216 protein-coding genes, 18 tRNA genes, 2 pseudogenes and 3 other annotated features (2 of these 239 only partly in view) are annotated in these 230,686 nt (G+C 37.8%); of the genes and pseudogenes, 179 read left to right on the forward strand and 57 right to left on the reverse strand.

Going from position 1 to position 230,686, the window contains the following annotated elements; all coding sequences use genetic code 11:
* The 23 genes from IGJ37_RS01150 to IGJ37_RS01260 all read left to right on the forward strand — a co-directional run.
* A tRNA-Ala gene (locus tag IGJ37_RS01150) sits at position 1 on the forward strand (it extends 72 nt beyond the left edge of the window).
* 23 nt (positions 2–24) lie between these two features.
* A tRNA-Met gene (locus IGJ37_RS01155) sits at positions 25–98 on the forward strand.
* Between the two features lie 20 nt (positions 99–118).
* Positions 119–192, forward strand: a tRNA-Ile gene (locus IGJ37_RS01160).
* Between the two features lie 33 nt (positions 193–225).
* Positions 226–315: transfer RNA gene (locus tag IGJ37_RS01165), tRNA-Ser, on the forward strand.
* A 33-nt stretch (positions 316–348) separates the two neighbouring features.
* Positions 349–422 (forward strand) — tRNA-Met (locus IGJ37_RS01170).
* Positions 423–460: 38 nt separating this feature from the next.
* Positions 461–537, forward strand: a tRNA-Asp gene (locus IGJ37_RS01175).
* A gap of 1 nt (position 538) precedes the next feature.
* Positions 539–609, forward strand: a tRNA-Gly gene (locus IGJ37_RS01180).
* Positions 610–618: 9 nt separating this feature from the next.
* Positions 619–692, forward strand: a tRNA-Ile gene (locus IGJ37_RS01185).
* Positions 693–706: 14 nt separating this feature from the next.
* Positions 707–778: transfer RNA gene (locus IGJ37_RS01190), tRNA-Glu, on the forward strand.
* A 12-nt stretch (positions 779–790) separates the two neighbouring features.
* A tRNA-Ser gene (locus IGJ37_RS01195) sits at positions 791–880 on the forward strand.
* A gap of 33 nt (positions 881–913) precedes the next feature.
* Positions 914–987: transfer RNA gene (locus tag IGJ37_RS01200), tRNA-Met, on the forward strand.
* Between the two features lie 48 nt (positions 988–1,035).
* Positions 1,036–1,109, forward strand: a tRNA-Asp gene (locus tag IGJ37_RS01205).
* 5 nt (positions 1,110–1,114) lie between these two features.
* Positions 1,115–1,187 (forward strand) — tRNA-Phe (locus IGJ37_RS01210).
* 14 nt (positions 1,188–1,201) lie between these two features.
* Positions 1,202–1,272 (forward strand) — tRNA-Gly (locus tag IGJ37_RS01215).
* A 13-nt stretch (positions 1,273–1,285) separates the two neighbouring features.
* Positions 1,286–1,359, forward strand: a tRNA-Ile gene (locus IGJ37_RS01220).
* Positions 1,360–1,369: 10 nt separating this feature from the next.
* A tRNA-Ser gene (locus IGJ37_RS01225) sits at positions 1,370–1,457 on the forward strand.
* Between the two features lie 15 nt (positions 1,458–1,472).
* Positions 1,473–1,544: transfer RNA gene (locus IGJ37_RS01230), tRNA-Glu, on the forward strand.
* Between the two features lie 242 nt (positions 1,545–1,786).
* On the forward strand, positions 1,787–2,629 hold the full coding sequence (gene licT, locus IGJ37_RS01235; RefSeq protein WP_002355181.1) for a BglG family transcription antiterminator LicT: 843 nt from the start codon (positions 1,787–1,789) through the stop codon (positions 2,627–2,629).
* A 73-nt stretch (positions 2,630–2,702) separates the two neighbouring features.
* Positions 2,703–4,601 (forward strand): beta-glucoside-specific PTS transporter subunit IIABC, encoded by a 1,899-nt coding sequence (locus IGJ37_RS01240; protein ID WP_002358327.1) that lies wholly within the window; start codon positions 2,703–2,705, stop codon positions 4,599–4,601.
* Positions 4,602–4,624: 23 nt separating this feature from the next.
* Complete coding sequence (locus IGJ37_RS01245) at positions 4,625–6,055, forward strand: 6-phospho-beta-glucosidase (RefSeq protein WP_002355183.1); 1,431 nt, start codon at positions 4,625–4,627, stop codon at positions 6,053–6,055.
* A 122-nt stretch (positions 6,056–6,177) separates the two neighbouring features.
* Complete coding sequence (locus IGJ37_RS01250; RefSeq protein ID WP_002377891.1) at positions 6,178–7,644, forward strand: glycoside hydrolase family 1 protein; 1,467 nt, start codon at positions 6,178–6,180, stop codon at positions 7,642–7,644.
* Between the two features lie 20 nt (positions 7,645–7,664).
* On the forward strand, positions 7,665–8,483 hold the full coding sequence (locus IGJ37_RS01255) for a histidine phosphatase family protein (RefSeq protein ID WP_002355185.1): 819 nt from the start codon (positions 7,665–7,667) through the stop codon (positions 8,481–8,483).
* Positions 8,484–8,620: 137 nt separating this feature from the next.
* Positions 8,621–9,364 carry an alpha/beta hydrolase gene (locus IGJ37_RS01260; RefSeq protein ID WP_002383919.1) on the forward strand — a complete coding sequence of 248 codons (744 nt, stop codon included), beginning with the start codon at positions 8,621–8,623 and terminating at the stop codon, positions 9,362–9,364.
* Between the two features lie 17 nt (positions 9,365–9,381).
* Here IGJ37_RS01260 and IGJ37_RS01265 read toward each other — a convergent pair whose 3' ends face one another.
* Positions 9,382–9,975 carry a bifunctional transcriptional activator/DNA repair enzyme AdaA gene (locus tag IGJ37_RS01265; protein ID WP_002375748.1) on the reverse strand — a complete coding sequence of 198 codons (594 nt, stop codon included), beginning with the start codon at positions 9,973–9,975 and terminating at the stop codon, positions 9,382–9,384.
* Positions 9,976–10,085: 110 nt separating this feature from the next.
* Between IGJ37_RS01265 and IGJ37_RS01270 the strand changes: the two genes are divergently transcribed.
* The 5 genes from IGJ37_RS01270 to IGJ37_RS01290 all read left to right on the forward strand — a co-directional run bounded on the left by IGJ37_RS01270 (position 10,086) and on the right by IGJ37_RS01290 (position 13,310).
* Positions 10,086–10,577: a methylated-DNA--[protein]-cysteine S-methyltransferase gene (locus tag IGJ37_RS01270; protein WP_002407451.1), complete on the forward strand. Its 492-nt coding sequence runs from the start codon at positions 10,086–10,088 to the stop codon at positions 10,575–10,577.
* A 12-nt stretch (positions 10,578–10,589) separates the two neighbouring features.
* Positions 10,590–11,102, forward strand: a complete 513-nt coding sequence (locus IGJ37_RS01275; protein WP_002355189.1) for a DNA-3-methyladenine glycosylase I — start codon at positions 10,590–10,592, stop codon at positions 11,100–11,102.
* A gap of 12 nt (positions 11,103–11,114) precedes the next feature.
* Entirely contained in the window at positions 11,115–11,789 is a 675-nt protein-coding gene (locus IGJ37_RS01280; RefSeq protein ID WP_002355190.1) for an HD domain-containing protein, read from the forward strand.
* A gap of 142 nt (positions 11,790–11,931) precedes the next feature.
* Positions 11,932–12,867 (forward strand): cation diffusion facilitator family transporter, encoded by a 936-nt coding sequence (locus IGJ37_RS01285; protein WP_002355191.1) that lies wholly within the window; start codon positions 11,932–11,934, stop codon positions 12,865–12,867.
* 29 nt (positions 12,868–12,896) lie between these two features.
* On the forward strand, positions 12,897–13,310 hold the full coding sequence (locus tag IGJ37_RS01290) for a DUF4809 family protein (protein ID WP_002396253.1): 414 nt from the start codon (positions 12,897–12,899) through the stop codon (positions 13,308–13,310).
* A 98-nt stretch (positions 13,311–13,408) separates the two neighbouring features.
* Here the strand turns inward: IGJ37_RS01290 and fabI are convergent, their stop codons facing one another.
* The gene (gene fabI / locus IGJ37_RS01295) at positions 13,409–14,161 is read right to left on the reverse strand and encodes an enoyl-ACP reductase FabI (RefSeq protein WP_002358338.1); all 753 of its coding nucleotides are present in this window, start codon (positions 14,159–14,161) and stop codon (positions 13,409–13,411) included.
* 297 nt (positions 14,162–14,458) lie between these two features.
* On the opposite strand from fabI, the gene fabF reads away from it, so the two are divergent.
* The 3 genes from fabF to IGJ37_RS01310 all read left to right on the forward strand — a co-directional run bounded on the left by fabF (position 14,459) and on the right by IGJ37_RS01310 (position 17,246).
* Positions 14,459–15,697, forward strand: a complete 1,239-nt coding sequence (gene fabF / locus IGJ37_RS01300; protein WP_002358339.1) for a beta-ketoacyl-ACP synthase II — start codon at positions 14,459–14,461, stop codon at positions 15,695–15,697.
* Position 15,698: 1 nt separating this feature from the next.
* Positions 15,699–16,133: a 3-hydroxyacyl-ACP dehydratase FabZ gene (gene fabZ / locus IGJ37_RS01305; protein ID WP_002355197.1), complete on the forward strand. Its 435-nt coding sequence runs from the start codon at positions 15,699–15,701 to the stop codon at positions 16,131–16,133.
* Positions 16,134–16,277: 144 nt separating this feature from the next.
* Positions 16,278–17,246: a dihydroorotate oxidase gene (locus IGJ37_RS01310; protein WP_002386045.1), complete on the forward strand. Its 969-nt coding sequence runs from the start codon at positions 16,278–16,280 to the stop codon at positions 17,244–17,246.
* A 38-nt stretch (positions 17,247–17,284) separates the two neighbouring features.
* On the opposite strand, the gene IGJ37_RS01315 is transcribed toward IGJ37_RS01310, so the two are convergent.
* A complete protein-coding gene (locus IGJ37_RS01315) occupies positions 17,285–17,932 on the reverse strand; it encodes a FusB/FusC family EF-G-binding protein (RefSeq protein WP_002361142.1) in 648 nt (215 codons plus the stop codon).
* Between the two features lie 354 nt (positions 17,933–18,286).
* On the opposite strand from IGJ37_RS01315, the gene efp reads away from it, so the two are divergent.
* From efp to IGJ37_RS01335, 4 genes are all read left to right on the forward strand, one after another.
* On the forward strand, positions 18,287–18,847 hold the full coding sequence (gene efp, locus IGJ37_RS01320) for an elongation factor P (RefSeq protein ID WP_002355202.1): 561 nt from the start codon (positions 18,287–18,289) through the stop codon (positions 18,845–18,847).
* Between the two features lie 167 nt (positions 18,848–19,014).
* Positions 19,015–19,152 carry a hypothetical protein gene (locus tag IGJ37_RS01325; RefSeq protein ID WP_002366057.1) on the forward strand — a complete coding sequence of 46 codons (138 nt, stop codon included), beginning with the start codon at positions 19,015–19,017 and terminating at the stop codon, positions 19,150–19,152.
* Positions 19,153–19,241: 89 nt separating this feature from the next.
* Positions 19,242–20,159 carry a PLP-dependent cysteine synthase family protein gene (locus IGJ37_RS01330; RefSeq protein ID WP_002361143.1) on the forward strand — a complete coding sequence of 306 codons (918 nt, stop codon included), beginning with the start codon at positions 19,242–19,244 and terminating at the stop codon, positions 20,157–20,159.
* Positions 20,160–20,172: 13 nt separating this feature from the next.
* Positions 20,173–21,309, forward strand: coding sequence for a cystathionine gamma-synthase (locus IGJ37_RS01335; RefSeq protein ID WP_002370176.1), 1,137 nt, complete (start codon positions 20,173–20,175; stop codon positions 21,307–21,309).
* A 36-nt stretch (positions 21,310–21,345) separates the two neighbouring features.
* Here the strand turns inward: IGJ37_RS01335 and genA are convergent, their stop codons facing one another.
* The 3 genes from genA to genR form a co-directional block, all read right to left on the reverse strand.
* On the reverse strand, positions 21,346–22,776 hold the full coding sequence (genA, locus tag IGJ37_RS01340) for a 6-phospho-beta-glucosidase GenA (RefSeq protein ID WP_002358345.1): 1,431 nt from the start codon (positions 22,774–22,776) through the stop codon (positions 21,346–21,348).
* A 26-nt stretch (positions 22,777–22,802) separates the two neighbouring features.
* The gene (gene genB / locus IGJ37_RS01345) at positions 22,803–24,137 is read right to left on the reverse strand and encodes a PTS sugar transporter subunit IIC (protein WP_002355207.1); all 1,335 of its coding nucleotides are present in this window, start codon (positions 24,135–24,137) and stop codon (positions 22,803–22,805) included.
* A 173-nt stretch (positions 24,138–24,310) separates the two neighbouring features.
* Positions 24,311–25,072 carry a MurR/RpiR family transcriptional regulator gene (gene genR, locus IGJ37_RS01350; protein WP_002355208.1) on the reverse strand — a complete coding sequence of 254 codons (762 nt, stop codon included), beginning with the start codon at positions 25,070–25,072 and terminating at the stop codon, positions 24,311–24,313.
* Between the two features lie 198 nt (positions 25,073–25,270).
* Here genR and IGJ37_RS01355 point away from each other — a divergent pair.
* From IGJ37_RS01355 to IGJ37_RS01380, 6 genes and pseudogenes are all read left to right on the forward strand, one after another.
* Positions 25,271–25,862 (forward strand): annotated as a pseudogene (locus tag IGJ37_RS01355) (dihydrofolate reductase family protein).
* Positions 25,863–25,993: 131 nt separating this feature from the next.
* On the forward strand, positions 25,994–27,361 hold the full coding sequence (locus IGJ37_RS01360) for a TrkH family potassium uptake protein (protein WP_002366061.1): 1,368 nt from the start codon (positions 25,994–25,996) through the stop codon (positions 27,359–27,361).
* A 20-nt stretch (positions 27,362–27,381) separates the two neighbouring features.
* Positions 27,382–28,545, forward strand: coding sequence for a cation:proton antiporter (locus IGJ37_RS01365; RefSeq protein WP_002355211.1), 1,164 nt, complete (start codon positions 27,382–27,384; stop codon positions 28,543–28,545).
* 128 nt (positions 28,546–28,673) lie between these two features.
* Positions 28,674–29,114 carry a CopY/TcrY family copper transport repressor gene (locus tag IGJ37_RS01370; protein ID WP_002358353.1) on the forward strand — a complete coding sequence of 147 codons (441 nt, stop codon included), beginning with the start codon at positions 28,674–28,676 and terminating at the stop codon, positions 29,112–29,114.
* A 15-nt stretch (positions 29,115–29,129) separates the two neighbouring features.
* Complete coding sequence (locus IGJ37_RS01375; RefSeq protein WP_325814906.1) at positions 29,130–31,616, forward strand: heavy metal translocating P-type ATPase; 2,487 nt, start codon at positions 29,130–29,132, stop codon at positions 31,614–31,616.
* 21 nt (positions 31,617–31,637) lie between these two features.
* The gene (locus IGJ37_RS01380) at positions 31,638–31,844 is read left to right on the forward strand and encodes a heavy-metal-associated domain-containing protein (RefSeq protein WP_002355215.1); all 207 of its coding nucleotides are present in this window, start codon (positions 31,638–31,640) and stop codon (positions 31,842–31,844) included.
* 44 nt (positions 31,845–31,888) lie between these two features.
* Here the strand turns inward: IGJ37_RS01380 and IGJ37_RS01385 are convergent, their stop codons facing one another.
* Positions 31,889–33,259, reverse strand: a complete 1,371-nt coding sequence (locus IGJ37_RS01385) for a DUF5808 domain-containing protein (RefSeq protein ID WP_325814909.1) — start codon at positions 33,257–33,259, stop codon at positions 31,889–31,891.
* A complete protein-coding gene (locus tag IGJ37_RS01390; protein ID WP_048955776.1) occupies positions 33,259–33,648 on the reverse strand; it encodes a GntR family transcriptional regulator in 390 nt (129 codons plus the stop codon). Before IGJ37_RS01390 ends, IGJ37_RS01385 begins: the two co-directional genes overlap by 1 nt.
* A gap of 149 nt (positions 33,649–33,797) precedes the next feature.
* On the opposite strand from IGJ37_RS01390, the gene IGJ37_RS01395 reads away from it, so the two are divergent.
* Entirely contained in the window at positions 33,798–35,126 is a 1,329-nt protein-coding gene (locus IGJ37_RS01395; protein WP_002358357.1) for an aminopeptidase C, read from the forward strand.
* Between the two features lie 43 nt (positions 35,127–35,169).
* On the opposite strand, the gene IGJ37_RS01400 is transcribed toward IGJ37_RS01395, so the two are convergent.
* Entirely contained in the window at positions 35,170–35,790 is a 621-nt protein-coding gene (locus IGJ37_RS01400) for a flavin reductase family protein (RefSeq protein WP_002361147.1), read from the reverse strand.
* 21 nt (positions 35,791–35,811) lie between these two features.
* A complete protein-coding gene (locus tag IGJ37_RS01405) occupies positions 35,812–36,786 on the reverse strand; it encodes a ring-cleaving dioxygenase (RefSeq protein WP_311812764.1) in 975 nt (324 codons plus the stop codon).
* 265 nt (positions 36,787–37,051) lie between these two features.
* Here IGJ37_RS01405 and IGJ37_RS01410 point away from each other — a divergent pair, with 265 nt between their 5' ends.
* On the forward strand, positions 37,052–37,408 hold the full coding sequence (locus tag IGJ37_RS01410; RefSeq protein WP_002386054.1) for a DMT family transporter: 357 nt from the start codon (positions 37,052–37,054) through the stop codon (positions 37,406–37,408).
* Positions 37,405–37,716, forward strand: coding sequence for a DMT family transporter (locus IGJ37_RS01415; protein WP_002355223.1), 312 nt, complete (start codon positions 37,405–37,407; stop codon positions 37,714–37,716). Before IGJ37_RS01410 ends, IGJ37_RS01415 begins: the two co-directional genes overlap by 4 nt.
* Before the next feature lie 95 nt (positions 37,717–37,811).
* Here IGJ37_RS01415 and IGJ37_RS01420 read toward each other — a convergent pair whose 3' ends face one another.
* Both IGJ37_RS01420 and IGJ37_RS01425 read right to left on the reverse strand, forming a co-directional pair.
* Positions 37,812–38,858, reverse strand: coding sequence for a chitinase (locus IGJ37_RS01420; protein WP_010820617.1), 1,047 nt, complete (start codon positions 38,856–38,858; stop codon positions 37,812–37,814).
* A 42-nt stretch (positions 38,859–38,900) separates the two neighbouring features.
* Positions 38,901–39,485, reverse strand: coding sequence for a lytic polysaccharide monooxygenase (locus IGJ37_RS01425; protein WP_002355225.1), 585 nt, complete (start codon positions 39,483–39,485; stop codon positions 38,901–38,903).
* A gap of 274 nt (positions 39,486–39,759) precedes the next feature.
* Here IGJ37_RS01425 and IGJ37_RS01430 point away from each other — a divergent pair, with 274 nt between their 5' ends.
* The 3 genes from IGJ37_RS01430 to IGJ37_RS01440 are packed head-to-tail and all read left to right on the forward strand — an operon-like array spanning position 39,760 to position 41,931.
* A complete protein-coding gene (locus tag IGJ37_RS01430) occupies positions 39,760–40,494 on the forward strand; it encodes an acyl-ACP thioesterase domain-containing protein (protein ID WP_002355227.1) in 735 nt (244 codons plus the stop codon).
* Positions 40,495–40,544: 50 nt separating this feature from the next.
* Positions 40,545–41,378: a DUF72 domain-containing protein gene (locus tag IGJ37_RS01435; RefSeq protein ID WP_252671480.1), complete on the forward strand. Its 834-nt coding sequence runs from the start codon at positions 40,545–40,547 to the stop codon at positions 41,376–41,378.
* 16 nt (positions 41,379–41,394) lie between these two features.
* On the forward strand, positions 41,395–41,931 hold the full coding sequence (locus IGJ37_RS01440; RefSeq protein ID WP_002355230.1) for a haloacid dehalogenase: 537 nt from the start codon (positions 41,395–41,397) through the stop codon (positions 41,929–41,931).
* 22 nt (positions 41,932–41,953) lie between these two features.
* Here IGJ37_RS01440 and IGJ37_RS01445 read toward each other — a convergent pair whose 3' ends face one another.
* Positions 41,954–43,306: an aspartate kinase gene (locus tag IGJ37_RS01445; protein ID WP_002385384.1), complete on the reverse strand. Its 1,353-nt coding sequence runs from the start codon at positions 43,304–43,306 to the stop codon at positions 41,954–41,956.
* 186 nt (positions 43,307–43,492) lie between these two features.
* On the opposite strand from IGJ37_RS01445, the gene IGJ37_RS01450 reads away from it, so the two are divergent.
* The 3 genes from IGJ37_RS01450 (at position 43,493) to IGJ37_RS01460 (ending at position 47,372) form a co-directional block, all read left to right on the forward strand.
* Positions 43,493–44,179 (forward strand): HAD family hydrolase, encoded by a 687-nt coding sequence (locus tag IGJ37_RS01450; RefSeq protein ID WP_202575790.1) that lies wholly within the window; start codon positions 43,493–43,495, stop codon positions 44,177–44,179.
* A 185-nt stretch (positions 44,180–44,364) separates the two neighbouring features.
* Positions 44,365–46,101: a septation ring formation regulator EzrA gene (ezrA, locus tag IGJ37_RS01455; RefSeq protein ID WP_002355233.1), complete on the forward strand. Its 1,737-nt coding sequence runs from the start codon at positions 44,365–44,367 to the stop codon at positions 46,099–46,101.
* A 125-nt stretch (positions 46,102–46,226) separates the two neighbouring features.
* Positions 46,227–47,372, forward strand: a complete 1,146-nt coding sequence (locus IGJ37_RS01460) for a cysteine desulfurase family protein (RefSeq protein WP_128704939.1) — start codon at positions 46,227–46,229, stop codon at positions 47,370–47,372.
* Positions 47,373–47,423: 51 nt separating this feature from the next.
* On the opposite strand, the gene IGJ37_RS01465 is transcribed toward IGJ37_RS01460, so the two are convergent.
* Positions 47,424–48,116, reverse strand: coding sequence for a response regulator transcription factor (locus IGJ37_RS01465; protein WP_002355236.1), 693 nt, complete (start codon positions 48,114–48,116; stop codon positions 47,424–47,426).
* Positions 48,113–49,456, reverse strand: coding sequence for a sensor histidine kinase (locus tag IGJ37_RS01470; protein ID WP_002385380.1), 1,344 nt, complete (start codon positions 49,454–49,456; stop codon positions 48,113–48,115). Before IGJ37_RS01470 ends, IGJ37_RS01465 begins: the two co-directional genes overlap by 4 nt.
* Before the next feature lie 323 nt (positions 49,457–49,779).
* Here IGJ37_RS01470 and IGJ37_RS01475 point away from each other — a divergent pair, with 323 nt between their 5' ends.
* From IGJ37_RS01475 to IGJ37_RS01495, 5 genes are all read left to right on the forward strand, one after another.
* Complete coding sequence (locus IGJ37_RS01475; protein ID WP_252671478.1) at positions 49,780–50,757, forward strand: DUF4822 domain-containing protein; 978 nt, start codon at positions 49,780–49,782, stop codon at positions 50,755–50,757.
* A 184-nt stretch (positions 50,758–50,941) separates the two neighbouring features.
* Positions 50,942–51,907 (forward strand): DUF4822 domain-containing protein, encoded by a 966-nt coding sequence (locus IGJ37_RS01480; RefSeq protein WP_002361155.1) that lies wholly within the window; start codon positions 50,942–50,944, stop codon positions 51,905–51,907.
* Between the two features lie 218 nt (positions 51,908–52,125).
* The gene (locus IGJ37_RS01485) at positions 52,126–53,169 is read left to right on the forward strand and encodes a DUF4822 domain-containing protein (protein WP_325814917.1); all 1,044 of its coding nucleotides are present in this window, start codon (positions 52,126–52,128) and stop codon (positions 53,167–53,169) included.
* 173 nt (positions 53,170–53,342) lie between these two features.
* Positions 53,343–54,146 (forward strand): ankyrin repeat domain-containing protein, encoded by an 804-nt coding sequence (locus tag IGJ37_RS01490; protein ID WP_002373191.1) that lies wholly within the window; start codon positions 53,343–53,345, stop codon positions 54,144–54,146.
* A gap of 51 nt (positions 54,147–54,197) precedes the next feature.
* Positions 54,198–55,409 (forward strand): amidohydrolase family protein, encoded by a 1,212-nt coding sequence (locus IGJ37_RS01495; protein ID WP_252671477.1) that lies wholly within the window; start codon positions 54,198–54,200, stop codon positions 55,407–55,409.
* Between the two features lie 39 nt (positions 55,410–55,448).
* On the opposite strand, the gene IGJ37_RS01500 is transcribed toward IGJ37_RS01495, so the two are convergent.
* Together IGJ37_RS01500 and IGJ37_RS01505 are read right to left on the reverse strand one after the other, a co-directional pair.
* Entirely contained in the window at positions 55,449–56,261 is an 813-nt protein-coding gene (locus IGJ37_RS01500; protein WP_325814919.1) for an alpha/beta hydrolase, read from the reverse strand.
* A complete protein-coding gene (locus tag IGJ37_RS01505) occupies positions 56,236–57,828 on the reverse strand; it encodes a PucR family transcriptional regulator (protein ID WP_002355248.1) in 1,593 nt (530 codons plus the stop codon). Before IGJ37_RS01505 ends, IGJ37_RS01500 begins: the two co-directional genes overlap by 26 nt.
* A gap of 122 nt (positions 57,829–57,950) precedes the next feature.
* On the opposite strand from IGJ37_RS01505, the gene fdrA reads away from it, so the two are divergent.
* The 9 genes from fdrA to IGJ37_RS01550 all read left to right on the forward strand — a co-directional run bounded on the left by fdrA (position 57,951) and on the right by IGJ37_RS01550 (position 71,913).
* Positions 57,951–60,962: a DUF1116 domain-containing protein gene (fdrA, locus tag IGJ37_RS01510; protein WP_325814920.1), complete on the forward strand. Its 3,012-nt coding sequence runs from the start codon at positions 57,951–57,953 to the stop codon at positions 60,960–60,962.
* The gene (locus IGJ37_RS01515) at positions 60,955–61,788 is read left to right on the forward strand and encodes a DUF2877 domain-containing protein (RefSeq protein ID WP_002355250.1); all 834 of its coding nucleotides are present in this window, start codon (positions 60,955–60,957) and stop codon (positions 61,786–61,788) included. The genes fdrA and IGJ37_RS01515 overlap by 8 nt, the downstream gene beginning before the upstream one ends.
* Positions 61,789–61,797: 9 nt before the next feature.
* A complete protein-coding gene (locus IGJ37_RS01520) occupies positions 61,798–63,051 on the forward strand; it encodes an MFS transporter (protein WP_002355251.1) in 1,254 nt (417 codons plus the stop codon).
* A 134-nt stretch (positions 63,052–63,185) separates the two neighbouring features.
* Positions 63,186–64,124, forward strand: a complete 939-nt coding sequence (arcC, locus tag IGJ37_RS01525; protein ID WP_002355252.1) for a carbamate kinase — start codon at positions 63,186–63,188, stop codon at positions 64,122–64,124.
* Positions 64,125–64,130: 6 nt separating this feature from the next.
* On the forward strand, positions 64,131–65,351 hold the full coding sequence (locus tag IGJ37_RS01530) for a dicarboxylate/amino acid:cation symporter (protein ID WP_002355253.1): 1,221 nt from the start codon (positions 64,131–64,133) through the stop codon (positions 65,349–65,351).
* An 89-nt stretch (positions 65,352–65,440) separates the two neighbouring features.
* Complete coding sequence (allD, locus tag IGJ37_RS01535; protein WP_002413499.1) at positions 65,441–66,502, forward strand: ureidoglycolate dehydrogenase; 1,062 nt, start codon at positions 65,441–65,443, stop codon at positions 66,500–66,502.
* Positions 66,502–67,923 carry a hypothetical protein gene (locus IGJ37_RS01540; protein WP_002385370.1) on the forward strand — a complete coding sequence of 474 codons (1,422 nt, stop codon included), beginning with the start codon at positions 66,502–66,504 and terminating at the stop codon, positions 67,921–67,923. The genes allD and IGJ37_RS01540 overlap by 1 nt, the downstream gene beginning before the upstream one ends.
* Before the next feature lie 24 nt (positions 67,924–67,947).
* Complete coding sequence (locus IGJ37_RS01545; RefSeq protein WP_002389547.1) at positions 67,948–69,171, forward strand: amidohydrolase family protein; 1,224 nt, start codon at positions 67,948–67,950, stop codon at positions 69,169–69,171.
* 447 nt (positions 69,172–69,618) lie between these two features.
* Positions 69,619–71,913: a WxL domain-containing protein gene (locus IGJ37_RS01550; RefSeq protein WP_163402436.1), complete on the forward strand. Its 2,295-nt coding sequence runs from the start codon at positions 69,619–69,621 to the stop codon at positions 71,911–71,913.
* Positions 71,914–72,004: 91 nt separating this feature from the next.
* On the opposite strand, the gene IGJ37_RS01555 is transcribed toward IGJ37_RS01550, so the two are convergent.
* A complete protein-coding gene (locus tag IGJ37_RS01555) occupies positions 72,005–72,184 on the reverse strand; it encodes a hypothetical protein (RefSeq protein ID WP_002367870.1) in 180 nt (59 codons plus the stop codon).
* 185 nt (positions 72,185–72,369) lie between these two features.
* On the opposite strand from IGJ37_RS01555, the gene IGJ37_RS01560 reads away from it, so the two are divergent.
* Both IGJ37_RS01560 and IGJ37_RS01565 read left to right on the forward strand, forming a co-directional pair.
* A complete protein-coding gene (locus IGJ37_RS01560; RefSeq protein WP_325814922.1) occupies positions 72,370–73,755 on the forward strand; it encodes a PcsB-like coiled-coil domain-containing protein in 1,386 nt (461 codons plus the stop codon).
* A gap of 117 nt (positions 73,756–73,872) precedes the next feature.
* Positions 73,873–74,102: a binding site (T-box leader), on the forward strand.
* A gap of 60 nt (positions 74,103–74,162) precedes the next feature.
* Positions 74,163–75,290 carry a 5-methyltetrahydropteroyltriglutamate--homocysteine S-methyltransferase gene (locus IGJ37_RS01565; protein WP_010820625.1) on the forward strand — a complete coding sequence of 376 codons (1,128 nt, stop codon included), beginning with the start codon at positions 74,163–74,165 and terminating at the stop codon, positions 75,288–75,290.
* Positions 75,291–75,341: 51 nt separating this feature from the next.
* Here IGJ37_RS01565 and IGJ37_RS01570 read toward each other — a convergent pair whose 3' ends face one another.
* Positions 75,342–76,526 (reverse strand): AI-2E family transporter, encoded by a 1,185-nt coding sequence (locus tag IGJ37_RS01570; protein ID WP_002355262.1) that lies wholly within the window; start codon positions 76,524–76,526, stop codon positions 75,342–75,344.
* A 15-nt stretch (positions 76,527–76,541) separates the two neighbouring features.
* Positions 76,542–77,057: an HdeD family acid-resistance protein gene (locus IGJ37_RS01575; RefSeq protein WP_002381189.1), complete on the reverse strand. Its 516-nt coding sequence runs from the start codon at positions 77,055–77,057 to the stop codon at positions 76,542–76,544.
* A gap of 192 nt (positions 77,058–77,249) precedes the next feature.
* Here IGJ37_RS01575 and IGJ37_RS01580 point away from each other — a divergent pair, with 192 nt between their 5' ends.
* The 6 genes from IGJ37_RS01580 to IGJ37_RS01605 all read left to right on the forward strand — a co-directional run bounded on the left by IGJ37_RS01580 (position 77,250) and on the right by IGJ37_RS01605 (position 82,609).
* Positions 77,250–77,936, forward strand: coding sequence for a DUF969 domain-containing protein (locus IGJ37_RS01580; protein ID WP_002355265.1), 687 nt, complete (start codon positions 77,250–77,252; stop codon positions 77,934–77,936).
* On the forward strand, positions 77,933–78,877 hold the full coding sequence (locus IGJ37_RS01585) for a DUF979 domain-containing protein (RefSeq protein WP_002355267.1): 945 nt from the start codon (positions 77,933–77,935) through the stop codon (positions 78,875–78,877). Before IGJ37_RS01580 ends, IGJ37_RS01585 begins: the two co-directional genes overlap by 4 nt.
* A gap of 15 nt (positions 78,878–78,892) precedes the next feature.
* The gene (pcp, locus tag IGJ37_RS01590; protein WP_002355269.1) at positions 78,893–79,534 is read left to right on the forward strand and encodes a pyroglutamyl-peptidase I; all 642 of its coding nucleotides are present in this window, start codon (positions 78,893–78,895) and stop codon (positions 79,532–79,534) included.
* 136 nt (positions 79,535–79,670) lie between these two features.
* Positions 79,671–79,846 (forward strand) — a binding site (T-box leader).
* A gap of 89 nt (positions 79,847–79,935) precedes the next feature.
* On the forward strand, positions 79,936–81,381 hold the full coding sequence (gene nhaC / locus IGJ37_RS01595; protein ID WP_002383673.1) for a Na+/H+ antiporter NhaC: 1,446 nt from the start codon (positions 79,936–79,938) through the stop codon (positions 81,379–81,381).
* 153 nt (positions 81,382–81,534) lie between these two features.
* Positions 81,535–81,969 carry a MarR family winged helix-turn-helix transcriptional regulator gene (locus tag IGJ37_RS01600; RefSeq protein ID WP_002362972.1) on the forward strand — a complete coding sequence of 145 codons (435 nt, stop codon included), beginning with the start codon at positions 81,535–81,537 and terminating at the stop codon, positions 81,967–81,969.
* Positions 81,970–81,973: 4 nt separating this feature from the next.
* Positions 81,974–82,609, forward strand: coding sequence for a nitroreductase family protein (locus IGJ37_RS01605; protein WP_325814923.1), 636 nt, complete (start codon positions 81,974–81,976; stop codon positions 82,607–82,609).
* A 42-nt stretch (positions 82,610–82,651) separates the two neighbouring features.
* Here IGJ37_RS01605 and IGJ37_RS01610 read toward each other — a convergent pair whose 3' ends face one another.
* Complete coding sequence (locus tag IGJ37_RS01610; RefSeq protein ID WP_002355273.1) at positions 82,652–83,485, reverse strand: Cof-type HAD-IIB family hydrolase; 834 nt, start codon at positions 83,483–83,485, stop codon at positions 82,652–82,654.
* A 183-nt stretch (positions 83,486–83,668) separates the two neighbouring features.
* Between IGJ37_RS01610 and IGJ37_RS01615 the strand changes: the two genes are divergently transcribed.
* From IGJ37_RS01615 to IGJ37_RS01625, 3 genes are read left to right on the forward strand one after another with little or no spacing between them, the layout of a single operon-like run.
* A complete protein-coding gene (locus tag IGJ37_RS01615; RefSeq protein ID WP_325814924.1) occupies positions 83,669–85,411 on the forward strand; it encodes a PTS transporter subunit EIIC in 1,743 nt (580 codons plus the stop codon).
* Complete coding sequence (locus tag IGJ37_RS01620; RefSeq protein ID WP_002361171.1) at positions 85,402–87,435, forward strand: BglG family transcription antiterminator; 2,034 nt, start codon at positions 85,402–85,404, stop codon at positions 87,433–87,435. The genes IGJ37_RS01615 and IGJ37_RS01620 overlap by 10 nt, the downstream gene beginning before the upstream one ends.
* 10 nt (positions 87,436–87,445) lie before the next feature.
* Positions 87,446–87,880, forward strand: coding sequence for a PTS sugar transporter subunit IIA (locus IGJ37_RS01625; protein WP_002358391.1), 435 nt, complete (start codon positions 87,446–87,448; stop codon positions 87,878–87,880).
* Positions 87,881–88,149: 269 nt separating this feature from the next.
* Here IGJ37_RS01625 and IGJ37_RS01630 read toward each other — a convergent pair whose 3' ends face one another.
* Positions 88,150–88,254, reverse strand: coding sequence for a type I toxin-antitoxin system Fst family toxin (locus IGJ37_RS01630; protein ID WP_157734666.1), 105 nt, complete (start codon positions 88,252–88,254; stop codon positions 88,150–88,152).
* 236 nt (positions 88,255–88,490) lie between these two features.
* On the opposite strand from IGJ37_RS01630, the gene IGJ37_RS01635 reads away from it, so the two are divergent.
* From IGJ37_RS01635 to IGJ37_RS01645, 3 genes are read left to right on the forward strand one after another with little or no spacing between them, the layout of a single operon-like run.
* Positions 88,491–90,263: a PTS mannitol-specific transporter subunit IIBC gene (locus IGJ37_RS01635; RefSeq protein WP_002380023.1), complete on the forward strand. Its 1,773-nt coding sequence runs from the start codon at positions 88,491–88,493 to the stop codon at positions 90,261–90,263.
* Positions 90,264–90,277: 14 nt separating this feature from the next.
* A complete protein-coding gene (locus IGJ37_RS01640; protein WP_002355279.1) occupies positions 90,278–90,715 on the forward strand; it encodes a PTS sugar transporter subunit IIA in 438 nt (145 codons plus the stop codon).
* Between the two features lie 14 nt (positions 90,716–90,729).
* Positions 90,730–91,884, forward strand: a complete 1,155-nt coding sequence (locus IGJ37_RS01645) for a mannitol-1-phosphate 5-dehydrogenase (RefSeq protein WP_002355280.1) — start codon at positions 90,730–90,732, stop codon at positions 91,882–91,884.
* 66 nt (positions 91,885–91,950) lie between these two features.
* On the opposite strand, the gene IGJ37_RS01650 is transcribed toward IGJ37_RS01645, so the two are convergent.
* Positions 91,951–93,066 carry an NAD(P)/FAD-dependent oxidoreductase gene (locus tag IGJ37_RS01650; protein ID WP_002361174.1) on the reverse strand — a complete coding sequence of 372 codons (1,116 nt, stop codon included), beginning with the start codon at positions 93,064–93,066 and terminating at the stop codon, positions 91,951–91,953.
* Positions 93,067–93,144: 78 nt separating this feature from the next.
* Positions 93,145–93,783, reverse strand: a complete 639-nt coding sequence (locus IGJ37_RS01655; protein WP_002358396.1) for an NAD(P)H-binding protein — start codon at positions 93,781–93,783, stop codon at positions 93,145–93,147.
* A gap of 320 nt (positions 93,784–94,103) precedes the next feature.
* On the opposite strand from IGJ37_RS01655, the gene IGJ37_RS01660 reads away from it, so the two are divergent.
* From IGJ37_RS01660 to IGJ37_RS01675, 4 genes are all read left to right on the forward strand, one after another.
* Positions 94,104–95,282: an efflux RND transporter periplasmic adaptor subunit gene (locus IGJ37_RS01660; RefSeq protein WP_325814925.1), complete on the forward strand. Its 1,179-nt coding sequence runs from the start codon at positions 94,104–94,106 to the stop codon at positions 95,280–95,282.
* Between the two features lie 9 nt (positions 95,283–95,291).
* A complete protein-coding gene (locus tag IGJ37_RS01665; protein ID WP_002383683.1) occupies positions 95,292–96,002 on the forward strand; it encodes an ABC transporter ATP-binding protein in 711 nt (236 codons plus the stop codon).
* Positions 95,999–97,228: an ABC transporter permease gene (locus IGJ37_RS01670; protein WP_325814927.1), complete on the forward strand. Its 1,230-nt coding sequence runs from the start codon at positions 95,999–96,001 to the stop codon at positions 97,226–97,228. Before IGJ37_RS01665 ends, IGJ37_RS01670 begins: the two co-directional genes overlap by 4 nt.
* Before the next feature lie 285 nt (positions 97,229–97,513).
* Positions 97,514–98,635: a hypothetical protein gene (locus tag IGJ37_RS01675; RefSeq protein WP_325814928.1), complete on the forward strand. Its 1,122-nt coding sequence runs from the start codon at positions 97,514–97,516 to the stop codon at positions 98,633–98,635.
* A 42-nt stretch (positions 98,636–98,677) separates the two neighbouring features.
* Here the strand turns inward: IGJ37_RS01675 and IGJ37_RS01680 are convergent, their stop codons facing one another.
* Together IGJ37_RS01680 and IGJ37_RS01685 are read right to left on the reverse strand one after the other, a co-directional pair.
* Entirely contained in the window at positions 98,678–99,382 is a 705-nt protein-coding gene (locus IGJ37_RS01680) for a DUF4811 domain-containing protein (RefSeq protein WP_002355291.1), read from the reverse strand.
* Positions 99,382–100,899 (reverse strand): MDR family MFS transporter, encoded by a 1,518-nt coding sequence (locus IGJ37_RS01685; RefSeq protein WP_002385351.1) that lies wholly within the window; start codon positions 100,897–100,899, stop codon positions 99,382–99,384. Before IGJ37_RS01685 ends, IGJ37_RS01680 begins: the two co-directional genes overlap by 1 nt.
* Before the next feature lie 100 nt (positions 100,900–100,999).
* On the opposite strand from IGJ37_RS01685, the gene IGJ37_RS01690 reads away from it, so the two are divergent.
* The 10 genes from IGJ37_RS01690 (at position 101,000) to IGJ37_RS01735 (ending at position 110,018) form a co-directional block, all read left to right on the forward strand.
* Entirely contained in the window at positions 101,000–101,467 is a 468-nt protein-coding gene (locus tag IGJ37_RS01690) for a MerR family transcriptional regulator (protein ID WP_002383688.1), read from the forward strand.
* Positions 101,468–101,597: 130 nt separating this feature from the next.
* Positions 101,598–102,350, forward strand: a complete 753-nt coding sequence (locus IGJ37_RS01695; protein WP_267570882.1) for an IclR family transcriptional regulator — start codon at positions 101,598–101,600, stop codon at positions 102,348–102,350.
* Between the two features lie 160 nt (positions 102,351–102,510).
* On the forward strand, positions 102,511–103,158 hold the full coding sequence (locus IGJ37_RS01700) for a bifunctional 4-hydroxy-2-oxoglutarate aldolase/2-dehydro-3-deoxy-phosphogluconate aldolase (RefSeq protein ID WP_430598947.1): 648 nt from the start codon (positions 102,511–102,513) through the stop codon (positions 103,156–103,158).
* A 4-nt stretch (positions 103,159–103,162) separates the two neighbouring features.
* Positions 103,163–104,170, forward strand: coding sequence for a sugar kinase (locus tag IGJ37_RS01705; protein ID WP_002385349.1), 1,008 nt, complete (start codon positions 103,163–103,165; stop codon positions 104,168–104,170).
* A 12-nt stretch (positions 104,171–104,182) separates the two neighbouring features.
* Positions 104,183–105,022: a 5-dehydro-4-deoxy-D-glucuronate isomerase gene (gene kduI, locus IGJ37_RS01710; RefSeq protein ID WP_002355301.1), complete on the forward strand. Its 840-nt coding sequence runs from the start codon at positions 104,183–104,185 to the stop codon at positions 105,020–105,022.
* Between the two features lie 21 nt (positions 105,023–105,043).
* The gene (locus tag IGJ37_RS01715) at positions 105,044–105,832 is read left to right on the forward strand and encodes a gluconate 5-dehydrogenase (protein ID WP_002362994.1); all 789 of its coding nucleotides are present in this window, start codon (positions 105,044–105,046) and stop codon (positions 105,830–105,832) included.
* 229 nt (positions 105,833–106,061) lie between these two features.
* A complete protein-coding gene (locus tag IGJ37_RS01720) occupies positions 106,062–107,168 on the forward strand; it encodes a glycoside hydrolase family 88/105 protein (protein WP_325814932.1) in 1,107 nt (368 codons plus the stop codon).
* A gap of 20 nt (positions 107,169–107,188) precedes the next feature.
* The gene (locus IGJ37_RS01725) at positions 107,189–108,196 is read left to right on the forward strand and encodes a TRAP transporter substrate-binding protein (RefSeq protein WP_325814933.1); all 1,008 of its coding nucleotides are present in this window, start codon (positions 107,189–107,191) and stop codon (positions 108,194–108,196) included.
* 14 nt (positions 108,197–108,210) lie between these two features.
* The gene (locus IGJ37_RS01730; protein WP_002355305.1) at positions 108,211–108,687 is read left to right on the forward strand and encodes a TRAP transporter small permease; all 477 of its coding nucleotides are present in this window, start codon (positions 108,211–108,213) and stop codon (positions 108,685–108,687) included.
* 35 nt (positions 108,688–108,722) lie between these two features.
* Positions 108,723–110,018: a TRAP transporter large permease gene (locus tag IGJ37_RS01735; RefSeq protein ID WP_002355306.1), complete on the forward strand. Its 1,296-nt coding sequence runs from the start codon at positions 108,723–108,725 to the stop codon at positions 110,016–110,018.
* A 147-nt stretch (positions 110,019–110,165) separates the two neighbouring features.
* Here IGJ37_RS01735 and IGJ37_RS01740 read toward each other — a convergent pair whose 3' ends face one another.
* Complete coding sequence (locus IGJ37_RS01740; RefSeq protein ID WP_002380029.1) at positions 110,166–111,038, reverse strand: helix-turn-helix domain-containing protein; 873 nt, start codon at positions 111,036–111,038, stop codon at positions 110,166–110,168.
* A gap of 119 nt (positions 111,039–111,157) precedes the next feature.
* Between IGJ37_RS01740 and rhaB the strand changes: the two genes are divergently transcribed.
* The 6 genes from rhaB to IGJ37_RS01770 all read left to right on the forward strand — a co-directional run bounded on the left by rhaB (position 111,158) and on the right by IGJ37_RS01770 (position 117,104).
* Positions 111,158–112,669, forward strand: a complete 1,512-nt coding sequence (rhaB, locus tag IGJ37_RS01745) for a rhamnulokinase (protein ID WP_002380030.1) — start codon at positions 111,158–111,160, stop codon at positions 112,667–112,669.
* Positions 112,666–113,952, forward strand: coding sequence for an L-rhamnose isomerase (gene rhaA / locus IGJ37_RS01750; protein ID WP_002380031.1), 1,287 nt, complete (start codon positions 112,666–112,668; stop codon positions 113,950–113,952). Before rhaB ends, rhaA begins: the two co-directional genes overlap by 4 nt.
* A gap of 27 nt (positions 113,953–113,979) precedes the next feature.
* A complete protein-coding gene (rhaD, locus tag IGJ37_RS01755) occupies positions 113,980–114,828 on the forward strand; it encodes a rhamnulose-1-phosphate aldolase (protein ID WP_002363003.1) in 849 nt (282 codons plus the stop codon).
* Positions 114,825–115,136, forward strand: coding sequence for an L-rhamnose mutarotase (gene rhaM / locus IGJ37_RS01760; protein ID WP_002380032.1), 312 nt, complete (start codon positions 114,825–114,827; stop codon positions 115,134–115,136). Before rhaD ends, rhaM begins: the two co-directional genes overlap by 4 nt.
* Before the next feature lie 251 nt (positions 115,137–115,387).
* Complete coding sequence (locus IGJ37_RS01765; protein WP_002358417.1) at positions 115,388–116,266, forward strand: AraC family transcriptional regulator; 879 nt, start codon at positions 115,388–115,390, stop codon at positions 116,264–116,266.
* A 1-nt stretch (position 116,267) separates the two neighbouring features.
* A complete protein-coding gene (locus tag IGJ37_RS01770; protein WP_002355313.1) occupies positions 116,268–117,104 on the forward strand; it encodes a sugar phosphate isomerase/epimerase family protein in 837 nt (278 codons plus the stop codon).
* A gap of 83 nt (positions 117,105–117,187) precedes the next feature.
* On the opposite strand, the gene IGJ37_RS01775 is transcribed toward IGJ37_RS01770, so the two are convergent.
* Together IGJ37_RS01775 and IGJ37_RS01780 are read right to left on the reverse strand one after the other, a co-directional pair.
* Positions 117,188–117,388 carry a hypothetical protein gene (locus IGJ37_RS01775; protein WP_002355314.1) on the reverse strand — a complete coding sequence of 67 codons (201 nt, stop codon included), beginning with the start codon at positions 117,386–117,388 and terminating at the stop codon, positions 117,188–117,190.
* A gap of 106 nt (positions 117,389–117,494) precedes the next feature.
* Positions 117,495–118,976: a peptide MFS transporter gene (locus IGJ37_RS01780; protein WP_002355315.1), complete on the reverse strand. Its 1,482-nt coding sequence runs from the start codon at positions 118,974–118,976 to the stop codon at positions 117,495–117,497.
* Between the two features lie 817 nt (positions 118,977–119,793).
* Here IGJ37_RS01780 and IGJ37_RS01785 point away from each other — a divergent pair.
* On the forward strand, positions 119,794–120,393 hold the full coding sequence (locus IGJ37_RS01785; RefSeq protein WP_002355317.1) for a LysM peptidoglycan-binding domain-containing protein: 600 nt from the start codon (positions 119,794–119,796) through the stop codon (positions 120,391–120,393).
* 68 nt (positions 120,394–120,461) lie between these two features.
* On the opposite strand, the gene IGJ37_RS01790 is transcribed toward IGJ37_RS01785, so the two are convergent.
* On the reverse strand, positions 120,462–120,842 hold the full coding sequence (locus tag IGJ37_RS01790; protein ID WP_014524728.1) for a PaaI family thioesterase: 381 nt from the start codon (positions 120,840–120,842) through the stop codon (positions 120,462–120,464).
* A gap of 110 nt (positions 120,843–120,952) precedes the next feature.
* On the opposite strand from IGJ37_RS01790, the gene menB reads away from it, so the two are divergent.
* The 6 genes from menB to menC are packed head-to-tail and all read left to right on the forward strand — an operon-like array spanning position 120,953 to position 128,297.
* On the forward strand, positions 120,953–121,822 hold the full coding sequence (gene menB, locus IGJ37_RS01795) for a 1,4-dihydroxy-2-naphthoyl-CoA synthase (protein WP_002391106.1): 870 nt from the start codon (positions 120,953–120,955) through the stop codon (positions 121,820–121,822).
* A 4-nt stretch (positions 121,823–121,826) separates the two neighbouring features.
* Entirely contained in the window at positions 121,827–123,284 is a 1,458-nt protein-coding gene (locus IGJ37_RS01800) for an o-succinylbenzoate--CoA ligase (protein ID WP_325814978.1), read from the forward strand.
* Positions 123,281–124,648: an isochorismate synthase gene (locus tag IGJ37_RS01805; protein ID WP_156248654.1), complete on the forward strand. Its 1,368-nt coding sequence runs from the start codon at positions 123,281–123,283 to the stop codon at positions 124,646–124,648. The genes IGJ37_RS01800 and IGJ37_RS01805 overlap by 4 nt, the downstream gene beginning before the upstream one ends.
* On the forward strand, positions 124,648–126,381 hold the full coding sequence (menD, locus tag IGJ37_RS01810; RefSeq protein WP_202575803.1) for a 2-succinyl-5-enolpyruvyl-6-hydroxy-3-cyclohexene-1-carboxylic-acid synthase: 1,734 nt from the start codon (positions 124,648–124,650) through the stop codon (positions 126,379–126,381). Before IGJ37_RS01805 ends, menD begins: the two co-directional genes overlap by 1 nt.
* On the forward strand, positions 126,369–127,193 hold the full coding sequence (menH, locus tag IGJ37_RS01815; RefSeq protein WP_010819179.1) for a 2-succinyl-6-hydroxy-2,4-cyclohexadiene-1-carboxylate synthase: 825 nt from the start codon (positions 126,369–126,371) through the stop codon (positions 127,191–127,193). The genes menD and menH overlap by 13 nt, the downstream gene beginning before the upstream one ends.
* Entirely contained in the window at positions 127,194–128,297 is a 1,104-nt protein-coding gene (menC, locus tag IGJ37_RS01820) for an o-succinylbenzoate synthase (RefSeq protein WP_002373222.1), read from the forward strand.
* A gap of 56 nt (positions 128,298–128,353) precedes the next feature.
* Here menC and IGJ37_RS01825 read toward each other — a convergent pair whose 3' ends face one another.
* Positions 128,354–129,052 (reverse strand): glucosamine-6-phosphate deaminase, encoded by a 699-nt coding sequence (locus tag IGJ37_RS01825; protein ID WP_002375854.1) that lies wholly within the window; start codon positions 129,050–129,052, stop codon positions 128,354–128,356.
* A 251-nt stretch (positions 129,053–129,303) separates the two neighbouring features.
* Positions 129,304–130,830: an AMP-binding protein gene (locus IGJ37_RS01830; RefSeq protein WP_002397005.1), complete on the reverse strand. Its 1,527-nt coding sequence runs from the start codon at positions 130,828–130,830 to the stop codon at positions 129,304–129,306.
* 220 nt (positions 130,831–131,050) lie between these two features.
* Here IGJ37_RS01830 and IGJ37_RS01835 point away from each other — a divergent pair, with 220 nt between their 5' ends.
* Positions 131,051–131,452: an organic hydroperoxide resistance protein gene (locus IGJ37_RS01835; protein WP_002355332.1), complete on the forward strand. Its 402-nt coding sequence runs from the start codon at positions 131,051–131,053 to the stop codon at positions 131,450–131,452.
* A 43-nt stretch (positions 131,453–131,495) separates the two neighbouring features.
* Here IGJ37_RS01835 and IGJ37_RS01840 read toward each other — a convergent pair whose 3' ends face one another.
* Positions 131,496–132,266 (reverse strand): sulfite exporter TauE/SafE family protein, encoded by a 771-nt coding sequence (locus IGJ37_RS01840; protein ID WP_225581367.1) that lies wholly within the window; start codon positions 132,264–132,266, stop codon positions 131,496–131,498.
* Positions 132,267–132,435: 169 nt separating this feature from the next.
* On the opposite strand from IGJ37_RS01840, the gene IGJ37_RS01845 reads away from it, so the two are divergent.
* Genes IGJ37_RS01845 through IGJ37_RS01875 form a run of 7 tightly spaced genes read left to right on the forward strand, consistent with a single transcriptional unit; the run spans position 132,436 to position 137,761 of the window.
* A complete protein-coding gene (locus IGJ37_RS01845; RefSeq protein WP_002358431.1) occupies positions 132,436–133,239 on the forward strand; it encodes a PTS mannose/fructose/sorbose/N-acetylgalactosamine transporter subunit IIC in 804 nt (267 codons plus the stop codon).
* Positions 133,232–134,050, forward strand: coding sequence for a PTS system mannose/fructose/sorbose family transporter subunit IID (locus IGJ37_RS01850; protein WP_010777381.1), 819 nt, complete (start codon positions 133,232–133,234; stop codon positions 134,048–134,050). The genes IGJ37_RS01845 and IGJ37_RS01850 overlap by 8 nt, the downstream gene beginning before the upstream one ends.
* A 30-nt stretch (positions 134,051–134,080) precedes the next feature.
* Positions 134,081–134,557 carry a PTS system mannose/fructose/N-acetylgalactosamine-transporter subunit IIB gene (locus tag IGJ37_RS01855; RefSeq protein WP_002355337.1) on the forward strand — a complete coding sequence of 159 codons (477 nt, stop codon included), beginning with the start codon at positions 134,081–134,083 and terminating at the stop codon, positions 134,555–134,557.
* Between the two features lie 16 nt (positions 134,558–134,573).
* Positions 134,574–135,425, forward strand: a complete 852-nt coding sequence (locus IGJ37_RS01860) for a MurR/RpiR family transcriptional regulator (RefSeq protein ID WP_002355339.1) — start codon at positions 134,574–134,576, stop codon at positions 135,423–135,425.
* Between the two features lie 14 nt (positions 135,426–135,439).
* The gene (murQ, locus tag IGJ37_RS01865; protein ID WP_025186939.1) at positions 135,440–136,330 is read left to right on the forward strand and encodes an N-acetylmuramic acid 6-phosphate etherase; all 891 of its coding nucleotides are present in this window, start codon (positions 135,440–135,442) and stop codon (positions 136,328–136,330) included.
* Between the two features lie 12 nt (positions 136,331–136,342).
* Positions 136,343–137,332, forward strand: a complete 990-nt coding sequence (locus tag IGJ37_RS01870) for a serine hydrolase domain-containing protein (protein ID WP_325814937.1) — start codon at positions 136,343–136,345, stop codon at positions 137,330–137,332.
* A 9-nt stretch (positions 137,333–137,341) separates the two neighbouring features.
* Positions 137,342–137,761 (forward strand): PTS sugar transporter subunit IIA, encoded by a 420-nt coding sequence (locus IGJ37_RS01875; protein WP_002363016.1) that lies wholly within the window; start codon positions 137,342–137,344, stop codon positions 137,759–137,761.
* A gap of 178 nt (positions 137,762–137,939) precedes the next feature.
* Here IGJ37_RS01875 and IGJ37_RS01880 read toward each other — a convergent pair whose 3' ends face one another.
* Positions 137,940–138,749, reverse strand: coding sequence for a DUF1189 domain-containing protein (locus IGJ37_RS01880; protein WP_002355344.1), 810 nt, complete (start codon positions 138,747–138,749; stop codon positions 137,940–137,942).
* Positions 138,750–138,942: 193 nt separating this feature from the next.
* On the opposite strand from IGJ37_RS01880, the gene IGJ37_RS01885 reads away from it, so the two are divergent.
* From IGJ37_RS01885 to IGJ37_RS01915, 7 genes are all read left to right on the forward strand, one after another.
* The gene (locus IGJ37_RS01885) at positions 138,943–139,551 is read left to right on the forward strand and encodes a superoxide dismutase (protein ID WP_002361201.1); all 609 of its coding nucleotides are present in this window, start codon (positions 138,943–138,945) and stop codon (positions 139,549–139,551) included.
* A gap of 147 nt (positions 139,552–139,698) precedes the next feature.
* Positions 139,699–140,679, forward strand: coding sequence for a diaminopimelate epimerase (dapF, locus tag IGJ37_RS01890; protein WP_002377925.1), 981 nt, complete (start codon positions 139,699–139,701; stop codon positions 140,677–140,679).
* A gap of 149 nt (positions 140,680–140,828) precedes the next feature.
* Positions 140,829–142,037: an LCP family protein gene (locus IGJ37_RS01895; protein ID WP_002383706.1), complete on the forward strand. Its 1,209-nt coding sequence runs from the start codon at positions 140,829–140,831 to the stop codon at positions 142,035–142,037.
* Positions 142,038–142,166: 129 nt separating this feature from the next.
* Positions 142,167–142,868, forward strand: a complete 702-nt coding sequence (gene nagB / locus IGJ37_RS01900) for a glucosamine-6-phosphate deaminase (RefSeq protein WP_002379080.1) — start codon at positions 142,167–142,169, stop codon at positions 142,866–142,868.
* A gap of 95 nt (positions 142,869–142,963) precedes the next feature.
* On the forward strand, positions 142,964–143,665 hold the full coding sequence (locus IGJ37_RS01905) for an MgtC/SapB family protein (RefSeq protein WP_002355354.1): 702 nt from the start codon (positions 142,964–142,966) through the stop codon (positions 143,663–143,665).
* 299 nt (positions 143,666–143,964) lie between these two features.
* Complete coding sequence (locus tag IGJ37_RS01910) at positions 143,965–144,534, forward strand: LemA family protein (protein WP_002386098.1); 570 nt, start codon at positions 143,965–143,967, stop codon at positions 144,532–144,534.
* Positions 144,535–144,579: 45 nt separating this feature from the next.
* A complete protein-coding gene (locus tag IGJ37_RS01915; RefSeq protein ID WP_002381196.1) occupies positions 144,580–145,866 on the forward strand; it encodes a TPM domain-containing protein in 1,287 nt (428 codons plus the stop codon).
* Between the two features lie 39 nt (positions 145,867–145,905).
* Here the strand turns inward: IGJ37_RS01915 and nrdF are convergent, their stop codons facing one another.
* The 4 genes from nrdF to IGJ37_RS01935 form a co-directional block, all read right to left on the reverse strand.
* Positions 145,906–146,871 (reverse strand): class 1b ribonucleoside-diphosphate reductase subunit beta, encoded by a 966-nt coding sequence (gene nrdF / locus IGJ37_RS01920; RefSeq protein WP_002355357.1) that lies wholly within the window; start codon positions 146,869–146,871, stop codon positions 145,906–145,908.
* A gap of 200 nt (positions 146,872–147,071) precedes the next feature.
* A complete protein-coding gene (gene nrdE, locus IGJ37_RS01925) occupies positions 147,072–149,231 on the reverse strand; it encodes a class 1b ribonucleoside-diphosphate reductase subunit alpha (protein WP_002355358.1) in 2,160 nt (719 codons plus the stop codon).
* Entirely contained in the window at positions 149,212–149,589 is a 378-nt protein-coding gene (nrdI, locus tag IGJ37_RS01930) for a class Ib ribonucleoside-diphosphate reductase assembly flavoprotein NrdI (protein WP_002355359.1), read from the reverse strand. Before nrdI ends, nrdE begins: the two co-directional genes overlap by 20 nt.
* Before the next feature lies 1 nt (position 149,590).
* A complete protein-coding gene (locus IGJ37_RS01935; protein WP_002355360.1) occupies positions 149,591–149,815 on the reverse strand; it encodes a redoxin NrdH in 225 nt (74 codons plus the stop codon).
* A 513-nt stretch (positions 149,816–150,328) separates the two neighbouring features.
* Between IGJ37_RS01935 and IGJ37_RS01940 the strand changes: the two genes are divergently transcribed.
* The 7 genes from IGJ37_RS01940 to IGJ37_RS01970 all read left to right on the forward strand — a co-directional run bounded on the left by IGJ37_RS01940 (position 150,329) and on the right by IGJ37_RS01970 (position 157,526).
* A complete protein-coding gene (locus IGJ37_RS01940) occupies positions 150,329–150,802 on the forward strand; it encodes a ferrous iron transport protein A (RefSeq protein ID WP_002355361.1) in 474 nt (157 codons plus the stop codon).
* Complete coding sequence (gene feoB, locus IGJ37_RS01945) at positions 150,799–152,949, forward strand: ferrous iron transport protein B (RefSeq protein ID WP_002355363.1); 2,151 nt, start codon at positions 150,799–150,801, stop codon at positions 152,947–152,949. Before IGJ37_RS01940 ends, feoB begins: the two co-directional genes overlap by 4 nt.
* Before the next feature lie 6 nt (positions 152,950–152,955).
* Positions 152,956–153,093: a hypothetical protein gene (locus IGJ37_RS01950; protein WP_002355364.1), complete on the forward strand. Its 138-nt coding sequence runs from the start codon at positions 152,956–152,958 to the stop codon at positions 153,091–153,093.
* Between the two features lie 81 nt (positions 153,094–153,174).
* Positions 153,175–153,248, forward strand: a tRNA-Lys gene (locus IGJ37_RS01955).
* Between the two features lie 728 nt (positions 153,249–153,976).
* Positions 153,977–154,138, forward strand: a complete 162-nt coding sequence (locus tag IGJ37_RS01960; protein ID WP_002366123.1) for a hypothetical protein — start codon at positions 153,977–153,979, stop codon at positions 154,136–154,138.
* 790 nt (positions 154,139–154,928) lie between these two features.
* Complete coding sequence (locus IGJ37_RS01965) at positions 154,929–156,836, forward strand: FtsX-like permease family protein (RefSeq protein ID WP_325814938.1); 1,908 nt, start codon at positions 154,929–154,931, stop codon at positions 156,834–156,836.
* 24 nt (positions 156,837–156,860) lie between these two features.
* Positions 156,861–157,526 carry an ABC transporter ATP-binding protein gene (locus tag IGJ37_RS01970; RefSeq protein ID WP_002361207.1) on the forward strand — a complete coding sequence of 222 codons (666 nt, stop codon included), beginning with the start codon at positions 156,861–156,863 and terminating at the stop codon, positions 157,524–157,526.
* A gap of 1,145 nt (positions 157,527–158,671) precedes the next feature.
* On the opposite strand, the gene IGJ37_RS01975 is transcribed toward IGJ37_RS01970, so the two are convergent.
* Positions 158,672–158,800, reverse strand: a complete 129-nt coding sequence (locus IGJ37_RS01975) for a hypothetical protein (RefSeq protein WP_002361208.1) — start codon at positions 158,798–158,800, stop codon at positions 158,672–158,674.
* 1,676 nt (positions 158,801–160,476) lie between these two features.
* On the opposite strand from IGJ37_RS01975, the gene IGJ37_RS01980 reads away from it, so the two are divergent.
* From IGJ37_RS01980 to IGJ37_RS02025, 10 genes are all read left to right on the forward strand, one after another.
* Positions 160,477–161,142, forward strand: coding sequence for a sensor histidine kinase (locus IGJ37_RS01980; protein WP_325814940.1), 666 nt, complete (start codon positions 160,477–160,479; stop codon positions 161,140–161,142).
* Positions 161,123–161,731 (forward strand): response regulator transcription factor, encoded by a 609-nt coding sequence (locus IGJ37_RS01985; protein ID WP_002361211.1) that lies wholly within the window; start codon positions 161,123–161,125, stop codon positions 161,729–161,731. Before IGJ37_RS01980 ends, IGJ37_RS01985 begins: the two co-directional genes overlap by 20 nt.
* A gap of 427 nt (positions 161,732–162,158) precedes the next feature.
* Positions 162,159–163,034 (forward strand): aldo/keto reductase, encoded by an 876-nt coding sequence (locus IGJ37_RS01990; RefSeq protein WP_002392650.1) that lies wholly within the window; start codon positions 162,159–162,161, stop codon positions 163,032–163,034.
* A 22-nt stretch (positions 163,035–163,056) separates the two neighbouring features.
* Positions 163,057–163,539, forward strand: coding sequence for a VOC family protein (locus IGJ37_RS01995; RefSeq protein WP_002355441.1), 483 nt, complete (start codon positions 163,057–163,059; stop codon positions 163,537–163,539).
* A 165-nt stretch (positions 163,540–163,704) separates the two neighbouring features.
* A complete protein-coding gene (gene cls / locus IGJ37_RS02000; RefSeq protein ID WP_002361214.1) occupies positions 163,705–165,150 on the forward strand; it encodes a cardiolipin synthase in 1,446 nt (481 codons plus the stop codon).
* A 291-nt stretch (positions 165,151–165,441) separates the two neighbouring features.
* Positions 165,442–165,656, forward strand: a binding site (T-box leader).
* A 191-nt stretch (positions 165,657–165,847) separates the two neighbouring features.
* On the forward strand, positions 165,848–167,104 hold the full coding sequence (gene tyrS, locus IGJ37_RS02005) for a tyrosine--tRNA ligase (RefSeq protein WP_002355444.1): 1,257 nt from the start codon (positions 165,848–165,850) through the stop codon (positions 167,102–167,104).
* Positions 167,105–167,402: 298 nt separating this feature from the next.
* On the forward strand, positions 167,403–169,265 hold the full coding sequence (tdc, locus tag IGJ37_RS02010; RefSeq protein ID WP_002355450.1) for a tyrosine decarboxylase: 1,863 nt from the start codon (positions 167,403–167,405) through the stop codon (positions 169,263–169,265).
* Positions 169,266–169,467: 202 nt separating this feature from the next.
* The gene (tyrP, locus tag IGJ37_RS02015) at positions 169,468–170,886 is read left to right on the forward strand and encodes a tyrosine-tyramine antiporter (RefSeq protein WP_002355453.1); all 1,419 of its coding nucleotides are present in this window, start codon (positions 169,468–169,470) and stop codon (positions 170,884–170,886) included.
* 124 nt (positions 170,887–171,010) lie between these two features.
* Positions 171,011–172,417, forward strand: a complete 1,407-nt coding sequence (gene nhaC / locus IGJ37_RS02020) for a Na+/H+ antiporter NhaC (RefSeq protein WP_002358632.1) — start codon at positions 171,011–171,013, stop codon at positions 172,415–172,417.
* A 356-nt stretch (positions 172,418–172,773) separates the two neighbouring features.
* Entirely contained in the window at positions 172,774–173,691 is a 918-nt protein-coding gene (locus IGJ37_RS02025) for a hypothetical protein (RefSeq protein WP_002380063.1), read from the forward strand.
* Positions 173,692–173,742: 51 nt separating this feature from the next.
* Here the strand turns inward: IGJ37_RS02025 and IGJ37_RS02030 are convergent, their stop codons facing one another.
* From IGJ37_RS02030 to IGJ37_RS02040, 3 genes are all read right to left on the reverse strand, one after another.
* Positions 173,743–174,192 (reverse strand): YehR family lipoprotein, encoded by a 450-nt coding sequence (locus tag IGJ37_RS02030; protein WP_002355456.1) that lies wholly within the window; start codon positions 174,190–174,192, stop codon positions 173,743–173,745.
* 138 nt (positions 174,193–174,330) lie between these two features.
* Positions 174,331–174,837 carry a phosphatidylglycerophosphatase A family protein gene (locus IGJ37_RS02035; RefSeq protein ID WP_002355457.1) on the reverse strand — a complete coding sequence of 169 codons (507 nt, stop codon included), beginning with the start codon at positions 174,835–174,837 and terminating at the stop codon, positions 174,331–174,333.
* 131 nt (positions 174,838–174,968) lie between these two features.
* Positions 174,969–175,922: an L-lactate dehydrogenase gene (locus tag IGJ37_RS02040; RefSeq protein ID WP_325814941.1), complete on the reverse strand. Its 954-nt coding sequence runs from the start codon at positions 175,920–175,922 to the stop codon at positions 174,969–174,971.
* A 167-nt stretch (positions 175,923–176,089) separates the two neighbouring features.
* Between IGJ37_RS02040 and IGJ37_RS02045 the strand changes: the two genes are divergently transcribed.
* Together IGJ37_RS02045 and IGJ37_RS02050 are read left to right on the forward strand one after the other, a co-directional pair.
* The gene (locus IGJ37_RS02045) at positions 176,090–176,452 is read left to right on the forward strand and encodes a DUF4809 family protein (RefSeq protein ID WP_002370888.1); all 363 of its coding nucleotides are present in this window, start codon (positions 176,090–176,092) and stop codon (positions 176,450–176,452) included.
* Between the two features lie 15 nt (positions 176,453–176,467).
* Positions 176,468–176,878 (forward strand): DUF4809 family protein, encoded by a 411-nt coding sequence (locus IGJ37_RS02050; RefSeq protein WP_002358638.1) that lies wholly within the window; start codon positions 176,468–176,470, stop codon positions 176,876–176,878.
* A 46-nt stretch (positions 176,879–176,924) separates the two neighbouring features.
* Here IGJ37_RS02050 and IGJ37_RS02055 read toward each other — a convergent pair whose 3' ends face one another.
* Positions 176,925–177,752 carry a LysR family transcriptional regulator gene (locus IGJ37_RS02055; protein WP_002371452.1) on the reverse strand — a complete coding sequence of 276 codons (828 nt, stop codon included), beginning with the start codon at positions 177,750–177,752 and terminating at the stop codon, positions 176,925–176,927.
* Between the two features lie 141 nt (positions 177,753–177,893).
* Here IGJ37_RS02055 and IGJ37_RS02060 point away from each other — a divergent pair, with 141 nt between their 5' ends.
* Together IGJ37_RS02060 and IGJ37_RS02065 are read left to right on the forward strand one after the other, a co-directional pair.
* The gene (locus IGJ37_RS02060; RefSeq protein WP_002396998.1) at positions 177,894–178,862 is read left to right on the forward strand and encodes a TDT family transporter; all 969 of its coding nucleotides are present in this window, start codon (positions 177,894–177,896) and stop codon (positions 178,860–178,862) included.
* A 22-nt stretch (positions 178,863–178,884) separates the two neighbouring features.
* Positions 178,885–179,844 (forward strand): GDP-mannose 4,6-dehydratase, encoded by a 960-nt coding sequence (locus tag IGJ37_RS02065; RefSeq protein ID WP_325814942.1) that lies wholly within the window; start codon positions 178,885–178,887, stop codon positions 179,842–179,844.
* Between the two features lie 13 nt (positions 179,845–179,857).
* On the opposite strand, the gene IGJ37_RS02070 is transcribed toward IGJ37_RS02065, so the two are convergent.
* Positions 179,858–180,205 (reverse strand): winged helix-turn-helix transcriptional regulator, encoded by a 348-nt coding sequence (locus IGJ37_RS02070; RefSeq protein WP_002355464.1) that lies wholly within the window; start codon positions 180,203–180,205, stop codon positions 179,858–179,860.
* 111 nt (positions 180,206–180,316) lie between these two features.
* On the opposite strand from IGJ37_RS02070, the gene IGJ37_RS02075 reads away from it, so the two are divergent.
* Both IGJ37_RS02075 and IGJ37_RS02080 read left to right on the forward strand, forming a co-directional pair.
* Positions 180,317–180,934 (forward strand): nitroreductase family protein, encoded by a 618-nt coding sequence (locus IGJ37_RS02075; RefSeq protein ID WP_002355466.1) that lies wholly within the window; start codon positions 180,317–180,319, stop codon positions 180,932–180,934.
* Positions 180,935–181,120: 186 nt separating this feature from the next.
* Complete coding sequence (locus IGJ37_RS02080; protein ID WP_002389569.1) at positions 181,121–182,134, forward strand: lipoate--protein ligase; 1,014 nt, start codon at positions 181,121–181,123, stop codon at positions 182,132–182,134.
* Positions 182,135–182,204: 70 nt separating this feature from the next.
* Here the strand turns inward: IGJ37_RS02080 and IGJ37_RS02085 are convergent, their stop codons facing one another.
* Positions 182,205–183,059, reverse strand: coding sequence for a M48 family metallopeptidase (locus tag IGJ37_RS02085; RefSeq protein WP_325814943.1), 855 nt, complete (start codon positions 183,057–183,059; stop codon positions 182,205–182,207).
* A 182-nt stretch (positions 183,060–183,241) separates the two neighbouring features.
* Positions 183,242–183,577, reverse strand: a pseudogene (locus tag IGJ37_RS02090) (hypothetical protein).
* A 114-nt stretch (positions 183,578–183,691) separates the two neighbouring features.
* Between IGJ37_RS02090 and IGJ37_RS02095 the strand changes: the two are divergent.
* From IGJ37_RS02095 to IGJ37_RS02130, 8 genes are all read left to right on the forward strand, one after another.
* Positions 183,692–183,976: a hypothetical protein gene (locus IGJ37_RS02095; protein ID WP_025190328.1), complete on the forward strand. Its 285-nt coding sequence runs from the start codon at positions 183,692–183,694 to the stop codon at positions 183,974–183,976.
* Positions 183,977–183,980: 4 nt separating this feature from the next.
* Positions 183,981–184,916 carry a LacI family DNA-binding transcriptional regulator gene (locus IGJ37_RS02100; protein ID WP_002355472.1) on the forward strand — a complete coding sequence of 312 codons (936 nt, stop codon included), beginning with the start codon at positions 183,981–183,983 and terminating at the stop codon, positions 184,914–184,916.
* Between the two features lie 170 nt (positions 184,917–185,086).
* Positions 185,087–185,683 (forward strand): nitroreductase family protein, encoded by a 597-nt coding sequence (locus IGJ37_RS02105; RefSeq protein WP_002355475.1) that lies wholly within the window; start codon positions 185,087–185,089, stop codon positions 185,681–185,683.
* Between the two features lie 42 nt (positions 185,684–185,725).
* Positions 185,726–186,571, forward strand: coding sequence for a VOC family protein (locus IGJ37_RS02110; protein ID WP_325814944.1), 846 nt, complete (start codon positions 185,726–185,728; stop codon positions 186,569–186,571).
* Positions 186,572–186,691: 120 nt separating this feature from the next.
* Positions 186,692–187,453 carry a DeoR/GlpR family DNA-binding transcription regulator gene (locus tag IGJ37_RS02115; protein WP_002371456.1) on the forward strand — a complete coding sequence of 254 codons (762 nt, stop codon included), beginning with the start codon at positions 186,692–186,694 and terminating at the stop codon, positions 187,451–187,453.
* A 12-nt stretch (positions 187,454–187,465) separates the two neighbouring features.
* Positions 187,466–188,866 carry a M24 family metallopeptidase gene (locus IGJ37_RS02120; protein WP_325814945.1) on the forward strand — a complete coding sequence of 467 codons (1,401 nt, stop codon included), beginning with the start codon at positions 187,466–187,468 and terminating at the stop codon, positions 188,864–188,866.
* 87 nt (positions 188,867–188,953) lie between these two features.
* Positions 188,954–189,604, forward strand: a complete 651-nt coding sequence (locus tag IGJ37_RS02125) for a uracil-DNA glycosylase (protein ID WP_002355481.1) — start codon at positions 188,954–188,956, stop codon at positions 189,602–189,604.
* Positions 189,605–189,778: 174 nt separating this feature from the next.
* On the forward strand, positions 189,779–191,119 hold the full coding sequence (locus IGJ37_RS02130; RefSeq protein WP_325814946.1) for an MATE family efflux transporter: 1,341 nt from the start codon (positions 189,779–189,781) through the stop codon (positions 191,117–191,119).
* Between the two features lie 24 nt (positions 191,120–191,143).
* Here IGJ37_RS02130 and IGJ37_RS02135 read toward each other — a convergent pair whose 3' ends face one another.
* Positions 191,144–192,970, reverse strand: a complete 1,827-nt coding sequence (locus IGJ37_RS02135) for a M3 family oligoendopeptidase (RefSeq protein WP_430598949.1) — start codon at positions 192,968–192,970, stop codon at positions 191,144–191,146.
* A gap of 127 nt (positions 192,971–193,097) precedes the next feature.
* Here IGJ37_RS02135 and IGJ37_RS02140 point away from each other — a divergent pair, with 127 nt between their 5' ends.
* The 3 genes from IGJ37_RS02140 to IGJ37_RS02150 all read left to right on the forward strand — a co-directional run bounded on the left by IGJ37_RS02140 (position 193,098) and on the right by IGJ37_RS02150 (position 194,989).
* Entirely contained in the window at positions 193,098–193,607 is a 510-nt protein-coding gene (locus IGJ37_RS02140; RefSeq protein ID WP_002366143.1) for a VanZ family protein, read from the forward strand.
* Between the two features lie 130 nt (positions 193,608–193,737).
* Complete coding sequence (locus IGJ37_RS02145; RefSeq protein WP_002361233.1) at positions 193,738–194,466, forward strand: YebC/PmpR family DNA-binding transcriptional regulator; 729 nt, start codon at positions 193,738–193,740, stop codon at positions 194,464–194,466.
* A 52-nt stretch (positions 194,467–194,518) separates the two neighbouring features.
* Positions 194,519–194,989 (forward strand): C-GCAxxG-C-C family protein, encoded by a 471-nt coding sequence (locus tag IGJ37_RS02150; protein ID WP_202567804.1) that lies wholly within the window; start codon positions 194,519–194,521, stop codon positions 194,987–194,989.
* Between the two features lie 75 nt (positions 194,990–195,064).
* On the opposite strand, the gene IGJ37_RS02155 is transcribed toward IGJ37_RS02150, so the two are convergent.
* Together IGJ37_RS02155 and IGJ37_RS02160 are read right to left on the reverse strand one after the other, a co-directional pair.
* A complete protein-coding gene (locus tag IGJ37_RS02155) occupies positions 195,065–195,238 on the reverse strand; it encodes a hypothetical protein (RefSeq protein WP_002355495.1) in 174 nt (57 codons plus the stop codon).
* 112 nt (positions 195,239–195,350) lie between these two features.
* Positions 195,351–196,325, reverse strand: coding sequence for a ring-cleaving dioxygenase (locus tag IGJ37_RS02160; RefSeq protein ID WP_325814948.1), 975 nt, complete (start codon positions 196,323–196,325; stop codon positions 195,351–195,353).
* A 30-nt stretch (positions 196,326–196,355) separates the two neighbouring features.
* On the opposite strand from IGJ37_RS02160, the gene IGJ37_RS02165 reads away from it, so the two are divergent.
* Positions 196,356–196,928 (forward strand): alpha/beta hydrolase, encoded by a 573-nt coding sequence (locus IGJ37_RS02165; protein WP_002358653.1) that lies wholly within the window; start codon positions 196,356–196,358, stop codon positions 196,926–196,928.
* A 66-nt stretch (positions 196,929–196,994) separates the two neighbouring features.
* On the opposite strand, the gene IGJ37_RS02170 is transcribed toward IGJ37_RS02165, so the two are convergent.
* Positions 196,995–198,521: a UDP-N-acetylmuramoyl-L-alanyl-D-glutamate--L-lysine ligase gene (locus IGJ37_RS02170; protein WP_325814949.1), complete on the reverse strand. Its 1,527-nt coding sequence runs from the start codon at positions 198,519–198,521 to the stop codon at positions 196,995–196,997.
* 203 nt (positions 198,522–198,724) lie between these two features.
* Between IGJ37_RS02170 and IGJ37_RS02175 the strand changes: the two genes are divergently transcribed.
* The 4 genes from IGJ37_RS02175 to IGJ37_RS02190 all read left to right on the forward strand — a co-directional run bounded on the left by IGJ37_RS02175 (position 198,725) and on the right by IGJ37_RS02190 (position 203,144).
* The gene (locus IGJ37_RS02175) at positions 198,725–200,374 is read left to right on the forward strand and encodes a putative polysaccharide biosynthesis protein (protein WP_002364837.1); all 1,650 of its coding nucleotides are present in this window, start codon (positions 198,725–198,727) and stop codon (positions 200,372–200,374) included.
* A gap of 108 nt (positions 200,375–200,482) precedes the next feature.
* Complete coding sequence (locus IGJ37_RS02180; protein ID WP_002355501.1) at positions 200,483–201,217, forward strand: pseudouridine synthase; 735 nt, start codon at positions 200,483–200,485, stop codon at positions 201,215–201,217.
* A gap of 133 nt (positions 201,218–201,350) precedes the next feature.
* Positions 201,351–202,766: a dipeptidase PepV gene (pepV, locus tag IGJ37_RS02185; RefSeq protein WP_002371462.1), complete on the forward strand. Its 1,416-nt coding sequence runs from the start codon at positions 201,351–201,353 to the stop codon at positions 202,764–202,766.
* Between the two features lie 144 nt (positions 202,767–202,910).
* Positions 202,911–203,144 carry a hypothetical protein gene (locus IGJ37_RS02190; protein ID WP_002355504.1) on the forward strand — a complete coding sequence of 78 codons (234 nt, stop codon included), beginning with the start codon at positions 202,911–202,913 and terminating at the stop codon, positions 203,142–203,144.
* Positions 203,145–203,308: 164 nt separating this feature from the next.
* On the opposite strand, the gene IGJ37_RS02195 is transcribed toward IGJ37_RS02190, so the two are convergent.
* Positions 203,309–204,328, reverse strand: a complete 1,020-nt coding sequence (locus tag IGJ37_RS02195; RefSeq protein WP_174084025.1) for an acyltransferase family protein — start codon at positions 204,326–204,328, stop codon at positions 203,309–203,311.
* A 236-nt stretch (positions 204,329–204,564) separates the two neighbouring features.
* Between IGJ37_RS02195 and IGJ37_RS02200 the strand changes: the two genes are divergently transcribed.
* From IGJ37_RS02200 to IGJ37_RS02220, 5 genes are all read left to right on the forward strand, one after another.
* Entirely contained in the window at positions 204,565–205,518 is a 954-nt protein-coding gene (locus tag IGJ37_RS02200; protein WP_325814951.1) for an ABC transporter ATP-binding protein, read from the forward strand.
* Positions 205,519–207,036 (forward strand): ABC transporter permease/substrate-binding protein, encoded by a 1,518-nt coding sequence (locus IGJ37_RS02205; RefSeq protein WP_002355507.1) that lies wholly within the window; start codon positions 205,519–205,521, stop codon positions 207,034–207,036.
* A gap of 141 nt (positions 207,037–207,177) precedes the next feature.
* Positions 207,178–207,633, forward strand: a complete 456-nt coding sequence (argR, locus tag IGJ37_RS02210; protein ID WP_002355509.1) for an arginine repressor — start codon at positions 207,178–207,180, stop codon at positions 207,631–207,633.
* Between the two features lie 33 nt (positions 207,634–207,666).
* Positions 207,667–209,175 carry a phosphoglucomutase/phosphomannomutase gene (locus IGJ37_RS02215; protein ID WP_010819193.1) on the forward strand — a complete coding sequence of 503 codons (1,509 nt, stop codon included), beginning with the start codon at positions 207,667–207,669 and terminating at the stop codon, positions 209,173–209,175.
* 23 nt (positions 209,176–209,198) lie between these two features.
* The gene (locus IGJ37_RS02220; RefSeq protein ID WP_002361240.1) at positions 209,199–209,753 is read left to right on the forward strand and encodes a GNAT family N-acetyltransferase; all 555 of its coding nucleotides are present in this window, start codon (positions 209,199–209,201) and stop codon (positions 209,751–209,753) included.
* A 123-nt stretch (positions 209,754–209,876) separates the two neighbouring features.
* On the opposite strand, the gene IGJ37_RS02225 is transcribed toward IGJ37_RS02220, so the two are convergent.
* The gene (locus IGJ37_RS02225) at positions 209,877–210,740 is read right to left on the reverse strand and encodes an RluA family pseudouridine synthase (RefSeq protein WP_002378018.1); all 864 of its coding nucleotides are present in this window, start codon (positions 210,738–210,740) and stop codon (positions 209,877–209,879) included.
* Between the two features lie 342 nt (positions 210,741–211,082).
* Here IGJ37_RS02225 and IGJ37_RS02230 point away from each other — a divergent pair, with 342 nt between their 5' ends.
* From IGJ37_RS02230 to IGJ37_RS02250, 5 genes are all read left to right on the forward strand, one after another.
* Complete coding sequence (locus IGJ37_RS02230) at positions 211,083–213,269, forward strand: PBP1A family penicillin-binding protein (RefSeq protein ID WP_430598951.1); 2,187 nt, start codon at positions 211,083–211,085, stop codon at positions 213,267–213,269.
* 62 nt (positions 213,270–213,331) lie between these two features.
* On the forward strand, positions 213,332–213,673 hold the full coding sequence (locus IGJ37_RS02235) for a YlbF family regulator (protein ID WP_002355518.1): 342 nt from the start codon (positions 213,332–213,334) through the stop codon (positions 213,671–213,673).
* A gap of 155 nt (positions 213,674–213,828) precedes the next feature.
* A complete protein-coding gene (locus tag IGJ37_RS02240) occupies positions 213,829–215,064 on the forward strand; it encodes a metallophosphoesterase (RefSeq protein WP_325814952.1) in 1,236 nt (411 codons plus the stop codon).
* Positions 215,061–217,772, forward strand: a complete 2,712-nt coding sequence (locus IGJ37_RS02245; RefSeq protein ID WP_325814953.1) for an ATP-binding protein — start codon at positions 215,061–215,063, stop codon at positions 217,770–217,772. Before IGJ37_RS02240 ends, IGJ37_RS02245 begins: the two co-directional genes overlap by 4 nt.
* The gene (locus tag IGJ37_RS02250; RefSeq protein WP_002355522.1) at positions 217,769–218,713 is read left to right on the forward strand and encodes a 3'-5' exoribonuclease YhaM family protein; all 945 of its coding nucleotides are present in this window, start codon (positions 217,769–217,771) and stop codon (positions 218,711–218,713) included. Before IGJ37_RS02245 ends, IGJ37_RS02250 begins: the two co-directional genes overlap by 4 nt.
* A gap of 39 nt (positions 218,714–218,752) precedes the next feature.
* On the opposite strand, the gene IGJ37_RS02255 is transcribed toward IGJ37_RS02250, so the two are convergent.
* The 3 genes from IGJ37_RS02255 to IGJ37_RS02265 all read right to left on the reverse strand — a co-directional run bounded on the left by IGJ37_RS02255 (position 218,753) and on the right by IGJ37_RS02265 (position 220,751).
* Positions 218,753–219,817: a peptidylprolyl isomerase gene (locus IGJ37_RS02255; RefSeq protein WP_325814954.1), complete on the reverse strand. Its 1,065-nt coding sequence runs from the start codon at positions 219,815–219,817 to the stop codon at positions 218,753–218,755.
* Between the two features lie 163 nt (positions 219,818–219,980).
* Positions 219,981–220,325: a YtxH domain-containing protein gene (locus tag IGJ37_RS02260; RefSeq protein WP_002355526.1), complete on the reverse strand. Its 345-nt coding sequence runs from the start codon at positions 220,323–220,325 to the stop codon at positions 219,981–219,983.
* A complete protein-coding gene (locus IGJ37_RS02265; RefSeq protein WP_002355527.1) occupies positions 220,326–220,751 on the reverse strand; it encodes an HIT family protein in 426 nt (141 codons plus the stop codon).
* A 215-nt stretch (positions 220,752–220,966) separates the two neighbouring features.
* Between IGJ37_RS02265 and IGJ37_RS02270 the strand changes: the two genes are divergently transcribed.
* From IGJ37_RS02270 to trmB, 4 genes are all read left to right on the forward strand, one after another.
* A complete protein-coding gene (locus IGJ37_RS02270) occupies positions 220,967–221,704 on the forward strand; it encodes an ABC transporter ATP-binding protein (RefSeq protein WP_002363160.1) in 738 nt (245 codons plus the stop codon).
* A 1-nt stretch (position 221,705) separates the two neighbouring features.
* A complete protein-coding gene (locus IGJ37_RS02275) occupies positions 221,706–222,917 on the forward strand; it encodes an ABC transporter permease (RefSeq protein ID WP_325814955.1) in 1,212 nt (403 codons plus the stop codon).
* A 128-nt stretch (positions 222,918–223,045) separates the two neighbouring features.
* Positions 223,046–223,825 carry a phosphotransferase family protein gene (locus IGJ37_RS02280; RefSeq protein WP_002355531.1) on the forward strand — a complete coding sequence of 260 codons (780 nt, stop codon included), beginning with the start codon at positions 223,046–223,048 and terminating at the stop codon, positions 223,823–223,825.
* Positions 223,826–223,897: 72 nt separating this feature from the next.
* Complete coding sequence (trmB, locus tag IGJ37_RS02285; protein WP_002355532.1) at positions 223,898–224,542, forward strand: tRNA (guanosine(46)-N7)-methyltransferase TrmB; 645 nt, start codon at positions 223,898–223,900, stop codon at positions 224,540–224,542.
* Positions 224,543–224,601: 59 nt separating this feature from the next.
* On the opposite strand, the gene IGJ37_RS02290 is transcribed toward trmB, so the two are convergent.
* Positions 224,602–225,348, reverse strand: coding sequence for a MurR/RpiR family transcriptional regulator (locus IGJ37_RS02290; RefSeq protein ID WP_002363162.1), 747 nt, complete (start codon positions 225,346–225,348; stop codon positions 224,602–224,604).
* A 178-nt stretch (positions 225,349–225,526) separates the two neighbouring features.
* Here IGJ37_RS02290 and pfkB point away from each other — a divergent pair, with 178 nt between their 5' ends.
* The 5 genes from pfkB (at position 225,527) to bph (ending at position 230,060) form a co-directional block, all read left to right on the forward strand.
* The gene (pfkB, locus tag IGJ37_RS02295) at positions 225,527–226,453 is read left to right on the forward strand and encodes a 1-phosphofructokinase (RefSeq protein WP_002355534.1); all 927 of its coding nucleotides are present in this window, start codon (positions 225,527–225,529) and stop codon (positions 226,451–226,453) included.
* A 4-nt stretch (positions 226,454–226,457) separates the two neighbouring features.
* Complete coding sequence (locus IGJ37_RS02300; RefSeq protein WP_325814956.1) at positions 226,458–227,876, forward strand: PTS fructose transporter subunit IIC; 1,419 nt, start codon at positions 226,458–226,460, stop codon at positions 227,874–227,876.
* Between the two features lie 26 nt (positions 227,877–227,902).
* Entirely contained in the window at positions 227,903–228,364 is a 462-nt protein-coding gene (locus tag IGJ37_RS02305) for a fructose PTS transporter subunit IIA (protein WP_002358680.1), read from the forward strand.
* Positions 228,361–229,338 carry a tagatose-bisphosphate aldolase gene (gene lacD / locus IGJ37_RS02310; RefSeq protein WP_002375930.1) on the forward strand — a complete coding sequence of 326 codons (978 nt, stop codon included), beginning with the start codon at positions 228,361–228,363 and terminating at the stop codon, positions 229,336–229,338. The genes IGJ37_RS02305 and lacD overlap by 4 nt, the downstream gene beginning before the upstream one ends.
* Positions 229,339–229,526: 188 nt before the next feature.
* Positions 229,527–230,060, forward strand: a complete 534-nt coding sequence (bph, locus tag IGJ37_RS02315; protein WP_002355538.1) for a biofilm phosphatase Bph — start codon at positions 229,527–229,529, stop codon at positions 230,058–230,060.
* Positions 230,061–230,147: 87 nt separating this feature from the next.
* On the opposite strand, the gene IGJ37_RS02320 is transcribed toward bph, so the two are convergent.
* Positions 230,148–230,579, reverse strand: a complete 432-nt coding sequence (locus IGJ37_RS02320) for a GNAT family N-acetyltransferase (protein WP_002355539.1) — start codon at positions 230,577–230,579, stop codon at positions 230,148–230,150.
* A gap of 75 nt (positions 230,580–230,654) precedes the next feature.
* On the opposite strand from IGJ37_RS02320, the gene IGJ37_RS02325 reads away from it, so the two are divergent.
* Positions 230,655–230,686: the start of an AI-2E family transporter gene (locus tag IGJ37_RS02325; protein ID WP_002384914.1), read on the forward strand. 1,183 nt of this gene lie beyond the right edge of the window; 32 of the gene's 1,215 nt are visible here — the first part of the coding sequence; its start codon is at positions 230,655–230,657; the stop codon falls past the right edge of the window.

The raw sequence follows: 230,686 nt of genomic DNA on the forward strand, positions 1-230,686 counted from the left end.
ATTCTTATTTTAATATAAGAGTTTCGCGGTGTAGCTCAGCTGGCTAGAGCGTCCGGTTCATACCCGGGAGGTCGGGGGTTCGATCCCCTCCGCCGCGATTATACATTTGGAAGAGCCTGGACCTTTAGCTCAGTTGGTTAGAGCAGACGGCTCATAACCGTCCGGTCGTAGGTTCGAGTCCTACAAGGTCCATTGTGACGTTGTTTATAGTTTTATTTTTATCATGGAGGATTACCCAAGTCCGGCTGAAGGGAACGGTCTTGAAAACCGTCAGGCGGGTAAAACCGTGCAAGGGTTCGAATCCCTTATCCTCCTTTCTTAGGAATTAAATTTCCTTGGTCTAATTATCGCGGGGTGGAGCAGTCAGGTAGCTCGTCGGGCTCATAACCCGAAGGTCGTAGGTTCAAATCCTGCCCCCGCAATTGCTTTTGATTTCAAAAGCACATAAAAAGAAAAGTATGGTTTGGTAGTTCAGCTGGTTAGAATGCCTGCCTGTCACGCAGGAGGTCGCGGGTTCGAGTCCCGTCCAGACCGCCATGCGGGTGTAGTTTAGTGGTAAAACCACAGCCTTCCAAGCTGTTGTCGCGAGTTCGATTCTCGTCACCCGCTTTTCTTTTTGGGCCTATAGCTCAGCTGGTTAGAGCGCACGCCTGATAAGCGTGAGGTCGATGGTTCGAGTCCATTTAGGCCCATAATTTTATAAAATGGCCCGTTGGTCAAGCGGTTAAGACACCGCCCTTTCACGGCGGTAACACGGGTTCGAGTCCCGTACGGGTCATAGTTTTGTTACGGAGGATTACCCAAGTCCGGCTGAAGGGAACGGTCTTGAAAACCGTCAGGCGGGTAAAACCGTGCAAGGGTTCGAATCCCTTATCCTCCTTTCTTAGGAATTAAATTTCCTTGGTCTAATTATCGCGGGGTGGAGCAGTCAGGTAGCTCGTCGGGCTCATAACCCGAAGGTCGTAGGTTCAAATCCTGCCCCCGCAATTGCTTTTATTTTTTAAAGCATACATTTGCATAAAGCAAAAACGAATTGGTTTGGTAGTTCAGCTGGTTAGAATGCCTGCCTGTCACGCAGGAGGTCGCGGGTTCGAGTCCCGTCCAGACCGTTTTTGGCTCGGTAGCTCAGTTGGTAGAGCAATGGATTGAAGCTCCATGTGTCGGCAGTTCGATTCTGTCCCGCGCCATCCAAGAAAAATTTGCGGGTGTAGTTTAGTGGTAAAACCACAGCCTTCCAAGCTGTTGTCGCGAGTTCGATTCTCGTCACCCGCTTTTTTCTTATTTGGGGCCTATAGCTCAGCTGGTTAGAGCGCACGCCTGATAAGCGTGAGGTCGATGGTTCGAGTCCATTTAGGCCCATTTATTTCTTGGGGAAGTACTCAAGTGGCTGAAGAGGCGCCCCTGCTAAGGGTGTAGGTCGGGAAACCGGCGCGAGGGTTCAAATCCCTCCTTCTCCGTTTTTTCTTTTTAATGGCCCGTTGGTCAAGCGGTTAAGACACCGCCCTTTCACGGCGGTAACACGGGTTCGAGTCCCGTACGGGTCATAGTGAAGCATACAAACAATGTTTGTATGCTTTTTTTATTTTTATTACAAAAAAATGTCGTTGAAAGCGTTGACATTTGTTGTAAATATGTTATTCTTTGGATGTAGGGATAAGTAAATAGATGGATAGTGATTGTTTAAAGACAAGCTAAACCTAATTTTTTCATGAAGCGACAGGTGTGTCGTTCTTTTTGAAGAAATTGGGTTTTTCTTTTTTCAACGAAACACAAAGGAGGTGGGGCATTGATTATTCACAAAATTTTAAACAATAATGTGGTTATTACATTAGATGATGATAAACGAGAGCAAATTGTTATGGGCAAAGGAATTGCTTTTAAGAAACGCATTGGTGATTGGGTTCCTGATGAAAGTATCGATCAAGTTTTTTATTTAGCCAATCAAGAAACATCACTTAAGTTTCAAGAATTGTTAGGAAATATTCCTTTAGAGATGATGAAACTCTCGGATGACATTATTGTTTATGCAAAATCAACGTTGAAAAAGAGTTTGAATGATACCATTTATATTTCTCTGACGGATCATTTGTACACAGCTTTAGAAAGAAAAAAACAAGGAATTGCAATTAAGAATTTATTATTATGGGATATTAAACGTTTTTTTCCTGAAGAGTACGAAGTAGGAGTAAATGCTTTAAAAATGGTACAAAAGCGCGTAGGAATGGAATTGTCAACGGATGAGGCAGGTTTTATCGCATTGCACTTGGTAAATGCGGAGATGGAGGAAGAAGTCGGTAATATTTACGAATTGACAAAGTTGATGCAAGAGATTACAAATATCGTCAAATACTATTTTAAGGTAAGTTTTGATGAAGACTCTGTTTACTTTTATCGATTTAGCACACATTTAAAATTTTTCTGTTATCGCTTATTACACCAACGTGAAGTTGTCGAAAATGATGATGAAGAACTGTATGCGGTAATTAAAAAGAAATATCTCAACGCCTATCGTTGCGTGGAAAAGATCAGCTTGTATTTAAATGAGAACTATGACTATCAAGTTTCAAATGAAGAACGCTTGTACCTAACGATTCACATTGCACGAATTGTACAAACAACGGAACAATAAACGCACCACTTTGGATAGTGACATTCAGTTGGCTAAACCTTCAAATGAAAATAAATTTTTGGAGGAAAAAAAGATGGGAAAATATCATGAACTAGCAGAAAAAATTGTAAAAAATGTCGGTGGGCAAGAGAATATTAATAGTTTGACACATTGTATCACACGTCTTCGCTTCAAATTAAAAGATGAGAGTCAAGCGAATGATGATGTCTTAAAAAATATGGATGGTGTGGTAACTGTTATGAAAAGCGGTGGACAATACCAAGTCGTTATTGGGAACCATGTTCCAGCCGTTTATGAAGAAGTAGTTAGTATTGCAGGCTTGTCAGGAGAACGTGAAGAAGAAGCTTCCAGTGGGAATTTATTTGATCGCTTAATAGATATTTTAAGTGGTTGTTTCCAACCCTTTTTAGGGGCGTTAGCAGCGGCTGGGATGGTCAAAGGGTTAAATGCCTTATTGGTTTTCTTAAAGCTCTATACGGCTACGTCAGGGACTTATACCATGTTAAATGGGATTGGCGATGCAATTTTCTACTTTATGCCAGTTATTTTAGGTTATACAGCAGCTAAGAAATTCCGGTTGCATCCAATGGTAGGGATCGTGATTGGCGCAGCTTTATGTTACCCAACGATTCAAGGAAGTGCATTACAAACGGCCTTTGAAACAACAGCGGGTGCCGGAGCCGCAGCACCGTATAATTTATTCGGTTTACCTGCCTATAATACATTTATGGGGATCCCTTGGGTCGGTGCGAACTATACAAGTAGTGTCGTACCAATCATCTTCATTATTGCTTTTGCGGCACAAGTTCAAAAAGTGTTTAAACGTATTATTCCAGAAGTTGTTCAAACGTTCTTAGTACCGTTTTTCGTCTTGTTGATTGCCTTACCAATTGGTTTCTTAGTAATTGGGCCAATCGTTAGCATGCTAACAGATTTATTAAGCGCTGGCTTTACAGCATTAATGAGTTTCTCACCAGCTTTGTATGGTTTGATTCTTGGTTTCTTCTGGCAAGTCTTAGTTATTTTTGGTTTACATTGGAGCGTTGTGCCATTAGCTATTATGCAAGTGACACAAGAAGGTTCAAGCCAAGTATTAACGGGATCATTTGCAGCTAGTTTTGCGCAAACAGCGGTTGTTTTAGCGATGTTCTTCAAATTGAAAGATAAAAAGTTAAAAGCTTTGTGTCCGCCAGCAATTATCTCTGGTATTTTTGGTGTAACAGAGCCAGCAATTTATGGAATCACTTTACCAAAAAAATGGCCATTTATTTATTCAATGATTGGTGGCGCTGTCGGTGGTTTATATTTGATGATCAACAATGTGACAGCTTATACAATGGGTGGTTTAGGAATTTTCGGTGTGCTAAACTTTATCAATGGTGATGATGCAAGTGGGATGATTCAGTCCTTTATTGCAATTGCCATTGCAGCGGTCGTTGGTTTTGGTCTAACATTCTTCTTCTGGAAAGACAATACAGTTGAGGAAGAAGAAGTGATTATTGATAAAACAACGATTAAAAAAGAAAATATTACAAGTCCAGTCAAAGGACGAGTGTTATCTTTAAAAAATGCAGAGGATCCTGCTTTTGCAAATGGAGCATTAGGAAATGGGGTCGTGATTGAACCAACGGAAGGCAAAGTGGTTGCACCCTTTGATGGAACGATTGTCACACTATTCCCAACAAAACATGCATTAGGTTTGATTTCAGATAACGGCACAGAATTATTGATTCATATTGGGATTGATACAGTTCAATTAGAAGGCGAAGGCTTTGAAGCTTTTGTAAAACAAGGTGACCGCGTGAAAAAAGGTCAAACATTAGTAACCTTTGATTTAGAAGGAATTAAAAAAGCTGGGTTTAGTACACAAATTCCAATCGTTGTGACGAATACAGCGGATTATTTAGATATTTTGGAAGTCGGCAGTAATGAAGTTTCAACAAGTGATGATTTGCTGACCGCTTTAATATAAAAAGATGTGGAGGAAGAGAATTTATGGCATTTAGAAAAGACTTTTTATGGGGTGGCGCAACAGCAGCCAATCAATGTGAAGGTGGCTATAACGAAGGCGGACGCGGTTTGGCAAACGTCGATTTAGCGCCAACGGGTCCAGATCGTTTTCCAGTAATCACTGGTGAAAAGAAAATGTTTAACTTTGATGAAGAACATTTCTATCCTGCACAAGAGGCAATTGATATGTATCATCGCTATAAAGAAGATATCGCCTTATTTGGTGAAATGGGTTTTAAAACATACCGTTTATCCATTGCTTGGAGTCGAATTTTTCCAATGGGAGATGAAACAGAGCCGAATGAAGAAGGCTTGAAGTTCTATGAAGACTTATTCAAAGAATGTCATAAATATGGGATTGAGCCACTAGTAACGATTACACACTTTGACTGCCCAATGCACTTAGTGGAAGAATATGGCGCTTGGCGTAGTCGTAAGTTAGTAGGTTTCTATGAAAATCTTTGCCGTGTAATTTTCAACCGATATAAAGGATTAGTCAAATATTGGTTAACATTTAACGAAATTAATATGATTTTACATGCACCATTTATGGGAGCAGGTCTATACTTTGAAGAAGGCGAAAACAAAGAACAAGTGAAATACCAAGCGGCCCATCATGAACTACTAGCAAGTGCAATTGCGACAAAAATTGCTCATGAGGTAGATCCTGAAAACCAAGTAGGTTGTATGTTAGCGGCTGGTTCCAACTACGCTTATACTTGTAAACCAGAAGATGTTTTCGCTGCTCGACAAGCAGATCGTGAAAATTATTTCTTTATTGATGTCCAATCACGTGGGGAATACCCTGCGTATGCTTTAAAAGAAATGGCCCGTAAAGGTATTCAAATTGAAATGGAAGAAGGCGACGAAGAACTTTTAAAAGAACATACGGTGGACTTCATTTCGTTCTCTTATTATTCTTCTCGTGTCACATCAACAGATCCAGAAATTAATGAACAAACAGCTGGTAACATCTTTGCCTCTGTGAAAAATCCTTATTTAAAAGCCAGTGAATGGGGTTGGCAAATTGATCCACTTGGTTTGAGAATTACGATGAATGACTTATATGATCGTTATCAAAAACCACTATTCATTGTTGAAAATGGCTTAGGAGCGGTAGATACACCAGACGAAAATGGTTATGTAGTCGATGATTATCGTATTGATTATTTGGCGGCGCATATTCAAGCGATGAAAGATGCCGTTGAACAAGATGGTGTCGACTTGTTAGGCTATACGACTTGGGGCTGTATTGATTTAGTATCAGCTGGAACAGGTGAAATGAAAAAACGCTATGGCTTTATCTATGTGGATCGCGATAACGAAGGAAATGGTACGTTAAAACGAAGCAAGAAGAAATCGTTTGATTGGTACAAAAAAGTAATCGCAACAAATGGTGAAGATTTAAGTAATTAATAAAATTAGCAACTATTAAAGGGCGTTTGACGTTGGTAGAAAAAACAAGGACTCTTCTGCCAGCGTCAATTCCCTTGATGGTTTCTTTGTTATGCCTAAAAACAGAGGGAAAGAGGGATTTTATGGGATTTCCAGAAAATTTTTTATGGGGCGGTGCAACAGCTGCTAACCAATATGAAGGTGGCTACCTTTCAGGAGGCAAAGGTCTGAGTACATTAGATGCAATTACTGGTGGTAGTCAAACAGAACCGCGACGGATTACGTATTTAACTAAAGAGGGCCAAAAAGCTTCGTGTACGCGCGATCAAGCATTACCCGAAGGAGCGATTGGTTATATCGATGAAGAGTTATACTACCCTAGTCATGTAGCGACGGACTTTTACCATCATTACGAAGAAGATATCGCCTTATTTGCAGAAATGGGTTTCAAATGTTTTCGGCTGTCTATCGCCTGGAGCCGGATTTGCCCAAATGGAACAAAAGAGATTAATGAAGAAGGCTTAGCCTTTTATGATAAAGTTTTTGATACTTTGCTGCGCCATGGAATTGAGCCCGTTGTGACGATTAACCATTTTGATATTCCGATGTATTTGGCCGATGAATATGATGGTTGGAAAAATCGTGAAGTGATTGATTTCTTTGTTTTCTTTTGCGAAACCATTTTTACACGTTACCAGGATAAAGTGAAGTATTGGATGACTTTTAATGAAATTAATTTTTTAAGAAGTTGGACGCAAATTGGGATTCACAATAATGATAAACAAAGTAAATATCAAGCAGTGCATCATCTATTTGTAGCAAGTGCGAAAGCAGTTGAATTAGGACATTCCATCAATCCAGATTTCCAAATTGGTATGATGGTGGCTTATATTCCAAGTTATCCTTTGTCCTGCAAACCTGAGGACGTGATGGCAGCTGTTCAATTTAACCGAGAGCAAGAATTTTATATGGATGTCCAGGCTAAGGGCTATTATCCAGCGCATAAGCTCAAAGAATTTGAGCGTGAAGGAATGACAATTCAAATGGAGTCAGAGGATTTAGCGATTATTCAAAAAGGAACAGTTGATTATATCGGGTTTAGTTATTATATGTCGACCGTTTCGACTGCTTATCCCGAAGAAGTAAAATATGTCGGAGGCAACCAAATGCCTGCGGTTAAAAATCCTTATTTGCAAGAATCTGAATGGGGCTGGGCTGTCGATCCTTTAGGGTTAAGAATTTCATTGTGTCAGTTGTCAGATCGTTACAATATGCCATTGTTTGTGGTTGAAAACGGGTTTGGTGCGGTGGATACATTGCAAGAGGATGGCTCGATTGTCGACGATTACCGCATTGATTATTTTAAACAACATATTGAAGCCATGAGAACCGCAGTAGAAGAAGACGGGGTTAACTTAATTGGTTATACGCCATGGGGTTGTATTGACTTAGTTTCAGCAGGGACTGGCGAAATGAAAAAACGTTACGGCTTTATCTATGTAGACATGGATGACCAAGGTCAGGGAACCTTGAAACGAACTAAGAAAAAATCATTTAATTGGTACAAACAAGTTATCGCTAGTAATGGTGAAAACTTAACAACTGAGTAGAAAATGAGGGGAAATAAAAAATGAAAAAACGATTGACGATTGTGGGGATGCTTTTTCTGGCCATTTTAGTAATGGTTGGTTGTGGTAAAAATCAGCAAGCAACGACAAAAGAAAAAGAGACAAAACCTGAAGAACTAACTCTTTACATTGTGCGCCATGGAAAAACCATGTTAAATACGACGGACCGCGTACAAGGATGGTCAGATGCGGTCTTAACACCAGAAGGTGAAAAAGTTGTGACAGCAACTGGGATTGGCCTGAAAGATGTTGCCTTTCAAAATGCATATAGTAGTGATAGTGGCCGTGCCTTGCAAACTGCTCAACTTATTTTAGATCAAAATAAAGCAGGCAAAGACCTTGAAGTCGTGCGTGACCCAGATTTACGTGAATTTAATTTTGGTAGCTATGAAGGGGATTTAAACAAGACAATGTGGCAGGATATTGCTGATGATCAAGGTGTTTCCTTAGAAGAATTTATGAAAAACATGACTCCTGAATCCTTTGCCAACAGTGTAGCTAAACTGGATCAACAGCGCGAGGAAAGCAAGAATAACTGGCCTGCAGAAGACTATGCTACAATTACCAAACGTTTGAAAAAAGGCTTAGATAAAATTGTTGCCACAGAATCAGCCAATTCTGGGAATGGCAATGTTTTAGTGGTCTCTCATGGCTTGAGTATTTCAGCGTTGTTAGCAACTTTATTTGATGATTTTAAAGTCCCAGAAGGCGGTTTGAAGAATGCTAGTGTTACAACGATTCATTACAAAAATGGCGAGTATACTTTGGATAAAGTCAATGATGTCAGCTACTTAGAAGCAGGCGAAAAAGAATCAAAATAATCCCTGGATTAGAGAAACAGTCTATTTAGGAGTTGGTGGAGCAAGAAAAGGGTTGCTCCACCAACTCCTATTGTTGTGTTCTTTTTTTATTAAAGGTAGAATCAGAAAGAAGAATTTTTTCATTGGGAGGAAATGAGATGAAAAATAGAACAAAATCACGCTGGAAAAAAATTGTCCTAGGACTTGGGCTTTTTTTAGTAATCTTAGTCATCGGCCTGACTATTTTTATTAAAAATAGTACGTATCAAGCAACCGATTCGGCCTTAAAAATAAGTCAAAGTGCCACGCAAGAAAAAAACTATGATTATTACACAAACGGGCAAAAAAATGATACAGCACTGATTTTTTATCCAGGTGCATTGGTTGCGCCCGCTAGTTATAGTGAATGGGCGCAAGAAGTTGCTACGAAAGGTTACGATGTCTATGTTGTTCATTTTCCTTTGAATTTAGCGGTTCTTGCACCAAATGCTGCAGAACAAATTATAAAGGATCATCCACAACAAAACTTCGTTTTGGCTGGGCATTCTCTGGGTGGTGTGATGGCTAGTCGTTTTGTAGCGGAAAATGAGCAACGAATCAAAGGCATGATTTATTTAGCCAGTTATCCTGACGAAAAAGGTGCACTAAACAAGCAAAATCTGCCGGTTCTGTCAATAACAGCCACAAACGATGGTGTTTTAAATTGGACTAGCTACCAAAAAGCCAAACAGTTTTTGCCAAAAGATACGCAGTATGTATCTATCAAAGGTGGTAATCATGCAGGGTTTGGTAATTACGGTGTCCAAAAAGGAGATAACAAAGCGACAATTTCTAACGAGCAACAGCAAACAGAAATCAGTCAATTGATTGTAGCGTGGCTACAATCACGCCCCAATAAATAATCCGATGAGCCGAAATGTTATTTTTTCGGCTCATTTTTACTGCGATAAACAGAGGGGGTTACGCCTGTTTCTTTTTTAAAAGTGGTGGCAAAATATGCTGCGGTTTGGAAGCCAACTTTTTTCGCGATTTGTTGAATCGTAAGGGGTGAATGGAGAAGCAATTCTTGGGCTTGCCTAATTCGGACGCTTGTTAAATAAGCTAATGGGGTTTGTTTTGTCTGTTCCTTAAAGGTTCGCTGCAAATGAAAGGGACTACCGTGGCAGGCTTGCGCTAAATAGTCTAAACTTAAAGGTTCCGCTGAATGCAGATCAATAAATTGCTTAATTTGAGCAACCCATTCCTCGTTAGGAACGACTTGCCCGGTTGGTTGACATCTTTTACATGGACGAAAACCAAGTGTTAAAGCTTCCTGAGCCGTTTTGAAGATCAGAACGTGGTTCTTGTTGGGCACACGGGAAGGGCACGAAGGACGACAAAAAATTTTAGTTGTGGTCACACCATAAAAAAAATCACCATCAAATTGCGTATTATTATTTTGAATGGCTTCCCAACGTTTCTGAGTAAGTCGATACGTTGTTTTCATTGTAAGCACACCTCCCGTTTTCTTCATTGTAAAAGAATCCCTAATAAAAACAAGTAAAAAGTGATAGGAGCGCAAGATTTTGAAAGCCAAAAGAATTATAATGAAGATAAGAAAACACGAGAAAGAAGTGTAGAAATATGGCAAAAAAGATTTATTATGCGCAACAAGAATGGCAGAACGATCACTATTATCTTGGTGTGACAGACGCTGGACTAGCTTTTGTAGGTTCAGCCAATCAATCGATAGAAGAGCTGAAAAACTGGTACCCTCAAGCACAATTAGAAGCTTCTGAAAAGAAAACTGCGCCTTATAAAGAAGCACTAATAAGTTATCTTAACCAATATTCGACAACGTTTGCTTGCCCCATAGACATCGAAGGAACGCCCTTTCAAAAAGAAGTTTGGCAGGCGTTGCAAGAAATACCTTATGGTGAGACAATGACCTATCAAGAAATTTCAGAAAAAATTGGGCGTCCACGTGCGGTTCGAGCAGTTGGCACAGCGATTGGGAAAAATCCTTTATTAATGGTCATTCCTTGCCATCGAGTCATCGGCAGCAAGGGACAATTAACCGGTTACCGTGGTGGTTTAGCAATGAAACAAGCATTATTAACATTTGAACAGTCTTAAAAGGAGGCGGCGATGAACAACTATCAATGGTATACAGAACAATGGGGAAAACCTACAAGAGAGGATGATTTGCTGTTTTTATTGTTGACGGTGGGTGTTTTTCAAGTTGGTTTAAGTTGGAAAGCAGCCGCAGGGAAAAAAGTAGCATTCATGAAAAATTTTTGCCAAATGAAGCCGGAAAAAGTTGCCGCGCTGTTGCCTGACGAAGTCGATCGAATAGTAGCTGATCCAGATATGATTCGTAATCGGCGCAAAATTGAAGCAACCATTAAAAATGCGCAAGCAATTTTAAAAGTACAAGAAGAATTTGGCAGTTTTGCCAATTATCTATGGCAATTTGTAAAAAACGTCCCCGTTTTATCTATTTATGAAGAAGCATACCAAGTCCCACGCACACAGCTTTTGTCAGATAACGTAGCAAAAGACTTAAAAAAAAGAGGATTTTCTTTTGTAGGTCCGATTGTCACCAATATGTTTCTGAAAGCTAGCGGGATTATCCAGGTGGAAATTTTAAATCCAGAATAAAGGAGTGTTAGGATGTTTGAAAATGAATCTCTTAGTTTTGAAGAACAAACAATTATTCAAGCAGCAGAGCGTTATGTTCAACAAGAATTAGCCAACGAAGCAAGTGGCCATGACTGGTGGCATATTTATCGAGTGACACAATTAGCAAAAACAATTGCAGAGAAAGAACAAGCAAATTTATTTTTATGTATATTAACAGCATTGTTACATGATATTGGCGATGAAAAATTTAACGAAAGTGAAGAGGCTGGCTTGCTAAAGGTGCAACAATGGTTGGAAGCAAATAACGTATCAACAGAGCAAACGAATCACATCCTTTCCATTATTGCTAATATGTCCTTTAAAGGAGGAAATACTGGGAAAACAGTTACTACATTAGAAGGAAAAGTGGTCCAGGATGCGGATCGACTAGATGCCATCGGCGCAATTGGAATTGCACGGGTGATGGCTTATTCGGGAAATAAAGGCCGTTTAATTCACGATCCTCACAAACAACCTCGTGAACAGTTAACCCAAGAAGAATACCGGAATGGGGAAGATACTGCCATTATGCATTTTTATGAGAAACTTTTAAAGTTAAAGGAACAAATGAATACAAATTATGGTCGCTTATTGGCGGAAAAGCGTCATCAATTTATGGAACTTTATCTGGAGGAATTTTATCAAGAGTGGGATGGACACCGATAAATGAGGGCCAACTAAAACAGTCAGTACATTTCTTTTTGAATTTTAAGAGAACTCTTTTTTACAAATACCTCAGAAGTGGTAAAATGATGGATGAATAAACGGGTGGTTTATCTTAGTTTTACGTTACATATAGGAGGTAATTATGGAGACAAAAAAATCGAGTGGCATGTTTGCAGTTATTGCCGCACTGATTGCGAATATTTTAGTAGCGATTAGTAAATTTGTTGGTTTTGCTTTAAGTGGTAGTACCGCTATGATGAATGAAAGTATCCACAGTGTCGTGGACTGTAGTAATCAGGTGTTATTACTTTTTGGGAATAAGCGCGCTTCTCGTGGACAAAGTGCGTTACATCAATTTGGAGAAGGCCGTGCAAAATACTTTTTTAGTACAATTGTTGCAACGATGCTCTTTTTTGGTGGGGGCGCGTTAGGCGTAATGGAGGCTATTCAGAAGTTACTGCATCCCTCTCATGAAGTAGAAAATGTGGCTATTGTCATTGGTATTTTAATTTTTGGTTTGCTTGTGGAAGGTAGCTCTTTGCGTGTAGCGATGAAAGAAATCAAAGAATTGAATACAGAGAAGTTATCGCTCTTAAAATTTTTGCGAGAAAGTCGTCACAGTGAAATTTTAATTATTTTTACGGAAGACTTTTGTGCGGTTATTGGTTTGTGTTTAGCTTTGGTGGGAACCCTTTTAACAATGGTAACTGGGATTGCTGCATTTGATGCTATCAGTGGTTTACTGATTGGTTTACTATTAATGTGTGCAGCCATTTTCTTAGCGAAAGAATTTTATAGTTTGATTATAGGAGAAAGTGTGACCGCTACAGATTTAGCAAAAATTAAAACTGCATTTGATCGGGCGGATGTTGAAAAACTAATTGATGTAAAGACCGTTCATTTAGGTCCAACTGAAATTTTAGTAGCGGCAAAAATTGATGTGGTAGAACCAATGGAAGAAGATGCACCTGATGTTGTGAATGCGATTGAACGAGACATTCGCAGTAAAATGCCTGATAAAAAAATCTATATCTATATTGAAGTTGACGATTATGATGTGAATTACGTTCGTAAATAACAAATGAAAGAATAACTTTAAAAAACAATATGGGGGAAGAAACGATGCAAGAGGCAATTATAACAAGTACAGTAGATTTAACCAGTGGTGGTTGCAACGCCTGTGGTTTAGTGGAAGATACCGTCTACACATTAGCAATGAATGGAGTGGACATTCCGTTAGATGGCTTGACTGTTGCTCATCTAGTTTCTGCTGTTGTTGCCAGAAATGGATTTAAACAGGAGCTGCAAATGGATATGCTAGATGACGAATATATCCTTTATCGAAAAGAAGACACAGCAGTAACTTTTAAAGAAACGTACAATCATTTAAGCTACGATAACGGTTCTGAAAAAATCCAATCTAAAAATAAACTGGAAGATTTACCAAAACTTTTTGAACAAGTCAATCAAATCCTAACAACTGTTTTTGGAATTGAAACTGTCGATTTTATTATAGAATAAAGTAAAAAATAGAACAGAAATTGGACAATCAATGAGTGAAAGAGATTGTCCAATCTCTGTTTTTTAATGTATAAATAGAAAATAAAGACAAAAAATGATTAAGTTAAGTGAACGCCTTTATCGACATAAATGATGTCACCGACCACACCACTAGCTAGTTCACTGACTAAAAAGGCACAAGTGTTTCCGACTTCTTCAATGGTTACACCTGTTTTATCTGGTGTCCGCTCATTAGAAATACTAATCAATTGATCGTAGTCTTTTACACCAGTCACAGCCAATGTTTTAATCGCTCCTGCGGAGATTCCGTTGACACGAATTTTATCTGCAGCTAATTCAAAAGCTAAATATTTCACGGCAGTTTCTAAAGAAGCTTTAGCAATCCCCATCATATTGTAGTTAGGAATCGCACGTTCGGAACCTAAATACGTCAATGTGACAATTCCTGAACCAGGATTTAACAAAGGTTTCGCATAATGAGTGACTGCTAAAAGAGAGTAGCTACTAATATCTTGTGCTAATAGGAAACCATCACGAGTGATGTCACTAACGTTTCCAGACAATTCTTCTTTTTTGGCAAAAGCAATCGCATGGACTAGTCCATCGATCGTGCCCACTTCATTTTTAATTGTTTCAAAGGCTGCTTGAATGGACGCATCAGAAGCAACATCGCATTCCACCAACAAATCATTTTCATCTGCTAATTTAACCACTTGCTTTTTCATGCGTTCGTTTTGATACGTATAAATAACATTGGCCCCTTGATCTTTTAATGCTTTTGCACAGCCCCAAGCAATACTTTTTTTGTTGGCAACACCCATTACGACGACATTCTTATTTTGTAAAAACATATAAAATCTCCTTTAATAAAAAATTTTTGTTGATAGAATAGGCTTTTCTTCATCAAAATGTAAAAGTTACATTTATTGAGTTGACGAATAAAATTTCAACTGGTATTATCTGTGTGAGAATGATAACAAAATCTTCTCAATTTTCTAATCTTGAAAAAAACAGACATTTTTCCTGATGTCTGAATTATTAACCAAAATACTTTGAAAGTCAAACTATTTTTCTTATTTTTTGAGAAAAAGTGCTGGAAACCGCATGAAATAATAGTTTGATAATCAAAATAAACTCGGAGGTACAGTATGAAAAGAGTGGTCATAACCGGCATGGGTGCCGTAACACCATTAGGCAATACCGTAAAAGAATTTTGGCATAATCTAGTGGATGGCAAGCTAGGAATTGGCAAAATTACTAAATTTGATTCTGAAGATACTGGGGTAGCTTTGGCTGGTGAAGTAAAAGAGTTTGACCCAAGTGCTGTTTTAGAACGCAAAGAGCAAAAAAGAATGGACTTATTTTCTCAATATGGCTTGGTCGCTGCTTTAGAAGCGTGGGAAATGAGTGGTTTAACAGAAGCAACGATTGACCCGACTCGTTTAGGTGTGATTGTCGGTAGTGGGATTGGCGGGATGACTACCTTACAAGACCAAGTACGGGTAATGGATAAAAAAGGCGCAAAACGCGTAACACCATTTTTCGTGCCCATGGTAATTGCTAATATGGCAGCGGGAAATATTTCGATTCGTTTAGGTGCAAAAGGACCTTCTCAAACTATCGTGACTGCTTGTGCTTCTGCGACGAATGCGATTGGTGAAGCTTTTCGCACGATTAAATATGGTTTAGCGGACATGATGGTAACTGGTGGGACAGAAGCCACAGTATGTGAAATTGGGATTGCAGGCTTTGCAGCATTGAATGCTTTAAATACAACAGAAGATGCGACTCGGGCTTCGATTCCTTTTGATAAAGAACGAAAAGGTTTTGTGATGGGTGAAGGCGCAGGAATGCTGGTTTTAGAAGAACTCGAGCATGCACAGAAACGTGGCGCAACTATCTACGGCGAAATTGTTGGCTATGGCAGCAACTGTGATGCTAGCCACATGACCGCTCCTTTAAAAGACGGTAGTGGCGCGGCGGCTGCGATGGAAATGGCGATTGCAGAAGCAGGGATTACACCGGAACAAATTGGGTATATCAATGCTCATGGTACGTCAACCCCAGCGAATGATGCTGCGGAAACAACGGCCATCAAGCGTGTCTTTGGTGAGCGAGCATCGCAAATTCCAATTTCAAGTACAAAGAGTATGACTGGACATTTATTGGGCGCGGCTGGCGGTATCGAAGCGATCGCTTGTGTGCAAACATTGCAAGAAGGAAAAGCTCATCCGACAGTAGGCTACCAAGTTGCTGATCCAGATTGTGATTTAGATTATGTCACAGAAGGTGCACGTGACATTACAGCGGACTATACAATTAGTAATTCGTTTGGCTTTGGTGGCCATAATGGTGTAATTTGCTTGAAGAAATGGGAGGAAAACTAGTATGAAAAAAGTAATGACTGCAACAGAAATTATGGAAATGATTCCTAATCGCTATCCGATTTGTTATATTGATTATGTGGATGAAATTATTCCAAATGAAAAGATTATTGCAACAAAAAATGTAACAATTAACGAAGAATTTTTCCAAGGACATTTCCCTGGAAATCCAACAATGCCAGGCGTTTTGATTATTGAAGCATTGGCACAAGTAGGTTCGATTTTAATCTTAAAAATGGATCAATTTGAAGGTGAAACGGCCTATATTGGCGGTATCAACAAAGCAAAATTCCGTCAAAAAGTGGTCCCTGGTGATGTCTTGAAATTACATTTTGAAATCGTCAAATTACGTGACTTTGTCGGCATCGGCAAAGCGACTGCTTATGTGGAAGATAAAAAGGTCTGCGAATGTGAATTGACGTTTATTGTGGGACGATAAGAATCAATCAATTTTGGATACGTTAGTTTCCCTAAGAAAAGGAATAAGTCACAATGGCTTATTCCTTTTTAAATTTATATAAATAACACTAACGCAAAAAAACATGCTATAATCATAAAAAGCTTACGTGAAGGTGGTAAGCTTATGAGTAAAACAATTTACAGGAGGGTTTTTCTTTTGGATATTTCAGTAGAGTTTTCGGGACATAAATTGGCGAATGTGTTAATGAACGCATCAGGCATTCATTGTATGACAATTAAGGAAATGGACGAGTTAGCGGCTTCTCAAGCAGGTGCTTTTGTCGCTAAGACGGCAACACCTAATCCTCGTCAGGGCAATGAGGAACCACGGTATTTTGATACACCATTAGGAAGTATTAACTCAATGGGCTTGCCTAATTTAGGGATTGATTATTATTTAGATTATCAGATTGCACGTCAAAAGGAATTTCCTGAGGAGTTACGCTTTTTATCTGTATCTGGTATGAATTATGAGGAAAATATCGCTATTTTAAAAAAAGTGCAAGAAAGTGAATACACAGGAGTGACAGAATTTAATTTGTCTTGTCCCAATTTGCCTGGTAAACCGCAAATTGCTTATGATTTTGAATTAACAGAAAAGCTTTTAACAGAAGTTTTCCAATTTTTTACTAAACCATTAGGTGTAAAATTACCCCCATTTTTTGATATTGCACATTTTGACGCAATGGCTGAAATTTTAAATAAATTCCCTTTAGTATACGTGAATAGTATTAATAGCATCGGTAATGGTTTATATATTGACAGTGACAAGGAAGAAGTGGTCATTAAACCAAAAGGAGGCTTCGGTGGACTGGGCGGCGAATATGTCAAACCAACAGCGTTAGCCAATGTTCGTGCGTTTGCGCAACGTTTGAAACCAGAAATCAAAATTATTGGAACGGGCGGTATTACATGTGGAAAAGATGTTTTTGAGCATCTTTTATGTGGTGCGACATTAGTACAAGTCGGCACACAATTGCATCAAGAAGGTCCACAAGTTTTTGAGCGTCTAGCCAAAGAATTACAAGAAATCATGGCAGCAAAAGGTTATGAAAGTATTGAAGAATTTCGTGGGAAATTGAAAGAGATGTAACAAAAAAACCGTCAAGAAATTTTCTTGACGGTTTTTTGTTATTTCACAGCCTTAACATTTTCCATAAAGGCTTCCAAATATTCAGGTTGTGTTAATTGTTGATTACAGGTGTCGCTATCATGGCAAATGTAATTGCCTTTTTTCGTGTAGGTTCCGTCACCGCCTGATTTGGTGGTAGCTAGGAACATAGACACATTCGTGATTGTTTGACAGATGGAGCAAACACCTTTAACAATGGTGGGTGAAAGGGTGCCGTGGACGCCGATTAATTTATTTTCTCGATAAGCTAAGATAAATTTTTTCTGAGTCCCAGCGTCGTTCCAACCGACATAGGTATTGTTCCGTAAATCCATGTTTTCCCACTCAGGAATCTTTAACTTTTTCACTTTGCGAAAGACTTTCGTGACTTGTGGTGTTGAAGGTTCTTTAAAGGGCAGCACGGTTTCTTTTAATTCGTCTAAATATTTTTCAGCACGTGCGCGTGTTAAACGACGATCCATCACTTTGTCCAACAAAATCGTAACAGCAGGGTGTTCTTCTGGAAATAACCCATTGATTTTTTCGACACATAGGGCCTGGACAGTTTTGACAGTCGTAGCATCGTTAACAGACGTATAGGTGTTTAGTAACACAGCGACTTGTTCTTTAATTATGTTAAATTGGTAAGGTTGAATAGTTGGGTTCATGATTTTAAATTCCTTTCAAATAGACCGAGTACATACGCTGAAAGGCAATTTGTCTCACCAACGTATGTTTAGTGACAGACAACCTCATGTGTTTTTGATAAAGATAGCGTTTGACGTATCATATCATCACCCCCTTTAATGATTGATTTTTTCTATGTAAAAAGTGAAAATAATTGATGAAAGCTTGGTAATTCTAACGCAATTCAAGAAAAAAGGCAAGTTAAACTCGTTTTATTTCCCAATTCAATGTCTGGGGAGTGATAAACTTCTAAAAAAGATACGTGATTTCCTAGATTAATCCTAGGTTATTTGCTACAATAATGAAGAATTAACCAGAGAAAAGGAGAAATTACAATGATTGCAGCAAGCGATTTAAAAGCCGGTATGACTTTTGAGCAAGACGGCAAATTAATTAAAGTAATGGAAGCTAGCCACCACAAACCAGGTAAAGGTAACACGGTTATGCGTATGAAATTAAAAGATGTTCGTACGGGTTCTACAACAGATACAACAATGCGCCCAGATGAAAAAGTGAAAAAAGCGCACATCGATACAAAACCGGTTCAATATTTATACAGCCAAGATGATATGGCTATTTTCATGGATTTAGAAACATATGAACAATATGAAGTACCAACTGCTTTAATTGAAGAAGAATTAAAATATTTACTAGAAAATATGGAAGTAAAAATTCAATTTTATGGTGAAGAAGTCATTGGTTTAACTTTACCAACAACGGTAATCTTACGTGTTGCTGAAACGCAACCTTCAATCAAAGGCGCAACAGTAACTGGTTCTGGTAAACCCGCTACAATGGAAACAGGATTAGTTGTTAACGTTCCAGATTTTGTTGAAGCAGACGAATTATTAGAAATCAATACTGCGGAAGGTACGTATTTAAAACGTGCTAAATAAGTAGCAGAAAAACAGAAGGCTAGCCTTCTGTTTTTTTGGTCTATTAATTCTTTTGCCTATAAGAAAACCATTGGTGTGATAGGAAATAGCAATCGTTAGAATCGTTGACACTAGAAAATGGGAAATGGTATAGTTTGGTCAACACATGACGAAGGAGGAAATCAACCATGACGAAAAAACAAGCAAGCCTTTTTTTAGAAACGGAAAGCTGTTGTTGTATGGTGCAAAATAGTGCAGCATACTCTTTTGTGATGGGGAAAACCTCCGTTATTTCTGAAAAATTGCCTAACACGATTCCTCTCTGAATCTAGACAACCAGAAATAAACAAAAAAGGTGCTGATGCGATCAGCACCTTTTTGTTTTATGTACATGTATTAGAAGGAGGAATTCGCTATGATTGTTCAGTCAATTTTAGACACAATCGGAGCAACACCATTATTTGAATTTACAAGTGAACAATATCCTATGCCAGAAGGCACTAAAATTTATGCGAAACTAGAATATTTGAATCCAGGTGGCAGCGTCAAAGATCGGCTTGGTGTGCATCTTCTCAAAGAAGCAATGAAAACGGGAAAGATAAATCAAGCCACAACAATTATTGAACCGACAGCAGGGAATACAGGGATTGGACTTGCATTAGCTGCCAGTCAACTGGGCCTCAAGACAATCTTTGTTGTGCCAGAAAAATTTAGTCAGGAAAAACAACAGCTGATGCAAGCGTTAGGTGCTAAAATTGTCCCTTCGCCAACAGAGCAAGGGATTGTCGGAGCGATAACTAGTGCCCAAGACTTAGCCAAGGAAATTCCTAATAGTTACGTGCCGTTACAATTTGAAAATCCGGATAATCCTGCTGCTTACTACGAAGGATTAGGGCCTGAAATTGTTCAAGACTTAGGCGGAAAGATTACTAGCTTTGTCGCAGGTTTAGGCAGTGGTGGAACGTTTGCAGGTGTTGGCAGATATCTCAAAGAACAAAATAGTAAGACGCAATTATGGGGCGTGGAGCCAGAAGGTTCAATTTTAAATGGCGGACCTGCACACGGACATGAAATCGAAGGCATTGGCGTGGAGTTCGTGCCGCCTTTTCTTAAACAGATTCCTGTGGACGGCTTTTATACCATTTCAGACGAGGATGGTTTTTTCTGGGTCAAACAATTAGCCAAGAAAAGCGCTTTGCTGGTGGGAAGCTCCAGCGGCGCAGCATTTGCGGCGGCATTAAGAGAGGCGCGCCGCTTACCAGCAGGCAGCACAATTGTAACTATTTTTCCTGACGGTAGTGACCGTTATTTATCAAAAAATATTTATTCTTAGGAGGAAAACTTTTATGAAATTCAATACCAAATTAATTCATGGCGGCATTAGCAAAGACACAACAACAGGTGCAGTGAGTGTTCCTATTTATCAAACGTCAACCTTTGAACAAAATGGCGTGGGCCAGCCAAAAGAATATGAATATTCTCGTTCAGGTAATCCCACACGTCACGCGTTAGAAACCTTAATCGCTGAGTTAGAAGGTGGGAGCCATGGCTTTGCGTTTAGCTCAGGCTTAGCTGGTATCCATGCAATCATTTCTATGTTTGGACCCGAAGATCATATTTTATTAGGTGACGATGTCTATGGGGGCAGTTTCCGTTTATTGGACAAAGTATTTGTAGCAAATGGGTTAAGCTACACGATTGTAAACGCCAGTGACTTATCAACAATTGAAGCCGCAATTCAGCCAAATACAAAAGCCTTGTTTTTGGAAACACCAAGTAATCCACTGTTAAAAATTACAGATATTGAAGCGGCGGCTAAGCTTGCTAAAAAACATCAGTTGTTAACCATTGTCGATAATACGTTTGCAACGCCTTATTTTCAACGGCCGTTAGCGTTAGGTGCTGATATTGTGGTTCACAGCGGGACAAAATATTTAGGGGGCCATAGTGATGTAGTTTCTGGTTTAGTCGTAACGAATCATCCAGAAAGCGCAGAAAAGATTGCCTTTTTACAAAATGCGATTGGCGCTGTTTTAGGACCACATGATAGTTGGTTGGTCCAACGTAGTTTAAAAACATTAGGCGTCCGGATGGCAGCGCATGCCCAAAATGCTCAAAAAATCGCAGAATTTTTAGAAGCGCATCCAGCGGTAGCAACGGTGTATTATCCAGGACTAGCGAGTCATCCTGGTCACGAAATTGCGCAAAAACAGATGTCGGGATTTAGTGGCATGATTTCTTTTGAATTAGCCAAGGATGAGCAAGTCGTTCCTTTCGTAGAAGCGTTGGAAATTTTTACTTTAGCGGAAAGTTTAGGTGGCGTAGAAAGTTTAATTGAAGTACCTGCCATTATGACTCACGCATCTATCCCCAAAGAAAATCGTGAAGCCGTGGGAATTAAAGATGGACTCATTCGTTTATCTGTAGGAATTGAAGCAGTCGAAGATTTGTTGACTGATTTAGAAAAGGGATTACAAGCATAAACAAAAGGCCCTCGTCTTTAGACGAAGGCCTTTTGTTTATAATTCTTCTCCATTCGTAGCAATCACTTGTTGATACCAAGCAAACGATTTTTTCTTTCGCCGCTCCAACGTTCCGTGACCATCGTTGTCTTTATCTACATAAATGAAGCCATACCGTTTCTTCATTTCGCCTGTACTAGCGCTCACTAAATCGATGAATCCCCAAGGTGTGTAGCCCATCAAATCAATGCCGTCATACGCAACGGCTTCTTTCATCATCTCAATATGTTCACGTAAATAAGCGATTCGGTAAGTGTCGTTAATCGTTCCGTCTGGTTCTAACTCATCAATAGCACCAAAGCCATTTTCGACAATAAAAAGTGGTAATTCATACCGATCATTGAACCAATTCATTGCATAGCGTAAGCCCATAGGATCGATTTGCCAGCCCCAATCAGATGTTGCTACATAAGGATTTCGCACCAAGTCTTTTGCTTCATTGTAGTCAAAAGTAGGGGCCTTTTCTGCACCTTTTACAGCAAACGACATGTAATAGCTAAAGCCAATATAATCAACACAGCCATTAGCTAAATCAGTTAAATCTTCTTTTGTGACATCTAATGAAATGTTTTTTCGTTTCAAATAGCATTGAATTGCACTTGGATAATGACCGCGGACATGAACATCGGTAAACCAATAACGTTTTTGCATTGCGCTAACACTCATCATCATATCCTCAGGATTACAAGAATAAGGATAAATAGGCACCATCGCAATCATACAGCCAATTTGGAAGTCGGGATTGATAGCGTGGCCAATTTTCACTGCACGTGCGCTAGCGACTAGTTCATAATGAGCAGCCTGATACATAATTGCTTCGCGGTCTTCTCCTTCCTGGTAAGCAATACCAGAGTTAGTAAAAGGTGCAAAATCTTCTTCATAATTGGCTTGGTTGTTAATTTCGTTAAAGGTCATCCAATATTTGACTTTTTTCTGGTAACGAGTGAAACAGACTTCAGCAAATTTGACAAAAAAATCAATGACCTGGCGATTGCGAAAGCCGCCATATTTTGTGACTAAATGATAAGGCATTTCAAAGTGAGACAGTGTGACGACTGGCTCAATACCATTTTTCAAACACTCGTCAAAAAGTGCATCATAAAAACGGAGACCTTCTTCATTGGGCGTTTCTTCATCTCCGTTAGGAAAAATTCGTGTCCAAGCAATAGAGGTTCGGAAACAATTTAAACCAAGTTCTTTGAATAGTTGAATATCTTCTTGATAGCGATGGTAAAAATCAATCGCTTCATGGTTAGGATAGTGTTCATCTGGTAAAACGCCTGCGGTAATTTTACGAGGGACGCCATGTGCACCGGCAGTCATTACATCCGCCACGCTCACCCCTTTACCGCCTTGGTCCCAGCCTCCTTCTAATTGATGAGCAGCGACAGCGCCGCCCCAAAGAAAATCATTTTTCAAAATTGACATATCGTTTCAGTCCTTTGTTCAAATTTTTATACGTTTTGTGCTTCGACTTTTTCAAGGGTTTCTTCAGTAATCGGTTGATTGGTTTCTTCTGCGTAGTTAAGTGCATCCATTTTTTTAGCAAACGGTAAATAGATAAAGAAACTCATCGTCAGTACTACTACTTGAAGCAACGCGGCTTGCCAACCACCAACTAAAAGTCCAGAAATGATTGGAGGAGTAGTCCAGGGAACTTGTACCGCAGTAAAGAGAGGAACCAGTCCTGTGTACAAGGCAAAATATGTCACAACAGAAGAAACAATCGGTGTGATAATGAATGGCACAGCCATGATTGGGTTCATCACGATAGGTGTAGCAAAGACAATTGGCTCGTTAATATTGAAAACAGCTGGCCCAATTGAAAGCCGACCTAATTGCTTAAACTGAGCTGATTTGGCAAAGAAAACCATGAACACGACTAACCCGATTGTCATGCCCGCACCAGTGACCGTTAAAAATTGATCTAAAAATTGTTGTGTAACAATATGGCCACCATTAGCCAGTGTTAAGTCTTTTCCAGATTTCAAAATTTCGGTGTTTTCTAAAGAGTTTGCTTGTAAAATAGGACCCATGATGCCGCCAACGATTGTTGACCCGTGAACACCGAAAAACCAAAAGAGGGGAATGACAAAACCTAATAGTAATGCGCCACCTAGTGAATCTGTGACTCCTTGAAGTGGTGATTGTAGCACTTCGTAAATAAAGTCAAAGAATGTCGTATTGAAGACTTTATCTAGAAGAATGAAAATTAGCATTGCACCAGTTACAATGACGCTGGCAGGAATTAACGCAGTAAAGGAATTGGCCACATTTTCTGGTACAGCTTCTGGTAATTTGATACGAATATCATGACGTAAAAACCAACTATATACAACGCCGACTAACAAACCAACAATAATAGCTGTAATCATCCCTTTACCAGCTGTCCAATCTTTGTTGATGACATTGCCAACTACTGCGCCAGAAACCGCATCTTTGACTTCAGATGACATAAACAAAATGAAAACCACCATGGCAATCATGCCCGCTGGGAGGCCTTCAAATCCCTCGCTTTTTACATACGAGTAGGCAATACCGATGACCGCAAATAAAGACATAATCGCAAAAGATGCCCCATATGCTTGATTGAAATAAACAGCCAGACCGCTTGCGTTAACCCATTCAGAAATAGCTGTAACTGGGAAATTCGCTAATAGAAGAAACACGGAACCAACAATGGTAAAAGGCATCGTGTAAAGCATCCCGTTCCGTAAGGCAGTAATTGCTTTGGTATTGACGAATTTTAGTACTGGAGGTAATAATTTCTCGTTAATCCATTCGTTCATAAAAATCTCTCCTTTGAAGAATAATATAAATGCAAATGTATCCGTTTACATATTTACTATATAAGGTTATTTGAAGAAAAAATAGACTTTTGCCTGAATGAGAAACATGTACCAAGAAAAAAAACAAAAAAGCTCATGGTGTTTTAGACAGCATGAGCTTTTGTGAAAAACAACTAGAAAGGTGTTTCATCTAGTTCCTTTAAAAGTTGACTTGCTTGATGAGCTAGGAGTTCAATTAAAGCAATGACAGGGATTTGAGTGGTTGTATTAACTGATTTATCTGCAAATGGAGAACGTTCGTCGGGCATATAATAGGAGATGTTGTAGTCAGCCAAGCGGGCAATAGTTGAATGTTGATTGTTGGTAATGCTTAGCACTTTGGCGCCAGCTGTTTTAAAGTCGGTCATTTGTTTAATCATTTCATTGGTTTCCCCAGATACAGACAGAATCAAGGCTAATGTATTTTCAAATCCGCGCTTGGGGATAGGCGTAAAGGGGTCAGCAATACTGTAAGAATTGATATTTAAGTTGGCAAAATAACGACTGCCATAACTACCTAAAATTCCGCTAGTACCAATGCCAGTAAAGGCAACGTGACGTGCTTGAACAATCATTTGAATTGCTGGACGAAGCATTTCGTAATAGGTTTCTTGGTTTAATTTTTTTAAAAAAGCATCGACGTGAACCGTGGCATCATAAAAATTTTCAAACGTTTGTGTTTGTTTGGCTTCTTCTTTCACTGCATATTTTAATTCAGAAAAACCAGCATAGCCCATTTTGTTACAAAATCGTAGAATCGTTGAGGTGGAGACATGACAGGAAGTAGCCAGTTGGCGAATGGTCTGTTGAGGGATTTGGTGCAGGTGTTCCAATACATAATGGTAAACGAGCATTTCTAATTCATTCAAGGTCTGAACCTTCTCTAAATCAAACAAAGTAATCCTCCTTTATATAAAAACTGAATATGTTATTTTTTTGTGTAAATCAAATAAACCAATTCTTATTTTTCTTGAAAAAAATGTAAAATAACTCAATAAAAAGTTTCTTATTTCCTATTTTACAAAAAGTAGCCCAATTATCCTAGTTTTTCTCTTTTTTCTTTTAAAAATAACAATGCGCACCCCTAGAGTTTTTTGAGAAAACAAGCTAAAATAGATAAGAAGAGAAAAGGGGGCGTTGATGTGGCACGGGAAGTAATTTTATTTATTGCAGCGAGTATTGATGGTTTCATTGCGGATAAAGCGGGCGGTGTTGCTTGGTTAGAAGAGAATATTCGTGGCGATGAAGAAGATCGTAGTTACGATGAAATGTATAAAAAAATAGACACTGTGGTAATGGGGCGGACTACTTATGATCAAGTTACACAAGAATTGTTCCCCAGATGTGTATTTTTATGAAGACAAGCATTCTTATATCATTACCTCTCATCCAGAACCATCAACTGCTTCAAGAACTTTTACCAAGGAAGATCCAGTCACATTAATTCGTCGTCTCAAAGAAGAAGACGGCGCGGGAATTTGGATTGTTGGAGGCCCAAAAGTGGTTCAACCGCTTTTGGCAGCTGATTTAATTGATACCTTCATTTTGACGACAATACCACTGTTTCTGGGTGAGGGCATTGCTCTATACGAGACAATGGCTCAATCAATTCCAGTTCGTTTAAAACAGGTTTATCAAAAAAATGAGTTGGTTTATTCGATTTATCAACGTGAAAACAAAAATTAAAAAATAATTATTCGGTTGGGCAAGTTGCTTTCAAGGTTTTGAGTTTCTCATAGGGCGAGAGGAACAAAGCAACAGTTGTCTAGCCGTTTGTGTTGTTTTTGATTGACAAAGAAATGGTAGAGGAGAAAAAAATGAAACATCAGATCAAAAAAAGGTTGTATATTTCACCTGTTCAAACAATTGTCTTAGGCTTTTTTTTATTAATTGTTGTAGGCACAATCTTATTAATGATGCCTTTTTCTGCACAAGCTGGACAAAAAACGCAATGGATTGATGCTTTTTTCGTGGCAACTTCCGCCGTCTGTGTTACAGGGCTTTCGCCTTTGAATACGGCGGAACATTGGAGTCCTATCGGGCAAGTTATTATTATGATTTTGATTGAATTAGGCGGCTTAGGCTTTTTAACCGTTGCCACGATTTTCTTTAGTTTGCTGCGGAAAAAAGCGTCACTAAGTGTACGGATGTTGTATCAAGAAGCTTTAAATGTTAGTGAAGTTTCCGGAGTTTTTCGTTTAATGAAATATATTATGAAGTTTGCGGCCATTATTCAATTACTTGGAGCCTTCTTGTTGTCCTTTCAATTTGTGCCAACATTTGGGTGGAAAAAAGGGTTGTTTTTTAGTCTCTTCCATGCCGTTTCGGCATTTTGTAATGCTGGCTTTGATTTGCTAGGGGATAGTATGGTTCCTTATCAAAATTCGCCTTATCTTTTACTAGTTATTAGCTTTTTAATTATAGCTGGCGGCTTAGGATTTATTGTGTGGCGCGATATTTTTGCAATGATTAAAGGCTATAAAAATAAAATTAAGCACCGTGTTAGTATTCATACACGCCTTGCTTTAACGGTGACCGCCACCTTTTTAGTCTTAGGGACCGTTATTTTTTACATTTCAGAATATCGCCATTTTCCAGCTGACATGTCTTTTTGGCAGCGTCTTGTCAACAGTTGGTTCTTGTCGGTTACACCAAGAACGGCTGGCTTTTATTCAGTTGATTATTTGAAAATGAGTAATCCAGGCCTGATTGTCACGATTTTGTGGATGTTTATTGGTGGCACTTCAGGATCAACCGCTGGCGGCTTGAAAACCACTACGTTTGGTGTGTTATTTTTACAATTTCGTGCAATTTTTAAAGGGAAACAGCGAGTGGAATTCCATGAACGCACAATTCCTGAGCGAGTAGTGCTCCAAGCGTTTACTTTGTTCTTCTTGGCAACTTTTTTATGTGTAACTGCTTCGGTTATTCTCTCGTTTACAGAAACATTACCTTTAAAAAACGGGATTGAGTATATCGTTTTTGAAGTGATTTCTGCATTTGGAACGGTCGGTTTAACAATGGGGTTAACACCAGATTTAACTGTTTTTGGTAAACTGGTGATTATTTTTCTAATGTTCGTCGGTCGTGTGGGTGTGTACACGGTGTTATTGTCATTAATTAAGAAAGGCTTGGAAAGTCAGTCGAAAGTTCAATATCCAAAAGAATCAGTGATGATTGGTTAATAGAGAAAGAGGGAAATAGAATGGAATTTTTAGGTATTTTATGTTTGATTTTAATTACAACGACTTTAGCAGGTGTTGCTTGTAAAAGAGTAGGAATTCCTGCAGTAATTGGGCAATTGCTAGTAGGGATTGTGTTAGGTCCAGCGATGTTAAATATTGTGCATCAAGATGTGTTTGTGCATGACTTTTCAGAAATTGGTGTCATTATGCTGATGTTTATTGCTGGAATGGAATGTGAATTGGAATTATTGAAAAAATATGCGAAACCTAGTGTCATGGTCGCTATTTTGGGGATCGTTTTACCGGTTGGTTTTACTATGTTGATTGGTCAGCTGTTTGCTTTTTCTTGGAAAGAAGCTTTTTTCCTTGGGTTAGTTTTAGCAGCAACGTCGGTCAGCATTTCAGTAGAAGTATTAAGAGAGTTGAATGTTTTAAGTAGTAAAGAAGGTGCAACGATTCTTGGGGCTTCCGTCGTTGACGATATCGTGGTCGTGATTATTTTAAGTGTCGCTGTCGGCATGATTGGTGCAAGTACAGGCGGCAATACAGAAGTCAGCTTTATTGTTAAGTTAATTGAACAAGGCTTATTCTTTATTGGGATTTTCTTTTTGGTCCGCTTTATCGCTCCCTATTTACTACGTTTAAGTCAAAAAATGAACATTGGGTCGTCTGTTATTATCATGTCATTGATTATCTGTTTGGGCATGGCTTATTTGGCTGATTTAGTTGGTTTAAGTTCTGTCGTAGGTGCCTTTTTTGCAGGGATTGCTGTGGGACAAACGGATGCAAAAACAGAAATTGATTTCAATATTGAAGCTATTGGCTATGCCGTGTTTATTCCCGTCTTCTTTGCCAGCATTGGCTTATCAGTGACATTTAACACGTTAGGAAAAGATTTACCTTTTATTTTGGTAATGACGATTATGGCGATTTTAACGAAATTACTGGGCGGCGCCTGGGGAGCGAAAATGGTTGGTTTCTCCAATACAAGTTCTTTAATGGTCGGTGCTGGGATGGTTTCGCGTGGGGAAATGGCATTAATCATTGCGCAAATTGGCTACCAATCTAAATTACTTTCAGAAGCGTATTATACGAGCATGATTGTGGTAATTATCTTAACGACCTTAGTTGCACCGTTCTTATTGAAATACTTTGTTAAAAAACAAGAATCTGCGTTGCAATAAAAAAAGATGAGCAGAAGTTGTTGACAAAAAAATAAAATAGCTATATGATGAGTTCAAGATAAACGACTACATTTGTAGTCGATAACCTTGAACTCTTTTTTTATTGATGAAGGAGGAATTTAACGAGTATGGCAAAAGATAAATTAGCGACAATTACTGATGCAGAGTGGGAAGTCATGCGGGTTATTTGGACCCAAGGCAAAACCACGAGTCGTGAAGTTCATACACTTTTAAATGAGAAAAAAGAATGGAAATCAACGACCGTCAAGACGTTACTAAGTCGTTTAACAGATAAAGGGTTAGTTGGGACGGAGAAAGCAGGCAATAAATATATTTATTATCCGCTAGTAGAAGAACGTCGGAGCGTTGAAACGGTGGCAGACGAACTTTTAGCCAAGGTGTGCAGCCGTAAAGTTGGTTCCGTGGTAGAAACAATTTTAACAGAGAGTCAGTTGAGTTATGACGATTTGGATCGATTAGAGGAACTCTTGAAAGAGAAGCGCAAGACGGCGGTTGAATCTGTCCCTTGTAACTGTATTCCTGGTCAATGCCAATGTCATTTAATTTAAAAAGGAGTGAAAAAAATGGAAAGTAAAACGTTTGATATTGAAGGGATGAGCTGTGCTTCCTGTGCCCAAACGATTGAAAAGGCTACGACGAAGTTACCTGGGATGGCAAAGGCAAGTGTCAATTTAGCTACGGAAAAATTAAGTGTCACGTATGATCAGACGGAAGTCACAGAAGAAGAAATTAAGGAGGCTGTGTCAGATGCTGGCTACAAGGCGATTAGCCCAGCCCAGCAACGAACGTTTGCGATTGAAGGAATGAGTTGTGCTTCCTGTGCCCAAACGATTGAAAAAGCTGTGAACCAATTATCTGGTGTTCAACAAGCGATTGCTAATTTAGCCACGGAAAAACTGGTGGTTAGTTATGACGACCATCAAGTAACGAGTGCTGAAATTATCAAAGCAGTTACGGATGCAGGTTATCAAGCGACAGAAGAAGTCGCTGCAGGTGCAACAGCGGACCAAGATCGTGAAAAGAAACAAAAACATATTGCTGAGATGTGGCAACGTTTTTGGATCTCATCGGTGTTTACAGTACCACTTCTTTATATTGCGATGGGACATATGGTAGGCTTACCATTGCCGGATTTTTTGAATCCAATGACACATGCGACGACCTTTGCAATGGTTCAATTGATTTTGACGTTACCCGTTCTATATGTCGGCAGAGAATTTTTCACAGTTGGTTTTAAAGCATTATTTAAAGGGCATCCGAATATGTTTTCTTTGGTGGCTTTAGGAACCAGTGCTGCTTTTGTGTATAGTTTATATGGCACAGTCATGATATTCTTAGGAGATACAAGTTTTACAATGGCTCTTTATTATGAATCAGCGGGTGTTATTTTAACTTTAATTACATTAGGAAAATATTTCGAAGCTGTTTCAAAAGGGAAAACCTCAGATGCGATAAAAAAATTAATGGGTTTGGCGCCGAAAACTGCTCATATTTTACGTGATGGCGCAGAAATTGAAGTGCCAGTTGATGCTGTTCAGTTGGATGACATTGTGATTGTTCGCCCAGGAGATAAAATCCCTGTTGATGGAGTGATTGTTTCAGGCAGTAGTTCTGTGGATGAAGCCATGTTAACGGGCGAAAGTTTGCCTGTTGAAAAGAAAGTCGGTGATGCAGTAATTGGTGCTAGCATCAATAAAAATGGCAGCTTTCAATTCAAGGCGACAAAAGTGGGAAAAGAGACGGCCCTTGCCCAAATCATTCAATTAGTAGAAGATGCGCAAGGCTCAAAAGCGCCGATTGCACAATTAGCTGATAAAATTTCGGGTGTTTTTGTCCCAATCGTCATTGGTTTGGCTGTTCTTTCTGGCTTGGCTTGGTTCTTTTTAGGACAAGAGTCATGGATTTTCGCTTTGACAATTACCATTTCTGTGTTAGTGATTGCTTGTCCTTGTGCGCTCGGCTTGGCAACGCCGACTGCGATTATGGTGGGGACAGGTAAGGGCGCTGAAAATGGCGTTTTAATTAAAAGTGGGGATGCTTTAGAAACCACTCACAAAATTCAAACAATCGTGTTTGATAAAACAGGGACTATTACAGAAGGCAAACCGGTGGTTACAGATATTTTAGTTGCTGATTCAGCACTTTCAGAAGCTGAGTTACTAACATTAGCAGCTTCTGCAGAACAAGGATCAGAACACCCCCTAGGTGAAGCGATTGTGGGAGCGGCTAAAGAACGTCAATTGCCATTAGCAGAAGGAAGCGATTTTTCAGCGATTCCAGGTCACGGCATCCGTGTGACAGTCAACGAACGAGTCCTACTTTTGGGCAATATAAAATTAATGAAAGAAGAAGCAATCGAGCTATCAACGTTTGTTCAACAAGCGGATCGTTTGGCAGAAGAAGGGAAGACCCCAATGTTTGTGGCAAAAGATGGTTCGTTTGCGGGTATCATTGCGGTAGCAGATACTGTGAAGGATAGCAGTCAAACAGCCATTGCACGTTTGCATAAAATGGGGATCGAAGCCGTGATGATTACGGGAGACAACAAACGTACTGCCGAGGCGATTGCAAAACAAGTAGGTATCGATCGTGTCTTAAGTGAAGTTTTACCAGAAGATAAAGCGTTAGAAGTGAAAAAACTACAAGCAGAAGGCAAAAAAGTTGCGATGGTGGGTGACGGTATTAATGATGCACCAGCACTTGCCCAAGCAGATGTGGGGATTGCTATTGGTTCAGGCACAGATGTTGCAATGGAATCGGCCGACATTGTGCTAATGCGTAGTGATTTAATGGATGTGCCTACAGCAGTTGAATTAAGTAAAGCGACCATCAAAAACATCAAAGAAAATCTTTTCTGGGCATTTGCCTATAATACATTAGGTATTCCAGTGGCTATGGGTGTGTTACACTTATTTGGTGGACCTTTGTTAAGTCCGATGATTGCAGCAGCAGCTATGAGTTTTAGTTCAGTCTCTGTCTTACTAAACGCCTTACGCTTAAAAGGATTTAAACCTTCGACGGTGAAAAAAACTAGTGGAAGTCAAAAATAAAATTGAAAAGGATGAAGTGAAATGGAAAAAACAGTAAAAATTGATGGGATGAAATGTGATGGCTGTGTTCAAGCGGTCACTGAAAAATTTAGTGGAATTGACGGCGTAACGAATGTTGCGGTTCACTTGGCAGATCAAACAGCCGTTGTGACAGCAGATCGTGAAGTAAGCCAGGATGAACTGAATACCACGTTGGCAGATACAAAATTCAAGGTTGTCAGCGAATAACAAAAAAACAGGGCCTACCATCATGAGTAGCCCCTGTTTTTTTGTTATGGAAGTTTTGCTTTGATTTCCTGATAAATCTTAGTTGTTTCTTGACCCTCACGCGCAGTATAATAATAAACTTTCTTCCGCGTTTCTATTTTCAGAATCGGATGACTTTTTGTATAAATTAGTAAATAAGCAGGTTTTCCAGCGACTTTAAATTCTCCTGTTAAGTAACTATCTGTCGCAGCACCCATTGTGCGGATGCGTTCTTGAGGTAAGTCATCAATCAAAGAAACAGCAGTGATTTGGTTAAAAGGAATTGACCTTGTTTTTGCTAATGGGGCAGATAACTCAATTTGTTTATTTTCAATAGTTGCTTGAAAGGCATGACTAGAAAAATCATTTATAAACATCGGCACTGTGGCAAAGAACAGCACCGCAATCGTTAAAATACCAGTAGCGGCTAGAATAATTTTCCCAGCAGGCCGTCCTAGGTTAATGGATAAATTCATACCAATGCGATCAGGAACCATGATTTTGGGGTCCTTTGGATTGATATAAATCCCATACCGCCAATATTGATCATCATCCCCATAGCGATAATCGCCAGCCTGTAAAACGAATTGATCTTGTTTTTTGCGCATTGAAAATAGGTAGTAGAAGAGAAAGCCTACATAAACAAACAAAAGAATAAAATAACAAAAAGTAAGAGCCATCGCAACCGTATAATCAATTACAATTGTGAAAGTTGGTAAAATGGTTAGCGGTGCAAAAACTAAGGCTGATAAAACCATTAAAACAGACCAATGATGACGAAATAAATCATTGATTTGCTGATTAATTTTTGAGTCACTAGTTAGCGGTTTGACAGGTAAGCGCGCAATAAAATAATAGCCGCCAATGAACAAACTTAACATCAAAACAGTAATTAAGAAAAGAATCCAGGAACCAATCGCCGTTTGCAAGGAATAAAAGCCCCCAGCAAAAGTAAGAATAATTGCAGGTAAAAACCACCAAAATGAAATAAGTTTCTGGTTTTTATTTAAAACTAATTGCGTATCGATTAAGAGAGGACGCTTAGGTAGCAACCAGCCGTTTTGCATTTTTAAAGCGGCCATTTTGCGAATATAAACGATTTGCAGATAGTAGTCACTGCCAATAAAACTAAATAAAAGTAACAGAAAAAGGAACAATAAAATCGAATCATAAGGAATAAATAACAAAGGTAAACTAAGAACACTAAAAACGGCTGCTAGTTGAACCAAGCGTTTTTTATAACGTTTTCGGATTGCTTGAACGCTGGGATCTTGTAGTTTATCTTCTGGTAAAGTGTTTTCCAAAATAATATTTTTGTGAGGATTTGCATAAATCCCCATAGTAAATGCCATAAAAAAAGCGACAGAAACTAGGATGAAATAAAAGAATACCGCCATTATAGTGCACGCCCTTTCGAATCAAAATTTTGATAAATTTTCTGAATAAGTGCTTGGATTTCTGCTTCGGATTGCTGATGTAAAAAACTTTCAGCCAACAGAAGTTCTAAACGCTTATGCAATTGCTGTTGCCAAACAGCGGTAGCAGGTAACTTTGCGGCAATTTTGGTGCCGTTACGACGGTCAGTCACAATATAACCTGATTGCTTTAACTTATTATAAGCTTTTGAAACAGTCATCATATTGACCCCGATTTCGTCCGCCAATTGTCGGATAGAAGGCAAACTTTCATTGGGAACCAGTTCACCTTTGGCAATGCCTACAATGATTTGATCAATGAGTTGCTGATAGATGGGCTGTTCGCTTTGTTCATCTATTTCTAAAAGCATCGAATCACTCCTGTCTTATTTGTACTATTTGTATTATATATAATAATACAAAAAGAGTTGGAAAGCAAGGAATTTAGAGTAAATGGTTGTTTCTGTTTAAAGAGAAGCATATAATGAAGAAGAACGTAAAATGAAAGGACGATGAAAATATGACAGCAATTGAACCAAAATTAACAGAGAAATTCCATCAAGATTTCTTGAACAATAATAAACAAAATGCCTTACAACGTAGTGTAGTAAAAAATGGTATCAGCGCTTCAGGTGAATCTGTACAAGGAGCCGTGAATAACGTACCCGTCTTTTCAGTCGACTTAGCTACTGGAAAAGTGGCCAATCAAAAACAAAGCGGTCGCTGCTGGATGTTTGCGGCATTAAATACATTTAGACATAGAATGTTAAATGCGTTTCAATTAAAAGATTTTGAATTATCACAAAACTATACATTTTTCTGGGATAAATATGAAAAATCAAATTATTTCTATGAAAATATTATTGCAACAGCCGATCAACCGTTGACTAGTCGTAAAGTGGCCTTTTTATTAGCTACACCACAACAAGATGGTGGGCAATGGGATATGATCGTTTCAATTTTTGATAAATATGGCGTAGTGCCTAAAACGGCAATGCCTGAAAGCAGCAACAGTTCCAATTCACGTGATTTAAACAACTATTTAAATAAAAAATTACGCAAAGATGCAACAATTTTACGTAGTTTAATTGAAAAAGGCGCTTCTGCTGAAGAAGTCCAAAAAAACAAAGAAGCAATGTTACAAGAAATTTATAATTTCTTAGCAATCTCTTTAGGAACGCCGCCAGAAACCTTTGATTTTGAATACCGTGACGAAGAAAAAAATTATCATTTGGATCAAAATCTAACACCGCAAACATTCTTTGAAAAATACGTTGGCGTTAATTTACATGATTATGTAAGTATTATTAATGCTCCTACAGAAGATAAACCCTTCAACAAAACATACACTGTTGAAATGTTAGGGAATGTTGTCGGCGGCAAAGAAGTTAAATATTTAAATGTAGAAATGGCTGCTTTCAAAAAATTAGCTGCTGCACAATTGGAACAAGGCGAATCTGTTTGGTTTGGTTGTGATGTCGGACAATCTTCAACACGTGACACAGGAATTATGGCATTAGACGTTTACGATATGAACGATCTTTTTGATATTGATTTTACGATGACTAAAGCAGAACGTTTAGACTTTGGTGAAAGCTTAATGACACACGCCATGGTTTTAACAGGTGTTGATATCGTTGATGGTCAAACAACAAAATGGAAAGTGGAAAATAGCTGGGGCGAAAAAGTCGGTGAAAATGGCTTCTTCGTTATGAGCGATGCGTGGATGGACGAATACACTTATCAAATCGTTGTGCACAAAGATTTATTAACTGATGAACAGAAAAAAGCTTGGGAACAAGCGCCAACTGTTTTGGCACCTTGGGATCCAATGGGAGCATTAGCATAAAACAGAAAAAGAAGGCCCCCGCCGTCATGGCGGGGCCTTCTTTTTACGTTGGGCGGCGAACTTCACGGATTTCGCCCAATGTTGTATAATCATTGCCTGCTAAACGAGCAATCGGTTGGAGTTTTTCAGGTAAAATGTACTGATGTTCTTCATCGAAAACGGCTGAATCAAAATAGAAATCGGTAATTTCTACAATGAATAAATCCGTAATAATTTGACCTTCATGGTTAGCAATAGGTACATATTGATGTAAGCGAGCTTCCATCCGAATCGGCGCGGCTTTGATTGCTGGAACAGCAACAGTCTGGCTGGCAATGGTTTCAATACCGAATGTGTCAATTTCACTGATCTCTGCTGCTAAAGGTGCCGAAGTCTGATTCATTTGAGTAAGAACGTCTTCGTTAACGAAATGGATGACAAGTTCTTTAGTAGCCAAGATGTTTCGTGCCGTATCTTTAGGCGCTTTGTCTGGTCGTAAAATGGATAACGTTGCTAAAGGAATTTCAGCTGCCGCTGCATTAAAGAAACTAAAGGGAGCAGCGTTGACGACACCTGTAGCTGTATCTTGTGTTGTAACCCAAGCGATTGGCCGAGGAATAATACTTCCTGATAAAAATTTATACGCTGTTTTTGCAGATAACTCGTTACTATTGTAATGAATCATAGGAACCTCCTAGAAAAAATACTAATTTCTTTGAACATTCGCATCTGAAGTATCGAAAGGACGCACAAATTCTTCAATCCCTGCCCGTTTTGGTTCTAAAAATGGCGGTAATGATAATTTTTCACCAGCGTGTTCATAGGTTTCATCCTCTAAAAACCCAGGACCATCGGTTGCCAGTTCAAATAAAACATGTGTTGCTGCCAAGAAATATTCAGATTTAAAGTAAAAACGTTCCACAAAGCCAGAATTAGGAAATTCCAAACGATTAATTTTTTCAATCCAGAAACGTAGTGCTTCCTCATCGGCAACGCGCAAGGCTAAGTGATGGACATTGCCGTAGCCTTCTTGAGCCGCTGGCAAATCTTCCCGATGCTCTACAATGATGCTGGCACCATTCCCACCTTCGCCAACTTCAAATAAATGGAAACTACCTTCAGCATCAATCAATTTGAACCCTAAAACTTCAGTTAAAACTAGTTGCAGATGTTCGTAATTTTCGACAGTTACAAAGGCTGGTCCTAAGCCGATTAAAGCATGTTCACTAGGGATGTTAGATTTTTTCCAAGGCGTGCCGGCTGCAACACCTTGGTTCTTTTCATCAGAAATAAGTTGGTAACGTTGATTGTCAAAATCTTCGAATTCTAAATACTTTTTGCCAAAACGTTCTTGAATTTCTCCATGATCAATTGCATATTCATTAAAGCGTGATACCCAGTAATCCAAAGCAGCATCATCTTTTACACGGAAGGAAGTACGAGAAATTGTATTGGTTCCTTTGGTTCCTTTAGGTAAGCCTGGAAAGTCAAAGAAAGTCATATCTGTTCCGGGAGAGCCGGCATCATCAGCAAAAAATAAATGATATGTTTCAATATCGTCTTGGTTAACAGTCTTTTTAATTAAACGTAGACCTAAAATATCGGTGAAAAAGTGATAAATTTTTTCAGCACTTGAAGTCATGGCAGTGACGTGGTGTAAACCTAAAATTTGTGTATTCATAATAAAAATCCTCCTAAAAGAAAAATAATTTTTTAATTAATTAACTTACTAAAAGTAAGTTTAAATGATTAGTCCTAAAAATGCAAAAGAAATGTCTCGAATTCGAACTATTATTTTTTAGTTGATTTTTTAAAAAAATAAGAATATAATAGCCTGAGATATTTTAATACATAAACTTTCGTAAACATCGCCGGATGCTTGCGACTAAAGTGTTAATGAACAGTTCTTAGGCCATAGCTGAACTGTTTGTTGGCACTTTTTTTATTTGGAAGGGAAGGAAAACAAGATGAGTAAAGCTTGGTTAAAAGTTATTTTTGGCGCTTTTTGTGAAGTGATTTGGGTCATTGGCATGAAGCATAGTACAACATGGTGGGAGATTTTAGGGACAGTAATCGCAATCTTTATCAGTTTTTATGCGCTGATTAAAGCAGGAGAGGAATTGCCAGTTGGCACAGCCTATGCTGTATTTGTCGGCTTAGGTAGTGCTGGAACTATTGTAACAGATCATTTTTTATTCCACACACCTTTGGGTATAGGAAAAGTTCTTTTTCTGTTGCTGTTATTAATAGGTGTGATTGGCTTAAAAATGGTAACTGGAAATAAAGAGGAGGAAACAAGATGAGTTGGTTATACTTAGTTATTGCAGGCTGTTTTGAAATCTTTGGCGTAGGTTCAATTAAATTATTTACAACAAAAAAAGACTTACGTTCATTGTTAATTTTAATTCTAGCGTTTAGTGGTAGTTTCTTATTTTTATATTTAGGGATGAGACAATTACCGATGGGCGTTTCTTATGCGGTTTGGACAGGAATTGGTACAGCAGGAGGCGCTATCTTAGGAATGCTCTTAGGTGAATCAAAAGACCTACGCCGGATATTTTTTATTTTTTTAATCATTGTTTCTGTGATTGGTTTAAAATTAATTGGTTAGAAAGCAAGAGAACATTGTTTGGATTATTGAAAGACAGGTGAGTAAAATTTAAAAAGAGACAGAACCAAATGCGGTGTTCTGTCTCAAAATAGCTTTTATTTTACAAGGTTACTATAACGTGTCGCAAATTCATTGTTGTAGGACTTGCCGTTGACATCTTGACCAACGTCCCAATTTGCAGACCAAGTCATTAAGCCACGGATAGGATTACCGTCTTTTGCTAACTGATCAAAAGTTTTGGCTACAGGGGTAGCCTCAACGACATAGCCGCTACCAGCAGCATCCCGATTTGCTGGTAAACCAAGGACTAATTTATCGTTTGGTATCTGTAGATAGCCGCGCGTGCCATGGATTAATGAATCAGACATATAATAGAGGAATTCGTATTTTAGAGCATCGTTGCTTTGAGCAACCCAAGTCATAATTTCATCGACCCAGACACCGTCGCCGCCTTGGTTATATAATTGTGGGGCAATGTAATCATAATAACCATTTAGGGAAGTAATGTATGTTTCATAAGCGGCACCAGGTTTTAAATAAGGGAATTCTGGCGCCATCGTAATGATGAAATTTTTTCCTTGTGCTCGGTAATGGTCTTTGACTATTTTCAATGCAGCAGGGATGACGGTTTGGTTGTCGCCAGCAGTAATCGCTAATTGCTCTAAGTCAATGTCTAAACCATCAAAGCCGTATGTTTCCACTTGACGAATGATTTCATTCGCAAAGGCTTGTTCATCGCCTTCGACTAATTGGATATGTGCATCTGCTCCACCAAGTGCCAATAAAACTGCGCGACCTTGACTATTTAATTGTGCGACTTCTTGTCGGAAGGCAGTGTCTGTTTGGTTATAAGGCTTGAACGTAGGAATCCGTGTCGTGCCATCGCTTTTCATGAAGGAAACCGGTACGACATTGTAGGCTTGATTTACTTCTGAAAGGTTCAGTGATGCTGATGTTCCTTGTTTGTAACCATCGCGTCCTTTTGAGGCCCAGTTATGCCAATATCCAACCAACACTTTTTTGCCAGAGATATCTACCATCGTATCCGCAGCATCTGCAGAAGCTTGAGTAGGCGTTAACCACAAGCCAACTGCAACGGTTGAAAGAAGGAGAAAAGCAGGAATTATTTTTTTTAGCTTCATTTTTTGAGAACTCCTTTAATGTAGTTTAAGATGTGAGTATTTTTACTGAATGTTCACATCAATCGCTTGGTAAAAGGCGTTCACCGTATCACCAATGCCCCAGACAGCGTAAATGACATGATAACCTTTGCGGTCTGTCGGAATATTAATTGTTTGTTTAACAACTTTATTAGGAACTTCTTGTTTACCGTCAATTGAAGCAATTTTGTCGAAGTTTTTAATGTCTAATGGTTGATTGGGATTCCAGCCATTTTTAGTAATATAGTAATCCCAAGAAGCAGTTCTATGTTGGGCAGTTAAGTTCCAAGTGATGTCAAGGGGACCTGTTGTAATGTTTGTTTTGTGCCAACGAGTAGCTGTTTGTTCATCCAAAGGTTCAAAACCTGAGACACCTGCACTGGCTAATTTGCCAGTAATAAACGTATTTTTGGGCGCTTCGATACTTTGAGGTTCCCATTGTGCACGACCAACATTTGTATTTAAGTTACCACCAGCAGAACTACCAAAGAAAGCACGACTTCCAGGACTTGCTACGTAACCATGAGCCTCCGAAACAGTAGGGGCCAATGCAGCGCCACCTAAAACAAAACTAAAAGCCAGGACGATTGTTAATAAACTCTTTTTCACGAAAAAAACCTCCTAAAAAATTATTTTGTATGCGCTTACAGATAGGAATATAACATAATAATCTTTCGGATACAAATAATAAGAAATGTTATTTTTAAAAATAAAACAATATTTTTTAAGTAATATTAAGAACGTTTTTAAATAATATAAATAATAGTGTTTTTCAAAGTTTTGTTAATTTTTCATTCGGAATCGCAATTGAAGAAATCACGTGGTATACTTTTAAGAAGAAACAATGACACGAAAGTAGCCATTGGAAAAAGGAGATTATTTCGTGGGAAAAAAACATACATCCTCTTATGAAGTTGCCTACTATGACGGCGATTTTACTGGTGCAATGAAGATACCGGCTTTGTTAGCGGTTGTCATTAAAGTATCAGAAGAACAAACAGAATTACTAGGAAGAGATGCGGCTTATGTCGCTCAATTTGGTCTAGGCTGGGTCATCACCAACTATGAAATAGAGATTCACCGTTTACCAAAAGTTGGTGAAAAAGTAGCAATTACCACGCAAGCTATGAGTTATAACAAATATTTTTGTTATCGTAACTTTTGGGTTCATGATGAAGAAGGCAATGAATGTGTCTTTGTGAAATCAACCTTTGTCTTAATGGATCAAAAAAATCGGAAAATCAGTAGTGTGTTACCAGAAATTATTGCACCTTTTGATTCTGAAAAAATCACTAAAATTTATCGCCATGAAAAAATTGAAAAAGTCACAGAGGGGAACTTTTTACCTTATCGTGTGCGTTTTTTTGATATTGATGGCAATCAACACGTTAATAATGCGATTTACTTTAATTGGTTATTGGATGTGTTAGGGTATGACTTTTTAACAACGCATCAACCGAAAAAAATTCTTGTGAAATTTGATAAAGAAGTAGAATATGGCCAAGAAGTCGAAAGTCATTACGAAATTGTCGAACAAGAAAATCAGTTGAAAACACGCCATGAGATTCGGATTGATGGTCAAACCTATTGTGAAGCGAATATCGATTGGACCAACTAAGTTGAGATGACGGTTTAGAAAAATAAAAAGTTACGCAGAGGAGGAAGGACATGATTCGCTTAGGATTAACATCTTTTAGTGAACACGACTATTTAACTGGAAAAAAACGGTCCACGCTTTATGAATATGCCAGTCATTTACCGCTAGTTGAAATGGACACGGCGTATTACGGGATTCCTCCCAAAGAACGAGTAGCTGAATGGGTCAAAGCAGTTCCCGAAAACTTTCGCTTTGTCATGAAAGTTTATAGTGGAATCAGTTGTCAAGGTGAGTGGCAAACCTATTATGCAAGTGAAGAAGAAATGATCACCGCTTTTTTAGAAAGTATGGCCCCATTAATTGAAAGTAAAAAATTATTTGCCTTTCTGGTACAATTTTCAGGAACATTTGGTTGTACGAAAGAAAATGTCGCTTACTTGCAAAAAATTCGTCACTGGTTTAAAGACCTACCCATCGCCATTGAATTACGAAATAATTCATGGTATCAACCAAACTTTGTAAAACAAATGTTGCAATTTATGAAAGAAAATCAATTTTCACTTGTGATTGTAGATGAACCGCAGATTCCTACGAATCCAGTGCCCTTTTATCCTTATGTAACGAATCCTAATTTCGTGCTCTTCCGGTTTCACGGACGTAATGCGGCTGGCTGGTTAGCCAATGATGCAGAGTGGCGAAAAAAAAGAACCCTTTATCATTATAATACGCAGGAAATCGCTGATTTAAGCGAAGCTGTTTTAAAAATGTCGCAAGAAGCCAAAGAAGTGGGCGTAATTTTTAATAATAATTCTGGCGGCGATGCCGCAGAAAACGCTCTACAGATGCAAAAAGTCTTGAATTTGAGTTACGATGATTTGAATCCAAAACAATTAGATTTATTTTGAGAAAGAAGGTAGCTGAATGTCTGAAAAGCAATCCCCTTATGAAATGGCTTGTGCATTCCACGAGGTTTTTAATCCACAACAACCAGAGCAACCAACTGCTTTTTCGCCAGAGTTAGCCAGTCGACGAGCAGAGTTTAAAGTTGAAGAACTTGTAGAATTTTTATATAGTGCTGCTGATAATGACCAAGTACTTTTTCAACAATTGGTCAACGGATTAAAAAAATCTGTCGATAAAGCAGAGCAGAAAGTCTTGGCGAAAGGCAAACCAGTATCTGATCCTTTAGTGGAGGAAGTGGATGCACTAGTTGATTTATTGTATTTTACTTATGGTTCGTTTTGCTTAATGGGCGTCAATCCAACAAAAATTATTGAAATCGTTCATCAAGCCAATATGGGGAAATTATTTCCAGATGGGCAGCCACATTATGATCCAGAAACAAATAAAGTATTAAAACCTGAAAATTGGGAACAAGATTTTGCGCCAGAAGCTAAAATTAAAGCGGAAATTCAGCGCCAATTGAAAATTACTGAAACCAATGAAAAAGACGAATGAGAAAACTCATTCGTCTTTTTCATTAATCATGGAAGAACGTCCGATATAAGGCTTTGATGGCTTTTTCCTCTTGTTCTTTTTTGATACCAAACATAATACTTACTTCCGAAGATCCTTGGTTAATCATTTCTAAGTTGATTTTTTCTTTGGCTAACGCCATTGTACTTTCAGCAGTAACCCCAATTCGTTGGCGCATGCCTTCCCCGACAATCATAATCATAGAAAGGTGATGCGTGATGCGTAACTCATCAGGCGCTAAAACTTCTTGGAGTTGGGCCATCAGTCGATTTTCAATTTCAGTTGTTAACTGGTCTTCTCTTAAAACAATCGTGATGTCATCAATTCCTGAGGGCATATGCTCATAGCTCAAGGCTAATTTTTCTAGTACTTCTAAGAGCCGTCGCCCAAAACCTAACTCTCTATTCATTAAATACTTACTAATGTAAATACTTGCGAACCCTTGATCACTAGCAATTCCTACAACAGGGGCATGCTTCACTTTGCGAGAAGTAGTAATTAGGGTGCCAGGATGATGTGGGTTGTTAGTATTTTTGATAACGACTGGAATATTTGCGCGATAGGCAGGCATTAAGGCTTCATCGTGGAGGACGGCAAATCCTGCATAAGCTAACTCCCGCATTTCTCTGTAGGTCAATTCTTGAATCGTTTGAGGCTGTTCAATAATTCCAGGATGGGCGACATAAATTCCGTCCACATCGGTAAAGTTTTCATACAAATCTGCTTGAACACCTGCGGCAACAATGGACCCTGTGATATCGGAACCGCCACGAGAAAAAGTACAAATTTCGCCGGCTTCTGTATAACCAAAGAAACCTGGAATAACCAAGATTTGTTGAGTCTCACGATAGGCACTAATTTTCTCTAAAGCTTTTGGTAAAATGCGGGCATTGCCTGGCTCAGGTGTCACTAGGAGACCTAATTCTTTTGGACTAATGTAGCGAGCATCTAAGCCATTCTGATTGAAAAAACTGGCAACAACTTTTGCATTATTGTCCTCGCCGCTAGCTAAAAAATAGTCAAATAGAAAAGCATTGTTTTCTTTTGGTAAAGTGGCTAATTGGCGAATCGAAATAGCAATATCAGCTAAAACTGCTTTATCCAAGTGTAATTCATCAAAAAGATCTTCATAACGACGAATGATGGCAGAGATTGTCGATTCAATTTCCTCATTATTTAAGTAGCGCTGATAGTATTGAATCAATAAATCAGTCACTTTAATATCTTGCGGGGTTCGCTTTCCAGGAGCGGATACAACGACAAACGTTCGGCGCGGCTCTTCCTTGACGATTTGTAAGACTTTCTGTAACTGTGGTGCTGATGCTAGCGAGCTACCGCCGAATTTAACTACGTTCACGTTTATCACTCCTGTTTTTAATTATTTTCTCATTTGTAGATTAGTAAAAGGATACCGAAAAACATTTAGAAAAGCAACCACTTATTTTCAGAAAGTTAGGAAATCATGAAAATATTTGTTCTTCATTTTTCCTTAAAATTTTGTTAAACTGTAAAGATATGAGTCGTAACGAAGGAGTTAAATAGTATGACAGAATCCAAAACTGCCATTATTTTTGATATGGACGGTGTCCTAGTAGATAGCGAAGCTTATTATTATGAGCGACGTAAAGCATTTTTAGCGGAATTTGATTTGACCATTGAGGGCCTAACCTTGCCAGAATTAGTCGGTGCGGATATGCGTTCATTATGGCAAAAGATTGAACAAGTCAACAAAAAAGAGCTAGATATTGCTTTTTTAAATGAACAATACATAGCCTATAAAAAAGCGCATCCGATAGATTATTTAGCTGTGCTTGATGAAAATGCGAAACGTGTTTTACAATTTTTAAAAAGACAAGGCTATAAAATCGGATTAGCTTCTTCTTCCACAAAAGACGCAATTGAAGAGGTTTTGACAGTGGGGCAATTAAGTAGTTATTTTGATGCGGTCGTGAGTGGGGAAGATTTCGGAGAAAGTAAACCGGCGCCGGATATTTATCTGCACACGTTACAAGAATTAGCTGTTGCGCCACAGGAATGTATAGCCATTGAAGATTCAGAAAAAGGCATTGCCTCTGCCAAAGAAGCTGGGCTAGAAGTTTGGGCTATGCGCGATGAACACTTTGGGATGGATCAAAGTCAAGCGGATGCCTTCTTAACACAACTAAGTGATATTTGTAAAAAAATTAGTGAAAATCGGATCGATGAAAGCAGTGAATCAACCCCTTCGTAAGAAGATCGCGGGTTTTCTTAAAAAAGTTTGTTATAACTAGTGAATGAATATACAGTTTGTGCTATAATTTTCTATAGGTATTTCTGCAAGAATGCCCTTTTTCAAGGGTCAGGAACAATAGATAACCGTGTGAAGAGAACAAACAACCTTTCTTTTATTATAGAAAAATTATCGGAGGAGCCAAAATGAAGAATAATTGGATTATCATTTTAGTACTAGTAATCGTTATTATTGCTGCGGTGCTATACTTAATTGGTTATTTTATGCGCAAAAAAAATCAAGAACAATTAGATGAATTAGAAGTTCGTAAAGAAGCCCTGTTTGACTTGCCAGTCTTTGAAGAAATCGATGACATTAAAAAAATGCATCTAGTTGGACAGAGTCAAAATAGTTTCCGTGAATGGAATCAACGCTGGGTAGAACTATCGACGCGTTCTTTCGCCGAACTAGAGAGTCAAATTTATGAAGTCGAAAATCAAAATGAAATTTTCCGTTTCATGAAAGCGAAGAAAGCAGTCGTGGAAGCGAATGAAACGATGACCGAAATGGAAGCCGAAGTGGAAGTCATTCGTAATGGCTTGAAAGAATTACGTGAAAGTGAAGAGCGCAATTCATTAGAAGTTCAAAAAGCTTTGGATGTCTATGAAGAATTAAGTAAATCACTAAAAGATGATAAAGCTAGCTTTGGTCCAGCTTACTCCGAAATCCAAAAACAATTAAGAAACGTCGAAATTGAATTCACACAATTTGTCACACTAAATACATCGGGGGACCCAATCGAGGCTCGAGAAGTCCTAGAAGATGCGGAACGTCATACGTATGAATTGGAAGACTTAATGAAACGGATTCCACCAATGTATGAAGAATTAAATGAAACTTTCCCAGATCAATTAAAAGAAATCGAAGAAGGCTACAACCAATTATTAGCTGACGATTATGTGTTCCCTGAACAAAACTTTGCTGAAGAAATTCAACATGCGAAAAAACGTGTCGAGAATTCAATGGCTGATTTAGAGAAAACAGAGATTGCTGCAGTAGAGGTCGCAAATCGCGACACAGCAACGGCGATTGATGCATTATATGAAGTGATGGAACGTGAAATTGAAGCGAAGAAATATGTCGTAACCAATCAAAAAATTATTGACGATTATATTTCTCATTCCTTAAAAAATAACCGTCAATTAATGATTGAATTGGACCATGTATCACAAAGCTATACCTTAAACAACAACGAGCTAGGACGTAGTCGTGGTTTCCAAACGGAAATTGAAGAAATTATCCGCCGTCAAAAAGACTTGGAACCTCGAATGAAAGAACATACCGTTCCTTACTCTGAAATTCAAGCGTTCTATAAAGAATGCTATAAGATTTTAGATGATATTGAAAATCAACAATTAGAAATTGATGCTTCATTGAAAGAACTAAGAAAAGGCGAAAAAGTCGCCCAAGAAAAAGTCGACGAATACGAATTCCGTTTACGGAGTATCAAGCGGTATGTTGAAAAGCAACGATTACCAGGTTTGTCTGCTGATTACTTAGAATTTTTCTATGTGGCAACGGATCGAATTGAAGATTTAAGCCGAGCCTTAAATAAAATGCGCATTAACATGGATGAAATCAATCGTTTATGTGACTTATGCGAAGATGATTTAGAGTTATTAGATAAGAAAACAAAAGATTTAGTCAATGCAGCAGCTCTGACAGAACAAATGATGCAATATGCAAACCGCTATCGTCATACTCACGAGAACATCCGAGCGGCTTTAGATAAAAGCATGTATTTATTCTCGACAGAATTCCGTTATCAAGATGCATTAGATGAAATTGGAACGGCATTGGAAGCTGTTGAGCCAGGGGCGTTCAAACGAATCGAAGATTTTTATTTTAAAAATATTAATAACCCTAATTTAACAGCAATTTAATTAAACAATCACTAAACAGAGGTTTGTCGACAGACAAGCCTCTGTTTTTATGGCGTGGTGGTGACTTGAAGTGATACTTTAGAAAGTATATAATGGGAAAGAATTTTAAAAAAGAAGGGTGACAAATGATTTATTTTGATAATAGTGCAACTACACCGATTTACCCCCAGGCTTTAGATACATATGTAAAAACCAGTCAGCGGATTATTGGCAATCCGTCTAGTCTGCATGACTTAGGCAGCCAAGCGAATCGGCTCTTACAACAAGCACGGAAGCAGATTGCGGAGCTAATCAATGTTTCAGCAAATGAAATCTATTTTACAAGTGGCGGAACTGAAGGAGATAACTGGGTTTTAAAAGGAACGGCAATCGAAAAACGAGAATTTGGTAATCATATTATTATTTCTGCAGTGGAACATCCAGCAGTTACAGAAACAGCGGAACAATTAGTCGAACTAGGTTTTGAACTTTCTTATGCGCCAGTGGATAAAGAAGGTCGCGTAAAAGTCGAGGAACTACAGAAATTAATTAGAAAAGAAACGATTTTGGTTTCTGTTATGGCAGTGAACAATGAAGTGGGAACGATTCAACCAATTAAAAAAATCAGCGAGGTTTTAGCGGAGTTTCCTAAAATTCATTTTCATGTAGACGCGGTTCAAGCAATTGGGAAAGTTAATTACTCAGAGTGGTTAACGGATCGGGTGGATTTTGCAACGTTTTCTGCACATAAATTTCATGGACCACGAGGCATTGGTTTTATGTATTGGAAACAAGGAAAACGTTTAGCGCCGCTTTTAACAGGAGGCGGGCAAGAAAACAACCAACGCAGTGGGACAGAAAACGTACCAGCAATTGTGGCAATGGCCAAAGCGTTACGCTTGCATTTAGAGAACGAACAACAACGGCCGCAACATGTGGCGACGTTACGGAGTTATTTATTAAAGGCGCTAGAAGAATTTCAAAATGTGACTGTTTTTTCACAAGATAATGAACATTTTGCGCCACACATTTTATGTTTTGCTTTGAAAGGGATTCGTGGCGAAGTGCTGGTCCATGCATTGGAAGAAAAACAAATTTATATTTCGACTACGAGTGCTTGTTCTAGCCGAAAAAAAATGGCTAGTAGCACCTTGTATGCCATGCATGTGCCTGGGGAATTGGCGACTTCCGCTGTGCGCATTAGTTTAGATGAAAGCAATACAATGGCAGAAATTGAACAGTTTATGATTGTTTTCAACCAACTTTATCAAAAATTTTCTCGTGTAAATTAATAAAAAATAAGTTGGAGCCTAGAAATAGGCTCCAACTTATTTTTGCTCTCTTTATCGATTGAAGCGGTAGCCACTTCCCCAGAGCGTTTCAATTGGAGAGTCAGAAAGATTGGCTTTTTTTAATTTTTCCCGAATCCGTTTAATGTGAACAACGACAGTCGAAACCTCAGTATCTAAGGCATCAAACCCCCAGACACTTTCAAAAAGTTCTTCTTTATTCCACACACGGTTAGGATGTTCCATCAAGAAAACCAACAATTTGTATTCTTTGCTTGTAAAAATAACTTCATTTTCTAAAACAAACACTTTGTGTGCGGCAGTGTCGACAGCGATTTCATTGATTTTTAGTAATTGTGGTGGTTGTTCTGCTTTGCTTAACAATTGATAACGGTTCATATGGGCTTTTGCTCGAGCGACTAATTCATTGGGACTAAACGGCTTGATTATATAATCATCCGCACCTAAGCCAAGCCCACGAATTTTATCAATATCTTCTTTTTTAGCCGAAACAATCATGATCGGCGTTTGCTTTTTTTTCCGAATTGCACGACAGATTTCAAAACCATCCATAGTTGGCAGCATCACATCTAAAATAATTAAATCAAAGGGCTCATTTAAAGCTGCTTCCAATCCTTTTTTTCCATCATGTTCAATTGTGACAGTCATATCGTTAATTTCTAAATAATCTTTTTGCAAATCAGCAATGCTTGGATCATCTTCAATAATTAATACATGTGGTTTCATTTTTCATCCTCCAACAACGGCAGCGTAATTATCACGTTGGTGCCGTCTCCTTTTTTACTTGTGACAGTGATTGTTCCCTGATGATAGTCAATAATTTGTTTGACAATACTTAATCCCAAGCCGCTTCCTTTAACTGTTGGGGTTCGAGATTTGTCTACACGATAGAAGCGTTCGAATAAATAAGGTAATTCTTTTTTATCGATACCAATGCCGTTATCTGTAATGGTTAAAACTAAGTCTGTTTGATTATGCGTTAAAGAAATCGTAAAGGCTAGTTGTTCTTTAGTGGGATCCGCAAATTTAATGCTATTTTGAATTAGATTGGTAATCACGCGATTCATCTGCGTGGGATCCATTTGAACGTATAAAGCTTCGGTGGGAAGTACAGAAGTGATCACGAGTTCTTGTTCCAAACGGTATTCTTCAAGAATATGTGCAATAAAACGAGTGAAATTGGTCTTTTCCATTGTAAAGACAGCACGATCTAGGTCTAATTTAGAATACAAAAATAATTCTTCAATTAAATCATTGAGGCCTAAACTTTTTTCATGAATGACCGTTAAATAGCGCTGTTTTTTTTCTTCAGTATTGGCAACGCCATCCATCAAACCTTCAACGTAACCAATAATAGAAGTAATTGGTGTTTTTAAGTCATGAGAAATATTTGCAATTAATTCTTTCCGATTAGCTTCATATTTTTCGCGTTCCGCATTGGCTTCTTCTAAATCTTGCCACATTTGTTCAAAACTAAGTTGGAGCTGTTTGACTTCTGTTGAGACGGTTTGGTGGCTAGTTGGTGTAAATGGATTTTCTTTTTGGGCATCCTTACCCAATGTTTTAGTCGCTTTTTCTAATGCTTCTAATGGCTCGATAGTAGTTTTGGTTAAGCGCTTATTAATGAGCCAAGCTGCCGCAATTGCTACAAGGATAATTAACAAAATCATCCAGATAATCCAGCGTGTGAAGAACTCAAAAAGGCTGCTTTCGCGTTTCAAGACAATAAAGCTCCCGTTAGAACCATCTAAATAATGAAAATCGGATTTGACATAATGATATAGACGCCCTGCATTATCCAGTGTGCCAGTTGGCATAATATTATTCATTTCGTAGTTTGGAATATGTACAGACAAAGATTTTTCTACTAAATTATCCGAATAATAAGGAAACCGTGCATTCTTTCGAATAATCACACTTAATCCTTTTGCCTCAATTGTTTGAATCGTTTCCTTTAATTCTTTACTTAAAGGCGTATCTAGTAATTTCGGTGACTTTTTTAACAATTGATCTAAGGCCAAATAACTTTCTTCTTCGTTAGCGGTCAATGGTCGTTGCTTATTCATCATTCGGTAAGCTTGGGGCAAACTGGGAACAGTCCCTAACGTGATGTAAGAAGCTAAGGATAAAACAGCTAAAACAGAGGCTAAAGTAATAATGATGGCACTAATATAAGAAATAAAAAAGCGGCGTTTAATGGTCAAAAGCGTCCCTCCTAGTGGTTTTAATCTATTTCTTACTTATAGTGTATTACAAGTGAACAAAAAAAAGCTAGTATTGTTATTAACTTTTTTTCATTTGTTTATAATTTGTTCATTTTTCGGCAAGTAGGAGTTTATAAGGCTTTGCTATTCTAAATATATCAAAAAGAAAAAGGGGATTACCAACCATGAAAAAGAAAAAAGTTTTTAGTGCGCTTACCTTATTAACCTTTAGTACGTTGTTGATTGCAGGCTGTGCTGGCGGAGCCAACTCTGCAACAGATAAATCAAGTGCAGCTAGCTCAAGCACTGCAGTCTCTAGTTCAGCAGAAGCAGCTAAAGAGCAATCAAAAGGACAAGAATTAACAGAAATTTTATCCAGTACTGATTGGCAAGGCACAAAAGTTTACGACAAAAATAATAATGATTTAACAGCAGAAAATGCTAATTTTATTGGTTTAGCAAAATATGATGGTGAAACAGGTTTTTATGAATTTTTCGACAAAGAAACAGGTGAAACCCGTGGCGATGAAGGCACATTCTTTGTGACAGACGATGGCGAAAAGCGTATCTTAATTTCGGATACACAAAACTATCAAGCGGTGGTCGATTTAACGGAAGTGACGAAAGATAAATTTACCTATAAGCGAATGGGTAAAGATAAAGACGGGAAAGATGTAGAAGTCTTTGTAGAACATATCCCTTATTCTGACGAGAAATTAACCTTTACGAATGGCCGTAAAGATTTAGAAACAGAAACTGGCAAGATTGTTACCAGTGAACCTGGGGATGACATTTTAGGGGCTACATTATGGAATGGCACGAAAGTTTTAGATGAAGACGGTAACGATGTTACTGAAGCAAATAAAATGTTTATTAGTTTAGCGAAATTTGATAATAAAACAAGTAAATATGAATTCTTTGATTTAGAAACGGGTAAAACCCGTGGAGATTTTGGTTACTTCCAAGTAATTGATAATAACAAAATCCGTACTCACGTTTCAATTGGTGACAATAAATATGGAGCTGCGTTAGAATTAACAGAATTAAATGATAAACGTTTTACGTATACACGAATGGGTAAAGACAACAATGGCAAAGAAATTAAAGTCTTTGTAGAACATGAACCATATGAAGGAGACTTTACGCCAGACTTCACGTTCTAATTAGTCAATCACTAGTGGATGAAGCGGCCAAAAGGAAGTAAAGGATTCTTTTGACCGCTTCATTTTTAACAAAAAAATAGTTTATAGTTGTTTTTAATCGTTTATAAATTGTTCATTTTTCTGACAGTGGTAGTTTAGAATCGTTTGTTAAGATAGGTTTATCAAAGAAAAGGAGCGATGCTTTATGAAAAAGAAAGTATTAAGTTCGATTACTTTAGTAACATTAAGTACGTTACTTATAGCAGGTTATGCAAGTCCAGCATTTGCAGGTCATGCAGCCAATCCAAATAGTGCTACAGCAAATTTAGGCAAACATCAAAACAATGGCCAAACAAGAGGCGACAAGGCGACTAAGATTTTATCTGGCACGGACTGGCAAGGAACCCGTGTTTATGATGCTGCTGGTAATGATTTAACGGCAGAAAATGCTAATTTTATTGGTTTAGCAAAATATGATGGTGAAACCGGTTTTTACGAGTTTTTCGACAAAAATACTGGGGAAACCCGTGGTGACGAAGGAACATTTTTTGTGACAGGTGATGGCACAAAACGAATTTTAATTTCGCGGACACAAAATTATCAAGCCGTAGTGGATTTAACCGAAGTGAGTAAAGACAAATTTACTTACAAGCGTTTAGGGAAAGATAAACTGGGGAATGATGTTGAAGTTTACGTGGAACACATCCCTTATCACGGGAAAAAATTAGCTTTTACAAATGGACGTGAAGCATTAACCAATCAAACTGGCAAAATTGTGACAAATAAATCAGGGGATAAAATTTTAGGAACAACCTTGTGGAATGGCACAAAAGTCGTAGATAAAAACGGTAATGATGTGACAGCGGCCAATCAAAATTTCATTAGTTTAGCGAAATTTGATCCAAACACAAGTAAATATGAATTTTTCAATTTACAAACGGGTGAAACCCGCGGCGACTTTGGGTACTTCCAAGTGGTGGACAATAACAAGATTCGGGCCCATGTATCTATTGGTACGAATCGCTACGGTGCAGCGCTAGAATTAACGGAACTAAACAATGATCGATTTACGTATACTCGAATGGGTAAAGATAATGCTGGGAATGATATTCAAGTGTTCGTGGAACATGAACCTTACCAAGGCACATATCACCCAGCCTTTACTTTCTAAAAGTCTCTTGTCTTCTCTCTTATTTAACAAAAGAACGTCCCCCAACGTTCTTTTGTTTTCTCTTCCTCTATAAATAAATTGTTATTAGTTATAATTAAATATTATTATTAAGATAATTATAATGATTATTATTTAATAATTTGTTCATATTATGGACAGGTGGAGTTAATAACTACTTGCTATCCTTAAATTATCAAAAGGAAAGGGAGTAGTCGTTTATGAAGAAAAAAATCGTTGGTACAATTACGTTGTTGGCTTTAAGTGCGTTATTAGTTGGTGGAGCAGGAGAGGCTTTGACGGCAGAAGCATACGTTCCTCAAAGCGTAGACAATCCCAATAATTTAGGGGATTTACCTGAGTATTTACGTTCAGTTGGTATTAGACAAGATGAAGGATTATCAGAAAAAGATTGGGCTGGAACACGCGTTTATGATCGAAACGGGAATGATTTAACAGATGAAAATCAAAACCTATTACATGCAATCAAATTTGATGCAACCACTAGTTTCTATGAATTTTTTGATAAAGAGACTGGAGAATCAACAGGAGATGAAGGAACCTTCTTTATGACCGCTGGTATTACAGATGTTTCCCGTCTTGTAATTATTTCTGAAACCAAAAATTATCAAGGTGTATACCCACTTAGAACTTTATACCAAGATACTTTTACGTATAGACAGACGGGTAAAGATAAAAACGGAAATGATATTGAAGTTTTCGTAGAAAACAAAGCAACCTCAGGTCCAGTTTATGGTCGTCCGCAGCCATACCCCAATAATCGTCCCAGAACACTAGAATTCACGAATGGACGCCGTGCCATGACAGAACAAACAGGCCAGATTGATGTAAATCGACAAGGGGATGAAATTATTGGTAAAACTTCCTTTGATGGGACACCGCAACTTCTTTGGAATGGCACAAAAGTAGTGGATAAAGATGGCAATGACGTAACTTCGGCCAACCAAAACTTTATCAGCTTAGCGAAATTTGACCAAGATAGCAGCAAATATGAATTTTTTAATTTACAAACTGGTGAAACTCGTGGCGACTATGGCTACTTTAAAGTAGGAAATCAAAATAAATTCCGTGCCCATGTTTCGATTGGAACCAATCGCTATGGCGCTGTCTTAGAGTTAACAGAATTGAATGATAATCGTTTTACGTACACACGAATGGGTAAAGATAACGAAGGAAACGATATCCAAGTCTATGTGGAACATGAACCATACCAAGGAACTTTTAATCCTGAATTTACCTTTTAAGAACAAAACATACGAATGGAAACCAAAAAAAGTTTCGACTTCTTTTGGTTTCTCTCTTTTTAAAATAGAAAAACAGAGAAAGCGTTTTAATCGACAAATAAAAAAAGATTCGTTAGATTAGAACCACTGGAGAAAAATCTCATATTTCTCTCGAGGAAAGGAAGTTGAGCACAATGAACAAAAAAATTTTAATGGGGCTATTAAGTGTCGTGACCATTCCATTACTTGCTGCGTGTCAAGGAGGAGAAACACCCTCCGCAGCGTCAAAAAATAGTCAAACGGTGACTACTCAAAGTAGTGCAAAAACTGAAAGCACCAGTACAACCCGTTCGGTGGCTCAAACAACATCAAAAGAGGAAGTGAAAGAACCGATGAAGACCTATGAAGTGGGTGCGCTTTTAGAAGCAGCCAATCAACGAGATACGAAGAAGGTCAAGGAAATTTTACAAGATACTACTTATCAAGTGGATGAAGTCGACACAGAAGGCAACACACCGCTCAATATCGCTGTTCACAATAATGACATTGAGATTGCAAAAGCGTTGATTGATCGGGGTGCCGATATTAATCTGCAAAATAGCATTAGTGATAGTCCCTATCTTTATGCGGGAGCGCAAGGACGTACGGAGATTTTAGCGTATATGTTAAAAAATGCGACCCCAGATTTAAATAAGCATAACCGTTACGGTGGCAATGCGTTAATTCCGGCAGCTGAAAAAGGACATATTGACAATGTGAAGCTCTTGTTAGAAGATGGACGAGAAGACATAGATTTCCAAAATGACTTTGGCTATACAGCATTGATTGAGGCAGTGGGGTTACGTGAAGGGAACCAACTTTACCAAGATATTGTAAAATTGTTAATGGAAAATGGTGCGGATCAATCCATTAAAGACAATTCTGGTCGAACAGCAATGGACTATGCCAATCAAAAAGGTTATACGGAAATTAGTAAAATTTTAGCACAGTACAACTAAGTATTGTGTCCTTTCGGGAAGGAATAAATACAGGTAGGAGTGAAGGAAAGCATGAATTATTGGTTAAAAAATGTTCGAATTGAAACAGGGTATCAAAAAGAAGGTGACTGGTTATCTGGGACAGTAACCAAAGAAGTGGCAATTGAAATAACAGATGGAGTATTTACGAAAATCATCCCCAATGAAGAATTGGTAGAAGAACCTGGGGTGACAATTATTGACGGTCACCATCAATTGATTTTACCAGGTTTGATTGAAAAACATTGTCACTTTGATAAAAGTAAACTAGGTGTTCCGTGGTATCCGGTGACGCCAGCGAAGTCAATTGTGGAACGTGTCGAAGCAGAAATCCCTTATTTAGATAGTTTAGAACTTTCTTTAACAGAACGCGCCAACCATTTAATTGACTTAGAATTACCACATGGCGCGACAGCCTTCAGAACACATGTCGACGTGGAACCGATGACAGACTTACGTTATTTTGATGAAGTCCAAGCGTTGGCCCAAACGAAACCATTTGCGGTAGAAATTGTCGTCTTTCCACAGCACGGCTTACTGCGTTCAGATTCCGTTGAATTAGTTGATCAAGCATTGGCAAAAGGTGCCGATTTTATTGGTGGCGTGGATCCTTATTCACTCGATGGTGATTACAAAAAATCATTGGCTGAAACATTCCGCTTAGCAGATAAACATGGTGTCGGTGTGGATATTCATTTACATGACCGTCACGAAGCTGGGACAACAACGATTAAAGAAATTATCCGTTTAACGAAAGAATATGGCCTACAAGACAAAGTATTTATCAGCCATGCCTTCGGGTTAAATGATTTCATTGGTGAAGAACGTGACGAAGTTTATGATGCTTTAGCAGCAGAAAAAATTCATATTAATTCCAGCGTGCCAATCACACCTAATACGATTCCGCCAATTATGGAATTGTTACGTCATGGAGTCAATGTTCATCTTGGTTGTGACAATATCTACGATTGCTGGTCTCCCTATGGTGATGGTTCATTACAAGAAAAATTGGCTCGTTTAGGTGAACTTTTTAATGTGAAAGATCAAGATGCTTTAACCCAATTATTGGGCTTAGTGACAGATGGTGTCACAACTTTAGACGAACAAGGGCAAGCAAATTGGCCGCAAGTTGGTGCTGAAGCAACTTACTTACTCACTGAAGCAGAATGTGCGGCGGCTTTTGTCGCTCGTCAGACACCGGTGGAAATCAGTGTGGTAAAAGGAACCACACTTTATCAAAAATAAAAAAAGAAGCGAGATTTCTCGCTTCTTTTTTTGTTATGCTTATTGCTTCTTCAACCAGCTATCCAATTGCTCAAATAAAGTGATGACCGAAGGATCTTTGGTTTGTTTTAAAAAATCATGTTCTAAATAGTAAACCGCTTTAAAGGTACTCTCAGGAATGGTCCGTCCGATTTTTTTGCTATAGCGGAACGGCACTTCTTCGTCTGAACTGCTAGCTGTACTGAAACAAGGTGGAAAAGTTTTTAATGTTTCGTCTGACAGTGCGTAAGCAGACCAGTCCCCATTTTCTGGTAATCCGTAAAAGTGCGGCAATAGCGCTTGCTGAATACTGTAATGATACAGCAGATAGCGAGAAAGAAAAGGATCATCCCAAACAGGCTTCGTTTGGTCGATAGCAGCTATTTCTTTAGCGGAAATGGCTTGCTTTAATAATTTTCGTGGCTCTTTAATAAATTCTAAATCTGTATAGCCGTAAAAATTGACTAAAAATTGTGGCGTCAAATTTAGTGTTTGTAATTGTTTGGTTAACTGTAACATTAAATAACCGCCAGCGGAACGCCCGCACAAACCAAAGGACTGGTTTTGAATAATCTCTTCGTTTAACAATTGGAAGGTTTCTGTTAGCGTCCCTAAGATGTGATCGATTTTTGTATTTGGAGCCAACAAATAGTCCAGTGCTAAAACGGTATAGCCATTGCTTGTAAACAGCTCCTTCAGTTCTTCTGGTAAATCACTTTTGGTTCCATAAATCATCCCGCCACCGTGTAAATAGACGACATAGTTCGTTGGTTCAGTCGTAGTGGGGTAGATAGTAACTGTTGCGCCATTAGCGAGTGTTTGATTGTTTTTCAAGTGCACGTCTCCTCATCTTTATAATGTATGTGGCAATTTCATAGTTCAACAATTGCAAGGGATTGGCTAAGTCAATATCAAGAAGTTGTTCCACTTTGTTTAAACGATAACGAATCGTTTTTGAATGAAGGAACATCGCTTCAGAGGTCTGTTTATAGTTGCGATTATTTTGGAAAAAACTGTACAAGGTTTCAAACAAATCGTAGTTATTTTCGGCTAATTGATAAAGTGCGCGAGGAATTAATTCGTCTAAATTTTCCAATTGGTCTTCGCGGATAAAATTTTTAAATACCCCAATATCGGCTAAGGTGACAATTGGTCCGTTATAAAAAGTTTCATTAAAGCGCAGAATGTCCAGACATTCAATCAGTAGCTCTTTAATCCCTTCTCGTGATTTTAAACTGCTGACGGCAACGGTAAGCGTGTCGTTTTCTTCTAAAAGTTCAGCTAATAAACGACTTAATTGCAGCTTTGTAATTTTTCCATCACTTTCATTGAAGTTAAAAAGGACCGCCGAATAATTTAGCTGATCAAAGAAGATGGATTTCACACGCAGGGTACGAAGTAAGGCAATAATTCGTTCTTTCATGAGTTGTGTATTGGTGTCTTTGGTAGAAAAAGCAATCGCTTGGTAAGAATCTAGCTCTTGCATTTGCACTTCACGAAGCAAACTGTTTAGCTCGTCAGGATTTTGCGGTGTATTTTGTAAAATAGCATCCGCTAAGTTGTTCAAACGAGTATACCGTTCTTTTTTTAACAAATTTTCGGTATTGAATTTTTCTTGTAAGACATCAATCGCATTTTCGATAATCACTAAATCCGTTTCTTTAACCTTTTCATCTTGTAAATAAACCAGAAGTAAACAATTAGTGGAATAACTATTGAAAATAGAAACTTCTAGTGCCAACTGTTTTTTGGGGTTGGCATGAGAATAAAGTGTTAAAAGAGAGTAATCATTTTTAGTGAACTCACTGTTTTTTAGTTTTTCTCTTGAGAGCACAATCGCATCATGGGGTAAGTCGCCATCGCTAATTTCCAGATGTTTATCCAACATTTTTAAAGCGAAGGGTAATTTAATGATGTCATAAAATTCTTGCATAATCGTCTCAACCGTTGGGTAGTGGCGCTCTAATTTGGTGAAACGTTGGCGCACATCGTAATACGTACGTAAGACATGCGACTGATAATTCAACAAAGGCTCGTAAATCGTAAACAGAATTTTTTCATAGCTAATGTCTTGTGTGATTTTAATTAAAGGAATTTCATAATTGAAACATAATTCGATAAACCACTCTGGAATCATTTTAATGAATCGATCTGTTTTCAAAATTAAGCCGCTGATGCCAATTCGGCGCATCTTTACGAAAAAATTTTCCAACTCTTTTTCGGGTAGATCATGCAATGCGTAGAAAGAAGTCAAAATTAACTGATTCTTTCTACTCCAGTTCTCGATATCAATCGCTTCTAAGACCATTGCCGAGTCAACTTCATTGTCTAAACCAATCTCTTTCGTCAAAATTTTACCTTTTTTTAAGTCACCTATCGATAATAACTCTCTTAATTTCATTATTTTCTCCTTTTTTCCTCTTATGGATAAAAATTATACCATTTTTTTAGAATTATGTCCGATGAAAACACTTTCTCGTTTCGATACAATAGCATTGTAAGGAATAGATAGGAGGATGAACAATGTTACACACAGTAATTTTGAAAAACAATTACCAAGACTCCATCAACTTAATGTTATTGACCAATAAAATCAATGCATTAGATGGTGTAACCATGAGTCAAATCATGATGGGAACAGATGCCAACAAAGACATCCTTAACAACACGAACTTGTTAACGGATGAGGCCAATAGTGCATCTGCAAACGACATGATGATTGTGGTTGACAGTGAAAAAGAAAACATCATGGAAGAAGTTATGCCAGCGATTGATGAATTCTTAGATGATTTATCAGCAAAGGGAACTAGTGAAGAAGCACAAGCAGCGACTTCTTGGTCAGAAGCGTTTGATCTTTTACCAGAGGCGAATGTAGCGCTATTCAGTATTCCTGGTGAATATGGTGCACCAGAAATGGAACGTGCCTTAAAAAATGATTTACACGTGTTCTCTTTCACGGATAATGTGTCAATTGAAGATGAAGTACGTTTGAAAAAATTAGCGCATGAAAAAGGCTTACTAATGATGGGGCCTGACTGTGGAACTGGTATTATCTCAAGTATTCCAATCGCCTTTACAAATGTTGTTTCTCCAGGAAACATTGGCGTTGTTGGTGCTTCAGGAACAGGGATTCAAGAAGTTACAACGATTATTGACCGCTTAGGTGGCGGAGTTGTTCACGCCATTGGTACTGGTGGTCGTGACCTAAGCGACAAAGTAGGCGCTATCACAGTGAAAGATGCTATTGTGGCTTTAGAAAATCACGAACCAACCGATGTGATTACAGTTATTTCTAAACCACCTGCAAAAGAAGTTCGTGATGAAGTGGTTGAATTATTACAAAGCATTTCAAAACCAGTCGTTGCGATTTTCTTAGGAGAAAAACCAACAAGTCACGAAGGCAAAGTTTATCTAGCTCATACATTAGAAGAAACAGCTAAAATTGCTGTTGATTTAGCAAATGATGTGGCCGTGAAGAAAAATTACTTTGAAGCATTAGCAAAACCAGCTGTACCAACATTACCAGAAGATAAAGTTGTAAAAGGCTTATATTCAGGTGGTACATTAGCTTCTGAAGCAGGTATGTTAATTTCTGAAGCTTTAGACCTTGGCGGTTTAGTGAAAGCAGAAGGTTATGTCTTGAAATCTCACGGTTATGAAGTCATTGACTTAGGCGATGATATGTATACACAAGGTCGTCCGCACCCAATGATTGACCCAGATGTTCGTATCGAAAAAATTCGTGAATACGCACAAGATGAAAAAACTGGGATTATCTTATTCGATGTGGTGTTAGGCTACGGTGCTCATGAAGACATGGTTGGTGCATTGTTACCAGCAATTGAAGAAGCGCGTGCCACAGCCAAAGAAGCCGGACGTGATCTTTACTTTGTTGCAACTGTTTGTGGGACGACGAAAGATCCGCAAAATTACCAATCGTCGGTTGATCGTTTGAAAGAAGGCGGCATTTTAGTTGCAGAAAGCAATGCTAAAGCTGTTCAATTAGCTTTATTACTAAAAGGAATCGAAATTTCAGAAGACGATAAAGAAGTGGTTGCTTACAACGGACCAACTGTCGATGTACCAAAACCAGGCGAAAAAGTAATGGAACTATTAACAACCAAACCAAGAATTATTAACGTTGGGTTGCAAAGCTTTACAGAATCAATCGTTGATTACGGTGGCGAAACTGTTCAATTTAACTGGCGTCCACGTGCTAACGGCAATAAAAAAATGATTAAAATTTTGGATGCTTTGGAAGATTACAGTGAACAAATCGAAGCTGAAAATCACAAAGTAACAGACAAAATTAAAAATGCACAACCATTCTTAGTAGATGTGGTACCTGCGAAATCAGTGATTCCAGAATTAAATGATGACGCACAAAAAACATTACTTCATGCTGGACCACCAATCCAATGGTCTGAAATGACTGGACCAATGAAAGGTGCTTGTATCGGAGCTGCATTATTCGAACGTTGGGCAGACAATGAAGAAGATGCTTTGAAGATTTTTGAAGCTGGCGAAGTACGTTTCATTCCTTGTCACCATGTAAAAGCAGTAGGACCAATGGGCGGTATTACTTCTGGTAATATGCCAGTCTTTGTTGTAGAAAATCGCTTAGAAGGTAACGAAGCATACTGTATCTTGAATGAAGGTATCGGTAAAGTATTGCGTTTTGGTGCTTATTCACAAGAAGTAGTTGATCGTTTAGATTGGATTAAAGATGTTTTAGGACCAACTATTGCGAAAGCCTTGAAACTTTCTGAAGAAGGCTTGAACTTAAACGTATTGATTGCGCGCTCTATTACAATGGGTGACGAGTTCCACCAAAGAAATATTGCCGCATCTTTGAACTTCTTAAAAGAATTGTCTCCATTAATTATCAAAACAGATATTCCAGAAGATCAAAAATACGAAGTAATCAAATTCTTAGCTGACACAGATCAATTCTTCTTAAATGTCATGATGGCAACTGGAAAAGCAATTGTTGATGGTGCCCGTAAAGATACCAACGGAACGATTGTCACAACGATGACTCGTAACGGCGTGAACTTTGGGGTCCGGATTGCAGAAACAGGCGATCAATGGCATACCGCACCAGTAAATACACCAAAAGGTCTTTACTTCACTGGTTTCAGCGAAGAAGACGGAAATCCTGATGTCGGGGATAGTGCAATTACTGAAACAGTAGGCGTTGGAGCAATGGCTATGGTAGCTGCACCTGGCGTAACACGGTTTGTTGGTGCAGGTGGCTTTGAAGATGCGTTAGCAACCTCAAATGAAATGGCAAAAATCTGTGAAGGACACAACCCAACATTCTCAATTCCAACTTGGGATTTCCAAGGAACTTGTTTAGGAATTGATATCCGTAAAGTGGTGGAATTAGGAATTACACCAATCATCAATACAGGGATTGCACACAAAAATGCCGGTGTTGGTCAAATTGGTGCAGGGACAGTTAGAGCACCTCTAGGCTGTTTTGAAAAAGCCCTAGAAGCGTATGCTGAGAAACTAGGCATTACGGTTGAATAACCAACTAGTCATTAGTGACTACATTTTTCCTATCCACCAATATGGCAAGATGGGAACCATTCACAGTGTTTTTGAACGTTCATTTAATCTGAAAGTCCAGGATCAATTAATCAATGTTGCAAACTTCCATAATTATTTATCAAGCTTTGGTATGTTTTTGCCAGATCAATTGTTTCAAGAAATCTTTCCGTATGTACAACAAGGTAATAAAGTCAAAATCACAGAAAATCAGTTGACCTTTTACAGTACAGTCGGCGTGAAAACGATCCAACTCACACCTGCCGAGGTCGTTTCTTTAAACATTACTCATTTCAAGTTAGAAAAAGACCAATTACGCTTGTTGCGAGACCGCTTATTAGCGAGAAACTTAGAACGTAGAATTGGCCTGCCTTTAGACGAACGAGCAAAGCATATTTTCAAAAAAATGAGCCAAAAACAAAAAGTTTGGACACTATCGGAATGGCAAGAAGTAACGAATTATCTGATTGGTCGGGGCAAAGGGTTAACCCCGAGTGGTGATGACATTTTAGTGGCGTATCAAACAATTCTGTTCATACTTGCTGATGAAAGAGCTGCGGCGTTAGCCGCTACTCTTTCGGCAGCAAATTTATCCACAACAGATGTTAGTAAAGGCTATATTGCAAGCTCGGCTAAAGGATATGTAAATTCATTGTTGTATCAGTTACTCTTGGATTTGGAGAACCATCGGGATAATAGAGTTGACGAAAATATTGACAGAATTATACAAATCGGACATTCCTCTGGTAAAGATATGTCATTTGGAATGTTACTAGCTTTACAATCTGTAGAGTTAGATGAGAAGTGAGGAGAAGACATGGAGAATAGTAAAAAAAATCAAGCAGTGCAAGTGAGCAATAGTTACTGGATTAAAGTCGTAGCCATTTTCTTCGTAGGCTGGATTTTAATGTACGCAACACGAACTATTTTTAATCCAGTGATGGGGGTCATTGGAGAACAATTTGGTCTAAGTAACACACAACTTGGTTTAGCCAATAGTATCTTCTTTCTAACCTATGCTGTTGCACAGATTCCTTTTGGGATGATTGGCGATAAAATTGGGCGGAAATTAGTCATTGCTGTTGGGTTTATCGTTCTTGCTATTTCTACTTATTTTAGTGGATTAGCGACAACCTTTGTTATGTTTTTAGTCATTCGTGCAATTGCTGGTATTGGTCAAGGAGCTTACTATGGCCCGCAATATGCGCTATCGACAGAAGCGATTCCAGCAAGTAAACGGACCATCGGTAATGCCATCATCAATAGTGGGATGGCCTTCGGTACATCAGGTGGGTACCTACTTTCAAGTAAGTTGGTTTTAGAAAATGGTGAACATTGGAGCAAACCATTCTTTATCATGGCGATTCCAACGTTTATCGTAGGAATTCTTTTCTATACAATTTTGAAAGAAAAAGTGATTCGTCCTGGTGAAGAAGCTGCACGAGCAGCTGCTGAAGAAGGACCACAAGAAAAGATCTCATTAAAAGAAATTTTCTCAAATCGTAATTTATTAGCCGCATTTATTTTATGTTTCACAAGTATTTATGCAAACTTTGTCATTATTACTTGGTTGCCACAATTTTTAATTGCTGAACGTGGCTTTACAGGAGCGAGCGTTGGTTTCATTTCATCACTTGTACCATGGGCCTCTATTCCAGGAGCCTTAATCTTCGCTCGTTTGAATGATAAAACAGGTGCGACGAAAAAATTAGTCTTTACATTAGTACCTTTAGCAATCCTATCTGTCTTTGCGATTGCTTTTGTAACAAATCGGACATTGTTAATTTCTGTTTTAATTCTTTATGGGTTAACAGGGAAATTAGCGTTAGATCCAATTATGGTGACTTTTGTTACCAAACATGCACCAAAAGCGGCCTTAGGAACAACGTTAAGTGCCTATAATTTTATCGGGATGTCAGGGTCAATCCTAGCACCGTATGTCACAGGATATTTAGCAGATACAGCAGGCTCAATGCAAGTTGGCTTCTATCTTTCTTGTGTACTATTAGTTATTGGTTTACTAGCTTTTGCTTTCTTAGCTAAAGATGAGAGTAAACCGAAATTAGGTTAATTATCCCTTCGATAATGACTGAAACAATCAAAATGAGCAAGACAAAATCTTTCATTTCGTAAACAAATTATTTCTTATCCGTCGATACTGAAAAGATTTTGTCTTTGCTTTACTAAAAAGGAGCGAATCAATCAATGAGTTTAAACGTAATTGCCCTAGGTGGGAATGCTATTTTAGATACGGATCCAACAGATGAAGGCCAAAAAGCCGTCGTTAATCACGCGGCCAAATATATTGCAGAATTTGTTGCTAAAGGGGAACAAGTCATTGTCTGTCACGGAAACGGACCACAAGTAGGGAATTTGCTTTTACAACAAAAAGCAGGCGAAAGTGAAAAAAATCCAGCGTTGAAATTGGATACTTGTGTTGCGATGACACAAGGAAGCATCGGTTACTGGTTACAAAATGCTTTAACTAATGAGTTTGAAAAACGTAACATTGCTAAACCAGTTATCTCTGTAGTTACGCAAGTACGTGTGGACAAAGAAGATCCTTCGTTTAAAAAACCATCCAAACCAATTGGTCCATTCTATACAAAAGAAGAAGCTGACGCGGAAGCAGCCAAAGATGGCTCTACGTATGTGGAAGATGCTGGCCGTGGCTACCGAAAAGTTGTTCCATCACCAATGCCTAAAGAAATTGTTGAAAAAGAGGCGGTTCGTGCTTTAGTAGAGGCGGACGTTTTAACTATCTGTTCTGGTGGCGGGGGCATTCCGGTCGTAGCAGAAGACGGACAATACGTAGGTGTGGAAGCGGTTAACGACAAAGATTTCTCTGCACGTGTTTTAGCTGAAAACGTTGATGCAGACCGTTTGATTATTTTGACAGGCGTTGATAACATCTACATTAATTACAATCAACCAGATCAAAAAGCATTAGAACAAATCAGTGTAGCCGAAGCAGAAGAATACATTAAAGAAGGTCACTTTGCTGCTGGTAGTATGCTACCAAAAATCGAAGCTGCCTTAGACTTCGTAAAAGGTGATGACAAACGGAAAGCAATCATTACTTCTATCGAAAACTTAGAAAACATCGATAAAGAAGCAGGAACTGTGATCAGTCAAAAGGGGTAGTTTACCATGAAAAAACCGTCCATGATCACCCAAATTGCAATTGCTGTTGTCGTAGGAATCCTCGTAGGACTCTTGATTCCTGCTAGCGGCAATTACTTGAAAATAGTTGGAGATGTCTTTTTGCGACTGATGCAAATGGCTATTCCTATCTTGATCTTAGGGCAAATTGTCCAAGCAGTTGGCAGTATTAATCCAAAAGAATTAACGAGCCTTGGGGGTAGAACAATCGCTGTTTTCGGGATTTCCTCCTTAGCTGCCGCTTTATGGGGCGTCCTAATGGCAGTCATTTTTAATCCAGGATACGGTGTTAAAATGACTGGCTTCCAAGATGCTTCTATTAAAGCGCAAGAAATCTCAATCACTGATACGATTTTAAATTTCGTTCCGAAAAATATTTTTGATTCACTGACTCAAGGATCGATTATTCAAATTATTGTCTTTGCATTATTTTTTGGTTTAGCACTGAATAAATACTTACAAAGCCATCCAGAGACACAACTCTTCCAAATAATTGTGGACTTTAATGAAGTTATCATTACAGTCATTCGATACGTCATGTATCTAGCACCTCTGGGGATTTTTGCTTTAATTGCTTCAACAATTAGTCACTTAGGCCTTCAAATTATTTTACCGTTAGTGAAGTATCTATTGGTCTATGGATTAGGAACTATTTTATTTTTGGGCATCTGGATTTTGGTTATCACATTGTACTGTAAAGTAAGTCCACTACGTTTAATTACAAACATGAAAAATATGTCTGTGATGGCCTTGGCGACAACTTCTTCAGCAATTACTTTACCAGTAGCTTTGGAAGAAACAGAAACAAAATTAGGTTTAAGTAAGCGAATTACTAACTTAGTGTTGCCGTTAGGTATGTCATTAAACAGTAACGGTTCAGCGATGCATATGGCTTTTACTGTAATGACTATCGCTCAGATGTATCAGCTAGATTTTGATATTACGAAAATGATTTACTTAGCAATTACAGCAACGTTTGTCTCACTAGCAAACGCAGTTGTTCCTGGTGCGGGCTTAGTCTCACTGGCAGTGATTGTTCCGCAAATGGGTTTACCCATTGAGAGTATTGCAATTTTTGCAGGCGTCGAATGGTTTGTTGGCATGTTACGAACAATTTTAAATGTCAATTCAGATGTTTACTCTGCTATTCTAGTTGCAAAATCAGTGGATGAAATTGACTATACTGTCTTTAACAGTAGCAATAAGTAGTGAAAAAAGGGGAGGAAATGCAAGGACGAAGAAGAAAATCACTTGTTTTCTTTCCCTTTTTTAAGATTAATGATAAAGGAGCAAGCGCAATGGAAGAAATGGTTGTCGTTACACCGGAAAAATTAGAAAAGCTGATGAAACAAAAATTAGAAGCTGCTGGTTTACATTCTGAACATGCCGAAGAAGTTGCTCGACATTTAACTTTTGCAGATGCTAGCGGTATTCATTCACATGGTGCGGTTCGTATGGATTATTATGCGGAACGGATTGCAAAAGGCGGGATCACGATTGACCCCGAATTATCATTTGAAAAAACTGGACCGTCCACTGCCATTTTTCATGGCGATAATGGCGTGGGTCAATTTGTTTGTAACGAAGCATTAGCTGCTGCAGTTGATCTAGCCAAAGAATCAGGGTTAGCGTATGTTGGCGTTTCTCAAACGAGTCATAGCGGGACGTTATCGTATTATGTTAAAAAAGCAGCGGAACAAGGCATGGTTGCTCTTTCGATGTGTCAATCTGATCCAATGGTGGTACCGTTTGGTGGTACAAGCAATTATTTTGGAACAAATCCAATCGCTTTTGCAGCACCTAGAGCAGGTCATGAACCAGTCGTGTTTGATATGGCTACGACAGTACAGGCGTGGGGGAAAATTTTAGATGCACGTTCAAGAGATGTTGAAATTCCCGACACATGGGCAGTAGACGAAAAAGGCCAGCCAACGACTGATCCTTATGAAGTACGAGGTTTATTGCCGATTTCAGGACCAAAAGGATATGGACTAATGATGATGGTCGATGTCTTAGCTGGTTCGTTGTTAGGCTTACCTTTTGGCAAACATGTCAGCTCCATGTATGCGGATTTAACGGAGAAACGGAATCTGGGTCAGATGTTTTTAGTCATTGATCCAAGCCGCTTTACAGATTCTGAACGATTTAAAGAAAATATTAATCAAATGGTGGAAGAACTTCATAGTGTGCCTACAGCAGAAGGGTTTCAACAAGTTTACTATCCAGGAGAAATTGGTCAGCTAAACTATCAAAAAGCCATGTCAGAAGGCATTGAAATTCCACAAAGTATTTATGATTATTTAGTTAGTGAGATTGTACATTACGATAAATATGGCGGGCAAGGTGCCTTTGCCAAATAATGAGGAGCGCAGAGAGTATTCGCTACTGCGTTGCTCTCGCCTTCTTTCTATTGGAGGAAAGTAAAATGAAAAAATCGTCAAAAGTAGCACTTATTTTTGCATTCTTAGTTAGTATTTTTGTGCCAGTTGCGGCCTTTGCTGATGAGATTGGGGATGTAGTTGCCCCGACAGGAATCATGGCATTAGTTGTGATTATTCCATTGATTGTTGTTTTGGTTCTATTGTTTATGAAAGTCGATATGATTATCGCTGGTTTAATTGGTGGCGTCTTAGCGATGCTGATTGGTGGCATTGGACTAGAAGAAGCGAATAAACAGATGTTGGAAGCTATCCCAATGATGTTAGGAATTACCGTTCCCATCATTAATTCAGCTGTTGCGATGGCAGTCTTTAAAGCAGGTAGTTATTCAGCTGCATTAACTTTAGCCAAACGAGGCACAAAAGGAAAAGTCGAGTATGTTTCAGCTTTTATTGTTATCTTATTAGCCGCAGCCACATATATGTCAGGAATTGGTGGCGGAAGTGCGATGGTTATTGCACCATTGGCCTTTGCTGCAGTTGGGGTTGTTCCTGAATTAATTGCAGCAATGTCTTTAGCTGCTGCGGTATCATTTACAACATCACCCGCTTCATTAGAATCAAGTATTGTTTCAAAATTAGGCGATATCAGTGTCGGTTCATATGTTTCAACCATGCGACCTTACTGGTTATTCTTCGTAGCATTAGCGATTGTTTTAGCCTTTTGGGGAACGAAACATAGAAATGTTGGCTTTAAAGAGTCGGCAGATGATGAATTTGATAAAAAGAGCAATGGTGAATTATTTAAAATTACCTTGCCAGCCATTTTCTTATTGTTTGCTGTAATTTTTGGACCAATTGTGAATGATTTAATTGGTTTTGCCTTCTTTACGCCACTTGTATACATGATTTTAACATTAGTTTTAATTTTCTTATGTACAGATTTCTCAATGAACAAATCTGTCGAAGCGATGGTAGATGGGTCTACATATATTTTGACTCGTTTATTCCAAGTAGGGATTTTCTTAGCCTTTATTAATGTTATTGCACAAACAGGAACGTTTGCTGTAATCGCAGGTGTTGCTGAAAATGCACCAGCCTTTATTGTCGTGCCAGTTGCCATTTTAACAGGGATTTTAATTGGGATTCCAGCTGGGGCCTACGTAGGTTCTGTTTTAACTTTAGTGCTACCAGTTGCTGTATCGTTGAACTTCCCGCCGTTAGCATTAGGTTTTGTAGCAATGGGTGTTGGTTTAGGTAGTCAAATGAGTTTCGTTAATATTACTATGCAAGCTTTATCTTCAGGCTTCCAAATTCCAATTTTGGATGTTGTTAAAGGAAACGTGAAATGGTTAAGTATTGCCTCTGTACTATTATTAGTTATCGGTTTAATCTTTGGATAAAAAACAATTTAGGGAGTGGAAAACATGGATTTATTAATTAAACAAGTTCGTCTTCAAGACGGTGAAGCATTACAAGATGTAGCTATTAAAGAAGGTAAAATCATTGAAATCGCCCCAGTTATTACTGGCGATGCCAAAGAAGTCATCGAAGCAGATGGTCGTGTTTTAATCCCAGGTTTTGTAGAAAGCCATTTACATTTGGACAAGGCATTAATCGCTGATCGTAAACCAAATAAATCAGGTACGTTGAAAGAAGCAATTGAAGTAACCGCAGAATTAAAACCAACATTTACCGAAGAAGACATTTACGACCGTGCCAAACGTGCTTTAGAAATGTTAATCGTTCATGGAACCACGGCGTTAAGAACGCATGCAGAATTTGACCCAGCGCAAGGTTTTACTGGCTTCAAAACAATTATGCGTTTGAAAGAAGAATACAAAGAGTTAATTGACATGCAAGTAGTTGCGTTTCCGCAAGAAGGAATTTTTAAAGCCCCTGGAACAGAACAAATGATGTATGAAGCAATGGATATGGGCGCAGACGTTGTCGGCGGTATTCCTTATAATGATGCACCAGCGAAAGAACATATTGATTTAGTGTTTGAAATTGCTAAAAAATATGATAAAGATGTAGATTTACACCAAGATTTTGCCGATGAAGCTGATGATATGAGTATTGAATATTTATGTGAAAAAACCATCGCTGAAGGCTACCAAGGCCGTGTTTCAGTGGGCCACTTAACGGCATTGCATGCCTTACCTGAAGCAGAATTGGCGCCTATTATTGCAAAAATGGCGGAAGCAAATATTAGCGTGATGGCTTTACCAGCAACGGATTTACATTTAGGGGCTCGTGGTGATCAGTACAATGTTCGACGTGCGGTTACGCCAATTCGTAAATTACGCGATGGTGGCGTGAATGTCTGTATTGCTACGAATAATATTCGCAATGCTTTTACACCATATGGCACAGGGGATATTGTTCAAACAGCGATGTTAGCCATTCCTGTTGGGCACCTAGGTGGAGCGGATGACTTAAAAACAGTGCTACCAATGGTAACAACAAGTCCTGCTCGTGCGATGGGACTAGAAGGATACGGTGTCGCAGTTGGGAATAAAGCAGATTTAGTCTTATTAGACACAAAAGTGGTTGAACATGCGATTATTGATATTCCAGAACGGTTATATGTTATTAAAAACGGCCGTGTTACAGTCAAGACAGACAAAAAAGTCGAAATCATTCGTTAAGAAAAAAAACAAAAAGCTCAAAATGTTAGTTGTCAAAACTAACATTTTGAGCTTTTTTTGATAAAGGTAAAGCTAGGAAGGTGAAAATATGATTAATTTATCCTGTTTTAGCTATGATTCTCTATTGAAAAGTTTATTTTCAGTTTATTTTTGGTCGATTTTCCTTGATATATATAGAATCTTCAGGAAATGCTCCTGTCTGTTTAAAATTCGGAATTTCAGAAATTATTCTTTTTTGCTAAACTAGTTATAACTGGTTAGTAAAAAGAAGTATTGGACGAATAGCGCTGAAACAAGTGAATGATCCAAAGTATAAAGAAAAATGAAACCGATACCACAAGACAAGACTGTTGCTGAAAATGGTAAGTGATCATTCTGCTAAGTTTAGTGTCTTAATGTTTAGTTAACTAAGAATTGTTGGATTGTTCTTTAGAAAGAAGGGACAATATGAAGCGAAGTAAATGGAAAGAATTGATAGTAACGGGCATCTGCCATATATTAGTATTCCCCGTACTAATACAGACAACTGTTTTTGCAGAAACATTACCAAGTACAAAACAAGTAAGAGAAGGAACCAATCATTCATTAACAGCAGAAAAAGCCGAAAGTGAACAACCACAGACAAAGGATAAACTACATGGTGAAGAACCACTAGCATTGCCAAAAAGTGAGTTAATCGATAATGAGGCTAATGTTACAAGTCAAACGATTAGAGAAAGAATTGAGACGCCTAACCTAACTTATCGTTATGGATTTATTAATGAAGAGGGGCAGCCAGTAAACGCCAATGAGATCCTTCTACAGTATCATAGTTGGCAAGGCAATTCCCCAAATGGCATAAATGTGTGGGAAGGTGAAAGTCAACCAGTGACAGCATCTACAGTGGCTAATTTAAAAGAAGTGGTAATTCCAAGTGAGAAAGTAGCCGTCTATTCCGACATGTCAACGGTGCTTGCAGCGAGTAATCAAACATTTTTTTTACCAAGATATTATACTTCTTTGAGCTTATACAATAAGAAAGGGGAAATTGATCCCAATTATCCGCTGCCAACTATTTCCGACGCATCAGGAAACCAATATCCAACAACAATTTCGCAATTTGAATTGGAAAAAATGTCTGCACAACAATATAGTCAGAAAACAGGAGTAACGTTTAACATTAGCGAGAGCCAAAAACTAATCGTTCCTTTGTACAACCAAGTGAAGGTTGATTCATCGAATCAATCTGGGCTATTGAATTACTTTAAATTTTCAGGGCCGGTTTATTATCATGTTACCAATCGCAAAGTGACAGAACATTTTGTGGATACTCAAGGGAAACCAATCCCTCCACCACCGGGGTTTAGACAAGGAAAGCAAACACTTATTGAGCGTGACCCTTACGCCTTTAAACAGAACGGCCTTTTGCCAAGTAGCTATGAAATCGACTCAAAAACATATCAATTTCAAGGATGGTATAAAGGGAAAACGAAACCTGAAAATTTAGAAAAAAGCGTAACGCCCAGTTATGATATTACCTATGACGACAATGATGATTTAACTGTTGTCTATAAGGAGGTACCTCAAAAAAATTATACATTTGAGGATGTCAACGGTGTTGAAATTGCACCACCATCTGATTTTATTCAGGATCACCAACAACCAATAACTACGGATGGCTTTCGCTATTTAGCTGAAAAAAAACTGCCACAACAATACAGCGTTAACGGTAAAACTTATTTATATCAAGGTTGGTATCAAGATAAAACAAAACAAGAGAGCTTAGAAAAAACGAAGCGCCCCATAAACTCCCCTGTTTTTAATGAAATGAACGATATTACAGCAGTGTATAAGGAAATAACTGCAAAAGCTGAAATGCAAATAGAAGGACTAGTCAAAGTCATGCCAAGTGGCTATATACAAATTTGGCAGATTATGCTTACAAATGTGGGAGAAGTACCGTTAAAAAAAATAAACTTAAAGCCAGCAAGTGGTTGGTCACCAGGTCTAGCTCGGCCAATCCAAGTCACGATTCGTGTTGGATCTGAACCAAACAAAATTGTTCCTATTACTGATGAAAATTGGCGAGTTGGCATTGCTTTAAATACGGAAGTGCCTATTGGTCAGACAGCAACTATTATGATGACAACAATTGCTACAGGTGAACCAGATCAAGTGTTACAAGCGGCTGTTGAAATGAATGGGAATTTTTCTGCTGTTCACGCAGCTGATACTGTCAGAATCCAACCTAAAAATCAAGAAATTGTGGCACCAGATGAGGAAGGTTTTATCAGCACACCAACTTTTGATTTTGGTAAAGTCGCCATTTCTAGCAACACGCAGCAACATGGTTTAAAGCAGGCAGCAGATTATTATGAAAATGGTCAGGAAAATCCATATTTACGTTTGAAAAAATCACAACCCAATTGGGCACTAACTGCAGAACTATCCCCCTTTGAAGGAAGAGTGGATCAACTATCATCAATGACAAAGTTATTGTTAGGAACAACCAATGTTTCAGGTTTTATTCAGTATAATCAACCAACGGAAACTAAAGTTGCTCTTGGCAAAACAACCGCTATTCAATTAGTTGCCAACGGTGTAGCTAGCCATATTGTTGCCAATGGTCAGTTTGACGAAAGTGATGTTTATCAATTTGATTTTTCTTTTGATCAAATCAAATTAGAAATTCCAGCAAATCAAGGTAGAAAAGATCAAACTTATCAAGCAATGGTGACTTGGAATTTAGTGACAGGCCCATAAGTCCATAAAAAATAAGTTGAATAGTTTGATCAAAAACATTGCATAGAAATAATAAAAGGCGGCTCAACGAAGCGGCCTTTTTTTTGGTTCATTACCAAAATATAACGAATTTTGTAACAAAAACGTTTGCTAAAAAGAAGGAAAAATGATTAATTTTACGAAAAAAAGCATATATCGACAAAAAAGAAGCAAAATTTGAATAAAAAAAGAAAAAATATGAAAAAAAATCGAAGAATTGTTTAACAATTGAAAACACGTGAAAACCAGTCATGACAAGGCGTAAAAGCCTTACAAAAGGTAAGTTTACCTATTATGGAGAAAGAAGGAGTGATCTGAAATGTTTTTGTAACATTTCTATTGCTTAATTGAAATATGGGTGTGGTAGAATGTTTTTGTCGTAAGAAAAGATTAAGATATTTTAAATAAACTTTAGAAATTAATTCGGAGGAATGACAAGTGAAGAAACGTCTATTTGCATCAGTATTACTATGTTCATTAACGCTATCAGCAATTGCTACCCCAAGCATCGCTTTGGCGGACAATGTTGATAAAAAAATTGAAGAAAAAAATCAAGAAATTTCATCATTAAAAGCAAAACAAGGGGATTTAGCTTCACAAGTATCTTCTTTAGAAGCAGAAGTATCTTCAGTATTTGATGAAAGCATGGCTTTACGTGAACAAAAGCAAACACTAAAAGCAAAATCAGAACAATTACAACAAGAAATTACAAACTTGAATCAACGTATTGAAAAACGTAACGAAGCAATCAAAAATCAAGCACGTGATGTTCAAGTTAATGGACAAAGCACAACAATGCTAGATGCAGTTTTAGATGCGGACTCAGTTGCAGATGCAATCAGCCGTGTTCAAGCTGTTTCAACAATCGTAAGTGCCAACAACGACTTAATGCAACAACAAAAAGAAGATAAACAAGCCGTTGTTGATAAAAAAGCTGAAAACGAGAAAAAAATGAAACAACTTGAAGCAACAGAAGCTGAATTAGAAACAAAACGCCAAGATTTACTTTCTAAACAATCTGAATTAAACGTAATGAAAGCTTCATTAGCATTAGAACAATCATCAGCTGAAAGTTCTAAAGCTGGCTTAGAAAAACAAAAAGCAGCTGCTGAAGCAGAGCAAGCACGCTTAGCTGCTGAACAAAAAGCTGCAGCTGAAAAAGCCAAACAAGCTGCTGCAAAACCAGCTAAAGCTGAAGTGAAAGCAGAAGCACCAGTTGCCTCTTCATCAACAACAGAAGCACAAGCACCAGCAAGCTCAAGCTCAGCAACTGAATCAAGCACGCAACAAACAACTGAAACAACTACACCAAGTACAGATAATAGTGCAACAGAAAATACTGGCTCTTCTTCATCAGAACAACCAGTACAACCTACAACACCAAGCGATAATGGAAATAATGGTGGCCAAACTGGTGGTGGAACAGTTACACCAACACCAACACCAGAACCAACACCAGAACCAACACCAGCACCAGAACCAACACCAGCGCCTTCTGCTGATCCAACAATCAATGCATTGAACGTTCTACGTCAATCATTAGGTTTACGTCCAGTAGTATGGGATGCAGGTTTGGCAGCTTCTGCAACTGCTCGTGCAGCACAAGTTGAAGCAGGTGGCATTCCAAATGATCACTGGTCTCGTGGAGATGAAGTTATCGCAATTATGTGGGCGCCAGGTAACTCAGTAATCATGGCGTGGTACAATGAAACAAACATGGTAACAGCTTCAGGAAGCGGTCACCGTGATTGGGAAATTAACCCAGGTATTACGCGTGTCGGTTTTGGTTACTCAGGTAGCACAATCGTAGGACACTCAGCCTAATCAGCAATGATAAAAATAGACGTAAGCAGCTTCTGAAAAGAAGCTGCTTTTTTCATTACTATTTCATCCATCTCCGTTGACAAATTTGCTAAACGTGGTATTCTAATTATAATCTAATAATTTCCGTTGAATAGGAAAGTAAATACAAGACAGCTGGTAGAGAGACTTTGGTTGGTGAAAAAAGTTAGATGTCTGTATCGAAAAATGGCCTAGGAGGAATTTTTGTCGAAACGTAGGCAAAAACGTAATGTCTTTCGTTAACAAGACCGCTGATTATGATTGTCAGTTGAAGGGAAAGAGTCATCTTTCCGAAAAAAGGTGGTACCGCGATAATAATCGCCCTTTTACTAGTTACGGCTAGTAAAAGGGCGTTTTTTTATAAATAAAAATAGGAAAGAGTGAGGCAAATGAGTAGTCAGATTCCTTTTACAGTTGATCATGTGGGAAGTTTTTTACGTCCGGAAACAATTAAGAAAGCACGGAAAAAGGTCCAAGCAGGTGCTTTATCTCAAGCAGAGCTACGTCTTATTGAAGATGAGGAAATCAAAGCATTAGTAGCAAAACAAAAAGCTGGCGGTTTACGGGGAATCACAGATGGTGAATTTCGTCGCGGTTTTTGGCATATTGATTTCTTAGAAGGATTAAATGGTGTGACAGGCTATATCCCAGAAACGGGGTATAACCAAACCTTTCATGGAAAAGCAGCTCCGGCCTATAATATCCGCGTAGTGGATAAAATATCTTTTCCTGCGCAACATCCATTTTTAGAGGACTTTTCATTTTTAAAAGAGGTGGTGGAAGTTGGTGATGGCACGGTAGCCAAAGCAACGATCCCTAGTCCGACCATGATTTTACGTCAAGAAATTTTATCTAACGATGGCACCTCGCACATTCAAACAATTTATCCAGAGATTGGTGCTTTTTATAAGGATTTAGCACAAACATATAAAGATGCAATTGCGACCTTTTACGAGAGAGGTTGCCGTTATTTGCAATTTGATGATACAAATTGGGCGTTTCTAGCGGATCAGACAAAACAAGAAGAATTACGAGCAAAAGGAATACAGCCAGAGGAAATTGCACAAGTGTGCACCACGATTATTAATGAAGCCTTAGCTGGCAAGCCAGAAGATTTAACTGTAACCACACACATTTGCCGTGGGAACCATGCTTCGTCTTGGTTATTTTCAGGTGGTTATGAACCGATAGCAAAAGAATTATTTGCTACGAATTATGATGGTTTCTTCTTGGAATATGACTCAGATCGTGCAGGGGACTTTTCACCATTAAGACATTGGCAAAATAATGGCAGCAAAGTCGTTTTAGGTTTAGTTACTTCTAAGTTTCCTGAATTAGAAGAGACTGAACAAGTGAAAGCACGAATTGAAGAAGCCCAACAGTTTGTTCCTTTAGAAAACTTAAGTATTAGTCCGCAATGCGGTTTTGCTTCGACGGAAGAAGGAAATCGTTTGACGGAGAAAGAACAATGGCGCAAAGTTCAATTACTTCAAGAAATTGCTAGAGAAGTATGGTAAAAAAACTGGGACATAAGTCTAAACGGCTTATGTCCCAGTTTTTTCATTGTATTATTTTAAATATTGATCTTTAGTAAAATTCGTGTGTTCATACTCGCCGTTGTCACCATAAAAGCGGTTATAGCGTTGTTTGAATTTGCGGAATAAATAAATGACTGTCACTTTAACTAGGCAATACATTGGAATCCCAAAAATAACGCCCATTAAACCAAACAGTTCACCCATAACTAACAAGACAAGTAAAATAGTAATCGGATGGACTTTTAATTTATCGCCCATCACACGAGGAATAACAAAATCACCATGAATCAATTGGATGGCAAACCAGACGATAACAAATTTAACTACCATAAATGTGGAATCCTGAAAGGCAATAATCAATCCAGGAATAAAGGCAATAAATGGCCCGATATAAGGAATAATACATAAAATACCCGCAGCTAAAGCTAAAATGCTACCAAATTGTAAACCAATTAATAGAAAAGCTGGCCAATACATAATCCCTAAAACCAACGAAGCAATGACTTGACCTTTTAGATAATCGCCAATTTGAATGTTGGCAATTTGGCTATATTCATCAAAATCAGGACGAAAAGCTGGGGGAATGATGCCTTTTACAAAGCGATAAAACTTTTCTTTGTCTTTTAAAAGGAAAAAGGCGATGATAGGTCCTGTAAACAAGGTTAGGAAAGTAGAAGAGACTGCAGAAAAGACGCTTCCCAGACCTTGTGCGCCTGTTTGTAGGTAATCCCCTGCAAAGTCTTTAAAGGAGTTTGCAAGTTTGCCCCAGAGCTGATTAATCGACTCATTAGCAGATTCTAAATCTTTTGCAAAAGGTGTTTTAGCCATAAATTCTTGTACTGTTTGGAGCGTGCTTTTCCAAAAACTTGGGAATTGTTTGATTAATTCTTCCGTTTGGTCTTGGATAATTGGGAAAAGTTGCAGTCCAGCTAACACTAGTAATGCAATAATTAAGACATAGAGAATCGCAATCGCCCAAACACGGGGAATTTTTTTCTCAAGGCGTTTCACCATTGGATTAAGCAAATAAAATAGAATAATACCAAAAAGTACCGGGCCTAAGACGGCACTAAAAATAACAAAAATTGGTTTAAAGATAAATGAAACAGTGTTGAATAAAAAGATAGTTACAGCAATTAGACAAAGGATAGTTAATGTGTAAAGTAAATTTTTCCCACCTAAAAAGCGGATCCACTTGGTACTTTCTTTATCCATAAGTTGCTCCTTTCGTTAAGCTTTATTTCTAAAATGACCAATAATTTCAATGACACCCATGAAAATCAGGATAAATCCAAAGACTTGCATCAAAACTAAGAGACTTTTGAAGGGGTTGAAAACTAAAACAGCTCCAGCGATTAAAACCAGAATACTGTAGATAAGCGCGCCGGTTTGACGAGTATTTAAAGCAAAAGTCAATTGAACGAGGCCGTTTATAACGATACTAATCCCTAATAAAAACGGCAGAATCGAAACAATCACCGGTGCAAAAAATAAAAAGGCTACTGCTAAGACGACAAAGATTAAACCTGTTACGAAACCAAGTCCCCAGCTACCCGTTTGTTTTTTTATTTTGTAGTCATCATAAATATTAATTAACCCTAAAAGCATCAAATAACCAGCAATTAAATAACCGACAAACTGGAAGAAAGCACCGGGATTAAAGACAATGGCACTTCCGATAACGATAAAGACGGCGTCGCGCAATAGGGTATGGCGCCGAAAATTTTCTCTAAAAGTTTGGAACATAAAAATCCTCCTCAATGTTATTGTTTCTTTTATTCTAGCGGAAAAAAGAAAAAAGTGCGAGTGGTAGCTCTAAAAAGTGTTGGAAACTGTGTCTTTAGAAAAAATAACATTAAAAATTAAAAAAGTCTTACAAATGAGCGAAAATTGGCATATAATGGAAAGTGAAATTTTATTTTAAGAAGGAGAGATTTGATGGATTTATTACCTTTATTAGGCGTATTGATCGTCATTGTCGGCTTCGCATTGAAATTTGATGCTATCTTGATTGTGATGGTTGCTTTAATAGTGACGGCTTTTACTGGCGGGCTTGGTTTGACATCGATGCTAGAAACACTAGGAACAACCTTTGTGAATAATCGAGGCATGGCTATCTTTATTATTATTATGTTAGCAACAGGAACTTTAGAAAGAAATGGCTTGAAAGAGTCAGCAGCTACGTTGATTAAACGATTCAAAAAGGTATCTGCTGGTGTGATTATTGACATTTATGGTGTCTTTCGGATTATCTTCGCCGCTTTTAACGTAAGTTTCGGTGGGGTAGCAGGTTTTGTGCGTCCGATTATTTTGCCAATGGCGTTAGGAACAATTGAATCAAAAAATTTACCAATGGTGCCAGAGTATGAAGAAGAACTAAAAGGGATGGCTTCAGCCATGGAAAATATCTGTTGGTTCTTTGGTCAAGTTCTGTTTGTTGGTGGGGCTGGGGCATTGCTTGTTCAATCAACATTGAAAGATTTAGGCTATGAAGTGACATTAGGTAAATTGGCTTTAGTGGAAGTACCAGTCGCCTTAGTTGCCTTAATTTCGGCAAGTATTTACTTTACTTTAAAAGAAAAAAGATTACGTAAAAAATATTATGGACAGGAGGGACTGAAATGAGTTTTTTCACAGATCCAAGTATTGATTTGAGTGCAAAGTTATTGGAAGTCCTTTATATTTTTATGGGGATTATCTTGTTATATACAAGTTTTCGTAGTTTTCGTGATAAAACCAATCAACATGCGTATGGGACTAGTTTATTCTGGGGGATTTTAGGGATCTTAATCGGTTTTGGTCGGTTTATCCCACCAGTTGCCTGTGGCGTACTTATTTTTGTGATGACAATTCCGGCAATTCTTCAAAAAGTGACAAAAGGAGAAAGTCGCTTACCTTCGAAAGAATACATGGAAAAAATGTCTCAAAAATTAGGAATGAAGATTTTTATTCCCGCACTAAGTATCGGGGTTTTCGCAATTCTTTTTGCCACATTGACTACTTTAGGAGCTTTAGTCGGTGTCGGTGTTGGTGTCTTTGTAGCGATTTTCATCATGATGTTCTTTTCTAAAAATAATACGCCGAAAGTATTTTTTGATGATGCGGCGGAAATGTTAGAAACAGTCGGTCCTCTTAGTACGTTGCCAATGCTATTAGCTTGTTTAGGTGCTGTTTTTACTAGCGCTGGTGTTGGTGAGATTATTTCAAAAGGAGTTAGTGCCGTAGTACCAGCAGGAAATGTCAATGTAGGGATTATTATTTATGCTGTGGGAATGGTTATTTTTACGGCTATCATGGGCAATGCCTTTGCAGCAATAACCGTGATGACAGTCGGAATTGGTGTGCCGTTTGTCTTTTCTTTAGGTGCAGATCCCGCATTAGTTGGGATGGTTGCCTTAACATGTGGTTTTTGTGGTACACTGTTAACACCGATGGCTGCGAACTTTAATATCGTACCTGTAGCCATGTTGGAAATGAAAGATAAGTACGGCGTCATTAAAAATCAATTGCCGATTGCACTTTTCATGTTAATTTTCCAAATTGTTTATATGATTCTATTCAAATAAGAAAGGATGATCGAAATGAAAGTTGTCGTTACTGGCTTTGATCCATTTGGAGGAGAAGCAATCAATCCTGCCTTTGAAGCAGTCAAAAAATTACCTGCTGAAATTGCAGGAGCTGAAATTATTAAAGTTGAGGTGCCAACTGTTTTTGGCACTAGTGGTGAAAAAGTGGCTGAAGCAATTGAAACCCATCAACCAGATATGGTGATTTGTGTTGGACAAGCAGGCGGCCGTCAAACAGTCACTGTTGAAAAAGTGGCGATTAATTTAGCGGAAGCGCGTATCCCGGATAATGCAGGACAACAACCAAGCGATGTGCCGCTGGTTGAAGATGGAGCAACAGCCTATTTTACAAATTTACCGATTAAAGCGATGGTAAAAAATTGTCATGACCATCAATTACCTGCAGCGATTTCTTATACAGCAGGAACCTTTGTATGTAATGACATTATGTATCACTTACTACACTTAATTAACACTAAATATCCAACTATTCGTGGCGGATTTATTCATGTTCCGTTCCTACCAGAACAAACAATTGATAAACCAACGTTTGCTTCTATGTCATTAGAAGCAATCACAGATTCTTTGTTCTATATGATTGAAGCAGCAGTAAAAACGCAAGAAGATATTCAACTACAAGGTGGCACAACCCATTAATTAACAGGCGCTTTCGTGAGAACGGAAGCGCTTTTCTATTTTTACAAAAAGAAAAAGTAATTTTTGTTGGCGTGTGAAAAAATTTTTTATACTATTTTCGTTGACAAGTCGGTTTCTTCTTGGTATATTGAGATTCATAAATTATTAGCCCAGTAGGAAATAGATGTTTTGTTCAGAAAGTCGATGGTTGCTGCGAATCGATCAAGTCTATTTGTGAATTACACTAATAAGTAGTAACAATTACATAATACATAAGCGAGAAGCAAGTAAGCTTCTAATTAAGGTGGTACCGCGGAGAGATTCGTCCTTATTCTTTAAGGATGAATCTCTCTTTTTATGTAGCTTTAGGAGGCGTTTTCAATGAGTTGTGGAGGGGTTATTCGTTATCATAAGATCCTTTAATGTCAGAGTATTCAGAAAAAAGATTAGAGGAGAGTAACGAAATGAAAGAAAAACAGAAAAAGAAGACCGTGAGTGTTCGAGAAGCAAGTATCGTATTATTAATTATTGTGGCAGCTATTGCAACAGGAGTAATTGGCTTAAAGATATCGCCAAATATTACTATTTTGTTTGTGATTGCATTGATTTTAGGCTACGCAATGTTTCGTAAAGTACCATTTGATCAAATGCATAAAGGGATTGTTGATGGCTTGAAGCCAGGGATTATTCCAATTTTTATTTTCATTTTAGTGGGTGCATTGATTGCCGTTTGGATTCAAGCTGGAATTATTCCAACGATTATGGTTTTTGGTTTTAAAATGATTAGTGTTAAATGGTTTGTGCCGTCAGTTTTTATTGTCTGTGCGATTGTCGGCAGTGCAGTAGGTAGTGCTTTTACAGTGATGTCAACAATTGGAATTGCCTTTTTCGGTATTGGCAGTACCTTAGGGTTAAATCCTGCTTTAGTTGTGGGTGCGATTGTTTCTGGTTCAGTTTTTGGTGATAAAATGTCACCTTTATCAGAATCAACAAACTTAGCCGCAGCGATTGTTGAAGCGGATTTGTTTAAACATATAAAAAACTTGATGTGGTCGACTGTACCAGCATTTATCGTCTCTTTAATCTTGTTTATGATTTTAGGACAAACGTACGCGAATACTAGTCTGACAGAAGTAGTTCAAGTTATTCAAGTATTGGAAGACCACTTTACCATTTCAATTTGGTCATTGTTACCATTAGCCTTAATGTTAATCTGTGCCTGGCGCAAAATTCCAGCGATTATCACGATTTTGTTGAACATTATTGTGGCAGTAATTATGATTATTATTCAAAATCCGAAAGTATCGTTGCAGGCATTAGGAAACACGTTGGAAAATGGGTTTGTTTCTCAAACGGGGAACGCACAAATTGATCAATTATTAAGTCGTGGCGGGATTATGAGTATGATGCCGACTGTGGCACTTATTATTCTAACGTTGTCTCTAGGTGGCTTATTAATGGAATTAGGATTGATTTCTGCGGTCATGGAAGTTGTTTCGCAGAAAATGAGCAGTACACCGAAATTGATTTTATCAACGTTATTAACAGGAATTGGCGTAAATATTTTTATTGGTGAACAATTCCTATCGGTTATTTTACCAGGGAATGCCTTTAAAGAAGTTTACAAAAAAGAAGGTTTGGATCCGACTGTTTTAGGCAGAACCTTGGAGGATGGTGGGACGGTCATTAACTACCTCATTCCTTGGGGGATTGCAGGTAGCTTCGTAGCGGGGACCTTTGGCGTACCAACGTTGACTTACTTACCATTTGTTTTCTTTAGCTTATTATCGCCTGTCTTCTCAATGGTCAGTGCGTTTACTGGTTTAGGGATTAAGCGGTTATCAGCAGAACCTGTTACCGAAAAATAGATTGATTAAAATAGAACAGTTGATGGGGAATACTGTAGTTTCTCTCTGTCAATTGTTCTATTTTTCTTGTAAAAAAAAGGTTGCATTTTTAGAAAGAAACAGTTATAGTTGACTAGTCAATTGTTGACGAGTCATCTTTTTGAGGAGGAAACTATGTCGTTATCATTACGGGAAGTCAGCCAATTATTATGTCAGTTAAAGGTATTAGATCAAAAAATTACCAAAGTTTTTGAAGAGCAAGTTGGCTTGAGTTTGACTCGTTATGAGTTGCTGATGATTTTAAAAGAACGTCAGCCGTGTCTTCAAACGGAGATTCAAGAACACTTAAAAATCGATAGTGGTGCGGTCACTCGCCATTTGAAAATTTTAGAAGAGAAACAGTATGTGACACGACAGCGAAATCCAGAAAATAATCGGGAAGTGCTAGTGCATTTAACAGAAAAAGCACAACAAGAACTACAGCAATGTACAGCCAAGCAACAAACGGTAACAGAAATTATTCCCAGTACATTTACAAAGGACGACTGTCGCCAGTTAAAAGAACTTTTGACAAAACTAGATCAAAGCATTACAACGAAAGAGGTATGATAGAATGACAACATATACAACGAATGATTTTTCAGAGATTGTTTTTGGCCGCAAATCGGTTCGGGTGTACGATGAAACCCATAAAATTTCTCATGAAGAAATGTTAACAATGATTCAAGAAGCGACCACTGCCCCTTCTTCTGTTAACATGCAGCCATGGCGTTTTGTCGTAGTGGAAAGTGAAGCAGGCAAAGAAAAATTAAAACCCTTAATTCGCTTTAATACGCGTCAAAATGAAACATCTTCTGCAATGCTCTTAATTTTTGGTGATCTAAACTGCCATGAACGAGGAGAGGAAATTTACAATCAAGCTTATGCTAGTGGTAAAATGCCTAAGGAAGTGCGGGACCAACAATTAGCAGTCATTATTCCCCATTATGAAAGTTTAAGCAGAGAACAAATGAATGACATCGTAAAAATTGATGCGAGTTTAGCAGCTATGCAATTTATGTTAGTGGCCCGAGCTCACGGATATGAAACAAATCCAATCGGTGGTTTTGAAGCGGAAAAATTAGCCGAAACATTTGGTTTAGATCAAGAGCGCTATGTCCCAGTAATGATTTTATCTGTGGGTAAGGGCATGGAAACTGGTTATGAATCTGTTCGTTTAGCACCAGAAAAAATCACGACATTTGAATAGGCAATAAAAAATGACGGCGTACGCTTGCATCAATCAACGATCTTAAAGAAAGTTGGCTAATGCAACAGCGATGCCGTCATTGTCGTTGGATAAAGTGACTTCCGTTGCGATGCTTTTAAGCTCGTCAACAGCGTTTTCCATAGCAATCCCTGTGCCGGCCCATTCCAACATTGTATAGTCGTTGTGACCATCACCAAAAGCAATTACTTCTTCAGCAGTTATGCCTAACTGTAGGGTTAGTTTTTCTAAAGAACGCGCTTTATCAATATTTTTGGCGGTAAATTCAAAATAGAAAGGAGCGGAAAAAGCAGCGGTGACGGTTTCTTTGAAAGGCGCGTAGATGGCCTCATGATATTTTTGTAAATAGGCGGGTTCACCAGCAATTAAAATTTTGTTCAAGGGAAAGTTTAGTCTGGCGGCTAAATCATGCCACTCACATAATTGAAAGTTGCCGCCCCGTGATTCATATTCAATAATATTAAAATCACCAGTCTCTAAATGTAAGGTGTTATGAAAAACATCATTGACATACATAAATGTTTCATCATTAATCATTGGAATTACGTCAAATTGTTTCAAATGCTCTAAAATTTGTTGACTCAATGACTTTGAAATTGTCTGATTAAATAGTTGTTGCTGACTGCCATGATGGGTGACACAAGCGCCGTTATAGGAAAGTAAGTGTCCATTATAATGAGCCATCTCCAATTCATCTGCTAAGGGCCGCATACCGTTAGTCGGGCGGCCAGAAGCCAAAATCAGTGAGAGGCCTTGCTTTTGTGCAGCTACTAGTGCTTGTCGCGTTTTTGGTGAAATCTTTTTTTCTGAAGTTAACAAGGTACCATCAATATCCATTACAATTGCTTTGATTGCCATAATTGGCCTCCAATCCGAAGAGTTTCTTTCTTTTAGTATAAAAGTTTTTTCTATTAATGTAAACGGATTCTCTTGTGAGGTGTATAAAAGAATTATTTTACAAAAATCTATACTATTTTTTTGTGAAATTTCATATAATAGAAGTATTCTAATTATCTACATAGAGAGCGAGGGACAAGGAATATGAAGGAAAAAGAAATGCATTCGCTCTTTTTTAAACATAAGTTTGTGAAAGTAACTCCCTATTTACGTCGTTTTGGTCATCGTTTGAGTGGGATGATTATGCCAAATTTGAGTATTTTTATTGCGTGGAGCTTATTGTCTTTGGTGGCTGGCTATACGACTGGAAATCTACGGCTAGCTCTTTCTGAAGTCGAAACGATAATGATTCGAGTTGTTTTACCGATTTTAATTGGTTTTACAGGCGGAAAAATGTTCGAGGAACAACGTGGCGGCGTCGTTGCTGCTATTGCGACAGTGGGCGTGATTGTTTCCACAGATGTTCCACAGTTGTTTGGTGCCATGTTTATTGGACCTTTAGCAGGATATACTTTCGCCAAAATTGAACAAATTCTCTTGCCGAAAGTTAAAGAAGGCTATGAGATGCTGACTAAAAACTTTTTAGCAGGAATTGTGGGAGGACTGCTTTGCTGTTTTGGTATTCTGGTTGTAGCTCCTGCTGTTGAAAGTGCTAGTTTTTGGCTGTATCAATTTTCTTCTTGGTTAATTGAAGCCAATCTTTTACCATTGGTTCACGTTTTCTTAGAACCCTTAAAAGTGTTATTTTTTAATAATGCGATTAACCATGGCTTATTAACGCCTCTAGGTTTAGAAGGTGCTAGTCAAACAGGTCAGTCCATTTTATTTCTATTGGAAACAAACCCTGGACCAGGCGTGGGCGTTTTGGTTGCTTTTCTGCTGTTTGGTCCTGTAGGACAACGAAAAACAGCAGGAGGCGCCACCATGATTCAATTGATTGGGGGCATTCATGAAATTTATTTTCCGTTTGTTTTGATGGATCCGCGCTTATTTTTAGCAGTAATTGCTGGAGGAATGAGTGGTACGCTTGTTTTTCAAATATTTAATGTGGGGCTAAGTGCTCCAGCTTCGCCAGGTTCATTGGTTGCGATTTTAGCCAATGCCCCGACTGAGGCAAGGCTGGCGGTTTTTAGTGGAATTTTTGTTAGCTTTCTGTGCTCTTTAGCAATAGCAAGCTTGTTATTAAAACGTCAACGAGGAATTGAACCAGTTTCAATGATAAAGATGAAGGAGGAAGACCAAGTGGAAACAGTCACACCTAACTATCAGCAAATTTTATTTGTTTGTGATGCAGGAATGGGCTCAAGTGCCATGGGGGCTAGTTTGCTAAGCCGACAATTAAAAGCTGTGAACTTGGAGATGCCTGTGACTTACCAGTCCGTTCATCAGATGAAGTGGCAGCCTAAGACATTAGTGGTCATTCAAGCAGAATTGAAACAGTTAGCACAAAAGTACGTCCCAGAAAAGGATATGGTGAGTGTTCAAAATTTTTTAGAAATTAAATCCTATTACCCGCAAGTTTTAGCCAAACTGACTGCTTCTTCTCAAGAGCAATCTTCACTTGGTTCAGAGGCTACTGAAACGAACCCGATCAAACAAAGACAGAAGCTTGTTTTTTTATATGCCGAGAATGTTCGAGGATCGCAAACAATGGGAATGGAATTATTGCGGCAACAAGCGGCGAAACGAGGAGTCGCGATTGAAGTATCTAAAGAACCACTGGAAACAGTCTTTTTTACCAAGGAGACAACCTACGTAGTGACTCGTGAACTGGCGCAAGCCTATCATTTAGATCTAACGCAACAAAATTTATACGTAGTTACTAGTTTTTTGAATAAGAAAGAGTATCAAGAATGGCTGGAAGGAGGAGCTGATAGATGTTTTTAACGACAAGAGAAACTGTTCTATTAACGGAATTAGTGAATAGTCCCACCCCCGTTTCAGTAAACCGCATGATGAATTTGTTAAAGGTTAGCCGCCGGACGGTATATCGTGAATTAGAAAATTTAGAAACCTCGCTAGCATCGATGGGCGCGACGTTGGAAAAAGTAGCTCGTGGGCGCTTTTCGATTCAAGCAGATGAAGCAGCGATGACGGAAATTCAGGCTGCTATTTTAGGAGAAGAGACACAGGAACTTTCTACTTTGGCGCGGCAACATGCGATTTTATTGACATTACTTCAAACAAAAGAGCCAGTCTCTATGCATTATTTTCTGGAAACGTATTGTATTAGTAATACGACTTTTTATGCCGATATTAAACAATTAGAAACACGGATTGCTCGGATTCCGTTGACGATTTCTCGGAATCAAGGTTATGAAGTGACTGGTTCTGAAAAATATCGCCGTCTTCTAATGGCGAATATTCTAAGCATGGAAATTAATGAGTACCAATTTTTTCATTTTACCGAATTAACGACAAACGACCATTTTTTCTTTCAGTTTATTCATGCAGAACATTTAGCATTTGCACAAAAAATTGTTCAGCCAGAAGTAGAAACTTTATTTCCAGCATTAAGTGATCGTAAATTACAACATTTGATTTTAATGTTAACAATTGCGATGGATCGGGTCACTGCAGGTTTTTATTTAGCTGATGAGACCTATACTGGGCAGATGAATAAGGCCTTTCTAAATTGTTCTAAACGACTTTTTTCAAAAGTCGCTGCTGAAACGAAACAACTATACGCTGTCAGTGAGATTGTTTTTTTTGCTAGCTTATTAAGTGATTTTTCTAATTCTTTTGATGAAGATTTTTTTGATGAACATTTTGACACTCAGCTGGCTTATGAAGTGAAACAACTGATTGAAGCAGTAAGTCAAGAAACGGAAGTTAATTTTTTCGAAGATACCAATTTGTATAAAATGTTGTTGACGCATTTATCAGGTGTTTTTTCTCGGGCGGTTTTACAAGAAGAAGATTTAACGAATCCCATTTTAGAACGGATTATGAATCAATATCAAGAAATAGCTGCGGCTTTACGCCAAGCGTTGCCGCAAATTTTTCCGCAAAAGAATTTATCGGAAGAGGAAATTGCCTACATGGTACTTCATTTTGCTAATTCTTTAGAACGGAGTCCCAAAATTATGGAAGTTGATATTGCTGGTTTTTCTCCTAGCGGTTTGGCTTCGACAAGTATGCTAGAAATGCGATTACGGCGCTACTTTCCTTTTATCAACCAGATTCATTTTTTTCGGATTGCGGATTTAGGTAAGGTGAATGTTGAGGAAAACTATGACTTAGTGATTTCCACTTCGTTATTACCAGGATACAATGGTAAATATAAATTGATCTCACCGTTACTTTTAGACGATGAAATCCGCCAATTGAAAGAAGAGTTTAAGCGGATTAGTCACGAAAAACGCTCGCTTAGGAAAGCGCCTGTGAAAAAAATAGGTGGCGAAGAAAGCTACGAAACAGTGGTCGCTTTCATGGAAGAAATTAGTAAACTATTAGAAACATTTTTCATAGCAGATTTAAATAATCAAGCGGATTTAGCAGAAACCGTTCAACAAGCTCTCGCGCAACTTTCCGCAGATTTAATCACCGATAGTGCAATCGTCTGTCAGCAATTGATGAAACGTTACGAGCAAGCGCCTATTGGGATTCCTCAGACGGAAATGGCCTTATTCCATACCTCAAGTACAGCAGTGACACAGCCTGTTTTTTGTATTTTTAATCTGGCCCAGCCACTTATGATTGAAGGGATGGATAAAAAGCCGATGCAGTTACAACGTATGTTACTCATGCTAGCGCCGATGCCGATTGATGAAACAATCGGGAAAATTTTAGGAAAAATCAGTGGTGCGATTATTATGAATGATTTAAATACAGAAATTTTTCATTCAGGAAATGAAGCCATTGTTTATCAGTTGCTTTCGTCATTATTAATTGAAGAAATGAAAGGCTAGGTGTTGAGAGATGTTTGAAATTACAGCGGAGCAAATAATGTTGAATCAATCGTATGCTAGTTGGGAGGAAGCACTTGCAGCTTCTGGTGAATTACTGCTAAAAAATCAGTTGGTCACGCCTGACTATGTCAAAGCAATGTATCAACGTCAACAAAAAGTCAGTGTGTATATCGGTAACTTCGTGGCATTGCCTCATGCGGAAGGACAAGATGAACAAGTTTTAAAAGAAGGGATTTGCTTTATTCAAGTGCCTGATGGGGTCAACTTTGGTACGGAAGCAGATCGAAAAATAGCTACTTTGTTATTTGTCGTTGCTCTAAAAAGTCAACGGCAACTAAGCATGCTTCAAGAATTAGCTTTTTTCTGTTCAGATCTCGAAAACATTCAGCGGCTCAGTGATTGTCGAACAATAGATGAAGCGCAAAAAATTCTGGCTCAAGCCTAAAGTTACGTCTGAAAAAAATTGGTAGTAAAAAATCAATTCATTCTGAAATGTTCAATAATTATTGAAATAATTTTATAATAAAAATTGAAATATTTTTATTTAAGAGATTAAACAAAAAAGATAAGAAGATTCCTTGACAAAAAATAGGCCCTATGATAAATTTAAAGTAACTTGTGACAAAGTCGTGCATGGATGCACTAAAAAGACACCCTATTGTGGTAGGGTGTCTTTTTTTGCTGTTTAGACAGCAGCGGTTGGAAGCAACTTGTTTATTCCTCGTTCTGTTTTTCCAACCAAATGGTTACAAGTTTCAGGACAATCCCGACAAAAATCGGCACAAGAATTTTTGTGACAATCTCGTATATGTGATGCACCTCCTTTCGAGGCAAGTCGCCAATTTGAGTATAGCATAAAAAGTTGTTCGTTTATTATTGAAATTATTATAAATGGAATAAACACGTGTTTTCTGGTTTTCGTAACTAGAGAACACGTGCTTTTTTCTTTCAACTTTTGGCACAATGGTTTGTGCCAAAGTACGACTTTTTTCAGCTTTGGAAAGCGGATACAATTTAGTCAACAAGAAAAGTTACTTGAGAGAAGGGGAATAAAAATGGAACAAGTACCAGAAAAAAATAAAGTATCAATTAAAGCAAAAGTCCAAAGACTTGGCAGTACCTTATCTAGCATGGTGATGCCCAATATCGGGGCGTTGATTGCGTGGGGCGTTTTGACAGCGCTATTTATCCCAGATGGATATCTGCCAAATAAAGCCTTTGCCACGATGGTTGGCCCAATGTTGACCTATTTAATTCCATTATTAATTGGCTACACTGGTGGGAAAGTAATTGCAGGTGATCGCGGTGCCGTAGTTGGCGCAATTGCGACAATGGGCGTGATTGTGGGAACCGATATTCCGATGATGCTAGGTGCCATGATTATGGGTCCACTTGGTGGCTTTACAATTAAGAAATTTGATCAGTATTTCCAACATCGGATTAAAGCTGGTTTTGAAATGTTAGTAAACAATTTTTCAGCTGGATTAATTGGTTTTGCGTTAGCTTTACTTGGTTTTTCAGCGATTGGCCCAATTGTCGATGCGCTGACTGCTGCAATGGCACGTGGTGTGGAAATCATTTTAAATGCTCATTTGATTCCATTAACGAGTATTTTTATTGAACCGGCAAAAGTGCTCTTTTTAAACAATGCGATTAATCATGGCATTTTAACACCCCTAGGGACAGAACAAGTCTTATCGGCTGGCAAATCAATTCTTTTCCTATTAGAAGCAAACCCTGGTCCTGGGTTAGGTGTCTTATTAGCATTTATGTTTTTTGGAAAAGGTGCGGCAAAATCTTCTGCGCCGGGAGCAATAATTATTCATTTCCTTGGTGGTATCCACGAAATTTACTTCCCATATGTAATGATGAAACCGTTATTATTCTTATCGGTTATTGCAGGTGGCGCGACAGGTAGTTTGGTTTTCCAAACGTTAGATGCTGGTTTACGTGCGCCCGCTTCACCAGGCTCCATTATAGCTATTTTAGCGATGACACCAATGGGTTCTTACTTACCAGTTATTTTAGGTGTTTTGGCAGCAACTGCTGTTTCCTTTGCAGTATCCGCAGTCATTTTAAAAGCAGATGCGAAAGAAGAAAGTGATGAATTTGCCCAAAAAGTGAAAGAAACCCAAGCTGCTAAAGCAGCATCAAAAGGATTAACTGTCACAAATGGTAGTGCTTCATTGTCAGGAATTCAACAAATTATTTTTGCTTGTGATGCTGGGATGGGCTCTAGTGCAATGGGTGCGTCTATCTTACGGAAAAAGGTCCAAGAGGCTGGTTTAGTACAAACTGTGACGAATCGGGCCATTAATAATTTGACCGATGAGGGAAATACATTGATTGTCACACAAGCGGAATTGCAAGAACGGGCCAAACAGAAAGCACCTAATGCAACCTTTGTAGCAGTTGAAAACTTCTTGAACTCACCACGTTATGATGAAATTGTGGCTGAACTATCAGGTACCAAAGAAAAAAACGACGCACAACCAACAGCCTTCAAAGCAACACCTGCTTCTGAAATTGAGGGAGATTTAGCAAATGTCAATGAAATTCTTTTGGTTCACGATGACCGTGTCGGGTCAGCAACGATGGGAATGAAAGTCTTAGAAGAAATTTTAGATAAAGAGAAAATTTCAATGCCGATTCGAAAAATTAATATTAATGAATTAACTCAACAAACACAGGCTTTAATTGTCACAAAAGCTGAACTAACGGAACAAGCCCGTAAAAAAGCACCGAAAGCGACACACTTATCAGTAAAAAGTATGGTTAATCCCCAAAAATATGAAACAGTGGTTTCGCTCTTAAAAGAAAGTGCCTAGAGAGGAAGAAAACAATGGAAAATCTTACGAATATTTCAATTGAATTAAATCAACAGTTTAATACAAAAGAAGAAGCTATTCGCTTTTGCGGCGAAAAACTAGTCGAGGCAGGCTGTGTTGAGCCCGCTTATATTGAAGCAATGATTGAAAGAGACCAATTGCTATCTGTTTATATGGGGAATTTTATTGCCATTCCTCATGGAACAGAAGAAGCCAAAAAATTAGTGAAAAAATCAGGAATCTGTGTAGTGCAAGTCCCAGAGGGCGTTAATTTTGGCACCGAAGAAGATGAAAAAATTGCTACCGTATTATTTGGGATTGCCGGAGTCGGTGAAGAACATTTGCAATTAGTCCAACAAATTGCACTTTATTGTAGTGATATGGATAACGTGGTGCAGCTTGCCGACGCATTAAGTAAAGAAGAAATAACAGAAAATTTAGCCATTGCTTAAAGGAGAGAATAAGAATGAACGCAGTACATTTTGGAGCAGGAAATATTGGACGCGGCTTTATCGGCGAAATTTTAGCTAAAAACGGGTTTCATATTACGTTTGTGGATGTTAATGAAACCATCATTCAAGCGTTAAAAGAACGTAAAAGTTATACAATTGAATTGGCCGATGCCTCACATCAACAAATTAACGTTGAAAATGTGACCGGGTTAAATAACATGACAGAACCAGAAAAAGTAGTAGAAGCAATTGCGGAAGCCGATTTAGTCACGACGGCAATTGGTCCCAATATTTTACCAAGAATTGCTGAATTAATTGCTCAAGGAATTGATGCACGTGCCGAAGCAAATTGTCAAAAGCCGCTGGATATTATCGCTTGTGAAAATATGATTGGTGGTTCAACCTTTTTAGCAGAAGAAGTGGCCAAATATTTGAAAAACCCAGCTTATGCTGAACAATGGATTGGTTTTCCTGATGCGGCGGTTGATCGGATTGTTCCATTACAAAAACATGAAGATCCACTTTTTGTTCAAGTTGAGCCTTTTTGTGAATGGGTCATTGATGATACCAACCGAAAAGCCAAAGAGATTCAGTTAGAAGGCGTTCATTACGTTGCTGATTTAGAGCCGTATATTGAACGAAAATTATTTAGTGTAAACACTGGCCATGCTACAGTTGCCTATACAGGGGCGTTGTTAGGCTATCAAACCATTGACGAAGCGATGCAGGACGCCTTAGTAGTAGCACAACTCAAATCAGTTTTGCAGGAAACCGGTAAACTTTTAGTGGCCAAATGGAATTTTGATGAACAAGAACATGCAGCCTATATTGAAAAAATTATTCAACGTTTCCAAAATAAATATATTTCAGATGCTATTACACGTGTAGCACGGACACCAATCAGAAAATTAGGTGCGCAAGAACGGTTTATTCGACCAATCCGTGAATTACAGGAACGCAATCTAGTGTCGCCGCATTTATTAGCAATGATTGGTATTGTCTTTAATTATCATGATCCAGAAGATGAACAAAGCCGTCAATTACAGGAAATGCTTGACCAAGAAAGTGTTGATACAGTGATCGCTGAAGTAACGGGCATTGAAGATCCAGAAACGGTTAAAAATATTAAACAAAACGTAGAACGCTATGCGCGACCACAAGTAGCATAATAACAAAATCCTTCTACCAAGATACTTCACATTTCTTAATTAAAGAAAAAAACAACCGCTCACTGATTAAAGTGAGGGGTTGTTTTTTACATATTGACTAAGTGGTTTTTGATAAAGCTCTCCTTTGAAGGCACCTGTATTGAAGTATTCAGCTAATTGGTAACCAATGAATGGGCCAGTAGTGAGTCCTGATGAACCAAGTCCGCTAGCAACCACAAGGTGGGGCATTTCTGGCAAAGGACCAAAAAACGGAGCGAAATCAGATGTATAAGCACGTGTACCAACGCGGTAATGCATGGGTTGCTTAAAAAGCTGATCTGCTTCTTTTAGAAATGGCGCAGTCCCAGAAGTTAGTTGTTGAAAAGCGCTAACAGTCTCTTCTAAATCCCAGGCTTGTTCATTTTCGTGGGTGGCACCTAATAAAATTTTTCCTTGATTAAAAGGAATTAAATCGGCTTCGCCATCTAACATAGCAACAGGCCATTGCTGACTGTTTGTAAAAGGGGTCTCGAAAACTAATAATTGTCCTTTTTGGGGACGAATGTCCACAGATAAATTTAAAGTAGCGAGTAATTCCTTTAAATGAGGACCAGGTGTTAAAGCGAGAAAATCAACGCTCTTTTTTTCTGAATTTGTGACAATTTCCCACCCTTGATTCAGTTGTCGAAAGTGCGCCCGTTGTGAGCAAAAAGTGACCCCTTTAGCTTCGGCGCGTTTCTGAAGATGGTTTAGATAAGCTGGTCCATCTAGGCGACCGCCGCCAGAAATAAAAAGTGAGGGAGTTTCCTTAAGTAGCGGTAAGAACTTCGCTGTTTGAACCGCTGACAACATCGTGATTTCTCCAATTTCAGGTGCAGTTTGCTTACGCTCTTCTGCCAAATGGGCTAAGTCTGCCAAAGCGGCTGCCGGGCGCAAAATGACTGTCCCTGATTGACGATAAATATCCTCCGTCAGCTGAAAATCTTTGACTAGCTTTGGAAATAGGGCAGCGCCCTCTCGCGCTAATTGGTACCATTTCTTATTCCGACGTTTGGATAGCCAAGGGGAAATAATCCCAGCGCTCGCTTTAGTCGCTTGGCCGAGCCCTTCATCATAAACGGTAATGTCAAATTTTTGTGGATCTAAATAATTAGCTAACGTCATTCCGATAATGCCGCCGCCAATAATGGCAATTTTTTTCATGCTTCTTCTCTCCTTCGAACAGTTGTATTGTAACACAAAAAAACCGCCTCTAGACAGAGACGATTGGGAGATAACTTGTTAACGGGTCCTTCTGTGTGTGTAAATAGAATTGCCGCCTTCTAAAACGTGAACAATTTCTTGTGCCATTTCTGCCACAGGCACGGGATCATAGCCAATAAATAAGTTCTTTAAAAAGGGGATTTTCTTAAAAAAATAAATACATTTACTAAAAAGTATGGTGCCGGTACGTTCTTGACCTACAAGTAAACTAGGATAAAAAATTACTGCTTCGGCGACTTCTTGGTGGATTAGTTCCTCCGCTGCCAATTTGGCATCCATATATTTTCTCAAAGGGAAAGGAACAGTATTGGCTGAAATAAATAAAAACTTAGCTGGCTTTTTTTGTTGTGCTAAAAAAGAGCTGATTTTTTTCACTGGCGTCAGAATTAGCCGTTGATAGGTTTTCTTTTTTCGTGGATTTTCAAATAAAATACCTACTGTATCAATGACCCAGTCAGCACGCTGGACTTGTTCTTGCCAATTCGTGTCACGAGTAACATCGGAGCATACCCACTGCACTTGGTGGCTCCAAGATGCGGAGAGCGTGGCAGGCTTTCCATGACGTGAAACACTGATGACTTGATGTTGGCGTTGGACTAAAATTTTCGCGATTTGTTGACCTAAAAAACCGCTACCGCCAAAAATAATGACTTTCATGGCAAGCCCTCACTTTCAATTGTTTCTTCTAGTGTACCTTAAATAAAAAAAGAAGCAAAAAATCTCGATTGCGCATAGTTTAGTTATAAATAACATAAAAATAACCTTTTTAGATTGTTGAAACACAAAGACCCAACAATGGTTATTTATTGTCGTGAAATAAATAAAAAAATGAACAAAAATGAAATAAATCAGACTAAAGGCCTAGAGAAATGCCCTTGTTTCTTGAATTCAAGCATGGTTAAATAGTTATAAGTGAACGACCGAGCAATTTAGTTTGTTGGGGAAAATAGACAGAATGAGGAGATGAAACGAAGAAAATGAAGAAGAAAACGATAATTATATTGGGGGCAGTTGCGGTAATTGCGGTTGGGGGCATCGTAACTGTGAATGCGTTAAATAAAAATGCACAACAAGTAGCTGTCAAGCAAGCGCCTAAAGATGACTGGGGAATTGACTATTTTGACGTTCCCGACTTGCAACAAATTTATATTAACGGTGTCATCCAACCGGAACAAATGGAAGCCTTTGCGCGTGATCAAAAAATAACAAAGGATCCAGAGATTAAGGTGAAAAACGGCGATGTCGTAGATGCAGACACAGAATTATTTACTTATGAAGATGAGGCGGTCACAAAAGAAATTGAGGCACAACAAAATAGCTTAGCCAAATTAGAAACGAAGCGGGCGAATATCTATAATAAGTGGAATCGGGCCATTGATAAATTTAATAAAACTAAAGAAGAAGACCGCACGATATCTGGTGATGATTTAAATGAACAATATCAAACAGAAGTCGATGCGGTAGATGAAGAGATTACCTTTACCAATGAAACCTTAGCGGATTTAGGAGCGAAGCAATATATTTCCACAAAGGCTAATTTCAAAGGTCGCGTATCAATTCCAGAAGTAAAAGATGCCAATTCACCGATTTTACGGTTAACTTCAGAAGATCTTTATTTAGCTGGAAAAGTGAATGAAAAGGACTTGACTAAAATTAGTGTTGGGCAAAAAGCTAAACTAACTTCTGTTTCCAACGATGTGGTTGTGGATGGCTCAATTTCTTACATCGATGATAATCCTCCTGAAGGCAACAGCGATGCCGCGAGTGGCAATCCAGAGGGCGGCACGACGATGTCTAGTTATAGCGTCAAAATTGCGTTGGCCAATTTAGACAAAGTTAAAAATGGCTACCATATGCAAGCAACCATTGATTTAGGCGATTTAGGGGCGATTGAGTTACCGAAAAAAGCGATTCAAAAAGAGGGTGAACAGGCCTACGTTTTAGTGAATGATTTTGGAACCATCATTCGTCGTGATGTCCAAGTCGGGCAAGAAAATGGCGACAAAATGGCGATTGAATCTGGCTTAGAATCAGCCGACCGAGTGGTTATTTCTTCAAAAAAACCAGTAAAAGTCGGTGATATTGTTGAATCAGATGCAGCGATTGCTTCTGATGAATCAGCAACCAACGAATCAATGACAGATGCGTCGAAATAGGAGGGCTTGATGGTGGAAGCAAACAATACAAATCAACCCCTCATTGAATTGCGGGACATTAACAAGTTCTATCCAGTAGGTAAGGAAAAACTACATGTTTTAAAAGAATTGAACTTGACCATCCATCAAGGAGAGTTCATTTTAATTATGGGGAAGTCCGGTAGCGGTAAGACAACGCTGATGAACATTATTGGTTTCTTGGATCGCTTAACAGACGGAAGCTATCATTTTTCAGGAACAGATGTTTCAAAATTGTCTGAAAATAAAAAATCAGCCTTTCGCAATGAATATCTAGGATTTATTTTTCAACAATTTTTCTTGATTAATTCTTTAAATGTTAGTCAAAATGTTCAATTGCCCTGTGTTTATGAAGGGAAAAAAAGCCGCGCTGAGAAAAAAGCGATTGCTGAAAAATACCTAAAAATTGTCGGTTTGGAAACAAAAGCCAAATCAAAAGTTACTGAACTTTCTGGAGGACAGCAACAAAGAGTAGCCATTGCTCGTTCCTTGGTGAATGATCCATTATTGATTATGGCTGATGAACCGACTGGGGCATTGGATAGTGAAACGGGTACAGAAATTATGGAATTATTGAAAGAATTGAATGAACAGGGCAAAACAATTGTCATGGTGACACATGATGAAGATATGAAAAAATATGCCTCACGAGTGATTCATATGAAAGATGGTCGCTTTTTGGAAGAAGAGGTGATTAGATGATTGCTAATTTATTTGTTAGTACTTTTTTAAGCTTAAAGGCACATAAGTTGCGGGTATTTTTAACGATGGTCGGGATTATTATTGGGATTACATCAGTCGTAACGATTTCTGCGCTAGGTGAAGGGATGAAACGTCAAGTTGTGAAGGCATCCAGTGCAGTGAACGCGGATGTTTTGAAGATTCATTATACAATGTCGGATGGTAGCAGTGACAATTTTATGTCCTATGAAGAGCCAGATTATACGTTTAGCCGAGTGGACTTGAAAAAATTACAAGACATTCAAGGAATTGAAAGTATTTATCCTCAATATGGTGAATCAATGATGGGGGGCGGAGACAATTTGTTTGTACCAATGGATTATTTTGGGGCGCAAGCAAATTTATCCATTACGTCGACTAAAGGGCAGAATGATATTTTATATGGTCGTGATTTTCAACCGAGCGATGCAAATACAGATGCGATTGTCTTAAATCATGATATCTTTGAAACGCAAATTCGGCTTGATGATCCTAGCCAACTCATTGGAAAAGCTGTTTCAATTGGTGGTTATATGTACAAGGTGATTGGTATTTTAGCACTAAAAGATTTAGATAGTTTGGGTATGAACGATGATTGGGCAACTGCTATGAGCAGTTTTGTTTCTCGAGAATCATACAATAAATTAGCAAAAACAAAAGCAATTAGTGGCATCAATATTAAGGTTCGTGAGGGAGCGGACCGTGAAGCAATTTTAGGACAGGCAATCACCATTTTAAGTGAAAATCATCCTGAAGTGAAAGGAACGTTTAAAGAAAACGACCAAGACCAACAACTCCAACAACAAATGGAAGAAATGGTCACGGGTATGACAATGTTTCTGATGGCAATTACTGCAATCTCCCTATTAGTCGGGGGAATTGGCGTCATGAACATCATGTACGTGTCTGTCACGGAACGGAAACGAGAAATCGGGATTCGCCGGGCCATTGGTGCTAAACCACGAGTCATTTTATTCCAATTTTTAATGGAAGCAGCGTTTATCACATTGATTGGTGGTTTGATTGGTGTCGGCTGCGGCTACTTATTGGCAACTGTGGTCGGTGGGTATATTTCGATTACGCCAATTATTACGCCGTCCATCTTTGCCATTTCAACATTGGTTTCTGTCTTCACAGGTATCTTTTTCGGGATTATTCCAGCAATTGGTGCTTCGAGGATGGATCCGATTAAAGCGATTTATAATTAAAAAGATATATTTTTGGTTTTTTCTAAACAGTTCAAATAATCTGAAATTAGATTGTTTGTTAAAAGATTGAATGATATGCTTTTGTTGTGCATGGTCACAATGGAAGCATATTGTTTTAATAGGAGGAGAGAAAATGAAAAAAACGGTTAGACTGTTGTTGGTTGGTTATGTAGAATGGACTGTGGAAGAAAGGTATCAAAGCTGTCTAGGGAATAATATAGTGAGTATAAGACAATTGTTTAAAAAAGTTCAGGCGCCAATTACATATAGAAATACAACGAAAATATGAAAAAAATAGTAGCAGGATTTCTTAGTTTGATTAGTATTGGAATAATGTTATTTGTTGTAAAAGACAAATTGATAGAAGAAAAAAAGCAATCTTTTGTTGTGCAAGAAGAAACAGATTTTTATGTATTATCAACCCAAGCGATTTATTCATTCATGTTTTCTGAAAATGACATCAAAAAACATAAGCGAAGTCGTGTGGATCTACCAGAGATTGTCCCAACAGGGTTTTCAAAAGGAAGATTACAATCCCATTATTTACTATTTTCAACAGGTGATCTTTTGAGCAGCACTAAGGATGAATTTATAGTGAGTGTTGATTTTTTTAAAGGAGAACTTTTGAAAAGAAAGACAGAAAAATATCCTTATACTGGTACGGGTTATAGCTCCAACTATTTTTATACTGTTCAAGCAGAGCGTTTATATTCTTTCGATACTGAAGGGAATCCAGTTAGTTCATACGTGTTTAATGAATCTACAACACCAGTTACGCAATTTTCAGGAACACAAAATAAGCTATATGTCGTCGCTAGTCAGGAAGCCAAGGAAAAACAACTTTATGAGAATACGTTGTTCATTTTTAAAGAAGGAGAAAATTTGACATTAACAGACGAAATATTTTTAGATACAAACCCAGAGTATGTTTATGGTTTTACTTCTTCTGTGATTGTAAATAATCAAATTTACTTGCCGATAACGGCTCATAGAAACCGAGTAAGTTATGAAAATGTGCCAGATAATCGAATTATGCAAATGGGTTTAGATGCTAAAAATCAACGTTTTATTCAATTGACAGAGAATTTTCCTAACCTAATTTACAAAAGTAGAACGTCCGAATATTTGATTATTGATCACGAGCCAAATGCATTAGGGAAAGTGGGGCTGTCAATTGTTAATCTTGCTACGGAAGAAAGTTATTTTTTAAATATTAATGGACAGTTAAAGACGGAAGAATTAGAAGAATCTATGATTTATAGTGTAAATACAACGAAAGATAATCAGTTGTTGGTTTTAGCTGGTCAGACGCTTCTCAGATATGATTTGGTGACAGGAAATTTGCTTTCGGAAACAAAAGTTCTTGAAAAAGAAGAACAAGGTATTTATATTTGGGTTAATCATTAAAAAAGAAGGACCGCCTGATAAGTTTCTCAGGCAGTCCTTTTTTTATTTCATGTCACTAAGAATTTTCTGAATCAATTCTTGTTGAAACTCTTTGGTATATTGTTCGGTGAGTTTCGCTTGTTCTTCTTGGGACATTGATGGATTCGCCATCATAGCAGCCATCATTTTTTTGCCAACTGTTTCAGTCCCTTCTTTTTTGATATCAGCGGCATGTTGTTCCATATATTCACCTAATTTTTTGGCTTGATCAGCACTTAAAACTAGCCAGTCACTAGCAATGTTGAAGGTGTTTTCTTGTTTTGCAAATTGGTTATCGTTGTCAGCAAGGCCAAATAGTGTTTTGGCCCAGGACTCTTGATAGGACCATTTCGTCGTTTTTTGGACTAATGTGGATTTTTGAGCATCTTTTTGAACTGTGTTTGTGACGTTTTCCGTTCCTGTTTTTTGTAGTTTCTTTTTATCTGGTGTGTTATATAAATAAACTTTTTCGGAACCATCGCCCAACGGCTGGTACAATAACATGTTGGGGCCATCTTTGCTTGAACTACTGCTTTTTAGTTCAAACGTTTTGTCCTGAGTAACTTCGGTCATACCAAAATGATCTTTATCGTTTAAAACGATAAGACTTAACGAAGCTAAGAACCCTAAACCAAAAATAACCATACAGCATTTATGCCAAACTTTTCGGCCAAATACATTTGTGTAGGCAAAGCCTAACACGCAAAGGATTAAAAGGAAAATAATCATTATTTCATTGCACCTACTTCCTTAACAGGCATCGCTTCTTTTTTATTTAAGAAGAAAGTAATCGCCAAGCCGAGAACGCCAAAGATTGTTGCCACGAAGAAGGCTGCGTGATAACCGTTTAGTGTTGCGTTTGTTGCTTGGTCGCGATAAGTGAGTGGGGCTGTTTTTAATAAGTCCGATGCAGGTAAGCCGTCTTTGGTAACATTTGTTAAAACACTAATCAAAACAGCTGTTCCAATTGAGCTGGCTACTTGTCGGAAGGTGTTGTTTACAGCAGTTCCGTGACTTAATAAATTCATTGGTAAAGCATTCATGCCAGAAGTTGTCACAGGCATCATGACCATCGAAATACCAAACATCCGAATCGCATATAGGACAATGATATAAATAATAGGTGTTGCTTTTGTTAAGAAAGCAAACGGTAACGTTGCAGCTGTTAAAATAAACATCCCAGTAATCGCAAGACGACGGGCACCAATTTTATCAAAAATGCGACCCGTTACTGGCATCATAAGTCCCATGACTAACGCTCCTGGTAAAAGCATTAACCCTGAATGGAAGGCAGATTCACCACGAATATTTTGGATATACAAAGGTAAAACCATTTCGGCGCCAATCATTGCCATGTTGGTTACGCCAGATAAAATGGCCGCAACAGTAAAGACTTTTGATTTAAAAACGCGTAGTTCTAAGAAAGGTTGTTCTAAATGCAATTGTCGATATGTAAAAAGACATAAAACAATCGCACCAACAATTAAGAATCCATAGACTTGTGGGCTACCCCAACCTTTATCACCAACGCTTGAGAAGCCGTAAAGTAAGCTACCAAAGCCGAGAGTAGAAAGAATGACCGATAAGACATCGATACTTGGATTAGATAATTGAATGACATTTTTCATTAAAAATGAAGCTAAAATTAGGACTAAAACGACAATTGGAATGACCATCCCAAAAAGGTCACGCCATGTATAAGAATCAATAATCCAACCAGATAATGTTGGACCTAAAGCGGGTGCTAATCCGATAACAATTCCCGTTGTGCCCATGGCAGCGCCACGTTTTTCAGGCGGGAAAATTGAAAGCATAATTGTTTGTAAAAGAGGCATAGATACACCGACCCCTGCGGCTTGAACAAGACGTCCAGTCAATAACATGCCGAAGTCTTGCGCTACAAAACAGATGATGGTTCCGATTAAGAACGTTGACATCGCTGTTATGTATAATTTTTTTGAACTAAATTTGTTAATCAACCAAGCACTGATGGGAATCATAATGCCGTTCACAAGTAGGAATCCAGTGGTTAGCCACTGTACACTTGAAGCTGAGATATCAAATTCTTTCATTAATGTAGGTAAGGCCGTCGTTAAAAGTGTTTGGTTTAAAATCGTACAAAATGTTCCGATTAGTAAAACGCCGACTAGTAACGACCGGTTATAAGGTTTTCCGTGAATATCCACAGGTTGTTGTGAAGTCACATATATCGCTCCTTTTTCTGTAAGTTTCAAATTAAATTGCATTAACTACTTTACAACTAATTAGAATCTTTGTCAACTTACTTGACAAAGGTGTAAAAAAAACTACAATTAAGGAAAGGATAAGGGAAAGGAAGTTAAACTAATGTGGTCAAAAATGATTCAGCGTTTGTTAAATGAAGAAAATTTGTTGATAGGAATTAGTGAACTAAGTGAAATTGCTGAAGTTTCGCCACGTCAACTTCGTTATTGGGAAGAAAAAGGATATATTTCTTCCATTGCGAAAGACGCAAACGGTCCACGGAAATATCGGTTACATACAGTCGTCAAAGTGCATTGGATCAAGCGTTTTTTAGATGAAGGATATACGTTACAAAGTGCGGTGGAAAAAGCAGAAGAGCAGCATCGTAATGTGGGGATGACGAAAAAAATCTTTAGTCAAATGTTTCATGGTATCTCAGAAGTTTGTCCCAATTACGTAGCGATTGATTTGGGCGATTTCGATGAAGAACAAAAATTATATGTCGTATTTAATGAAACCACAGAAGTCAGTGAGTATCTTTTAATTCCTAAGGATGCAGATGTTTCTGATGAGTTAAAGAAAAGAAAATAAGAATGAAATAGGACTGGGAGAAAGACCTGAAGTGAAAGTAAAACGTTACTGAATGAATCTTCGAGTTCTTTTTTTCTTGCAATTTCTTTATTTTTCTATATAATTTCTTATATGGAAAAGGAGGGTTTCGATGAAAGAAACAAAACCTTACGGAACAGTCTTGTTAAAAGCGGCTAAAATCATGGACTGTCTAAGTTTACAACCCGATCAAACCTTACAGGAAATTGCAAAGAATACCGAAATGACGGCATCAACGGCAATCAAAATTTTAGAAACCTTAACATTAATTGGCTATGTTCAAAAAGACACGAACAAGACGTACCGCTTAGGAACAAAATTGATTCGCTATGCGAATCAAAGTGTGGAGCAAATCGATTTAGCTGAAATTGCGGTACCTTATTTAGAAAACCTTCAAAATACGGTCGATGAAACCATTCATTTAGGGATTTTAAATAATAATGAAATTCTGTATATCAATAAATTAGAACCGAAAAATCAAACGATTCGCATGTCCTCGAAAGTGGGAATTACTCGACCTTTGTATAATTCGGCCATGGGTAAAGCCGTTTTAGCAGAATTTTCGGAAGAACAAGTGCAACAATATTTAGACACGCAGACATTAATTCCCTATACCGAAAATACGATTACCAATCCCTTGCGTTTGAAAAAAGAATTAAAACAAGTGCAACAAACGGGGGTTGCTTACGATGATGAAGAAATTGAACAAGATATTTTCTGTAGCGGAGTATCTTTAATGAAAGATGGCGAAATTGCGGGTGCTTTTAGTGTAAGCATGCCGAAATATCGTTTGACAGAGGAAAATAAAACGACGATTAATCAAGCCCTTTTAGCAACAAAAGCAGAGATTGAAGCGAAATTATAGTAGAAAAAGAAAGACAAACAAAAGTCGATTGGGATTTTTGTTTGTCTTTCTTTTTTTATTTTTGTAAAAACGTTTGCATTTTTTTTTTTAATCTGTATAATGAAGTTGTGAATTTCTTTATAATAAATATATATTTCTAAATAAGAAATGAGGGAGTCTGTTGAAGCGAGTATCAATTTTACAAAAATTAGAAAATGCTGGCGTGATTGCTGTGGTTCGCGGAAAGACAAAAGAGGAAGCACTAAAAGCTAGTCAAGCCATTCTAGCAGGCGGTATGCGGGGGATTGAGTTAACCTTTACTGTTCCTCAAGCAACAGAAGTGATTCAGGAATTAGTTGCGTTATACAAAGAAAATCCTGACGTAGTCATTGGTGCGGGGACAGTTTTGGATGCTACGACTGCTCGTTTAGCTATTGTAGCAGGGGCTGAATATATTGTGAGTCCAAGCTTCGATGAAGAAACCGCTAAAATTTGCAATTTATATCAAGTTCCTTACTTGCCAGGCTGTATGACCATCACAGAAATGAAAGAAGCACTGAAAAGCGGAGCAGATATTATTAAACTATTTCCGGGAAGTGTTTATGGACCGAGTGTTATTTCAGCATTTAAAGCGCCATTGCCTCAGTTAAATATTATGCCAACGGGTGGTGTCAGTTTGGAAAATATGGCCGAGTGGTTTGCTGCAGGTGTGACGGCCGTCGGTGTTGGTGGCAATCTGTTAGCGCCAGCAGCAACTGGGGATTTTGAAAAAGTTCGTGAGGTTGCCCAAGCCTATATGGAAAAATTCCAAGCAATCAAAGGGGTGTAGGCACATGGGGAAAGTCGTAACATTGGGAGAAATCATGTTGCGTTTGTCCACGCCTGTCGGAATACGCGTAGCACAAACAGAAAATTTCGCTGTACATTACGGCGGTGGTGAAGCGAATGTAGCGATTTCGTTAGCGAACTATGGCCACCAAGTGACTTTTGCTAGTAAAGTGCCCGATAATTCATTAGGAGAAGCCGCCAAAAAGCATTTAAGTCGTTATGGGGTTTCAACGGAATTTGTACGAACTGGCGGAACACGCCTAGGAACATATTACTTGGAAACTGGTACAGGAGAACGAGCAGCCAGTGTTGTCTATGATCGCGCCTATTCAAGCTTTGCTCAAATCGAAGAAATGGAATGGGACTTACATGAGCTGTTTTCAGGAGTAGAGATCTTTCATATTTCAGGGATTACAGCGGCGTTATCAAAAAATTGGCAAAGTATGACGGTTGCGTTAGTTAAAGCAGCGAAGCAAGCAGGGTGCCAAGTAAGTTTTGACATTAATTATCGAGGGAAACTTTGGTCCCAGAAAGAAGCGAGCGTGGCATTGAAGGCCATTCTTCCATTTGTTGATATTTGTTCAGCTGGGGTATTAGATGCTCGTTATTTACTGGAGATTCCAGAACCAGAGGAAGAACTTGAAGACGCATTAACGTGGTACTACCGAAAAATGCAAGAACGTTATCCTAACATTCAAGTATTTTATTCAACCAAACGTCAAGTTCATTCAGCGACAGATAATGAATTAATCGGAACGCTATGGTACAAAGGTGCGTATTATACGTCCAAATGTCATCGATTACAACCGATTGTTGACCGTGTCGGTGCCGGTGATGCGTTTGCTGGTGGGGTTTTACATGGCATATTAGCTGCCTATGATCCACAAACCTGCATTGATTTTGCGACAGCGGCTAGTGCGTTAAAACATACTGTCCATGGTGATTGTAATCAATTTAGTCAAAAAGAAGTCCTTGCTTTTTTGGCAACGGGCTCAGGAAAAATAAATAGATAGGAGATTTTAGTTATGCAAAATATGGAAACACGTTATACACATAGTCCGGCGGATATCCGTCACTATTCAACAGAACAATTGAGAGATGAATTTTTAGTAGAGAAAGTTTTTATTCCAGGTGCAATCAGCTTAACCTACACACATAATGATCGGATGATTTTTGGTGGTGTGACACCGACCACAGAAGAATTAGAAATTATTTTGGACAAAGAATTAGGGGTTGACTATTTCTTAGAACGCCGTGAACTAGGGGTTATTAATATTGGGGGACCCGGCTTTATTGAAATTGATGGCGCCAAAGAAACAATGAAAAAACAAGATGGCTATTATATTGGGAAAGAAACAAAACATGTTCGTTTTTCTTCAGAAAACCCTGATAATCCAGCGAAATTTTACATTAGTTGTGTCCCAGCACATCATAAATATCCCAACGTAAAAATTAGTATTGATGAAATTACCCCAATGGAAACGGGTGATCCATTAACATTGAACCAACGTAAAATTTACCAATACATTCATCCGAACGTTTGTGAAAGTTGCCAGTTACAAATGGGCTACACCATTTTAGAACCAGGTAGCGCTTGGAATACAATGCCTTGTCATACACATGAACGTCGTATGGAAGCGTATGTTTATTTTGATATGGAAGAAGATACGCGGATTTTCCACATGATGGGTAAACCAGACGAAACGAAACATTTAGTAATGAGTAATGAACAAGCAGCCATTTCACCAAGCTGGTCAATTCATTCTGGGGTTGGTACAAGTAATTATTCCTTTATTTGGGCCATGTGCGGAGAAAATATTACGTACACAGACATGGATATGGTTGCAATGGATCAATTAAAATAAACCAAAGAAAGAGGAGAAAACATGGAATTTAAAATGAATGATTTTCAATTAGATGGAAAAGTAGCGTTAATTACAGGTGCTGTTTATGGGATTGGCTTTGAGATTGCGAAATCCCTAGCTGAAGCAGGAGCAACAATTGTTTTTAATAACTTATCTCCTGAATCAGTTGAACAAGGCTTGGAAAATTATCGGGCCGCAGGGATTGAAGCACGTGGTTATGTGTGTGATGTCACTGATGAAGAGCAAGTTCAAGCGATGGTTGCTCAGATTAAAGAAGAAGTCGGCTCTATTGATATTTTAGTCAATAATGCGGGAATTATTAAACGAATTCCAATGGTGGATATGTCAGCAGAAGAGTTCCGTCAAGTGATTGATGTTGACTTGAATGCGCCATTTATTATGGCAAAAGCGGTTATTCCAGATATGATTGAAAAGGGTCATGGCAAAATTATCAATATCTGTTCAATGATGAGTGAACTAGGTCGTGAAACAGTTAGTGCGTACGCGGCAGCAAAAGGCGGACTAAAAATGTTAACGAAAAATATTGCTTCTGAATATGGACAATATAATATTCAATGTAATGGGATTGGACCTGGCTACATTGAAACGCCACAGACGGCGCCATTAAGAGAACCAGGGCATCCATTTAACGAATTCATCTTGGGACGAACACCTGCTAATCGTTGGGGCACACCAGCAGACTTAGCTGGCCCAGCAGTTTTCTTAGCATCTAACGCTTCTGACTTTGTTAACGGACATATCTTATATGTCGATGGTGGAATTTTAGCTTATATTGGAAAACAACCATAAATAAGTAACAAAAAGCGGACATACCTAAAAAGGATGTCCGTTTTTTGTTATTTACTCATTGATTGAATTGGTAAAAACCGTATCTAATTTTTAAAAAAAGTCAATTTTTGACAGTAATTCGTCAAGATTAACTATATAATTTGCTAACATTCCTTGCTAAACTAAAATTACAAAAAAATGAAAGCGTTTCATTTGCGCTGGTGGGATGGAAAAGGAGTTTTGATTGCCGATGATTATTAAACAGGAACAATTCATACCAAAAGATACAGTAGAAACAACGATTGACTTATTAATTAGAAATTTAACAACGATTAAAGATAACACAGGTGAATTTCTGTTAGATTTTGATGGTTTAAAAGTTGATGACAAAAGTTGGACGATTTGGAACTGGCCGCAAGGCGTTGGGGTGTATGGTATATATAAGAATTATCGAAATACTAAAAGTGAAAAAGCTTTACAAGTAGTTAACGACTGGTTTGAAGGTCGGATGCAAGAAGGCGCGCCGCCTAAGAATGTGAATACGATGGCTCCGCTTTTAACAATGGCTTATCTATATGAAGACACTAAAGACTCTAAATATATACCTTACTTAGAGCAATGGGCGGAATGGGTGATGGAAGAAATGCCCCGAACGAATGAAGGGGGCTTGCAACATGCGACATATGGACCAGAAAATAAAAATCAATTATGGGATGATACGTTAATGATGACTGTCTTACCTTTGGCAAAAATTGGTAAGTTGTTGAATCGACTCGATTATTTGGAAGAAGCAAAGCATCAATTTTTAATCCATATTAAATATTTACAAGATAAAAAAAGTGGTCTATGGTATCACGGTTGGACTTTTGAGGGAAATCATAACTATGCGGAAGCACTGTGGGCAAGAGGGAACTGCTGGATTACGATTGCTATTCCAGAAATTATTGAAATCTTAGAGTTGCCAAAAGGAGATAGTTTACGGGAATTTTTATTAAGTACCCTCAATGCGCAAGTGGCAGCTTTAGCGAAATACCAAGATGAATCTGGTTTATGGCATACATTAATTAATGATTCAAATTCGTATTTAGAATCTTCTGCTACAGCGGGATTCGCTTATGGGATTTTAAAAGCGGTTCATAAAAAATATATTTCTTCTGAATATGAAGAAGTGGCAAACAAAGCAATTGCTGGCTTACTAAATGAGATTGATGAAACGGGAGAAGTACAACATGTGTCAGTTGGTACAGGAATGGGTGATAATTTAGATTTTTATCGCACAATTGGAATGACAGCGATGCCTTATGGTCAATCATTAACAATCCTATGTTTGACTGAATTGCTTGTTTCTTATTGCTAGAAAAGTAAGGAGAAAAGTTCATGAAAAAAAGAAAGGTTTTATTTACAGCAGTTATGGTATTGGCAGGATTACAGTTGCTAAGTGGTTGCGGCAAAACAGAAGCTTCGGCAAGTGATACGGTAGTCTTGCGCTATGCGTATGCTAGTAATAGCCAACCAGTTATCGATTCTATGAAGAAATTCGGGGAATTGGTAGAGGAAAAAACAGATGGTAAAGTTCAAATTGAATACTTTCCAGATGGTCAGTTAGGGGGAGAAACAGAACTAATTGAATTAACACAAACAGGTGCAATTGATTTTGCAAAGGTCAGTGGATCAGCATTAGAAAGTTTTTCTAAAGATTATTCTGTATTTGCCATTCCGTATATTTTTGATAATGAAAAACATTTTTTTAAAGTAATGGATAATCAAGCGCTAATGCAACCAGTGTATGATTCTACAAAAAAATTAGGATTTGTTGGTTTAACTTATTATGACTCTGGTCAACGAAGTTTTTATATGAGCAAAGGGCCTGTTACATCTCCAGATGATTTGAAAGGTAAAAAAATTCGGGTCATGCAAAGTGAAACCGCCATCAAAATGGTAGAACTTTTAGGGGGTTCGCCAGTACCTATGGGTAGTTCGGAAGTATATACTTCTCTACAATCTAATCTAATCAACGGTGCAGAGAATAATGAGTTCGTTTTATATACAGCTGGTCATGGTGGTGTGGCTAAGTATTATTCTTATGATGAGCATACTCGAGTGCCAGATATTGTGATTATGAACGAGGGAACAAAAGAACGTTTGACAGCGAAACAAGAACAAGCGATTGAAGAAGCAGCAAAAGAATCGACCGCTTTTGAAAAAACGGTCTTTAAAGAAGCAGTTGAAGAAGAAAAGAAAAAAGCACAAGCAGAATATGGCGTTGTGTTCAATCAAGTAGACAGTGAACCATTCCAAAAACTTGTTCAACCGTTGCATGAATCATTCAAAAATAGCTCAGAACATGGCAAACTGTATCAGGCTATTCGCCAGTTGGCGGACTAATTAAGGAGGTAATTATGAAAGGTTTTAGAAAATTTTTAAATCGACTTTTAGAAATACTTGGATCAATCATTCTTGCTGCAATGGTTTTGGTCGTTTTGTACCAAGTGTTTGCCCGGACAGTGTTAAAAAATCCTAGTACCTTAACAGAAGAATTTGTTCGCTTTGCATTGGTCTGGCTGGCGATGTTAGCTTCTGCTTATGTGGTTGGAAAAAAGGGACATTTAGCAGTAACTTTGTTAAGTGAAAAATTACAAGGGAAACAAAAACGCTTTTTAGAATTTATTGTTCAATTGTTGTTCCTACTTTTTGCAGGAGTGATTATGATATTTGGCGGTTGGAATGGTGTAGTAATTACGTTAGGACAAATTTCACCATCTTTGGCAATTCCTATGGGTTATGTCTATTTAGCCGTTCCAGTGGCAGGTGTTTTGATGTTTATTTATAGTTTGATGAATTTGCTAGAGTTATTCACGCAATCAAAAGATTCTTAATGCGTTTATAGAAGAAAAAGAATAGGAGTAAAAATATGGCTTTAGAAGCAGGCATTATCTTATTTGTAGTTTTTGCAGTCTTATTGGTAGTTGGTATGCCAATTGGTATGAGCATTGCGGCATCTTCAATTGCAACATTGTTATTAGTAATTCCTTTTGAAGCAGCTGCATTTACCTCAGCTCAAAAAATGGTCTCTAGTTTAAATAGTTTCTCTCTCGTAGCAATTCCGTTTTTTATTTTTTCTGGTGTGATTATGAATAATGGGGGAATTGCCCAAAAGTTGGTAAATTTTTCTATGTTATTTGTTGGTCGTGTTCCCGGCGCGCTAGCACATACTAATGTGTTAGGGAACGCATTATTTGGTTCGATTTCTAGCTCTGCAATTGCAGCATCTACTGCTATTGGTGGCGTGCTAATTCCGCAACAAGTAAATGAGGGCTATGATCGGAAATTTGCAACGGCTGTAAATATTGCCTCTGCTCCTACAGGAATGGTTATTCCACCAAGTACAGCGTTTATTATGTATTCATTGGTGGCTGGTGGGGCCTCTATTTCTTCTTTATTTTTAGGAGGTTATTTGGTAGGTTCTTTGTGGGCGTTAGGAATTATGGTGGTAGCCTATGTTATTGCAAAACGTCATAATTATCCTACTGTGGCAAAAGCAAAAAAAGGAGAAGTCAGCAAGGTTCTGCGAGAAGCGGTTCCCAGTGTATTGTTAATTGTCATTATTATTGGTGGTATTTTGACGGGGTTATTTACAGCGATTGAAGCATCAGCAATTGCTGTTGCATACTCATTATTGATTTCAATGTTTTACTACAAAACAGTGAAAATAAACGATTTACCTAAAATGTTAAAAGAGGCTGTCTTGATGAGTGGAACCATTATGTTCTTGTTGGCAACTTCTTCAATGATGTCTTTTGCGATGGCTTTTACAGGGATACCAGAAGCAATCAGTACAGCTATTTTAGGAATCACAGACAATAAATACTTAATTCTACTATTAGTAAACGTTGTCCTATTGTTTGTGGGAATGTTTATGGATGTTGGTCCAGCTATTTTGATTTTTACGCCAATCTTTTTACCAATTGTTATGAATGTTGGGGTGGATCCAGTTCATTTTGGTTTATTTGCGATTATGAACTTGTGTGTTGGTTCAATTACACCACCTGTTGGAACAGGATTATATGTTGGTGCTAGTGTTGGGGGTGTTAAAGCTGAGCAAATGCTGAAACCACTAGTTCCATTTTATCTGGTAATCTTAGCAATTTTACTTTTAATCACATATGTACCTGAACTTGTCATGTGGTTACCAAATCTAATTTCTTAATTCAATACAAATTGTCTAACAACCCCAATTGAGCGAAATATAAGTTGTTCAATCAACTAGATTTGGTAATTTACTATAAAATATTGAGTTTAGGAGGCATAGAAATAAAAAATCTCTCTATGACGTTATGTGTCATAGAGAGATTTTTTAGAAGCCACTTTTACGGTATTGACTAGGAGTTAATCCAGTTCGCTTTTTAAATAATCGACTAAAGTAGGCATAGTTTTCTAAACCAACATCTACAGCAATTTCTTTCACTGTTTGATTAGAATAGCGTAGTAAATCTTTTGAATAAGAAATTTTTTTACTAATTTGATATTTAATTGGCGGTAATCCAATGTATTTGGAGAACTCTTTGTTCAATTGATATTTATTTAAATGAAAGAGTTGAGCCAAGTCTTCTAAAGAAATTGTTTCTTTGAAATGTTGATCAATGTAAGCTTTCATTTCCAAAACCAATGATGGAATCGTTTCGTAGGTAAAGTCTTGACGATACTTTTGCAACAATAATTCGTTCAGTAATTGATGAATTAAAACGGAAGATTGGTAATCAGTTTGCGCATGTTGTAAATATTGTAATTGTAATAATTGCTGAATGATTAAATGAATAGGATTATCTTCTGGAAGCTGATTAGTGGAGAAAACTGGTGAACCATTTTTCATAAATTCTTGGAAAAAAGCACCAGAATTTCCTCCTTCAAAATGAATCCAGTCCATTTCCCAAGGATCTTCGCTGGTTGCTTGATAGTATTGATAATCCCGACAGTCAATAAAGAATAAATCACCTCTCTGTAAGCTGTATGTATGATAACGATAGCGTAATTCCCCAGTACCATTTAGCGTGAATTTAATTAAGTATGATGGTAAATGTGCCCGCTCCGTATAATAAGGGCGCGAGGCTTTAAACTGTCCAATTTCCTGTATGTAATAAAAAAGTGTGCGACTTTTGCTGCTAGGTGTCAAAATATGTCGCTTAGAATCGTCTGACCAAGAGTAGTCGGCTTTTTCCCAATAATCCATAAGAACCTCCTAATTACCAAGATAGTACAATTATATCTCAAAATTGTGAGAGGTGAAAGCGCTATTTTTTGTTTATGATGAATACATAAAGTTAGTCTAACGTACAAAAAATAAAAATAGTGAAAGGATTGACAACTATCAACAAAGTGAAAAAAGAACAAGTTGAAAAGCGAACCTATTTAGCGGTTGATATTGGCGCTTCTAGCGGTCGCATAATGAAAAGTCAACGTTTAGCGAATGGTCAGATAACAATAGAAGAAATTCATCGTTTTAAAAATGGTTTTCATCAAAAAGATGGGTATCAGCGTTGGGATATGGCTAGTTTAGTCCATGAGTTACTGCTTGGTCTGCAAAAAGTTAAACAATTAGGTATCAAGGAATGTTTTATTGGAATTGATACTTGGGGTGTTGACTATTGTCTGCTGGATCAATCTGGACAACTTTTGGACGAACCGATTGCTTATCGAGATGGACGGACAGAAGCAGCTGTAACAAATTTTTCAAAAGGCTATTCATTAGAAAAATTGTACCAACAAACGGGGATTCAAGTTCAACCTTTTAATACCATTTTTCAGTTATTTGTAGAGGAAAAGGAACGTTTGGCTGCAGCCAGTCAATTGTTGTTAATCCCTGATTACTTAGGTTATGTCTTTACTGGAAAAGCAGTCATCGAAGCAACCAACGCTTCCACCACGCAACTGTTGAATGCTGGAACGAAACAATGGGAAAGTGAATTACTGGGTTTCCTAGGAATTGATGAAACACTATTTCCAACATTAGTAGAGCCGGGCACGATTTTAGGCGACCTGCAAACAGCGGCTTTTCCAGACTATGATTTACCAAATGCAACGTTGATTACGATAGCTAGTCATGATACAGCTTCAGCAATTTTAGGTACGCCAGGCATTGGCGATGACTGGGCGTACATTAGCAGTGGTACTTGGTCTTTATTAGGCATTGAAACGACTGTTACAACAATTTCTGCTGAAGCTTTCCAAGAAAATTACACGAATGAATGGGGCGCCCAGAACACAATTCGTTTCTTAAAAAATATTATGGGTATGTGGCTAATTCAAGAAGTGGCACGGCACCAAAACTACCAATATAGCTATCCTGAATTGGCCGCCTTAGCTGAAAAAGAACCAGCATTTCAACAATTTATTGATGTAAATGATCCTCGTTTTTTAAATCCAGGAAATATGATTACTGAATTACAAGCCTATTGCCGTGAAACGCAACAAACAGTTCCTGAAAGCCCTGGTGAACTCGCTCGTTGTATTTATGATAATTTAGCATTGTGTTACAGCGTAGAACTAGAAAAATTAGCTCAATTAACAGGAATCGAACGGAAAATTACAACTTTACATGTTGTCGGTGGTGGTTCCAATAATCGTTTATTGAACCAGCTAACTGCTGATATTGCTAATGTTACAGTGAAAGCGGGACCTGGAGAAGCAACTGCTTTAGGTAATCTTTTGATGCAGATGATTGCAACAGGTGAACTTAAAGATATTCCAGCAGCTCGTACTTGTATCCAAACATCTTTTCCCACGGAAATCTATCAAGCAAATCCAATTGATTCAACAATAAAAAATCGCTATCAAGCATTTATGAAAAGGAGCTCATTATGACAACCATTACACAAAAATATGAAGAAGCGAAAGAAAAATATGCCAGTATTGACGTAGATACCGAAGCTGTATTGGAAAAAATGGCTGATGTCAAAATTTCAATGCATGTGTGGCAAGGAGATGATGTGAGAGGCTTCTTAAGTGAGGATGAACTTTCTGGTGGTATTTCAGTTACAGGGAATTATCCAGGCGTTGCTCGAAGTCCCCAGCAACTACGTCAAGATTTAGAAAAAGCGTTTTCTTTAATTCCAGGAAAACACAAATTGAACTTGCATGCTATTTATTTAGACACAGAGGAAAGGGTGGATTTAAACGAACTGGAACCAAAGCATTTTGAACCATGGGTGACTTGGGCAAAAGAAAATGGCTTAGGATTGGACTTTAATCCAACCTTTTTCTCGCATCCAATGTACCGCGATGGCTTTACTTTAGCTCATCCGAATCCGCAAGTTCGAAACTTTTGGATTGAGCATGGGAAACGTTCACGAAGAATTGCTGAATATTTTGGAAGAGAATTAGGACAAGTAGCTGTCAATAACTTTTGGGTGCCAGATGGCTTTAAAGATAACCCAGTTGATCGTTTAACGCCGAGAAAGCGGCTAATTGCTTCGCTAGATGAAATTTTTTCAGAGGAAATTGATCCAGCTTATACAGTCGATGCGGTGGAAAGCAAGCTCTTTGGGATTGGTTCAGAAGCCTATACAGTTGGGTCTCATGAATTTTATATGGGCTACGGTTTAACGCGGAATAAATTAATTTGTTTAGATGCTGGTCATTTTCATCCAACAGAAGTGATTTCTAATAAGTTATCTTCATTATCCTTATTTGGCGAAGGAATGCTATTACATGTCAGTCGTCCAGTTCGCTGGGATAGTGACCACGTTGTCATTATGGATGATGAATTGCAAGAAATTGCCAAGGAGTTAGTTCGCAATGATTTATTAGGAAAAACACATGTGGGCTTAGATTTCTTTGATGCCACAATCAATCGTGTTGCCGCTTGGGTGATTGGCACCCGCAATACACAAAAAGCGTTAATGAAAGCGATGCTTGAGCCAACAAACGTCTTAAAAGAAGCTGAATTGATAGGAGATTTTACCACACGTTTAGCCTTAACGGAAGAGTTAAAAGACTTTCCATTTGCCGATATCTGGAACTACTACTGTCAAGAAAATCACGTACCTATCGGCTTAGATTGGTTAACGGATGTTCAAGAATACGAAAAAGTGATTTTACCAACTCGTCAATTGCCAACAGGTAAAGATAGTTGTCGTTTTTCATAAAATTAACAAACGAGAGGAACTTCTAAAATGAAAAAAATGAACGTGTTACAAGCACCATTTGTGGAAGAAATGGTCAAAACGACCAAAAATTTATATCGTTTAGGTTGGGATGAACGAAATGGCGGAAATATTTCGTATTTATTAAAAGAAGAGGAGATTTTACCTTTTCTAAATCCAACACAAGTGCTCCGAAAGATTCCAATGAAATTTGATGCAACGAAATTAGCAGGAAAATATTTTATCGTGACAGGCTCAGGAAAATATTTTAAAAATGTCTGTGATGCACCAAGTGAAAACTTAGGGATTTTACGAGTTAGTGAAAATGGCCAAGAACTAGAACTATTGTGGGGCTTAGAAGATGAAGCTGTACCAACAAGTGAATTACCTAGTCATTTTATGAGCCATATTGCTCGTTTAGCTGTTGATCCAGAAAATCGCATTGTCATGCATAATCATGCGAGTCATTTATTAGCAATGAGTTTTACCCACGAATTAGATGAAAAAGTCTTTACTAGAACATTATGGCAAATGTGTACCGAATGTTTAGTAGTATTTCCAGACGGTGTTGGTATTATTCCATGGTTGGTTCCTGGAACGAATGAAATTGGTGTAGCAACGGCTGAAAAAATGAAAGAATCTCGTTTGGTTTTATGGCCGCAACATGGTATTTATGGTACTGGTCGTGATATGGATGAAGTATTTGGTTTAATTGAAACTGCCGAAAAAGCCGCTGAAGTGTACACTTATGTTTGTGCGCAAGGAGGCGTTCGCCAAACAATTTCAGATGCAGATTTATGGCGCTTAGCAGAAGCGTTTGGTGTGACACCGAAAGTTGGCTATTTGGAAGAGAAAGTATCAAAACGGAGAAAGCTATGATAAAAAAAGCCTTTTGTATGCAAGTATATCCTGATCAACAGGCCGAATATCAACGACGTCATGAGGAGTTATGGCCAGAAATGCGTCAAATGCTGAAAGAACATGGGGCAATTAAGTATCAAATTTTTTTAAATCCTGAAACCAGTACACTTTTTGGTTATTTAGAAATAGAAGATGAAGCTCGCTGGGAACAAATAGCACTGACGCCAATCAATCAAAAATGGTGGAACTATATGGAAGATATTATGGAAACAAATCCTGATTGCTCGCCGATGACGACTGAATTAAGAAAAGTTTTTGAACTATAATTTAAAATAGAACAGTTTGTTATAGTGAATCGTATGATTGTACACAAAACAACTTACTTGAGTGGAGTTGATTTTAAGAAATTGTTCTGGAACTTACAAAGAAAGCCTTTGTGGTAACGCCTGTTCCAGAAAGTAATAAATTGTACCAACATTAGCTGTAACTGTTTATTCAAAAAATAGTTAACTTCTAAAAAAAGAGGTGAATCTTGTTGAAGAGTGTAAAAGAAATCCGGAAATCACAAGTAAATAGTATGATTTCAGATCAATATGAGATCTTTCATGTAAAAGATATGGTTAGTCCAGAAAAAACCATCTATCATTACCACGATTTTTATGAAGTCCATTGTACGTTAAAAGGGGTAGCAACGTTCTTTTTAGATGGACATCAATTTGATGTTGAAGCAGGGACCGTTTTACTCATTCATTATCATGATTTACATCGAATTATTAAGCAGAGTACTGATGATTTCGAACGGATGTATATTTTTTTAACACCCGATTTTTTACAACAACGATCTAGTAAACGGACAAACTTGTCTGCTTGTTTTCAACATTTTGGTCAGCGTCGTAGTAAAGTTATCAAAGTGGATGTAGCAAAATTAGCAAACTACTTGACCCCGTTAGATCATTCTCCTTTGCCAGAAGAATATGGTGCGGATGTTCGTTATGAACAACAACTGTTAGACTTTTTAATTTACTTAAATCAATTAGTTCTGAAAGAAGAGAATGAGAGCCAACCAAAACAAATGATTGAAAATGAACGAATTGAAGCAATGATTACCTACATTTCTCAAAATTTGGATCAACCATTAACCTTAGAACAGATGGAAAAAAATTTTTTTGTGACTAAGTATTATGTAACGCGGGAATTTAAGAAACATACAGGATTTACTTTCCATCAATTTGTGCTGAAAAAGAAACTACTTTACGCTAAACAGTTATTAAAAGAATATCGCAGTGCTAGTGATGTTTACCTGAAATGTGGATTTAAATCATATCCACACTTTTTGAAATCCTTTAAAAAAGAGTTTAATATGACACCAAAAGAATTTTTGGTGCAACATAAGAATAATCAGATCATTCATTTTGATCATTACGAAGAATCTATCAAGAAAGTGAGGCTTGAATAAAATGTTGACACTTGCAGTACGTGCCCATGATGTTGGCACCAAAATATCTCCTGTGGAATTGGCTAAAAAAATTGCTGAAACGAACATAACTTCAATTCAATTTGCCTTAGGTATTTCTTATCCAGAATATGCAAGTGCTGCTGTTCTATCTCCAGGACTAGGAAGCCAATTGAAGAATATTTTCGAAGATGAAAAGATTACGATTAGTGTCCTAAGTTGTTATATTAATCTGATTCATCCAGATTTAGAAGAGCGAGAAAAACGACTGCATCAATTTGAAACATACATTCGTTACGCTTCAATGTTTGGGGCAAAAATCGTTGCAACTGAAACAGGCAGTATATATGAAACGATTTATTACACTGAAGATAATTATACAGAAGAAGCCTACGAAGAAGTTTTATTTTCTGTTAGAAGATTATGTCGAGAAGCTGAAAAGTATGGGATAATTGTTGGGATTGAACCAGGAATCAATCATCCAATTCATACAATTGAAAAAATGCAACGATTGATTGACGAGGTTGCTTCAACTAATTTAGGCATTATTTTGGATCCTACCAACTTAATTCGAGTAGATATAGATAAAACGTATTTGGAAATAGTAGAAGAAGCGTTTGAGTGTTTTGGTGAAAAAATCGTTGCTTTTCATTTGAAAGATTTCATTATAAGAAATCAGCAGATATTTCCGGTAGCCATTGGCGAAGGGCAGGTGCCTCTTAAAGAAACCATTCAATTTTTGAATAAACATAAGCCCGGACTGTTCACTATTTTTGAGGAAACACCATTTGAAAAAATAGCAAGTGCCTATCAAAAAGTTTCGCAATATCATTCCATTTAGATAAAAATGTGCAACAAAAAACATCTCGATTTTTTGAGATGTTTTTCGTTGCTTAATAAGACAAAATATAAAATATACTTGCCTTAAAAACTCACATAAAAGAAAGAAGCAATCGCCACAGCAAATGAAATAATAGCAAACACTAAACTACTCCATAGTCCTAACAGAATAAATGGTGAGGTTCTTTTGCCGCCCTCTTTCTTTAAGTAGGAAAATGTCCGTCCAGTAACAATGAATTGCCAGATACTAATCAATAAAAAAATACCGCCAATTAAGTAACGCATGTCCTCGTCCTCCTTCTATTTAGTATACCACTTGATGAAAACGTTATCAAAACGCTGTATAAAAAAGTTGCCTTTCAAAAAAGAGAAAGGCAACTTTTTTGACGGTTTAACGGACGTCACCCATTAAGTTTTGGATTGGTTTTTTCACAATGAATAAGAGAATCCCAGCAACGACAGCTACAAGTCCGACAATCCCAAAATATGCTGACTCTGTTCCAGGTGTATAGAAACGAGCAATTTGAGCGTTAATGGCTTGTGAAGCGGCATCTGCTAATAACCAAATAGCAACGGTTTGAGCTTCGAAAGCTTTCGGTGCTAATTTTGTAGTAATCGATAAGCCAACGGGAGATAAACACATTTCTCCGACAATCATAATGAAGAAACTAAAGAATAACCAAAGTGGACTCACCCGTCCTTCGGTACCATAAAGTAGACCTGGCAACATTAATAAGACGAAGGAAAGACCAGCAAAGACTAGCCCTAGTGAAAACTTCACAACTGTTGATGGTTGACGTTTACCTAGTTTTGTCCATAATGTAACAAAAATAGGGGTCAAAATAACTACGAATACAGGATTTAATGATTGGAACCAGCTAGCGGCAATCGGGAAGCCAAACAAACTCGTTTGCGTCCGTTCATTTGCAAATAGAGCAAGAATAGACGAACCTTGTTCTTCCAATGACCAGAAAACAATTGCTGCTAAGAATAATGGCAAGTAAGCCAGAACTTTTGGTTTTTCTTCAGCAGTGACATCTTTAGACGTTAACATTTTGCTGAAATAATAAACAGGTAACAGGATTCCTAACACGCTGATGGTATTAATAAAGAAATCAATTGTTAAATGTCCTGTGACATAGGCGCCACCAAAAATAAGTAAAGCAACGACAATTGCCAACATAAATGCTTTAGCAAATTTCTTTTGCTCTTCTTTAGACATTGGATTAGTTGGGGCCTGACCAATTCCAGCCAGAGATTTACGTCCTTGGAAATAATATTGTAGTAGCCCGAAGAACATCCCTACTGCGGCAACGGAAAAGCCTAAATGATAATTATATTCTTGTCCTAAAGTTCCGACAACAAGGGGAGCGATTAAGGCTCCGATATTAATCCCCATGTAAAAAATGGAGAAGCCTGCATCTCTACGTAAGTCAGTTTTTGAATAAAGATGGCCAACCATCCCTGAAACGTTTGGTTTTAACATCCCAGTCCCAAATACAATTAACATAATAGAAACGAATAAGGCGGGGACACCAAATGGGGTAGCTAGAACAATATGTCCAGCAATGATTAACAAACCACCAATAAAAACAGTTTTCCTTGAACCTAAGACACGGTCAGAGACCCAACCGCCAATGATACTGGACATGAAAACCATTGATCCATAAATGGACATGATGGCTAAGGCAGTTGCTTTGGGGAGACCTAAACCGCCATTGGCTACGGTATCGTAAATGTAATACATTAGAATAGCACGCATGCCGTAGTAACTGAAACGTTCCCACATTTCTGTGAAGAACAGTGTTGCTAGTCCTTTCGGTTGTCCCAGAAAGGATTTGTCTAATTTCTCAAGTTGTTCTTTGTCACTCATAGATAAAACTCCAATTCTTATAATATTCAGAATATTTGATAATAAAATGACTTAAATGTAGATTCATATATTTTATTACTCATAGATTGGAAAATAGAAAGAGAAAAAACTGATTACGTTTTTAAATAACAAGCGTTCGAATGATTATTTGTTTTTTATTCGTGAATTACAATAAAAATGAATATTTATTCTGCTTTATTTTCAATACTTTGTTTTCGTAGTTGCTTTAGCTGTTCCTTTTTTGAATAAGATTAAAATGAATAAATAACAAGCAAAATATAAGATTTTTTTGTTTAACTCTTTTTGTTTCAATAGGAAGTGCTTAGTGTTTTTTCAGAATCGAAAAATGAATACGACAAAAAATTTATCTATATAATAGAAGGAAAAATAAAAATAGTGAATGATAAAAAAATTCAAAGAAAACACCTGTTCTTTTTAGGCGTGAGTTTTTGAAAAAAACATTCTCATGTCTAGTATATTTAACATTTTGTTACTTTTTGACTGAAACGAATGTAAAAAAACCGACATTTAAGGGCTAATCAAGGGTTAGAAAACGGTTTCTCAAAAATAAAATCCTGTTTTTTTAACTTTTTTTCGCAAAATATAAACAGGATAATATCAAGCTTCCAGCAGCTTTTTATTACAAAATGTAACAAAACCGACATTCTAGTAATAAATTGTCACGAGATATTCACCTACGGCCGGCCATTCGATGATAAAGTATGTGAAGTCGTTTCGATAAAGCGAAGCAGACGTGGTTGTTGCCGAGTGCTAAGAGCAACAATCAAATATTTTTAATTACAAAGGAGAAACATACATGAAATCAATCAAAACGATTTTACTTGGAACAACTTTGGCCGCAGGTTTAGGATTATTCTTAGGAACAGACGCAAACGCAGAAAGCTTATATACAGTTAAAGCAGGAGATACTTTATCAACAATTTCTCATCAATTTGCAGGAGACAATAGCTTAATTCAAAAAATTGCTTCTGATAACAAATTGCCAAATCTTGATTTAATTTTTGAAGGAGAACAATTAGTTATTCGTTCAGAAAAAGAAGTTGCTAATACTCCAGCACCAGCTGTAGAAGTTGCACCAGTTCAACAAGTAGTTGAACAACCTGTTGCACAACCCGTTCAACAAGAAGTACAACAACCTGTTGCTCAAGAAGTAGCGCAACCAGCAGCACCTGCCGCAAGCAGTGATGCAAAAGAGTGGATTGCACAACGTGAATCTAGTGGTTCTTACGATGCAACAAACGGCCAGTATATCGGTCGTTACCAATTATCTGCCTCTTATTTAAATGGTGACTATTCACCTGCCAACCAAGAACGCGTGGCAGATCAGTACGTAGCAGGTCGCTATGGTTCATGGGATGCAGCTAAATCATTCTGGTTAGCAAATGGTTGGTACTAAAATTAAATAAACGAAGTAATCTAATTAATTATTAAAAACCATAAAAAAAAAACAGTAACCTGTAAAGATTACTGTTTTTTTTGTCGATTTGTTAAGGTACAACGCCCCACGCTCGTCAATTGGTGGTCTGCGTTATAAATTTTTGCTTCCCAAACTTGAAGGGTCTTTCCCGAGTGATTGGGCGTCGCAATCACGGTAAGGCTACCATCATGGACACTGCGAAGATGATTTACTTGTAAGTCTATGCCGACAGCAAAAGTGTTTTCAGGAACGTTTTCGTTCGCACCTAAACTACAGGCAGTTTCAATTAAGACGCCGTTTAAGCCCCCGTGGACAAGGCCATAGGGTTGTTTATGCACGTCTTTTACCGCTAAAGTAAGCTGACATTTCTCAGCAGAAACGTGTTGAATCGTGATGCCTAAATACTCTAAAAGATGAATAGTAATCAGTCCTTTCTAATAAAAGAGAGAATAAAAGGTTTTTTATTTATTATACAGGAATGAAGAAAATTTGAAATAGCCATGTTTTTTCTTAAAATTCAAGCGACTTTTTCTCTAAAGTGCCGATTCTTGTGTATAATAGAAAAGATGAGATTAATGAAGGAGGTTTCCTAATGAGAAACTGGACAACAATTAAAGAATATGATGAAATTTTATTTGAGCAAGCAGGCAAAGTAGCAAAAATTACTATCAACCGCCCGCATGTTCACAACGCATTCACACCAAAAACAGTCATGGAAATGATTGATGCATTCAACATTAGTCGTGATAAAGAAGATGTCGGGGTTATTATTTTAACAGGCGCAGGTGACCAAGCATTCTGTTCTGGTGGCGATCAAAAAGTTCGAGGTAATGGTGGTTACGTTGGCGAAGACAATATTCCACGTTTAAATGTGTTAGATTTACAACGGTTAATCCGTGTCATTCCCAAACCAGTCATCGCAATGGTGAAAGGCTGGTCCATTGGCGGCGGCAATGTTTTACAATTAGTTTGTGATTTAACAATTGCGGCTGAAAACGCTAAGTTTGGGCAAACAGGACCAAATGTCGGTAGCTTTGATGGTGGATACGGCTCAGGTTACTTGGCGCGCGTTATCGGCCATAAAAAAGCGAAAGAAGTTTGGTTTATGTGTAAACAGTATTCTGCTCAAGAAGCTTTAGATATGGGCTGGATTAATACAGTTGTTCCATTGGATCAAGTAGAAGATGTGACAATGGAGTGGGCAGAAGAAATGTTAACCAAAAGCCCGATTGCTTTACGGATGATTAAAGCCTCTTTAAATGCCGATACAGATGGCTTGGCTGGTGTGCAACAATTAGCTGGTGATGCGACACTTCTTTACTATACAATGGCTGAAGCACAAGAAGGCCGAGATGCATTTAAAGAAAAACGGACACCAGATTTCGATCAATTCCCTAAATTCCCATAAACCAATGACTTGGTTAAATAAACAAGTACAAAAACGTCCCGATCATCCTGCTTTTTATTTTCAGGATGAATCTTGGACGTTTTTAGAAGTGCAACAAGAAGTCAGCCAGTGGGTAGCCACATATCAACAGGTGCTTGCACCAGAAGAAAAACGTGTGGCTTTATTCAGTAAGAACAGCAAAGAGTTGTATTTTTCAATTCTAGCCTTATGGGAATTGGGGAAAGAGTTATTATTTTTAAATACGCATTTGACACTTGCTGAACTGACTTTTCAGTTAAAAGATGCGCAAGTTAAAACGATTATCGGTGCGCCTGAAACGCAGGCTTTGTTAGAAGAAATTTCTTTTGTCGACGTTCAGCCAATGGTTAAAAAACAGCATAGTCTTTCACATCAGGAGTTTCAACAGCCAAGTGACCTAGAGTCGGTGGCTTCTATTATGTATACATCTGGAACTACAGGACAGCCTAAAGGGGTCTTGCAACGGTTTAAAAATCATTTGGCCAGTGCTAGAGGCACTCAAGAAAATATGGGGATTACTGCTGAAGATTGTTGGTTGTGTGCAGTCCCATTATTTCACATTAGCGGATTGTCGATTGTTGTTCGACAACTCGTCTTAGGTTGTAGTATTCGCCTTTACGATAAATTTGATGAACAGCAAGTGACACAAGATTTACAAGAAGGCCGTGGCACCGTCATTTCAGTGGTTGCGACAATGTTACAAAAATTATTGTCTGTCTATCCTGAAGCTGGCTACAGCGCCAGCTTTAAAGGAATGCTATTAGGCGGCGGACCGATTGCTCCGGATAAATTAGCGCAGTGTGAGGAAAAAGGGATTCCAGTTATTCAATCTTATGGGATGACGGAAACGTGTTCGCAAGTTGTTGCCTTGAAATTTAAAGATGCGGCACTGAAAATCGGCTCTGCTGGGCAACCGTTAAAAGATATGCAGATCAAAATTGTTGATGAACTAGGACAAGAACAGCCAGAAAAGCAAGTCGGGGAAATTTTACTTAAGGGACCAAACGTTGTTTCAGGTTACCTTAACCAGCGTCAACCTGAAAAATGGACAGCAGATGATTGGTTTAAAACAGGCGACATGGGCTATTTAGATGCACAAGGTTACCTGTATTTGGTTAGTCGTTTAAGTGAACTCATTATCTCTGGTGGTGAAAATATTTACCCCACTGAGGTTGAACAGGTGTTACAGGCGATAACAGGAATTAAAGCAGCGGCAGTTGTAGGAGAACCAGATGCGCAATGGGGAGCCGTCCCAGTTGCTTATGTGATTAGTGACCAAGAACTCACCTTAGCGCAAATTCAAGACCAGTGTTCACGAAAACTGGCAAAATATAAACGACCGAAACGCATTTATTTTTGTCATTCTTTCCCGCAAACAGCAAGTGGAAAGATTGCCAAACATCGTTTCATGACAGAAGAAAGAGAGGCGTTTTTAATCAGATGAAATTGCCTGATGAATTACGACAAGCCTATCAGAAGAATGCCCGTCAGTTCAGTTGGGTTTTTCCATTAGAAACAGAACAAACAGCCTTGGCAATTTTTGCCGCTGGTGAAAAGGCATACCAAGGAGAACGTTTTTTTTGGCAAACGCCGAAAAAAGATTTTGCTTTGGTTGGCTTCGGATATGAAACTATCTTAAAAGGCGCAGAAACAGAAACGCAGCAATTGAACAACCTTTTAAAAAAAGAGGCGGCAACTCGTTTTCAAAATATGTCTATTTCTGGTACGGGGGCTCTTCTGTTTGGCGGTTTGCCTTTTGATACAGAACAAACGCCTACTGAGGCCTGGGGAGAGTTAGGGGAAGGTTGGTTTTATCTACCAAGTATTCTATTTACTTTTTCAGGTTCACGTATTTATGGAACGCTGAACTTTTCAGGTTCTAGTGAACAAGAAGTCGAGGAACGTTGGTCGACTTTGGTGGCTCAGTTTGATCGCTTGTTAGCTACCTGTGAGGAGTTGCCAGCTGTAGCGGAAACAAAGATTGACAAGGAAGAAGTTGCCGTGACTGAATGGCTACAAGCTGTCAACGAAACAGTAGCAGTCTTAAGAGAAGATGGCCCTTTAAAAAAAGTGGTTTTGGCTCGACAACTTGCTGTGAGCAGTCCTGAAAAAATTCGAAGTAACCAAGTGCTCGTTAATTTAATGGCACAACAACAAAATACGTATTTGTTTGCTTTAGAAGCCAAAGACACAAGTTTCATTGGTGCAACACCAGAACGACTTCTGTTGGGTACTAAAGAAACGTTTGCGACCGCTTGTATTGCAGGAACCATTAAAACGGGTCAAACACCAGAAGAAACGAAAGCTTTAGGAGCACAACTTTTGCAAGACCGCAAAAATACAGGAGAACACCAAATTGTGGTGGAACGTTTAGCGAAAGAGTTGGCGAAGATGACGACTTCTGAAAACAGTATTCAAGCACCCATTATTTTGGAAAATCGAGATGTACAACATCTTTATGTGCCAATCTCGGGTCAACGTAAGCCGGGAATTTCGTTCTTGGAAAGTGTGATGCAACTACACCCAACGCCAGCTTTAGGCGGTGAGCCCAAAGAGTTGGCAGTCGAATGGATTCGACAATATGAGCCAGGGAGTCGTGGGTTATATGGTGCGCCAATCGGTTGGATTTCAGGGAATGATGATAGTGGCGAGTTTGCTGTGGCCTTGCGTTCAGGTGTCTTTGCTGGTCAGCAAGGCGTTCTTTATGCAGGTTGTGGTATTGTTGCGGATTCCCAAGCAGAGCTAGAAAGAGAAGAAACGAAAATAAAATTTCAACCGATGTTACGAGGAATTGGAGGGCAGGTTTAATGAATCATCAAGAAACAATGACCGATTATTTAATGGCCTTTATTGAAGGCTTAAAAAATAGTGGGGTTGAACAAGCAGTCATTAGTCCAGGGTCCCGTTCCACACCACTGGCTTTATTACTTCATCGGGAAACCGCAATCCAAACTTTTGTCGATGTCGATGAACGTTCCGCTGCTTTTTTTGCTTTAGGATTAAGTAAAGCGAGTCAAAAACCAGTGGTCTTACTTTGTACCTCTGGAACAGCAGCTGCAAACTATTATCCAGCAATTTGTGAAGCCAATATTAGCCATGTGCCTTTAGTCGTTTTAACAACAGATCGGCCGCATGAGTTACGTCAAGTTGGCGCTCCTCAAGCCATGGAGCAATTACAAATGTATCAAAATCACGTGAAATTATTTGTTGAAATGGCTTTGCCAGAAGCAACAGAAGAGATGTTGAATTACGCCTATTGGCAAGGCGCTAAAGGAGCAGCATTCGCGCAACAAACGCCTGCAGCACCTGTTCATTTGAATTTTCCTTTGCGGGAACCATTATTACCTGACTTAGAGAGAAAAACAAAGAGTTCTCAACAAACGGCTTTATTCGCTGGTCAATCAATCCTTTCTACAGAACAAGTGCAACAGCTAGCGGATCAATGGTACCAGAAAAACGGCGTTTTGGTTGTCGGTGGCAGTCATACAGAGGAAGAAGCGTCGTTATTTATTCAATTAGCCGAAGCTTTGAAATGGCCGTTACTAGCGGATCCTTTAGCAAACATTGTGACACATGGGCGAAATAGTGAAGTTATTATTGCACACAGTGACCTGTTTCTAAATGTGGCGACCTTGCCACAAGAACCAGAAGTGGTAGTGCGCTTTGGTTCACTGCCAATTTCTAAAAACATCATGTTATGGTTGAAACGCTTAGCAACGACAGAGACTGCTTTTTATTTTGTGGACGAAAGTGGTCAATGGCAAGAGCAATTGAAAAAATCACAAACAGTTATTCAGGCAAAGGAAACCACGTTTGTAGAACAACTGCTAACGGTTGTCAAACCAACAGAAGCGACTTGGTTAGCACAATGGCTCCTGCTGGAAAAAACGGTCTCTGAAGTTCTTCTAGAAACGCTGAACGCGACAGAATTAAATGAAACAACAGCCAGCTTAGCTGTTCACCAAACAATGAAAGAGAACGGTCAGTTATTTGTATCTAATAGTATGGCTATCCGCTACTTAGATCGATTTATGGATAGTCGCCCTTATCGGATGTTTGGAAATCGCGGCATCAACGGGATTGATGGGATTGTTTCAACTGCTTTAGGAATGAGTGCCGTAGCACCGACACAGCAAAACGTTCTACTGATTGGTGATTTAGCGCTATATCATGATATGAATGGTTTATTTTTGGCTAAACGTTATCAGTTGCCGTTAACAATTGTTTTATTAAATAACAATGGTGGCGGGATTTTCTCTTTTCTATCTCAACGAACTTTACGTGAGGACGATTTCGAGCCTTTATTTGGAACACCGCTTGATTTAGATTTTTCGTTAGTTGCTGAACTTTACGGTGCTTCGTATCAAGAAGTCAAAACAATCGCGGAGCTCAAGCAAACTTTACAAGCAGCGGCTGAAGAACCACAATTTCAAGTGATCGAAGTCAAAGGAAATCGTCAAGAGAATGTTCATTTGTACGAATCAATTTTAGCTGAAATTGGTAGACGAGTAGAAAGACAGGGGATTTCATGGAACGGTTAATTCGGGGGATGCAGTACCATTATCAATGGTTAACACCTTTTGATGCAAAGCGAACGACAGTAGTCTGTTTACACGGTTTCACAGGAACGTTAGCCACGTTTGCAGCCGTTTTTCCCAGTCAAACACCTTATAACGTTTTAGGCATTGATTTACCTGGGCATGGCGCGACTGCTAGTTTGGTAGCACCAGAGCGTTATACCATGAAACAGGTTTGCCATGATCTTGCTGAACTAACCGAATCGCTAAATTTGCCTTGCTTTTGTTTATTAGGCTATTCAATGGGCGCTCGAACAGCTTTAGGTTTTGCATTACATTATCCACAAAAGGTACAGCATCTTTTATTGGAAAGTGGATCACCAGGTTTGGCCACCGCCGCAGAACGTCAGACTCGTATCTGTCAAGATCATCGTTTGGCGGAACGTCTCTTAGAGGAACCGCTGGTGGATTTTATTGATTTTTGGCAAGAATTACCGTTATTTCAAACGCAAAAAGCCTTGTCTGTGGCACAGCAAATGGCCATTCGTCAGGAACGTTTGAGCCAATCGGCCTTTGGATTGGCTAGTAGTTTGTGGTATATGGGCACAGGAGCGCAAGAGAGTTACTGGGAACGTCTAGCAGAATTGCAGCCGATTCCTACCGATTTATTGGTAGGCGGCGAAGATCAAAAATTTATTGGAATTGCGAAAAAAATGCAGGCACGTCAACCGTTGTTGAGGCTGACAATTTTTCCTGAAGCAGGACATTGTATCCATTTGGAACAACCAACGATTTTCTATGAAAAGGTGACAGCGTTATTGGAAGGAGCCATCTGAATGAACATTCAATCAATTGAAACCTATCAGGTTCGTTTGCCTTTAAAAACGCCGTTTGTCACGAGCTATGGTCGCCTGGAAGAAAAAGCGTTTGATCTATTTGTAATAACGGATGAGCAAGGAAATCAAGGGTTTGGCGAATTAGTGGCTTTTGAGCAACCTGATTATGTGCAAGAAACGTTGGTAACCGAACGCTTCATCATCCAACAGCATTTAATTCCGTTACTTTTAACAGAAGCGATTGAACAGCCGCAAGAGGTTTCAACAATTTTTGAAGAAGTTAAAGGGCATTGGATGGGAAAAGCTGCGTTAGAAACTGCCATCTGGGATTTATATGCCAAACGGCAACAGAAGAGTTTAACTGAATTTTTTGGACCAACGCGGAGGAAAATTCCTGTAGGGATTAGTTTAGGGATTCAAGAAGACTTACCTCAATTACTTAAACAAGTTCAGTTAGCTGTAGAAAAAGGGTATCAACGAGTGAAGCTGAAAATTCGTCCCGGTTATGATGTGGAACCCGTTGCTTTGATTCGTCAGCATTTTCCTAACTTGCCTTTAATGGTCGATGCCAATTCAGCGTATACATTGGCTGATTTGCCTCAATTACAACGTTTAGATCACTATCAATTAGCGATGATTGAACAGCCTTTTGCTGCAGATGATTTTTTAGATCACGCACAATTACAAAGAGAACTGAAGACAAGAATTTGTTTGGATGAAAATATTCGTAGTCTCAAAGACTGCCAAGTGGCGTTAGCATTGGGCAGTTGCCGTAGTATCAATTTGAAGATTCCTCGTGTAGGTGGGATTCACGAGGCGTTGAAGATTGCCACATTTTGCCAAGAAAATGATTTATTGGTTTGGTTAGGTGGTATGTTTGAGTCTGGTGTTGGTCGCGCATTGAATTTGCAATTTGCGTCACAGCCTACCTTTTCCTTTCCAGGTGATATTTCAGCAACGGAACGCTATTTTTATGAAGATATCATCACGGAACCTTTTATTTTAGAGCAAGGGACAATGACCGTGCCTCAGGGACTTGGTATTGGTGTTACACTTTCCCAGACGAATTTGCTAAAATACAGTCAGTATCAAAAAATCATGTAATGATAACAAAATTGCGCCTATGACTATGCAGAGAAGCATAATCTAGGCGCAATTTTTTATTTTTCTAATTGACTCGCTGCGGCTTCATCCAAGAGAACCGTTAAATTTGGATGGAGTTGAAGAATAGAGGCAGGATACGTTTCTGTGACAGGTCCTTGGAGCACTTGTTTGACCATCTGAGCTTTTTGTTCACCATTTACAATTAGGACAAGATGCTTAACTTTCATGATGCTGGCTGGCCCCATCGTAACAAAGGTCATGCCTGGCTGCATCATTTCAGGAACAAACCAAGGCTCTGAACCAGTGACGGTCACTTGGTAAGTTTCATTTTTAAAATGAGTGGTAGTGGGCATGTTCCCACAAAAATGACCATCTGCTCCTAAGCCAATTAACATCAAATCTAAGCCGCCTGCGTCAGCAATCCGTTGTTCTTGTTGTTGAAAGTTTTCAACAGTTAATGGATGGATGTTTTGCTCGGATATTTCTGCAGGTGTCAAATACAGCGTCCGCAAATCTGTCAGGGTAATGCCTTCCTTTTGATGAGGAACTGGGATTTCATCAAAGTTATAATAATGAACATTATCAAAGTCAGATGAATTTTTCACAATCGAGGCTAATTTTTGGTAAACAAGTGTTGGCGTTTTGCCAGCGGTAATTGATAAATTCACTCGTTTATCTTGGCTCATCGTGCTTAGAAGTAACATTTTTGCCCATTCACTCATCGTGTCGAAATCTTGTTTAATTAAAATTTTCATACTTGCACACTCCATTCTTTGAATAAGCTAAGTATAATTTGTGGGAACCATCCCATGTCAAGTTCTTCACAAAAAGGATTTAATTAACGGTAGACAAAAGAAAGAGGGGCAGCCGTCAAAACGACGACTGCCCCTCTTTTTAAAGCTTAAGATAACCTACAACGAGTTAACTTTTTAGCTTTCTGCTCCACTTGCTCCAACGCTGGTCTAAACGTTCTTTTGACCAACACTGTTTAACAAAGAATTTTATTTTATTGTTCTTTTAACCATTTTTCTAGTTGTAAACGTTGCACTTTCATAGTAGCTGTGTGAGGGATTTCGTCAAAAGCCATAATGATAGGTTCGTTTAAATGTGGTAAATCGGCTACTTGTGTCCACCAAGCGTCCCAATCCATTTCTTCCCCAGGGACAACCGCTAAAATTGGCTGAGGTTCATTTTCTTTGCCACGGACAATAATCACTTCTTCTAAGAAATCTAATGCATCCAATAAATGATCTTCAATAGCTAAATTACTGTCGATGTTTTCAATTAGATCTACTTGGCGATCTTTCAAGAATAAGTGGCCGCGTTCATCTAACATTCCGTAATCGCCGCTGTCCCACCATTCGCCGTAGACATTTTCTGCAAAGCGGGCATCTTCTTTGTAATATGTTAAGGCCCGTCCTTTTGATAAGAATTGGATATGGCCGTCCGTCATCGCAGGTAAAACTTGTCCTTTTTCATCGGTAATTCGAGCTTGTGTTAAATCCTCTAAACCAACACCCATGTCACGAGCATCTGAATCTTTTAGGGAGTCTAAAGTATGCGCTCGTAAGATCATTGGCCCGCATTCACTTTGTCCATAAACTTGTAGGAAAATTGGTTCATTGGCAGCAGATGCTTTTAAGAAAGCCACCATTGTAGCGTTGTTAATTGCATCAAAAGTAGAATGATAATAATGGACACTAGCGAAAGCTTCAGGTTTTTCTTTAGCCAAACGAACCCATTGAACGAAGTTATTGGGGTGTGTTTCTACAGCGATTGGTTGATAGGTGCTGAACATTTCAGCGACTTTTTCGCTCGAAGCATTTGCTAAAGGCATCATAGGGAAGCCCATGGCCATTAAAGAAGACACACCAATGTTAAAACGAGAATGAACTGGCGAAATATGAAAGCCAACTAATTTCTTTTCAGCAATTTTTGTAAAAATGGTTTTTTGCCATTTTGTACGCCAACCCATAGAGTGATTGGAATGACAGATAAGTTTAGGAATACCTGTTGTTCCAGAGGTGTGAGTCATGTAGGCAATTTCGTCTTTAGTCAGTTCGTCTTGAGGAACTTTCGTGGCATCAGCTTCTAAAAGAGAAGCAACCGAAAGTTTTTTATTGGCAGAGCTGTTACGAACAGCTTGAACTTTTTCAGCAGTCACATCATCAAATAAAATATAAGGATCTTCTAAACGATCAACGAATACTTCAATTGTTTCAAAAGGTAAATGATATGAAACCATTACAGGAACGGCTGCTAGATATGAGGCTGCAACAGCTAGTAAATACGTGTCGAATTTAGGACTTTTATAAATAATAATTTTGTCGCCTTTTTTTACACCTAAAGCGGCTAATTGATATGCCCGTTTCAAAATTTCTTGATGGCTTTCACCATAAGTTGTTTCTAAGCCAAGTGCAGGAAAAGCAGGCAAAGATTCATCAAAAATAATTGGAACAGTTGGTGTTTTTTCTGCGGCTTCTTGATAGTTTGTGTAGAGGTTTAATGGTTGATAATCAAGTAAGTGTGTCAAGGGAAAGTCTCCTTTGTAAAATAGTTTGTGTACAAATGTACAAGTTCACTTTATCCTATCATAGAATGGGTTCTTTTTCTACGTCAAAAATACAACGTTAAATGTTATTTTTTATTATTCACAAGCACAACGTTTGCTGTATCTGGCAAAGTTTCCTACAATAATTATGTAAGTAACAAGTTCTCAGAAGTGTAAAACTTTACAAAGGAGAGGAATTTACATGAAAAAAATCTATGAAACAACTATCATTAATACAGGTGGACGTGCAGGAGAAGTTCACTCACCGGATAAATCATTTTCTTATGCGGTTGCTTCGCCAGGTGTCAAGAAAGAAAATACAACAAATCCAGAACAATTATTCGCAGCGGCTTACAGTGCTTGCTTTAACGGTGCATTAGAATTAGTGATGGATCAAGAAAAAGTCGAAGGTAAAAGTACAGTAACTGCACGTGTTTCCTTATTCCAAGGAGAAGATGGATTTAGCGTTGGTGCTGAATTAGAAGTTCATATTGATGGGGTAGATCAAGCTAAAGCAGAAGAACTTGTTAAAAAAGCCCACGAAATTTGCCCATATTCTAAAGCAACAAGAAATAATATAGATGTTAAATTAACAGTGATTTAATTAAAAAAGAAGCGCTTTGTCTATACGACAAAGCGCTTCTTTTTTAGATAACAGTCCACAAATTATACATATTTAACAAAATAACTAAAAAAACAACTAAACTATAAATTTGGGCGACCCGTTGTTGAGATAATTTTTTACTGAAAAGACCGCCGACATAACCACCGAATAAAGCGGCAGGAATAATAGCCCAAAGCATTGTCAAATCAAAAACCGCAAACCCTGTGGTCAAGCCGATATTGCCAAGTTTGGCGAGTTGGGAGAAAAAAATAGTAATGATGGAATAGACAGTTGCTGATTTGATATCCATTCCAAAAAAGAGAATAAGGCAAGCTACATTAATGGGACCGCCACCGATGCCTAAAAAGGTTGATAGAATCCCTAAGCCTAATCCGACAATCAGAAAAATGCTCAATCCGTTGAGGTGTAAGTGCCAGTTGGAAAATTGATTGTAGAGAAGAACCAAAACCAAGGTCAGCAACATGATGATATATTGGATTAGTTGTACTTTTTCTTCATTTGGCGCTAGTGCAATCGCCTGATTAAGAAGTAAATCACCTAACATGCCGCCGACTAAGGAACCAAACGAAATACTCGCGGCTTTTTTCCATTCAATTTGGACACCATTTTGATACTGTTTATAAGTCGAAGAAATGGACATGACAAAAACAGCGACACTTGAATAGAACGCAATACTATTTAACGAATGGAACCCAAGAAAATCCAAAACAGGCTTAATAATGACGCCTCCACCCATCCCAGAGAGCGCCCCAACTGTATTGGATAGAAAAATAGTTATGAAATAAATCAGCAAAACCCGCACATAATCACTCCTAAACCGTTTTCTTTTAGTATAGCACAAAAATTATATAAGAAATGTAATTTCATTTAAAAATATTTTTAAAAAGAACTTGAAATGATATTTCTTTAATGGTATTCTACAAATACAAAAAAGAAAACGCATTCAAGGAGGATGAGAAAGCATGACAGTATCGATTGGTATTATTTTGATTTTATGTCTTTACACAGTTGTTGGTGTACTTGACCAAATTTCTATTCAGATTGGTCCATATACACCATTGTTTGCTGCAACGTTTACTGGCCTAGTCTTAGGAGATGTTCAAACAGGTTTGATGATTGGGGCAACGCTTCAATTGATGACATTAGGCGTAGCGACTTATGGAGGAGCAACAGTCCCAGACTTTCTTTCAGGGGCCATTATGGGAACGGCTTATGCAATCATTTCAGGGAAAGGGGCAGAGTATGGTATCGGAGTTGCGGTTCCGATTGGGTTATTATTGACACAACTAGATATTTTAGGCAGAATGGCTAATACGTTTTTCCAACACAAAGCAGATCGCTATGCGGAAGAAGGCAATTATAAAGGGGTCGAGCGCTGCAATGTTTTAGGAATTTTTCCTTGGACGATTTCTCGTGTCATCCCAGTTTTTATTGGCCTAGCTTTTGGTGAACAAGTTGTAAACGCTATCAATAATTGGATTCCTATTTGGGTGATGAATGGGCTAAAAGCAGCAGGCGCTATTTTACCAGCGATGGGGATTGCTATTTTAATGCGTTACTTACCAATTAAAACATACTGGCCCTATTTTATTATTGGGTTCGTGTTACTTGCTTATGGGGCCCAATTCTTCTCAGTTTTAGGTGTCGCACTGGTTGGCTTGGCTTTAGCAGCGATTTATGTGATGAATCATAACAAAGGCGGCGCAGCTACAACAAGTGGCACGGTTATTTACGAAGATGATGAGGAGGTTGAGATTGATGACTAACAAATTAACAAAAAAGGATATTAATAAAGTTTACGTCCGTAATCTTTTTGGCTATCAGTGGGGCTGGAACTATGAAAAAATGCAAGGACTTGGTTACGCTTGGGTAATGATGCCTGCATTAAAGCGACTATACAGTGAAGATCCAGTAGCTATGAAGAAAGCCTTGAAGACACATCTTGGCTTTATGAATACAACGCCAGCCATGTCGCATTTAATTGTCGGAGCTGATATGGCTTTGGAAGAAGAAGTCGGCATTGAAGATGAAACGGCCATTACTGGTTTGAAAACAGGTCTAATGGGTCCGTTTGCTGGTGTTGGTGATACCATTTTTATCGCGATTTATCGTGCGATTGTTTTTTCGATTGCAGCTTACATGGCGCAAGGGGGCCAGGTTGTTGGGTTAATGATCCCGTTAATTGCCGGAGCAGTGGTCCTATGGGTTCGCTATAAATTCACTTGGATTGGTTACCATCAAGGGAAAAAAATTGCGACAGAATTTGCGGATAAAATGAAATTGTTTACGCAAGGTGCAGCTATTTTAGGGTTAACGGTGGTCGGCGGTTTGATTCCTTCGGTAATTACTTACAAATTAGATTTAACTTATAAAATGGGAGATGTAACATTATCAGTTCAAGAAATGTTGGATAAAATTTTACCCGCATTAATTCCTTTAGGGATTGTTCTTTTATCCTATTGGTTACTAGGGAAAAAGAAAATGAATTCAACACGGCTAATCTTTGTTTTAATTTTAATTGGCATGGTTTTAGGCAATTTACAACCAATGTTGGCTTGGGTTGGCGGTTTATTTTAAAAAAATAGTATATAATAGGAGAGATTTATTATGACAATTGTACATGCAAGAGTAGATGAGCGTTTAATTCACGGACAAGTTGCAACCGTTTGGACGAATACGGTTGGCGCACAAAGAATCATGGTAGTAAATGATGCCGCTGTCAAAGATCAATTACAAATTGGTGCCTTAAAAATGGCTAAGCCTGCAGGAGTTAAATTATCCATTTTATCAAAACGTAAAGCGATTGAAAAAATTTTAGCAGGCAATTATGATGAAGAAAAAGTCTTTTTAATTACGAAAGACATTGCAGACATGGCGGCTTTAATTGATGGCGGTGTTCCGTTACAGAGCTTCAATGTCGGCAATATTTCTCAAAAAGAAGGCAGTCGAGCAATTAAAAAATCTGTTGCATTAACCGATGAAGATATTCAAACCGTTCGTCGTTTAACAGATAATGGGGTGACTATTACCGCACAGATGATCCCTTCTGAACCAAACGAAGCAATTTTAACTTTCATAAAATAGAAATGGAGATGAGAAGATGGAGCCAATCCGTTCAATCAGACAAAAATATAAGGACTTTTCCAAAGTAAATAAGAGAATCGCAGACTATATACTGAAGGATCCGACCCGTCTTCTCTCATTAACAGCAAACGAAATTGCTAGCAATAGCGAAACTTCTCCAGCATCAGTTACCCGTTTTTCTAAACAATTAGGATTTGACAGCTGGGAAGAGTTAAAACTATCCATTGCAGCGGTACAAGCTGCCAGTAACGGTAAAAAAGATATTGATCCAATTGTAGCGGCGGATGATTCGGTGGATACTATTTGTATGAAAGTGGAATCTTTATTAAATGCTACGATTGAGGATTTATTTTATACAGTGGATAAACAAGCCTTGGAACGAGCAATCGCGCATGTTAAAAAAGCGGAAAAAATTCATTTGGTTGGAATTGGTGCCTCTTCTTTAACGACTTATAATCTTTATCACAAGTTTAACCGCGCTGGTCGCCAAGCGATTTTTAATTATGATAGTCACATGATGTTGGAGTTTTTAAATTATGCAACGGCACAAGACATTTTGATCACGGTCTCCTATAGTGGTTTGACAAAAGAAGCCTTAATCGCCTGTGAAATTGCCAAAAATAGAGGTGCAACGGTTATTTTTATTACCAGTAACGATGGAGAAAACGTGCGATCATTGAGCGATGAAGTTCTTTTAGTCCCCAATAATGAGCACCTCATTCGAGTTGGGGCTATTTCATCGATTGCTTCGTCAATGGCAATTGGCGATGTTCTGTATTTAGGTTCAATTCAAGATGATTTAGACACAGAAATTGAACGCAATATGATTGAAACGAGTCAACTTGTCAGCCGTCTAAAAGAGAAGTAGGGGTGTGCAAGCAAATGAACTTAGAAGGATTAACGACAGAAGCCAGAAATGAAGCGACTAAAAAGATTGACCAAGTGTCAACATTAGAAATGGTAACTTTAATAAATCAAGAAGACCAAAAGGTAGCACAAGCAATTGAAAAGGTGCTTCCGCAGATCGCTGCAGCAATTGATGCAGCGGCAGAACGATTTAAAAAAGGGGGCCGTTTAATCTATTGTGGTGCAGGAACGTCTGGACGTTTAGGTGCTTTGGATGCGATTGAATTAACGCCCACATATAGTGTGTCGCCAGAACGCGCATTTGGTATTTTAGCTGGTGGTGAAAAAGCAATGTATCAAGCAATTGAAGGCGCTGAAGACTCGAAAGAATTAGCTATCGAAGATTTAACGCAACATCAATTGACCGCCCGAGATGTCGTAATTGCGATTGCTGCTAGTGGTCGGACACCATATGCTGTTTCCGCAATTGAATACGGAAAAAAAGTGGGCGCTCTAACCATTTCAGTTACCTGTAATAATCAAAGTCCGATGAATCAATTGGCGGAAATTGGGATTGCGCCAATTGTAGGACCGGAAGTCATTACAGGATCAACTAGAATGAAAGCGGGTTCAGCACAGAAAATGGTGTTAAATATGTTTTCAACAGGGATTATGGTTAAAGTAGGGAATATCTATCAAAATTTGATGGTCAACGTACAACCAACGAACGAAAAATTAATTCAACGTGCCACGAATATCATTAAAGAAGCAGCAGAAATCGAGGAATCGCAAGCCAAAGAATACTTGGAGGCATCACAGCTAGAAGTGGCACCAGCCATTGTAATGGCGAAAGCCCACGTTGATTTTCAAAAAGCCAAACAACTATTAGCAGAACATGACGGACGGATTTCAGAAGTTTTAGCATAGAAGTGGTGAACAATGAATCAAATCGCAATTCAAGAAACAATTCAGAGACTGATTAATCAGCAAGTCGTTCCGGGTGTCGCTTGGGGGACGATCACAGAAGATAGCTTATCAGAACAGTATACGGGCTTTTTAGGTAATACTGGTCCATTTGCAAGACAAAAGGTTTCATCAGCTAGCCTGTATGATTTAGCGTCCTTAACGAAAGTTATTGGGACAACAAATCGAATGTTACAATTAATCGATACAAATCAGCTTACTTTTTCAACCACTGTGGGGGAAATCCTACCTGATTATCAAGGACTATCTTGTTCGATTGGGGAGCTTCTACTGCATCAGAGCGGACTGCCAGCTGATGTTGTCGATAAGAAAAATGTCACAAAAAAAAGCTTGCAAGAAATCATTTTAACGCATTCGTTATCTGAACGAGGGAAAACCACTTATTCTGATTTAGGGTATTACTTATTGGGAGAAATTATTCAAGTATTGGATCGCTGCTCATTAGAAGAGAGCTTTCAAACATACTTATTTCAACCAATGAACCTACAGCATACAAGTTTTACGGTCAGCGATTTTGCCCAGGCAGTGCCCACAGAGATTACAAAACAACGCGGCGTTATTCAGGGAGTGGTCCACGATTCGAAAGCCTATCAACTAAAAGCGCCAATTGGCAGTGCAGGTTTATTTGCAACTTTACCAGATTTACTCACTTTTGTTCAGTGTTTTATGAACAATCGCTACCCGTCTGGCAAATCATTATTTTCTGAAAAAATGATCGATGCTCTCTGGTCTATGAACCAAGGGGGACGTACATTTGGTTGGGAAGTGAAAAAGACGCAAGCAGGGGCAGGCTATTTGTATCATACTGGCTTTACTGGAACGGCGATTGGTATGAAAAAAGAGACCAAAGAAGCCCTAATTTTGCTGACGAATCGGATTCATCCCACTCGTGAAGAACGTGGCTTTCTGAAAGCACGAACAAAAATTTATCAGCAGTATTTTTAGGAGGATATGATGAAACCAAAATTAATTTTAATGAGCCATGGACGGATGGCAGAAGAAACCTTAGCTTCTACTCAAATGATTGTCGGGGAATTAGCAGATGCTGCGATTGTGTCAATGACCGCAGAAGATGGCTTGAGCGGCACGCAAGCAAAACTGGCAGCAATCTTAAAAGAAGCTGGCAATGTCCCGACGCTTGTATTAGCTGATTTAAAAGGAGGAACACCTTGTAATGTGGCTATGATGGCCATGGGCACTTATCCGCAATTGCGAGTAGTCGCTGGACTTAATTTAGCAATGGCAATTGAAGCAGCCGTCTCACCTGTGGAAAATGTGGATGAATTAGCTGCATATTTAACGCAAATTGGCCAATCTGCGGTGACCACGATTGACTTACCTGAATTAACAGATGAAGAAGAATTTGAAGAATAGAAAGAGGTCGGGACGGAACCGTTTAGCTCCGAGAAATAAGAAGGAATTTCCGAAAATTGCTTTTTAATTTTTGGAGAATTTCGGCTTATTTCCGAAGGAGTTGGTTCTGTTCCCGCCGTTTATCAGGTTTTGAGCCTGGAACAAAAATCCAAAGTGATTTTTGTCCCAGGCTCTTTTTTTAAGAACCAGGGATATTCCGTGGTTCGTTTTTGGTTGTGACAAAGAAAAAGAATAGACTCAGTAAAATAACTAGGATGCCATCGTTAAACATCGGATTTACGAAGTTTAAAATAGCACTTAAGATAACTGGCACGGTAGCACAATACGTAATAATTTTTAAACAATCAATCAAACGTAAAGAATAAAAACGTAATTTTGAATAGAGAGATGCACCGATAGCGGCAATCAGTAAGTCTAAAACTAAACCGATTAGAACAGGGTAGATAGCCACTAAAAAGACAATGAGTTTTGTCCACCAAGGGATTGCTGCTTCACTTAGCGCAGTCTTGATACTCTGAGCGTTAACGCCATCTAAGGTTCCTTTACTATAGGGGAAGATAAATTGGTCGGTGCCTAGAATTGATTCAGTTGCTCCTGAATTCGGTAAGGCGACTACAAATTCATCTTGTAAAAAAGCCAAACCAAACGCATTGCCAATTAAATCCTTTTGGACATCAGCGGCTGTACGCTTTCCATCTGGATCAAACGTAAAAATAATCGAGTCGGTTTGATAAATAAAGCCAGATTCTTTGGCCTTTGTTTGCAACGTGCCATTTTCAATAGAAAAGTCAGGCAACTTTTCTGCAATTTTTTGGCCATCTTGTTGCACCTCTTGTAGCACAGAAAAGACTTGTTTGGTAATAGGTAGTGCTAAAATAGCGCTTAAAAAAACAGCATAGAGAATTACTTTCCAAAACGCCATTTTTTTCGCATGCCGTAATTCTGAAACTGAAAAAAAGGCCTGCTTAAATAATTGCAATGTATTCATTTATTTACTCCTCACATCATTCTTCTACAGGTCATTCTAGCGAATTTATGAGGGAAACACAAGGTAATCTCCCTCTTTTGTAAAACTTTTCTTTTGGCAAGCAAACTATTTTGTAGAAAGCGGTTCACTCTGTTATCATAATAGTTGTATGAAAGACGTATGTTACATACTAAAAAATAGGGGGATTTAAAAAATGACTTACACATTACCAGAATTACCATATGCTTATGATGCATTAGAACCTTACATTGACGTGGAAACAATGCACTTACACCATGATAAACACCACAACACTTATGTGACTAACTTAAACGCAGCGATTGAAAAACATCCAGAATTAGGCGAAAAATCTGTAGAAGACCTAATTTCAGATATGAATGCTATTCCTGAAGATATCCGTACAGCCGTTCGTAACAATGGTGGCGGTCACGCAAACCATACATTCTTCTGGGAAATTATGGCACCAAATGCTGGTGGACAACCAACTGGCGCTATTAAAGAAGCAATCGATGAAACATTTGGTAGCTTTGATGAAATGAAAGCTGCTTTCAAAACAGCTGCAACTGGCCGCTTTGGTTCAGGTTGGGCTTGGTTAGTTGTGAATAACGGTAAATTAGAAATCACTTCAACACCAAACCAAGATTCACCATTAATGGATGGCCAAACACCTGTTTTAGGTCTTGACGTTTGGGAACATGCGTATTACTTAAAATATAAAAACGTTCGTCCAGATTACATTGAAGCATTCTGGAACGTTGTTAACTGGGATAAAGTAAACGAACTTTTTGCAGCAGCAAAATAAGTTTGCCAATTGTGAAGGAAAGAGTCAAATGACGGCTGTCATTTGACTCTTTCCTTTTACAAATCCAGGGTCGAAATAGTTGTTCGTTTATGGCATACTAAAGTAAGTAGGGAAAGATAACGGATACATAAAGAAGGAGCTAAAAAAATGAATGTTATGATGCAAAAAGTACACGGGTCAGAAAATGATTTCTTTTTATTGGATGAAACACAGTTTGAGCGTTCTTTAACCGCTGAGGAAATTGAGCAATTGCGCATCCAGTTATGTTCGCGGGAAACAGGATTATTGGCGGGAGCAGATGGGTTACTTTTGGTAGGAGAAGGGACTCACGGCACGTCCAATGCTAGAATGCGAGTGATTAACAGCGATGGTAGTGAAGCAAGCATGTGCGGGAACGGCTTGCGTACGGTTGCCCGTTATTTATCTGAAAAAAACCAAGAAAAATCATTTACAGTTGAAACAATGTTTGCAGATTTGAAAGTACGTCAAGCCCCCAATTTAGCTGAAGAAGTAGCGACTTACCAAGTGGAAATTTCACCAGTAAGTTTTGAAGCAGTCACTATCCCAATGCATTTAGGGGTCCAAACATTAATTGATGAAATCGTACCAGCCTTATCTAACACCATTCGCTTTACAGCGGTAGCAGTGCCTAATCCGCACCTTGTAGCATTTGTGGATCACGAAACCTTAAATGGTCCAGAATTTGAACGAATCGCTACCTATGTAAATAATGAAAATCCATATTTTCCAGAAGGGATAAATGTGAGTTTTGTTGAAATTCTTGGCAAAAATCAACTATTTGTTCGAACGTATGAACGTGGTGTAGGTTTTACAAGTGCTTGTGGGACAGCTATGTGCGCAAGTAGTTTACTTTATACGTTATTGAAAGATGGTGTTTTTTATGAAGAAATAACCGTCAAAAATGCTGGAGGTATGGTGAAAACAGTCGTCCACGAAACGTCTGATGGCAGTTATTGGATGGAATTAATTGGGAATGCCACGATTACGCATTTGATTGAAGGATCACTGACTGATTTACTAAATGGTGCATTTGAGAAAATAACTATCACTGAAACGAATGAACAGAAACATTATCAAGAATTTCTGCAAACACTTTCTCAAAAATAACAATTGTTCCTTGATAAAGCGCTCTTTTATTTTACAATTGTGTTAAGTTCTTGTTCCAAAAAATAAAAAATATTGCTTGAATAAGCAAACTATGAGAAAATAAAGGGCATGAATTAAGAATTATTCTTAGATAAACGAGGAAGTGTCTTATGAAACTATGGAAAAAAGTAGTACTGGGCTTCTTGAGCGTCTTGCTAGTGGTAGTAGCTGGGGTATGTGCTTACGGGATTAAGATGTATTCAGATGCCAATTCAACAATTAATGGGATCTATCAATCAGTTAACCGTAAGTCCAATAAAGGAGCCACGGCCAATATTGATGCGCAAGAACCATTCTCTGTTCTTTTAATGGGGATTGACACAGGCGATTTAGGCCGAACAGAACAAGGTCGTTCAGATACTACAATGGTTGTAACCATCAACCCGAAAGAAAACAAGTCCACAATGATCAGTTTGGATAGAGATATTCTAACAGATATTGTTGGAAATGACACACAAGACAAATTGAACCATGCCTATGCATTTGGTGGCGCCGAAATGGCGATTAATACAGTCCAAGAATTACTGGATATTCCCATCCATCACTATGTATCCATCAATATGAAAGGGTTAAAAGACCTGATTGATGCGGTAGGCGGTATTGAAGTAGATAATACGATTGGTGAATTTACGTTGGACGGTATTACTGTTCCAGCAGGTAAAATCAAGTTAGATGGCACGACAGGTTTGGCTTATGCGCGGATGCGTCACGAAGATCCTGAAGGAGATGTGGGTCGTCAACGCCGCCAACGAGAAGTTGTTGAGAAAATTGTGCGCAAAGTCATGAGTTTTGACGGTGTTTCAAAATATCGAAAAATTCTTGATGCTGTTGAAGCCAATGTAAAAACAGACTTAACTTGGGATGACATGATGGACATCCAATCAAAATATTTGTCTGCCTTTAAAACAATTGACTCTGAACAATTACAAGGATACAGTGCAACTATTGATGATATTTATTATCAAGTCCTAGATCCAAATAGTTTATACAAAACACAAACAACACTTAGAAAACAACTTGGTTTAAAAGAACATGCTTCTGAACGTGAAAAAGATTTAGCCTTTTATAATCAGTTTAGCTATGCTGTTACAGATACTGCACTGATTGGTGAATCTGGTGATTCAAGTGCCAATAGCTCTACTAGTTCGAGTAGCACAGCGGACACCACAGCCGGTCAAACAGAATACAACGGCAATACGCAACAAGCAGCAGAAGGAGCCTACGATCCGAATACGTACGTTGACCCAAATACGTACACAGATCCAAACGCTTATGCTGATCCAAATACGTATGTGGATCCCAACGCACCACAATATTAATCTGTTAAACAAGCTCGAAAACTTCTATTTCTGATGGAAATAGAAGTTTTTTTCTTTTATTCTAGAAATTTTTTTCAGAAGGTGTTATAATTGGACTATACCAAAATAAACCGTAAGGAGCGTGTCAAAATGCAAATTATCCGTGTAGCAAATGCAGAAGAAGGCGGCAAAAAAGCGTTTGAATTAATTAAAGAAGGTATGAACAATGGTGCGAAAGTTTTAGGCTTAGCAACAGGTAGTACACCAGAAACATTATACAAAGAAATGACAGCAAGTGATATCGACTTTACAGAAATGACTTCTGTAAACTTAGATGAATATGTTGGTTTAGGTGGCGAAGATGAGCAAAGTTACCGTTATTTCATGAACAAACACTTATTCGACAAAAAACCATTTAAAGAAACATTTGTACCAAATGGTAAAGCAGAAGATTTAGATGCTGCTTCCGCAGAATATGAAAAAATTATCGATGCACATCCAGTAGATATCCAAATCTTAGGTATTGGTCAAAATGGACACATTGGTTTCAACGAACCAGGCACACCTCTAGATAGCTTAACACATGTCGTTGAGTTGACTGAATCAACAATCAACGCAAACAAACGTTATTTTGACAAAGTAGAAGATGTCCCAACACGTGCTGTTTCTATGGGGATTGGCTCAATCATGAAAGGTAAAAAAATGATTTTAATGGCTTATGGCGAAGCAAAAGCAGAGGCCATTAAAGGAATGATTGACGGACCAGTAACAACAGACATGCCAGCAAGTGCATTACAAAACCATCAAGATGTTGTTGTAATCATTGATGATGCAGCTGCAAGTAAATTATAATCGTTGATGAAAAAGAACTTGAAACATAAGGATTTCCTTATGTTTCAAGTTCTTTTTTTGTTATACTGGAAGTAATAGAAGAAGAGGTGAAAAGGATGTTACAGCTAACAATTCCAGAAATTATTTTACGGTTAGTCCTAGCGATGGTGATGGGTGGCGCAATTGGTTTTGAAAGACAATATAAGAATCGCCCAGCAGGGATGCGCACTCACATTTTAGTTTGTATGGGCGCGGCTATTATTGCGTTAATTCAGTCGCAAATTGCAATCAATGCATTGAAAGATGCGTTAGCTAATCCGGCTTTGACGGGGGTCATTCGTTCAGATCAAGCAAGGTTGATTGCACAAGTTGTAAGTGGAATCGGCTTTTTAGGTGCTGGAACCATCATTGTAACGAAACAAAGTGTCACCGGATTGACGACAGCAGCGTCACTATGGACCGTTGCTGGTTTAGGGATCGCGGTGGGCATGGGCTACTATACGATTGCCTTAACAAGTTTTATCGGTGTATTATTTGCCTTAACCATTGTCAAACGAATTATTCACGTACCAACAATCAAAAAATTAGAAATTCGCTATCAACATAAACAAGAAACCAAAGAATTTATTAATCAGTATTTTGAAGAAAAACATATTGAAATTTATGATGTGAATTTCAATGTTTCTTGGGTAGATGATACAAAAATCTATACGAATATCTATACTATTGATTTGCCTAAAGGCCTAACGTATGCCGATGTTATCGAAGATCTATCTGTTTCAAATAATGTAACAAAATTACGATTGATTAATGTGTAGAAACATCTATTTATAATTAATGACAAGAGGTCGGGACAGAACCGTTTAGCTCCGAGAAATAAGAAGGAATTTCCGAAAATTGCTCTTTAATTTTTGGAGAATTTCGGCTTATTTCCGAAGGAGTTGGTTCTGTTCCCGCCGTTTATCAGTTTTGAGCGTGGAACAAAAATCCAAAGTGATTTTTGTCCCACGCTCTTTTCTTCTAGGACCTAGGACTGATTTTTTAAGTTTAATATTTCAAAAAGATTACAAAAGAGTTATGATTGTATTACGAGTTAGAAAGAAAGGTGATAAGTAAGATGAATAAAAAAAATAAATTTCTTAGTATTATTGTTGTTGTCGTTGTGATTATTGGTGCATTTGTGATGAAAGCTTATAATCAATTGATTACTTTAGATAATAAAGTCGAAGCAGAATGGTCACAAGTAGAAAATGTAATGCAAAGACGGGCTGATTTAATTCCGAATCTTGTCAGTAGTGTTCAAGGCAGTATGACTCAAGAAAAAGAAGTTTTAAAAGAAATAACGGAAGCACGTAAAGCATACGCAGGAGCAAAATCTTCTTCTGAAAAAGGGCAAGCAAATGAGCAAATTGAAAAAGGATTAGGTAATTTTGTTACAGTATTGAATGAAGATTACCCAAAGTTAGCTTCTTCTGAAAATGTCAAAACCTTAATGACTCAATTAGAAGGATCTGAAAATCGAATTTCTGTTGAACGCCGTAACTATATACAAGCTGTTGAAACATATAACCAACAGATTTCAAAATTCCCTGATAAAATAATTGCAAAACTTTTAGGATTTGAGAAGAAAACTAACTATGTTGCGACAGAGCAGGGAAAAGAAGTACCACAAGTGGAATTTAAATAAAAAATTTGTAGAAAATTTGGGTTAAAAAGAAAGAAGTGAGGAAGGTTGGATAAAAAAGTCGAAAAAATTCAAGAAAAAGTTCGTTTGTTTTATAAAAAGCATCAGCGGAATACAACGATTGTTGTGGTAATTAGTTTAAGTATGATTTTAATATTAGGAATGGCTGCTTGGTATGAAGGAAAGGGAATCTCCTATGAAGCAAAACAAACTGCACTGAGAGAGAAGCAACATGCCTTACAAAAAAAGAGAGACGATATCTTAGCAGGGAAAATGACTGAAGCGTCAACCCAGACAACAATAAATAACTTTTCTAAACAAGAAATAACTGGTGAAAATGAATTAGTGACAATTACTGGAACGAATGGGCAGTTGAACATTAATGATGCTAATATCTATGTTTCAGATAATGCAGGTATTGTCTCAAATCAACTTAAACAGAAAATGTTTCAATTGAATCAACAATTGTTGGAAAATGCGAATGGCGCACAATTTATGCTTATTACCGTTCCTGCGTTACCTAGTGGGGAATCTGTTGAATCTTACAGCAATAAGATTGCTAATCAATTAGGTGTAGGGGATCGTGAAAAAAATAATGGTGTGGTTTTTCTAATGGCAATTGAGGATCGCGAGTCTCGCTTGGAAGTTGGATATGGCTTAGAGAGTATTTTAACGGATAGCTATGCGGATGATATTATTAATAATGAAGAAGTAAAAGAGGCTTTTAGAGACGAGGATTATAATACAGGTCTCAATAAAATTATTGATCAAGTATCGGCTGCAATCAATTCAAAAACCGCACAAGTGGATAATGAATTAACAAATATACAAACAGAGTTAAACACTAACACAACGAAAAGAAATGTTCTTTTAATGGCAAGTATTGCTGGGATGCTCATTTGTGCTGTTTATATTTTACAAATTTTAAGAACAAGAAAACTTGTTAAAAAAATGTATCAAGATTATTTGAATTGTTTACCAACAAAGGCTGTCCTAAATAACTCAGAACAGACAAAGAAAGTATTAAATAAGATGAAAAAGACTTCTTTTTATTGTTTATATCTTAATGGAGCAACGTTATTTGCCACAAAAGGGAAAATAAGACGTGCCACTAAGCGTGGTTCTTTACTAAGTATATATCCAAATGCAAAAAAACAATCTTTTGGGCGTTTATTAGTAGGAGATACTTTATATAGTTATGATGGTAGTGTTTTGACGTATGCTTATTTAAACTCACAATACAATCCGTCTAATCATAGTAGTTCTGGTAGCAGCAGTGGTGGTTCATTCGGTGGCGGCTCATTCGGCGGTGGCGGTGCCTCAGGAAGTTGGTAAAATAAAAAGCTAGAAACGTTAATCGTTTCTAGCTTTTTGCTATTTATCTAAACCGTAAAGATAGTCATCATCTTTCATGGCTTCAACTGTTCCTAGTAAATAGCCATTTCCTACTTGGGAGAAGAAGTCATGGTTGCTAGTTCCTGTCGAAATACCATTCATTACAATCGGATTCACATCATTAGCTGTATCCGCAAATAAGGGATCCATACCTAAGTTCATTAAAGCTTTGTTGGCGTTGTAACGTAAAAAGGTTTTTACTTCTTCGGTCCAACCTAAGTCATCATATAATTCTTCTGTATAACGTTCTTCGTTTTCGTACAATTCGTAAAGTAAATTATACATCCAGTCTTTTAGTTTATCTTGCTCATCTTCTGGTAATTCATTAAATCCTAATTGGAATTTATAGCCAATATACGTGCCGTGCACTGATTCATCACGGATAATCAATTTAATAATTTCAGCGACGTTCGCTAGTTTATTGTTGCCTAAATAGTAAAGAGGAGTGTAAAACCCAGAATAGAATAAAAACGTTTCTAAAAATACACTAGCAATTTTTTTCTCTAACGGAGTGCCGTTTTTATAAATTTCGTTAATCCGTTCTGCTTTATATTGCAGATGTTTGTTGGTATTTGTCCACTCAAAAATATCATCAATCTCTTTTTTTGTATTTAATGTACTGAAGATAGAAGAATAACTTTTGGCATGGACAGATTCCATGAATTGGATGTTATTTAAGACGGCTTCTTCATGGGGCGTCCGCACATCATTTCTCAGTTGATCCATGCCGCTTTCTGATTGAACAGTATCTAATAAAGTTAAACCGCCGAAAACGTAGCCGACAGTAGTTTTTTCTAAATCGGAAAGAGTCCGCCAATCATCTAAGTCATTGGATAACGGAATCCGTGTATCTAACCAAAATTGTTCGGTTAATTTTTCCCAAGTGGATTTATCAATGACGTCTTCAATGGCGTTCCAGTTAATTGCTTCATAATACGTTGCCATGGTTATTCCTCCTGTATGCTGGGACAGCAGTCTGTTTGACTAGTTGTCTCGTTTCTTCGCTTAAAACGTTCTACAGAGTCCAAATAGGAGCGTGCAGCCGTTCTTCTTTGTCCAGTATATCTGAAAATGTCCTGTTTAAAAAGAGAACATTCCTAAAAAATAAGACGCTCAAGCAGAACGCCTTATTTAAGTGCTTTTCATTAAATCACGCAAGACTCACATTGATTGCTGCCAATTTCTTCAGCATCATCTGTAAATGTACGAATATAGTAAATTGATTTAATCCCTTTGTTGAACGCATAATGACGTAAAATGTTTAAGTCACGGGTTGTTTGTTTTGGTGTTTCTTTCCATTCATACAAGCCTTCAGGGATTTCTGAACGCATAAACAAGGTTAAACTCATTCCTTGATCAACGTGTTGTTGCGCTGTTGCGTAGACATCAATCACTTTGCGCATATCCATGTCGTAAGCAGAAGTATAGTAAGGGATTGTATCATTAGCTAAATAAGGCGCTGGATAGTAAATCTTACCAATTTTCTTCTCTTGACGTTCTTCAATCATACGAGTAATTGGATGAATGCTGGCACTAGTATCATTAATATATGAAATTGAACCATTTGGCGCTACGGCTAAACGATTTTGATGATAAAGACCATCTTTTTTCACAGCATCGCGTAACGCAGCCCAATCTTCAGCCGTTGGAATCTGAATGTCTTTGAAAATTTCTTTCACTTTATCAAATTTTGGTGTAAAGTTGCCTTCAATATATTTATCGAAGTAAGCACCAGAAGCATAATCTGATTTTTCAAAATTATGGAAGACTTGGTTACGTTCTTTCGCAATTTGGTTACTTTCCATTAAAGTCCAGTAATTTAATAACATGAAATAAATGTCTGTAAAGTCTAATGATTCTTCAGAGCCATATTCCATATGATTTTTAGCGAAGAAGGTGTGTAAGCCCATTGCGCCTAGTCCGATTGTATGGCTTAAACGATTTCCATTTTGGATAGTTGGCACGACATCAATTTCAGAAGCATCTGTTACAAAAGTTAACGCACGCGTCATAGCGCGGACAGATTTTCCAAAGTCAGGACTTTCCATTAAATTAACAATGTTAGTTGAACCTAAGTTACAACTAATATCTGTTCCTAAAACTTCATATTCTTGTTTCCCATTAATAACAGAAGGCGTTTGAACTTGAAGAATTTCAGAACATAAGTTACTCATGATAATCTTGCCATCAATCGGATTGTTTTTGTTAGCTGTATCAATATTGATGATATAAGGATAGCCAGATTCTTGTTGTAATTTAGAAATTTCATTTTCTAAGTCACGGGCTTTAATTTTACGTTTACGTATGTTTGGATTGGCCACTAGGTTATCATATTCTTTGGTGATATCTACATAGGAATAAGGCACACCATATTCACGTTCCACACTATAAGGACTAAATAAATACATATCTTCGTTGTTACGTGTTAATTCGTAAAATTTATCTGGAACAATAACACCAAGAGACAACGTTTTTACACGGATTTTTTCATCAGCGTTTTCTTTTTTAGCAGATAAGAACATTTCAATATCTGGATGGAAGACATTTAGATAAACCACACCAGCACCTTGACGTTGACCTAGTTGGTTAGAGTAGCTAAAGCTATCTTCAAATAATTTCATAACAGGGACAACACCACTTGCTGCGCCATCATAACCTTTGATTGGTGCGCCCGCTTCACGTAAGTTGGAAAGAGTAATTCCTACGCCGCCGCCGATTCGTGATAATTGAAGGGCAGAATTAATTGAACGCCCAATGCTGTTCATATCATCTGTTACTTGAACTAAGAAACAAGAAACCAATTCACCTCGGCGTTTACGCCCAGCGTTTAAGAAAGAAGGTGTGGCTGGTTGATACCGTTGATGGATCATTTCATCCGCCAATGTTAAAGCCAACTCTTCATCGCCATCCGCAAAATACAAGGCATTAAAGGCAACCCGATCTTCATATGTTTCTAAATACTCTGTTCCGGCGTTGTTCTTTAAAGCGTATTGAGAATAAAATTTATAAGCCGCCATGAAAGACTTGAATTGGAAATGTTGTTCATCTAAGAAAGCATATAATTTTTCAATAAAGTCCATTGAATATTTTTCGATGAATTCAGTTTCAATAAAATCTTCTTTCATTAAAAAGTTGATTTTTTCTTCAGCAGAGCTGAATTTACGTGTATTCGGTTCTACATTTTCTTTAAAGAAGGCTGCGAGTGCTTCTTTATCTTTATTTAAAGGGATTTGACCATCAACAGGACGGTTAATCTCGTTATTCAGTTTGAAATAGCTGACATCTTTAATTTCTTTTAGACTCAATTTCTTCCACTACTTTCTTAAAGGTCTCCACGTCTTCGTCTGTTCCGCTAAACTCAAAGGAGTATAGAAGCGGAACGTGGTAATCGCGGGCAATATCTTTGGCGGTATAGACAAATAATTCAGCAAAATTACGGTTGCCCCCACCAGCTACACCAACTAACAGTTCTTGATTACTTTTATAATCAAGAAAGTCATTCACTACCTCTGTAATTTCTGCATCATAGGTAGGAATGACAAGAATAAAAGGCTCATTTATTTCAAAAAAAGGATTCGCTGGCTCAAGTTCATAAGCAGGCAAATCCAATTTTTTAATAAAGCGCCTTGTTTGACCGGTGACTGAAAAATAAACAAGTTTCATCTTAGCTAGCCAATTGTTTTAATTGGTCTGGACGGAAGCCAACAACGGTTGTTGCTTCAGATGTGATTACCGGTACGCTTTGGAACCCTTGTTCTTTTAACCAGTCGATAGCATCTGGTTGTGCGTCGATATTGATTTCTTCAAAAGCGATGTTATTTTCACTTAGGAAACGTTTCGCCATTTTACATTGGATACAGTTATTTTTTGAAAAGATTTTTACGTTCATTGAAAGTTCCTCCTCTTTTTTTCTACATAGACTAGTATAAATCTATGTAGAAAAAAGTCAACACTTTAACACTATATATTGTGGTTCGTTTTTCTCATAATACTAGTTTTTGTGTTTTTGAAAGAAAAATGAAAACACGTGAATCCTCGTTTTTGGGAGAAAAAACACATTGGTCAGTGTTTGACAAACAAAAAAATTAAAATTTTGAAAGAGAACATTTAGTGAAAAAACACTAAATATTGTGTTGACATTTGAGTTAGGCACAAGAAGAGAAAATAAGCGGATTTGTTATTGAATGAGTGGAATTTTATAGTAGCTAGTAACATAAAAAACAAGAGCTGACTTTTTTTCAAAAATGGTAACCTGAAAAAAGTGTCTCTATATAGAAGGGAAATAGAAGAAAACAGGAGATACATCCAGAAATTCATTGACTTTCCGTGTAAGCAAGCGTATTCTTTTAATTGAGAACGATTCTCATTTTCGTTTGAAACTTTTTCACATGGAGGAAAGTAAATGATTACGTTAGCGCAGGCAGAAGTTGGGAAAGTCTATACAGTCGAAAGCGTCCAAGCAGATGTTCAGACAAAGAAACATCTGAACAATTTAGGCGTCGTTGCAGGCCAAGCAGTTGTCCTTGTCAATTATCAGAATCAAAATGGTATTGTTTTATTACATAATAGTCGAATTGCGCTGACAGATACGATTTTACAAGCGATTCATGTGGAGGAGCGCTCGGCGAATGAGAAAGTTTGGGTCTCCTTAGATACCTTGAAAGTTGGAGAACGCGCTACAATAGTAGGGATCCACGGACAAGGAGCGGTGAAACGTCGGTTGATGGACATGGGCTTAACAAAAGGAACAGTAATTTTTATTCGCAAAGTAGCTCCTTTAGCTGATCCAATTGAAATCAATGTACGTGGTTACGAACTAACGTTACGAAAAAGTGAAGCGGAACTAATCTTGGTTGAAAAGGAGGAAAGCGAATGACTCAGCAAATTGCACTAGCTGGTAACCCTAATAGCGGTAAAACGACAACGTTCAATATGTTAACAGGAGCCAACCAATATGTTGGAAACTGGCCAGGGGTGACTGTGGAACGCAAAGAGGGGGTGGCAAAGAAAGATAAGACACTCATTATTCAAGATTTGCCAGGGATTTACTCTCTTTCTCCTTATACGCCTGAAGAAATTGTGGCACGAGATTATCTTTTGGAGGACCAACCTTCAGTGATTTTGAATATTCTCGATGTGACCAATTTGGAACGGAATCTTTATTTAACAACACAATTAATTGAAACTGGATTACCGGTTGTTTGTGCGTTAAATATGATGGATTTGTTGGAAAAAAACGGCCAAACATTGAATAGTGAAAAGTTAAGTTATGGCTTAGGCGTGCCTGTCGTTGAGATTAGTGCTTTGAAGAATCGTGGGTTGGATCATGCTTTAAAACAAAGTAAGCAGCGAGCGAATGCCATAGAGACAGAGGTTATTTATCCTTCTTATGATAATCGCTTAGAAGCAGCACTTGCTGAAATTGTTGATATTTTAGGGAATACTGTTCCTGAAACGCAACAGCGTTGGTATAGTTTAAAACTTTTTGAACGAGATGTTCGAACCAAAGAGCAATTATTATTGAGTTCTTTTCAAGAAAAAGAAATTGAAGAAGTCATTCAAATTACTGAAAAAATCTTTCAAGATGAAAGTGAAGCGATTATCATTAATGAACGCTATGCCTTTATTGCTCGATTAATTGCTTTGTGTGCGACGAAAAAAACAGAAATGACATTTACTCACAGTGATAAGATTGACCGAGTGGTAACCAATCGGTGGTTGGCGTTGCCAATCTTTGCGTTTGTGATGTGGTTGGTCTATTACTTATCTATTCAAACGGTTGGTACAATGGGGACAGACTGGTTAAATGATGTCTTTTTTGGGGAATGGGTTCCTCAATTTGTGGGAAATTGGTTGGCGCAATGGCAAGTAGCGCCATGGATGCAAAGTTTAATTTTAGATGGGATCATTGCAGGTGTTGGGGCTGTGTTAGGCTTTTTACCACAACTGGCCGTCCTGTTTTTATGTTTAGGTTTTTTAGAAGATTGTGGCTATATGGCCCGGATTGCCTTTGTCATGGATCGCTTGTTTCGGAAATTCGGCCTATCTGGTAAGTCGTTTATTCCAATGTTAATTGCGACAGGTTGTGGGGTCCCAGGCGTGATGGCTAGTCGAACGATTGAAAACGAACGCGATCGGCGAATGACTATTATGGTCACGACTTTTATGCCGTGTTCGGCGAAGCTGCCAATTATCGCTCTGATTGCAGGTGCATTTTTTCCTAACCAAAGTTGGGTCTCGCCCTCTGCTTATTTCTTAGGGGTTGCTTCCATTGTGTTATCAGGGATTGCTTTAAAAAAGACCAAGCATTTTTCGGGAGATCCAGCACCATTTATTATGGAACTTCCCGCCTATCATTTGCCACAGCTTAGAAGTGTGGTTCGACATGCCTATGAACGATGTCGCTCATTTGTAAAAAAAGCAGGTACGATTATTTTTGTTTCCAGTATTCTCATTTGGTTCATGTCCCATTATTCTGTGACGTTTCAACCCGTTCCAGAAAGTCAAAGTATTCTAGCATTTCTAGGTAAAGGGTTGGCGGTGCTATTTATCCCATTAGGCTGGGGGAATTGGCAAGGGGCAGTTGCCACAATTACAGGATTGATAGCGAAAGAAAATATTATTGGTACCTTAGGCATTTTATTTGGCAATGTGAAAGATGTTTCTGAAAACGGGGTAGAAGTCTGGGGCGCACTGCAACACACCTTTACGCCAGTCGCGGCCTATTCGTTCTTAACTTTTAACTTATTATGTGCACCTTGTTTTGCTGCAATTGGCGCAATTCGTCGTGAAATGGGAGACCTCAAATGGACATTAGGAGCCATTGGTTATCAATGCGGTTTGGCTTATATGGTTAGTTTTGTGATTTATCAATTGGGCCATGTGTTAGTCGAAAAAGGCACACTAACTCTGGGGACTTTTTTAGCGATGGGTGTTGTTTTAGCTGGATTTTATTTCCTTATAAGAAAACCAAAGCCAGGCAAAGAAAGTGTCCAAGCAATCACTTCTTTAGAAAGAGGGTAATAACGGATGGCAACAATTATTTTATCCATTTTAATTTTTGGAACAGCAGGAATCATCACCTATCGACGAATCAAAAAAGGGGAAAGTTGTGAAGATTGTCAAACAGCTTGTCCTGTAAAAAAAGAACAATCTTCACAAGAATAACAACTGAAAAAAATTCCCTCTTGTATAAATAATAGCGGAGTGCTACAATATTGAGGTAGCTGAAAAGCTATTTTATACAACGGGGGCATAGCTCAGTTGGTTAGAGCATCTGACTCTTAATCAGAGGGTCTAGGGTTCGAATCCCTATGCCCCCATTGGGTGCCAAACCCACGAGAACGGTATTCTGTCGGCGTCTTAGGACGTTTCGAAGACGGAGTACGCGTTCTCTTTTTTTGCGCTTTGTCAAATAATGTTGGTAAAGAGAAATTGTAGAATCCTGTCGAGTCCAGAGGAGAAAATCCTCTGGATTTTTTTGTATGTATTGAAAACCACCGGCTATGCAGGTGGTTCAGGTACGATTGTTGTATTTTTTGTATGAAGCAGCGAGAATCCCTGCATGCTGAATGGTTGATATTAAATAATAGGCTGAGAGAAACAACAGTTTTTGTTGCATATCTACCTATTTGATAGGTCGTTTTTCTGTTGAGATTACGATAACTATTACAAATATGTTGTTCACGCTCGCTAAGAAAAGCGATAGGGAATAATAAGCTTTTTGGAAACTGGGTTGGACTCCAACTTTAGTGAAAGAATGTGTGAGTTAAGCAACGCTTTGTTTTCTCCTTGCTATTTTATGAACAGGTGTATCTCTAGACAAAATAATTTAAAAAAGTTGTAGGCATTTCATATTACCTGTTATTTTATTTTATAACATTTAAAGTGTAAACATTACTAAAAATTTGTCTATGGAGTCATAACAATTTTCCGCTTTTACTTATTTAATTTACATTCCTGTTCCTTTAAACTATATACATGGCATTTCATTATTTGTAAATTTAAAATGATTTTATGAAGCGAGTACTAATATATAAGGAGGAAAAGCATGCAGAATCAGGTGTATTTAATAAACAGTGATCAAGAGCAATTTAAAAAGGAAAATAGTTCGGATGTAGCTGTAGATAAAGTTCCAGGTAGAGGGACTGTTGTGTTGACATTTATGTCTGCTAGAATATGTAATTTCGGTTGTACATATTGCTTTGCTTAAGAAAGAAAAAATTGAAGAAGTAAAAGAATTTTTACATGAAAATAGTACGATTAGCTACGAAAAAATGAGAACCATATTAAGTAAGCATAATTTGTGCACATACCCAAATACAAATAGTCAAAGTAATATCGTGTTTGAGTTGAATAGTCGGAAACTATTTGAAATTCCTTTATTTGCTATTCAAAAAAGAATTGAGAGAGTGACTAAAGGCATATATTATTTAAATTTATTGTTGATAGCTGTAATGTTAATTGGATTTCCAATTATTATTAAATTTCCAGTTCAACTAATGGATTCTTACATAAGCCAGATAAATTTTTCAACTTTAAATGTGACTACTGTATACTGATGTTTTTCTCATTATGCTTATTTATCATTACAAATAATTGGTGGTTTGGTTATATAGCTCTTCTTAATATAGGGTATCTTTTTAGTAGTTTATTACCGCTATCAACGAGTGATGGATACCATATTTTTACAATCATATATGGTAGTGAAGGGACAAGATGGCAGTTATTGTTGCTTCTTGCAGGAGTAATAAAAAAAGAGACCTCAATTTTAAAAAAATTTCAAAACAAAAAAATGATTGGATTGTTTCTTTATTTTATTCTTTCATATGTTATTGGTATTGCAGGGATTTTTTCTATTATACGTATAACATTGAATTATCTAAACGTATTTGGATTTAGTTCAACAGTACTAAGCATTTTCGTCTATGTAATGGCATTTATAAGTCTAATACAAGTACTTCTTTCTTTTAAGAAAGCATTAAAATCTTTTTGAAGACATTATGAAGGATGTGAGAAATATGTGGATATATATTCGAGAAAATTTTAAAAAAAATAGTAGTAAGTTTCTTTTCATCATATTGATATTTTTTGTAACAATGCTGCTATTGACATTTTCTTTAGGAGTTATTTATACAATAAACTACAGAATTGAAAATGAGTTAGCAGACTATTTATTAAAAAAAGACTTTAAAAATATGAAATTATTTTTACAATTAGGGACGGGAGTTCTTGTAGGTTTTTCTTTATTTATTATTTATAATACATACTCGATTGTTATTCAAGGGAGAAAGAAAGAATTCCAACTGCTATATAAGTTAGGTATGAAATACAAAAAAATTCAGCAGATTTTAAGTATTGAAAGCTTTCTGCTAAGTTCTGTTACAGCCGTTATTGGACTTTTCACAGGCATAGTGTTTTCAAGAGTATTTTTGTCTAATTATCAAGACATGAAGGTCGAACATATTCCAATTTATATTTATCTACTAGTTATTGTTTCTGCAATTTTATTTTTTATATGGTGCGGTTCAAAAAATCTAAAAAGTATGAATATCGAAGTAGAAAGTAAACAGAAAGAAGGCAGCACGTTTAATTCTCAATCTACTATTAAAGAAAAATTTTTATTTAGAATTAAGTTAGCTTTAGGTATTATCCTTTTGATTGTTTCAATTGTTAGTGGATACACAACTATGAAAATAATTTTACTATTTACAGGTTTAATCTTGATTTTTGATCCGTTAATAGCAGGGACCTTGGTGTCTCTTCGTTTTTTGTCGCTCCGTTTTAACCGACTTTCTTTGTTCGTTGCTGTGGAAGAAAATTGCTGGAATATTAAAAGAATCAGCTCATTAATATCTACATTGGCCTTTTCAGTTATGCTTCTAGTAGGAATGTTAACCTTTTTTCATTCTGTCAAGGAAGCTGTTGTACAAAAGGTAGATGAGACCTATAGATTTGAACATATACTTGTGATGAATGAATTATCTGAGGTCAAAGAAGAAAAAGTTAAGGCTTATTTGCAGAACTTATATCCACATGCAACTTTTGAGATTGCTTTAAGTATGGAAATTGAAAAAGAAAATAATGAAAACACTTTGATTTTGACAGGCGTTTCTTCTAACTTCAAAAATATTCAAGTGTTAGAAATGGAAAAAGAGTTTAATATTAAAGATTTTGATTTAAATAATGATAGTTTGAATGTATTATTTCCGTCACAGTTAGCTGAAAAATCAAAGATCAAACGTAATCAAGTCATAGATTATTCCTTTGATAAAGACAAATCTATAAAAATTAGTCCGAAAGATTTTTATCAGCCGTTGGATCTACAACAAGTGTTTACATCCAAATCTGCTTTAACAGAGTATTTATTTGGAAAGGATGTTAAAGGAATTTACAACACAATCTATTTGAATCGGCTGAGTGATGAAGAAATAAAAGAATTCACAAAGTATTTATCTATTAAAAATTATAACTTAATGAATATTGGTGATCTAAAAGATAAATACAAAAATCAAGCAATTAAACAAACTGAAATGATTGAAGCATTTATTTATGCGCTGATCTTTTTCAGTGGAGCAAACATATTAAATATGTTTATTCTTTCAATTAGTTCTAGACAAAGAATATACAAAGGATTGTTAATTATGGGGATGAAAAGAAAAGCTTTGCTAATCAGTATGTTAATAGAAATGTCTATTATCTATATTTTAGGTGTTGTTTTAGGTTGGCTTTTCGGGCTTACATTTGCTGAAGGTGGGATTAAGATGATGGAAGAAGTTATTGTATTCAAACCTGTCATTAATATTCCTTACTTGCAAGTATGTTCAATATTAGTTGTTATCTATTTGATACTTGTCTTGGGGATTATTTTAATTTCTAGAGTTATTTTAAAAGAAAAAAATAGGAAGTAAGAATCTGAATAGGAAGGTGAAAATATGATTGAACTAAAGTCTGTCGAAAAGGAATACGGAATAAATGGACACTCTCAGCAAGTTCTAAATGGTATAACAATTACTTTGGAGAAAGGTAATATTTATGCTTTAGTGGGACCGTCTGGCTCAGGTAAATCTACTTTGCTGAACATTATTGGTGGGTTAATTCATCCCACTAAAGGGGAAGTGAAAATAGGGGATAAGAACATCACAGAATTTAATAGTAATCAATTAGCTGAATTACGTACTAATGATATTGGATTCATTTTCCAAGATTTTAATTTGATTCCCTTTCTAAATGTAAAAGAAAACATTCTTTTCTCGCTTCGTTTAAAAGGTGAAAAGATTGAAAATCATTCAGATAATTATGAACAGCTAGTCAATTGGTTAGGAATTAAGAAGATTGAAGAAAAATATATAAATGAAATTTCTGGTGGTGAGCAACAACGTACGGCAATTGCCCGTTGTTTACTAATGGAACCTAAAATTATTTTGGCTGATGAACCTACAGGTAATTTAGATAAAAAAAATACAGATGCATTCTTGAAATTGATTCGAACGCTTCCATTTATGGAAAACAAGGTTTTTATTATTGTAACACATGATGAATCTGTAGAGCGATTCTGTGATCAAGTTTTTAAATTAGAAGAAGGACAAATCATAACTTAGGATATTTTAATTTTTTATGGGATATCAAAAAAAGAAGGAAGTAGGAATAAAAAATGTTTTTACATGATTTTGATTTCGAAGATTTGGACAGTATTGAAGAAGTTATTACACCAAATAAAGGTTCAGTAACTTGTTGCTAGAGATTTGAATTTTTGCGAGGGCTTAGGAGTGTTCTTCTTGGCCCTTTTAATATTGTCTTTTTAAATAAAAAAAATGAAGTTATAGAAAAATAATAGACGAATAGTCTTGTCAAAGTTTTATCTATTCTTTAGACATGAAACTAAAAAAGATTATTTGTCAACTAATTAGTATTAAATTAATTAGTAATGAGCGGCAGTGTGTGTTAATATGTATAGTATAAATAAGACTTAGATTGAATTGCTCAGATGAATTAGAAATAGAATATAGTAGAACTTAATGTACTATGTATTCCTGTTTTATGATTTAGTTCGCAGAATGTTAGTGAAATCCCGGTCATTTTTTAATCTTCATTACTTTTTATCACTTAGATATTAGAGTGATGATTTTTTTATAAGTTCTGTCTGATTTATACTTCAAGTAAGAATAATTATCTTAGTTGAATAGAAAGCGTTATTATAATTTAATGTAAGCGTTTTTTAATGTGGGAAGATTTGTCAGTATATTAAGTACTTAAAAAATATGTTATATCCGATTATTTTCTAGTATTTTTTCTTATAATACATATTGCGTTTAGGCTCATATCTCTCCATGGATTTAGTTAGACTTAACTAAATAATAGTGGAGATAACGCTTGCCTTGTTTGACTATAGGTTTGTTTCCGTATTAAGAGTTACTTAATTGATTTAATCATTAATGAAAACCAGCATGTTTCGCTAACTTGGTTTTATCGGAAAAACGGTTAAAGAATCAATTTCAGGGAGTAAATCAGCGATATAAAAAGGATTGCTTCATGGAATGCTGGTTAAATATTGATATTCAGGGAATATAACGACTAAATCATCAATGGTTTTGTACAAATACCTAATTAGTTTATCTAGACTTTGTATTTTTTTGCTAAAAAACACTTAAGCCAAGGTCTACGAGTCCTGATAAACCTATCCTAAACGATAAGAACTATGAATGGGTCAAAATATCTTTCGCAATTTCTTCGGGATTTCGCCAATTTAATTATTTTCAAATGATACTTCTTTTGGCACAGGTAATGTTGGATTGTCTGTCATAAAGCGAACATCTAATTTCTCGGAACTAACATCTAAACCGACAAAAAGTTTGCTGTGAAAGGATCTTATCATTATTTACTCGGAATTTGCATAGGTACTGTAAGATACCTCGAAATTGCGTTGCTTAACGACAGCTTTGCTCGAATTCATTGAGTTTCTCTCATTAGGATAGCCGCCTAATCTCTACTAGAGGTGGACTCGGCTAATTTGTTGGAGGCTATACCAATGATCTAGGCAAACTTTTTATCGCAGACTAGCTACATGGAGAGCTAACATCTTCTCGTAAGTTTTTTCTAAGACTTGTTATTCAGGAATGTTACACAGTATCTAAGTAAAAACCGTTATTTTTATTAAAAAAATTGGGGGATAGCCCATAAGATAGAATGAAGGGATAAGCATTCTATCAAAATATATATTACGAGGAGAAAGTACTTGGTGGATAAGCGAAAGAAAGTTGGAATTGGTTTGAAATGGTTGGTTACCATATCATATATTGTTATTTACTCAGCATTTATGGAAAAAGAAATGAGCTTCCTAAGTTTACTATGCAGTATATATATCATTTTTTTAGGAAGTTTTGTCTATATAAAGCTCCCCCAAAAACTATATTCATTATCTTTTTTTTCATTAACTTTCTATTTGGGTTGGACAGTGTTATTGGTTTACTCGGATATATGGGTTCTAAAGCTAGTAGGACTATTTCTTTTATGTTGCCATCCATTAACCCTTTATCTGTTTTTGTATTCCTTTATACATATAGATGATAAGAAAAAACTTAATAAAAATCGTATTCTTCTATGTTGTGTTTCACTATACAGCTATTTGGCTCTGTTACTTGATTTTTATGTAGGACCTACTTTGATCTTGTTAATGATTTCGTCAATTACTGTCAATTCTTTAACAATTATTAAAGAAAAGAAATTTTTTTTAGTGCACTAAAATATAAAGTTTTGATTACTTCATTACTACTTTCTTTTGTACTACTTATCTTATTTTATTTTATATGCCTGCTTTTCCCAGAGTTATCTTTTTATGATTGGGATAAAACTACCATACTAGTTACTATTTTACCAACTGGTGTAGTTTATATTCTCGTTAAGGAAAGAGAGATTATATTATCTGAAAAATTTCTGTTAGCGTTTTGTATCTTAGTATATAGTGCATTTTTCTTCTTAATTCTAGAAGTAATTGGTATTGTTCTCTGGAAAAGTTTCATTTTGACTATTCTTTTCGCCCTAGTATGTTATTTGACTCATCTATCAATAAATGCAATACGTTCAAATAAAGTAAAACAATTAAAAAATAATTTTAGGAATTTAAATAACGAAAAGTTAGAAGTACTAGATCAAGTTACATACTCGCAATTTCTCAATAATGTATCTGAATTATTGCTCGATAAATTAGAAGAATTAACTGCGAGCTAAAGACTAGCTGTATTTGTTGAATCAAAAGAAGGGTGTTATTTACTATGTCAAAAAGGTGAAACAGTTTTTAATTCACTAAAAAAAGAGATTCATTCACTAAAAAAACAAAAACAAAAAATTAAGTTTCGAAAAAAAGAATATACCTGTATACCCATAATAATCTCTGGATATACAGTTTGGATTTTCTTTGAAAACAATGACAATGATATTGATTTGAAATCTATACATAAAACTGTAGAACAACATGGAACCTTGATAATTACCGTAAGATTACTTCACTTAAATAGCAAAAGTTATGTGAAAGATCCAATAGAGGTCTGTCAATTGTTAAGAATCAAGCTATTTAATAGTATGGAGATTGAGAAGAAAAATTACGCTAATTATCTTCACGATAACATACTCCAGCCTGTTATTGGACTCCATACTTTAATATCAAATTTGTCAGGAGATGTCATGGTTACGGATTTAATTAATGAGGAGTTTTCAAAATTAGTTAGTTCCATACGTTCTGAAATCTTTAACACGTATCCATCAACGCTTTACCATCTTACTTTTAAAGAAAACTTACAAATATTAATTGATGATTTTAATAAAAAATATCCGAAGACAGAGTTTATATTGGATTATAGTATTGAGGAAATAATACCACAGCATGTTATTGCTCCACTATATCGGATCGTGAAAGAGTTAAATGAAAATATTGGAAAACACGCAGATGCTGAAATAGGAAAAGTAACAGTTGAAATAGACAACGCTGAGATTCAGTTGATAGTAGAAGACGATGGAGTAGGGGTTGACAATATTTTAGAGTTTGAAAAATCGTTAATTCAGACGAATGATCACATCGGCCTACTTTCGATAAAAAATGACATTAATTGGCTGAATGGTTCATTTAAGATGTTGTCTTTACCAGGTCCAAACAGCGGTACGAAAGTTTGGGTCACTATTCCTTGTATGAAGGGAGAGCAATATGAAAATATTACTAGTTGATGACCATAAATTGATTGGGAAAAGTCTCGAGATGACTTTAAAAAACTATGCAGATGTTAAAGAGTTTAGATATATTTCAGATCCAATCACGGTTTTTGAAATGATTGAAACATATCGACCATCGATAATTTTGATGGATATTCACATGGGTATGTTCAATGGCTTGGAATTGGGAGAAGAAGTGTTGAGAAAAACAAAAACAAAATTAGTTTTTTTATCTGGATTTGATTTAGCAGAGTATAGAGATAAAGCAATTGGTATCGGAGCTAATGGCTTTTTAGACAAACATATAGCGGTTGACTCTTTGATTGAGAATTTGAAAAAAATAAGCTATGAAGACAAAAAAATATTTCCTCAAACAAGTAGACATGATTTAAAGCACAACCTAATTACTCCTCGAGAAAAAGAAGTATTAAGAATTTTATCGCAAGGAGTAAAACAATCAGCAATAGCTTCCAAAATGAATATTACTGACCGAACTCTTCGTAACTATGTTTATTCCATCAATGAAAAGTTAGAAACAAATTCTGCAATTGCTTCAGTTGTTAAAGCAATTGAACTGGGTATTATAAATGTACGCCTTCAATAATAAATTTTGTTGGAATAAACAGAATTTAGTGTGTTGTATTCTTATAACAAATTTATTATTGTAATTTCAGATTATCTGTTAGAAGTAGATATTCAGAGAATTACAACTTTAAATTGTACTAATGTAGTAACTTCTTTTTTTGGACATTAAAAGAAGCCTATGGCAAGTTCCTCGGAGTAAGGCTAGATTTTAGCTATATGAAAAATTAATCAATGGAACTTCATTGAAGCTACCAAAATCAGTTAGTAACTTTATTGCTGATACCTGAAAAACTAATAAAAAACTAGTATGTTTTGTTTCTGGCAGTTCAGGTAATAAAAAAAGTTAAAAATTTTTCAGGCTAAAAAAGCGAATTTACCAAAAAGCGCACTTTTTGGTTCCTATGAAACGAAAAAGTACGTACTATACAGCATGTACGGCACGGTATATGATGATATCAGAAAACGTTAAAGGAGCGAATCAAATGATTACATCACTAGCAGATACAGTAACATTAAACAACGGCACTAAAATTCCAGGAATGGGTCTCGGGGTATTCCAAATACCAGATGAAGAGACAGCAAAAGTGGTCGAAGAAGGGATTATCAATGGTTATCGTTTAATCGATACAGCGCAAATCTATGGCAATGAATCTGGCACAGGAGCGGGAATTAAAGCAGGCTTAGCGGCAACTGGTTTGAACCGTGAGGACTTATTTGTTACCTCGAAAGTTTGGAACGCGCATATTTCCTATGATGAAACAATTCAAGCTTTCAATGATAGTTTGGAACGTTTAGGTTTAGATTATTTAGATTTGTATTTAATTCATTGGCCAGGAAATAATTCTTACAAAGAATCATGGCAAGCTTTAGAAACTTTATACGCCGAAGGAAAAGTGAAAGCAATTGGTGTCAGCAACTTCCAAGTTCATCATTTAGAAGATTTACTTTCTTATGCAAAAGTTGTTCCGGTAATTAACCAAGTGGAACTACATCCAAAATTGGATCAAAAAGAAGTGCGTAATTTCTGTGAAAAACATGATATCAAAGTCCAAGCTTGGTCACCATTGATGCAAGGCCAATTATTATCTAATGAAACCATTTTGGCGATTGCTGAGAACCATAATAAATCAGCAGCCCAAGTGATTTTACGTTGGGATATTCAACAAGATATCTTATTAGCCGTGAAATCTGTCCACAAAGAACGGATGATTAGCAATGCAGCGGTCTTTGATTTTGAACTAAGTGCAGAAGAAATGGCACAAATCAACCAATTGAATGAATCGTTACGTGTGGGACCAGATCCAGACACGTTTGATTTCTAAAAATTAACTAGGAGGAGATACAATGAGTGAAGCAGTTAAAGGTTTTTCAGTAGTCAACCACGTGGGGATTACAGTCAGTAATTTGGATGAATCAGTGAAGTTTTATGAAGCATTAACAGGAACAAAAATCGCAAATCGTGATGAAATTGGTGGAAAACGGATGGCCCAAACACAAGGGTTAGATGATACATTAATCAAGTATGCCAATGTGCATCTAGAAAACATCAATATTGATTTATTAGAATATGTTAAACCAAAATCAGAAAAAGCTTCTTATTCCAACGAACAAATTAGTGCAATGCATATGTGTTTCGAAGTGGAAGATATTGATGCAGCTGTTGCACGTTTAAGAGCGATTGGCGTAGAACCTGATGGAGAGCCGATTACATTCCAAGAAGAAGATGGCTTGAAGAGCGGTTTTGGTACAGGGGTTGCTTACTTTACCGATCCAGATGGTACAAATTTAGAATTGATTGCTCCTAAAGGTCCATTTACACGAAATTAAGTTAAAAGACTTTCAAACAAACATCAAAAAGACCCCCTCATTCTAGTATCACTAACTAGAATGGGGGCTCTTTTTATTTTTTGAGACAGAAGTCGCTAAAGAAAAGATATTCCAAATCCGTAATTGATGGTATACTAAAACGTAACAAATAAAGGAGGAAGACAATTGATTCTTAGCGTCTTAACAGTTATTTATTTTATTAATGCAATTATTGCGGGAATTACCATTTTGTTAAAACCTCGAGATGTAGCAGCAATTTGGGCATGGCTACTCGTACTGATTGCTCTACCCGTTTTTGGTTTTTTCTTATATTTATTCTTTGGTCGCGGTTTAACCGACAAAAAGAAATTTTATTTGCAACAAAGTGATTTACGGGAATTAGAGAATTTCCAGAATTTCCAAGAAGAAAGTTTTGAACTTTATAGTCAAAAGATGCCGACGGAGGAGCAACAACAGTTTACAGACTTTTTTTCCTCGTTAAATAGGATGCCTCTGACTAAGAAAAATGATGTTGAAATTTTTACGGATGGTACGGAAAAATTCAATGCGTTGATGGCGGATATAAAAAAAGCTCAGCACTCCATTCATATTGAATATTATGCCTTTGTAACGGATCATATCGGCACCAAAATTTTGAACTTATTAGAAGAAAAGGCGGCTGAAGGGGTTGAAGTGCGGTTGCTTTACGATGCCTTTGGCTCAAAGGGCACCAAGGTTCATCATTTGAATGAATTGAAAAAAAACGGCGGTTTTGTCCAAACGTTTATTACTTCTCAAAAAGCACTTTTGAAGTTTCGTTTGAATTATCATGATCACCGGAAAATTGTTGTTATTGACGGAAAAGTAGGCTACATTGGCGGCTTTAATGTTGCCGATCAATATGCCGGAACGACTAAAAAGTTTGGCTATTGGCGGGATACACATTTACGGATTCAAGGGCCAGCAGCCTCATTACTGCAAATGCGTTTTTTAATGGATTGGAACGTCTCTTCCCCCGAGAAAAATCGTGTGGCGTATCAATTGGATTATTTCTTTAAACTTGAAGCATTGGTGCCAGAGGCAAATACATCCATTCAGATGATTGCCAGTGGTCCTAACAGTGACCGTGAACAAATTAAATTGGCCTTTATTAAATTGATTACTTCTGCCAAGAAAAGAGTCTGGATTCAAACGCCGTATTTAGTTCCTGATGATAGTGTCTTGGCTGCTTTAAAGGTTGCTGCGGCTTCAGGAGTAGATGTTAAAATTATGATTCCAGATAAGCCCGACCATCCGTTTATTTATCGAGCAACACAGTATTACGGCCGCTTATTGATGAAAGAAAATATTGAAATTTTAATTTATAACGGTGGTTTCTTACATGCGAAAACAATGATTATGGATGATGAAGTCTGCACAGTTGGTTCAGCCAATCAAGATATCCGAAGTTACAAATTAAACTTTGAAGCAAATGCTGTGTTATATGATAAAAAAATCATTGATCAATTAGAAGCAATTTTCTTAGAAGATCGAAAAAAATGTACAACAATGACTCCAGAAGTTGTTCGCGACATGTCAAAATGGTTGATTTTTAAACAACAAATTTCACGATTATTTTCACCAATTCTTTAAAACTGTTTTTCACAAAATGACGAACTTCTGATCCGAAGTTCGTCATTTTTCTTCGGGAATTTTATAAAAGTATAGAAAATCACAAAAAAAGTCAAAAAAATTTTAAAGAATATTTTTTAATTTTATTCGTTATTTTTTTATCTGTAGTTGCTGTTAAAACAAATAAATATTATTTTTAATTTGTTATTTTATTTTTGTGAAAAAGGGACATCTTTTATAAAAGTAAAAAAAATTAAGCAAAGAGTGTTGACAAAAAAAACGAAAAGGAATATGCTACATGTACAAGTTAAATACAAAGCAATGACAGAAAAGCAGTAGAGAAATAACCACTGTTACAGAAAGCTAGTGGCGCTGGAAACTAGTACACGTTATTTATCGAATTACATTCTTGAGCTTCTGCCTACAGGGCACGGGTAACAGCGTTATTTGTTAAGAGGTATATAGTATTTTAAATAAACTAAACTATGTATAAATTTGGGTGGTACCACGAGAAATTCGTCCCTAAGTCGTTTCGACGGCTTAGGGATTTTTTGTATTCTTTTTTTGAATACGTGGCAGACCAAAGAAAATTTCGTGAACCCGTGTATACATAGAAATAAACACGGGATATCGTGTAAAAACAAGTGTGTTAATCGTTTATTTCTTTAAATGAACGATTTCCTATAAAGAGATAATTATAAATATGGAGGGTGATAACATGAATATCATTGACGAGCTAGCATGGCGTGATGCAATCAATCAACAAACAAACGAAGAAGGACTAAGAGAACTTACAGAAAATACGAGCATTTCGCTATATTGCGGTGTCGATCCAACTGGAGATAGCATGCATATTGGACATTTAATTCCTTTTATGATGATGAAACGATTCCAATTAGCAGGTCATCACCCATACATTTTAATTGGTGGCGGAACTGGAACAATTGGTGACCCAAGTGGACGAACAACTGAACGTGTTTTACAAACGATGGAAGCTGTGCAACATAATGTGGACAGTCTTTCAAACCAAATGAAAAAATTATTTGGTAAAGATGCTGAGGTAACAATGGTGAACAACTACGATTGGTTATCAGAACTATCTTTATTAGATTTTTTAAGAGATTACGGGAAAAACTTTAATGTCAACACGATGTTGGCAAAAGACATTGTCGCTAGTCGTTTAGAAAGTGGCATTTCCTTTACAGAATTCACATACCAAATTCTTCAATCAATTGACTTTTACACATTGCATAAAAAACATAATATTCAATTGCAAATTGGTGGCGCTGATCAATGGGGCAATATCACTGCAGGATTAGATTTGATTCGTAAAAAAGAAGGACCAGAAGCCAAAGTATTCGGGTTAACCATTCCTTTAATGCTAAAAGCAGATGGTACAAAATTTGGGAAAACAGCGGGTGGCGCTATCTGGTTAGATCCTAAGAAAACCTCACCATTTGAATTCTACCAATTCTGGTTAAACCAAGATGATCGTGATGTCATCAAATACTTGAAATTCTTTACTTTCTTAGATAAAGAAGAAATCGATGCGTTAGCTGAAAAAGTTGAAAAAGAACCAGGTAAACGTGAAGCACAAAGACGCTTAGCTGAAGAAGTGACACGATTTGTTCACGATGATGCAGCATTAGAAGAAGCGCAAAAAATTTCAGAAGCTCTTTTCTCAGGCAATATTAAAGACTTAACGATTGAGGAAATCGAGCAAGGGTTAGAACATGTGCCAACTGTTGAAATTACCAAAGATGCTAAAAACATCGTAGATTGGTTAGTTGACACAGAAATCGAACCATCAAAACGTCAAGCTCGCGAAGATGTGAGCGGAGGAGCTATAAGTATTAACGGTGACCGAGTTACCGATTTAGATTTTGCAGTCGATCCAACACAACATTTCGATGGAAAATTCGTTGTTGTACGGAAAGGGAAGAAAAATTACTTTTTAGCAAAAGTAATGGATTAGAAATTGATAATAATTTCACGAAGAGAAGACGTGTGATTATTTGATCAAAGTTAAAATTCTATTTCTCCTTACAGGTAGTGGTGAAACCGTTAATACACCTAATAAGAGTGGGATTGTACACACAATCCCACTCTTATTTTTTTATATAATGGTTCTGACAAGACACCTTGTGAAAAAATTATAAAATTAAAGAGCTATGATAACCATTGTTATTTTTCTTCTTTACACTTTAGCCGTTTGGGTGTAAGTTGTGAATGCAAAATCTAATTCATTAAAATTTGTAAGGAGGAATTTTCGTATGAAAAACGAAAAATTAGCAAAAGGCGAAATGAACCTTAATGCACTATTCATTGGGGACAAAGCCGAAAACGGACAATTATATAAAGACTTGTTGATCGACTTAGTAGATGAACATTTAGGATGGCGTCAAAACTACATGCCACAAGACATGCCAGTTATCTCTTCTCAAGAACGCACATCTGAAAGCTACGAAAAAACTGTCAACCATATGAAAGATGTATTGAATGAAATCTCTTCTCGCATGCGTACACATTCAGTTCCATGGCATACAGCAGGTAGATATTGGGGACATATGAACTCAGAAACATTAATGCCTTCTCTATTAGCTTACAACTTTGCAATGCTATGGAACGGGAACAACGTTGCCTATGAATCTTCTCCAGCAACTTCTCAAATGGAAGAAGAAGTAGGACATGAATTTGCTCACTTAATGAGCTACAAAAATGGTTGGGGACACATCGTTGCTGATGGTTCTTTAGCTAACTTAGAAGGCTTATGGTATGCCCGTAACATTAAATCATTACCATTTGCTATGAAAGAAGTAAAACCAGAATTAGTTGCTGGCAAATCAGATTGGGAACTATTGAACATGCCAACAAAAGAAATTATGGACTTATTAGAATCAGCTGAAGATGAAATTGATGAAATCAAAGCTCATTCAGCTCGTTCAGGTAAACATTTACAAGCAATCGGTAAATGGTTAGTCCCACAAACTAAACACTATTCTTGGTTAAAAGCTGCTGATATTATCGGTATCGGTTTAGATCAAGTTATCCCAGTACCAGTTGACCATAACTACCGTATGGATATCAACGAATTAGAAAAAATCGTTCGTGGCTTAGCAGAAGAACAAATTCCAGTGCTAGGTGTTGTCGGTGTAGTTGGTTCTACTGAAGAAGGTGCCGTTGACTCAATCGATAAAATTATTGCTTTACGCGATGAATTAATGAAAGACGGTATTTACTATTATGTACACGTTGATGCTGCTTATGGTGGTTATGGACGTGCCATCTTCTTAGACGAAGACAACAACTTCATCCCTTACGAAGATTTACAAGATGTTCACGAAGAATACGGTGTCTTCAAAGAGAAAAAAGAACACATTTCAAGAGAAGTGTATGATGCATATAAAGCAATCGAATTAGCAGAATCAGTAACAATTGACCCTCATAAAATGGGTTATATCCCTTATTCAGCTGGTGGTATCGTTATCCAAGATATCCGTATGCGCGACGTTATTTCTTACTTCGCAACTTACGTATTTGAAAAAGGTGCCGATATTCCTGCGTTACTAGGTGCTTATATCCTTGAAGGTTCAAAAGCTGGTGCAACAGCTGCTTCTGTATGGGCTGCACATCACGTTTTACCTTTAAACGTTGCAGGTTATGGTAAATTAATTGGTGCTTCAATTGAAGGCTCACATCATTTCTATAACTTCTTGAATGATTTAACATTCAAAGTTGGCGACAAAGAAATCGAAGTCCACACATTAACTCATCCAGACTTCAACATGGTTGACTATGTGTTTAAAGAAAAAGGCAACGATGATTTAGTAGCAATGAACAAATTAAACCATGATGTATATGACTATGCATCATACGTTAAAGGAAATATTTACAACAACGAATTCATTACTTCACATACTGACTTTGCTATTCCAGATTATGGCAACAGCCCATTAAAATTTGTAAACAGCTTAGGATTTAGTGACGAAGAATGGAACCGTGCAGGTAAAGTAACTGTGTTACGTGCTGCTGTAATGACTCCATACATGAACGATAAAGAAGAATTTGATGTTTACGCTCCTAAGATTCAAGCTGCTTTACAAGAAAAATTAGAACAAATTTACGACGTAAAATAATTGAATCTTAAACGGAAAAAAGAAATGGTAACCGAACGAGGGAACGTTCGTCTGGTTGATTTATTTAAGAGATAAATCAACCAGACGGCTAACCTCTTAACCAATTCTTTGTCTGGGTAAGAGGCAGTCGAATGACTGTTTTACTCAGCGTATAACAGTCATTCATGCTCCTTATCCAAAATCTTATAAGGAGTGTACAAAATTGGATAAACAACAAGTTAAAAAAATTGAATTAGGTACTTTTATCGGTTTAACAATGGCATTGTGTGCAACTGTACGTAGTATCCCAACACTTGCTGCTGTTGGTTGGACATTAATTTCTTACACAATTTTCGCGGTCTTATTCTTTGCTGGTCCAATCGCATTGATATCTGGTGAATTATCTACGATGCTTCCTCAAGAAGGTGGCCCTCAACTTTGGGTTAAAACTGCCTTAGGTAGCAAATGGGGTTTTGTTGTCGCTTGGTTACTATGGGTGCAAATGTTCCCAGGAATGGTAATGGTTGCTTCTACATTAGGCCCTTTGCTAGGTAATACATTTGGTAATGTTCACTTAGGTGAAAATCATTGGTTCGTATTAGGTTGTATCTTAGTGATTTACTGGATTATTACAATCTTGAACTTGAAATTTGATATGGCGAAAGTTGGCGGAAATATTGGTGTTTGGCTAGGTGTTTACATCCCAGTATTAGTTATGTTTGTTTTAGGTCTTCTTTCAATGATTAAAGTAGGCTTAACACCTGGCGGCTATTTAGGTGCCTTCTCTTGGTCAAAAGTTTTACCAAACTTAGAAAATATGGACACATTTAAATATCTAGCAGGGATTGCGTTTATCTTTGTTGGGATTGAAATGTCTTCTGTTTATATTCCTCGTTTGAAAGATGCAACAAAAAATTATACAAAAGGCGTTTTCATTTCATTAATTGGTTTAGTTTTATTAAACGTTATTAATGCAATGTTTGTTGCTAATATTGTTCCAAATGGCAAAATGGAATTGTCTAACATTACACAACCAATTTTGCTTTATTGTGACGTTTTAGGTTTACCAACAATTATTGGTAATATCTTTAGTTTCATGGTCTTCTTAGGTGTGTTATTACAATTATCTGCTTGGGTTACTGGACCATCAAAAACAATTATTCAAGTTGCTCGTGATGGCTTATTGCCACCAAAATTTGGTTTCCATCGCGAAAATAAATATGGCGTTTCTCGTAACGTTGTGTTAACACAATCTGTGGTTATCTCATTATTCGCTTTACTTTATGGGGTAATGGATGATGTCAACGCTGTATTCTTAACTTTAACAAATGCAACAACAATTATTTATAGTATTGTGTATGTATTGATTGCGATTTCCCTAATTAAATTACGTAAATCTCAACCAGATACACTACGTCCTTACCGAATTGGTAAAAAAGGTAATGGCTTAGCTTATTTAGTGGCAGCAATGTTAATTTTTAGTGTTATCATTGTTATTTTCGCCACATTAGGTACAACAACCGTGACTGATGCAGTCTTAGTTGCATTAATCACTATTGTCATGTTTGTGATTCCGTTAATCATTAATCGCTTTAAAAAAGCAAGTTGGGCAACGGAAGTAAAAGAAGATTTAGGTGAATAAAAAGGCCAGCAATTATTTTGCTGAGTGCCTCTTCATCTGATGACTATAGTAAATTGTCGTTTGGAAACTGAAGCAAGTTCGATTATTGCTTCAGTTTTCGCTTTCCATAAAAGGAGGTTTTCATATGAAATCAACGAAACCCACTGTTTCGTTCGCTGAAAGTTTAGGCATTTTGGTTGCCTTGTTAGCGATTCTCGGGTACTTAATTATTGGTCAAAAATTAACCCCTCACATACCGATTCTTTTTGTATTCATGTTGTTGTTGCTTTATGGCAAATGGAAAGGATTTTCTTGGGATGAGATCCACGAGGGCATTGTGGAAGGGATCAAACCAGGGATCATTCCGATTATTATTTTCTTGTTGATAGGTGTCTTAGTTGCTACTTGGATCTTGTCTGGGACGATTCCAACAATTATGGTCTATGGTTTTAAAATTATCTCAGTGAAGTTCTTCTTACCAACCGTTTTTGTGGTCTGTGCACTAGTTGGTGTGACGGTAGGGAGCTCCTTTACGACTGTTTCAACTATGGGGATTGCCTTTCTAGGTATTGGACATATTCTTGGATTCGACAATGCGATGACAGCTGGCGCAGTTGTTTCAGGTGCCTTTTTGGGGAACAACATTTCACCGTTATCTGATACAACAAACTTAGCTGCTGGAATTGGTGGCGTGAACCTTTTTGAACATATACTAAACATGATGTACACTGTTATTCCGGCGTTTATTATTTCGATTGTCGGCTATATCTTCTTGGGGCATCAATCTGGTTCAGCGGATTTACAATCGGTTGATGCAATGGTCCAAACGTTACATCAAGGATTCTGGATTTCACCGATTACATTGTTGCCAGTAGCGGTTTTATTCTTATTCGCCTGGAAAAAGGTACCGGCTATTCCAACGTTACTAGTCGGCTCTACAGTGGCGGTCATCTTAGCTTTTATAAATGATCATCACCTAAGTTTAGCGAAAGTTTCTACCATCTTAATGAGTGGTTATGTGGCAGATACAGGGGATCAAAGTATTGATACACTTTTATCTCGTGGTGGGATTGAAAGCATGTTAGGTTCTGCTGCGTTGATTATTTTGGCATTAGGTTTGGGCGGCTTGTTGATTAAGTTTAACATCGTGGCTACTTTAATTGATAAAATTAAAGGCTATGTGAATAATCCAGCCAAATTAATCGCTTTAACTGCCTTAAGTTCTGTGGGAATTAACTTACTAGTTGGCGAACAATATTTGTCAATTATTTTACCAGGGGAAACATTTAAATCCTCATTTACTCGTTTAGGTATTGATAAAAAATATTTAACTCGTACTTTGGCAGATGCTGGGGCGGCAGTCAACTCGTTAATTCCTTGGGGAGTTAGTGGTACCTTCATTATGGGAACGTTAAAAGTTGGTGCACTAGAATACTTACCATATGCCTTTTTCCCATTGCTTTGTCCCATTATCACCGTCATTTTGGGGATATTCTTAAAAAAACAACAAGGGGAAAACAAAAAAGCACCAGGGACTAACGTTGAATTGTGAGTTTTTTCAGATAATTAAACAATTGGTTACGATTGAACCTCAGTGTATCTACTGATTGGTTCAATCGTTTTTTCGTCACAGATTTTTTACAATTCTTCATATAATCTTTGAAGCTCCTTAAAGGCAATTTAATTATTCTAAGTTATGATACAAAGGATCAATCAAATAGGTGGATGAACGTGGTGTTAAACTCATAGAGACTAACAGTAGTTTATTCTTGCTCAATGTTGAGGTGTAGGTTCGAATCCTACCGTCCACTTTCTGTTATTTAAACCAACTTAGAACGAAACACAAACAAGTGACGGATACAAATGATTAAGGTACAATAAGGGTAGGGAAAACAAGGAGGAATTCTTATGAAAAAGATAGGGCTTATTTCTAGTGCTTTTCTTTTAACCCTTGCTTTAGCAGCATGCGGCGGCGGAAAAAGTACAGAAAATACGGATAGTCGTTCCAGTGCTGCGGAAAGTACCACAGTCGAGAGTACAAAAGCATCTGCTACAAAAGAATCAAGTAGCAAAGCAGCAACAAAATCTAGTGATGCGAAACCGTCAGGAACAACAACAGCTGATTCGAAAGCAACAGCTTCTTCTACGAAGGAAGCGGCAAATAATGGCTCAGCAGAGAAGCAATCACCAGCGAAAAATGCGAATCCAGATGACCAAGCCAACCAAGTGCTTAACCAGCTAGCAAACATGTTTCCTGGTCAAGGCTTACCGCAGGCAATTTTAACGAGTCAAACGAATAACTTTTTAACTGCAGCGACAACATCACAAGCGGATCAAAACAATTTCCGTGTTTTATATTATGCAGAAAAAGAAGCGATTCCAGTGAATGATGCACGTGTTAATCAGTTAACGCCAATTAGTTCTTTTGAGAAAAAAACATATGGCTCTGATGCCGAAGCAAAAAATGCAGTGAACCAAATCATTGACAATGGCGGTCAACCAGTAGATTTAGGTTACAATATTACTGGGTATAAACAAGGGGCGGCAGGTTCTAGTTACTTATCTTGGCAAGAAGGCAATTGGAGTTTAGTCGTACGGGCCTCAAATATCAATGGTGAATCGCCTGATGATTTAGCGAAAAATGTTGTCAACATTTTGGAACAAGAAACATTGCCAGCACCGAATACCGTTGGTCAAATCACACTGAACGTGGCAGGAACCACTGACTATAATCGCAACTCAGTAGTTTGGCAAGCCGGTACAGTCGTTTACTCTGTCCATCATTTTGACCCAATTCAAGCAGTGAAGATGGCAACATCGATTTAAATAATCAAAAGAAAGCGTGCAACAATGCCCATTGTCGCACGCTTTCTTTTATTATTTTTGTTCTGTATAACCTTGTGACTCCACCAATTCTTGGCTTTTCTTCATGCTGATTCCCTTAGAAGAATCTCCATCAATCTGGATACCATCCACTTTTTTTGCTTTATCATAATCAAGTTTTTCATAATTAATCGTCAATTTTTCGATGGCTTGTTTGTCCTCATAGGTCAGTTTGTAATCAAGCCCTTTGATGTCCTCATATTGTTTAGAAACGGGTTCCAACGCTGTTTTTGCCTCTTCTTTTGTAATCCCCAATTTGTCATAAGAAACAATGTTTTTAGCCGTTTGCGTTAAGACTTTATCTCCTTGGTACGTATAGGTTAAGGTGGAATCAATCCCATCTTGTGGCGAACCTACAAAGGTTTTTGTCTCTATTTTTGAACCGCAACTTGCAAGAAAAAATACCCCAATAAAAATTAAAAATACGCGTAAAAACTTTTTCATTTCTAGATAACCTCCTTTAGCTGTTTATTCTTGACTGTAACATAACATGACAAATAATTACTGTTAAGTAGAAAGCTTGTGAGAAGTCCAGCAAATAAAAAACTTGCCTCTTCTCATAAAAATGAAGAGGCAAGTTTTTTATTTAGTAATATCACTTAAATCTGGTTGTGAGTGAGCCAACCGACTGGCAGCCGCAGCCGCAATTGCGCCCACGATATCATCCAAGAATGTGTGAACATGTTCGCCATCATGCGCATTTAACTCTTTTAAAATGCCGGGTTTTACCTTGTCGATATACCCATAGTTCGTAAAACCGATAGATCCATAAACATTTACAATGGAGAGCGCCATAATTTCATCAATGCCATAAAGCCCTTCATCTTCCGTTAAAATTTCTTGTAACGGTGAGAGTAGCTTGTTTTCTTCTGCCAGAATATCCAGTTGGACACCTGTAATAATCGCGTTGTGTACTTCACGCTTTGTTAACACGGCATCAACACTTTCTAAACAAGTATCTAATGTTAAATTATCAATATAATCTTTTTGTAAAAATAACACAAGTTCAGCTAAATCATTCATTGTTACGCCACGTTCTTGCAATAAACGACGTGCGCTATTTTCTAACGTATCTCCTTGGATTACCATTTTTTGTCCTCCTAATTTCTGCTTTAGTTGAAGTTCTTCTTTCATGGTACCAAAAAGAACGATAAAGGGGAATTAGAATCTATTTTGGTAGAGAATAATTTAGTTGAAGTGTTATTTTTAGTTAAAAATTACTAAGCGTTCGGTTGTAACGATGCCATCGCTTGTTTTAATTGTGTCACTGATTTTTGGAAGAGTTCTTTTTCAGCGGCATTCAGATTCAATTCAATAATGTCAGTCACACCTTGATTGCCAACGACTGCAGGAATCCCTGTAAATACATCTTGTTGCCCATATTGCCCATCTAAGTAAGCTGAGACAGGTAAAATAGCTTGTTCATTATTTAAAATGGCTTTAACAATGCGTGCAGTACTCATACCAATCCCATAATAGGTCGCTTGTTTGCGATCGATAATTTCATAAGCTGTATTTTTCACTTTATCAGAAATGATTGGTAAATCGTCACTAGTTAAGCGCTCTGTCGCATCCACAATTTCTAAAATAGGTTTGGTACCAATCATGGTATGAGACCAGACAGCCACTTCAGAATCCCCGTGTTCGCCAATAATATAGCCGTGAACATTGCGTGGATCAATCGCTAAACGTTGAGACAGTTCTTTGCGGAAACGAGTTGTGTCCAAAGTTGTACCAGTTCCAATTACTCTTGAAACAGGTAAACCAGAAGCTTGCCAAGCCACATAAGTCAGTACATCGACAGGATTTGAGGCAATCACTAAAATTCCATCAAAACCAGATTTCATGATATTGTTAACAATTGTTTTCATAATTTCTGCATTGATTGAAACCAAATCTAGACGACTTTGCCCAGGTTTTTGATTAGCGCCAGCTGTAATCACGACGATATCGGCATCTTGGCAGTCTTGATAGTCGCCAGCCCAGACGTTTACATTTTCTTGACCCCAAGACACACCATCTAATAAGTCAATTGCTTCGCCTTCAGATTTGGCTTTGTCAATATCAACTAAGATTAATTCATTCGCAATCCCTTGGTTGATCATGGAATAGGCAATACTTGTGCCAACAAAACCAGTACCAATAATTGCGACTTTTTTGTTAAATACTTTCATCGTTCATCTCTTCTTTCTGTAATATTTCTTTCTTAGTGAATTATATCACGAACTTTTTAGGTGTGGTTATACCAATCTGTAATAGTCTTTATTAACAATTTAAATAAGGGAAGCGTGCTTTTTTTGTTATGATAAGAGTAGGAAAATAGAGGAGATAAGGAGGCAAAATGACAACGACAACAGTGTATTATGCAAGCAATAATGAAAAACAGCCGAACTGTTTTCAACTAGTTATCGGTAGTTGTAGCTATGAACTTCCAAAAATAGAAATCTACGAAATCCTGGAATGTGTCGCTTCAGCATATGGCTATCAAAAAGAACCATTCATTGAAGAACAAACAGAATGTTTTGTTAAAGGCAACCGTTGTATACATGTTTCCCAACAAGCGATGACGTTGACTTTTGTTGTGAATGATCTGCGTTTAGTAATGGAAAAACAATGCCGAAATCACGAAGAAGTCTTTCAAGAAGTCAATCATATTTTATTGAATATTTTTGAGGAGACCCCTTGTGTTTTTCTCGAAAAGTAGGAAAGAAGGATTAAGATGAAACAGGTGAAAATAACAACTACCTCAGACTTGATTAATGGCGGCTGCAATGCCTGTCCGAATGTGAAGTGTACGAATTATCTTGTTCATGTAGAAGATGAAACAATTGCGTTAGAAACGCTAACCGTTGCAGATTTAGTAACTTTATTAGCACTCAAAGAAGGGTTTCGTCAAAAATTAGTTATGGAAATGTTCGAAGAATATACGGTGTTTGAAAGGGAAACTCATCAAGTTGTATTCAAGGAAGAGGAAACGAGAATTCTTTTTCAATCAAAAAAACAGACCATTCAAAGCACTCTTTTGTGTAAAGAGCCACAACAAGTGTTCCAAGAAACCCAGCAAATTTTACACCAACTATTTGAGTTAGAACCTTTTGAATTTGAATTGGTAGAGGAAACTGATGAATAAAAAACAGGAAAACGATTTAGCGAAAGCTAAGTCGTTCTCCTGTTTTTTAGGTTTGTCGTTCACGAATTTTTTCAACGATTCGGTTATAAACTTCAGAGAAGGAAGTATTGGCATGGTGATCGGTCTGGACAATGAAAATTTTTCGAGAAGCAAAGGACTGATCAATTGGTTGCCAAGGGATCTCATCGGAAATAGATAATCGAGAAACAATTGATTGCCCAATGTTATTTTTTAGCAATTGTAACAGGACTTCGTTGTTGTTTAATTCGATAATTGGTAAGTTGATGCTGTGTTCGTTGAGATAAAGCTCATTGAAAAAACGTAAGCCAGAGTTCTTTTCTCTTAAGAGCCAAAATTTTGAAGCGGCATCTCCTGCTAGAACTAGTTGATCTTCATAAACAATTTCTTTGTGTAGATTTTTGGTTTCAATGGGTTTTTCAATTAGTCCAATGTGGGCATGATTATTTTGAACCATATCCACGACTTCGTTTGAATTCATCAGTTGAATCGAAAAGTTGATGAGTGGAAAAGCGGTAACCAAACTCTCCATAATATCTGGCAGTAAATAAATAGCAACTGTATTTGAAGAGGCTATAATGCAGTCTTCTTTAAAATTCTCTTTTTCTGCAGCTTGCGCAAAAGAAGTAGTTAAGCTTTCAATAATCGAGAGCATTTTTGGATATAAAAAATCAGCTTCTTTGGTAGGAATAACCGATTGTTTTCCATTACGATAGAACAGCTTGATCGAAAAGTGTTGCTCTAATTTCTTGATTTGCAAAGAAACAGTTGGCTGAGAAATATACAATTGTTTGGCCGCCGTACTAAAATTTTTGGTTTCATACACAGCAATAAATGTTTTGATCCATTCGAACATAAAATCGCCTCTTTCTATTTACTATCTTAATAGTTGGTATTGCAAATATTTATTTTACAAATATAAATATTTCATTTAGTATAATAACATACTTTTGATTAATATCAATAATAATAAATAAAGACGGAGTGTGACTACATAATGGTAGAAAGTGCGAAAAAATTCTTGCGGAAAGTCCCGATTCCCATTTGCGGACTAATTTTAGGGATGGTTTCTTTGGGGAATTTACTTTATTCCTTGGGATATGCAACAATTGGGACCATTTATTGTGTACTTGGCAGTCTCTTAATGATTTTAGTTATTTTAAAAATTATTTTTACAATGAAACATGCATTAAGCACCTTAGATGATCCAATTATTGCTTCGGTATCACCAACATTTACAATGGCTTTAATGGTTATCTGTGTTTTCTTAGATCGGATATTTACCAATGCTGCTTGGATTAACGTGTTGTGGATTGGCGCAGTGATTTTACATTTTATTTTAATGATTTATTTTGTAGCGGTGCATATTTTTCCAACAAAAATCGAACTGGAACATATTTATCCAAGCTGGTTTATTACGTTTGTCGGCATTGGCGTTATTCCTAATACTTCTCAATTGTTTATCAATGAGTTGGGAAAAATTGTTTTTTGGGTAGCGTTGTTCTTTTATTTACTCTTGTTACCAATTTTAATCAAGAGAATTACGAAGTCGAAAGAAATGCCTGAATCGACCATTCCTTTATTGACGATTATGACAGCGCCAGGTTCGTTATGTTTAGCTGGCTATATTTCAATGGGTGGTCATTTGTATATGCCATTAGTTGTTTTCTTGCTAATTTTATCTCAATGTATTTATGGGATTGTAGTAGTGAATCTATATAAAATTATGCAAGTGACATTCTATCCAAGTTATGCTGCCTTTACATTCCCATTAGTGATTTCTGCGACGGCATTAGTCAAAGTTAAACCTTTATTTGCAGAAAAGGTAGACCTAACGAGTTTGTTAAATATTTTGTCTACTTTTGAACTCTTATTAGCTGTGGCTATTGTAAGTTATGTGTTCATTCGATATTGCATTTTTTTATTCCAAAGAGAAAATAACACGAAAAAAGTGGAATTAAATTAAAAAAAAGAGAGGAAGCAAAGAGGTGAAGAAACTATTAATTACTGGAGGAGCTGGCTTTATTGGTTCTAATTTGGCTAATTTTTATAGTCAACAGTATCAAGTTTTTGTGATTGATGATTTGTCCATGGGGCGAGTGTCAAATTTGCAACAAACTGAGCAGTTGGTTTTTATTAAAGGAAGTGTGACGGATCAGCAATTATTGGACGAAGTACTTTCAAAGCATTCGTTTGAGTATATCTTTCATCTTGCGGCCGTGGCAAGCGTGGCAAGTTCTGTGGCACAGCCTCTAGAGACCCATGAGGTCAATTTTTTAAGTGTATTGAAAATATTGGAATCAATAAAAAAATATCAAAAAAAGCTCAAACGTTTTGTTTTTGCTTCGTCGGCAGCCGTTTACGGTGCAGAGCCAACGTTGCCTAAAAGAGAAACTTCGGTGATTTGCCCTTTGAGTCCCTATGCTATTGATAAGTTTGCTGCTGAACGTTATGTTCTCAATGAATACCATTTACACGGGGTACCCACGAGCGCAGTTCGCTTCTTTAACGTCTATGGTCCCAATCAAAATCCTGCTTCACCCTATTCTGGTGTCCTGTCCATTTTGATGGATCGTTATATCCAGTTAGAACAAGGGCAAGCGAGCCAATTTCAAATATTTGGAGATGGTCAGCAAACACGTGACTTTATCTACATTGAGGATGTCCTAACTGCATTAAATTTAGTAGCAACCAAAAATGAAGCGTTGGGACATGTTTATAATGTGGGTACCGAAGTTGCCATTTCCCTTAATCAATTAATTGAAGAAATGAATCAATTAGTGGGACTTTCTTTGCCAGTTTCTTATCAAAAGGAACGAGATGGCGATATAAAATATTCTCTTTCAGATAGTTCTGCTTTGAAAGGCTTAGGTTTTTCGCCCGTTTATTCAATTCAAGAAGGACTTCAAAAATATCTTAAGTTTACCCATAATACCCAAAATAGATAAAAAAAGACGAGACTTATTTGTTAAGTCTCGCCTTTTTTTGTGCAAATGTTTCGCCCCAATGGCAGAGTGAAGAGAGGGCATCGTAAAGAGCATATCCTTCCGGAGTGAGCGTATATTCCACACGAGGGGGCAGTTCGTTAAAGGATTCTCGATGGACTAGGCCATCTTTTTCCATTTCTCTCAAGCGATCTGTCAGGACGCGCTGAGTGATTCCGTCGAGCGCACGCATCAATTCACCGTTGCGCTTGGTTCCTTGGAATAATTCATCCATTAATGATAATTTCCATTTGCCATTAATGGTGGAAAGGGCTAAGTTGATACTGGTTTGTTTATCAGTTGTCATAGTTTCTCCTTGTGACACGTAATGGTTACTTTTTTCTTCCTAGGTGAATAAAAAGTGCGTACTTTTTTTCTCCATCATAGTGAGTAATAATAACTATGTCAAGTAAGGCAAGAGGAAGGAAGAAGAAATATGATGTATCAAGATGTTGTTCGCAGCCGCCGCTCAGTTCGGGATTTTATGCCAGATGTTGAGATTCCTAAAGAGGAATTAATGGCCATAATTGAGGAAGCGATGTTCGCGCCAAATAGTACCAATTTAAATTCATGGCGTTTTTTAATTGTCACAGAAAAAGAACAAAAAGAGGCACTTTATGAAGTTTCGATGCAACAACCAGCAGTTAAAGGGGCAGCGGCGGTGATTATTTTATTAGGTGATTTGACTGCTTATACAGTGGCCAATGCAGATGAAATCAGTGCTAAAGCTGTCGCACAAGGAACGATGACGGAAGAAATTCGTCAAGGAATTAATGAAAATGTTTCTTGGTACTATGATGTTAGCGAAGAACAAAAAAGAGAGTGGCTAATGTTAGACCAAGGCTTAGTTGCAATGCAGCTGATGCTTTCTGCAAAAGATCGAGGCTATGATACTGTGGCGATGTCTGGGTTTGAAACGGAAGCTGTTCGCAAGTTATTTAATATTGAGGATCATTTAGTGAACGGACTGATTATTCCGATTGGTAAAGCTCAAACACCCGGCTTTGAAACAGTCCGACGAGATGTTTCAGAAGTAGTAACTTGGTTAGATTAAAAAGCTAAACAGTTCTGCAATTGCTGTTTATTAGATTTTGAGCGTGGAACAAACATCCAAAGTGATTGTTGTCCCACGTTCTTTTTTTGTTGATCATCCGCTTTTGAGAATGGCCAGAGAAGACGTTTAGTGAACCAATTTTGAAAGAAAGTGATACACTAGAAGAAAAAGAAGTGGGGCGACCTTATGCGTTATGTCATAATGCAGTCACGAGATATTCGTGAAAATTTAGCAACGGAAGATTATCTATTAAACACTCTCTCTTTTGAAGAGCCCTTAGTATTGTTCTATATTCAGGAACCCTGTGTTATTTTAGGCCGAAATCAAAATGCTTATGAAGAAATTGACTTAGCTTATGCTAGAGAGAAGGGAATCGTTATTACTCGCCGTTTATCGGGCGGTGGTGCTGTTTATGATGATCTCGGGAATGTCAGCTTTAGTTTTGTTGTTCAGGAAGGACACCAAGCTTTTGGGGATTTTAAAGCGTTCACTAAACCAATTATTGAAGCATTACATAAAATGGGCGCAACGGGGGCCGAGATTAGCGGTCGCAATGATTTATTAATTGATGGGAAAAAATTTTCTGGCAATGCCATGTATACAAAAAAGGGGAAGATGTATACTCATGGTACCTTGATGTATGATGTTGATTTGGCAGAAGTTCAACGTGTTTTAACTGTTTCTAAGAAAAAAATTGAATCAAAAGGGACAAAATCTGTTCGGGGACGCGTAACCAATTTACGGCCGTACTTAGACGAAAAATATCAACAATTAACCATTGAGGAATTTCGCAATCGTTTACTGATGGAGCTCTTTGATGTCGAATCTCTAACTGAAATTGCGGAGAAAGAATATGTCCTAACCAAAGCAGATCAACAGGAAATTAGGAAATTGGTCGCTGAAGTGTATGGCAATGAAGCTTGGATTTTTGGTGAAGCGCCTAAATTTACGATCAAAAAAGAAGAAAAGTTTAAAGGCGGCATCGTGGATGCACGTTTGACTGTTGAAAAAGGTAAAATAATTGAGTTAACGATTTATGGTGATTACTTTGCCAAAAAAGAAACAGCGGAAATCGTTGCAGCTTTATTAGGTGTGGACTATCAGTATTCATCAATTTGGCAAGCATTAGCAGCGTTTAACTTTGAAGACTACTTTGTAAATATCACCAAAGAAGAATTTGTTCATTTATTGGTGGATTAATAAACGTGCTGGGACAAAAGTTAAAGAATCTTTTGTCCCAGCACGTTTATTTAATGATGGTTGGCTCTTGCTAGAAAAATTTCCCATGAACGTCCCAATTGCCAGTATCTTTGGCTTTTTTCAATGTTTGCATTCGACGGAAGCCAACAGGATGATCGGATAAGAAGTTACTCAATTTAAGCCAGATGGTATCATCATGTAAATCAATACTGTGAAAGTATTCTTCTAAATCCACACGACTGCCCATGTATTTTCCTGAAAATAAATAAATCATACTTAAAGCACCTTCTTCGGCGTAGTATAAACCTGCGCGATCAGCGGTATATTCTTGCGTTCTTGTAAAACTTTTATCTAACGCAACTGGTTTCAAAATAATGGATAACATTAGTCGCCATAAATTAGTGTGCCCACATTTATGGTGTCCTAGCTCGTGTGCCAAAATAAAGCGAATCAGCGAAAAATCGCCTGTATTGTACGCGATGTCCAACAAATCACTGTGAATGACAACATAGCGTCTGTGTAAAGAGCATTTTGCCGCAAAAGCGTTTAAGACACCATTCCCGTTGATTAAATAAAGACGTGGCATCCTTAATTTTTTAGTGCCAAAGCCCATTTCTTTTGCCAAATCAATATACAAGGAATAAATTTCTGGTAACTGATTTTCTGTAATTTCCACTCCGTTAGAAGCAGTATCCATGTACATATAACGAATGGTAAAAAAAGCAATGACTGGCGCAATTGGTGCAATTAAGACAAGTAATAACCAGTCAGGAATCGGCAAATCACTCAATATCAATAAGGCAACTAACCCCAATGCTAAAAACAATAAAACAAAACCAATGATAATCATTGGTAATTCAAAACGATAACGTAACTTAGCAACAGAAATTTCTTTCTTTTTTTCCTGCGGTTGACACATAAACATTCCTCCCCAAACATTTCCCAAACACTTTTTCAAATAAAATGACTTATCTGTTACTTCTAATATACCATTGGTTAATCGATAATGACAATGGTGGGAACTTGAATAAAGGTAATTATATCAAGTGATTAATGAAAGGGACTCGTTGTACGCGGGAAATTGGTCTATCTTGATTAAATAAAATTTTAATAATCTAACTGTTTTAGACGTAATAAAGTAGTTTCTGGAGTTAATTTTTTAATAACATACAAACGCAAAATCGCATGTTCAATTTTTTGTTCTTCTGGCGATAGCGCCGAATTTATATAGGATAACTTCTCGATTAAATAGGTTAAAAATGAGCCGGCGCCTTGGCTGCCCACTAAAAAGCCCATTTCTTCCGTTTCGGTTAATTGTTGTTTTTTTTAGTGGTAAATTTCTTGTGCAAGTGCCCCCGAGATAATGATTTCATCTGTTTGCTTGTTCAAATTTGTTAGTAAGTCGCTTTTTGTTGCTACTGTAACAGTTTCCATTGCACTCATCCTTTGCTTTTATATGATACATCTAGTATAACATGGTCTCACTTTTTTTATTTTTCCTCTTGCTCTGGTACGCGTTTCATAAGGTAAGCTAGGTGTATCAAAATATTGGAGGGCATGAAAATGAATGTTATAGTGGAGATAAGCGATAGACTTGGTATGGATTACTATTTTGTCTCGGTGACTACGACGGCCAAAAGTCTGCAGTTAGATAGTCCCAAAAAATACTATAAGATTTGGCATCAAGAAATTCCGTACCATCAGATAACGGAGTGGCACTTGACACAGCAGGAGGATATTCAGGAAATTTCTTTTGCTTGGCAGGAGACCTTTTATCGTTTTGTTGATTACGGGACAGGGATTGTGCCTTATTTAACTCAATTTTGTAAAGTAATGGGGTGAAAGTATGACAACAATTCGAGAAATTGCGCGCCTTTCAGGATCTTCAGTCACGACTGTTTCGCGTGTGATTAATCATCATCCGTATGTTTCTGAAGAAAAACGACTGAAAATCCAAGCAATTATCGATGAGTTGGGCTATAAGCCCAATATATTAGCGAGAAATCTTAGCTTTGGGAAAAGTAATACATTAGGTGTCATGGTTCCTTATACGAATCAACCTTATTTTGATGCTATTTTAAGTGGGATTATCCACCAAGCATTTCAACAAGGGATGATGGTCAGTTTATTACCAACGGATTATGATAAAGAAGTTGAAAAAAGTTACTTGGAAAAAATGGCCACGGGTGCGTTTGATGGCATGATTGTTTTGTCAAAGGCAAATCCTTTAAGTGTGTTTGCTCCGTATAAAGAGCAAGTTGTTTTTTGTGAAAAAATAGAAGACCCTAGTTATGCTAGTATCTATATCGATCGTTTAACCGTTTATCGGCGAGTTTTCCAAGCGTTGAAACAACAAGGATGTAGTGAAGTGGCAATTACGATTAACCGTGCACCAGAAAAAAGTACAAGCGCACGCTATTTAGTTGACGCATATCAGGAAATTTATGGAGTGATTCCTGAAAATCGGTTATTTAAGGACTGTTTAACCTATGAAGATGGGTGTGAAGTAGGACGACACTGCGGGCAAGATCCAACGCTCCAGGCGGTTGTGACCAACGGTGATGAAATTGCCGCAGGGATTCAAGCTGTTATTGAAAGACCACTCTTTTTAGTGGGACAGGAACAAACTTTATTAAGTGAAATTTTAAATTTTTCAACAATCTGTCATCCATTAATGGAATTAGGGGAAAAAGCCACACATTTATTTCAAGAAAAACGGCCGAAAACGATTCAATTGACCTCTACATTTATTAATCGACAACCAGATTTTTCTTTTTCTTAGAAAAAAGCTGGTTGTTTTTTCTTTGGTAGAATAAGGTTTTTCACTAAAAAATAAAAAAACTTACAAAAAGTAAGACAAAAAGCTTTACTTACTTTTAGTAAGGTAGTATAGTAAGCATGTAAACAAAATTAAATGAATTTACTGAGGAAATTCGAAAGGATGAACATATTATGTCAAAATTTACTGAAATGATGAAAAACCGTCGTTCAATCTATGCTTTAGGAGAAAACTTACCAATTTCAAAAGAAGAAGTAACTGCTTTAGTAAAAGAAGTTGTTAGAGAAAGTCCAACAGCTTTTAACTCTCAAACACAACGTGTTGTGTTCTTATTCGGCGATGCTCACAAAAAATTATGGGCAATGACTGAAGATGCCTTAAAACCATTAACTCCAGCAGAAGCATTTCCAAACACACAAGCTAAATTACAAGGTTTTGCAGCTGGTGCGGGCACAATTTTATTCTTTGAAGATACAGATATCGTGAAAAACTTACAAGATAGCTTCCCATTATATGCGGATAACTTCCCTGTTTGGTCTGAACAAGCAACTGGTTTAACACAAGCGAACGTTTGGACTGCCTTAGCGCAAGAAAATATCGGCGCAAACTTACAACACTACAACCCAGTCATTGACGAAGCGGTTGCTGCAGAATGGTCAATTCCTGCAAACTGGAATTTACGTGCACAAATGGTTATTGGTTCCATTGAAGCGCCAGCTGGCGAAAAAGAATACATGGAAGATAGTGCTCGTTTTAAAGAATTCAACTAAATCATTGCTTTAGTAAAACGAAGAGGAAAGGAGTGAAAGCAAATGGTTCAAGCATTACCAAGTAATATTGGGATTCAACAAGTCACTTTGAAAGTGGCTGATTTAGATAAAATGGTAAACTTTTATACGAAAACAATTGGCTTAAAACTTTTAAAACAAGGAGAGGGACGTGCTTGGCTAGCGCCACAAGGCACCAACGATGCAATTCTTGTCTTAAAAGAACTAACAGCTGGGGGAGAAAATCAGGGTACCACTGGCTTGTACCATATTGCTTTCCTGCTACCAACCCGCAAAGATTTAGGCAATATGTTGCTGTGGCTTTTGCAGGAAAATGTGCAAATTGGCGCAGCAGATCATGGCTATAGTGAAGCCCTTTACTTAAGTGATCCAGAAAATAATGGCATCGAAATTTATTGGGATAAACCAGAAGAAGTCTGGGATATTCGTCCAAATGGTGAAATTATCGGTGTGACAGAAGAATTAGACGGTGATAGTTTAGCTGCAGAAGCTGACGGTCACTGGCTAGGAATTTCCGAAGGTTCTAAAATTGGGCACATTCATTTGAAAGTGGCCGATTTAGATGCCACTGAAACGTTCTATAAAAACTTAGGGTTTGGCTTAAAGTCTAACTTTGGTCAACAAGCGAAGTTTTTTGCAGCGGGTCAGTACCATCATCATATTGGGACAAATACATGGAGCGGCAAACAGCTGCCAACGATTCAAGAAAATCAATTTGGCTTAGAAAATTACACCTTCCGTTTACCAACTGCGGCAGATTTAGAGATAGTCCAAGCCAATGCGGAAGAAGCAAAGTTACATTTTATTGCCAAAGATCATTTACTTGCGTTAGAAGATCCTAGCGGCATGATTATTCAATTTACCTATTAAAACCACTCTCAAACTAGCCCTTCGTTAGAAAATGAAGGACTAGTTTTTTTTGCATTGTTTTGCATTTATTTGCAAAATGATGCAAAAGGTGCTATCTTTACTTAGAAGAGGTGAGGAAGCATGTTGATTGAAGAACGTTTAGCCAAGATTCAAAAAATAGTGAATGAACAAAAAAGTATTTCCATGGAAGCGTTAGCGGAGCAAGTCTCCGTTTCAAAAGATACTATTCGGCGAGATTTAATTCGTTTAGAAAAGGAAGGACATTTAAAGAGAACGCACGGTGGCGCTATCTCAGTGCAGTCTGAAGCAACTATTTACGATTATGCTCAACGAATAGTGAAGCATCCAGAGAAAAAACAAGCCATTGCCCAAAAAGTTTGGGCAAATATTCCCAAACAAGCGTCCATTTTTTTTGATTCATCAACCACGGTGGAAGCAGCTATTCGAGCGATGGAAAATAGTCCGATTCACGCGATAACGAACTCTCTCAGTCATGCGCTACTTCTAGCGCAAATGGATCAGACAAAAATTACAGTATTACCTGGGCAACTGCATAAACAACAACTCTTTTTGTTTGGGGCAGAAACAGTCGCTAAGGTTGGGGAATTTGCCCCCGACTATACATTATTAGGTGTGTTTGCGTTATCTGAACAAGGATTATTTATTCACACAGAAGAAGAAGGTCAAGTCAAGCGGCGAATGATTCAACAAGGCAAACAAGTCATTGCCTTAGCAGACCAAACGAAATTAAACAAAACGGGTTTATTTAAAATTTGCGAATTAACAGAAATTGATTGTTTAGTGACAGATACACGACCTGATGAAAAATTCTGTGAGCAGTTAGCGCAAGCAGGCGTAACGTTGATTGTCGCAGATGAATAATGGAGGATAATAATGAAGCGAAAAATTAATTATACACATATTGCTGAACCTACTGTTTTTGAGAATGTTTTTCCAACGTATTTGACGAATGAAACGATGATGGCGCGCAAGCAGAAAGTATTACAACGAATGGAAACAGAAAAATTCGATCAATTGGTCTTCTATGCAGACAAAGAGCATGGCAGTAATTTTGAATACTTAACTGGCTTTATTCCGAGGTTTGAAGAAGGACTCCTTGTGTTAAATAAGGATGGTATGGCGACACTTATTTTAGGCAATGAAAATTTAAAACTGTGCCAACATGCCCGCATCTCAGCCGATTTAATTCATTATCCAGCTTTTTCGCTACCTAATCAACCAATGGCTGGGGAACAAAAGTTGTCGCAGATTTTTGAAACGCTTCTCGATGAAACTGCTCAAAAAATAGGTATCGTTGGTTGGAAAATGTTTACAACACAACAGCAAGAACCTGCTACGATGTTTGATGTGCCACATTTTATTGTCGAAGCACTGAAAAAAGCGCTGCCGAAAGAAGCTCGTTTACTAAATGGGACCCACTTATTGATTGGAGCAAAGGGGGCCCGCACAACAAATAATGCCAACGAATTGGCGCACTATGAATATGGGGCGAATTTGGCTTCTCGCAGTATGTTAAAGGCTTTAAATGCAATTGAAGTAGGACAGCGTGAAACGGACATTGGGGCTTTGTTAAATGATGAAGGTCAAACGCCGACGGTAGTAACCATTGCGGCAACTGGTCAACGTTTTGAATATGCAAACATGTATCCGACTGCCAAAGAAATTCAGTTAGGTGATGCCTTATCATTAACTACAGGCTACAAAGGCGGCTTGTCTAGCCGAACAGGTTTTGTTATTGAAAACGAGCAGCAATTGCCAGAAGCGCAACGTGATTATTTAGAGCGCGTAGCAAAACCCTATTTTCAAGCTGTCGTTCACTGGCTTGAAACCATTCGAATCGGACTGTTAGGGCGAGAAATGTACCAAGCGATTGAAGAACAGTTACCAAAAGAAATCTATCACTGGCATTTGAATCCTGGGCATTTAGTTTCGGATGATGAATGGATGTCGTCGCCTATTTATCCAGATTCAGCCATTCGCTTGGAAAGTGGCATGCTCTTTCAAGTGGATATTATTCCTTCTGTACCTGGTTATACAGGGGTGAGTGCAGAAGAATGTGTGGCTTTGGCTGATGAAACATTGCAAAAAGAGATTCAGCAAACTTATCCAGACATGTGGCAACGGATTGCGACACGCAGAGCCTATTTAAAAGAGACATTGAAGATTGACTTACCAACGGAGGTTTTACCGATGTCTAATTTAGTTGGTTACTTACGGCCTTTTTATTTAGCTAAAGACAAAGCTTTGTGTGTAGAAAAACCAGCTCCTAAATGAGTAGGTCCCTTTTTTTGAGTTTCTTTTGGGTCCTATTTATAATCAATATAGCGAAGGAAGAACACCAGAAGAGAGGCGTGATGGTAAATGCACTATCCTGAACATCTGAAAAAAGCAGTTTTAGCTAAAGCGAAAGACTTACCATTAGAAGGTTTTGTGGAAGGGCAAGGCCCGCAACAGCCAAAAGTGATGCTGATTGGGGAAGCACCTGGAAAAGAAGAAATTAAAGAAAACGTACCATTTATAGGGCGTTCAGGTCAATTGTTGATGGAACAATTACAACAAGTTGGCTTAAGTCGTGAAACGGTGTATATCACCAGTGCGGTTAGGAGTCGGCCTTTTTCTGTAAAAACGAAGCAGATTGCAAAAACGGGAGAAAGAGTAACCAAGTTTCCTAATCGAACGCCAACCAAAGAAGAAATCAAAATTTTTGCGCCTTTGCTTGATTGGGAAATCGCTGTTTGCCAACCTGAACTAATTTTGACACTGGGGAATATTGGGTTGCAACGACTTTTAGGACCAAAGCCAACAATCACTGCAGTGCACGGAACGGTCATTCAGTCGCCCATTCAAACATTTGATGAGCAATCACAAAACTATCATTGGACGCAGAAAACCTATCAAATCATTCCACTCTTCCATCCAGCAGCTGTCTTTTATAATTATCGTTTAAAAGAAGTCGTCAAAGAAGATTGGCAAGTGGTTCAAAAACAACTGCAACTGCTTAAGAAAGTTTAAAATGAGAAAAATAGAAGGATGGTTGTTTTTTCGAAGAGAGAATGCTACCCTAGAAGTATCAATAAATAGACAGATTATTTAATCGCTGGGTTGAATAATTGAAGGATTCTGATTTTTGCGTAAGCCTTGAAGCAAAAAGAATGAGTCCTTTTTTTGTTAGAAGGAGATTTGGGTATGGAGCAAACACAGCAAAACCATTTTACTGCGTTGTTTTATAAAAATGTTCTGTTAGGAATTTTAAGTATGGCGGCGCAATCAATTTTTATTTTGGCGGACACATTTTTCATTGCAAATGGGATCGGCACCGAGGCGTTGGCGGGGCTTAACATTGTCTTACCACTCGTTAATATTATTAATGGATTAGGTTGGATGTTTGGGGTTGGCGGCGCTACGTTGTTTTCGACCACGGTTGCGCAAAAAGAAATCAAAAAAGCCAATCAGTATTTTAGTTTAACGATTGGGTTAGTTTTCGTTATAGGGAGTCTCTTTACTTTAGTGAGCTTGATTTTTTCCGATCAAATTATTCGGGGACTTCAGGGGACCGGTGTCTTGTTTGGTTTGGCAAAGGAATATTATATGATTTACCTTAGCTGTTCATTATTATTTATTTTAAACAATTGCCTGATTACTTTTTTAAGAAATGACCATAATCCTCGTTTGGCAACGATTGCTTTTGTCAGTGGGGGAATTGTCAATATTATTTTGGATTATGTCTTTATTTATCAATTTGGGTGGGGCATGGCAGGCGCGGCCATTGCAACGGTGATGTCACCGTTAACAAGCTTAATCCTGATTACGTTGCATAAGTGGTCGCCGCAACGAGTTTTACGTTTTGAAAAGTTTAAAGTGAAATTCCATGATGTTCGAGAAATTATGTCGATTGGTTTTTCTTCCTTTTTAAATGAATTTTCTTCGGCCTTTGTCATGTTTTTATTTAATATTGTTTTGTTAAACTTAGTTGGTCATGTGGCGATTTCAGCTTATGCGATTGTTGCCAACCTCAATATTATTGTGATTGCCATTTTTACAGGGATTGGGCAAGGGGCGCAACCATTACTCAGCCGATACTATGGTTTAGGGGAAACGAAGGTGTTGCGTAAATTTGTTAAACTTAGCTTTATTACGTACTTGTTCGCCGGCTTCCTGTTCTTTTTAATCAGTCAAGTGTTTACGGGACAAATTATTGAGGTCTTTAATAGCGAAGGGAACGACCAGTTGGCGCAAATTGCTAGGACAGCCATCCGCTTATATGCGATTTCCTTCTTGTTTACAGGATTGAATTTTATGGGGATTTATTACTTTTCGGCAGTTCGTAAACCGAAAATGGCGCTAATGATTTCCTCTTTGCGTGGGTTCTTTTTAATTGTGCCAGTTTTATTTATTTTGGTGAAATTACTAGGATTAACCGGTGTTTGGTTAGCCATGCCCGTAGTTGAATTTGTTACGTTTGGACTAATGCTTGTGGGCTACCTTGCGTATCGAAACTATTTGAAAAAAAGAGAAGCAGTAACCTGATGTTGGTTACTGCTTCTTTTTTGCTTAGTTTACATAGTTTTCAGTTAAAGTCATGAATTGTTCCACATCTTTTAGGACTTGATCAATGCCGGCTTGCCAGAAATCAGGTTTTGTTAAGTCAACATTTAAATGTTTTTTCGCTAATTCTTCGCTTGTCATCGAAGCAGTGTCTCTTAATAACGCAATGTATTGGTCTTCAAAAGAGCTGCCTTGTTGATTGGCATACGCATAGATACCCATGCTGAATAGATAGCCAAAAGTATATGGGAAATTATAGAAAGGCACATCATCAATAAAGAAGTGCAATTTGCTCGCCCAGAAATGAGGATGATAACTGCCAAGACTATCTTTGTAGCTTTCTTTTTGCGCCGCTAACATTAATTCAGTAATATCTTCTTCCGCTACTAAACCTTTTTGGCGCACTTGATAAAAATTATTTTCAAAGATAAAACGCGCATGAATGTTCATAAACATGGCAATGGCATTTTGCATTTTTGTGTCTAAAAGGTTAATCTTTTCAACATCTGATTTGGCCTCTTTTAAGGTGGCGTCAGCAACAATCAATTCTGCAAAGGTACTAGCTGTTTCTGCTACGTTCATGGCATACTCTCGATTCAATGAAGGTAAATCCCACATCACGCTACTATGGAAAGCGTGACCTAATTCATGGGCTAAAGTAGCTACTTCGTTGATTGAATTGCCAAAGGTCATGAAAATCCGCGACTCTTGTGTTTCAGGTAATTCTGTACAATACCCCCCAGGACGTTTGCCTGGACGATCTTCAGCTTCAATCCAACTTTTTTCAAAAGCCATTTGGGCAAAATCGGCCATTTTCGGACTGAATTTACGGAAATTTTCTAAAATAAAGGCAGCGGCTTGATCAAAGGAATACGTTTTTTCTTCTAAATCACCTAAAATAATTGGTGCATCTTGGTCTTGCCAATCCATTTTTTCTTTGCCGAATAATTGCGCTTTGCGCGTTAGAAAGTCGACGAATGGTTGTTTATTTTTTTGGATGGTTTCCCACATAACCGTTAATGTTTCTTGACTCATTCGATTATAGTTTAAGGGATTTTCTAAATAATCTGTAGTGCCATGCAATTTGTAATCAGATAAACGGAACCCATCCAAGTGATTTAGGGTGTCTGCCAAAATTGAAGCTTTGCCACTCCAAGCTTTCTCCCAGGCTGTAAACAAACGTTGACGAACCTTTTTATCAGGATCTCCCATCATGCGGTTAAAGGCTTGGCCTGCAGATAGTTCTGTCACAGAGCCATCTTTTTCTTCAAAAGGAATCACAATGGAAGCAACAATCGTATCGTAATGTGTACTCCAAGCATTTAAACCATCTAGAGAAAGCGTATTGATGATATTTTCTTCTTGTTCGGAAAGCAGTTTTTTTCCATCACGGCGTAATTCATTTAAGCGAAAAGCCATTGTTTTGAACGGTTCTTCGGCTAACAGGGCTTGCCAATGTTCTGCTGAAATCTCGGTGATTTTTTTAGTAAAAATGGTTTCAGCTAATTGAATCGCTGGCAACAGATTGTATAAATCGCCTGATAAAATTTTGGCCTTGGTATCATTAGTATTAGCAGAAATTAAAGCAGTTAAAAAACTATTACATTGTGAAAAGCCATTTGAGATTTTCCCTTGTAACGTTAAGATTTCAGCAAATTGTTCTTTGCCTTGGGCACTTTCTGGTGTCCATTCTGTGATTAATTGATGGTACTCTTTTGTCTGTTCGGTTAATTGAGTCATTCGTTGGCTAAGTTCTTTGGACTCGCTCCCATTGGGGAAAATACTGTCTAAATCCCATGTAATAGAATAGGTCATATCCAATCCTTCTTTCATTTTTTTCTTTTCAGTATATCATAAGACCTAAGAGAAGTTGTTTCTTTTTCCCTCGAAACCGACTATAATAAAAAAGAATTTTCCGTGGCAGGCACGGGGCAACTTGAAACCAAGAAAAGAGGATTATATGAAAAATTATTTGAAAGATAGTAATTTATATTTAGTCATTGCGTTTGTTATTATGGCCATTTTATTTTTCAGTTCATCACAGACGTATGAACAGCAATCACAAGTTGGGCTTTTAGATAAACTTCTGAGCAGTCATCCTTTTGAAGAACAATTAAAAAATATTTCTTTTCAATATGCTGGCAGTGAAGTGAGCATTCAAGCTAGTGGTTATAGTAAATTTGTTGAATTTTTTATTCGTAAGGGAGCCCATTTTGGTACGTATTTTCTATTAGGTGGTAGTTGGTTTATTGGATTAGTGCCAAGAATCAAAGGTCTGTTTTTAACAGCTGTTGTTTCCTGGCTAGCTGCTACTGGCTATGCAGGTTTAGATGAATTTCATCAAATGATCACAGGCGGAAGGACCCCTCTTTTTCAAGATGTTATGTTGGATGCCATGGGTGCTTTGACAGCCATCGTTATTTGTTTGGTGGTTCATGGTTTGAAGAAAAATAAAAAAAGAAGACGCTAATTTAGAAGAGCTTCGTTTATTCGTCAGAACGGTGGGTAAGCGAGGGTCTTTTTTTGGTAGCGCTTGTTCCTAACTGAAAAGAAGAGTAGAATAAAGGAGAATAGTAACGAAAAGTCAGGAGGAATCAAGGATGTCAGGACACAGCAAATGGAGCAACATTCAAGGGCGTAAAAATGCGCAAGATGCCAAACGTGGGAAAATTTTCCAAAAAGTTTCAAGGGAAATCTATATGGCGGCAAAAGCAGGTGGCCCTGACCCCGCAATGAATCCTGCTTTACGTTTAGCAGTCGATAAAGCTAAGTCAGCCAATATGCCCAATGATAATATTGCGCGCGCCATAAAAAAAGCCAGTAGTGCTGGTGAAGGGGAACATTATGACGAGGTAACTTATGAAGGATACGGGCCAGGTGGCGTGGCAGTTTTAGTTCATGCACTAACAGATAACCGCAACCGAACGGCCACCAATGTTCGCGTCGCGTTTACTCGAAATGGTGGCTCTTTAGGTGAAACGGGTTCGGTGAATTATATGTTTGATCGTAAAGGCTATATTGTCATTAAGCGAGAAGATCATGCAATTGAGGAAGACGACATGCTAGAAGTCGTTTTGGAAGCAGGCGGCGAGGATTTAGAAACATCACCAGAAGTATTTGAAATTTACACAGCACCAGAAGATTTTACAGCGGTTCGCGATGCTTTAGAACAAGCAGGTTATTCATTAGCACAAGCTGAATTAACAATGGTTCCGCAAACCTTACTAACCTTGAACGATGAACAAAAAGCGCAATTAGAGCGCTTGGTTGACAAGTTAGAAGACGATGATGATGTGTCAGAAGTATTTACCTCTGCAGAAAATCTATAAAATAAAGGGATGCTTGGCATCCTTTTATTCATAAAATGAAAGCGGATACAGAATGGAGGGCATTTTGAAAAAGAGAATTTGTTTACAAGCAATCAGGGAAGAAGCGGAAGCCTATTATCGTAACGGTGATTTTTATTGCTCGGAAGCGATTGTGGCGACCATTCGGCAACACTTCGATGCGGAGATTCCCATTGAAGCTGTGGCCATGGCTTCTGGGTTTCCTGTAGGTGTTGGAGGAGCGAAGTGTATTTGTGGTGCTCTTTCAGGCGGGGTTATGTGTCTGGGCTACTTTTTTGGTCGGACAGAAGCCAAAGGAGAACAAGTAAATAAAACGATGGCTTTAGCCAACGAATTGCATCAAAGTTTTCGACAAAAGCATCGAGTGGTTTGCTGCAGTATTTTGACAAATAAAATGACGATGGGTTCACCTGAGCATATGGAACAATGCATTGGCTTTACTGGAGAAATCGCTGAAACAACCGCAAAAATTATTGCACGAGAACTTGCTTATGAATTAGTCTAGTAAAAAATGAGAGAGGAGCAACCAGATTCATTCACCTGAATCTGGTTGCTCCTCTCTCATTTAATACGTAATCAATTAACCAAGTACTTTTTCATAAGCTTCCACTTGAGATAAGACACGTTGGAGCTGTAATTCATTTTCAATATAGTTGATTGAATTACCTAAATCTTCTTGGCGGTTTGTTTCTAAACGATCGACTTCTTTTTTTGCTTCGTTCAATAAGTGTAGAACTTCTTCCTTAGATAACATGTACTCACCTCCTTGCGCAGTTCATCTACTATTAGTGTACTCCTTTTTTTCAAAAAAGGGCAATAATAGGATATTAAAAAACAAAAATAGCGGTCCTAACTGCTATTTTTGTTTACTCATGGCGTTGTTGTGCTAAAATCGCTTCGATTCGTTCTCTTTGATCTGCCAAAAAGTGAGGCAAATAAAGGGAGATTTCATCAAAGTTTGAGCTTTGATTTTCATAGGCTTCGGCATCTAGCAGGCCTTTTTGTGTGGCTACTTCAAATAACAAGTGGTTCGGTTCTCTAAAATACAATGATTTGAAAAATTCACGGTCTTTAATCCCTGAGTTTGTAAAATTCTTTTCATCCAACAGGCTGTCAACTTGCGTTAATTCTTGCGTATCTTCCACCCCAAAGGCGACGTGATGAACGCCACCAATCCCTTCAATGGCAAGCGGATTGGTACGGTCATCAATGATATGCACCTCTTGATAAAACTGTGGATGATGATTTTCCAGAACGGTTACTTCATGCGCAGTTTCAAAAAAAGGTACTGTTTCTTTTTCATGCCAATGTAAATAATCCACTAAAGGTTGTCTGGTAGCTGCGGCATATTGGACGCGTAATTGAATTGCATCAATGCCTAAAATTGCATGTTCTACTGGAATTTCAGCATGTTCAGCTGGAAAATAATCTTCCGCATTTTCAAATTTACGTAACGGAACAAGCGCCATTTGCGTATTATCGGGCGCTTCAAAACGCAAAATTGGGTGTTGGTTAAATGTTTCCACACCATAGTGGCAGATACCCGCTTGCTCAAGACGTTCTGCCCAAAAATCCAAAGAGGCGCGCGTTGGTACTTTTAAAATAGTTCGTTCAATTGTATTTGTCCCAAATGATTGATCTTGGCCATCATTCAATTCAAAAAAAGTTAATTCGGTACCTGTTCGTTGCTCATTATCTGAGAAAAATAAGTGATACATGGTGTGGTCATCTTGGTTGATCGTTTTCATTAGTAATTTTAATCCCAGTGTATTATGATAGAAGTCAAATGTAGGCTTTATCAATCGATTTAAAATAGAGATGTGATGAATTTGTGCATACATAGTAAAATTCCTTTCTTGGAGGTTTATTAAATGAAACAATTTTTTCAAAAAGGGTCGAAACCTAATCAATTAGTTGTCGCTTTCCATGGTACTGGTGGCAATGAATATCAATTATTAACGACCATCGCAACCCTTTATCCAGAAGCGAGTGTTCTAAGTTACTTAGGAACAGAAGGTGTAGGCGAACAGCGACGCTTTTTTGCGCCATTAGTCAATGGAGCATTACCTCGTGCTAACTTTGATGAGCGAGTGACGGCGTTTCTAGAAGAAGTTTGGCAACCGCAAAAGTTATACGATGAAGTTATTTTTATAGGGTACTCTAACGGTGCCAATTTTATTTTAGGCCTGTTAGAAAAGAACCCGACTATTGCTAACACTGTTATTTTACTGCATCCAAGCAATTTAGGCTATCAATATGTATCTGGTGAGTTTGCGACAAAAGTGATTGTCACAACAGGGGCTCAGGATGAGTTGAGTATTCCGGGACAAGTTCTTTCTTTAGCTAACCAATTAAAGAAACATTTTCCAGTTGACTTTTTGCTCGTTGATGGCGGTCATGGCTTATCAGAAGAAGAAGTAACGAAAATAAAAGAAGTTCTTTAAAAAACAAGCTGCAACCTTTGCTGATAAGTGGTTGCAGCTTGTTTTTTTCATGTGTGTTTAAATGATTTAGTTCTTTTTATTAATGAAAGCTTCCGCAAGTGCAAAGTCTCCTGCGTAAGGTTCATCTACGCCTTTTACTTTTTGATAAAGGTCGGCGCCTTTACCAGCTAAGACAATCGCATCATCAGCCGTTGTGCTTAAAGATAATGCGTGAGCAATTGCTTCGCCACGATCTAAAATGGTGTAAACAGGCATTTCTTTGGTAATATGGGCTTGAATTTCTTGGCAAATTTTTGCTGGATCTTCACTGGCTGGGTCATCGGTTGTTAGGACTGCAACATCAGCCAATTCAGAAAGAACCCTACCAAAGTCTTTGCGGCGAGAAATCGCTTTGTCTCCCGTACTACCGACAAGAACAATTAAGCGGCCGTCAGGATGTTCTTCACGGACAAAGGTTAAAAGATTCTTCAAACTGTCATAGTTATGAGCGTAATCAACATAGACGGTTGCACCGTTGGTATTCGTTAAAGATTCCATCCGGCCAGGGACGGTGGTTGCTGCGATCCCTTGTTGACACTCTTCTTTTGAAGCTCCCACAAGGACACTAGCAATCGCCGCACTTAACGCATTACCTTTGTTAAAATCACCACCTAAACGAAGGTGATAAGAGCCAGCCAATCCTAACGCATCTGCAGGACTTTCAACGATAAAACGTAAGGAATCCTCTGAAGAAACAGCGAATGAATAGTCAACTTCTGAAGCTGGCTGACTGCCATAGACAATGGCAGGGACTTTTTGCTGTTGTGCGGTTTCTTTAAGTAATGGAAAATAATCAGCTTCGTGATTCAACACAATGACTTTAGAATGTGTAATCAATTGACGTTTGCAATAAAAGTAATCGTCAAAGGTTGGATGTTCAATTGGACTGATATGGTCGGGGGTAATGTTTAAAAAAATGCCGACATCAAAAAATAACTTGTAGACACGATTAGTTTTGTAGGCTTGGGAAGAAACTTCCATAATAAAATGAGTCATCCCGTTAGCAACAGCGGTTGCCATCATTCGATACAAGTCCAAAGATTCGGGTGTAGTCAAGGCAGATTTAAAGAATGTTTTGCCATCTAATGTCGAATTCATGGTAGAAAGCAAGGCTGTTTTTTGTTGTGTAGCAACATCTAAAATATATTTGGTGAAATAAGCCGCTGTTGTTTTACCTTTGGTTCCAGTAAAGCCAATCAGTTTTAATTTATTTTGTGGATAATCATAAAAAGCCATGCTTAACACAGCCATTGCTTTTTTAATGTTAGTCACGATAATTCCTAGTTGTGCTGGAACCTCATAAGGCACCTCAGAAACATAGATTTCTAGGCCGTCTTTTACAGCATTTTCTAAATAGATTTCTTTAAAGTTTAATCCTTTACAAAAAAAGAGTGTTTCTGCTGTTACGTCTCTCGAATCGTAAGAAAGAGCCGTTACTTCTCGTTGACCTAACGTGTCGGAAAGAGTCAAGTGCCAGCCTTCTGGTGAAATAAATTCTTTTAATAAATCTTCTTTTTCTAAGCAATCGCGAATTGCGAATAATGAAATCGTCACTTTTTTTGCCTCCAAACGTTTCAACGAAATTTCAAAACTGATGTCATTATAGCATTATTTTTCTTTTAAAAAAACCATCTCGTTAGCGTGAGAAAATCCATGAGAAATGTTAAAATAGGATAATTCTTCGAGAAAGTCGTTGCATATCCCAAGATGAACAATTAAAATAAAGAAAGCATACTCAAAGAATATTGGAGGACAAAATGATCAATCAACCAAATTCAGTTGATCAACCAATCCTGACGAACCAAGAAAAAATGGTCAAAGGCTCAGCTTGGATGACAGCTAGTAATATTATCTCCCGCATGTTAGGGGCGATTTACATCATCCCCTGGTACGCTTGGATGGGCGAGCACGGAAACGAAGCGAACAGTTTGTTTTCAATGGGGTATACGATTTATGCCTTATTTCTAATGATCTCTACCGCCGGAATTCCAGGTGCGATTGCCAAGCAGACCTCGCATTATAATTCATTGAACGAATATAAAATTAGTCGACAGCTCTTTTATCGTGCCTTACAACTAATGGGTGGCTTAGGTGTGGTTTTTGCTATTGTGATGTATTTGGCATCTCCGGCATTAGCAGCTTTGTCTGGCGGAGGACCTGAATTAGTTCCAACGATGCGTTCATTAAGTTTAGCCGTTTTAGTTTTCCCAAGCATGAGTGTCATTCGCGGTTATTTCCAAGGAAATCAAGAAATGATGCCCTTTGCTTTATCACAAATTGTTGAACAAGTAGCACGAGTTTTTTACATGTTATTAACTGCTTTTATTATCATGAAAGTCTTTGAAGGTAATTACGTTACAGCGGTGACCCAAGCCACTTTTGCGGCATTTATTGGGATGCTCGCAAGTTTTGCGGTTTTAGGTTATTACATGTACAAACAAAAACCATTATTTGATTATTTAGAAGAACACAGCGCCAATGAACATGAAATTGCTCCAAAAGAGTTATTGATTGAAACTTTTAAAGAGGCGATTCCTTTTATCGTAGTTGGCTCAGGGGTGACGGTCTTTAAACTTGTCGATCAGTTTACTTTCTCAAACTTTATGCGTTTGTTTACGGATTATTCAGATACCCAGTTACGAGAGCTTTTCGGTATTTTTAATGCCAATCCGGACAAATTAACCATGATTGTCGTGGCTTTAGCGACTTCGATTTCGGCTACTGGATTACCGTTAATTACAGAAGCGGTCACCTTAAAAAATCATCGTGAGTTAGCGCGTTTGATTAGTAATAATTTACAACTTTTTGTGTTTGTAATGTTGCCAGCAACGTTCGGTATGATTGTTTTAGCGCAACCACTATACACTGTTTTTTACATGCCAGATGCTTTAGGCACTTCTTTATTAGTGCAAGCTTGTTACGCTAGTTTATTCTTGGGCTTGTATATGTTAGTGTCAAATATGTTGATGGGGATGTATGAAAATCGTGACGCAATGCGTTATTTAGGAATTGGTTTAGCTGTGAAATTAATCGTGCAATTCCCCGCAATCCGTTTATTTGAAGTTTACGGTCCGTTATTAGCAACGATGATTGGCTTTACGGTTTCTTGCGTATTGATTCTAAGAAGAATTCGTCAAGTGACACGTTTTAATTACAAATTAACCTTACGGCGAACATTGTTAATGTTCTGTATTACAGTCATCATGATGATTATCGCTTTGATTTTCCGTCAGTTCTTGTATCTATTTTTAGATCCAACTAGACGTTTCCAAGCTTTCATTATCGTTGTAATTGTGGCTGCTGCAGGAGGCGCTTTTTATGGCTATTCGGTCTTGAAGATTCGCTTAGCTGATCGTTTATTAGGGAAAAATGCCGCAAAATTACGTGCAAAATTCAATATTAAATAATAGCTGATTGAACTCCTTTCAGCAGATTCTCTTAAGAGACAAGGCTTGAGACATCGATCGATTCGATTTATGTCCCAAGCTATTTTTTTAAAGGAAAGAGGAATGACGATGCGTTTAGATAAATTTTTAGCCGATGTTGGTATCGGTAGTCGTAAAGAAATCAAACAATTGTTAAAGAAAAAAGTCGTTACGGTGAATGGTGACGTCGTAAAAGAAGCCAAAACACAAGTAAATGAAGAAACAGATCAAATTGCCTTGATGGGAGAAATTCTTACGTATCAGAAATTCTTTTATTACATGTTGCATAAACCACAAGGTGTCATTTCTGCGACGGAAGATCAGCGAGATGAAACGGTAATTGACTTGTTAACTGATCAGGATTACCGTGCCGACTTGTTCCCAGTTGGTCGCTTGGATAAAGATACCGAAGGCTTGCTTCTGTTAACAAATGATGGCCAGTTAGCGCATCAATTATTATCCCCCAAAAAGCATGTGGATAAAGAATATTTAGCTGAAGTTGAGGGACTTGTGACAGCGGAAGATTGTCAACTGTTTGCGCAAGGATTTGCCTTGAAAGATGGAGAAATGGTTAAACCAAGTCGTTTAGTCATTGAGACGATCAATGAGGAAGAAGGGACTTCCGTAGTCCGTTTAGTGATTCAAGAGGGAAAATTCCATCAAGTCAAACGGATGTTAGCCACTGTAGGCAAACCTGTGACGTATTTAAAACGATTACGAATGGGCGAACTATGGTTGGATGAAACGTTAGAACTAGGGGAATATCGGCCCTTAACAGAAGCCGAATTGCAACAACTACAACCTAAACAATCATACCTTAATTAAAATAAACAAAAACCCAGCCCTTTCTGCGGAAAAGATAAAAAATTTCTCGAAAAATAGTGTCGGGTTTCTTTCTTTTTCTGCATAAAATGGTATGATTGACTATGTAGAACTTTATGAATAGGAGTGACAACAAATGACAATTGATTGGACAAAAGAAGTCGAAGCACGTAAAGACGACTTATTAGAAGATTTACAAAACTTATTACGGATCAACAGTGAACGTGATGATGCACAAGCAACACCTGAAGCGCCCTTTGGACCTGGGCCAGTTGCTGGCTTAAAACACATGTTAGCGTATGGTGAACGTGATGGCTTTACGGTGAAAAATGTCGACAATTACGCTGGACACATTGAATATGGTGAAGGCGACGAAACGTTAGGGATTTTTGGTCATATGGACGTTGTTCCTGCTGGTGATGGTTGGGAAACAGATCCTTATGAACCAGTCATTAAAGATGGCAAAATTTATGCACGTGGTGCAAGCGATGATAAAGGCCCAAGTATGGCTGCTTATTACGCAATGAAAATTATCAAAGAATTAGGCTTACCCGTGTCTAAAAAAATCCGTTTCGTAGTAGGAAGTGACGAAGAAAGCGGCTGGGGCGATATGGATTACTATTTCCAACATGAAGAAGCGCCAGACTTTGGTTTCTCACCAGATGCTGAGTTCCCAATTATCAATGGGGAAAAAGGAAATGTGACTATTCGTTTAACTTTCCGAGGCGGTAACGGCGCTGATTATAAATTAGAAAGCTTCAAATCTGGCTTACGTGAAAACATGGTTCCGGGAACAGCAGATGCTGTTGTAACGGCTGCTTCAGCAGACGAAGCGGCTTCACTAGCTGCTAGCTTTGAAACATTCATCAAACAAGAAGCAAAAATTTCAGGTAACGCAGAACTTTCAGATAAAACAGTGACTTTCCATGTAGTTGGTAAAGGGGCTCACGGTGCTAGCCCACAATCTGGAATTAACGCAGCGACTTTCTTGGCAACTTTCTTAAATGATTACAGCTTTGCAGAAGGCGCATATAGCTTTATTAATACCATTGCTGAATTTATCCATGAAGATTTTTATGGTGAAAAATTAGGCGTGGCTTTTGAAGACGAAAAAATGGGTAAATTGACAATGAACGCTGGGATTGTTAACTTTGATCCAGAAAACCCTGAAAATAGCTTAGTAACATTAAACTTCCGCTATCCAAAAGGAACTTCAGCAGAAGAATTACAAGCAAAAGTTCAAACAACAGTCGGTGAAACGGTCACTGCAACACAAGGAGATCGCAACCAAGAACCGCATTATGTACCAGTTGATGATCCATTGGTGGCAACGTTACTACAAGTTTACGAAGACCATACAGGCGAAAAAGGCCAAGAACAAATCATTGGTGGCGGTACTTATGGCCGCTTATTAAAACGTGGTGTTGCCTATGGCGCAATGTTCCCTGGCTACACAGACACAATGCACCAAGCCAACGAATTTATGGAATTAGATGACTTATTCCGAGCAGCTGCTATTTATGCAGATGCGATTTATCGTTTAGCGAAGTAAAGTAAAAAAGCTGTTTTCGATTTTCGAAAACAGCTTTTTTTTGCAATTTTTGCCTTTTAAAAACCCAAAATCAGAACCGTCAATTTACTGAAAATTTCTTGCAAATCAAAGGATCCCACGATACGATAAATAGGAGAAAAGGCAATGAGTGAAACACTTATTGTTAACTATTTAATCAAAGGACGTGTGAAGATGAACGTAGAAGAATTAGTTCAAAAAGCAAAAGATTTAATTGGAGAAGGAAACGTGGAACATGCGCAACAATTCATTGAAGAACATAAAGATGAATTAGGCGAACACTATCATAAAATTACAGCGATGTTAGCTGATACAACGACCGATGGTTTGTTTGATAAAATTAAAGGATTGTTTCAATAGTTGAAAAAAATCTGAGATAAAAGTGTTTAGCTCCAAAAACCAAGTAGGTACGATGATTTCATCTGTTCATGCTTCACAGTGAAACATTGCAACTCTCGCCGTTTAACAGTTTTTGAGCGTGGAGCAAAAATCCAAAGTGATTTTTGTCCCACGCTCTTCTTTTTTTATTTAACTTTTAACCATTGTTTTGGCAACACATACGCAATTGGATTAAAAAGATAATCCGCTCCCCATTTCACCACAGGCATATTCGTAATAGCTAAAATGAAGAGGGCTAAGAAGAAAAGTGCCAGGATTCGGAAAGTAAACCATTCTTTAAAGAGTGTGTCTAATTGCAAACCACTTTCCAACAGAATAATTAAGGGCATATGCAAGAGATAAGGGTAGAGGGTATCTTTTCCGAGGGCGCTTAAAGGTAACTTTCGTTTCGGCAATAATGCAAACCAAGAAAGAGACACCAATGCTGCAGCAACGTAAAAGAACAGCTGAATGAAACTACTATATTCAAAGGCCGGACTAATTTCAGCGTAGGAAGCCCAACCAGTTAAGAAACCCCAAAATTTCGTTGCCAATGACCATTGACTATTTACAAATAAAAAGGAGCTTAAAATTACGCCTATCGCTGCCCATTTGACTTTGCGATGATCTAAAAAGGTTTGTAGCTTTTGAATATCCATTAAGTAGCCACAATAGAAGAAAGGGAAGAAGCCCAGAGTCCGTCCTAAAGACAAGAAACCTTCCACAGGCAAATAGCCTGAGGCGCAGCCGATAACAATGATGATGGGCAACATGATTTTCGGCTGAACGCGCTGAAGAAAGATGGTAATTAAGTAGAAACTTGCTAAGGAAAGTAAGTACCAAGGAACGCCCGTTTCGTTCAGTAAATCAAAATTCATTTTATTTGCAAAGGCGAAATTAGCAAGTGTAATCAACAACTTCGCTAAGAGATAAAGCCAAACAAAGGAAAGTAAGCGTAGATATTTTCGTTGTTTAATGGCATGTTTACTAAAGAGTCCAGAGACAAAAATAAAGGCCGGCATATGGAATGAATAGATCCAAAAGTTGATCGTTTCCATGAGTCGTGAAGGAGAAGCTTCACGATCTAAAATATGCCCAAAAATCACTAAGAAAATTAAAAAAAGTTTCACGTTGTCCCATTTATAAATTCGCTTGTCGTTTTCCATAACGATCACTCCTTTTAGTAGAAAACAGTTCACTTTTGTTTAAGGCAGAAGAGGACAATTTTTCCATTCATTGAGTAGATAATTGTAGATACGAACCGGCAGCCGTTAAATGAGCCCCCACATACTTGCGCTTAAAACAAAAAATTAGGCAGGATGTTAGTCTTAAATTATACTGAAAGAGTGACGATCCTCCAAAGATTTTGTTTATTAAGAAGTGAAAGATGCGGTGAAAATAAATGATAAAATTTCAAAATGTTTCAAAAGTATATCAAGAAAATGCCGTTTTGTCCGATGTGAATTTAACAATCCAACAAGGCGAATTTTTTGTATTAGTAGGGCCGAGTGGTAGTGGAAAAACGACGACTTTGAAAATGATTAATCGGCTCATTGAGCCAACGACAGGTGAAGTGGCTCTCAATGAGCAAGCGGTAACCAACTACCCTTTACGTGAATTACGACTAAAAATTGGCTATGTTCTTCAGCAAATTGCCTTATTTCCTAACTTAACCGTGGCGGAAAATATTGAGTTGATTCCTGAAATGAAAAAATGGCCCAAAGAGCAACGCAGAGAGCGAACCATTGAACTATTGAAAAAAGTTCAGCTGGATCCTGAGGAATATCTGCATCGTAAGCCAGCAGCGCTTTCAGGAGGCGAACAACAACGTATCGGGATTTTACGCGCCATTGCAGCCGAACCAGAAGTGATTTTAATGGATGAACCTTTTAGCGCGCTAGATCCGATTTCAAGACATCATCTTCAACGTTTGGTGAAAGAACTTCATCAGGAATTAGCGAGTACCATTGTTTTTGTGACCCATGATATGACTGAAGCTTTACTGTTAGGAGAGCGCATCTGTATTATGGACGCTGGTAAAATTATTCAAGTCGATACGCCAGAAGACATTCAAAAACATCCGAAAAATAATTTTGTCGGTCAATTTTTCAAACAATCTTCGCCAGAACTAGCGAACTATTGTGGCGCTGACTTGACTGCATTTTTAGAAGCCGCAGATGAGACGATTGAGCCAGTGCCGACTGTTTTCATGGAAACCAATTTAAAAGAGATTGTCCAACTCATTAATGCGCAAGAGAAAGCAAATTTAGTAGAAAAACAACAAGTTTTAGGGTGTATCACCTCAAAAACGATTACTCGTTTTATGGAACAACTGTTGGAAAGCGAGGGACAGTAGATGCAAGCACTGATTGAAACTTTTTTCGCTCGAAAAGAAGAATATCTGCAAGCGTTAATCGAGCATATGCAATTGTCCTTTATTTCGTTATTATTCGCTGCATTGATTGCAATTCCTTTAGCCATTTATTTAACGAGTCATCGTAAGTTAGCGGAAAGTCTGTTACAAGTGACTGGGATTTTCCAAACCATCCCTTCTTTAGCCTTGCTAGGCTTACTGATTCCGTTAATTGGTATTGGTCGACCACCGGCAATTGTTGCGCTAGTGATTTATGCCTTATTCCCAATTTTACAAAACACCTATACTGGTTTGACGGAAATTGATCCTTCGTTAGAAGAAGCCGCAGAAGCATTTGGGATGAGTAAAAAAGAAAAACTGTTTAAGTTTGAGTTACAAATGGCATTACCATTTATTATTTCTGGGATTCGAACGGCTACCGTTTTAATTATTGGTACGGCCACGTTGGCGGCGTTAATTGGAGCAGGCGGTTTAGGGACCTTCATTTTATTAGGAATTGATCGAAATAATTTATCGTTGATTTTTATTGGAGCTCTTTCATCAGCTGCACTAGCAGTCTTATTTAATTATGGAATTCATTGGTTGGAAAAAGCGAATGGGCGGCGACTAATCATTGGCGGTACTATTTTAGGCCTTTTGTTAGGTGGTTCATTTTTCTGGAATCAACAAACTTCTTCAAAGGAAAAACAGCTGACAATTGCTGGCAAATTAGGAGCGGAACCAGATATTATTATTAATATGTATAAAGCCTTAATTGAAGAAAATAGCGACATTCAGGTGACGTTAAAGCCAAACTTTGGCAAGACTACTTTTTTATATAATGCCTTGAAATCAGATGAAATCGATCTTTATCCGGAATTTACAGGAACAGTGATCGAAACCTTTTTAAAAAATCCTCCTCAGCTAGACAATCAACCTCAAGTAGTCTATGAAGCGGCACGCGCTGGCTTGAAAAAACAAGAAAACCTTACTTTGTTGAAACCGATGCGCTATGAAAATACGTATGCCGTCGCAGTTAAACGCTCATTTGCAAAAGCGCATCAATTAAAAACGATTAGTGATTTACAGAAAATTAGCAATCAGTTGAAAGCAGGTTTTACGTTAGAATTTATTGATCGGCAAGATGGTTATAAGGGATTACAAGAAAAATATCATTTAAATCTGAATGTCCAATCGATGGAACCGGCGTTACGCTATCAAGCGATTAATAATGGTGAGGTAAATGTGATTGATGCCTATTCAACGGATAGTGAATTGAGACAATACGATTTAGTAACGTTAGAAGATGATCAAGCGCTATTTCCGCCTTATCAAGGAGCACCACTTATTAAAACAGCAACGTTGGAAAAATATCCAGAATTAGCAGAAATATTGAATAAATTGGCAGGAAAAATTAGCGAAGAAGAAATGAGTGAAATGAATTATCAAGTCAATGTGGAAGGGCAAGATCCTAGCATAGTGGCGAAAGACTATTTAAAAGAAAAGAATCTTCTTAAATAAGTATTTTTTACTGAAAAAGACTGGTATATAAACATTTATCCAGTCTTTTTCAGATAAATAAAGAGTTTAATGTGAAAAGTACCTGTATTTTTACTCATTTTTGGATATAATAAAAGAAATGAATGGAGAGGAGTGGTCTATATGAAAAAAGCAGAACGCCAACGTTTGATTAAACAATTAATTATGCAACAAGAAATTGAAACACAAGATGAATTAATCACTCGTTTGGAAGAACTTGGCGTCCGAGCCACTCAAGCGACTGTTTCAAGAGATATCCGTGAAATGAGTATTGTTAAAACACATGGTGCAGATGGTCGTGTCAAATATGCAATTTTTTCTCAAGCACAAGGCACAAGCAGTGAAGAGAAATTACGAGAATCAGTAAAAGATTCAGTTGTTCGAATGGAGCGAGTACAATTTATTGTCATCTTGCATACAGAGATGGGAAATGCCGATGTGGTGAGTAACTTTTTAGATGAAGTAGCTTATCCAGAAGTGGCTGGTACAGTGGCTGGTGCGGATACGATTATTGTGATTACACGTTCAGAAGAGGATGCGGAACACTTTATCGAACGCATCGAAAATATGATTTTTTAAAATTGAAAGCATCAATAGAAGGGAGTTTTTTTCTTGGTAGAATTGAAAGCGCTACAAAACGGTTCGGATATTCGGGGAATTGCTTTGGATACGGAAGAGCAAACTGCAACATTAACCACAACAGCAGTAGCCGAGATTGCGGTGGGCGTGGTTCGTTGGTTACAGGATAAAAAACAGCTGCCACGAAAGGCACAACAGCGCCTGACAATTGCAATCGGACATGATAGTCGTCTAACGGCGGAGCCGATTAAGCAAGCATTAGTAGATACGTTTCTTTCATTAGGTATTCAGGTGATTGACGTTGGTTTAGCTACGACGCCTGCTATGTTTATGGCTACTCAATTTCCAACGCTTCAATGTGATGCAGCGATTATGATTACAGCTAGCCATTTGCCTTACTACTTTAATGGCTTGAAGTTCTTCACAGCAGAAGGTGGAGCAGAGAAAGAAGATATTCGGTATATTTTATCTCATACTGATCCGCTGACGGCCAATGAAAATGGCACACTGATGAAGCAAGAGTTACTGCCAATTTATGCGGAGCATTTGGTGGAAAAAATCCGCCAAGGAATTCATTCGCCAGAAGAGAAACCTTTACAGGGCTTTCGAATTATCGTTGATGCGGGTAATGGGGCTGGGGGCTTCTTTGCGGAGCAGGTTCTTCAAGTTTTGGGCGCTGATACGACGGGATCACAGTTTTTAGAACCAGATGGGCATTTTCCTAATCATGTACCTAATCCAGATAATTCTGAAGCAATGAAAAGTATTCAAACAGCTGTTTTAGCTAATCAGGCAGATTTGGGCATTATTTTTGATACAGATGTAGATCGTTCGGCCGTAGTGGACCAATCAGGTGAGGTACTAAACCGAAATAATTTAATTGCTGTTTTAGCGGCAATCGTTTTAAAAGAAGCGCCTGGTAGTTATATTGTGACAAATTCGCCAACCTCAAGTCATTTAAAAACATTTATTGAAGAAAAAGGCGGCCAACAGATTCGTTATATTTCTGGTTACCGAAATGTCATTAATAAAATGATTGAATTGAATCATGGGGGCTTTCAGACACCGTTAGCCATTGAAACCAGTGGTCATGCAGCGTTTCAAGAAAACTACAATCTGGATGATGGTGCATATGTCGTGGCGAAAATTTTAATGTTGTTACCAGAATTGAAACAAAACAATCAAACGTTAGGAGATCTGATGGCTACATTGAAGCAACCGGCAGAAACCAACGAATTTCGCTTCAAAATTACTGCGGAGGATGTTACTTGTTATGGGCAACAAGTCTTGCGAGACTTTGAATTGTTTGTAGAAAATCAAGCAGACTTTGCTGTGGACCGTGAAAACCAAGAAGGTGTTCGGGGAAACGTGTCTGGTCAATATGGCAGTGGTTGGTTTTTGCTACGCTTAAGTCTGCATGAACCGTTGCTTGTTCTTCAGGTAGAGAATGACCAAAGCGATAAAAATGAGTGTGTCATCGAAAAAATTGCCACTTTTTTACAAAAATATGAGGAAATAGATAGTCAGCAAATAGAAAAATAATCTAGGAAATTAAAGGTGTTCTTATGGAAAATGTCTTAAAAGGAAAACACATTGGCTTTTCTCATTTTAGAGAAGAATATATCGAACATATTGCAAAACAGCAATGGGATAATGAATTGCTTCGGCATTTGAGCTGGGATGCTTTACATCCGTGGGGGCTTGAAGAATGGAAAGATTTCACGATTAATAAAGGAGAAGATGATCGATTTCTATTTGCTATTTTAGAAAATACGACAGAGAAATTTATTGGTTGGGTCTCGTTGTCTGATGTACAGTTGAAAAATAGAGGGGCCAATTTAGGGATTGCTATTTTACAAAAAGAGCAACGAGGTCAAGGATATGGCTTTGAGGCGGTGTCTTTAATTTGTAAATTTGCTTTTTATGAATTGGGCTTGCACAAAATCAGATTAGCTGTCAATAGTAACAATCAAAAAGCGATTCATGTTTATGAAAAAGTAGGCTTCAAAAAAGAAGGAATTGATAGAGAAGCGTTATTTCAAGATGGCCAATGGCTGGATATCTACAATTACGGAATTTTACAAAAAGAGTGGCTACAAATGATTAAGGCTGAGAGTTAGCTCAGGAACTGTTTAACACCAAGACACTGAGCAAACGCAGATATGCCGTTATCAGCAGTGAATGTGCGGTAAAATAAAAAAACAGAAGAAATCGGCGGTTACCGTCCGATTTCTTCTGTTTTTTTACCATAGGCCAGGCGCTGCAGTCACAACGATTTGTTTTTTTGTAAACGGATGGAGTAAATGAAGTTGTGAAGCATGGAGCATTAAACGAGCTGCCTGCGATTTTGGGTTGTATAACGGATCACCAATAATTGGATGCCCTTCGCTAGCTAAATGGACCCGAATTTGGTGCGTCCGACCTGTTTCTAAAACACAGGTAACTGCGGTTTGATTGTTAGAAAGAGCTTGGACCACTTGGACATGTGTAATCGCTGAATCCCCTTTTTGAGGATCAATCCGTCGTTTCCGGCGATCATGTCGATCACGACCAATCGGCTGATTGATTGTCTGCTCTTTTTGGTTAAAGTGACCAGCTACAATCGCTTGATATTGGCGGTAAATTTGTTTTGTTTCTAATAAACGACCTAAAATAGGTAAGACAAAAGGATTTTTAGCAAAGACAATCGCACCACTGGTTTCTTTATCTAATCGATGAACGACATAAGGGACCTGATTTTTCTCGGCTAAATAGGCAGCAACATGATTTAACAAGGTGTCTGTTTCCTGTGGCTGATTTGGATGGGTTTTAATGCCATAAGGTTTATTTACAATCATTAAATGTTCGTCTTCATATAAAACCTTCACATGCGTTGCTTCCCCCAAATGAATAGTGGGACGCACATAATCGGTTTCTTCAAACGTTAAGGTGACACAATCGCCAGCTTGGACTGGAAAATGAAAAGCAGCTGTTTCTCCGTTGATTTTGACATTTTTTCGCGTGCGTAAAAAATGGCGCACTTTTCGAGGGACTAGCCACTCATTTTCTAATAGTTCTTTTACAGTCATTGTTGAAAAATTTTCAGGTAATCTCATTGAATATTCCACCAAATCCCACCTTTCACTGATTCGCTATTTAGTGTAACAAAGCTACTCAAAAGGTCAAGTCAGAACGGAAAAAAAGCTGAAATTTGTTAGAAAGGCAGTTCCTTGAGAGATTCTTAAACAAATTTACATAAAAAACGAAGAAAAGCATGATAGAATAGAGGCTAAATAAAGACTCGTTTCTAAGCGTAAGCAATTATTTACCTCTAGTGAAGGCCACATTTCCTTTGCTACAGCGAAAAGACCATTGAAATTGTTTTTCAAGAATTTTTCATGCTTTAGACCTAGGTCGTACCCACAAGAATATGGTAGACTTAGCCAAGAAACGTAAACAGAGGGAGTACTATGGACAATCTTAAACAATTTTTTAGTAAAGTCGGTGTCGGATTACGTCATTTTTGGACGTGGATAAAGCCTTATTTAATACAATTCCATCAAGCCAGAAAGCGGATTTGGAAAAAGTATCAAATCAATAAAATTTTCTTGTTAATTGGTTTGGTAGTCGCTTTAGGTGCCAGTATTTATTTATTTTACTTAGCCAAGTCCGCAAACGTTGAGACCCTAAAATCGGGGCTAAGTGAATCAACACGCGTTTATGATGAATCAGGAAAAGAAGTCGGAAAGTTATTCGGGCAAAAAGGGACTTTTGTGGAACTGGATAATATTTCTCCTTATATTCAAGATGCGGTTATTTCAACTGAAGATCGCGGGTTTTATCAACATAAAGGGTATTCCATCAAAGGGATTGCTCGTGCGGTTGTTGGAAAATTGACCTTCGGGAAAATCGGTGGCGGTGGTGGCGGAAGTACAATTACGCAGCAATTAGCCAAAAATGCTTACTTAACGCAAGAGCAAACGTTAGATAGGAAAGCCAGAGAATTATTCTTAGCGATTGAAATCGAAAAGAAATATTCGAAAAAAGATATCTTGGCAATGTATTTAAATAATTCTTATTTTGGTAATGGTGTCTGGGGCGTGCAAGATGCAGCTCGTAAATACTTTGGCGTGGATGCGTCCCAAGTTACAGTGGGGGAAGCCGCAACGCTAGCGGGCATGTTAAAAGGGCCAGGAATCTATAATCCAATTGATTACATTGACAATGCCACAGCGCGACGGAATACCGTTTTACAACTAATGGTTGACAATAAAAAACTATCTCAAGAAGAAGCCAATCAAGAAGCGAGTGTTAACTTAGCGAGTCTATTAAATGACACCTATGTTGGCGACGAAAATAGTTACAAATATCCATATTATTTTGATGCGGTAATTGATGAAGCGGTCAATCGTTATAAATTTAAAGAAGAAGATATTTTAAATAAAGGCTACAAGATTTACACTTCTTTAAATCAGGGGTATCAAGATGCGATGGATGCAACTTATAAAAATGATGCACTATTTCCACCCAATGCAGAAGATGGTGCCATGGTTCAAAGTGGCTCTGTAGCCATTGATCCGAAAACCGGCGGCGTGCAAGCACTGGTGGGCGGTCGAGGGGAACACGTTTATCGAGGCTTTAACTTTGCAACGCAAACAAAACGTTCACCAGGCTCGTCCTTAAAACCAATTTCAGTCTATACACCAGCTTTAGAGGCTGGCTATAAACCAGACTCTGTTTTAGAAGATAAACCACAAGATTATTATCCAGCGCAAAACTATAGCCGCACGTACAGTGGAGAAGTTCCTATGTACCAAGCCTTAGGAGAAAGCTTAAATTTACCAGCGGTATGGTTATTACATCAAATTGGTTTAGATAAAGGCTATGAAAAAACAGAGAAATTTGGCATTCCATTATCAGAAAAAGATCGGTACTATGGTTTAGCCCTTGGGGGATTACAAACGGGTGTTTCGCCACTAACTATGGCGGGAGCTTATAGTGCCTTTGCCAATGAAGGCTATAAAACTGAAACGCATTTAATTACAAAAATCGTCGACTCAACTGGCGCAATTGTAGTTGATAATACTAAAGTCAAGAAAGAACAAGTCATTACCAAAGATGTTGCAGACGGGATTACAAGTATGTTACTAGGGGTCTTTAGTTCTGGGAGCGGGGTCAACGCACAACCAGCAGGCTACGTAATGGCTGGTAAAACAGGTACGACAGAAACCAACTTCGATAGTAGTAAAACGAACGATCAGTGGGTGATTGGTTATACATCAGAAGTTGTCATTGCTACTTGGTTAGGCTTCCAAGAAACCAGTAAAACCCATTATCTGGAAGGTAGTAGCGCCACATATGCCTCTCAGGTGTTCAACAGTCAAGCCAGTGGCATCTTGCCACAAGTCAAACAAGCACAATTTCCTGTCGCGGATGCTTATGCCACAGGTGGGAAAGTTGTTGATAGCAACGATAGTTTAACCGGTGGAGCCAATTCTAATTGGCGGGATAACTTAAAAGACTTTGGAAACTCTGTTCAAGATGGCGCTAGCAATTTCGGAGATACATTGAATGAAGTTGGGGGACAAATTAAAGACGGCGCGAAAAAAGTCAAAGACAAGATTGAAGGAATTTTCGGAGGCTTATTAGGAAATTAGTTGGGAAAACCTAAGAGAAATGGTACAATAAAGATGAAACTATTGAGAAAAGAGGGATTCCATTGAGTAACATTTATGATACAGCCAATCAGATTGAACGTGAACTACGTGAGTTAGACGAATTTAAAGCATTACAAGCAGCGTATGAAGAAGTAAAAGCAGACGAAGCAGCTTACACATTGTTTAAAGAATTCCAAGGATTCCAACAAGGACTTCAAGAAAAACAAATGCGCGGCGAAGAATTCACGGATGAAGATGCTGAAAAAGCACAAAGCATTGCAACGAAAGTGCAAGAAACAGCAGTTATCAACGAATTAATGCAAAAAGAACAAGCGTTTAGCTTAGTTGTCAATGATTTAAACCGAATTATCATGACTCCTGTGCGTGATATGTATAACGATTAATTTACGTAATTGAACTCTGACAAGTTGTCTATAAGACAATTTGTCAGAGTTTTTCTTTTACTGAAAATAAAAAAACGAACAAATTTTCGTATGTTTTTACTGACCAAGCTGGCAGAAAATGATATGATAAAGGGAGGAGAAAAGGAGGGGAAACGATGAAACTATTGCATACAGCTGATTTACACATGGATCGGTCTTTTGAAGGGTTAACTGGGATCCCGACAGCCTTAGCGAAGCGCTTAAGAGAAGCTAATCAACAATTGTTGATGAATATCGTAACAGTTGCCATTCGAGAAGCGGTGGACTTGGTTATTTTTGCAGGAGATACGTTTCATCAAAGTCAGACCTCTATTTCAATGCAAGCCCAATTGATGGCTGCATTAGAACAGTTGAAACAAGCAGAAATCCCTGTGATTCTAACATTTGGGAATCATGATTACTATAAAAAAGACCGCTATTGGTTTTCTTTTCCAGACAATGTTTTTTTATTTGAAAAAGAAATGGTTGAGACACTGTATTTTGAAACGAAAGCGGGCGAACAAGTGGCTGTTTCAGGGTTTAGTTATGAGCATCCTTGGATTGATGAAAATAAAGCACTAGAATTTCCTATCAAACAAGCAGAATCTGACATTCATATTGGGATTTATCATGGAGACACCAGTCGGAAAGCGCAACAAAATTATGCTCCGTTTACATGGAAGGATTTAAAAGCCACTGGTTATAATTATTGGGCATTGGGCCATATTCATCAGCCGCAAATTGTTAGTGAACAACCGCTAATTGTTTATCCTGGAACACCTCAAGGGCACACGAAAAAAGAACAGTCTTTACAAGGGGTTGCAGTGGTCACACTTTCCCAAAATCAAGCGACTGTTCAATTTGAAAAAGTCGCAGAAATAGATTGGACGAATGAAGAAGTATCTCTGGCGCAATGTCGTGACACCCAAAGCGTTTTGTCTTATCTTGAAACCAGTTTGCTGACGAAGTGGCATGCGCATCAGCAACAGCAATTGATGGCGTTGACACTGAGAGAAACGCAACATTTGGATGTGACCGTGGTGCAAACCATTGTCAATGGTGAACTATTAAGCTACTTACAGCAGCAGCTTTTACAAAAAACGCAAGGTGATTTTTTTGTTTATCGTCTTGTATTGCAAGCAGAGGAACCAACGAAAGAACCGATCTATTTAGCCGCTAGTCCCAATTTATTAACGGCATTAGAAAAAACATACTTAGATCCAGTTATTTTTGAAGATACCACCAAGGAATTGTTACGTTATCCAGAATTTGCTGGAATTTTTTCAATGGATGAGCAGTGGCGATTAGAGAGCTTGCGCCTAGCACATGAGCAAATTAATGAAGACTTTACTATTCAGGAGGACCCACTATGAAATTACTTGCAGTAGAGATTGTGGGCTTTGGAAAATGGCAACAACAGAAAATTACATTTGAATCTGGTAATCAATTGCTGTACGGCGCAAATGAAGTTGGCAAGTCCACATTGTATCAATTCATTCAAGCAATGCTGTTTGGGTTTCCCACAAAGGGCAAAAGAAAACGCGATTACGCACCTAAAAATGGTGGCTCGTATGGTGGTCGTTTGTGGTTGGCACATCCTGTGTTTGGGGAAGTTCAAGTCGAGCGTTTTAAAGAAAAAAATAAAGGGCAAGCAATCATTTATTATCAACAACAAATGGGGGATGAAAAAACCTTACAGCAAATGTTACATCCGCTAACGAAAAAGTTATTTCAAGAGGTTTTTACTTTCCAACAAGAACAATTAATTACGAGTGACAAGTTGACAGAAGAGGAACTGCAAACATCCTTGTTAGCCATTGGTGTTTCTGGTAGTCAACAACTTTTGACTTACCGAAATGCGTACTTTAAAGAAGCACAAAAAATCTTTAAAGGCAAAGGGCAGCAGCCATTACTCAATCAGAAGTTGGCGGCTTATCAAGAACTAAAAGAGCAAATTCAAGAGAAAGAAGCGCAGCAACAAACTTTTCAACAATTAGAAGAAACGATTCGCGAAACAGAACAACGGCGAGTGACACTGCAACAGCAATTAAAAGGAACGCAACAGGGCTTGTTACAGGTTGCGGAACAGCAACGTCACTTTCCCTTGTACGAAGAATGGCAGTCGCTACCTGAAGAAACAGAGAACGTTGTTTTAGTAAAAGAAGACCAAGTTCAATTAGAAGAAACCTTTCAAGAATATATGTACCTAGATAAAGAACGACAACGTTTGACCAAAGAGTTATCTCTTCAGTCAGAAGCGCTCGATGTTCCAGAAGGCTATGCTTTTTACCTAGAACAAGAAGCATTGATTCAACAATTGTTGAATCAACGCTATGATATGCAACAATTGATGACGGAATCGGAATGGATGACCCAAACCTTTGAGCAAAATCGTCAAGAAATGGTCCTTTTAGAGAACGAATGGTCATGGTCGCCTGAACGACCACCACAGCTTTTTTATGACAACGAAACCGTTCAAAAGTGGCGCCAACAACAAGTTGCGTATACGCAAGCTCTTCAAAAAGGACAAGAACAGAAAGCATTCTTGACTTCTCAAATTGAAAATCTGGAAGACCAGTTAACGGATTTTGAAAAAGCGCATGCCGCATTTTTTGGTGAAGCGACGCGTGCCCAAAAAGCGCAGAAAACAAGTCAACCACTTTGGTTATTGCTAGGAAGTATCCTTGCATTACTCGGTTTCTTTTTGCCAAGCCCTTTAAAATGGGGCCTAGTTCTCGTGGGAGTTAGTTTTATCGCGAAAGAAGTGCTTAGCTACGCCACTAGAAAAGAAGCTTCCTCTGATGAAGTGAAAGAAGAGTGGCAGACAAAACTTTCGCAACTAGATTATTTAAATGAACAGTTCCAACAGGCGCTGAATCAAGAACGTGAGGCACAACTGCAAGTGGAACAACTTGAACAAGCAGTAGCGGAGCAAGCCCAAGTCCATCAATTAGGAAAAATGAATCAAATTGATACTTTAATGAATCAGCGGGAATTGATTACGCGCTATTTATTGCTTGTTCAAACAAATGAAGAACTCATGAGTCAATTGAAGGAAAATCAACAAAAACGCCAAGGATTTGAAGAACAAGTCTTTCCATTGATGACGCATTTACCCTTGCAAGGAAAGAGCCTTTCCGAAAAGTTACACTTTTTAGAAGGGTTTGCTGAAGAAATGGAGAAGGTTCGCTTTGCTCAAGAGTATCAAGCAGATGGCTATCTCAAACAGCAGTTACGAGAGTTGAAAACTAAACAGCAAGAAGCATTAACACGAATTCAGCCTTTACTAATTCGTTATCGGATTCTATCAATCGCTGATGTTCCAAGTAGGATTCAACAGCTGACCACTCAGCAAGCTCAAGTTGGTCGTGGGCAAGAATTAGCGACACAATTAGGCAATCTGTTTCCAGAAGCGGTAACAGAAGCAACGTTAAAAGACCGTTCTTTACAACTGGCGCAGCAACAAGCACTGGAAGAAAGTCAGTTAAATAAAATACAAGAACAGTATCAAGCGTTGATTTATGAAAAACAACAATTAATGACGGATGGTACCTTAGATGAGTTGTATCAACGACAAGCAATTTTAAAAGCGGAAATCAAAGAACTAGCTCAACGTTGGTCTGGGTATCAACTAGCGGGACAACTGTTAATGGACCTATTAACAGAGCTTTCGGAACAACAATTGCCCAGCTTATTACAGTATGCATCAAGCTACTTTGCACTTTTAACAAATCAGCGTTATCAATCAATCCAAGTAGCCGAAGGTCAACTAGTTGCGGTGACGAAAGAACAAGAAATGTTTTATTTACATGAATTATCAACTGGCACTAAAGATCAATTGATGATGGCTGTTCGTTTTGCCTTTTTAGCAGTCCAAGGAGAGCAACTGATTTGTCCAATTATCATTGATGATGGCTGGTTACACTATGATCATCAAAGAAAAGCCCAATTAGCTGAATTATTTACTAAATTTGGTCAAAAACAGCAAGTCATTTGTTTTTCTTCTGACCAAGAAATGGTAAGCTATTATCAGGACTTACAACAAAGAGTAATTGCGTTAGAAGGAGGAAGCGTCAAGTGAAAAAATTACGTGAATTAACAGTAGAAGAACTTTTTGAATCATTTGTTCTAATTAAAAATGCCGATGTACGTGTAGCTAAAAATGGGAAAAAGTTTATTGCCTTTACCTTTCAAGACACATCTGGCACGATTGACGGAAAATATTGGGACGCCTCTGAGGATGAAATTACACGGTTTACTGCGGGAAACGTTGTTTTACTGAATGGGAAACGAGAAGTTTATCAAAATAAACCCCAAGTAAAAATTTTACACATGCGTTTAGCGACAGCAGAGGAACCAAGCCAGCCAAGTTTATATATGGAACGAGCGCCTTTGAAAAAAGAAGAGATGGTCGAGGAAATCAATCAAGTGATTTTTGAGATTACCAATGCTCATTGGAATCGTATTGTGCGCTATCTCATGACGAAATACCAACAAGAATTTTATGAATTTCCTGCAGCCAAACGGAACCATCATGCTTTTGCGAATGGCTTAGCTTACCACACTGTCTCAATGTTGCGCCTAGGCAAAGCAATTGCTAAGGAATATCCTGAAATTAACACGTCACTATTATACGCGGGGATTATTTTACATGACTTAGGAAAAGTTTTAGAATTATCTGGTGCTATTACGACAGAATATACGGTGGCAGGGAACTTAATTGGTCATTTAGTTTTGGTGGATGAGGAAATTACCAAGGCGTGTTTGGCTTTGAAAATTGATGATCGAGAAGAAGACGTTGTCGTTCTTCGGCACATGGTCTTAGCCCACCATGGATTGTTGGAATATGGCTCACCTGTGCGACCAAGAATTATGGAAGCGGAAATCTTACATCAAATTGATACCATGGATGCGTCCATTCAAATGATGCTAGGGGCAATTCGTCAAACACAGCCTGGGGAGTATACGGAACGAATCTTTGGTTTAGATAACCGCAGTTTCTATGTTCCAAAAGATAAATAAAAAAAGAGAGTGGTCAATCGACCACTCTCTTTTTTATGCTTATTTAGAAGAAGATTCTGTTGTTTTGCTTGAAGAATCTGTTGTTTTGCTTGAAGAATCTGTTGCTTTTTCAGAGTCGCTTGTTTTGGTATCGCTTGTTTTGGTATCGCTTGTTTTAGAATCACTTGATTTTGATTCTTTTTTCTCTGAAGAAGCGCTTGAAGATTCAGTTTGCATGTAGCCTGCTAAAGCGTTCTTGAAGGCATCATCTTTAATTTTCACATTGGCCGCTTTTAATTCGTCACTAATGACTTTCGAAACAAATGTTTGATCGGCTAATTTTGTTTCTTCAGCAATTTTCTTGATCTCTTTTTCATAAGGTTTCATGTCATTGCCTTTTGCTTTGTTTTTCGTCATTTTCACTACATAGTAGGTTGTTTGGTAGGTTTGCATATTTGTTGCAGCAATTGGTTCTGACACTTCGCCATCTTTTAATTTGAAGGCAGCTTCTTTAACTTCGGCAGGAACAGTTGTTGCTTGTGAATCAAATTTAATTTTACCGCCATCTTTTTTCGTAGCAGCATCTGTTGATTTTTCTTTAGCAATTTTTGTGAAATCGCCGCCGTCAGTGATTTCTTTCTTGACAGCTTTGGCATCATCTTCTGAAGCAACTTGGATAATTTGTGCTTCTACTTCTGGATGGAAACTTGCCCAAGCTGTTTTTAAGTCTTCATCTGTAATTTTTAAGTGGGCTTTTAGACCTGCATCATAGGCTGCTCTTTGTTTTAATTGTTTCTTGAATGCTTTTTCAGTTAAACCAGCTTGTTTTAATGCATCAGAGAACTTTCCACCTTGTGCTTCTACTTGTTCTTTGGCTTCGTCAAAGTTTTTTTGAATATCTTTGTCAGTTACTTTGTCGCCATATTTTTCTTCAAAGACTTTATAAATAACCATTTGGCTAAACGCTTGTTGGCTAGTGCTTTGTTCTTTAATTTGGTTATAAAAATCATCAACAGTAATTGTTGAACCTTTCATTGTTGCGATATCTTTTGAACCGCTTGAACACGCTGCTAAACTAAAAACGGCCATTGCGCCCGCTGCAGCTAAGATTAGTTTTTTCTTCATTCTCTTATGCACTCCTGTTTTTTTTAGTTTTATTTCTGTTATAACTATACCATACCTTATTTTGAAAAAGAAAGAGTCTCAGGCATAGTTTCAAACAAAATTCGTATTTACGTCACACTTTTTATTTTTTTAATAACAAAAGAAATAATTAACATAAAAGACTTTACTTTTGCTTGTTGGTTTGTGTGTCAGGTAATTCAGCCGTGATTTTAGCAATTTGTTCTTTAATTTGAGCAATCCGAGGTTCCGCTTGGAATTTGAAATCAGTGATTTCTTGTTGCAGGTCTTTTGAAAATTCAGTTGCCAGTGGAACGTTTTCTTCGACAACTGCCAAATTTCGTTGCACCTGATCCCAGTCATTCGTGACTTGATTTTTCAGTGAACGATAGTCCTCTAGCTCATTGATTAAATGTTGGCGTGTTTCTTTCCCGCTTCTTGGAGCAGCCAACAAGCCGCCAATGGTACCAGCAGCTGCACCAAAAAAGAGACCTTTAATAAATTTTTTCATTTAGTTCACCTGCTTTGCAATGGTCTCAGCAATTTCTTGCATCGCTTCGGCGGAATAGTCCTCTTGATGGTTGCCAAAATGAATAGAGAAATCATCTTCTTTTGAATAACGGGGAATCAAATGAACGTGGGAATGGAAAACGGATTGATAAGCCACTTCCTTATTGTTATTTAAAATGTTTAATCCTTCCATTTCTGGAAAAGCTTTTTCTAATGCTCGTGCTACTTTAGGAATACGAGCAAAGACGTCGCTTGCTAAAACGTCATTATATTCAAAAATATCAGCAACGTGTTGTTTTGGAATCATTAAGGTATGCCCTTTGGTCACTTGTGTAATGTCTAAAAACGCGTAGACTTTCTCGTCTTCATAGACTTTATAACTTGGGATTTCGCCGTTGATAATTTTACAAAAAATACAATCATTCATGAAAAATTCCTCTTTTCTCTAGGTTCTTTCCTTTACTTTACCACAAGTTGATTTCTCTGTGGATGAAAAAGTACGTGAGTTCGCTAAAAAGTTCGTTTCATTTCGTGTATAATAAGAGAAAGAAAAAAATCCATTTAATTAAGGGAGTAATTTTTGAATTCTTGGTTCGCTTAGGGTTTAATAATGGTAGAGAGAAAAGGTTGGAGGCAAAAGAAATGAGCTTAACAATTGAACATTTAACAGGAGGTTACGGCCATATTCCTGTCTTAAAAGATATTAATTTTGACGTCAAGTCTGGTGAAATGGTTGGTTTAATCGGCTTGAATGGTGCGGGGAAAAGTACCACCATCAAAAATATTATTGGGTTACTTACGCCGCAAAAAGGCAAAATTATGATTGACGGGGAAACATTGCAACAAGCCCCTGAAGAATATCGTAAAAAAATCGGGTATATTCCGGAAACACCTTCTTTATATGAAGAATTAACATTGAAAGAGCATATCGAAGTAACGGCCTTGGCTTATGATATTCCATTAGAAGAAGCATTCAAACGAGCAGAACCATTACTAAAAACGTTCCGTTTAGACAATAAATTGGAATGGTTTCCTGCTAATTTTTCAAAAGGCATGAAACAAAAAGTTATGGTACTTTGTGCATTCTTAATTGAACCGAGTTTATATATTATTGATGAACCTTTTCTAGGCTTAGATCCTTTAGCAATTCATGCTTTATTAGAATTAATGGATACGATGCGTAAGCAAGGGGCAGCGATTTTAATGTCCACGCATATTTTAGCAACAGCTGAAAAATATTGTGATCGCTTTGTGGTGCTACACGAAGGGAAATTACGGGCAAACGGTACAATGGCTGAATTACGTGCAGAATTTAATTTACCAGAGTCTTCTTTAGATGATATTTATCTTGCCTTGACGAAGGAAGAAAAGGTGGGGTAACATGGGCGAATTTTTTAGTCAACGTTTGTCACGGCATTTCAAAAAAATGTCCAAGTACTTGCGCTATATTTTAAATGATCATTTTGTTTTAGTCTGTATGTTTTTATTAGGCGGATTAGGTCTGTACTATTCCCAGTTGTTAAAAGAATTACCTCGTGATTTTGTTTGGGGCAGACCGTTAATTCTATTGAGCTGGCTGCTACTCATTCAAGTTGGTAAGTTGGCTACTCTGACAGAAGAGCCAGACAAGGTGTTTTTATTACCAAAAGAAAAACAATTCGCTGCTTATCTGAAACGAGCGCTGCGCTACTCTTTACTTTTACCGATTGTAGTCAGCTTTCTAGGAAGTGGCCTATTGATGCCGTTGATTGTAGTCACAACAGGTTGGTCGTTTCAAACCTTCTTTTTATTTTTGGTCATGCTAGTTTGTATGATTTATACACATCTTAGTTTACAAAGCTATGGGCTCTATCATCTTTCGTCAACCACTTACCGTAGTTGGTGGTTTGTTTGGTTGATCAGTAGTCTCTTGATTATGACGGGAGCTATTTACTGGACGCCTTGGGTTGGTGTGATTGGTGGCATCATTCTGGCCGTTGGTTTATCGAGTATTTGGCAAAATAAGATGAAACAGAGTTTCTTGGATTGGGAAAAAATGATCCAAAAAGAACAAAACAGAATGCATAGAATTTATAAATTCATTCAGCTGTTTACAGATATTCCTGAAGTGAGTAGTACAGTGAAACGCCGTAAATACTTAGATCCTCTCCTCGGAGTAGTCAAAAAAACATCTGAGAACACGTATGCTTACTTATTCATTCGGAGCTTTTTACGAGGTAGCGAATATAGCGGCTTATTGTTTCGTTTGATTTTGGTTGGTGGCGTGCTACTCTTCTTTTTACAAGAATTCTGGATTGCGTTGGTAGTTGCTCTATTGTTTGTCTATTTAATCGGGTTCCAGTTGATTCCCATGTATACGCAATTTGATTATATGGTGATGACACAGCTATATCCAATTTCAATAGAAAAAAAACAAGCAGCGATTCGCCGGTTAATTAGCGGCGCATTATCTGTTGTGGCCATTATTTTTGGTGGGATTGTCTGCCTTCGTTTAGACAGTTTGCAAAATAGCTTGATCATTCTGGGTGCCTTAATTGTAGAAGTTGTGATTTTCACTAAAATGTATGTTCCAATGCGCTTGAATAAGTTATAAAGATGAGAAAACCCAGCAAAATTTACAAAAGAACCACATAGAAGCTTGACGAAGCAAGGTTTGGCGACTAAAATGGTAATTGCTGTAAAAATTGCAATAAAATTGTGTTGAGATAGGAGATAATTTCCATGGAATTTCAGTTGGATAAAGACTGGCGTCTGCAGCCGATAAAGGGCGCAACTGGTCAAACATACATGGGAATAAAAGAAACCGAGAAAGTGTTCATTAAACGAAACACTTCTCCACTTCTTGCAGCATTGTCTAAAGAAGGGTTAGCCCCGAAGATGATTTGGACAAAGCGGACAGCGAATGGCGACGTACTAACAGCCCAAGAATGGCTGGAAGGACGTTTATTACATGCGGACGAAATTGGCAAACGCAATGACGTGATTGACGTGTTATACCAATTGCATCATTCCAATTTGCTGAAAGACATGTTGAAAAAAATTGGTGGCGAAGTTTGTACCCCGCTAACAATGTTGAAAGAGTATAAGCGTCAACTACCTAAAGAATTAAAACGAAACAGTTATTTAAAAGAAGTAATCACTTATTTATATAATCATTTACCAGAATATCCAGAAACTAGTTATGTAGCTGTTCACGGCGATGTGAATCATCGGAATTGGTTAGTCTCGAATAATTATCTCTATTTAGTAGATTGGGATTCTGTGATGGTCGCGGACCCAGCGGTAGATTTAGGAATGATTTTGAGTCATTATGTCCCTCGTTCCGGCTGGAATCAATGGTTACTATCTTATGGTTTAATCCCAAATGAAAGTACAGTTCAACGAATTTATTGGTATGGTTTATTTAGCTTTTTACAAGAGATTGTTCGTCATCACCAAGAGGGCGAAAGAAGAGCAATGACTGCAGAAATTTTACAATTAAAACGAATGTTTAGTAGTTAAACTAATTCATTTAACATCCACACAGGCTGGCGAATTTCACCAGTCTGTTTTTAAAAGAAAGGAATTTTAAAGATGCGTGTAAGAAATAGACCCGGAGCAGCAGAATATATGGCAAAATATCCACAATATGTGGTAGAAGGCCCTGAAAAATGGCAAGGGAAATGGCAAGAACGTTTTGGCAATAATCATCCCATCCACATTGAAATTGGTTCAGGTAAAGGTCGTTTTATTTATGAAATGGCTAAAGCACATCCTGAAATTAATTATATTGGTATCGATATGCAATTAAGTATTTTATCGATTGCATTAGATAAGCTAGTGGCCGAGCCGTTACCTAATCTACAGTTATTGCGAGTAGACGGCGAAGCATTAACAGAATATTTTGCTGAAAATGAAGTAGATTTAATCTATTTAAATTTTTCAGATCCTTGGCCAAAGAAAAAACATGAAAAACGTCGTTTAACGTATAAAAACTTTTTAGCGACAGATGAAATTATTTTAAAACCAAATGGAGAAATTCATTTTAAAACGGATAATCAAGGGCTCTTCGAATACTCATTAAGTAGCTTTTCTAAATATGGCATGATTATTGAACGTGTGTGGCTAGATTTGCATAATAGCGAGTTTGAAGGCAACATTATGACAGAATACGAAGAAAAATTTTCTAGTCGTGGTCAACGAATTTATCGAGTAGAAGCACGTTTTGTTGCAAAATAAAAACAAGCATTCCTTTATTTTAAGTGAAGGAATGCTTGTTTTTTATTATTTAAGAAAGCCTAAGTTGTCGTTCTTAAAGCATAAGCGTCCAATAAAATTCTTGCCAGAATGGATAGTGGTAACCGTGAACGCACTTCATAATCGGGGAAAAAGGAGCCTTCTGATTTGAAGCCTACGAACGGAATTTCAATATATTTCATTAAACTAGAGTGTTTGCTTGCAGTTAAAAGGATAGTCCCAATTTCTGAGTCGTAACAGTTTTTACCAGCGACAACTAATTCTTGGGTTTCTCCGTTTAAAGAAACAAAAAGAGCCACATCTTTTTTTGATAACTTTTTACTAATATTTTTAATAATTTCTGGGTCCGTATGCAGTTCACAGTATTTGCCAGCCAATTGAAACTTAACCATCATTTCCTGAGCAATTAATTCTGAAAAACCTCTAGCAAAGATAATAATCCGTCGAGAAGCCTTGATTTTTTGGATCGCATCTTCGATATTACCAATTTCAATCATGTTAATCGTGCGAGTTACTTCTTCTTCATTCTTTAAAATGGCCGTCCGAATTCCTCGGTCTACTTTTTCTAATGCTGAAAAATTTATATTTTGGTTTTCTTTATCTTTCAAGTGATGCTTGAAGGATGTGAAACCTTCATAGCCTTTCTTTTTCATGGTTCTTACAATCGTCGCAGTTGATACGTTGGCTCGTTCGCTTAATTTTACAATGGAATAATCAGGGATTTCTAAAATATGTGTTTCGATAAAATGCCAGAGATATTGCTCTGACTCACTCAATTTTTGTTCCATAATGGCCAGCCCTTCTTTCTTTCACTAAAAAAACATTTATAAGCCTATTTTTAATGAAAAAAAATAAAAAAGCTAGAGAAATTATGAAATTGTAAATGTTTTCTATATTTTTGCGAAAGAATGAAAACCTTTACATGGTATTTTGAGACATAATAAAGAGGAGAAAGGAGGAACTACAGTGACTATTTATACATGTACATTAAATTTAGCCATTGATTTATTTATCGAAACAGAAGAGCTAGTTCCTTTTGTCGTGAATCGCACGAAGGAAGATGATATTCAAGCAAACGGGAAAGGAGTCAATGTTTCCCTAATTTTAAAGATGTTAGGGATTGATAATACCGCTTTGGGAGTCAAAGCTGGTTTCACTGGGAACTATGTCGAGGATTATTTAAAAGAAAAAGAGATAACCACTGATTTTATCGAAGTCGCTGGCACAACGAGAATCAATGTGTTTACAAAAGTTACCCAAGATCAAAAGGAATACAAATTAGTCAATAAAGGACCAAAATTATCTGAAGAACATGTACAACGTTTTTTGAAAAAAATTTCAGAGTTACGTAAAGGGGATTATTTGTGCGTATCAGGAAGTTTACCACAAGGGGTTTCGCCAAGTATTTTGATTGAAATTAGCCGAATTTGTTTTGAAAAACAGGTGTTCTTAATCTTAGACAGTAGTTATGAAGAAATTTTAGATTGTTTGCCTTATCAACCATTTTTATTGAAACCAAATGAAGAAGAACTTCAAGAGTGGTTTCATACAGAAGTGCAGACTAAGGATGATTACATTTTTTACGGACAAGAATTACTGAAGCGGGGAGCCAAAAATATTTTACTTTCTTTAGGTAGTGAAGGGGCTTTATTTATGAATAATGAAAAGGTTCTTTCAGGTAATTCACCAACTGGAATGGTTGTGAATACAGCTTGTTCAGGGGATGCAATGTTAGGTACCTTTTTAGCTGGCTGGCATCAAGGACTTTCATTGGAAAAAAATTTAAAAAGAAGTATTGCAGCAGGTAGTTCAACAGCATTTCGCAAAGGATTGACAGATTTTTCAGATGTTCAGGAGTTAGAGCAACAAATAAAGATTCAAGAGGAGGAATAAACAGATGGCTACGTATCAATTAATAGCTGCTACAGGTTGTCCGACGGGAATAGCGCACACGTATATGGCACAGGAGGCATTGGAACAAGCTGCGAAACGTAAAGGTATTACGATTAAGGTTGAAACACATGGTCAGATTGGTATAGAAAACGAGTTAACACCTGCAGAAATCCAAGGAGCGGAGGCAGTCATTATTACCGCCGACAAAGACGTTCAAGCAGAACGTTTTGCTGGGAAACGAATTATTGATGTCCCTGTCAGTGTGGGGATTAAAGAAGCAGATCGCTTAATTGAAGAAGCGCTCGCAGGAAAAGGATCGATTGCGGCCGAAAACCAAGCAGTGGATGAACTTGAACAGGAAACACAAATTTCTTCAGGAAATGTTGGACATAGTATTTATAAAAACTTAATGAATGGCGTCTCTCACATGTTGCCGTTTGTAGTAGCAGGCGGCGTTTTAATTGCTCTTTCTTTTGCTATTTGGGGTATTTATTCATTTGATCCAGAAAGTAGTCAGTATAATGCTACCGCTGCTATGTTAAAAAGTATTGGTGATGCCTCAATGGGCATGATGGTGCCAATCTTATCTGCGTATATCGCAGAGGGGATTGCCAAACGACCTGGTTTGGTTGTGGGCTTTGTCGGTGGTTTGATTGCTAACACTGGTGGTACTGGCTTTTTAGGAGGGATATTATCTGGTTTCCTTGCTGGGTATTTCATTCTTTTATTACAAAGAGTATTTAAAGGTTTGCCTAAATCATTAGATGGTTTAAAAGCAATTTTCCTTTATCCAGTCATTGGCGTTGCAGTTATTGGTATCACTATGTCTTTACTAGCAGATCCGATGAAAGCTGTTAACGAAGGAATGATGAGCTTTTTAGCTAGTTTCCAAAACTCCAGTCCGTTGGTTTTAGGAATTATTGTGGGTTGTATGTGTGCCTTTGATATGGGAGGTCCAGTTAATAAAGCGGCCTATGTTACTGGGACGGCACTCTTAGCTCAAGGAAATACTTCTTTTATGGCAGGAGTTTCTGCTGCCTGCATAGCGCCACCTTTAATTACAGGCTTTGCTACATTATTCTTTGGAAAATACTTTGACACAAATGAACGCAATGCGGGGCTAGTGAACTTTATTTTAGGCTCCACACATATTACAGAAGGCGCTATTCCGTTTGCGGCAAAAGACCCATTGAAGGTTTTACCAATTATGATGCTCGGATCTTCAATTGCGGCAGTCTTAACGTATATGTTTGGGGTACAAGTGCCAGCACCTCATGGAGGCTTTCTTGTTTTACCAGTTGTTACTCACGCTGTTCAATGGGTTCTGGCAATTTTAGCTGGTTCATTGGTAGGCGGTTTATTGCTAGGTTTTGTACAAAAAAGTAGAATCGCCAAACAAGAGCAATCGTTATCAAAAAAATGAAATAACAGGAATTAGGAGTGGATGGAATGGCTTTTATTAAAGAAAATCATATTTTTTTAAATCAACAGTTACAAACGCAAGAGGATGTTTTTCACTTTTTAGCAAAAAAATCAACAGAATTGGAAGTTGCTCAGGACGCACAGGAAGTTTTCGATAAACTGAACGAGCGAGAACAAGAAGGAACAACGGGGATGATGAATGGATTTGCGATACCTCATGCAAAAGCAGCAACGATTCAACAAGCGGCCATTATCATCGTTACCTTGGACCAAGGTGTTGAGTGGCAGAGCCTTGACAACCAATTAACGGAGTTTGTGATTGCGCTGTTTATTCCAGATGCCGAAGCTGGCACGACACATTTGAAATTACTCTCTTCCGTTGCGCGCCTCCTATTAAGAGAAGAAGTTACTTCTGGACTGAAACAAGCAAGTTCGCCAGCTGAAATTGCTACGTTACTAAATAATCAATTAGGAGAGGGAACAGAATGAAAAAAATTAGTGAACAAAAACGTAAACATTTAGAAAATCTGGTAGATGATCAAGGGATTATTGGAGCACTAGCCATTGATCAACGTGGGGCCTTAAAACGCATGATGGGAAAATACAAAGAGGTGACTGCGCAAGAAATCAGTGACTTTAAAGTATTAGTATCTCGTTGCTTAACACCAGAGACTTCAGCAATTTTGTTGGATCCAGAATATGGCCTAGCTGCTGCTGAAAATCGAGCACAGACTTCAGGTTTGTTACTTGCGTATGAAAAAACGGGCTACGATGCTTCGACACCAGGACGGTTACCCGATAGTCTTGATGTTTGGTCGGTTAAGCGTTTAAAAGAAGCGGGCGCAGACGCGTGTAAATTTTTACTTTATTACGATGTTGACGAAAGTGAAGCAATCAATGAACGAAAGAAAGCTTATATAGAACGGATTGGTTCAGAGTGTTTAGCCGAAGAAATTCCATTCTTTTTAGAAATTGTCTCTTATGATGCAAACAATTCGGATAGTGCTTCAAAAGAATACGCTAAAGTAAAACCGCACAAAGTAATTGAAGCGATGAAAGAATTTTCAAAGGATCGCTATAATGTTGATGTTTTAAAAGTAGAAGTCCCTGTGAACATGAATTTTGTAGAAGGTTTTGGCACTGAAAGTCTTTATAGCCAAGATGAAGCGCAGGCTTTTTTCAACATGCAAAGTGAAGCAACACAACTTCCATTTATTTTCTTGAGTGCAGGGGTTAGTGCTACGATGTTTCAGGAAACATTGAAATTTGCAAAAAAAGCAGGTTCCTCGTTTAATGGAGTCTTATGTGGTCGCGCAACTTGGGCAGACGGCGTGCTTCCATTTGTTCAACAAGGTGCTGAAGCAGCCGTTGCGTGGCTTGAAACAACTGGTAAAACAAATGTTGACGAATTAAATCAGGTTTTAAGAGAGAGCGCAGTATCAGTCTTTGAAAAAATACAGTAATTAAGCTGAAAATATTTACTGAATTTGAACTAATTAGTCATCTGAATTAAATTTTTTCAGAAATCGTCTTCTTTAAGTGAACTCAATGTACGCAAACTCAAAAGATATGATATAATTATTTCGATATCGATGTATGAACACCCAAAAAGTAACATTGCTTTACTTTATTTGGGGAAAGTTGGGGTATTATGGGAATTCCTAAAGAAGGCGAGTTTGTAACCATTCAGAGTTATAAACATGACGGACATTTACATCGAACGTGGCGTGATACGATGGTACTAAAAACGAGCGAGTATTCTTTAATTGGTGTGAACGATCACACGTTAGTAACGGAATCCGACGGACGTCGGTGGGTGACTCGTGAACCAGCCATTGTTTATTTTCACAAGAAATATTGGTTCAATATAATAGCAATGATTAGAGAAAAGGGGGTTTCGTATTACTGCAATCTGGCTTCGCCATATGTTTTAGATGACGAAGCGTTGAAGTATATTGATTATGATTTAGATATCAAGGTTTTTCCAGATGGTGAAAAACGTTTACTAGACGTTGATGAATATGAATTTCATAGCAAACTAATGGATTATCCAGAAGATATTGACTTCATTTTAAAAGAAAATGTCAAGACTTTAGTGGATTGGATTAATAACGAAAAAGGCCCCTTCTCGCCCGAATATGTAGATATCTGGTATCAACGTTATCAACAGCTATCAAAAAAATAGCCGATGTAAACAGCCCACAAAAGGAGCTTGGAGCATTAGCCAAAATGGCTAATGCTCCAAGCTCTAAATTTTCCGATTTAATTGGTGTTATAGTTCTTTATTCATTTCGTAGTGTTCAATGCCAGCATCCATAAAAGGTGCTCCTGTTTTTTGATAACCTAAACGTTCATAGAAGCCTACAGCGGTGACTTGTGCTCCTAGAGTAATCTTGTGGTAGCCTTGTTCTTTGGCAAAATTTTCTGCCGCTTCCATAATCACTCGTCCATAGTCGGCGCCACGGTAAGCTTTTTCAACGGCCATTCGTTGTAATTTCATAACGCCATTTTCTAGTGGAAGCAAGCGACAAGTTGCGACAGCTACATGGTTCGTGTACAAAACAAAGTGAATACAATGTGCTTCATATTCATCGATTTCCATCTCTTCTGGTACCCCTTGTTCCGCTACGAATACGCGTTGACGAAGCCGGACAGCATCTAAATAAAGATCACTCATGGTATCTTTTGTTTGAGCTACATGCATAGAAAAACCCCCAAGTTCAGAATCTGTTTCTATTTTATTATACCACGAAAAAGTTCTAGCAATGAAGTATTCTCAATGACTGAGGGGGGAAGGTGTGATAAAATAAA

Source organism: Enterococcus sp. AZ104 (assembly GCF_050546705.1).
Classification (GTDB): domain Bacteria; phylum Bacillota; class Bacilli; order Lactobacillales; family Enterococcaceae; genus Enterococcus; species Enterococcus faecalis.

Bases quoted from the DNA above. Each gene is read 5' to 3' on its own strand.
- murQ (WP_025186939.1), top strand. From the start codon at position 135,440: ATGAACTTAGAAGGATTAACGACAGAAGCCAGAAATGAAGCGACTAAA.
- IGJ37_RS01275 (WP_002355189.1), top strand. From the start codon at position 10,590: ATGAACAACTATCAATGGTATACAGAACAATGGGGAAAACCTACAAGA.
- IGJ37_RS02275 (WP_325814955.1), top strand. From the start codon at position 221,706: ATGGGCGAATTTTTTAGTCAACGTTTGTCACGGCATTTCAAAAAAATG.
- IGJ37_RS02260 (WP_002355526.1), bottom strand. From the start codon at position 220,325: ATGAAAAAATTTATTAAAGGTCTCTTTTTTGGTGCAGCTGCTGGTACC.
- IGJ37_RS02255 (WP_325814954.1), bottom strand. From the start codon at position 219,817: ATGAAGAAAAAACTAATCTTAGCTGCAGCGGGCGCAATGGCCGTTTTT.
- IGJ37_RS02320 (WP_002355539.1), bottom strand. From the start codon at position 230,579: ATGCATGTAGCTCAAACAAAAGATACCATGAGTGATCTTTATTTAGAT.
- IGJ37_RS02160 (WP_325814948.1), bottom strand. From the start codon at position 196,325: ATGTATGCACAAATTCATCACATCTCTATTTTAAATCGATTGATAAAG.
- IGJ37_RS01675 (WP_325814928.1), top strand. From the start codon at position 97,514: ATGAAAAAAATAGTAGCAGGATTTCTTAGTTTGATTAGTATTGGAATA.
- IGJ37_RS02245 (WP_325814953.1), top strand. From the start codon at position 215,061: ATGAAATTACTTGCAGTAGAGATTGTGGGCTTTGGAAAATGGCAACAA.
- ezrA (WP_002355233.1), top strand. From the start codon at position 44,365: ATGAAGAATAATTGGATTATCATTTTAGTACTAGTAATCGTTATTATT.
- bph (WP_002355538.1), top strand. From the start codon at position 229,527: ATGGGAATTCCTAAAGAAGGCGAGTTTGTAACCATTCAGAGTTATAAA.
- feoB (WP_002355363.1), top strand. From the start codon at position 150,799: ATGACTCAGCAAATTGCACTAGCTGGTAACCCTAATAGCGGTAAAACG.
- menC (WP_002373222.1), top strand. From the start codon at position 127,194: ATGAACATTCAATCAATTGAAACCTATCAGGTTCGTTTGCCTTTAAAA.
- IGJ37_RS01245 (WP_002355183.1), top strand. From the start codon at position 4,625: ATGGCATTTAGAAAAGACTTTTTATGGGGTGGCGCAACAGCAGCCAAT.
- IGJ37_RS02300 (WP_325814956.1), top strand. From the start codon at position 226,458: ATGGCTACGTATCAATTAATAGCTGCTACAGGTTGTCCGACGGGAATA.
- IGJ37_RS01640 (WP_002355279.1), top strand. From the start codon at position 90,278: ATGGAAAATCTTACGAATATTTCAATTGAATTAAATCAACAGTTTAAT.
- IGJ37_RS01775 (WP_002355314.1), bottom strand. From the start codon at position 117,388: ATGCGTTACTTAATTGGCGGTATTTTTTTATTGATTAGTATCTGGCAA.
- IGJ37_RS01495 (WP_252671477.1), top strand. From the start codon at position 54,198: ATGAATTATTGGTTAAAAAATGTTCGAATTGAAACAGGGTATCAAAAA.
- trmB (WP_002355532.1), top strand. From the start codon at position 223,898: ATGCGTGTAAGAAATAGACCCGGAGCAGCAGAATATATGGCAAAATAT.
- IGJ37_RS01730 (WP_002355305.1), top strand. From the start codon at position 108,211: ATGAAAGGTTTTAGAAAATTTTTAAATCGACTTTTAGAAATACTTGGA.
- IGJ37_RS01250 (WP_002377891.1), top strand. From the start codon at position 6,178: ATGGGATTTCCAGAAAATTTTTTATGGGGCGGTGCAACAGCTGCTAAC.
- IGJ37_RS01330 (WP_002361143.1), top strand. From the start codon at position 19,242: ATGATTGTTCAGTCAATTTTAGACACAATCGGAGCAACACCATTATTT.
- IGJ37_RS01965 (WP_325814938.1), top strand. From the start codon at position 154,929: ATGAAGGATGTGAGAAATATGTGGATATATATTCGAGAAAATTTTAAA.
- IGJ37_RS01785 (WP_002355317.1), top strand. From the start codon at position 119,794: ATGAAATCAATCAAAACGATTTTACTTGGAACAACTTTGGCCGCAGGT.
- IGJ37_RS01705 (WP_002385349.1), top strand. From the start codon at position 103,163: ATGGGGAAAGTCGTAACATTGGGAGAAATCATGTTGCGTTTGTCCACG.
- IGJ37_RS01960 (WP_002366123.1), top strand. From the start codon at position 153,977: ATGCAGAATCAGGTGTATTTAATAAACAGTGATCAAGAGCAATTTAAA.
- IGJ37_RS01530 (WP_002355253.1), top strand. From the start codon at position 64,131: ATGAAAAAACCGTCCATGATCACCCAAATTGCAATTGCTGTTGTCGTA.
- IGJ37_RS01985 (WP_002361211.1), top strand. From the start codon at position 161,123: ATGAAAATATTACTAGTTGATGACCATAAATTGATTGGGAAAAGTCTC.
- IGJ37_RS02280 (WP_002355531.1), top strand. From the start codon at position 223,046: ATGGAATTTCAGTTGGATAAAGACTGGCGTCTGCAGCCGATAAAGGGC.
- IGJ37_RS01950 (WP_002355364.1), top strand. From the start codon at position 152,956: ATGGCAACAATTATTTTATCCATTTTAATTTTTGGAACAGCAGGAATC.
- IGJ37_RS01765 (WP_002358417.1), top strand. From the start codon at position 115,388: ATGATTTCAGATCAATATGAGATCTTTCATGTAAAAGATATGGTTAGT.
- IGJ37_RS02230 (WP_430598951.1), top strand. From the start codon at position 211,083: ATGGACAATCTTAAACAATTTTTTAGTAAAGTCGGTGTCGGATTACGT.
- IGJ37_RS01555 (WP_002367870.1), bottom strand. From the start codon at position 72,184: ATGACTGGTTTTCACGTGTTTTCAATTGTTAAACAATTCTTCGATTTT.
- IGJ37_RS01575 (WP_002381189.1), bottom strand. From the start codon at position 77,057: ATGTTCCAAACTTTTAGAGAAAATTTTCGGCGCCATACCCTATTGCGC.
- IGJ37_RS01520 (WP_002355251.1), top strand. From the start codon at position 61,798: ATGGAGAATAGTAAAAAAAATCAAGCAGTGCAAGTGAGCAATAGTTAC.
- lacD (WP_002375930.1), top strand. From the start codon at position 228,361: ATGAAAAAAATTAGTGAACAAAAACGTAAACATTTAGAAAATCTGGTA.
- IGJ37_RS02120 (WP_325814945.1), top strand. From the start codon at position 187,466: ATGAAGCGAAAAATTAATTATACACATATTGCTGAACCTACTGTTTTT.
- nhaC (WP_002383673.1), top strand. From the start codon at position 79,936: ATGTCAGAGTATTCAGAAAAAAGATTAGAGGAGAGTAACGAAATGAAA.
- IGJ37_RS01375 (WP_325814906.1), top strand. From the start codon at position 29,130: ATGGAAAGTAAAACGTTTGATATTGAAGGGATGAGCTGTGCTTCCTGT.
- IGJ37_RS02190 (WP_002355504.1), top strand. From the start codon at position 202,911: ATGAGTGAAACACTTATTGTTAACTATTTAATCAAAGGACGTGTGAAG.
- IGJ37_RS02130 (WP_325814946.1), top strand. From the start codon at position 189,779: ATGGAGCAAACACAGCAAAACCATTTTACTGCGTTGTTTTATAAAAAT.
- IGJ37_RS01420 (WP_010820617.1), bottom strand. From the start codon at position 38,858: ATGAAGCTAAAAAAAATAATTCCTGCTTTTCTCCTTCTTTCAACCGTT.
- IGJ37_RS01905 (WP_002355354.1), top strand. From the start codon at position 142,964: ATGTTACAGCTAACAATTCCAGAAATTATTTTACGGTTAGTCCTAGCG.
- IGJ37_RS01800 (WP_325814978.1), top strand. From the start codon at position 121,827: ATGACTTGGTTAAATAAACAAGTACAAAAACGTCCCGATCATCCTGCT.
- IGJ37_RS01385 (WP_325814909.1), bottom strand. From the start codon at position 33,259: ATGGCGGTATTCTTTTATTTCATCCTAGTTTCTGTCGCTTTTTTTATG.
- IGJ37_RS01860 (WP_002355339.1), top strand. From the start codon at position 134,574: ATGGAGCCAATCCGTTCAATCAGACAAAAATATAAGGACTTTTCCAAA.
- tdc (WP_002355450.1), top strand. From the start codon at position 167,403: ATGAAAAACGAAAAATTAGCAAAAGGCGAAATGAACCTTAATGCACTA.
- IGJ37_RS01970 (WP_002361207.1), top strand. From the start codon at position 156,861: ATGATTGAACTAAAGTCTGTCGAAAAGGAATACGGAATAAATGGACAC.
- IGJ37_RS02195 (WP_174084025.1), bottom strand. From the start codon at position 204,328: ATGGAAAACGACAAGCGAATTTATAAATGGGACAACGTGAAACTTTTT.
- IGJ37_RS01780 (WP_002355315.1), bottom strand. From the start codon at position 118,976: ATGAGTGACAAAGAACAACTTGAGAAATTAGACAAATCCTTTCTGGGA.
- IGJ37_RS02180 (WP_002355501.1), top strand. From the start codon at position 200,483: ATGCGTTTAGATAAATTTTTAGCCGATGTTGGTATCGGTAGTCGTAAA.
- IGJ37_RS01805 (WP_156248654.1), top strand. From the start codon at position 123,281: ATGAAATTGCCTGATGAATTACGACAAGCCTATCAGAAGAATGCCCGT.
- arcC (WP_002355252.1), top strand. From the start codon at position 63,186: ATGAGTTTAAACGTAATTGCCCTAGGTGGGAATGCTATTTTAGATACG.
- IGJ37_RS01875 (WP_002363016.1), top strand. From the start codon at position 137,342: ATGAAACCAAAATTAATTTTAATGAGCCATGGACGGATGGCAGAAGAA.
- nrdF (WP_002355357.1), bottom strand. From the start codon at position 146,871: ATGGCAACGTATTATGAAGCAATTAACTGGAACGCCATTGAAGACGTC.
- IGJ37_RS01940 (WP_002355361.1), top strand. From the start codon at position 150,329: ATGATTACGTTAGCGCAGGCAGAAGTTGGGAAAGTCTATACAGTCGAA.
- IGJ37_RS01845 (WP_002358431.1), top strand. From the start codon at position 132,436: ATGACAGTATCGATTGGTATTATTTTGATTTTATGTCTTTACACAGTT.
- IGJ37_RS01395 (WP_002358357.1), top strand. From the start codon at position 33,798: ATGACAGCAATTGAACCAAAATTAACAGAGAAATTCCATCAAGATTTC.
- IGJ37_RS01290 (WP_002396253.1), top strand. From the start codon at position 12,897: ATGGGGGAAGAAACGATGCAAGAGGCAATTATAACAAGTACAGTAGAT.
- IGJ37_RS01370 (WP_002358353.1), top strand. From the start codon at position 28,674: ATGGCAAAAGATAAATTAGCGACAATTACTGATGCAGAGTGGGAAGTC.
- IGJ37_RS02270 (WP_002363160.1), top strand. From the start codon at position 220,967: ATGAGCTTAACAATTGAACATTTAACAGGAGGTTACGGCCATATTCCT.
- IGJ37_RS02080 (WP_002389569.1), top strand. From the start codon at position 181,121: ATGCGTTATGTCATAATGCAGTCACGAGATATTCGTGAAAATTTAGCA.
- IGJ37_RS01695 (WP_267570882.1), top strand. From the start codon at position 101,598: ATGAAAGAAACAAAACCTTACGGAACAGTCTTGTTAAAAGCGGCTAAA.
- IGJ37_RS01580 (WP_002355265.1), top strand. From the start codon at position 77,250: ATGGATTTATTACCTTTATTAGGCGTATTGATCGTCATTGTCGGCTTC.
- IGJ37_RS01605 (WP_325814923.1), top strand. From the start codon at position 81,974: ATGACAACATATACAACGAATGATTTTTCAGAGATTGTTTTTGGCCGC.
- IGJ37_RS02055 (WP_002371452.1), bottom strand. From the start codon at position 177,752: ATGTTCGAATGGATCAAAACATTTATTGCTGTGTATGAAACCAAAAAT.
- IGJ37_RS02075 (WP_002355466.1), top strand. From the start codon at position 180,317: ATGATGTATCAAGATGTTGTTCGCAGCCGCCGCTCAGTTCGGGATTTT.
- IGJ37_RS01885 (WP_002361201.1), top strand. From the start codon at position 138,943: ATGACTTACACATTACCAGAATTACCATATGCTTATGATGCATTAGAA.
- IGJ37_RS02135 (WP_430598949.1), bottom strand. From the start codon at position 192,970: ATGAAAGAAGGATTGGATATGACCTATTCTATTACATGGGATTTAGAC.
- IGJ37_RS02290 (WP_002363162.1), bottom strand. From the start codon at position 225,348: ATGGAACAAAAATTGAGTGAGTCAGAGCAATATCTCTGGCATTTTATC.
- IGJ37_RS02205 (WP_002355507.1), top strand. From the start codon at position 205,519: ATGCAAGCACTGATTGAAACTTTTTTCGCTCGAAAAGAAGAATATCTG.
- tyrS (WP_002355444.1), top strand. From the start codon at position 165,848: ATGAATATCATTGACGAGCTAGCATGGCGTGATGCAATCAATCAACAA.
- IGJ37_RS02200 (WP_325814951.1), top strand. From the start codon at position 204,565: ATGATAAAATTTCAAAATGTTTCAAAAGTATATCAAGAAAATGCCGTT.
- IGJ37_RS02100 (WP_002355472.1), top strand. From the start codon at position 183,981: ATGACAACAATTCGAGAAATTGCGCGCCTTTCAGGATCTTCAGTCACG.
- genB (WP_002355207.1), bottom strand. From the start codon at position 24,137: ATGAACGAATGGATTAACGAGAAATTATTACCTCCAGTACTAAAATTC.
- argR (WP_002355509.1), top strand. From the start codon at position 207,178: ATGAAAAAAGCAGAACGCCAACGTTTGATTAAACAATTAATTATGCAA.
- IGJ37_RS01315 (WP_002361142.1), bottom strand. From the start codon at position 17,932: ATGAACCCAACTATTCAACCTTACCAATTTAACATAATTAAAGAACAA.
- IGJ37_RS01285 (WP_002355191.1), top strand. From the start codon at position 11,932: ATGGAGACAAAAAAATCGAGTGGCATGTTTGCAGTTATTGCCGCACTG.
- IGJ37_RS01850 (WP_010777381.1), top strand. From the start codon at position 133,232: ATGACTAACAAATTAACAAAAAAGGATATTAATAAAGTTTACGTCCGT.
- efp (WP_002355202.1), top strand. From the start codon at position 18,287: ATGATTGCAGCAAGCGATTTAAAAGCCGGTATGACTTTTGAGCAAGAC.
- IGJ37_RS01265 (WP_002375748.1), bottom strand. From the start codon at position 9,975: ATGAAGAAAACGGGAGGTGTGCTTACAATGAAAACAACGTATCGACTT.
- IGJ37_RS02165 (WP_002358653.1), top strand. From the start codon at position 196,356: ATGAAACAATTTTTTCAAAAAGGGTCGAAACCTAATCAATTAGTTGTC.
- IGJ37_RS01665 (WP_002383683.1), top strand. From the start codon at position 95,292: ATGGTGGAAGCAAACAATACAAATCAACCCCTCATTGAATTGCGGGAC.
- IGJ37_RS01240 (WP_002358327.1), top strand. From the start codon at position 2,703: ATGGGAAAATATCATGAACTAGCAGAAAAAATTGTAAAAAATGTCGGT.
- IGJ37_RS01670 (WP_325814927.1), top strand. From the start codon at position 95,999: ATGATTGCTAATTTATTTGTTAGTACTTTTTTAAGCTTAAAGGCACAT.
- IGJ37_RS01995 (WP_002355441.1), top strand. From the start codon at position 163,057: ATGAGTGAAGCAGTTAAAGGTTTTTCAGTAGTCAACCACGTGGGGATT.
- genA (WP_002358345.1), bottom strand. From the start codon at position 22,776: ATGTCAATTTTGAAAAATGATTTTCTTTGGGGCGGCGCTGTCGCTGCT.
- IGJ37_RS01650 (WP_002361174.1), bottom strand. From the start codon at position 93,066: ATGAAAAAAATTGCCATTATTGGCGGCGGCATTATCGGAATGACGTTA.
- IGJ37_RS01620 (WP_002361171.1), top strand. From the start codon at position 85,402: ATGTTTTTAACGACAAGAGAAACTGTTCTATTAACGGAATTAGTGAAT.
- IGJ37_RS01645 (WP_002355280.1), top strand. From the start codon at position 90,730: ATGAACGCAGTACATTTTGGAGCAGGAAATATTGGACGCGGCTTTATC.
- kduI (WP_002355301.1), top strand. From the start codon at position 104,183: ATGCAAAATATGGAAACACGTTATACACATAGTCCGGCGGATATCCGT.
- IGJ37_RS01360 (WP_002366061.1), top strand. From the start codon at position 25,994: ATGAAACATCAGATCAAAAAAAGGTTGTATATTTCACCTGTTCAAACA.
- IGJ37_RS01600 (WP_002362972.1), top strand. From the start codon at position 81,535: ATGTCGTTATCATTACGGGAAGTCAGCCAATTATTATGTCAGTTAAAG.
- IGJ37_RS01680 (WP_002355291.1), bottom strand. From the start codon at position 99,382: ATGATTATTTTCCTTTTAATCCTTTGCGTGTTAGGCTTTGCCTACACA.
- IGJ37_RS01880 (WP_002355344.1), bottom strand. From the start codon at position 138,749: ATGAATACATTGCAATTATTTAAGCAGGCCTTTTTTTCAGTTTCAGAA.
- IGJ37_RS01770 (WP_002355313.1), top strand. From the start codon at position 116,268: ATGTTGACACTTGCAGTACGTGCCCATGATGTTGGCACCAAAATATCT.
- IGJ37_RS01310 (WP_002386045.1), top strand. From the start codon at position 16,278: ATGAGTAAAACAATTTACAGGAGGGTTTTTCTTTTGGATATTTCAGTA.
- IGJ37_RS01720 (WP_325814932.1), top strand. From the start codon at position 106,062: ATGATTATTAAACAGGAACAATTCATACCAAAAGATACAGTAGAAACA.
- IGJ37_RS02045 (WP_002370888.1), top strand. From the start codon at position 176,090: ATGACAACGACAACAGTGTATTATGCAAGCAATAATGAAAAACAGCCG.
- IGJ37_RS02140 (WP_002366143.1), top strand. From the start codon at position 193,098: ATGAAAAATTATTTGAAAGATAGTAATTTATATTTAGTCATTGCGTTT.
- IGJ37_RS02095 (WP_025190328.1), top strand. From the start codon at position 183,692: ATGAAAATGAATGTTATAGTGGAGATAAGCGATAGACTTGGTATGGAT.
- IGJ37_RS02030 (WP_002355456.1), bottom strand. From the start codon at position 174,192: ATGAAAAAGTTTTTACGCGTATTTTTAATTTTTATTGGGGTATTTTTT.
- IGJ37_RS01715 (WP_002362994.1), top strand. From the start codon at position 105,044: ATGGAATTTAAAATGAATGATTTTCAATTAGATGGAAAAGTAGCGTTA.
- IGJ37_RS02150 (WP_202567804.1), top strand. From the start codon at position 194,519: ATGGAGGGCATTTTGAAAAAGAGAATTTGTTTACAAGCAATCAGGGAA.
- IGJ37_RS01390 (WP_048955776.1), bottom strand. From the start codon at position 33,648: ATGCTTTTAGAAATAGATGAACAAAGCGAACAGCCCATCTATCAGCAA.
- IGJ37_RS02265 (WP_002355527.1), bottom strand. From the start codon at position 220,751: ATGAATGATTGTATTTTTTGTAAAATTATCAACGGCGAAATCCCAAGT.
- IGJ37_RS01870 (WP_325814937.1), top strand. From the start codon at position 136,343: ATGAATCAAATCGCAATTCAAGAAACAATTCAGAGACTGATTAATCAG.
- IGJ37_RS01480 (WP_002361155.1), top strand. From the start codon at position 50,942: ATGAAAAAGAAAGTATTAAGTTCGATTACTTTAGTAACATTAAGTACG.
- IGJ37_RS02220 (WP_002361240.1), top strand. From the start codon at position 209,199: ATGGAAAATGTCTTAAAAGGAAAACACATTGGCTTTTCTCATTTTAGA.
- IGJ37_RS01415 (WP_002355223.1), top strand. From the start codon at position 37,405: ATGAGTTGGTTATACTTAGTTATTGCAGGCTGTTTTGAAATCTTTGGC.
- IGJ37_RS01280 (WP_002355190.1), top strand. From the start codon at position 11,115: ATGTTTGAAAATGAATCTCTTAGTTTTGAAGAACAAACAATTATTCAA.
- IGJ37_RS02145 (WP_002361233.1), top strand. From the start codon at position 193,738: ATGTCAGGACACAGCAAATGGAGCAACATTCAAGGGCGTAAAAATGCG.
- IGJ37_RS01570 (WP_002355262.1), bottom strand. From the start codon at position 76,526: ATGGATAAAGAAAGTACCAAGTGGATCCGCTTTTTAGGTGGGAAAAAT.
- IGJ37_RS01460 (WP_128704939.1), top strand. From the start codon at position 46,227: ATGATTTATTTTGATAATAGTGCAACTACACCGATTTACCCCCAGGCT.
- IGJ37_RS01260 (WP_002383919.1), top strand. From the start codon at position 8,621: ATGAAAAATAGAACAAAATCACGCTGGAAAAAAATTGTCCTAGGACTT.
- IGJ37_RS01825 (WP_002375854.1), bottom strand. From the start codon at position 129,052: ATGAAAATTTTAATTAAACAAGATTTCGACACGATGAGTGAATGGGCA.
- IGJ37_RS01380 (WP_002355215.1), top strand. From the start codon at position 31,638: ATGGAAAAAACAGTAAAAATTGATGGGATGAAATGTGATGGCTGTGTT.
- IGJ37_RS02305 (WP_002358680.1), top strand. From the start codon at position 227,903: ATGGCTTTTATTAAAGAAAATCATATTTTTTTAAATCAACAGTTACAA.
- IGJ37_RS01615 (WP_325814924.1), top strand. From the start codon at position 83,669: ATGAAGGAAAAAGAAATGCATTCGCTCTTTTTTAAACATAAGTTTGTG.
- rhaD (WP_002363003.1), top strand. From the start codon at position 113,980: ATGAAAAAAATGAACGTGTTACAAGCACCATTTGTGGAAGAAATGGTC.
- IGJ37_RS01655 (WP_002358396.1), bottom strand. From the start codon at position 93,783: ATGAAAGTCATTATTTTTGGCGGTAGCGGTTTTTTAGGTCAACAAATC.
- IGJ37_RS01855 (WP_002355337.1), top strand. From the start codon at position 134,081: ATGACAATTGTACATGCAAGAGTAGATGAGCGTTTAATTCACGGACAA.
- IGJ37_RS01585 (WP_002355267.1), top strand. From the start codon at position 77,933: ATGAGTTTTTTCACAGATCCAAGTATTGATTTGAGTGCAAAGTTATTG.
- fdrA (WP_325814920.1), top strand. From the start codon at position 57,951: ATGTTACACACAGTAATTTTGAAAAACAATTACCAAGACTCCATCAAC.
- menD (WP_202575803.1), top strand. From the start codon at position 124,648: ATGAATCATCAAGAAACAATGACCGATTATTTAATGGCCTTTATTGAA.
- IGJ37_RS01405 (WP_311812764.1), bottom strand. From the start codon at position 36,786: ATGAATACACAAATTTTAGGTTTACACCACGTCACTGCCATGACTTCA.
- IGJ37_RS02175 (WP_002364837.1), top strand. From the start codon at position 198,725: ATGATCAATCAACCAAATTCAGTTGATCAACCAATCCTGACGAACCAA.
- rhaM (WP_002380032.1), top strand. From the start codon at position 114,825: ATGATAAAAAAAGCCTTTTGTATGCAAGTATATCCTGATCAACAGGCC.
- nagB (WP_002379080.1), top strand. From the start codon at position 142,167: ATGCAAATTATCCGTGTAGCAAATGCAGAAGAAGGCGGCAAAAAAGCG.
- IGJ37_RS01435 (WP_252671480.1), top strand. From the start codon at position 40,545: ATGATTCGCTTAGGATTAACATCTTTTAGTGAACACGACTATTTAACT.
- IGJ37_RS01485 (WP_325814917.1), top strand. From the start codon at position 52,126: ATGAAGAAAAAAATCGTTGGTACAATTACGTTGTTGGCTTTAAGTGCG.
- IGJ37_RS01335 (WP_002370176.1), top strand. From the start codon at position 20,173: ATGAAATTCAATACCAAATTAATTCATGGCGGCATTAGCAAAGACACA.
- allD (WP_002413499.1), top strand. From the start codon at position 65,441: ATGGAAGAAATGGTTGTCGTTACACCGGAAAAATTAGAAAAGCTGATG.
- IGJ37_RS01490 (WP_002373191.1), top strand. From the start codon at position 53,343: ATGAACAAAAAAATTTTAATGGGGCTATTAAGTGTCGTGACCATTCCA.
- IGJ37_RS01660 (WP_325814925.1), top strand. From the start codon at position 94,104: ATGAAGAAGAAAACGATAATTATATTGGGGGCAGTTGCGGTAATTGCG.
- IGJ37_RS01835 (WP_002355332.1), top strand. From the start codon at position 131,051: ATGAAAAAAATCTATGAAACAACTATCATTAATACAGGTGGACGTGCA.
- IGJ37_RS01725 (WP_325814933.1), top strand. From the start codon at position 107,189: ATGAAAAAAAGAAAGGTTTTATTTACAGCAGTTATGGTATTGGCAGGA.
- IGJ37_RS01505 (WP_002355248.1), bottom strand. From the start codon at position 57,828: ATGAAATTAAGAGAGTTATTATCGATAGGTGACTTAAAAAAAGGTAAA.
- pcp (WP_002355269.1), top strand. From the start codon at position 78,893: ATGAAAGTTGTCGTTACTGGCTTTGATCCATTTGGAGGAGAAGCAATC.
- dapF (WP_002377925.1), top strand. From the start codon at position 139,699: ATGAATGTTATGATGCAAAAAGTACACGGGTCAGAAAATGATTTCTTT.
- IGJ37_RS02110 (WP_325814944.1), top strand. From the start codon at position 185,726: ATGGTTCAAGCATTACCAAGTAATATTGGGATTCAACAAGTCACTTTG.
- IGJ37_RS01475 (WP_252671478.1), top strand. From the start codon at position 49,780: ATGAAAAAGAAAAAAGTTTTTAGTGCGCTTACCTTATTAACCTTTAGT.
- IGJ37_RS01365 (WP_002355211.1), top strand. From the start codon at position 27,382: ATGGAATTTTTAGGTATTTTATGTTTGATTTTAATTACAACGACTTTA.
- IGJ37_RS01270 (WP_002407451.1), top strand. From the start codon at position 10,086: ATGGCAAAAAAGATTTATTATGCGCAACAAGAATGGCAGAACGATCAC.
- IGJ37_RS01740 (WP_002380029.1), bottom strand. From the start codon at position 111,038: ATGGATTATTGGGAAAAAGCCGACTACTCTTGGTCAGACGATTCTAAG.
- IGJ37_RS01255 (WP_002355185.1), top strand. From the start codon at position 7,665: ATGAAAAAACGATTGACGATTGTGGGGATGCTTTTTCTGGCCATTTTA.
- IGJ37_RS01450 (WP_202575790.1), top strand. From the start codon at position 43,493: ATGACAGAATCCAAAACTGCCATTATTTTTGATATGGACGGTGTCCTA.
- IGJ37_RS01440 (WP_002355230.1), top strand. From the start codon at position 41,395: ATGTCTGAAAAGCAATCCCCTTATGAAATGGCTTGTGCATTCCACGAG.
- IGJ37_RS01325 (WP_002366057.1), top strand. From the start codon at position 19,015: ATGACGAAAAAACAAGCAAGCCTTTTTTTAGAAACGGAAAGCTGTTGT.
- menH (WP_010819179.1), top strand. From the start codon at position 126,369: ATGGAACGGTTAATTCGGGGGATGCAGTACCATTATCAATGGTTAACA.
- pepV (WP_002371462.1), top strand. From the start codon at position 201,351: ATGACAATTGATTGGACAAAAGAAGTCGAAGCACGTAAAGACGACTTA.
- IGJ37_RS01540 (WP_002385370.1), top strand. From the start codon at position 66,502: ATGAGGAGCGCAGAGAGTATTCGCTACTGCGTTGCTCTCGCCTTCTTT.
- fabI (WP_002358338.1), bottom strand. From the start codon at position 14,161: ATGTTTTTACAAAATAAGAATGTCGTCGTAATGGGTGTTGCCAACAAA.
- rhaA (WP_002380031.1), top strand. From the start codon at position 112,666: ATGACAACCATTACACAAAAATATGAAGAAGCGAAAGAAAAATATGCC.
- nhaC (WP_002358632.1), top strand. From the start codon at position 171,011: ATGAAATCAACGAAACCCACTGTTTCGTTCGCTGAAAGTTTAGGCATT.
- IGJ37_RS02240 (WP_325814952.1), top strand. From the start codon at position 213,829: ATGAAACTATTGCATACAGCTGATTTACACATGGATCGGTCTTTTGAA.
- IGJ37_RS01625 (WP_002358391.1), top strand. From the start codon at position 87,446: ATGTTTGAAATTACAGCGGAGCAAATAATGTTGAATCAATCGTATGCT.
- IGJ37_RS01550 (WP_163402436.1), top strand. From the start codon at position 69,619: ATGAAGCGAAGTAAATGGAAAGAATTGATAGTAACGGGCATCTGCCAT.
- IGJ37_RS01935 (WP_002355360.1), bottom strand. From the start codon at position 149,815: ATGAACGTAAAAATCTTTTCAAAAAATAACTGTATCCAATGTAAAATG.
- fabZ (WP_002355197.1), top strand. From the start codon at position 15,699: ATGAAAAAAGTAATGACTGCAACAGAAATTATGGAAATGATTCCTAAT.
- IGJ37_RS01685 (WP_002385351.1), bottom strand. From the start codon at position 100,899: ATGCAATTTAATTTGAAACTTACAGAAAAAGGAGCGATATATGTGACT.
- IGJ37_RS01610 (WP_002355273.1), bottom strand. From the start codon at position 83,485: ATGGCAATCAAAGCAATTGTAATGGATATTGATGGTACCTTGTTAACT.
- IGJ37_RS01990 (WP_002392650.1), top strand. From the start codon at position 162,159: ATGATGATATCAGAAAACGTTAAAGGAGCGAATCAAATGATTACATCA.
- IGJ37_RS02125 (WP_002355481.1), top strand. From the start codon at position 188,954: ATGCACTATCCTGAACATCTGAAAAAAGCAGTTTTAGCTAAAGCGAAA.
- IGJ37_RS01975 (WP_002361208.1), bottom strand. From the start codon at position 158,800: ATGATAAGATCCTTTCACAGCAAACTTTTTGTCGGTTTAGATGTTAGT.
- IGJ37_RS02155 (WP_002355495.1), bottom strand. From the start codon at position 195,238: ATGTTATCTAAGGAAGAAGTTCTACACTTATTGAACGAAGCAAAAAAA.
- IGJ37_RS01735 (WP_002355306.1), top strand. From the start codon at position 108,723: ATGGCTTTAGAAGCAGGCATTATCTTATTTGTAGTTTTTGCAGTCTTA.
- IGJ37_RS02105 (WP_002355475.1), top strand. From the start codon at position 185,087: ATGTCAAAATTTACTGAAATGATGAAAAACCGTCGTTCAATCTATGCT.
- IGJ37_RS01545 (WP_002389547.1), top strand. From the start codon at position 67,948: ATGGATTTATTAATTAAACAAGTTCGTCTTCAAGACGGTGAAGCATTA.
- IGJ37_RS01470 (WP_002385380.1), bottom strand. From the start codon at position 49,456: ATGAATAAGCAACGACCATTGACCGCTAACGAAGAAGAAAGTTATTTG.
- IGJ37_RS01565 (WP_010820625.1), top strand. From the start codon at position 74,163: ATGAGTAGTCAGATTCCTTTTACAGTTGATCATGTGGGAAGTTTTTTA.
- IGJ37_RS01465 (WP_002355236.1), bottom strand. From the start codon at position 48,116: ATGAAACCACATGTATTAATTATTGAAGATGATCCAAGCATTGCTGAT.
- IGJ37_RS01635 (WP_002380023.1), top strand. From the start codon at position 88,491: ATGGAACAAGTACCAGAAAAAAATAAAGTATCAATTAAAGCAAAAGTC.
- IGJ37_RS01690 (WP_002383688.1), top strand. From the start codon at position 101,000: ATGTGGTCAAAAATGATTCAGCGTTTGTTAAATGAAGAAAATTTGTTG.
- IGJ37_RS01400 (WP_002361147.1), bottom strand. From the start codon at position 35,790: ATGATTCATTACAATAGTAACGAGTTATCTGCAAAAACAGCGTATAAA.
- IGJ37_RS01895 (WP_002383706.1), top strand. From the start codon at position 140,829: ATGAAACTATGGAAAAAAGTAGTACTGGGCTTCTTGAGCGTCTTGCTA.
- nrdI (WP_002355359.1), bottom strand. From the start codon at position 149,589: ATGAAACTTGTTTATTTTTCAGTCACCGGTCAAACAAGGCGCTTTATT.
- IGJ37_RS02050 (WP_002358638.1), top strand. From the start codon at position 176,468: ATGAAACAGGTGAAAATAACAACTACCTCAGACTTGATTAATGGCGGC.
- IGJ37_RS01910 (WP_002386098.1), top strand. From the start codon at position 143,965: ATGAATAAAAAAAATAAATTTCTTAGTATTATTGTTGTTGTCGTTGTG.
- IGJ37_RS02115 (WP_002371456.1), top strand. From the start codon at position 186,692: ATGTTGATTGAAGAACGTTTAGCCAAGATTCAAAAAATAGTGAATGAA.
- IGJ37_RS02085 (WP_325814943.1), bottom strand. From the start codon at position 183,059: ATGTTTATGTGTCAACCGCAGGAAAAAAAGAAAGAAATTTCTGTTGCT.
- IGJ37_RS02040 (WP_325814941.1), bottom strand. From the start codon at position 175,922: ATGAAAGTATTTAACAAAAAAGTCGCAATTATTGGTACTGGTTTTGTT.
- IGJ37_RS02035 (WP_002355457.1), bottom strand. From the start codon at position 174,837: ATGGTAATCCAAGGAGATACGTTAGAAAATAGCGCACGTCGTTTATTG.
- IGJ37_RS02025 (WP_002380063.1), top strand. From the start codon at position 172,774: ATGAAAAAGATAGGGCTTATTTCTAGTGCTTTTCTTTTAACCCTTGCT.
- fabF (WP_002358339.1), top strand. From the start codon at position 14,459: ATGAAAAGAGTGGTCATAACCGGCATGGGTGCCGTAACACCATTAGGC.
- IGJ37_RS02060 (WP_002396998.1), top strand. From the start codon at position 177,894: ATGGTAGAAAGTGCGAAAAAATTCTTGCGGAAAGTCCCGATTCCCATT.